Origin of the sequence: Streptococcus sanguinis (assembly GCF_900635155.1) — a bacterium.
Lineage (GTDB): Bacteria > Bacillota > Bacilli > Lactobacillales > Streptococcaceae > Streptococcus > Streptococcus sanguinis_G.
This window is the reverse complement of sequence record NZ_LR134002.1, coordinates 1,326,447-1,557,132: the sequence shown is the minus strand read 5'-3', so window position 1 is coordinate 1,557,132 and position 230,686 is coordinate 1,326,447. Positions and strand designations below refer to the sequence as shown.

Annotated in this window: 181 protein-coding genes, 1 tRNA gene, 1 other RNA gene, 4 pseudogenes and 1 other annotated feature (1 of these 188 running past the window's edge); of the genes and pseudogenes, 160 read left to right on the top strand and 27 right to left on the bottom strand. The window is 44.3% G+C overall.

Translation table 11 applies throughout. The features are described 5' to 3' along the window. The 3 genes in view from rapZ to whiA are tightly spaced (each overlapping or abutting the next) and all read left to right on the top strand, a layout consistent with a single transcriptional unit that may run on beyond the window. A protein-coding gene (rapZ, locus tag ELZ47_RS07700) for an RNase adapter RapZ (protein WP_002900704.1) crosses the window boundary here: on the top strand, window positions 1–646 show its 3' portion. The gene continues 245 nt to the left of window position 1, outside the view; 646 of the gene's 891 nt are visible here — the last part of the coding sequence; its start codon lies off the left edge, out of view; the stop codon is at window positions 644–646. Beyond that, complete coding sequence (locus ELZ47_RS07695) at window positions 643–1,620, top strand: YvcK family protein (protein ID WP_126435718.1); 978 nt, start codon at window positions 643–645, stop codon at window positions 1,618–1,620. Before rapZ ends, ELZ47_RS07695 begins: the two co-directional genes overlap by 4 nt. Beyond that, complete coding sequence (gene whiA / locus ELZ47_RS07690) at window positions 1,617–2,528, top strand: DNA-binding protein WhiA (protein WP_002900702.1); 912 nt, start codon at window positions 1,617–1,619, stop codon at window positions 2,526–2,528. The genes ELZ47_RS07695 and whiA overlap by 4 nt, the downstream gene beginning before the upstream one ends. A gap of 33 nt (window positions 2,529–2,561) precedes the next feature. On the opposite strand, the gene ELZ47_RS07685 is transcribed toward whiA, so the two are convergent. Both ELZ47_RS07685 and ELZ47_RS07680 read right to left on the bottom strand, forming a co-directional pair. Continuing rightward, the gene (locus ELZ47_RS07685; RefSeq protein ID WP_126435717.1) at window positions 2,562–3,530 is read right to left on the bottom strand and encodes an NAD(P)/FAD-dependent oxidoreductase; all 969 of its coding nucleotides are present in this window, start codon (window positions 3,528–3,530) and stop codon (window positions 2,562–2,564) included. A 111-nt stretch (window positions 3,531–3,641) separates the two neighbouring features. Next, window positions 3,642–4,958, bottom strand: a complete 1,317-nt coding sequence (locus tag ELZ47_RS07680) for an FAD-containing oxidoreductase (protein ID WP_002900699.1) — start codon at window positions 4,956–4,958, stop codon at window positions 3,642–3,644. Between the two features lie 188 nt (window positions 4,959–5,146). Here ELZ47_RS07680 and ELZ47_RS07675 point away from each other — a divergent pair, with 188 nt between their 5' ends. The 6 genes from ELZ47_RS07675 to rpsU all read left to right on the top strand — a co-directional run bounded on the left by ELZ47_RS07675 (window position 5,147) and on the right by rpsU (window position 9,609). Further along, window positions 5,147–5,503, top strand: coding sequence for a DUF1304 domain-containing protein (locus ELZ47_RS07675; protein ID WP_002900698.1), 357 nt, complete (start codon window positions 5,147–5,149; stop codon window positions 5,501–5,503). Between the two features lie 114 nt (window positions 5,504–5,617). Continuing rightward, complete coding sequence (locus ELZ47_RS07670) at window positions 5,618–5,995, top strand: BlaI/MecI/CopY family transcriptional regulator (protein ID WP_002895954.1); 378 nt, start codon at window positions 5,618–5,620, stop codon at window positions 5,993–5,995. 15 nt (window positions 5,996–6,010) lie between these two features. Further along, window positions 6,011–7,480, top strand: coding sequence for a M56 family metallopeptidase (locus ELZ47_RS07665; RefSeq protein ID WP_126435716.1), 1,470 nt, complete (start codon window positions 6,011–6,013; stop codon window positions 7,478–7,480). A 378-nt stretch (window positions 7,481–7,858) separates the two neighbouring features. Continuing rightward, window positions 7,859–8,590: a polyphosphate polymerase domain-containing protein gene (locus tag ELZ47_RS07660; protein WP_126435715.1), complete on the top strand. Its 732-nt coding sequence runs from the start codon at window positions 7,859–7,861 to the stop codon at window positions 8,588–8,590. Window positions 8,591–8,601: 11 nt separating this feature from the next. Beyond that, window positions 8,602–9,285, top strand: a complete 684-nt coding sequence (locus ELZ47_RS07655; protein WP_126435714.1) for a DUF4956 domain-containing protein — start codon at window positions 8,602–8,604, stop codon at window positions 9,283–9,285. 147 nt (window positions 9,286–9,432) lie between these two features. After that, window positions 9,433–9,609, top strand: a complete 177-nt coding sequence (rpsU, locus tag ELZ47_RS07650) for a 30S ribosomal protein S21 (RefSeq protein ID WP_000048054.1) — start codon at window positions 9,433–9,435, stop codon at window positions 9,607–9,609. Window positions 9,610–9,722: 113 nt separating this feature from the next. Here the strand turns inward: rpsU and mscL are convergent, their stop codons facing one another. After that, a complete protein-coding gene (gene mscL, locus ELZ47_RS07645; protein WP_002895947.1) occupies window positions 9,723–10,106 on the bottom strand; it encodes a large conductance mechanosensitive channel protein MscL in 384 nt (127 codons plus the stop codon). Between the two features lie 154 nt (window positions 10,107–10,260). Between mscL and dnaG the strand changes: the two genes are divergently transcribed. The 7 genes and pseudogenes from dnaG to ELZ47_RS12110 all read left to right on the top strand — a co-directional run. Next, window positions 10,261–12,045 carry a DNA primase gene (gene dnaG, locus ELZ47_RS07640; protein WP_331852789.1) on the top strand — a complete coding sequence of 595 codons (1,785 nt, stop codon included), beginning with the start codon at window positions 10,261–10,263 and terminating at the stop codon, window positions 12,043–12,045. A gap of 2 nt (window positions 12,046–12,047) precedes the next feature. Further along, a complete protein-coding gene (rpoD, locus tag ELZ47_RS07635; protein ID WP_002895944.1) occupies window positions 12,048–13,160 on the top strand; it encodes an RNA polymerase sigma factor RpoD in 1,113 nt (370 codons plus the stop codon). A 129-nt stretch (window positions 13,161–13,289) separates the two neighbouring features. Continuing rightward, window positions 13,290–13,628, top strand: coding sequence for a metal-sulfur cluster assembly factor (locus tag ELZ47_RS07630; protein ID WP_002895943.1), 339 nt, complete (start codon window positions 13,290–13,292; stop codon window positions 13,626–13,628). Window positions 13,629–13,709: 81 nt separating this feature from the next. After that, window positions 13,710–14,058, top strand: a transfer-messenger RNA (tmRNA) gene (ssrA, locus tag ELZ47_RS07625). A 166-nt stretch (window positions 14,059–14,224) separates the two neighbouring features. Next, complete coding sequence (locus ELZ47_RS07620) at window positions 14,225–15,070, top strand: DUF695 domain-containing protein (RefSeq protein ID WP_002900691.1); 846 nt, start codon at window positions 14,225–14,227, stop codon at window positions 15,068–15,070. Window positions 15,071–15,108: 38 nt separating this feature from the next. After that, a tRNA-Ser gene (locus ELZ47_RS07615) sits at window positions 15,109–15,196 on the top strand. A 211-nt stretch (window positions 15,197–15,407) separates the two neighbouring features. Further along, a pseudogene (locus ELZ47_RS12110) lies at window positions 15,408–15,647 on the top strand (accessory Sec-dependent serine-rich glycoprotein adhesin); the annotation flags it as partial. 26 nt (window positions 15,648–15,673) lie between these two features. Here ELZ47_RS12110 and ELZ47_RS12105 read toward each other — a convergent pair. Further along, a complete protein-coding gene (locus tag ELZ47_RS12105; RefSeq protein WP_032910452.1) occupies window positions 15,674–15,934 on the bottom strand; it encodes a hypothetical protein in 261 nt (86 codons plus the stop codon). Here ELZ47_RS12105 and ELZ47_RS12100 point away from each other — a divergent pair. The 15 genes and pseudogenes from ELZ47_RS12100 to ELZ47_RS07545 form a co-directional block, all read left to right on the top strand. Next, window positions 15,897–17,309 (top strand): annotated as a pseudogene (locus ELZ47_RS12100) (sialoglycan-binding domain-containing protein); the annotation flags it as partial. The gene ELZ47_RS12105 and the pseudogene ELZ47_RS12100 overlap by 38 nt on opposite strands. Window positions 17,310–19,223: 1,914 nt before the next feature. Next, window positions 19,224–24,287, top strand: a complete 5,064-nt coding sequence (locus ELZ47_RS12095) for an LPXTG cell wall anchor domain-containing protein (protein WP_420031190.1) — start codon at window positions 19,224–19,226, stop codon at window positions 24,285–24,287. Window positions 24,288–24,632: 345 nt separating this feature from the next. Beyond that, complete coding sequence (locus ELZ47_RS07605) at window positions 24,633–27,857, top strand: SP_1767 family glycosyltransferase (RefSeq protein ID WP_126435712.1); 3,225 nt, start codon at window positions 24,633–24,635, stop codon at window positions 27,855–27,857. Window positions 27,858–27,873: 16 nt separating this feature from the next. Continuing rightward, the gene (locus ELZ47_RS07600; RefSeq protein WP_125331441.1) at window positions 27,874–28,878 is read left to right on the top strand and encodes a sugar transferase; all 1,005 of its coding nucleotides are present in this window, start codon (window positions 27,874–27,876) and stop codon (window positions 28,876–28,878) included. A 31-nt stretch (window positions 28,879–28,909) separates the two neighbouring features. Beyond that, on the top strand, window positions 28,910–30,133 hold the full coding sequence (gene secY2 / locus ELZ47_RS07595) for an accessory Sec system protein translocase subunit SecY2 (protein WP_125331442.1): 1,224 nt from the start codon (window positions 28,910–28,912) through the stop codon (window positions 30,131–30,133). Window positions 30,134–30,141: 8 nt separating this feature from the next. Continuing rightward, window positions 30,142–31,722: an accessory Sec system protein Asp1 gene (gene asp1, locus ELZ47_RS07590; protein WP_126435711.1), complete on the top strand. Its 1,581-nt coding sequence runs from the start codon at window positions 30,142–30,144 to the stop codon at window positions 31,720–31,722. Next, the gene (gene asp2, locus ELZ47_RS07585) at window positions 31,712–33,241 is read left to right on the top strand and encodes an accessory Sec system protein Asp2 (RefSeq protein WP_125331444.1); all 1,530 of its coding nucleotides are present in this window, start codon (window positions 31,712–31,714) and stop codon (window positions 33,239–33,241) included. The genes asp1 and asp2 overlap by 11 nt, the downstream gene beginning before the upstream one ends. Next, complete coding sequence (gene asp3, locus ELZ47_RS07580; protein WP_002906887.1) at window positions 33,238–33,717, top strand: accessory Sec system protein Asp3; 480 nt, start codon at window positions 33,238–33,240, stop codon at window positions 33,715–33,717. Before asp2 ends, asp3 begins: the two co-directional genes overlap by 4 nt. After that, window positions 33,710–36,091 (top strand): accessory Sec system translocase SecA2, encoded by a 2,382-nt coding sequence (secA2, locus tag ELZ47_RS07575; RefSeq protein WP_126435710.1) that lies wholly within the window; start codon window positions 33,710–33,712, stop codon window positions 36,089–36,091. The genes asp3 and secA2 overlap by 8 nt, the downstream gene beginning before the upstream one ends. A gap of 12 nt (window positions 36,092–36,103) precedes the next feature. Further along, window positions 36,104–37,624: an accessory Sec system glycosyltransferase GtfA gene (gtfA, locus tag ELZ47_RS07570; RefSeq protein ID WP_126435709.1), complete on the top strand. Its 1,521-nt coding sequence runs from the start codon at window positions 36,104–36,106 to the stop codon at window positions 37,622–37,624. Then, a complete protein-coding gene (gtfB, locus tag ELZ47_RS07565) occupies window positions 37,608–38,960 on the top strand; it encodes an accessory Sec system glycosylation chaperone GtfB (protein ID WP_125331447.1) in 1,353 nt (450 codons plus the stop codon). The genes gtfA (ELZ47_RS07570) and gtfB overlap by 17 nt, the downstream gene beginning before the upstream one ends. Continuing rightward, window positions 38,953–39,135, top strand: a complete 183-nt coding sequence (gene asp4, locus ELZ47_RS07560) for an accessory Sec system protein Asp4 (protein ID WP_125331448.1) — start codon at window positions 38,953–38,955, stop codon at window positions 39,133–39,135. The genes gtfB and asp4 overlap by 8 nt, the downstream gene beginning before the upstream one ends. A 1-nt stretch (window position 39,136) precedes the next feature. Beyond that, a complete protein-coding gene (gene asp5 / locus ELZ47_RS07555; RefSeq protein ID WP_002915525.1) occupies window positions 39,137–39,358 on the top strand; it encodes an accessory Sec system protein Asp5 in 222 nt (73 codons plus the stop codon). 173 nt (window positions 39,359–39,531) lie between these two features. Then, window positions 39,532–39,912, top strand: coding sequence for a CidA/LrgA family protein (locus tag ELZ47_RS07550; protein WP_002900667.1), 381 nt, complete (start codon window positions 39,532–39,534; stop codon window positions 39,910–39,912). Next, entirely contained in the window at window positions 39,905–40,600 is a 696-nt protein-coding gene (locus tag ELZ47_RS07545; protein ID WP_125331449.1) for an LrgB family protein, read from the top strand. The genes ELZ47_RS07550 and ELZ47_RS07545 overlap by 8 nt, the downstream gene beginning before the upstream one ends. Before the next feature lie 42 nt (window positions 40,601–40,642). Here ELZ47_RS07545 and ELZ47_RS07540 read toward each other — a convergent pair whose 3' ends face one another. Both ELZ47_RS07540 and ELZ47_RS07535 read right to left on the bottom strand, forming a co-directional pair. Beyond that, window positions 40,643–41,476 carry a lantibiotic ABC transporter permease gene (locus tag ELZ47_RS07540; RefSeq protein WP_125331450.1) on the bottom strand — a complete coding sequence of 278 codons (834 nt, stop codon included), beginning with the start codon at window positions 41,474–41,476 and terminating at the stop codon, window positions 40,643–40,645. A gap of 14 nt (window positions 41,477–41,490) precedes the next feature. Continuing rightward, complete coding sequence (locus tag ELZ47_RS07535; protein ID WP_002912147.1) at window positions 41,491–42,198, bottom strand: ABC transporter ATP-binding protein; 708 nt, start codon at window positions 42,196–42,198, stop codon at window positions 41,491–41,493. Between the two features lie 180 nt (window positions 42,199–42,378). Here ELZ47_RS07535 and ELZ47_RS07530 point away from each other — a divergent pair, with 180 nt between their 5' ends. From ELZ47_RS07530 to ELZ47_RS07510, 5 genes are all read left to right on the top strand, one after another. Continuing rightward, complete coding sequence (locus ELZ47_RS07530; RefSeq protein ID WP_164549591.1) at window positions 42,379–45,489, top strand: DNA polymerase III subunit alpha; 3,111 nt, start codon at window positions 42,379–42,381, stop codon at window positions 45,487–45,489. An 84-nt stretch (window positions 45,490–45,573) separates the two neighbouring features. Beyond that, the gene (gene pfkA / locus ELZ47_RS07525) at window positions 45,574–46,584 is read left to right on the top strand and encodes a 6-phosphofructokinase (RefSeq protein ID WP_125331453.1); all 1,011 of its coding nucleotides are present in this window, start codon (window positions 45,574–45,576) and stop codon (window positions 46,582–46,584) included. A gap of 56 nt (window positions 46,585–46,640) precedes the next feature. After that, complete coding sequence (gene pyk / locus ELZ47_RS07520; RefSeq protein WP_125331454.1) at window positions 46,641–48,146, top strand: pyruvate kinase; 1,506 nt, start codon at window positions 46,641–46,643, stop codon at window positions 48,144–48,146. Between the two features lie 183 nt (window positions 48,147–48,329). Next, window positions 48,330–48,887: a signal peptidase I gene (gene lepB, locus ELZ47_RS07515; RefSeq protein ID WP_125331455.1), complete on the top strand. Its 558-nt coding sequence runs from the start codon at window positions 48,330–48,332 to the stop codon at window positions 48,885–48,887. 140 nt (window positions 48,888–49,027) lie between these two features. Then, the gene (locus ELZ47_RS07510; protein WP_164549590.1) at window positions 49,028–49,765 is read left to right on the top strand and encodes a hydrolase; all 738 of its coding nucleotides are present in this window, start codon (window positions 49,028–49,030) and stop codon (window positions 49,763–49,765) included. A gap of 32 nt (window positions 49,766–49,797) precedes the next feature. On the opposite strand, the gene ELZ47_RS07505 is transcribed toward ELZ47_RS07510, so the two are convergent. Further along, on the bottom strand, window positions 49,798–50,994 hold the full coding sequence (locus ELZ47_RS07505) for a cation diffusion facilitator family transporter (protein ID WP_126435707.1): 1,197 nt from the start codon (window positions 50,992–50,994) through the stop codon (window positions 49,798–49,800). Window positions 50,995–51,252: 258 nt separating this feature from the next. On the opposite strand from ELZ47_RS07505, the gene pcrA reads away from it, so the two are divergent. The 8 genes from pcrA (at window position 51,253) to ELZ47_RS07465 (ending at window position 63,913) form a co-directional block, all read left to right on the top strand. After that, a complete protein-coding gene (gene pcrA / locus ELZ47_RS07500) occupies window positions 51,253–53,541 on the top strand; it encodes a DNA helicase PcrA (RefSeq protein WP_126435706.1) in 2,289 nt (762 codons plus the stop codon). After that, window positions 53,538–53,936 (top strand): NUDIX hydrolase, encoded by a 399-nt coding sequence (locus ELZ47_RS07495; RefSeq protein WP_002910096.1) that lies wholly within the window; start codon window positions 53,538–53,540, stop codon window positions 53,934–53,936. Before pcrA ends, ELZ47_RS07495 begins: the two co-directional genes overlap by 4 nt. A 98-nt stretch (window positions 53,937–54,034) precedes the next feature. Continuing rightward, a complete protein-coding gene (locus ELZ47_RS07490; RefSeq protein WP_126435705.1) occupies window positions 54,035–55,315 on the top strand; it encodes an O-acetylhomoserine aminocarboxypropyltransferase/cysteine synthase family protein in 1,281 nt (426 codons plus the stop codon). 100 nt (window positions 55,316–55,415) lie between these two features. Next, window positions 55,416–56,342, top strand: coding sequence for a glycosyltransferase family 2 protein (locus ELZ47_RS07485; RefSeq protein WP_126435704.1), 927 nt, complete (start codon window positions 55,416–55,418; stop codon window positions 56,340–56,342). Further along, window positions 56,339–57,823 carry a glucosyltransferase domain-containing protein gene (locus tag ELZ47_RS07480; protein WP_126435703.1) on the top strand — a complete coding sequence of 495 codons (1,485 nt, stop codon included), beginning with the start codon at window positions 56,339–56,341 and terminating at the stop codon, window positions 57,821–57,823. Before ELZ47_RS07485 ends, ELZ47_RS07480 begins: the two co-directional genes overlap by 4 nt. Window positions 57,824–58,084: 261 nt before the next feature. Next, complete coding sequence (rfbD, locus tag ELZ47_RS07475) at window positions 58,085–58,939, top strand: dTDP-4-dehydrorhamnose reductase (RefSeq protein ID WP_049552961.1); 855 nt, start codon at window positions 58,085–58,087, stop codon at window positions 58,937–58,939. A gap of 278 nt (window positions 58,940–59,217) precedes the next feature. After that, window positions 59,218–59,976 carry a triose-phosphate isomerase gene (tpiA, locus tag ELZ47_RS07470; protein WP_049552962.1) on the top strand — a complete coding sequence of 253 codons (759 nt, stop codon included), beginning with the start codon at window positions 59,218–59,220 and terminating at the stop codon, window positions 59,974–59,976. A 64-nt stretch (window positions 59,977–60,040) separates the two neighbouring features. Continuing rightward, window positions 60,041–63,913 (top strand): GBS Bsp-like repeat-containing protein, encoded by a 3,873-nt coding sequence (locus tag ELZ47_RS07465; protein WP_164549589.1) that lies wholly within the window; start codon window positions 60,041–60,043, stop codon window positions 63,911–63,913. Window positions 63,914–63,947: 34 nt separating this feature from the next. On the opposite strand, the gene ELZ47_RS07460 is transcribed toward ELZ47_RS07465, so the two are convergent. From ELZ47_RS07460 to ELZ47_RS07445, 4 genes are read right to left on the bottom strand one after another with little or no spacing between them, the layout of a single operon-like run. After that, window positions 63,948–65,183, bottom strand: coding sequence for an aminoacyltransferase (locus ELZ47_RS07460; protein ID WP_126435702.1), 1,236 nt, complete (start codon window positions 65,181–65,183; stop codon window positions 63,948–63,950). Between the two features lie 14 nt (window positions 65,184–65,197). After that, the gene (locus ELZ47_RS07455) at window positions 65,198–66,412 is read right to left on the bottom strand and encodes an aminoacyltransferase (RefSeq protein ID WP_164549588.1); all 1,215 of its coding nucleotides are present in this window, start codon (window positions 66,410–66,412) and stop codon (window positions 65,198–65,200) included. Beyond that, on the bottom strand, window positions 66,412–67,221 hold the full coding sequence (gene yidA, locus ELZ47_RS07450) for a sugar-phosphatase (protein ID WP_126435700.1): 810 nt from the start codon (window positions 67,219–67,221) through the stop codon (window positions 66,412–66,414). The genes ELZ47_RS07455 and yidA overlap by 1 nt, the downstream gene beginning before the upstream one ends. A 1-nt stretch (window position 67,222) precedes the next feature. Next, window positions 67,223–68,524 carry an HD domain-containing protein gene (locus ELZ47_RS07445; RefSeq protein ID WP_002915501.1) on the bottom strand — a complete coding sequence of 434 codons (1,302 nt, stop codon included), beginning with the start codon at window positions 68,522–68,524 and terminating at the stop codon, window positions 67,223–67,225. A gap of 115 nt (window positions 68,525–68,639) precedes the next feature. On the opposite strand from ELZ47_RS07445, the gene ELZ47_RS07435 reads away from it, so the two are divergent. The 3 genes from ELZ47_RS07435 to ELZ47_RS07425 all read left to right on the top strand — a co-directional run bounded on the left by ELZ47_RS07435 (window position 68,640) and on the right by ELZ47_RS07425 (window position 72,888). Next, window positions 68,640–69,026, top strand: a complete 387-nt coding sequence (locus ELZ47_RS07435; protein WP_164549587.1) for a DUF1934 domain-containing protein — start codon at window positions 68,640–68,642, stop codon at window positions 69,024–69,026. A gap of 285 nt (window positions 69,027–69,311) precedes the next feature. After that, the gene (locus tag ELZ47_RS07430) at window positions 69,312–72,008 is read left to right on the top strand and encodes a cation-translocating P-type ATPase (RefSeq protein ID WP_164549586.1); all 2,697 of its coding nucleotides are present in this window, start codon (window positions 69,312–69,314) and stop codon (window positions 72,006–72,008) included. An 88-nt stretch (window positions 72,009–72,096) separates the two neighbouring features. Beyond that, window positions 72,097–72,888: a DUF2785 domain-containing protein gene (locus tag ELZ47_RS07425; protein ID WP_002895895.1), complete on the top strand. Its 792-nt coding sequence runs from the start codon at window positions 72,097–72,099 to the stop codon at window positions 72,886–72,888. On the opposite strand, the gene ELZ47_RS07420 is transcribed toward ELZ47_RS07425, so the two are convergent. Beyond that, window positions 72,882–73,742 (bottom strand): metallophosphoesterase, encoded by an 861-nt coding sequence (locus ELZ47_RS07420; protein ID WP_002895894.1) that lies wholly within the window; start codon window positions 73,740–73,742, stop codon window positions 72,882–72,884. The two genes, ELZ47_RS07425 and ELZ47_RS07420, sit on opposite strands and share 7 nt — an antisense overlap. A 310-nt stretch (window positions 73,743–74,052) precedes the next feature. Between ELZ47_RS07420 and prfB the strand changes: the two genes are divergently transcribed. From prfB to ftsX, 3 genes are all read left to right on the top strand, one after another. After that, window positions 74,053–75,148 (top strand): peptide chain release factor 2 gene (gene prfB / locus ELZ47_RS07415; protein WP_125331478.1). Its coding sequence is split into 2 segments (ribosomal slippage): window positions 74,053–74,124 and window positions 74,126–75,148, totalling 1,095 coding nucleotides; the frame shifts between segments, so codons are not numbered across the junction. A 44-nt stretch (window positions 75,149–75,192) separates the two neighbouring features. Next, on the top strand, window positions 75,193–75,885 hold the full coding sequence (gene ftsE / locus ELZ47_RS07410) for a cell division ATP-binding protein FtsE (protein WP_002895890.1): 693 nt from the start codon (window positions 75,193–75,195) through the stop codon (window positions 75,883–75,885). Continuing rightward, window positions 75,878–76,804, top strand: a complete 927-nt coding sequence (gene ftsX / locus ELZ47_RS07405) for a permease-like cell division protein FtsX (protein WP_002930032.1) — start codon at window positions 75,878–75,880, stop codon at window positions 76,802–76,804. Before ftsE ends, ftsX begins: the two co-directional genes overlap by 8 nt. A 74-nt stretch (window positions 76,805–76,878) precedes the next feature. Here ftsX and ELZ47_RS07400 read toward each other — a convergent pair whose 3' ends face one another. Next, window positions 76,879–77,517, bottom strand: coding sequence for an MBL fold metallo-hydrolase (locus tag ELZ47_RS07400; protein ID WP_125332188.1), 639 nt, complete (start codon window positions 77,515–77,517; stop codon window positions 76,879–76,881). Between the two features lie 135 nt (window positions 77,518–77,652). Between ELZ47_RS07400 and ELZ47_RS07395 the strand changes: the two genes are divergently transcribed. The 9 genes from ELZ47_RS07395 to ELZ47_RS07355 all read left to right on the top strand — a co-directional run bounded on the left by ELZ47_RS07395 (window position 77,653) and on the right by ELZ47_RS07355 (window position 89,543). After that, window positions 77,653–80,097 carry a bifunctional DnaQ family exonuclease/ATP-dependent helicase gene (locus ELZ47_RS07395; protein ID WP_125332190.1) on the top strand — a complete coding sequence of 815 codons (2,445 nt, stop codon included), beginning with the start codon at window positions 77,653–77,655 and terminating at the stop codon, window positions 80,095–80,097. 99 nt (window positions 80,098–80,196) lie between these two features. Further along, on the top strand, window positions 80,197–81,177 hold the full coding sequence (locus ELZ47_RS07390) for a YeiH family protein (RefSeq protein WP_125332192.1): 981 nt from the start codon (window positions 80,197–80,199) through the stop codon (window positions 81,175–81,177). Between the two features lie 12 nt (window positions 81,178–81,189). Next, entirely contained in the window at window positions 81,190–82,422 is a 1,233-nt protein-coding gene (locus tag ELZ47_RS07385; RefSeq protein WP_125332194.1) for an FtsW/RodA/SpoVE family cell cycle protein, read from the top strand. Between the two features lie 72 nt (window positions 82,423–82,494). Next, complete coding sequence (locus tag ELZ47_RS07380) at window positions 82,495–83,043, top strand: DJ-1 family glyoxalase III (protein ID WP_125332196.1); 549 nt, start codon at window positions 82,495–82,497, stop codon at window positions 83,041–83,043. Window positions 83,044–83,277: 234 nt separating this feature from the next. Further along, window positions 83,278–83,844 carry an HAD-IA family hydrolase gene (locus ELZ47_RS07375; RefSeq protein ID WP_164549584.1) on the top strand — a complete coding sequence of 189 codons (567 nt, stop codon included), beginning with the start codon at window positions 83,278–83,280 and terminating at the stop codon, window positions 83,842–83,844. Window positions 83,845–83,856: 12 nt separating this feature from the next. Next, entirely contained in the window at window positions 83,857–85,806 is a 1,950-nt protein-coding gene (gene gyrB / locus ELZ47_RS07370; RefSeq protein WP_125332200.1) for a DNA topoisomerase (ATP-hydrolyzing) subunit B, read from the top strand. 86 nt (window positions 85,807–85,892) lie between these two features. Continuing rightward, the gene (gene ezrA / locus ELZ47_RS07365) at window positions 85,893–87,617 is read left to right on the top strand and encodes a septation ring formation regulator EzrA (protein WP_125332202.1); all 1,725 of its coding nucleotides are present in this window, start codon (window positions 85,893–85,895) and stop codon (window positions 87,615–87,617) included. Between the two features lie 150 nt (window positions 87,618–87,767). Continuing rightward, a complete protein-coding gene (gene serB / locus ELZ47_RS07360) occupies window positions 87,768–88,415 on the top strand; it encodes a phosphoserine phosphatase SerB (RefSeq protein WP_125332204.1) in 648 nt (215 codons plus the stop codon). A 9-nt stretch (window positions 88,416–88,424) separates the two neighbouring features. Beyond that, the gene (locus tag ELZ47_RS07355) at window positions 88,425–89,543 is read left to right on the top strand and encodes a glycerate kinase (protein ID WP_126435697.1); all 1,119 of its coding nucleotides are present in this window, start codon (window positions 88,425–88,427) and stop codon (window positions 89,541–89,543) included. On the opposite strand, the gene ELZ47_RS07350 is transcribed toward ELZ47_RS07355, so the two are convergent. Beyond that, complete coding sequence (locus ELZ47_RS07350) at window positions 89,540–89,878, bottom strand: nuclear transport factor 2 family protein (protein WP_002930055.1); 339 nt, start codon at window positions 89,876–89,878, stop codon at window positions 89,540–89,542. The genes ELZ47_RS07355 and ELZ47_RS07350 overlap by 4 nt on opposite strands. A 1-nt stretch (window position 89,879) precedes the next feature. After that, window positions 89,880–90,329 carry a DUF1694 domain-containing protein gene (locus ELZ47_RS07345; protein WP_125332208.1) on the bottom strand — a complete coding sequence of 150 codons (450 nt, stop codon included), beginning with the start codon at window positions 90,327–90,329 and terminating at the stop codon, window positions 89,880–89,882. Between the two features lie 208 nt (window positions 90,330–90,537). Here ELZ47_RS07345 and eno point away from each other — a divergent pair, with 208 nt between their 5' ends. Together eno and mgtE are read left to right on the top strand one after the other, a co-directional pair. Beyond that, window positions 90,538–91,842, top strand: coding sequence for a surface-displayed alpha-enolase (eno, locus tag ELZ47_RS07340; RefSeq protein WP_002897814.1), 1,305 nt, complete (start codon window positions 90,538–90,540; stop codon window positions 91,840–91,842). Between the two features lie 339 nt (window positions 91,843–92,181). Next, window positions 92,182–93,522, top strand: a complete 1,341-nt coding sequence (gene mgtE, locus ELZ47_RS07335) for a magnesium transporter (RefSeq protein WP_125332212.1) — start codon at window positions 92,182–92,184, stop codon at window positions 93,520–93,522. A 52-nt stretch (window positions 93,523–93,574) separates the two neighbouring features. Here the strand turns inward: mgtE and ELZ47_RS07330 are convergent, their stop codons facing one another. Continuing rightward, the gene (locus ELZ47_RS07330) at window positions 93,575–93,760 is read right to left on the bottom strand and encodes a hypothetical protein (protein ID WP_125332215.1); all 186 of its coding nucleotides are present in this window, start codon (window positions 93,758–93,760) and stop codon (window positions 93,575–93,577) included. A gap of 68 nt (window positions 93,761–93,828) precedes the next feature. Continuing rightward, window positions 93,829–94,839 (bottom strand): lactonase family protein, encoded by a 1,011-nt coding sequence (locus ELZ47_RS07325; RefSeq protein ID WP_126435696.1) that lies wholly within the window; start codon window positions 94,837–94,839, stop codon window positions 93,829–93,831. A gap of 242 nt (window positions 94,840–95,081) precedes the next feature. Between ELZ47_RS07325 and ELZ47_RS07315 the strand changes: the two genes are divergently transcribed. The 12 genes from ELZ47_RS07315 (at window position 95,082) to ELZ47_RS07255 (ending at window position 115,397) form a co-directional block, all read left to right on the top strand. Then, complete coding sequence (locus ELZ47_RS07315) at window positions 95,082–95,354, top strand: hypothetical protein (protein ID WP_002895853.1); 273 nt, start codon at window positions 95,082–95,084, stop codon at window positions 95,352–95,354. A 28-nt stretch (window positions 95,355–95,382) separates the two neighbouring features. After that, the gene (locus tag ELZ47_RS07310) at window positions 95,383–96,648 is read left to right on the top strand and encodes an efflux RND transporter periplasmic adaptor subunit (RefSeq protein ID WP_125332220.1); all 1,266 of its coding nucleotides are present in this window, start codon (window positions 95,383–95,385) and stop codon (window positions 96,646–96,648) included. After that, on the top strand, window positions 96,635–97,309 hold the full coding sequence (locus tag ELZ47_RS07305) for an ABC transporter ATP-binding protein (protein ID WP_002895848.1): 675 nt from the start codon (window positions 96,635–96,637) through the stop codon (window positions 97,307–97,309). The genes ELZ47_RS07310 and ELZ47_RS07305 overlap by 14 nt, the downstream gene beginning before the upstream one ends. A gap of 12 nt (window positions 97,310–97,321) precedes the next feature. Then, window positions 97,322–98,539, top strand: a complete 1,218-nt coding sequence (locus tag ELZ47_RS07300) for an ABC transporter permease (RefSeq protein ID WP_126435695.1) — start codon at window positions 97,322–97,324, stop codon at window positions 98,537–98,539. A 21-nt stretch (window positions 98,540–98,560) separates the two neighbouring features. After that, entirely contained in the window at window positions 98,561–99,217 is a 657-nt protein-coding gene (locus ELZ47_RS07295; RefSeq protein ID WP_125332224.1) for a response regulator transcription factor, read from the top strand. Further along, entirely contained in the window at window positions 99,214–100,587 is a 1,374-nt protein-coding gene (locus ELZ47_RS07290) for a HAMP domain-containing sensor histidine kinase (RefSeq protein WP_125332226.1), read from the top strand. Before ELZ47_RS07295 ends, ELZ47_RS07290 begins: the two co-directional genes overlap by 4 nt. A gap of 170 nt (window positions 100,588–100,757) precedes the next feature. After that, the gene (locus ELZ47_RS07280; RefSeq protein WP_125332230.1) at window positions 100,758–101,936 is read left to right on the top strand and encodes an AI-2E family transporter; all 1,179 of its coding nucleotides are present in this window, start codon (window positions 100,758–100,760) and stop codon (window positions 101,934–101,936) included. Beyond that, complete coding sequence (locus tag ELZ47_RS07275) at window positions 101,923–103,152, top strand: tetratricopeptide repeat protein (RefSeq protein ID WP_125332232.1); 1,230 nt, start codon at window positions 101,923–101,925, stop codon at window positions 103,150–103,152. The genes ELZ47_RS07280 and ELZ47_RS07275 overlap by 14 nt, the downstream gene beginning before the upstream one ends. Before the next feature lie 171 nt (window positions 103,153–103,323). Further along, on the top strand, window positions 103,324–104,043 hold the full coding sequence (budA, locus tag ELZ47_RS07270; RefSeq protein WP_125332234.1) for an acetolactate decarboxylase: 720 nt from the start codon (window positions 103,324–103,326) through the stop codon (window positions 104,041–104,043). A 74-nt stretch (window positions 104,044–104,117) separates the two neighbouring features. Beyond that, window positions 104,118–104,609: a flavodoxin family protein gene (locus ELZ47_RS07265; RefSeq protein ID WP_125332236.1), complete on the top strand. Its 492-nt coding sequence runs from the start codon at window positions 104,118–104,120 to the stop codon at window positions 104,607–104,609. A gap of 174 nt (window positions 104,610–104,783) precedes the next feature. After that, the gene (tnpA, locus tag ELZ47_RS07260) at window positions 104,784–105,257 is read left to right on the top strand and encodes an IS200/IS605 family transposase (RefSeq protein ID WP_125332239.1); all 474 of its coding nucleotides are present in this window, start codon (window positions 104,784–104,786) and stop codon (window positions 105,255–105,257) included. Between the two features lie 276 nt (window positions 105,258–105,533). Continuing rightward, a complete protein-coding gene (locus ELZ47_RS07255) occupies window positions 105,534–115,397 on the top strand; it encodes a CshA/CshB family fibrillar adhesin-related protein (protein WP_126435693.1) in 9,864 nt (3,287 codons plus the stop codon). A 106-nt stretch (window positions 115,398–115,503) separates the two neighbouring features. Here ELZ47_RS07255 and ELZ47_RS07250 read toward each other — a convergent pair whose 3' ends face one another. Continuing rightward, window positions 115,504–116,436, bottom strand: a complete 933-nt coding sequence (locus ELZ47_RS07250) for an IS30 family transposase (RefSeq protein ID WP_126434931.1) — start codon at window positions 116,434–116,436, stop codon at window positions 115,504–115,506. A gap of 230 nt (window positions 116,437–116,666) precedes the next feature. Between ELZ47_RS07250 and ELZ47_RS07245 the strand changes: the two genes are divergently transcribed. Continuing rightward, on the top strand, window positions 116,667–122,564 hold the full coding sequence (locus ELZ47_RS07245; protein WP_125332095.1) for a CshA/CshB family fibrillar adhesin-related protein: 5,898 nt from the start codon (window positions 116,667–116,669) through the stop codon (window positions 122,562–122,564). Window positions 122,565–122,900: 336 nt separating this feature from the next. Next, the gene (locus ELZ47_RS07240; protein WP_126435692.1) at window positions 122,901–130,304 is read left to right on the top strand and encodes a CshA/CshB family fibrillar adhesin-related protein; all 7,404 of its coding nucleotides are present in this window, start codon (window positions 122,901–122,903) and stop codon (window positions 130,302–130,304) included. A gap of 185 nt (window positions 130,305–130,489) precedes the next feature. Here the strand turns inward: ELZ47_RS07240 and fbpA are convergent, their stop codons facing one another. Then, window positions 130,490–132,139, bottom strand: coding sequence for an Rqc2 family fibronectin-binding protein FbpA (gene fbpA / locus ELZ47_RS07235; RefSeq protein WP_125332091.1), 1,650 nt, complete (start codon window positions 132,137–132,139; stop codon window positions 130,490–130,492). Window positions 132,140–132,311: 172 nt separating this feature from the next. Beyond that, window positions 132,312–132,545 (top strand) — a binding site (T-box leader). Between the two features lie 122 nt (window positions 132,546–132,667). Between fbpA and trpX the strand changes: the two genes are divergently transcribed. The 9 genes from trpX to ELZ47_RS07190 all read left to right on the top strand — a co-directional run bounded on the left by trpX (window position 132,668) and on the right by ELZ47_RS07190 (window position 141,880). Further along, window positions 132,668–133,675, top strand: a complete 1,008-nt coding sequence (trpX, locus tag ELZ47_RS07230) for a tryptophan ABC transporter substrate-binding protein (protein WP_125332089.1) — start codon at window positions 132,668–132,670, stop codon at window positions 133,673–133,675. 110 nt (window positions 133,676–133,785) lie between these two features. Then, complete coding sequence (locus ELZ47_RS07225; RefSeq protein WP_125332087.1) at window positions 133,786–134,085, top strand: AbrB/MazE/SpoVT family DNA-binding domain-containing protein; 300 nt, start codon at window positions 133,786–133,788, stop codon at window positions 134,083–134,085. A 220-nt stretch (window positions 134,086–134,305) separates the two neighbouring features. After that, window positions 134,306–135,055, top strand: coding sequence for an ABC transporter ATP-binding protein (locus tag ELZ47_RS07220; protein ID WP_164549582.1), 750 nt, complete (start codon window positions 134,306–134,308; stop codon window positions 135,053–135,055). Then, window positions 135,052–135,786 (top strand): ABC transporter permease, encoded by a 735-nt coding sequence (locus tag ELZ47_RS07215; protein ID WP_164549581.1) that lies wholly within the window; start codon window positions 135,052–135,054, stop codon window positions 135,784–135,786. The genes ELZ47_RS07220 and ELZ47_RS07215 overlap by 4 nt, the downstream gene beginning before the upstream one ends. A gap of 282 nt (window positions 135,787–136,068) precedes the next feature. Further along, a complete protein-coding gene (gene pheS, locus ELZ47_RS07210) occupies window positions 136,069–137,118 on the top strand; it encodes a phenylalanine--tRNA ligase subunit alpha (protein WP_125332081.1) in 1,050 nt (349 codons plus the stop codon). 45 nt (window positions 137,119–137,163) lie between these two features. Further along, complete coding sequence (locus ELZ47_RS07205) at window positions 137,164–137,673, top strand: GNAT family N-acetyltransferase (RefSeq protein ID WP_125332079.1); 510 nt, start codon at window positions 137,164–137,166, stop codon at window positions 137,671–137,673. Between the two features lie 246 nt (window positions 137,674–137,919). After that, window positions 137,920–140,325, top strand: a complete 2,406-nt coding sequence (pheT, locus tag ELZ47_RS07200) for a phenylalanine--tRNA ligase subunit beta (RefSeq protein ID WP_125332077.1) — start codon at window positions 137,920–137,922, stop codon at window positions 140,323–140,325. A 184-nt stretch (window positions 140,326–140,509) separates the two neighbouring features. Further along, window positions 140,510–140,902 carry a YbgA family protein gene (locus ELZ47_RS07195; protein ID WP_125332075.1) on the top strand — a complete coding sequence of 131 codons (393 nt, stop codon included), beginning with the start codon at window positions 140,510–140,512 and terminating at the stop codon, window positions 140,900–140,902. 150 nt (window positions 140,903–141,052) lie between these two features. Next, complete coding sequence (locus ELZ47_RS07190) at window positions 141,053–141,880, top strand: alpha/beta fold hydrolase (RefSeq protein WP_126435691.1); 828 nt, start codon at window positions 141,053–141,055, stop codon at window positions 141,878–141,880. A gap of 124 nt (window positions 141,881–142,004) precedes the next feature. On the opposite strand, the gene ELZ47_RS07185 is transcribed toward ELZ47_RS07190, so the two are convergent. After that, window positions 142,005–143,150 carry a cobalamin-independent methionine synthase II family protein gene (locus ELZ47_RS07185; protein ID WP_164549580.1) on the bottom strand — a complete coding sequence of 382 codons (1,146 nt, stop codon included), beginning with the start codon at window positions 143,148–143,150 and terminating at the stop codon, window positions 142,005–142,007. A 216-nt stretch (window positions 143,151–143,366) separates the two neighbouring features. On the opposite strand from ELZ47_RS07185, the gene ELZ47_RS07180 reads away from it, so the two are divergent. Both ELZ47_RS07180 and ELZ47_RS07170 read left to right on the top strand, forming a co-directional pair. Then, a complete protein-coding gene (locus ELZ47_RS07180) occupies window positions 143,367–143,837 on the top strand; it encodes an SP_0198 family lipoprotein (protein ID WP_125332069.1) in 471 nt (156 codons plus the stop codon). A gap of 331 nt (window positions 143,838–144,168) precedes the next feature. Further along, entirely contained in the window at window positions 144,169–145,206 is a 1,038-nt protein-coding gene (locus tag ELZ47_RS07170) for a zinc-binding dehydrogenase (protein ID WP_125332067.1), read from the top strand. Window positions 145,207–145,296: 90 nt separating this feature from the next. Here ELZ47_RS07170 and ELZ47_RS07165 read toward each other — a convergent pair whose 3' ends face one another. Further along, complete coding sequence (locus tag ELZ47_RS07165) at window positions 145,297–146,022, bottom strand: hypothetical protein (RefSeq protein WP_126435690.1); 726 nt, start codon at window positions 146,020–146,022, stop codon at window positions 145,297–145,299. Between the two features lie 109 nt (window positions 146,023–146,131). Here ELZ47_RS07165 and ELZ47_RS07160 point away from each other — a divergent pair, with 109 nt between their 5' ends. The 37 genes from ELZ47_RS07160 (at window position 146,132) to ELZ47_RS06970 (ending at window position 185,531) form a co-directional block, all read left to right on the top strand. Next, the gene (locus tag ELZ47_RS07160; RefSeq protein ID WP_126435689.1) at window positions 146,132–146,740 is read left to right on the top strand and encodes a TetR/AcrR family transcriptional regulator; all 609 of its coding nucleotides are present in this window, start codon (window positions 146,132–146,134) and stop codon (window positions 146,738–146,740) included. Window positions 146,741–146,807: 67 nt separating this feature from the next. After that, complete coding sequence (locus tag ELZ47_RS07155) at window positions 146,808–147,869, top strand: ABC transporter permease (RefSeq protein WP_164549579.1); 1,062 nt, start codon at window positions 146,808–146,810, stop codon at window positions 147,867–147,869. Beyond that, window positions 147,870–148,535, top strand: coding sequence for an ABC transporter ATP-binding protein (locus ELZ47_RS07150; protein ID WP_126435688.1), 666 nt, complete (start codon window positions 147,870–147,872; stop codon window positions 148,533–148,535). It abuts the gene before it with no gap. Between the two features lie 50 nt (window positions 148,536–148,585). After that, window positions 148,586–149,002, top strand: coding sequence for a GNAT family N-acetyltransferase (locus ELZ47_RS07145; protein ID WP_126435687.1), 417 nt, complete (start codon window positions 148,586–148,588; stop codon window positions 149,000–149,002). A gap of 330 nt (window positions 149,003–149,332) precedes the next feature. Further along, window positions 149,333–149,944, top strand: coding sequence for a TetR/AcrR family transcriptional regulator (locus tag ELZ47_RS07135; RefSeq protein WP_126435686.1), 612 nt, complete (start codon window positions 149,333–149,335; stop codon window positions 149,942–149,944). Window positions 149,945–149,962: 18 nt separating this feature from the next. Beyond that, window positions 149,963–151,729 (top strand): ABC transporter ATP-binding protein, encoded by a 1,767-nt coding sequence (locus ELZ47_RS07130; RefSeq protein ID WP_126435685.1) that lies wholly within the window; start codon window positions 149,963–149,965, stop codon window positions 151,727–151,729. Next, a complete protein-coding gene (locus tag ELZ47_RS07125) occupies window positions 151,722–153,467 on the top strand; it encodes an ABC transporter ATP-binding protein (protein ID WP_126435684.1) in 1,746 nt (581 codons plus the stop codon). The genes ELZ47_RS07130 and ELZ47_RS07125 overlap by 8 nt, the downstream gene beginning before the upstream one ends. Window positions 153,468–153,562: 95 nt before the next feature. Continuing rightward, window positions 153,563–153,985, top strand: coding sequence for a hypothetical protein (locus ELZ47_RS07120; protein ID WP_126435683.1), 423 nt, complete (start codon window positions 153,563–153,565; stop codon window positions 153,983–153,985). 30 nt (window positions 153,986–154,015) lie between these two features. Continuing rightward, window positions 154,016–155,284, top strand: a complete 1,269-nt coding sequence (locus ELZ47_RS07115) for a DUF2130 domain-containing protein (RefSeq protein WP_125332049.1) — start codon at window positions 154,016–154,018, stop codon at window positions 155,282–155,284. A 7-nt stretch (window positions 155,285–155,291) separates the two neighbouring features. Next, window positions 155,292–156,962 carry a hypothetical protein gene (locus tag ELZ47_RS07110; RefSeq protein ID WP_126435682.1) on the top strand — a complete coding sequence of 557 codons (1,671 nt, stop codon included), beginning with the start codon at window positions 155,292–155,294 and terminating at the stop codon, window positions 156,960–156,962. Window positions 156,963–156,971: 9 nt separating this feature from the next. Continuing rightward, window positions 156,972–157,772: a hypothetical protein gene (locus tag ELZ47_RS07105; protein ID WP_126435681.1), complete on the top strand. Its 801-nt coding sequence runs from the start codon at window positions 156,972–156,974 to the stop codon at window positions 157,770–157,772. Further along, window positions 157,773–158,861: an AAA family ATPase gene (locus ELZ47_RS07100; RefSeq protein ID WP_126435680.1), complete on the top strand. Its 1,089-nt coding sequence runs from the start codon at window positions 157,773–157,775 to the stop codon at window positions 158,859–158,861. A 15-nt stretch (window positions 158,862–158,876) separates the two neighbouring features. After that, window positions 158,877–159,755 carry a tRNA pseudouridine(55) synthase TruB gene (truB, locus tag ELZ47_RS07095; protein WP_125332729.1) on the top strand — a complete coding sequence of 293 codons (879 nt, stop codon included), beginning with the start codon at window positions 158,877–158,879 and terminating at the stop codon, window positions 159,753–159,755. Between the two features lie 248 nt (window positions 159,756–160,003). Beyond that, window positions 160,004–160,933: a bifunctional riboflavin kinase/FAD synthetase gene (locus ELZ47_RS07090; protein WP_331852796.1), complete on the top strand. Its 930-nt coding sequence runs from the start codon at window positions 160,004–160,006 to the stop codon at window positions 160,931–160,933. 111 nt (window positions 160,934–161,044) lie between these two features. Next, the gene (locus ELZ47_RS07085; RefSeq protein WP_002906786.1) at window positions 161,045–161,446 is read left to right on the top strand and encodes a Spx/MgsR family RNA polymerase-binding regulatory protein; all 402 of its coding nucleotides are present in this window, start codon (window positions 161,045–161,047) and stop codon (window positions 161,444–161,446) included. Between the two features lie 2 nt (window positions 161,447–161,448). After that, window positions 161,449–161,727: a UPF0223 family protein gene (locus ELZ47_RS07080; RefSeq protein ID WP_126435678.1), complete on the top strand. Its 279-nt coding sequence runs from the start codon at window positions 161,449–161,451 to the stop codon at window positions 161,725–161,727. Next, window positions 161,717–162,487 carry an inositol monophosphatase family protein gene (locus tag ELZ47_RS07075; RefSeq protein WP_164549578.1) on the top strand — a complete coding sequence of 257 codons (771 nt, stop codon included), beginning with the start codon at window positions 161,717–161,719 and terminating at the stop codon, window positions 162,485–162,487. The genes ELZ47_RS07080 and ELZ47_RS07075 overlap by 11 nt, the downstream gene beginning before the upstream one ends. Beyond that, entirely contained in the window at window positions 162,488–163,792 is a 1,305-nt protein-coding gene (locus ELZ47_RS07070; RefSeq protein WP_126435676.1) for an RsmF rRNA methyltransferase first C-terminal domain-containing protein, read from the top strand. Window positions 163,793–163,921: 129 nt separating this feature from the next. Continuing rightward, a complete protein-coding gene (locus ELZ47_RS07065) occupies window positions 163,922–164,803 on the top strand; it encodes a phosphate ABC transporter substrate-binding protein PstS family protein (protein ID WP_126435675.1) in 882 nt (293 codons plus the stop codon). Then, on the top strand, window positions 164,800–165,717 hold the full coding sequence (gene pstC / locus ELZ47_RS07060) for a phosphate ABC transporter permease subunit PstC (RefSeq protein ID WP_002895771.1): 918 nt from the start codon (window positions 164,800–164,802) through the stop codon (window positions 165,715–165,717). The genes ELZ47_RS07065 and pstC overlap by 4 nt, the downstream gene beginning before the upstream one ends. Beyond that, window positions 165,707–166,591, top strand: a complete 885-nt coding sequence (gene pstA / locus ELZ47_RS07055; RefSeq protein WP_125378204.1) for a phosphate ABC transporter permease PstA — start codon at window positions 165,707–165,709, stop codon at window positions 166,589–166,591. The genes pstC and pstA overlap by 11 nt, the downstream gene beginning before the upstream one ends. Window positions 166,592–166,601: 10 nt before the next feature. After that, window positions 166,602–167,405, top strand: coding sequence for a phosphate ABC transporter ATP-binding protein PstB (pstB, locus tag ELZ47_RS07050; protein ID WP_002895769.1), 804 nt, complete (start codon window positions 166,602–166,604; stop codon window positions 167,403–167,405). A 75-nt stretch (window positions 167,406–167,480) separates the two neighbouring features. Beyond that, entirely contained in the window at window positions 167,481–168,239 is a 759-nt protein-coding gene (gene pstB, locus ELZ47_RS07045) for a phosphate ABC transporter ATP-binding protein PstB (RefSeq protein ID WP_032906495.1), read from the top strand. A gap of 14 nt (window positions 168,240–168,253) precedes the next feature. Then, window positions 168,254–168,907, top strand: a complete 654-nt coding sequence (gene phoU, locus ELZ47_RS07040) for a phosphate signaling complex protein PhoU (protein WP_125332717.1) — start codon at window positions 168,254–168,256, stop codon at window positions 168,905–168,907. Between the two features lie 156 nt (window positions 168,908–169,063). Continuing rightward, window positions 169,064–169,693: a hypothetical protein gene (locus ELZ47_RS07035; RefSeq protein WP_126435674.1), complete on the top strand. Its 630-nt coding sequence runs from the start codon at window positions 169,064–169,066 to the stop codon at window positions 169,691–169,693. A gap of 268 nt (window positions 169,694–169,961) precedes the next feature. Continuing rightward, on the top strand, window positions 169,962–170,591 hold the full coding sequence (locus ELZ47_RS07025) for a hypothetical protein (protein ID WP_032909734.1): 630 nt from the start codon (window positions 169,962–169,964) through the stop codon (window positions 170,589–170,591). Next, window positions 170,582–171,925: a hypothetical protein gene (locus ELZ47_RS07020; protein WP_126435673.1), complete on the top strand. Its 1,344-nt coding sequence runs from the start codon at window positions 170,582–170,584 to the stop codon at window positions 171,923–171,925. Before ELZ47_RS07025 ends, ELZ47_RS07020 begins: the two co-directional genes overlap by 10 nt. A 10-nt stretch (window positions 171,926–171,935) precedes the next feature. Further along, window positions 171,936–172,232, top strand: a complete 297-nt coding sequence (locus ELZ47_RS07015; protein WP_002904305.1) for a hypothetical protein — start codon at window positions 171,936–171,938, stop codon at window positions 172,230–172,232. A gap of 8 nt (window positions 172,233–172,240) precedes the next feature. Then, entirely contained in the window at window positions 172,241–172,567 is a 327-nt protein-coding gene (locus ELZ47_RS07010; RefSeq protein ID WP_126435672.1) for a hypothetical protein, read from the top strand. A 166-nt stretch (window positions 172,568–172,733) separates the two neighbouring features. Then, window positions 172,734–175,274 carry a M1 family metallopeptidase gene (locus ELZ47_RS07005; RefSeq protein WP_126435671.1) on the top strand — a complete coding sequence of 847 codons (2,541 nt, stop codon included), beginning with the start codon at window positions 172,734–172,736 and terminating at the stop codon, window positions 175,272–175,274. A gap of 151 nt (window positions 175,275–175,425) precedes the next feature. Next, window positions 175,426–179,640: a GbpC/Spa domain-containing protein gene (locus ELZ47_RS07000; protein WP_164549577.1), complete on the top strand. Its 4,215-nt coding sequence runs from the start codon at window positions 175,426–175,428 to the stop codon at window positions 179,638–179,640. A 334-nt stretch (window positions 179,641–179,974) separates the two neighbouring features. Further along, window positions 179,975–180,457, top strand: coding sequence for a hypothetical protein (locus tag ELZ47_RS06995; protein ID WP_125332539.1), 483 nt, complete (start codon window positions 179,975–179,977; stop codon window positions 180,455–180,457). Between the two features lie 106 nt (window positions 180,458–180,563). After that, complete coding sequence (locus tag ELZ47_RS06990; RefSeq protein WP_002909955.1) at window positions 180,564–181,238, top strand: response regulator transcription factor; 675 nt, start codon at window positions 180,564–180,566, stop codon at window positions 181,236–181,238. Continuing rightward, on the top strand, window positions 181,228–182,619 hold the full coding sequence (locus ELZ47_RS06985; RefSeq protein ID WP_002915424.1) for a sensor histidine kinase: 1,392 nt from the start codon (window positions 181,228–181,230) through the stop codon (window positions 182,617–182,619). Before ELZ47_RS06990 ends, ELZ47_RS06985 begins: the two co-directional genes overlap by 11 nt. 15 nt (window positions 182,620–182,634) lie before the next feature. Next, a complete protein-coding gene (locus ELZ47_RS06980) occupies window positions 182,635–183,573 on the top strand; it encodes a ketopantoate reductase family protein (protein WP_125332541.1) in 939 nt (312 codons plus the stop codon). 112 nt (window positions 183,574–183,685) lie between these two features. Beyond that, window positions 183,686–184,072, top strand: a complete 387-nt coding sequence (locus ELZ47_RS06975; RefSeq protein WP_002895748.1) for a VOC family protein — start codon at window positions 183,686–183,688, stop codon at window positions 184,070–184,072. A gap of 61 nt (window positions 184,073–184,133) precedes the next feature. Next, window positions 184,134–185,531: a polysaccharide deacetylase family protein gene (locus ELZ47_RS06970; protein ID WP_125332543.1), complete on the top strand. Its 1,398-nt coding sequence runs from the start codon at window positions 184,134–184,136 to the stop codon at window positions 185,529–185,531. 93 nt (window positions 185,532–185,624) lie between these two features. Here the strand turns inward: ELZ47_RS06970 and ELZ47_RS06965 are convergent, their stop codons facing one another. After that, window positions 185,625–186,716, bottom strand: a complete 1,092-nt coding sequence (locus tag ELZ47_RS06965; RefSeq protein ID WP_164549576.1) for a DEAD/DEAH box helicase — start codon at window positions 186,714–186,716, stop codon at window positions 185,625–185,627. Further along, entirely contained in the window at window positions 186,706–187,716 is a 1,011-nt protein-coding gene (locus tag ELZ47_RS06960) for a Gfo/Idh/MocA family protein (protein WP_126435668.1), read from the bottom strand. Before ELZ47_RS06960 ends, ELZ47_RS06965 begins: the two co-directional genes overlap by 11 nt. A gap of 79 nt (window positions 187,717–187,795) precedes the next feature. Between ELZ47_RS06960 and udk the strand changes: the two genes are divergently transcribed. From udk to ELZ47_RS06895, 14 genes and pseudogenes are all read left to right on the top strand, one after another. Beyond that, on the top strand, window positions 187,796–188,431 hold the full coding sequence (udk, locus tag ELZ47_RS06955) for a uridine kinase (protein ID WP_049544376.1): 636 nt from the start codon (window positions 187,796–187,798) through the stop codon (window positions 188,429–188,431). Window positions 188,432–188,596: 165 nt separating this feature from the next. Further along, on the top strand, window positions 188,597–189,265 hold the full coding sequence (locus ELZ47_RS06950) for a YoaK family protein (protein WP_126435666.1): 669 nt from the start codon (window positions 188,597–188,599) through the stop codon (window positions 189,263–189,265). Between the two features lie 540 nt (window positions 189,266–189,805). Beyond that, a complete protein-coding gene (locus ELZ47_RS06945) occupies window positions 189,806–191,374 on the top strand; it encodes a 2-isopropylmalate synthase (protein ID WP_164549574.1) in 1,569 nt (522 codons plus the stop codon). A 12-nt stretch (window positions 191,375–191,386) separates the two neighbouring features. Next, complete coding sequence (leuB, locus tag ELZ47_RS06940; RefSeq protein ID WP_126435664.1) at window positions 191,387–192,424, top strand: 3-isopropylmalate dehydrogenase; 1,038 nt, start codon at window positions 191,387–191,389, stop codon at window positions 192,422–192,424. Further along, window positions 192,421–192,687, top strand: a complete 267-nt coding sequence (locus ELZ47_RS06935) for a DUF1294 domain-containing protein (protein ID WP_126435663.1) — start codon at window positions 192,421–192,423, stop codon at window positions 192,685–192,687. Before leuB ends, ELZ47_RS06935 begins: the two co-directional genes overlap by 4 nt. A gap of 1 nt (window position 192,688) precedes the next feature. After that, on the top strand, window positions 192,689–194,071 hold the full coding sequence (gene leuC, locus ELZ47_RS06930; RefSeq protein WP_126435662.1) for a 3-isopropylmalate dehydratase large subunit: 1,383 nt from the start codon (window positions 192,689–192,691) through the stop codon (window positions 194,069–194,071). A gap of 9 nt (window positions 194,072–194,080) precedes the next feature. Further along, the gene (leuD, locus tag ELZ47_RS06925; protein WP_126435661.1) at window positions 194,081–194,671 is read left to right on the top strand and encodes a 3-isopropylmalate dehydratase small subunit; all 591 of its coding nucleotides are present in this window, start codon (window positions 194,081–194,083) and stop codon (window positions 194,669–194,671) included. Between the two features lie 99 nt (window positions 194,672–194,770). Beyond that, window positions 194,771–195,550, top strand: a complete 780-nt coding sequence (locus ELZ47_RS06920; RefSeq protein WP_037618002.1) for an L-threonylcarbamoyladenylate synthase — start codon at window positions 194,771–194,773, stop codon at window positions 195,548–195,550. A gap of 166 nt (window positions 195,551–195,716) precedes the next feature. Beyond that, window positions 195,717–195,800 (top strand): annotated as a pseudogene (locus ELZ47_RS12090) (polyketide cyclase); the annotation flags it as partial. Between the two features lie 14 nt (window positions 195,801–195,814). Next, window positions 195,815–196,543 (top strand): ABC transporter ATP-binding protein, encoded by a 729-nt coding sequence (locus tag ELZ47_RS06915; RefSeq protein ID WP_126435660.1) that lies wholly within the window; start codon window positions 195,815–195,817, stop codon window positions 196,541–196,543. Further along, window positions 196,536–198,056 carry an ABC transporter permease/substrate-binding protein gene (locus tag ELZ47_RS06910; RefSeq protein WP_126435659.1) on the top strand — a complete coding sequence of 507 codons (1,521 nt, stop codon included), beginning with the start codon at window positions 196,536–196,538 and terminating at the stop codon, window positions 198,054–198,056. Before ELZ47_RS06915 ends, ELZ47_RS06910 begins: the two co-directional genes overlap by 8 nt. Before the next feature lie 147 nt (window positions 198,057–198,203). After that, window positions 198,204–198,521, top strand: coding sequence for a TfoX/Sxy family protein (locus ELZ47_RS06905; RefSeq protein ID WP_126435658.1), 318 nt, complete (start codon window positions 198,204–198,206; stop codon window positions 198,519–198,521). Between the two features lie 91 nt (window positions 198,522–198,612). After that, a complete protein-coding gene (locus tag ELZ47_RS06900; protein ID WP_126435657.1) occupies window positions 198,613–199,278 on the top strand; it encodes a SatD family protein in 666 nt (221 codons plus the stop codon). Then, window positions 199,275–200,012 (top strand): DUF3307 domain-containing protein, encoded by a 738-nt coding sequence (locus ELZ47_RS06895; RefSeq protein ID WP_126435656.1) that lies wholly within the window; start codon window positions 199,275–199,277, stop codon window positions 200,010–200,012. Before ELZ47_RS06900 ends, ELZ47_RS06895 begins: the two co-directional genes overlap by 4 nt. Window positions 200,013–200,077: 65 nt before the next feature. Here the strand turns inward: ELZ47_RS06895 and ELZ47_RS06890 are convergent, their stop codons facing one another. Further along, the gene (locus tag ELZ47_RS06890; RefSeq protein WP_126435655.1) at window positions 200,078–200,839 is read right to left on the bottom strand and encodes a DNA/RNA non-specific endonuclease; all 762 of its coding nucleotides are present in this window, start codon (window positions 200,837–200,839) and stop codon (window positions 200,078–200,080) included. A 193-nt stretch (window positions 200,840–201,032) separates the two neighbouring features. Between ELZ47_RS06890 and ELZ47_RS06885 the strand changes: the two genes are divergently transcribed. The 7 genes and pseudogenes from ELZ47_RS06885 to ELZ47_RS06855 all read left to right on the top strand — a co-directional run bounded on the left by ELZ47_RS06885 (window position 201,033) and on the right by ELZ47_RS06855 (window position 206,123). Beyond that, window positions 201,033–201,614 carry a GrpB family protein gene (locus tag ELZ47_RS06885; protein WP_126435654.1) on the top strand — a complete coding sequence of 194 codons (582 nt, stop codon included), beginning with the start codon at window positions 201,033–201,035 and terminating at the stop codon, window positions 201,612–201,614. Further along, window positions 201,611–202,210 (top strand): annotated as a pseudogene (locus ELZ47_RS06880) (class I SAM-dependent methyltransferase). Before ELZ47_RS06885 ends, ELZ47_RS06880 begins: the two are co-directional and overlap by 4 nt. A gap of 11 nt (window positions 202,211–202,221) precedes the next feature. Beyond that, complete coding sequence (locus ELZ47_RS06875; RefSeq protein WP_126435653.1) at window positions 202,222–202,845, top strand: Type 1 glutamine amidotransferase-like domain-containing protein; 624 nt, start codon at window positions 202,222–202,224, stop codon at window positions 202,843–202,845. A gap of 18 nt (window positions 202,846–202,863) precedes the next feature. Beyond that, entirely contained in the window at window positions 202,864–203,697 is an 834-nt protein-coding gene (locus ELZ47_RS06870; RefSeq protein WP_197715317.1) for an alpha/beta fold hydrolase, read from the top strand. 29 nt (window positions 203,698–203,726) lie between these two features. After that, window positions 203,727–204,224, top strand: a complete 498-nt coding sequence (locus ELZ47_RS06865) for a GAF domain-containing protein (RefSeq protein WP_126435652.1) — start codon at window positions 203,727–203,729, stop codon at window positions 204,222–204,224. Continuing rightward, on the top strand, window positions 204,224–205,894 hold the full coding sequence (gene dnaX / locus ELZ47_RS06860; protein ID WP_126435651.1) for a DNA polymerase III subunit gamma/tau: 1,671 nt from the start codon (window positions 204,224–204,226) through the stop codon (window positions 205,892–205,894). The genes ELZ47_RS06865 and dnaX overlap by 1 nt, the downstream gene beginning before the upstream one ends. Window positions 205,895–205,931: 37 nt before the next feature. Then, the gene (locus tag ELZ47_RS06855) at window positions 205,932–206,123 is read left to right on the top strand and encodes a DUF3272 family protein (protein ID WP_002909920.1); all 192 of its coding nucleotides are present in this window, start codon (window positions 205,932–205,934) and stop codon (window positions 206,121–206,123) included. 52 nt (window positions 206,124–206,175) lie between these two features. Here ELZ47_RS06855 and birA read toward each other — a convergent pair whose 3' ends face one another. The 3 genes from birA to ELZ47_RS06840 form a co-directional block, all read right to left on the bottom strand. Next, window positions 206,176–207,111: a bifunctional biotin--[acetyl-CoA-carboxylase] ligase/biotin operon repressor BirA gene (gene birA / locus ELZ47_RS06850; RefSeq protein WP_126435650.1), complete on the bottom strand. Its 936-nt coding sequence runs from the start codon at window positions 207,109–207,111 to the stop codon at window positions 206,176–206,178. 16 nt (window positions 207,112–207,127) lie between these two features. After that, the gene (locus ELZ47_RS06845) at window positions 207,128–208,129 is read right to left on the bottom strand and encodes a LacI family DNA-binding transcriptional regulator (protein WP_126435649.1); all 1,002 of its coding nucleotides are present in this window, start codon (window positions 208,127–208,129) and stop codon (window positions 207,128–207,130) included. An 82-nt stretch (window positions 208,130–208,211) separates the two neighbouring features. Further along, window positions 208,212–209,042: an AraC family transcriptional regulator gene (locus ELZ47_RS06840; protein WP_126435648.1), complete on the bottom strand. Its 831-nt coding sequence runs from the start codon at window positions 209,040–209,042 to the stop codon at window positions 208,212–208,214. A gap of 102 nt (window positions 209,043–209,144) precedes the next feature. Here ELZ47_RS06840 and ELZ47_RS06835 point away from each other — a divergent pair, with 102 nt between their 5' ends. From ELZ47_RS06835 to ELZ47_RS06755, 16 genes are all read left to right on the top strand, one after another. Then, the gene (locus ELZ47_RS06835; RefSeq protein WP_126435647.1) at window positions 209,145–211,307 is read left to right on the top strand and encodes an alpha-galactosidase; all 2,163 of its coding nucleotides are present in this window, start codon (window positions 209,145–209,147) and stop codon (window positions 211,305–211,307) included. A 12-nt stretch (window positions 211,308–211,319) separates the two neighbouring features. Further along, a complete protein-coding gene (locus ELZ47_RS06830) occupies window positions 211,320–212,579 on the top strand; it encodes an extracellular solute-binding protein (protein ID WP_126435646.1) in 1,260 nt (419 codons plus the stop codon). Between the two features lie 13 nt (window positions 212,580–212,592). After that, window positions 212,593–213,459 carry a carbohydrate ABC transporter permease gene (locus tag ELZ47_RS06825; protein WP_126435645.1) on the top strand — a complete coding sequence of 289 codons (867 nt, stop codon included), beginning with the start codon at window positions 212,593–212,595 and terminating at the stop codon, window positions 213,457–213,459. Between the two features lie 13 nt (window positions 213,460–213,472). Then, window positions 213,473–214,306 carry a carbohydrate ABC transporter permease gene (locus ELZ47_RS06820; protein WP_126435644.1) on the top strand — a complete coding sequence of 278 codons (834 nt, stop codon included), beginning with the start codon at window positions 213,473–213,475 and terminating at the stop codon, window positions 214,304–214,306. A 254-nt stretch (window positions 214,307–214,560) separates the two neighbouring features. Next, window positions 214,561–216,006, top strand: coding sequence for a sucrose phosphorylase (gene gtfA, locus ELZ47_RS06815; protein ID WP_126435643.1), 1,446 nt, complete (start codon window positions 214,561–214,563; stop codon window positions 216,004–216,006). 21 nt (window positions 216,007–216,027) lie between these two features. Continuing rightward, the gene (locus ELZ47_RS06810) at window positions 216,028–217,164 is read left to right on the top strand and encodes an ABC transporter ATP-binding protein (protein ID WP_126435642.1); all 1,137 of its coding nucleotides are present in this window, start codon (window positions 216,028–216,030) and stop codon (window positions 217,162–217,164) included. 176 nt (window positions 217,165–217,340) lie between these two features. Further along, entirely contained in the window at window positions 217,341–218,519 is a 1,179-nt protein-coding gene (locus ELZ47_RS06805) for a galactokinase (protein ID WP_126435641.1), read from the top strand. A 218-nt stretch (window positions 218,520–218,737) separates the two neighbouring features. Then, window positions 218,738–220,231, top strand: a complete 1,494-nt coding sequence (gene galT, locus ELZ47_RS06795; protein WP_126435640.1) for a UDP-glucose--hexose-1-phosphate uridylyltransferase — start codon at window positions 218,738–218,740, stop codon at window positions 220,229–220,231. Window positions 220,232–220,262: 31 nt separating this feature from the next. Then, window positions 220,263–221,264: a UDP-glucose 4-epimerase GalE gene (galE, locus tag ELZ47_RS06790; RefSeq protein WP_164549573.1), complete on the top strand. Its 1,002-nt coding sequence runs from the start codon at window positions 220,263–220,265 to the stop codon at window positions 221,262–221,264. A gap of 350 nt (window positions 221,265–221,614) precedes the next feature. Further along, a complete protein-coding gene (locus ELZ47_RS06785) occupies window positions 221,615–222,205 on the top strand; it encodes a CDP-archaeol synthase (RefSeq protein ID WP_125330987.1) in 591 nt (196 codons plus the stop codon). A 14-nt stretch (window positions 222,206–222,219) separates the two neighbouring features. Next, window positions 222,220–224,715, top strand: a complete 2,496-nt coding sequence (locus ELZ47_RS06780) for a PEP/pyruvate-binding domain-containing protein (RefSeq protein WP_126436109.1) — start codon at window positions 222,220–222,222, stop codon at window positions 224,713–224,715. Continuing rightward, window positions 224,702–225,334 carry a CDP-alcohol phosphatidyltransferase family protein gene (locus tag ELZ47_RS06775; RefSeq protein ID WP_126435638.1) on the top strand — a complete coding sequence of 211 codons (633 nt, stop codon included), beginning with the start codon at window positions 224,702–224,704 and terminating at the stop codon, window positions 225,332–225,334. The genes ELZ47_RS06780 and ELZ47_RS06775 overlap by 14 nt, the downstream gene beginning before the upstream one ends. Further along, a complete protein-coding gene (locus ELZ47_RS06770; protein ID WP_126435637.1) occupies window positions 225,327–226,199 on the top strand; it encodes a phosphatidylserine decarboxylase in 873 nt (290 codons plus the stop codon). Before ELZ47_RS06775 ends, ELZ47_RS06770 begins: the two co-directional genes overlap by 8 nt. Beyond that, the gene (locus tag ELZ47_RS06765; protein ID WP_126435636.1) at window positions 226,184–227,083 is read left to right on the top strand and encodes a UbiA family prenyltransferase; all 900 of its coding nucleotides are present in this window, start codon (window positions 226,184–226,186) and stop codon (window positions 227,081–227,083) included. The genes ELZ47_RS06770 and ELZ47_RS06765 overlap by 16 nt, the downstream gene beginning before the upstream one ends. Beyond that, window positions 227,083–229,566 carry a phosphoenolpyruvate synthase gene (locus ELZ47_RS06760; RefSeq protein WP_126435635.1) on the top strand — a complete coding sequence of 828 codons (2,484 nt, stop codon included), beginning with the start codon at window positions 227,083–227,085 and terminating at the stop codon, window positions 229,564–229,566. Before ELZ47_RS06765 ends, ELZ47_RS06760 begins: the two co-directional genes overlap by 1 nt. Continuing rightward, window positions 229,553–230,626 carry a hypothetical protein gene (locus ELZ47_RS06755; RefSeq protein WP_126435634.1) on the top strand — a complete coding sequence of 358 codons (1,074 nt, stop codon included), beginning with the start codon at window positions 229,553–229,555 and terminating at the stop codon, window positions 230,624–230,626. The genes ELZ47_RS06760 and ELZ47_RS06755 overlap by 14 nt, the downstream gene beginning before the upstream one ends. Window positions 230,627–230,686 lie beyond the last annotated feature (60 nt).

The window sequence follows — 230,686 nt, the reverse complement described above, 5'->3', positions numbered from 1 at the left end:
AAACGAGAACATTGATTTTAAGATTCTTTTCCTAGATGCAGCGGATAAGGAGTTAGTGGCTCGTTACAAGGAAACGCGGCGCAGCCATCCGTTGGCAGCTGATGGCCGGATTTTGGATGGGATTAAGCTGGAGCGTGAGCTCTTGGCCCCTCTGAAAAATCTCAGTCAAAATGTTGTGGACACAACTGATTTGACACCACGGGAGCTGAGAAAGACCATCTCTGAGCAATTCTCAAATCAGGACGAGATGCACAGTTTCCGCATTGAGGTCATGAGTTTTGGTTTCAAATACGGTCTGCCTTTGGATGCGGATTTGGTCTTTGATGTGCGCTTTCTGCCTAATCCCTACTATAAACCTGAGCTACGCAATCAGACAGGTTTGGACAAGGATGTCTTTGACTATGTCATGAACCATGCAGAGTCAGAAGAATTTTACCAGCATCTGCTAGGCTTGATTGAGCCAATCTTGCCGGGCTATCAGAAGGAAGGCAAGTCTATCCTGACGATTGCAGTGGGCTGTACGGGTGGTCAGCACCGCAGTGTGGCCTTTGCTCAGCGCTTAGCGGATGATTTGGCTAAAAACTGGCCGGTCAATGCCAGTCACCGCGACAAAAACCGTCGGAAAGAAACGGTGAACCGCTCATGAGAAAGCCACGAATTACAGTCATTGGCGGTGGGACAGGCATTTCTGTTATTTTAGACAGCCTGCGTAAAAAGGACGTAGAAATTACAGCCATTGTCACAGTAGCAGATGATGGCGGGAGTTCTGGTGAGCTGCGGAAAAACATCCAGCAGCTGACTCCGCCGGGTGATTTGCGAAATGTCTTAGTAGCCATGTCTGACATGCCAAAATTCTATGAGAAGGTCTTTCAGTATCGCTTTGCGGAAGGAGATGGCGTTCTAGCGGGGCATCCCTTGGGCAATCTGATTATTGCCGGTATTTCTGAAATGCAGGGTTCAACCTATAATGCCATGCAGCTTTTGACCAAGTTTTTCCATACGACAGGAAAAATCTACCCTTCTAGCGATACCCCTCTAACTCTGCATGCTGTGTTTACAGATGGGACGGAAGTTGTCGGTGAGAGCAATCTGACCAGTAAGAGTGGGATGATTGAGCGGGTCTATGTGACCAATACCTATGATGACAAGAAGCCTGCTGCCAGTAAAAAGGTGGTTGAGAGCATCTTAGAAAGCGATATGGTAGTTCTGGGACCTGGTTCTCTATTTACCTCTATTTTGCCTAATCTCGTTATCGAGGAAATCGGCCAAGCTCTTCTAGACACCAAGGCAGAAGTGGCCTATGTCTGCAATATCATGACCCAGCGAGGCGAAACAGAGCATTTTTCAGACAGCGATCACGTCCAAGTTCTGCACCGTCATTTAGGCAGGAAGTTTGTAGATACAGTCTTGGTCAATATCGAACCTGTCCCTCATGAGTACATGGACAGTAACCAGTTTGACGAATATCTGGTACAGGTGGAGCATTATTTTCAAGGGTTACAAGAGCAGGTTCCGCGCGTTATTTCTTCGAACTTTCTGCGTTTGGAAAATGGCGGAGCGTTCCATGATGGCGAGCTGGTCGTTGACGAATTGATGCAGATTATACAGGTACGCAAATGAGCTTTACAGTAAAAGTAAAAGAAGAACTGCTGAGTCTGGCAAGCAGAGATAAAAATGAGCTGTCAGCCATGATCAAGATGTCTGGCAGTCTGGGCTTGGCCAGCAGTGGTTTGACCTTGTCTGTCACAACAGAAAATGCCAAGATTGCTCGCCATCTCTATGAGTTGCTGTCGGATCTTTATCAGGTCAAGTCAGAAATTCGCCACCATCAGAAGACCAATCTGCGCAAGAACCGTGTATACACAGTATTTCTGGATCAGAAAGTAGAAGAAATCCTTTCTGACCTGCACTTGGCTGACTCCTTTTTTGGTATCGAGGCCGGGATTGACCAGGCCATTTTGTCAGATGACGAAGCCAGCCGTGCCTACCTCCGGGGGGCCTTTCTCTCAAATGGCAGCATGCGGGAGCCAGACTCAGGCAAGTACCAGCTGGAAATCCTGTCCGTTTATCTGGATCATGCTGAGGATTTAGCTGCCTTGATGCGCCGTTTTCTGCTGGATGCCAAGACCATTGAGCGCAAGAAGGGGGCTGTTACTTATCTGCAGCGGGCTGAGGATATCATGGATTTTCTCATTGTCATCGGTGCTATGGAAGCCATGGCTGAGTTTGAATCTCTTAAGCTCATGCGGGAAGCGCGCAATGACCTCAACCGCGCTAATAATGCGGAGACAGCGAACATCGCCCGTACGGTCACAGCCAGTATGAAAACCATCAACAATATTGCTAAAATCAGTGACAATATCGGCATTGAAAGTCTACCTGTAGACCTGCAGGAGGTAGCCCAGCTTCGTATCCAACATCCGGACTACTCCATCCAGCAGTTAGCTGATAGTCTGAGCCAGCCACTGACTAAGAGCGGTGTCAATCATCGCTTGAGAAAAATCAATAAAATCGCAGATGAATTATAACAGCTGCTGAGCTTGAGCTCGGCAGCTGTTTTTTTATAGACTTGTAGAATGTTTGGGTTGGACTTTTTGCTCAGGATAGATATGGTTAATGGCATTGTTGACAGCAGTAGGTGCCTCACCTAGCCCAGTTGCAATCAGATCAATCTTGCCCTCGTAGCTGCAGCAGTCTCCGGCTGCATAGATACATGGCACAGAAGTTTCTTGCTTGCTGTTTACCAAAATCTTGTGACGGTTGAGCTCCAAGCCCCAATCTTTGAGATTGCCGACAGAGGATTTAAAACCGTAGTTGACAAAGAGATGATCTAGGGGCAGAAGCTGACTTTCCTCTCCCTTGACTTGGCTGATTTCCAAGTGGGTAACCTTGCCATTTTCGCCGACCAATCGACTGGGTACAAATGGTGTCTTAATCTCAACACTAGAAGCCTTGAGTTCTTCTACACTATGTTCTAAAGCCCGGAAGTTGTCCCGACGATGAACTAGACTGGTTTCCGCAATCTTTTCAAAAGCTAGCGCCCAGTCAACAGCGGAGTCACCGCCTCCCAGAATGACAACCTTTTTGCCAGCGTACTGGCTGATGTTTGACACATGATAGTGGAGGTTATTGTAGCTTTCAGCATCGTCTAGTTCCAAAGCTCTCGGTTTGAAAGCGCCGCCTCCCATGGCGATGATAATGGTTTTGGTCTGATGCTGAGCTTGAGAAGTCGTGATGGTGAAGCCATCATCAGATTTAACGATATCCAGAACCGTTTCATTGAGGCAAATCTCAGTCTGGAAAGTTTCCAGCTGCTCAATCAGACGCTGTGTCAGCTCTTCGCCACTTAGATTGGTAAAGCCCGGCACATCCAGAATCTTCTTTTCTGGATAGAGAATGGCCGGCTGACCACCCAGCTGAGGCAGGGAATCAATGATTTTAACCTTGGCTTGGCGCAGATGAGCGTAAAAAGCTGCGAATAGGCCAACTGGTCCACCGCCGACAATCGTAATATCATACAGTTCAGACATAATCTTCCTCAATCTTTTTAAAATAAACTAGCATTATTGTACCACAAAAAGGGGTTGAAATGTAAGCAAATGTTTTGAAGACATCTTAAAAGCCCCATCAGGGGCTTAAAATTAGATAGCAAATAAATCGTTGAGGTTTTCAGCCAACGTTGGGTGAGTGAAGATTTGCTTGCTCAAGTAGGTGTAAGGAATCTTATTATCCATGGCTACAGTCAGGATGTTGATAATTTCCTGAGCTCCTGCTGAGAAGATTGTTGCTCCGACGATTTCCTTGGTCTCAGTGTTGACAACAGCCTTGAAGGCACCACGTAAGTCAGCATTGACATGACCACGAGGCATTGCTGCGACTGGAATCTCCTTGACTGCAATCGGTAAACCTTGCTCTTGGGCTTCCTTTTCAGTCAATCCGATTTGAGCCAATGGCGGTGTGATGAACATGCTGGTAGGGACATTTTTACGGTCTTCCAGTGTGTAGCTGCCATCGCCAGCCAGATAGCTATAAAGGATACGGAAGTCATCCAGTGAGATATAAGTGAACTGCAGACCGCCATTGACATCGCCCGCTGCAAAAACGCCAGGTACAGATGTTTCCAAGTGTTTATTGACCTTGATAGCTCCGCGCTCTGTCAGCTTGATATCTGTATTTTCCAACTGCAGTGGCTCAACATTCGGCTTGCGGCCAGTAGCATAGAGTAGGGCATCAAAGCGGAATTCTCCATCCTCTGTCACAACCACAACTTCAGCACCATCATTTTTAATATCCTTGGTTTGCACATTTTGCAGGAGCTGGATTCCGTCTTCTTCCATGTATTGCTTAGCTAGAGCAGCGATAGAAGGCTCTACTCGAGGGAGAAAGACAGGAGCAGCATCCAGCACAGTCACCTGACTGCCCAATTTGTTGTAGAGTCCAGCAAATTCTAAGCCGATGTTACCGCCCCCCAGAATTCCTAAGCGTTTAGGAAGTTCCTTCAGATTTTGGATGCCGGTTGAGTCATAGACATGTTCGGTTTCAGTCAGTCCTGGAATTGGCAGGACATTGGAAACAGCACCAGTATTGATAACAATGGTCTCAGCGGTCAGTTCCTCTTTTTCATCGCCAGCTGTGATTTCGATGACCTTATTGGAAAGGAAATGAGCTTCCGCATCGATGATATCGACACCAGCGCCACTGATTGCTGCGTAGTTCTTGCCGTTGAGACGGCTGGTTACAGCGTTCTTTTCAGCCATGACTTGGTCGAAAGCCAGGCCTTTTTCAGCTGCGACCAGCAGGGTCTTGGTTGGGATGCAGGCGATATTAATACAGGTTCCCCCGTACATAGCCTTGCTTCGCTCAATCAAAGCAACTTTTTTTCCTTGGCCCGCCATTTTGGCTGCCAATGTTTTACCGGCCTTACCAAAGCCGATGACAATTAAATCATAGGTTAACATAAACTACCTCCATTTTTCAAAAAGATTGTATCACATCTAGTCAGAAATTGCTGATTTCTGCTACGCTTTTTTTCTTCAGTATTTTTAGTCACGCTTTTTATACAAACTGTCCATTTTTGAGCAAGATTTTCGCAGTTCCAGTCAGTCTGTGTTATACTAAGTTTCATTATTTATTTTAGGAGGGTAAAATGTCTATTATTACACTGATTTTGGCAAGTTTGGTTGCCTTGGAATTTTTCTATATCCTCTACCTGGAGACCATCGCTACGACTTATGCAGCGACAGCTCGGGTTTTCGGTATGTCACAAGAGGAGTTGGAGCAGCAGTCGGTCAATACACTTTTCAAAAATCAAGGAGTTTACAACGGATTGATAGCTGTTTTGGTCTTGATTGCGGCCTTTGTACAGCCTAGTCCGGTTTGGCTGGGAATTTTTATGGTTTATATCATCTTGGTAGCAGCTTATGGTGCAGTGACCAGTGACCCCAAAATCCTGTTCAAGCAGGGAGGGCTGGCTATGCTGACCCTGCTTAGTTTATTTTTCTAAATAGAGTGAGGAAAATTGATTTCTCGCTCTTTTTTATATAATGATTGACTTTTTTGTTAGACAAGTGTAGAATAAAACTAGAAATAGCATTAATTTAGAAAGTGCGTGAGAACGATGAAAAGATCTATTAAACGTTTACCAGACGGGGAATTTACTATTTTAAAGGTAATTTGGCAACTGCCTACCCCGACGACCTCTGCCCGTATCATGGAAAAGCTGGGACCAGACAATCACTGGAAGCCCCAGACTTTGCTGACAGTCTTGGCTCGCTTGACGGAGAAGGGCTTTTTAGAAAGTGTCCGCAAGGGGCGTGAAAGGCAGTATACAGCCTTGATCTCAGAAGATGAGTATCTGGAAGTTGAGGCTTCGGATTTCTTGAAACGTCACAGCGGCCGTTCTATGGGCGGTTTTGTCAAAACACTCTTTTCTTCTAACTCCTTTTCGGAAAATGAACTGGATGAGCTGCGTAGTTTGCTCAACCAAGGAAAGTAGGATGGAGGGATAAGCATGAAACAGTTCCTTCTTTCTTTTCTGCTGACCAGTTTGTCAACATCCATTTTGGTGCTGTTGCTTAGTCTGCTTTTTACGGTCTTTAAGACTAAGATTTCGGTCAGAGTGAAGTATTTTATTTGGTTTTTGATATTGCTGAGTTTTCTGTTCCCGTTCCGTCCTCAGTTTGGCTCAGGCCTGATTCGGCTGAATACAGGATCGGTAGTTCAGACAGCAGTGACTGCCACCCAGACAGGTGGTGCTCAGGGCGCTTCTCCAGCAGTTGAAAAAGCTGCCCAGCCAAAACTGTGGGAGGCTTTTCTCGGTCTGCCTTGGTTTGAGATTCTCTTTGCCATCTGGCTGATTGGCTTTGTCTTTAGTATAGGAAGATACGCTTATTCTTATATTCGCTTCAGAAAGATGCTAAAGCGCTGGGGCACGGAGTTTCAGGACGAAGAAGCGATGGCTCAGCTGCGGGCTGTTCAGCAGGAGATGGGAGTTAAGGGTCGGATTCGCCTGCTCCACTATCCTATGTCCCAAAGTCCCATGCTGCTAGGTTTCAGAGATATTTTAATCGTGCTGCCAGAGTTGGACTACACAGAAGAAGAGCTACAGCTTATTTTCAAGCATGAGCTGACCCACTACAAACACCGAGATGTTTTAATCAATCTCTTAGGGATTTTTGCCAAGAGTCTGCACTGGTTTAATCCAGTTGTCCGCTTTGCCTGCCGTGAAACCCAGGAAGCAGGAGAAATGTACTGTGATTACGATGTTCTGAGCTGTAGAGATACAGAGTATCGGACTTTCTACGGTGAAACGATTTTGACCATGATAGACCGCAGTAAGAAGACCCCAATTGCTCTGACGACCTGCTTTTACTCTGACAAGTTTAATCTCAAGCGTCGGATTGTCGGTATTATGGATAACCGGCTGCCTAAGAGATTTCTGTCTGCTGCCTTTGTAGTAGCAGTCCCTCTCCTTTTGCTCTTGACTAGCTCGGTCTTTGCCTTAGAAAGTCCAACTGCTCAACAAAGCAGACCTGTTGCAGGGCAAAAACAGTCTCAAGGACTCAGTCAGCGTCAGGCACTAGCATCCGTCTTAAAAGAGCTGTCTCTTTCTGAAAAGGACATTAAAGACCTCCAGATTTCGCGTGAGAAAGACACTTATAAGATTCGCTTCTCTCACGGGCAAACGGCCCATGAAACCATTGTCAATGTTAAGGATGGAAAACTGGTCAAATCTAAGCAGCATACCATTGTCGAAAAGACGGTAACGGTCGAAAAAGAAGTCAGCTCATCCTCGTCAGCTGCATCAACTCCAGCTGACAACAGCGCTACTGCAGGCGCAGGGAATACGGGAGCAGCGGGCTCGACCGGAGCGAATACTGGAGCTAGTACAGCGACAGTTCAAACTCCGTCTCAGAACAGTTCCTCTCATACGACAGATACTGATGATCCGGACGATGATGATGACCATGATGACGATTAAATAAAGGATTCTGCCAGTTTAAGTTTCTTAAAAGCTTAGGCTGGTAGAATTTTATTATCTTCTCAAAGGGGGGATTTGGCAATCCTTCAAGAGCTGTTAGTCATTAGTTTATTTTTTATTTTAGGTCGATTTTGCTTACAGTTTGCATTTCGTCTCCTAATGCTAAAAAAACTGAAAGATTATTTATCTTTTTTCTTGACATTTATAAACGACAAGTGTAGAATATAATTATAAACTACATTTGTAGAATGTTTTTGAAAAATACTGCTTGGAAAGGAGAAGAAAGCAAAGCTTATCCAGACGCTTGTAGGTGCAGAGCGGAAGCTCTATTTCTTTTAAAAGCAAAAACTACATTTGTAGAATTAAAGGAGAATCCAAATGAAACAAAAGCAAATCCAAACAAACTTCCAACGGATCGAAACTAAGTATATTCTTGACCGAGCAATGCTAGCTCGTCTTGAAGCTGACATGAGGCCTTACCTCACCGCAGATGATTATGCGACTTCAACCATTTCCAATGTGTATTTTGATAATGATGAGTTCCAGATGATTCAGGATTCCATTGCCAGAAAAGGCGGTCGTGAAAAAATGCGGATGCGCACTTATGCTGAGCAGCCGAATGATGATAGTCAAGTTTTCTTGGAAATCAAGAAGAAACGCGATGAAGTAGGCTTCAAATATCGTTTAGTTTCCAATCCTCTCTCTGTGACCAACTATATTGTGAATGGTGTGGTAGACCATACTATTTCTGATGACCGGGTCAAGGCAGAAGTGGAGCAGCTTCAAGATCGTTATCTAGACTTGAAGCCAAAAATGGTGATTAGCTATGACCGCTACTCTATGAGAGGCTTGGAAGATAAAAAGGTACGTGTGACAGTTGATTCCAACATCCGCTACCGAGATTATGATGTAGATTTAGCTTCAGGTCGCTATGGACTGCCCTTGCTGGAAGATGACAAAGTGATTATGGAAATCAAGGTTCCTGGGCAATATCCTCAGTGGCTGGCTGATATTCTCAATAAATATGGACTAGAAGACCAGTCCTTCTCAAAATACGGCAAAGCCTACCTGCAAACTAAAGAAAGGCTGACTCAAACAGTCAAGGCCTAAGGGGGTAGTCTATGCTCGATCAGTTATTTAACAGTATCTATTCCTCCACAGAGGTCAAGATTAATCCTTTGGCATTGATTTTTTCACTAGTTACTAGTGTGGTTTTAGGAATTATCTTGGCCAAGGTCTATAAGCGCCAAACCATTTATACCAAGGAATTTGTCGTCACCCTCTCCCTTTTGCCAGCCATCATTTCTATTATCATCTTCTTGGTTAATGGAAATCTGGGTACCAGTGTCGCCGTAGCAGGGACTTTCAGCTTGATTCGCTTCCGGTCGGCCGCAGGTGGCTCCAAGGAGCTTTTAGCCATCTTTATGGCGACCGCTATCGGGATTACAACAGGGATGGGATTTGTAGCATTGGGAATTGTCTTTACTCTAGCTATTTCAGGCATCTGGATGCTCTTTGAAAAGATGAGCTTTACTTCAGTCAGTCAGACCAGACGTTATGTTCAGGTTCAGGTTCCAGCTGATTTTGACTACGAAGTACTCTTTGATGCTATTTTTGAAACAGCTTGTAAATCAGCCGAACTGATCTCTCTCAAGTCAGCTGAAAAGAAGTCTATCAAGCTGGACTATGTTGTTGACTTGAATCCTGATGTGAATGACCGAGAACTCATTCAGCAGTTTATACGTTATGACAAGGTTCAAGACATTTCACTTTCCAAAGCCGCTAAGAAGCGTAAAACTCTCTAAGCAAAAGAAGACCAGCTGCAGCATAGCAGTTGGTTTTCTTGTTTCTGTAATAAAAAGGAGCTACATCATACTTACAGAAAATACTTGACACTCTTTTCTATATGTGGTATGATTATATAGATTTTGGACTTGAAGGGAGTGAAAAAAATGTCAAAAACAGTAGTACGCAAGAATGAATCACTTGATGATGCACTTCGTCGTTTCAAACGTGCGGTTACTAAAGCTGGTACTCTTCAAGAAACACGCAAACGTGAATTCTATGAAAAACCTTCTGTAAAACGCAAACGCAAATCAGAAGCAGCTCGTAAACGTAAAAAATTCTAATTGAACAAAAAAGCAGACTCCGGTCTGTTTTTTGTTTTCACTCTTTGGAGAGAAGGGGATGATTGTGAGCAATAGGCAAGAAAAAAACACTGATTTTCATCAGTGAATTCTCTTTATTTTTTCTCAGCCAACAAAGCTTTGATTTCTTGCAGGACTTCCAATTCAGTTGGTCCAGCTGGCGCTTCTTCAGCTTCTTCCTTCTTCTTAGCAAGGCTTTGTGCTTTTTCAGCAGACTTAACGATGAAGAAGAGAACAGTACCGATTACCAAGAAGTTAATTACAGCGCTCAAGAAGTTACCATAAGCGATCCCGTTCCATTTCAATTGAGAAATTTGCTCCAAGTTTGCAGCTTTCAAAATTGGGTTGAGGAAGAGGGGAGTGATTACGTCAGTAATCAATGAAGTGACGATTGCTCCAAAAGCGTTGGCGATGATCACACCGACTGCCAAATCAATCACGTTCCCACGCAGCAAGAATTCTTTAAGATCCTTTAACATTCTTTCTTTCCTTTCAAGAATTTATTAATGTGATTATATTATAGCTTATTTATATGACATCTACAAGATATTTGTTTGTCAAATATTTTACATTTGCTTCATTTTAGTATAAAATATAGAATGATATTCTATGATAAATTGGAGGTATTGTCTCTTGATTGATAAAGAAATCATTTCTGAAATTAAAAACAGCGTCAATATCGTCGATGTCATAGGAGAAACGGTGGCCTTGACCAAGGCTGGGCGGAATTTCCTGGGACTCTGTCCCTTTCATGGCGAAAAGACGCCCTCTTTTAACGTTGTAGAGGACAAGCAGTTTTATCACTGTTTTGGCTGCGGCAAGTCGGGCGATGTCTTCAAATTCATTGAGGATTATCGAGGCGTTTCCTTTATGGATGCTGTGCAGATTGTAGCAGATCGGGCAGGGATTCCCTTGGCAGTAGAGACGGCGGGCAACGACCGACCGAGACAAAGCCATCCGCATCAGGATCTCTACGATATCCATACCGAGGCAGCTAAGTTTTACCATGCGGTCCTGATGACGACTAAGATGGGAGAGGAAGCGCGGGCTTATCTCTACCAGCGGGGGCTGACAGATGATGTTCTCAAGCATTTTCAAATCGGGCTGGCTCCTAATGAGGGGAATTATCTTCATAAGAGTATGGCTGGCAAATTTGATGAGAATACCATCATGAACTCAGGACTCTTCAATCTGGCGGAGAATAATCTGGTCTATGATGCCTTTCAGAACCGAATTATGTTTCCCCTGACCAATGACAGCGGGCAGGTTGTGGCCTTTTCCGGACGGATTTGGCAGGCAGTGGCTACTGATGGCCATCAGGCCAAGTACAAAAACAGCCGCAGCACCGCTATTTTCAATAAAAGCTACGAGCTTTATCATCTGGATAAGGCCAAGCCGGTTATCAAGAAGAGCCATGAGGTCTATCTGATGGAAGGCTTCATGGATGTGATTGCGGCTTATCGGGCCGGAATTGAAAATGCGGTTGCCTCGATGGGAACAGCTCTGACGCCTGAGCATGTTCAGCACCTGAGCAAGTATTGCAAGAAGATTATCCTGTCTTACGATGGAGATAGGGCAGGGCAAGCAGCAACTGCCAAGGCTTTGGATGAGCTGAGAGATATGACGGTGGAAATTGTTCGGATTCCGGATAATTTGGACCCCGATGAATTTCTCGCTAAAAATTCTGAGGAAGATTTGCAGCATTTGCTGAGCAAAACGCGAATAAGTAATGTGGAGTTTCTGCTGCATCATCTGAAACCAGATAATATTGAAAATCTGCAAGCTCAGATTGAGTTTGTAGAGAAGATGGCACCTATTATTGCGAAGACCAAGTCCATCACAGCGCAGAACTCCTATATTTACATGCTGGCTGAGCTGCTGCCAGACTTTGACTATCAGCAGGTGGAACAGACGGTAAATAACAGCCGCCTGGCTGAGCGCTCTAGTCGCAGTCAGGAGGCACCCACTCAGCAGTCTCAACCAGTCGTCATGCAGTTTTCTCCCTCAAATCGGCTGAGTCGTCTCATGAAGGCGGAAAATCATATCTTCCACCGCATGATGCATCATCCTTTGATTTTGAACCAATACCGGCTGAGAGAAGACTTTGCCTTTGACTCGGAGGACTTGCAGACTTTGTATGAGATTTTACTGGCAAATGGCGAGGTGACACCGCAGGATTTGTCCCAGCTGCCGGATCATGTCCAGCAGGCTTGGTACCGAGTCTTGGAAGAAGACTTGCCGGATGAGGTTTTGGAAGATGAATTGAAAGAAGTGGAAGAAACCAGAGAGCGGGAGATTTTGCGCAAGCATAATCAGTTTATTAGTAAGAAGATTCGAGAAGCCTCTCACAGCGGAGATACGGATACAGCCCTGTCCGAGCTGGAGCGCTTGATTAAGCAAAAAAGAAGAATGGAGTAGGAATGGCTACAAAACAAAAAGAAGTAACAACATTAGACGTTCAAATTGCAGAATTTATCCGCAACCACAAGCAGACTGGAGTTGCGACAGATGATGAAATCAATGATCAGTTGGTTATTCCTTTCACTTTGGATGCTGATGGGATTGAGGATTTGCTACAGCGCATCCAGGATGCGGGCATCTCAATTACAGATAAGGAAGGAAATCCTAGCGCGCGCGTTTTGAATACTGAAGAGGAAGAAGCGGAGCTGACGGATGAAGAGCTCTTAGGCAGTAATTCAGCCAAGGTCAATGACCCAGTCCGCATGTATCTGAAAGAAATTGGGGTTGTGCCTCTTCTCAGCAATGAAGAAGAGCAGGAGCTGGCTATCTTGGTAGAACAGGGAGACTTGGAAGCCAAGCAGCGTCTGGCTGAGGCCAATCTTCGTCTGGTTGTTTCCATTGCCAAGCGTTATGTCGGTCGTGGTATGCAATTCCTTGACTTGATTCAAGAAGGAAATATGGGGCTGATGAAGGCTGTTGATAAGTTTGACTACACCAAAGGATTTAAGTTTTCAACTTATGCGACTTGGTGGATTCGTCAGGCCATTACCCGTGCGATTGCTGACCAAGCTCGGACCATTCGGATTCCAGTCCACATGGTGGAAACCATTAACAAGCTGGTTCGCGAGCAACGCAATCTCTTGCAGGAATTGGGTCAAGACCCAACACCAGAGCAAATCGCTGAGCGCATGGATATGACACCTGACAAGGTTCGTGAGATTCTCAAGATTGCTCAGGAGCCAGTTTCATTGGAAACACCTATTGGTGAGGAAGATGACAGTCATCTGGGAGACTTTATCGAAGACGAAGTGATTGAAAATCCAGTTGACTATACAACTCGTGTCGTCCTTCGTGAGCAGCTGGATGAAGTTTTAGACACCCTTACAGACCGCGAGGAAAACGTCTTGCGTCTGCGCTTTGGTCTGGACGATGGAAAAATGCGGACACTGGAAGATGTCGGCAAGGTCTTCAATGTCACTCGCGAGCGGATTCGCCAGATTGAAGCCAAAGCCCTGCGTAAACTCCGCCACCCAAGCCGCAGCAAACCACTCAGAGACTTTATTGAAGATTAAGAACTGAAGAGCGCAAGAAGGGGCAGAAATTTTTCATTAGGAAGCGTTAAGTCGGCAATTCTAGCTGAAAAACAAAAGCCCCCTCAAGCTAACTTGAAATTTTTGCTCTATCTATAAGGAGGATATTGCATGTCAGAAAAAAAATACAGCCCTGAAGAAGTTGAAAAGATTAAAACGCGTATTTTAGAGAGCTTGGAGCAAGTCATTGACCCAGAATTGGGAATTGATATTGTCAATCTAGGTCTAATCTATGAAATCCGTTTTGACGAGACCAATGGGGAAACGGAAATCGATATGACCCTGACAACTATGGGATGCCCTCTGGCGGATCTTCTGACTGACCAGATCTATGATGCCATGTCAGATGTTCCAGAGGTTACCAAGACGGATGTTAAGTTGGTTTGGTACCCAGCTTGGACGGTGGAAAAGATGAGCCGCTATGCTCGGATTGCTTTGGGGATTCGCTAAGAACTAATAGTAAGTGCTGGCCTGCTGCGTGCAGGCTTTTGCTTTTTTTAGCAGATTCTGTTATAATGTTCCTATTGTCTTGGGGTCGTTACGGATTCGACAGGCATTATGAGGCACATTTTGCAACCCATCTAGCGGATGTAAAACGCCAGTTAAATATAACTGCAAAAAATAACAATTCTTACGCTGTAGCTGCCTAAAAACCAGCCAGCGTGACCCGATTCGGATTGCTTGTGTCTGATGACAGGTCTTATTATGAGCAAGCTACGGCAAAATCTGGTCTAGGGATTTTGCAAGAGAATTATAGACTCGCTTGACTTGGGCTTGAGCTATGTGTCAAAGTGAAGTTAAATCAATACATAGCCTATGGTTGTAGACAAATGTGTTAGCAGGTGTTTGGACGTGGGTTCGACTCCCACCGGCTCCATTATTTTAAAGCCTTTCTAAAACGTTGAGAAATCAGCGTTTTTTGCTTTTACAATGTTCAGGAAATCTTGATTTCTGTCTGAAAAAGTAATACAATGATGTTAGTGATGGCAAAGGAAATATTTGTATTTCTATTGGGTTGATTTCATAAGTATTAAGGGAAGTTTGATATGAGTTTTTTTAAGAATCTGTTTGGTAAGAAACAAGAGCAAGAGGAAGAGAAAGTAGAAAAGGTAGAAGAAGCAGTGCTTGATGTGCCTTCAGAAGATCCTTTTCCGAGTGAGTGGGGATCTTTCTCAACTTATATTGATGACAAGTTGGCTAGCATCCGTCTGAATCTAGCTCTTGCTGATGAGGCACCCTATCCTCTCTATGCCTATGCTATGAGGCTCAAGATATCGCTCCTTCAGTACGATGGGGAGACGGGTTTTCCATCTAGTGATGAGTTTAAGGAGCTGAATGTGATTGAGGATCGGCTTTCTGAGGCTTTGGGCCAGGTCGGTGGCATTCATGTTGGTGTGATTACGACAGATGGAAATATTGAGTTTTACTACTATCTGCAAGATAAGAAAAGCCATCTAGAGCCGATTGCAAACGTGATGCGCGACTTTCCAGACCGCCGCTATGACTCAGCGACCCTGGAAGATGAGGATTGGGATCAGTACTTTGACTTTCTCTATCCTAATGAATACGAGTATCAGACCATTCTCAACCAGCGGGTCTGGTACCAGCTGGAGCAGGACGGCGATGACCATAGTCAGGAGCGCGAGATTGATCATTGGGCCTATTTCGCTTCGGAGGAAGACCGAGATGGTTTCCTAAAGGAAGTTGAAGAGTTGGGCTACAGCCTCGTATCTGCTGAAAAGATAGAAGATGCGGACAAACCATATCAGCTGCACGTGATTCGTATGGATACGACAGAAATCTTTGATTTGAACCAGAATGTTTGGACTTTGGTTGAATTTGTGAAAAAATTTAACGGAAACTATGGCGGTTGGGGCTGTAATGTGGTATAATGGTTAAAGTTTTGAGAAAGCTGGACTTTCTCTTTTGTGGAAGATTACTCAAGAGGCTTAAGAGGCTGTGTTGGAAACGCAGTAGGCGTGTAAAAGCGTGCGTGGGTTCGAATCCCATGTCTTCCGTCATCATATGCAAGAAACGCTGTTTGGCGTTTTTTCTATTTGTAAAAGAGGAATGAAAGTAAGGTGATTCTTTTTGAATATGAATATTTTTGGAAATGCTTGAAAACAATTTCAGCAAAAAAAATAAGTATTTTATTGTTCATTTTATATAATAGTGTGGTAAAATGGGATTAATGGATTTTTAAAAAGGATATAAATTAAAGGGAGAATTATGTTTTTTAAACGTCAAAAAGGTAAGTACCACGAAGTAGAGCGTGTGACTCGTTTTAAGCTGATTAAATCGGGTAAGCATTGGCTGCGTGCTGCGACATCACAGTTCGGCCTTTTTAGATCAATGAGAGGGGGAGGCCTTTCATCGATCGAGCTCAAGGTAACGGAAGAACAAGTTACCGATAAGAAGAGCGGCATAGACTTTTTGAGGGGCATTGTCGCCACGGGGGCCGTGCTGGGCGGTGCTCTTGTGACAAACACAACCGTTCACGCAGAAGAAGAACAGGCTCTGGAAAAAGTCATTGACACGACAGACGTTTTAGCGACACGTGGTGAAACAGTTTTAGGAGAAGAAAGCAGTGCTGCTGAAGCGGCAACCGCAACGGCAAGCTCACATACTGAGTCAGAGTCTGTATCAGATACATCCTCAGCCAGCGCCAGTGCTTCTGTCAGTGCATCTATCTCTGCCAGCATCTCAGCTTCAGAGTCAATGTCACAGTCTAGCTCTGCCTCTATCAGTGCCAGCACATCTCAGTCAGTCTCAGATTCCTTAAGTGTATCTGAGTCTCTTTCGGTGTCTTCAAGTGCATCGGCTTCAGTGAGTGCTAGTACTAGTCAGCCAACCAGTTCTTCTCAATCAGTTTCTGCCAGTCAGACCTCTGCATCGTCTGCATCAGAAACCGGCAACTCTACAAGCAGCCAGCAGTCTACAGAATCCTCTAGTCAGACTGGGCGTAGAAGAACGCGTCGGGCTACAGATACAACCCCTCCTACAATCACTCTCCCTCAAGAGGTAATAGCCTATCGAGGAGAAGAGTTTGAGTTTTTTGTCGAAACAACTGATGATAGTGGTCGAGTTAATCGAGTCATTGTTCGAAATATTGAAGGAGCAGATAACTCTACTTACTTAGATCCAAATTGGATAAGATATTCTACTGATAACTTGAGTGTTCCAGGTAATGCAACGCCTGCTAATCCTCTAAGGACTCGTGTCTACGGTATTGTGCCAATTAATCATGGTGTTGGACCTGGGGATCGCTATACTAAATATGTCCGAGCAGAAGATGCTGCGGGGAATATCACTAGATTAGTAGACAAACAAAGTGAGCGTTTTGTATTAGTTATAAGACCTCAGACAGAAAAATATACTCCTCAAGCTCCAACTTTAACCTATGTTCAGAATGCGAATAGTCTGACCCCAACAGACAAAGATGCGGTCATTGCTGCAGTCAAAAGTGCTAATCCAAATCTTCCTGCCACATCAACTTATTCGGTTTCAGAAAATGGTACCGTAACAATTACCTATCCGGATGGTTCAACAGACACTATTGCTGCTGCACAGACAGTTGATACAGATAGGGTAGCCCCAGTCTTTGTTGATGAGGGTAGAGACTATATCTTCTATCGTGGAGAAGAAGGTACTGCTGAACTCCACTTTTATGATAATAGTGGTAAGATTACCAATGTAAATTTTGCAGGAGATCTTGCTGCTAGTAGCACTTATAACACTTTGCTAGGCTTAGGTTTTACATTTAATACACCGAATATAAACAATCCTAATAATGCTACGGAACAAAATCCTCTTGTGACAACTATTAGAGGGACGATACCGAAAAGTCTACCAGCAGGACCTGGTGGTAGATACACTTTCAAGGTTAGAGCGACAGATGCTAGTGGTTTAACTAGTGAAGCAAAAATTTTCAGAATTGTTTTTGCTAACCAGACAGATAAATATACACCAAACAATCCTGGAAGTTTAACTGGGGTTCTGAATCCCCAGCAACTATCAACAAGTGAAAAAACAGCTATTGAAGAAAAAGTTAGGGCGGCTAATACAGGGAATCTGCCTAACAATGTCCAATATGTTGTTAACAATGATGGTTCTGTGACGGTTATTTATCCAGATGATACTCCTGCTAGCCGTTCAAGAGATACAATAACAGCTGATAGGACTGTTCAAGATTTACGTCCTAGTTTATCAGCGAGTGCGTCAGTGTCTGCAAGTACGTCCGCGTCGACCAGTGCGTCAGTGTCTGCAAGCACGTCCGCGTCGACCAGCGTATCAGTAAGTGCCAACACGTCCGCATCGACTAGCGCGTCTACAAGTGCAAGTACATCGGCATCCACAAGTGCGTCAGTATCTGCCAGCACCTCAGCGTCCACAAGTGCTAGCACGTCCGCCTCAACGAGTGCGTCAGTGTCAGCAAGCACCTCCGCGTCGACGAGTGCGTCAGTGTCTGCAAGTACGTCAGCCTCAACGAGTGCATCAGTAAGTGCAAGCACGTCCGCGTCGACCAGTGCGTCAGTGTCAGCAAGCACCTCCGCATCGACTAGTGCGTCAGTGTCTGCAAGTACATCTGCGTCCACAAGCGCGTCAGTAAGTGCAAGTACGTCAGCGTCGACTAGCGCGTCAGTAAGTGCCAGCACGTCCGCGTCGACCAGTGCGTCAGTGTCTGCCAGCACGTCCGCCTCAACGAGTGCGTCAGTATCTGCAAGCACCTCGGCTTCAACAAGTGCGTCGGTAAGTGCAAGCACGTCCGCATCAACGAGTGCGTCAGTGTCTGCAAGCACCTCGGCTTCAACAAGTGCGTCAGTGTCTGCCAGCACGTCCGCCTCAACGAGCACGTCAGTGTCTGCCAGCACCTCCGCATCGACGAGTGCGTCAGTGTCTGCAAGTACATCTGCGTCCACAAGCGCGTCAGTATCTGCAAGCACGTCCGCATCGACGAGTGCGTCAGTATCTGCAAGCACCTCGGCTTCAACAAGTGCGTCGGTAAGTGCAAGCACGTCCGCATCAACGAGCGCATCTGTTTCTGCAAGTACGTCCGCGTCAACGAGTGCGTCCGTGAGCGCAAGTACATCTGCTTCAACAAGTGCATCTGTGTCAGCAAGCACCTCAGCATCTACAAGTGCGTCCGTAAGTGCAAGTACATCTGCATCAACCAGCGCTTCAGTGAGCGCAAGTACTTCAGCGTCAACGAGTGCCTCAGTGTCAGCAAGTACGTCCGCATCAACGAGCGCGTCTGTAAGTGCAAGTACGTCAGCTTCAACAAGTGCGTCCGTAAGTGCAAGTACGTCCGCGTCAACCAGCGCTTCTGTATCCGCAAGTACATCCGCCTCCACGAGCGCGTCTGTATCTGCCAGCACGTCGGCATCAACAAGTGCGTCTGTATCTGCAAGCATGTCTGCGTCAACCAGCGCATCCGTATCTGCAAGCACCTCAGCTTCAACGAGCGCGTCTGTAAGTGCAAGTACGTCAGCTTCAACAAGTGCGTCCGTAAGTGCAAGTACGTCCGCGTCCACGAGCGCTTCTGTATCCGCAAGCACCTCAGCTTCAACGAGCGCGTCTGTAAGTGCAAGTACGTCAGCTTCAACAAGTGCGTCCGTAAGTGCAAGTACGTCCGCGTCAACCAGCGCTTCTGTATCCGCAAGTACATCCGCCTCCACGAGCGCGTCTGTAAGTGCAAGTACGTCAGCTTCAACAAGTGCGTCTGTATCTGCAAGCATGTCTGCGTCAACCAGCGCGTCCGTAAGTGCAAGTACGTCAGCTTCAACGAGCGCGTCTGTAAGTGCAAGTACGTCAGCTTCAACAAGTGCGTCCGTAAGTGCAAGTACGTCAGCTTCAACGAGTGCGTCAGTAAGCGCAAGTACGTCAGCTTCAACAAGTGCGTCAGTAAGCGCAAGTACATCCGCCTCCACGAGCGCGTCTGTATCTGCCAGCACGTCGGCATCAACAAGTGCGTCTGTATCTGCAAGCATGTCTGCGTCCACGAGCGCTTCTGTATCCGCAAGTACATCCGCGTCGACTAGTGCATCAGTGTCAGCAAGTACATCTGCGTCCACAAGTGCATCAGTGTCCGCAAGTACATCCGCGTCGACTAGTGCATCAGTGTCAGCAAGTACATCAGCATCCACGAGTGCGTCAGTATCAGCAAGCACGTCCGCGTCGACGAGTGCGTCAGTATCAGCAAGTACGTCCGCCTCCACGAGCGCGTCTGTAAGTGCAAGTACGTCCGCCTCCACGAGTGCGTCTGTGTCTGCAAGTACGTCCGCCTCCACGAGCGCGTCAGTATCTGCAAGCACTTCAGCGTCCACAAGTGCGTCAGTGTCAGCAAGTACATCGGCTTCAACGAGTGCGTCAGTGAGTGCAAGTACGTCCGCGTCGACAAGTGCAAGTACCTCGGCATCGACAAGTGCATCTGTCTCTGCAAGTACGTCCGCGTCGACAAGTGCGTCAGTAAGTGCAAGCACCTCAGCATCGACGAGTGCGTCAGTATCAGCAAGTACGTCCGCGTCGACTAGCGCGTCAGTTTCAGCCAGCACGTCCGCGTCCACCAGTGCATCTGTAAGTGCAAGTACGTCCGCCTCGACGAGTGCGTCAGTAAGTGCAAGTACGTCCGCGTCCACCAGTGCGTCTGTGTCAGCAAGCACGTCCGCCTCCACGAGCGCGTCAGTATCTGCCAGCACGTCCGCTTCAACGAGTGCGTCAGTAAGTGCAAGTACATCAGCGTCAACCAGTGCGTCAATTTCAGCCAGCACGTCCGCATCGACGAGTGCTTCAGTGAGTGCAAGTACATCTGCATCGACGAGTGCATCGGTAAGTGCAAGCACCTCAGCTTCAACCAGCGCATCCGTATCCGCAAGTACGTCCGCATCGACGAGTGCGTCAGTGTCAGCCAGCACGTCCGCCTCAACGAGCGCGTCAGTATCTGCCAGCACCTCGGCGTCCACAAGCGCGTCAGTTTCAGCCAGCACGTCCGCTTCAACGAGTGCGTCAGTAAGTGCAAGTACATCAGCGTCTACAAGTGCGTCCGTAAGCGCAAGTACGTCGGCGTCCACGAGTGCGTCCGTAAGTGCAAGTACGTCAGCTTCAGCGAGTGCGTCAGTAAGTGCAAGTACGTCCGCGTCCACAAGTGCGTCAGTTTCCGCAAGCACATCAGCGTCTACGAGTGCGTCCGTAAGTGCAAGTACATCGGCATCAACAAGTGCCTCAGTAAGCGCAAGTACATCGGCATCAACAAGTGCCTCAGTAAGCGCAAGTACGTCTGCATCGACAAGTGCGTCCGTATCTGCAAGCACATCAGCTTCCACGAGTGCATCTGTATCCGCAAGCACGTCTGCATCGACGAGTGCATCCGTAAGTGCAAGTACGTCAGCCTCAACGAGTGCATCCGTGTCAGCAAGTGAGTCCGCATCGACAAGTGCATCCGTAAGTGCAAGTACGTCAGCGTCGACGAGTGCATCAACATCTGCCAGCACGTCCGCGTCGACTAGCGCATCAGTATCTGCAAGTACGTCTGCTTCAACGAGTGCATCCGTAAGTGCAAGTACGTCAGCGTCGACGAGTGCATCAGTTTCTGCCAGCACGTCCGCATCGACAAGTGCCTCAGTAAGCGCAAGTACATCGGCATCAATAAGTGCCTCTGTATCTGCAAGCACGTCAGCGTCGACGAGTGCTTCAGTGAGTGCAAGTACGTCAGCCTCAACAAGTGCATCAGTAAGTGCCAGCACGTCCGTGTCTACAAGTGCATCAACATCTGCAAGTACGTCAGCTTCCACGAGTGCGTCTGTATCTGCAAGTACATCAGCGTCGACGAGTGCATCTGTGAGTGCAAGTACATCAGCGTCGACCAGCGCCTCAGTAAGCGCAAGCACATCAGCCTCAACGAGTGCGTCAGTATCCGCAAGTACGTCAGCGTCAACCAGCGCGTCCGTAAGTGCCAGCACGTCAGCGTCAACCAGCGCGTCCGTAAGCGCAAGTACGTCCGCATCGACGAGTGCGTCAGTGAGTGCAAGTACGTCAGCTTCCACGAGTGCATCCGTAAGTGCAAGCACATCAGCCTCAACGAGTGCATCTGTGAGTGCAAGTACATCAGCGTCGACCAGCGCGTCCGTAAGCGCAAGCACTTCAGCGTCGACGAGTGCATCAGTAAGCGCAAGTACATCTGCGTCAACTAGCGCATCCGTATCAGCAAGCACCTCAGCTTCAACCAGCGCATCAGTGTCTGCCAGCACGTCGGCTTCCACGAGTGCGTCCGTATCCGCAAGTACGTCCGCGTCGACGAGTGCCTCAGTAAGCGCAAGTACATCCGCGTCGACGAGTGCGTCAGTATCCGCAAGTACATCCGCCTCGACTAGCGCGTCTGTGTCTGCAAGTACGTCCGCCTCCACGAGTGCGTCAGTAAGCGCAAGTACCTCCGCATCAACGAGCGCATCTGTGTCAGCAAGTACATCCGCCTCAACGAGTGCGTCAGTAAGTGCAAGCACATCCGCTTCAACGAGTGCATCAGTATCAGCAAGCACGTCCGCATCGACAAGTGCGTCAGTAAGTGCAAGTACATCAGCGTCGACCAGCGCATCCGTAAGTGCAAGTACATCTGCCTCAACGAGTGCCTCAGTAAGTGCAAGCACATCCGCTTCCACGAGTGCATCTGTCTCAGCAAGTACATCCGCCTCAACGAGTGAGTCAGTAAGTGCAAGTACATCCGCTTCAACGAGTGCATCAGTATCCGCAAGCACATCCGCTTCAACGAGTGCATCAGTAAGTGCAAGTACATCCGCCTCAACGAGTGCGTCAGTAAGTGCAAGTACATCTGCTTCAACGAGTGCATCTGTCTCAGCAAGTACGTCCGCATCGACGAGTGCATCTGTAAGCGCAAGTACATCTGCCTCAACGAGTGCATCAGTAAGTGCTAGCACCTCAGCGTCGACTAGCGCATCAGTATCTGCCAGCACGTCCGCCTCAACGAGTGCATCAACAAGTGCAAGTACATCCGCGTCGACTAGCGCGTCAGTAAGTGCAAGTACATCTGCGTCGACTAGTGCGTCTACCTCAGCAAGTACATCCGCCTCAACGAGTGCATCTGTAAGCGCAAGTACATCTGCCTCAACCAGCGCATCAGTATCCGCAAGCACGTCCGCGTCTACCAGTGCAAGCACCTCAGCATCAACCAGCGCATCTGTATCAGCAAGTACATCCGCCTCAACGAGTGCGTCAGTAAGTGCAAGTACATCCGCCTCAACGAGTGCGTCAGTAAGTGCAAGCACATCGGCTTCCACGAGCGCGTCCGTAAGCGCAAGTACGTCCGCATCGACGAGTGCGTCCGTAAGCGCAAGTACGTCCGCGTCCACGAGTGCCTCTGTATCTGCAAGTACCTCGGCGTCCACGAGCGCATCAGTGTCTGCAAGTACATCCGCCTCAACGAGTGCATCCGTGAGTGCAAGTACGTCAGCCTCCACGAGTGCGTCAGTAAGTGCAAGCACATCGGCTTCCACGAGCGCGTCCGTAAGCGCAAGTACGTCCGCGTCCACGAGTGCCTCTGTATCTGCAAGTACCTCCGCGTCCACGAGTGCGTCAGTGTCTGCAAGTACCTCCGCGTCCACGAGTGCCTCTGTATCTGCGAGCGAATCAGCCTCAACAAGCGCATCAGTGTCTGCAAGTACCTCGGCGTCCACGAGTGCATCGGTAAGTGCAAGTACGTCTGCGTCCACAAGTGCGTCAGTAAGTGCAAGTACGTCCGCGTCGACGAGTGCATCTGTATCCGCAAGCACGTCTGCGTCGACCGGTGCATCCGTATCTGCAAGTACGTCGGCTTCAACGAGTGCGTCAGTATCTGCAAGTACCTCAGCTTCAACCAGCGCATCAGTAAGTTCAAGTACGTCCGCGTCAACCAGTGCATCAGTAAGTGCAAGTACGTCTGCGTCGACGAGTGCGTCTGTCTCCGCAAGTGAATCAGCGTCAACGAGTGCATCCGTATCTGCGAGCGAGTCTGCGTCGACGAGTGCATCTGTATCCGCAAGCACGTCTGCGTCGACCAGTGCATCCGTATCTGCAAGTACGTCGGCTTCAACGAGTGCGTCAGTATCTGCAAGTACCTCAGCTTCAACCAGCGCATCAGTAAGTTCAAGTACGTCCGCGTCAACCAGTGCATCAGTAAGTTCAAGTACGTCTGCGTCCACGAGCGCATCCGTATTCGCAAGCACATCGGCCTCAACCAGTGCCTCAGTGTCTGCAAGTGAATCTGCTTCAATGAGTGCGTCCGTAAGCGCAAGTACTTCCGCGTCAACCAGTGCATCAGTAAGCGCCAGTACCTCAGCTTCCACGAGCGCGTCTGTAAGTGCAAGCGAATCCGCATCGACTAGCGCATCAGTATCAGCAAGCACATCGGCCTCAACCAGTGCATCAGTATCCGCAAGCACATCAGCTTCAACGAGTGCATCAGCAAGTGCAAGTACCTCAGCCTCAACGAGTGTATCAGTAAGTGCAAGCGAATCCGCGTCGACGAGCGCATCCGTAAGCGCAAGTGAATCCGCTTCAACGAGTGCGTCCGTAAGTGCCAGCGCCTCCGCGTCAGCAAGTGAGTCAGCATCAATCAGCGAATCCACTTCAGTAAGTGCATCTGCTTTAGCGTTGGCAAGTATATCCGCTTCAGTAAGTGCCTCAGAATCTGCCAGCACTTCGGCTAGTCTGTCTGGTTCAGAAAGTGCTTCGATTAGTGATTCTCAGTCAATCAGCGAGTCTACCTCAGTGAGCACCAGCACCTCAGTCTTGCATAGTCAGCTGGATCTGGTTCATGAGAAGGAATTCTACTCACTCAGCCTTTCTACAAGTGAGTCACTGTCAGCAGCGGTTAGCCTCAGCGAGCTTGCCCGTGTCAGTCAGTCTGTATCGGAAAGCCTGTCTACGAGCCTGTCAGCTAGTCAGAGCACATCTGAAAGTCTGTCCGCTTCAGCAAGACAGTCTGAGCTGGATCTGATTTCCAGAGGTCGTCTGCCACAGACAGGGGAAACGGAGAGCAAGGCTTCCATCCTGGCTCTGGGCTTAGGAGCATTGGGCTTGGCCTTCAAGAGACGTAAAAAGAAAAGCGACTCTGAGGAGTAGCAGTAAATAAAGTCGATCAGTTTATCTTTTAGTCCGTCGAAAGTTCACTCAATTAGTGAGCTGTGGAAGTGATGGACGGAGCAAGTCGTAAGGGAAATAACTTGATTATTTCTGGTGCTTGCTTCCTAAAATCCTAGACTAGGATTTAGTAAAAAGAAACCGATAGGCAATAGAAACAGGAAGTTTTGACAACTTCCTGTTTTTTTGACAATTTAGTAGAAAAAAAGTGTCCTTTATTCTGCAGGAAAGTCCTTGAGAATATAGATTTTTTGGACAATATTTTATATAATATCAAGTATAGAAATGATGTTTTAGAGTTTATGAAATGAAAGAGTAAGGGAAGAAATGAAAACGATTGTTTTGGTTGGGGATCAGGCCTATCAGGAGCAAGTTTCGACTGCAATTAAGTCGATTTTATATTACAATAAAAATGTAAAAATCTATGTTTTCAATCAGGGATTGAGTGACGAGTGGTTTCGTGATTTTAATGAGCTGGCCGAGCAGTTGGACAGTGAATTAGTCAATATCAGCTTGGAGCAAGTGACTATCAGTCCAGAGTGGCTGACTCAGGACCATATCAGCTCAGCAGCCTATGCTCGCTATTTCATTCCGCAGTTTGTAGCAGAGGAGCGGGTCCTTTATCTGGACAGTGATCTGGTGGTCAATAGAGATTTGCAGCCTTTATTTGATATTCCTCTGGAGGGCAAGCTTGTGGCTGCGGTTGGAGATGCTGGTGGTTATGGATTTAACTCTGGAGTTCTGCTAATTGATAATCGAGCATGGAAAGAAAAGCAGCTGCAGGAGATCTTTATCAAGGAGACGGACCGCATCATGGGCTTGGTCCAGTCTGGCCAGATGGAGGATTTCAACGGCGATCAGACGGTTTTAAATCATGTGCTGGCTCAGGATTGGCTGCCCATGGATAAGATTTACAATCTGCAGGTAGGCCATGATTTGGTGGCCTTTTACAGTGGCTGGGATGGTCATTTTGAGCTGGATCAGGAACCTCTGATTATACACTATACGACCTTCCGCAAACCATGGAACTCGGAAGTTAGCTATCGCTACCGCCAGCTTTGGTGGGACTTTCAGGCCTTGAGTGTGGAGGAGATTTTAGCCCATCATCGGGGAGAGTTTGAGCTGCCGGACCGTTGGGAGCAGGCCGCTCTGAACTGTATGCTCCTGACAGATGTGCAAGAGCTGGAGCAGATTGAATTTTTAGCCCAGTCCCTGCCTAGGGTTCATTTTTATATAGCCTGTTACACAGATATGGGAGATTATCTGCGTTCTTTGGATCGCTATGAAAATATCCATCTCTATCCGCAGGTTATCCATGCAGTGCTGGATGAACTCATTGATAAGTGCCAGATCTATTTGGATATTCACCATGGGAACGAGCACTATGAACTGAGCAGTCGTTTCAAGGCACTTGGCAAGCCAGTTCTGGCTTTTGACAATACTAAGAAAAATGAAAAGGAAGAACTGGTCTATCCCCATGAGCACCCTCAGGAGATGGTGAGAAAGCTGCGCAGTCTGATGAAAAAAGAGAAGCCGCAAGCCTTTCGGGCTGTGGTGCTGGCGGCTAATGCTGCCTATAGTGAGCAGGTCTTAACCACCATTAAGTCCATCGTCTGCCACAATCGCTTTATCAAGTTTTATGTCATCAACAGTGATTTTCCGACAGAGTGGTTTGTCAGCATGCGGAAAAAGCTGGCCAAGCTGGACTGCCAGATTGTCAATGCTCGGGTGGATAGCAGTCATATTAGTCAATATAAGACAAATATCCATTATTCAGTTTTTTTGAGATATTTTACGGCTACTTTTGTACAGGAAGATCAAGCTCTTTATTTGGACTGCGATATTGTAGTAACACGTGATTTATCAGAAATTTTTGCAGTTGATTTGGGTTCCTATCCGCTTGGAGCGGTAAGAGATCTGGGTGGAGAAGTTTACTTTGGCGAGCAGATTTTTAATTCAGGTGTTTTACTAATTAATGTGAACTACTGGAGAGAAAACGATATTGCGGGTCAATTGATTGAGATGACTGATAACTTACATGATAAAGTTACTCAGGATGACCAAAGCATTCTCAATATGCTTTTTGAAAATCGCTGGATGGAGCTGCCTTTTGCTTATAACTGTATTACGCTGCACACGACCTTTTCGGACTATGAGCCAGAAAAAGGTCTCTATCCGCCGGTGATTCACTATCTGACTGAGCGCAAGCCTTGGAAAGAGTACACCCAGTCCATCTATCGTGAGGTCTGGTGGTTCTATCAGGGACTGGATTGGTCGGATATGCAGGAGCCAGTCGGAGCCCTGACTCAAAAGATGGTGGAAGAGGAAGATAGCTCAAGTCTGTCCTGCCTAGTCTACACCTACTCTTGTGACCTGATGCATATCAATTATCTGATTCAAGCCCTGCCTGCCTGTCATTTCTACATCGCTGCACCGGTAGTGGTGGCAGAGCCAATCACGCGTCTGCTCCAGTATCCTAATGTCAGCGTCAGTTCAGATATAGCAGGCATTCCGGCTCTCTTGGAGTCGCTGGAAGCCAAGTCTCAGCTGCTGCTTGATATCAATGCTGGTGATGAGGTAGGGGATATTATTGCCCGCTTTAAGTCTGCTGGCAAGCCGGTCTTTGCCTTTGATAGTACAGCCCATGGCCAGCAGGGGCAGGAAATCTTTCCAGCTGATAACCCTGAAGTCATGGTGCAGGCTATTGAGAAGCTAAGATTGGCCGAGCCTGAGGAGCGGCAGATTTCTGTACGCTCTATCGACCAGTCGCTGGATTATCTCTTGGAGAAAGGTGCTTCAGTGGTTCGCTTTGGAGATGGGGAGATGGATTTGGTTGCGGGCCGCAGTATCGTCTATCAGGATTTTGATTCAGAACTGTCAGCGCGCTTGAGAGAGATTATGTCTATGGAAAGCAATGAGCGTTTGATGATTTGTCTGCCCGATGTCTTTACAGGGCTAGAGCGCTATTCCATTGATGCCCAAAATTTTTGGAATCTAAATCATTTGCCACATTTTCTTGAGAAATATAAAAATATTTGCCGAGCACCTTGGTATGGATCGACTTTTATTTCCCGTCCTTATATCGACTTGGAAGATAAGACGCCGTCTGCGGGCTACTTTACAAAGCTTAAGCAGCTATGGCAGGACAAGGACCTCTTGATCGTAGAGGGCTTGACTTCCCGCTCTGGTGTGGGCAATGACCTCTTTGATGGGGCTAAATCCATCAAGCGGATTATCTGTCCTTCGCGCAATGCCTACAGCAAGCTGGAGGCGATTAAGCAGGCTATTCGAGAGCATGCGGATAATCGTCTGATTTTGACCATGCTGGGTCCGACGGCCAAGGTCTTGGTCTATGATCTGGTTCAGGAAGGCTATCGGGCGCTGGATATTGGGCATATTGACTCAGAGTATGAGTGGTTCCAGATGGGGGCTAGGCACAAGGTCAAGCTGTCGCACAAGCATACGGCTGAGCACAACTTTGATCAGGATATTGAGTTTAGAGACGACCAAGCTTATGACAGTCAGATTGTTGCCAATCTGGCTCAGGAATGAAGATTAGAAAAAGAATATGAAAGTTAATATTACCAATCTATACGGTATGTCTGGCCAGAGTACGGCTTTGATTGCCCAGAATGATGTGACCAAGCTAGCCAAGCAGCTGGGCTTCAATGAACTGAGTTTTTATTTTTACGATATATACAGCGACAGCCAGTCTGAGCTCAGTCGGCGTCTGGACGGTATCATGGCTAGTGTGGGCTATGGCGATGTGGTTATCTATCAGTCGCCGACTTGGAACGGTCGGGAGTTTGACAAGGCCTTTATCAGCAAGCTGAAGATTTTGCAGGCCAAGCTGATTACCTTTATCCATGATGTACCGCCACTGATGTTTCCGTCAAACTATTATCTGATGCCGGAGTATATCGACATGTACAATCAGTCCGATGTGGTTATCGTGCCTTCTGAGCAGATGCGGGATAAGCTAGTGGCAGAGGGGCTGACTGTGGGCAAGATTTTGGTCCAGCGCATGTGGGATCATCCCTATGATTTGCCCCTGCACCAGCCTCAGTTTGCCCGCAAGCTCTATTTTGCCGGAAGTGTGGAGCGTTTTCCCCATCTTATCAATTGGTCTTTTGCAACGCCGCTGGAGATTTTTTCGCCTGAAGAAGAGTCAAATCCAGAGGCCAATGTCAGCTATCGCGGCTGGGTCAGCCGGCCGGAGTTGCTCTTGGAGCTGTCCAAGGGTGGTCTGGGTCTGGTCTGGGGTGTTGAGGAAAATCCAGCAGACGAGCCAGAATACTATGGTCTCAATATTTCTCATAAGTCTGCCACTTATCTGGCAGCTGGGATTCCGGTCATCGTCCCTTCTTACCTGTCCAATGCGGAGCTGATTCGCGAGCGCGGTCTGGGCTTTGTCGTAGACAGTCTGGAAGAAGCCAGTCGGATTGTAGAAGGCTTGACTGCCGAGGAGTATCAGGCTATGGTCGAGCGGGTTAGAAAGTTCTCTTTCCTGCTCAAGGAAGGTTATTTTAGCAAGAAAGTCTTAGTAGATGCGGTGATGGAAGTCTTGTCTTAAAGTTCTCAAGCCATCATCATAAGGAGTCAGAGTGAAGTCATTTTTTAAACCGGTCATTATCAAGAAGTTTCTGTGGACCTTATTTTTCTTATTTATCTATGTCTTGGGAACCAAGCTGACCCTGCCCTTCATCAATATGAGTAAGGCAGCTGCCATGGACGGGACCTCTGCGACCTTGAACTATGCGACAGCCCTGATGGGGGGAAATCTGCGCAGTATGTCCCTCTTTTCTATCGGACTATCTCCTTGGATGTCCTCCATGCTGATCTGGCAGATGTTTGCCGTTTCTAAGCGCCTGAATCTGAGCAAGCTGCCTATGGAGGTGCAAGAAAGGCGACGGATGCTGCTGACCTTAGTCATTGCCTTGATCCAGTCAGTGGCGCTGGTCCTAAACCTGCCTCTGCAAGAAGCAGGTGGAGTGGATATGACTACGATTATGGTCTTAGATACCTTGGTCTTGATGGCTGGAACCTACATGCTGGTCTGGCTGACTGATTTGAATTCTGCCATGGGATTAGGCGGATCTATCATGATCGTCATGGCCAGTATGATTGCCTACATTCCGCAGGATATCTGGCATTCCATTCAGGAGTTGAAGATTTCTTCACTTTGGCTGGGCATGCTGCTGGTTTTCAGCCTAGTCTTTCTCTATCTGGCTGTTACAGTTGAGCGGTCCAAGTACCGAATTCCAGTCAATAAGATCAATATCCATAACCGTTTCAAGAAATACTCTTATCTGGATATTCGTCTTAATCCTGCTGGTGGGATGCCGATTATGTACGCTATGACCTTGGTCAGCATTCCTCAGTATTTCCTTTTGATTATCCACTTTCTCCAGCCGGACAATCAGCTGATTGAGCAGTGGATAGAGGCGCTGTCTATGGGAAGTCCGGCTTGGTTTATTCTCTATCTGCTGACCATTTTCATCCTGGCGCTGGCCTTCGCCTTTATCAATATCAGTGGCGACCAGATTGCTGAGCGGATGCAAAAGAGTGGAGAGTATATTGAAAATGTTTATCCCGGAGTAGCGACCCGCCATTATATCAATGGCTTGGTGACTTATTTTGCTATTGTGGGTGCTTTCTATCTGATTATGATTGCTGGTCTGCCTATGATGGTGGTGTTGCTGGATATTCGCTATCTGCGGCTCAGCATGATTCCGGGGATTTTTATGATTTTTATCGGAATGGTCTTTTCTATTAAGAACGAGGTGGAGGCCTTGACGCTTAATGACCGTTATCGTTCATTGTTGTAGGAGAAACTATGTATTACTTTATTCCTTCATGGAGTGGCAGTGGGGATCGAGTTTGGCACCGGGATATTGTCCCTTGGTACCGCTCCATGCAGCGTTTGGAGTTTGATGATTCGATTCATCAGATTCGGATTTTTCAAAGTGAAAATCTGCCAGTCCAGCTGCTTTTGCCAGCCTATATGCCGCATGCCCGCTACCTCTTGCATCGGCAGGATATTTTTGAGACGGATTATTACTCAGTTTTTGACGAGATTCAGGGAATCCAGTCTAAAGAAATGCAGGTGTTACAAATCAAGGATCTGGACTGGGAGCCAGACTGCGAGTTTGTCTATACGCCCTTTCTAGTCATGGTCCGTAGGCAAGGCCATCTCTATGCTCATATCGAGTTTGGAGTAGAAGGCTTTATCAGCTTCATCAAGTTTTTCAAGGATGACCAGCTGGAGAAGTTTTATATCTTTGATGATCGGGGATTTGTCTCCAGTATCACCTATTATGAAGAGGGGCAGCCCCTTTATCAGGACTACCTACAGCCGGATGGTGACTGGCGGATTCGTGAGCATCTCAAGCCTGACAACTGCCGGGTAGAGGTCAATCCTGCTTACTTACTGGACTTTGATAAGCTGGAGTATGAGCGAATGCCAGACTTAATCTTGGAGAAATTGGGCCACTATATCGAGCGCAATGCAGGAGAGGACAGCCGGTTTGTCCTAGCAACGCATCCCTTATACACTCAAGCCATTTTGCGCTTATTGCCCAAGAATGTTCAAATCATTCTCAGCTTTTTCCACGAGCGCAATCATACAGTGGATTGGCCAGCTCTAGATGCAGATTTGCAGCAGGCGGATTTAGTCTTGACTGATCGTATGGATTTCAAGAAGGCTATTCAGCGCTACCTGCCTGGGCAGGCTCAGAAGGTGCATTACCTGTCGCCTTTTGATACTCGTCTGCAGCTGGGCAAGAGCCAGCGTCGTCGTGAATCCAAGATTTTTTATCAGATTAATCTGGAAGAAGGGCTTAATGACTATGCCATCTTCAAGGTTCTCCACTATGTGGCCAAGCATCCGGATACAGAGCTGACTATCGGTGTTTACAATGCTTGGCAGGAAGGAATCCAAAAGGTGGAGACCAAGGTGCAGGAGGTTATTGATGAATATCTGAATCAGTATGAATTTGTCAAGAACTACCGCCGCAGTGAGCAGGCTGAGAATGCCCTGCTGGAAAATCAGGAGCAGGACCTCCGTTTCACCATTAAGAATATCACGGACGAGCTCAGCTTGATTCAGGAGCTGGATGATACACGGTTAATTATTGACCTGAGTGAGCAGCCCAATCTCTATACGCAGATTGCTGGTATTTCTGCTGGGATTCCGCAGATTAATCTGGTGGGCTCGGACTATGTGACCCATCTGCAAAATGGCTATATCTTAGACTCTATCTCTGATGTTCCGACTGCTGCAGAATATTACTTGGAAGGTTTGAAAAATTGGAACCAGGCCCTGATTTATTCTATTGAAAAAATCCATCATAATACTGGTCTGGAGCTGATTGGCCGGTGGGAGCAGTGGCTCAAGGAGGCTGAGAATGCAAAATAAGCTGAAAATCTTACAGATTGGCTCAAGCGACTGGAGCAAGGAGCTTGCCATTCCAGACAATATGGCTTGGTATTATTTCTTTCCTAACTCCAATCTAGCTATCAAAAAGGTCATGGAGATGGATAAGATTGGCAAGTTTGATGCGATTCTGGTGGACGATTTGCGTCGAATCCCAGATTTGTTTATGATTGAAGACAAGATTGTCCCCCATACGGTTTTCTATGATCAGCAACAGGAAACCCAGGAAGCGGATATTGAGTATTTTCTCAAGCGTCACTGCGCTCAGCCAACGGATATGAGCGATCGAGCTGATCTAGTCCGCAAGCTGTCCAAGGCTCTCTTTTCCGGCCAGTATGGGGATAAGATGACCCCGCTTGATATGGTCGTTAGCCCTGGATTTCGGGGCAAGATTTGCTACAATGGCTATGAAAATCTAGAGCTGGAAGGTGACTTTGGTCAGGACTTTCAGCCAATCGTGTCATGGAAATACAATATTATTGCCAACAAGTTCAATCCAGTTGAACTCTGGCTTGAATATGAAAAGTCCGGCAGCTGTGAGCTGCGGCTGCGCCTCTATAATATCCAGGAAGGCTCGACTGCGGACATTGCTCGCGAGACTATTTTCGCAGAAGAGGACATGCGGGAATCCATGGTTCTGGACAATGACTTTACTTCCTATTTGGGAGTCAGTTTAGAGGCTAGAGGAGTGGGATGGATTCAGGTTGGCGCTCTGCATCAGCGTCTGACCCGCTTTGAGTTTGGTAAGTATGTTCTGGGTGGGAAGATTTTTCGCGATAGCCACCGTCAGGAGATTAATTACTTCTTTTATCCGGGAGATTTGAAGCCGCCTTTGGCTGTTTATTTTTCTGGTTACCGTCGGGCGGAAGGCTTCGAGGGCTTTGGAATGATGCGGAGTTTAGGCTGTCCTTTTCTCTTGTTTTCAGATCCGCGCGTGGATGGCGGTATGTTTTATCTGGGCAGTCAGGAGCTGGAGAGCAGTATTCATAAGATTATCCAAGAACATTTGGACTTTCTGGGCTTTACCGAGCGGGATTTGATTCTATCAGGCATGTCAATGGGGACCTATGGTGCGGTTTATTACGGTTCGGAGTTTCGTCCGCGGGCTATCGTTTTGTCCAAGCCCTTGGGAAATCTAGGCACTATTGCCCAACGTGGTCGTTTACGCCTGCCCGAGGTCTTTCCGACGGCTCTAGATGTCCTTCACCGTCACACGGGTGGCAAAGATCAGGAACATGTAGAAGAACTGAATCAACGCTACTGGCATAAGTTTGAGAAGGCTGATTTCAGCCGGACGACCTTTGGTATCGCCTATATGAGAGAAGAGGACTATGATCCGACGGCCTATGAGGACCTGGTAGCAGCTCTTCATCTGACCGAGGCCAAGCTGATTAGCAGAGGTGTCCCGGGACGGCATAATGACGACTTAGCTGTGTCTGTGTCTTGGTTTATGAATTACTATCGAATGATATTGGAAAAGGAATTTGGGAGAAAGAAATGAAGATTCAAAAAAGAAAGGGCATTTACTGGGGAGAGCTGAGAGGGGTTTCGGCAGCTGGTAAAATGACTGACTTTACCTATCTCTATGGAACTACCCTTATCATTCATTCCCCTTCACATATATTTTTTGAAAATAAACTGATGGCCTCCGGCCAGACCATCCATGAATGGTCTTCCAAATGGAACTATCAGCGAGACCGGCAGGTGCCTGCTCTCCCCTTGCTCAAAAAGGGGGCTCGCTATTGCCTGTCTAGAGATATGACCACCTATCCTGAATCCAGCGTCTTTCTGAAAATCATCTTCTTTGACCGTTATGAGAAAGAAATCAGCAATCAAGTGGAGCGCTCGGAGAGTATGATCTTTACCTACCCAAACGAAGCCTATAGCTATAAGGTTCAGCTGCTGAGTGCAGGAGTTGAGTCCTTAGAGTTTCATTGCCTAAACATTGACCAAATCATAGAGGAGTCTGATGATTAAAAATCATTTTCAAATTCAGCGCTTAAAGAAAATCTTAGCCAAAGTCAAGAGCTTTGAGTCAGAAATGGCAGGCTTGTCAGACGCTGAACTGCGAAAGAAAACACAGGAATTTAAGGAAAGACTGACCGCAGGTGAGACTTTAGACGACTTGCTGCCAGAGGCTTATGCTGTCGTGCGGGAAGCAGACAAGCGGGTCCTGGGCATGTTCCCCTACGATGTGCAGGTCATGGGGGCCATTGTTCTTCATGAGGGCAATGTCGCTGAGATGGCTACGGGAGAGGGCAAGACTCTGACGGCTACCATGCCGCTCTATCTCAATGCCCTGTCTGGTCAAGGAGCTATGCTGGTGACTACCAATACCTATCTGGCTCTGCGGGATGCTCAGGAAATGGGACAGGTCTATCGTTTTCTGGGGCTGACTATTGAGACAGCTGTGGTAGCGGATGAGACTGAAAAGCTGACGCCCAAGCAGAAGCGGCAGATTTACCAGGCGGATATTGTCTATACGACCAATAGTGCCTTGGGCTTTGACTATCTGATTGAAAATCTAGCAGAGAACAAGGACAGCCAGTATCTTAGTCCTTTCAACTATGTGATTATCGACGAGATTGACTCCATCCTCTTGGACAGCGCTCAGGTCCCTCTGGTTATCTCTGGTGCCCCTCGGGTTCAGTCAAACTTCTATGGTATCATGGATACCTTCATTACGACTTTGAAAGAAGACGAGGATTATCACTACGATGACGAGAAGAATGAAGTCTGGCTGACGTCGAAAGGTATTCTGGCGGCAGAGTCTTTTCTTGACTTGGAGCATCTTTTCTCCAAGGAAAATCAAGAGTTGGTCCGCCACCTCAATCTAGCCTTGCGGGCCCACAAGCTCTACAAAAAGGACAAGGACTACGTTGTCCGCCAGGGTGACAAAGAGGCAGAGGTCCTACTTTTGGACCGCTCAACCGGCCGTCTGCTGGAAATGACCCGGCTTCAGGGAGGTCAGCACCAGGCCATTGAGGCCAAGGAGCATGTCAAGCTGACGGAGGAAACGCGGGCCATGGCATCCATTACCTATCAGAATCTCTTCCGGCTCTTCCGGAAAATCTCTGGTATGACTGGAACCGGCAAGGTGGTGGAGAGCGAGTTTATGGAGACTTACTCCATGTCTGTCATCAAGATTCCGACCAACCAGCCAGTCATACGCCAAGACTTGCCAGACCAGCTTTACCAGACCCTGCCAGAAAAAGTCTTTGCTTCATTGGACGAGGTCAAGCACTACCATGCTCAAGGCAATCCACTCTTGATTTTTACAGGCTCAGTGGAGATGTCAGAGATTTACTCTTCCCTACTGCTGAGAGAAGGTATCGCCCACAATCTGCTCAATGCCAACAATGCGGCCCGTGAGGCGCAGATTATCGCTGAGTCTGGGCAGAAAAGTGCGGTGACGGTGGCTACATCCATGGCCGGTCGCGGTACTGATATAAAACTGGGACCAGGTGTCGCAGATTTGGGCGGTCTCGTGGTGATTGGTACTGAGCGGATGGAGAACCAGCGGATTGATCTACAGATTCGTGGTCGTTCAGGTCGCCAGGGTGATCCAGGTATCAGTAAATTTTTCATCTCACTGGAAGATGACTTGCTCAGGAAGTGGGGACCGGACTGGCTCAAGAAGTTCTACAAGGACTACTCTACTGAAGAGGTTGAGAAACATCCAGTCCAGCTGGGACAGCGCCGTTTCAGACACTTAGTGGCAAAGGCTCAGAGAGCTAGCGAAAGCAGTGCCAAGATGTCCCGTCGGATGACGCTGGAATATGCCCAGTGTATGAAGATTCAGCGGGAGATTACCTATGCTGAGCGCAATCGCCTGATTCAAGCTGAAGAGCGCATTGACGAAGAAATCAGCCGCGTCCTTAGTCAGGTCATTCATCAGGCGGCTTATGAGCAGTCCTATGCGACGCGGGCTGACCTCTATCGCTTTATTTTAGACCATTTCAGCTATCATGCTGAGCGTATTCCTTATGATTTTGATATTTATTCGCCGGAGAAAATCGCAGAGCTCTTGCAGGATATTGCCGAGCAGGAGCTGCAGGCAAAGAAAGCCTATCTCAAGTCTGACAAGCTCTTTACCCATTTTCAGCGGGTGTCCGTTCTCAAGGCTATTGATGAGAACTGGGTCGAGCAGGTGGACTATCTGCAGCAACTCAAGACAGCCTTGAGCGGTCAGCATTTCTCTATGAAAAATCCTCTGGTAGAGTACTATCAAGAGGCTTACGATGGCTTTGAATATATGAAGGAGCGCATGAAGCAGCAGATCGTCAAGAATCTTTTGATGAGTGAATTGGCACTCAACCCTAAAGGAGAAGTCATCATGTACTTCCCGTAAGACGAGGAGAATATGACAGTATATAACATCAACTTAGGCATTGGCTGGGCCAGTAGCGGTGTGGAATACGCCCAAGATTATCGGGCCCAGCTTCTGCGCAGAATCCAGCAGCCGGCTAAGTTTATCTTTATGGATATGATTTTAGCGGATAATATCCAGCATCTGACGGAAAATATCGGTTTTCTGGATGAGGAAGTTATCTGGCTCTATAACTATTTTACGGATATCAAGATTGCGCCGACGACTGTGACGCTGGATCAGGTGCTGGCTCAAGTCGCAGGTCAGCCGGAGCGCTCGGAGAGAGAGAGCAAGATTGTCCGCTATTTCTATCCGCAGGATGATCAGTTTATCACTTGTTATCTGCGGCAGGAAGACCAGGACTTTGTGGAGCATGTAGAGTATGTCTCGCGGGGGAGATTGATTCGCAAGGATTATTTCTCCTATGTCCGCTATGCCAGTGAATACTTCGCGCCTCACAATGACGCCGCAACCCTCTACCAGCGGCGTTTCTACCATGAAGACGGCAGTGTGGCCTATGACATGCTGATAGAGGATGGTCAGGAAGAGCTCTATCGCTTTTCAGATCGGATTTTCTATTCCAAGGCTGAGCTGGTCCGTTATTTTCTTCAGTGTTTGCAGCTGCAGTCAGATGATGTGGTCATCTTGGATAGGGAGACAGGGATTGGTCAGGTTGTCTTTGAAGAGAGCCAGAAGGCTAAGCTGGGAGTAGTGGTCCATGCGGAGCATTTCAGTGAAAATGCCAGCAGCGACGACTACATTCTCTGGAACAATTTTTATGACTACCAGTTTACCAATGCTGACAAGGTGGACTTTTTCATCGTGGCAACAGAGGCTCAGAAAACGATTCTAGAACAGCAGTTCCAGCATTACTCGGACAAGCAGCCCAAGATTGTGACCATACCAGTGGGCAGTCTTGACCAGTTGACTTATCCCAAAGAGCCTCGCAAGCCTTTCTCTATGATTACGGCTTCGCGTCTTGCTACAGAAAAGCATATTGATTGGCTAGTGGCAGCGACCGTCCAAGCCCATGACCAGCTGCCTGAGCTGACTCTTGATATTTACGGTAAGGGGGGCGAAGAGGAGAAGCTGCGACGTAGGATTGAGGAAGCAGGAGCTCAAGACTACATTCGGCTTAAAGGGCATGCAGATTTGAGTCAGATTTATGCAGGCTATGAGCTTTATCTGACAGCTTCAACCAGTGAAGGCTTTGGTTTGACTCTCATGGAAGCGGTCGGATCAGGTCTGCCCCTCATCGGCTTTGATGTCCGCTATGGCAATCAGACTTTTATCGATGATGGTAAAAATGGCTATCTGCTGCCAGTCAGTTCCAATCAGGTCGAGGATCAGATTATTGCTGCTTTTGTGGAGAAAATAGTAGCTCTCTTTAGCCAAGGACGCCAGCAGGAGATGAGCCAACACTCTTATCAAGTGGCTGAGAATTATTTGACCAACTGGGTTGAAGCGGCTTGGTCCCAGCTTTTAAAGGAGGTCAGAGATGATTCAGCTCTTTGATTATTACAATCAGGAAACCCAGGATCTGCATGATTCCCTCCTTGCAGCTGGCTATGACTGTCCGACCATTGTCATTGAGGCAAATGGCTTTCTGCCTGACGACATGATATCTCCCTATACATATTTTCTAGGGGATGAAGAGGGAGTAGACCACCCACTCTTTTTCAATCAAGTGCCAGTGCCGCCTTTCTGGGAAATTACAGGCGACCATCAGTCGGCGCGTGTCAGTGACATGGGAGAAGAAAGGGCACGGATTCACTATGCTAATCAGGCTAAGGGCCGGCTGGTCAAACAGGTGGACTGGCTGGATAAAAAAGGTCAGTTGCGACTGAGTGAGCGCTATAATAAGCAAGGTCGATGCTTTGCCAAAACGGCTTATAAATCTGCTCAGGAAGCCTTCAACACGACCTACTACAGCACAGATGGTCAGGAGCGTATCGTGGAAAATCATGCCACGGGTGACATCATCCTGACTCTGGACCAAGAGCCCTTGCGAATTTTTAAAAGCCGAGTGGATTTTATCCGTTTCTTTTTAGAGCGGCTAGACTTTGACTTGGATCACATTCTCTTTAATTCGCTGGCCTATTCTTTCCTAGTTTCTCACAGCTTGACGGGTCGAGCTGGACAGGACATTCTCTTTTGGCAGGAGCCCCTGTATGACGAGCTTCCGGGCAATATGCAGTTGATTCTGGAAAATAGTCAGCTGCGGGCGCAGACCATTGTCATTCCAGACTTGACGACCTATGAAAAGGCCATGAGTTTGGCTGTAGCTGACCAGCAGCAGAAGTTCCTGCATCTAGGCTATCATTATGATTTCAAGCGGGACAACTTCCTACGAAAAGATGCTTTAATCCTGACCCACTCGGATCAGATTGAAGGCTTAGAGACCTTGGTTCAGGCCTTGCCACAGATAGTTTTTCGCATTGCAGCTCTCACGGAAATGTCACCCAAGCTCTTGTCCATGCTGTCCTATAAGAATGTCGTCCTTTATCAAAATGCCAGTCTCAAGCAGATTGAGCAGCTCTACTTGGAATCAGATATTTATCTGGATATCAATCACGGAGGTCAGGTCCTGCAGGCAGTGCGCAAGGCTTTTGAGAATAATCTCTTGATTCTTGGCTTTGAGCAGACCCTGCATGACAGGCGCTACATTGCCCAGCAGCATATTTTCGACAGCAGTCAGCCAGCTCAACTGGCAGCAAGTCTGGAAGAAGCCTTATCCGGTGTCGACCAGATGCGGTCAGCCTTGCAAGCACAAGGCCGACATGCTAACGATGTGCCTGTCAGTCTTTATCAGGAGACTCTCCAAAGCGTACTAGGAGGTCAGCATGGCTAAAAAAGATTTATTTCATAAGGATATTGAGGGACGGTTAGATGAACTCAAGCATGGCAAGCCCAAGAAAGAAAAGGCTAGCTTGGGTGAAAATCTCAACAAGGCCTTTGTCATCGCCTTGGGCTTGATGATCTTGATTGGCTTGATTTTTACATTGATTGGAGCCTTGAGGAACTAAAATGCAAACAATATTGATTACACTTACCATTGTAGCAGCCCTTGTTTTGATTTTGCTGGTTAGTCTTCTTCCCAGAGAGAGCCAGCAATTTTATAGAGACACCAATACATCGATTGGCAAGTCAGGTTACTGGGAAACCCACCTCGCAAAGAAAATCCTAGTTCTTTTGGCAAGCCTTGCCCTGATTGTGCTCATGATTTTCTTTATGATTCAATCCATCTAGCATCTGTCTAGGAAGTTACTCAGACGACTGCTAAAAAAGAAAGACCCTCTATTGCAGACAATGGAGGGAATTTTTATAGGCTGATTTTTTATGTAAAGGTTTTAATTTCTGAAAGCACCTTGATATTTTTCTGAAAAGGAGTAAACTGGATATACTAGTGATGGAGGTTTGGTATGAAATTATACGTTCAGTTGATGATTATTTTTATGATTTCCCTCGTTGGAGAAGGGATTTCAAGTGTTTTCCACCTACCTGTCCCGGGTAGTATCATTGGTCTGGTCTTGCTGTTTTTGGCTCTGCAGTTCAAGCTCCTGCGCCTGCGTCATATCAGCATGGTTGGCAATTTTCTTTTGGCAAATATGACCATTCTTTTTCTGCCTCCAGCAGTTGGTATCATGGATAAATTTCAGGTCATTGCACCTTATCTACTGCCGATTATTTTGATTGTTTTAGGAGCGATTGTGCTCAATGTCTGCGTGATCGCAGTTGTGGTGCAGCTGATTAAGACTCGTTTTGAAGGAGATTATGAGGAAGGAGACGCCAGCAATGTCTGAATTATGGAGCAACCCTCTCTTTGGCCTTGCCTTGTCTATCTTGGCCTATCTGTTCGGCCTATTGATTTTTCGTAGATTTCCTCATCCTTTGACAACTCCTTTGCTGATTGCAGCAGTTTTGGTCATTGCTTTTTTGAAATTAACCGGTATTTCCTACAAGGATTACTATGTCGGCGGCTCCTATTTAAACAACCTAATTGTGCCATCTACGGTTGCTTTGGGGATTCCGCTTTACAAGACTTTTCATTTGATGAAGCACCATGCACGCAGTATTTTGATTGGGACATTTGCGGCGGTTGTAGTCAATACTAGCTTTACTGCTCTGTTGGCTAAGTTTTTCGGCATGGATTTTTTTCTGGCTGTTTCTCTTTTTCCGAAATCTGTCACAACGGCCATGGCTGTCGGTATCACAGACAAGCTGCAAGGACTTGCTACAGTGACATTAGTGGTGGTGGTTGCGACGGGAATTCTGACCAGTGTCTTGGGTCCAACGCTTCTTAAGATCTTAAAAATCACAGATCCAGTAGCTATCGGTCTAGCTTTAGGGGGAACAGGCCATGCGGTAGGAACGGGAACCGCCTTTAAATACGGTCAGGTCGCAGGAGCTATGGCAGGACTTGCGATTGGCGTGACTGGGCTCATGTACGTTCTGGTCAGCCCCATCGTGGCAGCCATTATTCTGAAGTAAAAATAAATAAGGTTGAAACGTTTTGTTTCAACCTTGTTTTGTTTATTGGAGATTTAGTTTGTTTTTTACAATGACATAGATTGTAAAATAGAAACCAAAAATTTTGACCAGTTCAAAGACGATTCGGATAAGAAGAAAGACATCCATCATCTGTTCAAAGTTTGTAGCGGAGTTACTATAAACGTATGAATCAAATAATCCATATGGATTGAAGAAACTAGGTAAGAAGATTGACAGAATCGCCAGAACACTCCAAATCAAAAATCCGAAAAGCACAGCCATCATAATCCGATTCTTCTTAAATAGCTGTCCAACTGAGATTGCTAGATAAAAGAAGAGGATACCAGAAAGGATTTGAAGGAGATTAAGGAAGCCGTATTTGACAATCCAAAGCCATAAATTTGGGATTTCGCCAATATATTTAAAAATCTCATTAAATGAATAGCCGGTAATAGGGAGGGCAATGCCAAAAATGACAAGGCCGCTAATAAACATGGTCAGCATACACAAGAGGGTCCAAACAAATGCGGAAAGAAGCTTAGACAGAAGAATCTGATGCGGCGTAACCGGCAAGGTCCAAGTCAGGTAGCCTTCTCGCCCAAAAACATTTTTATAAAACCGACGGATAATAATGATGGTATTGGACAGAAAGACAGCGCAGGATGCAGAAAACAGCAAGAGGAAGAGTAGGTATAAAGTGAAAATAACACCACTAGTAGCCATTGGGTAGTCACTATAGCGTTCCATGACCTCCGGTCTCAAGCTGCTGCCAGTTATGAATCCCATCAAGATAGATAGAGTGAGAAGAATGGCAAAGGTGATACAATACCATTTGTAATTAGACTTAAAATCGTATTTAAAGAGTTTTCCAAACATATAATGAAGACCTCCTAATAAAAGCGAAACTGGCTGCGGAAGAGATTATCAATGGATTGATTGTATTGTTGGCGCAGCTGATTAGCATTTTCATGCAAAAGAATCTGACCTTGGTTAATCAGGATGACTTCATCCAAGATTGGCTCGATATCCGCAATCAGGTGGGTGGAAATGATGACAGAAGACTGAGGCGTGCGATTTTGGATGATGGTCTGCAGGATATAGTCACGAGCAGCTGGATCGACACCACCGATAGGCTCGTCTAGGATATACAGTTCCGCATGGCGGCTCATGACCAAAATGAGCTGCATTTTTTCCTTGTTTCCTTTTGAAAGGCTTCCGATGCGCGCTTGAGGATCGATATGAAGATCCTTTAGAAGCTGCATGGCTTTCGCGCTGTCAAAATTATCATAAAAATCTTGGAAATATTTTACAGCTTCAATCACTTTAGAGCTGTCGCTTAGATAAGTCGTATCTGGTAGATAGGAAACGATTCTTTTCGTATCAGGAGAAGGTTTGACGCCTTTGAGATAAATATGGCCAGAGGTGGGCTGCAAGAGACCATTGATAAGCTTGATAATAGTTGTCTTGCCGCTGCCATTAGGACCTAGAAGTCCGATGATTCTGCCAGGCTGAATGTTTAAGCTCACATCATAGAGGGCGGGTGCGTCGCCATAATTTTTATGGACATGGTCAAGATAGACCAGAGGATACTGATTCATACATGTCTCCTTTATTTTCTTCAATTTACAATTATTATACCTTTTCCTTAGGAAAATGGCAAAGAAAGCCGGAAAGGGTGAATGGAATCTTTATGTTCAGTCAAACTCCTATTTCCCTCATTCAGTGAATTGCGGTATAATAGTTATAAGAAGAAGCAAAGCATGTTCAAGGAGAAAAACGTGGTGATACAACTTGATACCAAGACTGTTTACAGTTTTATGGATAGCTTGATCCCGATAAAGAAATATGTGCAAAAAGCCAAGGAGTTAGGATACAGTCATCTGGGCATGATGGATGTGGACAATCTCTATGGGGCTTATCATTTCTTGGAGGAAGCTGAATCTGCGGGACTGCAGCCGCTTTTAGGCTTGGAGCTGAGTCTGATCAAGGCAGAGCAGGAGCTTCATCTCCGTCTGCTAGCCTTAGACAGTCAGGGCTATCGCAATCTGATGAAAGTCTCGACTCTCAAGATGATGGGACAAAAGAACTGGGAGGATTTCCAGTATCTCTTTAAGGGATTGGCTGTGATTGTTCCTGCTTTTAACGGAGTAGCAGATCTGGATTTGGGTTTGGATTTTTATATCGGAGTCTTTCCAGCAACGCCCCAGCAGGAGTTTTGTCGGCCAACCCTGCCCCTGCATACCGTCCGATATTTTGATAGGGGAGATTTGGAAACCTTGCAGATGCTCCGGGCTATTCGAGAAAATGCCAGCCTGCGTGAGATTGGCAGCCTTCCCAATCATGAGTTTTTGCTAGCACCAGATGCTCTGGCAGATGCTTTTAAGCAAACTTTTCCAGAAAGTCTAAGCAATCTTGAGAAGCTGGTAAGCGGTGTTCACTATGAAATCAATACGGAGCTGAAGTTGCCCCGCTTTAATCGGGAACGGCCTGCCGTAGAAGAGCTTCGGGAGCGCTCAGAAGCTGGTCTGAAAAAACGTGGCTTAAGCGGAGCTCTCTATCAAGAGCGACTAGATCAGGAGCTAGATGTCATTCATCAGATGGGTTTTGATGATTATTTTCTCATTGTCTGGGATTTGCTGCGCTTTGGTCGCAGTCAGGGCTATTATATGGGCATGGGCCGAGGATCTGCTGTTGGCAGTCTGGTGGCATATGCCTTGGAGATTACTGGGATTGACCCAGTCAAGAATAACCTGCTCTTTGAGCGCTTTCTAAATCTAGAGCGCTATACCATGCCCGATATTGATATTGATATTCCAGATGTTTACCGGCCGGAGTTTATCCGCTATGTCCGCGACCGCTATGGCACTATGCACGCGGCTCAGATTGTGACCTACTCGACCTTCGGAGCTAAGCAAGCTATCCGTGATGTCTTCAAGCGCTTCGGTCTGCCAGAGTACGAACTGACCAATATCACCAAGAAAATCCGCTTCGGGGATAGTCTGACCTCTGCTTATGAGAAAAATATGGCCTTTCGCCAGATTATCAATAGCAAGCTGGAATATCAAAAGGCCTTTGATATTGCTAAAAAAATAGAAGGTCATCCCCGTCAGACTTCTATCCACGCAGCCGGCGTTGTGATGAGCGACAATGACCTGACAGACCAGATACCGCTCAAATACGGTGAGGACATGTATATCACCCAATATGATGCCCACGGTGTGGAGAGCAACGGTTTGCTCAAGATGGACTTTCTGGGCTTGCGCAATCTGACCTTTGTCCAGCGTATGAAAGAAGCAACCCTGAAAAAATATGAGGTAGAAATTGAAATTGCAGAGATTGACTTGGAGGATGTAGAAACTCTGAAACTCTTTGCAGCCGGACAGACCAAGGGGATTTTCCAGTTTGAGCAGCCGGGGGCTATCAGCCTGCTCAAGCGGGTTCAGCCGATTTGCTTTGAGGAAGTAGTGGCAACAACTTCTCTCAACCGTCCTGGAGCCAGTGATTATATCGATAATTTTGTCAAAAGAAAGCATGGACTAGAGCAGGTGGAGTTGATTGATGATAGTTTGGCTGATATTCTAGCCCCGACTTACGGTATCATGCTCTATCAAGAGCAGGTCATGCAGGTAGCCCAGCGCTTTGGTGGCTTTAGTCTGGGGAAAGCTGATATCCTGCGAAGAGCAATGGGCAAGAAAAGTGCTGCTGAAATGCACCGCATGCAGGAGGACTTTGTTGCAGGTGCTCTCAAGCTAGGTCACTCGGAAACTAAAGCCAAGGAAGTCTTTGCTATTATGGAGAAGTTTGCTGGCTATGGTTTTAATCGTAGCCACGCCTATGCCTACTCAGCTCTGGCCTTTCAGTTGGCTTATTTCAAGGCCCACTATCCAGATGTTTTCTTTGATGTCATGCTCAATTATTCAAGTAGTGACTATATCACCGATGCCCTGAGTTTTGACTTTGAAACAGCACCCCTTAGTATCAACAATATTCCCTATCATGATAAGTTTCAGGATAAGAAGATTTTTTTGGGCCTGAAAAATATCAAGGGCCTGCCTAGGGATTTGGCTTACTGGATTATCGAAGAGCGACAAAATGGTGCCTTTACTGGGGTGGAAGACTTTATTCTGCGCCTGCCTCAGAATTACCATAAGATTCCGCTGCTGACTCCTCTGATCCAGCTGGGGCTCTTTGACAGTTTTGAGAAAAATCGCCAAAAAATTCTAGCTAACCTGCCTAATCTGTTTGTATTTGCGGATGAGCTGGGCAGTCTCTTTGCGGATACGACTTATTCTTGGACAGAGGCTCAGGATTTTAGCGATGCTGCAAAGTTTGAGCTGGAACAGAGCATAATCGGTGTGGGGCTTAGCGATCACCCCTTGGTTAAACTGGCCAAAGAAGCGGACCAGCCCTTTAGCTGGATTAGTGATTTGACGGAAAATAGCAGAGCCAGGATTCTGGCTCAAGTCCAGACTATCAAGACTATCCGGACTAAAAAGGGCGAGAATATGGCCTTCTTGCAGGTTTCAGATACCAAGAAAAAACTGGATGTCACAGTCTTTCCTGATACTTATAGACAGCTGGGTGAACGCATTAAGGAGAAGGGGATTTACTACTTGAGCGGCAAGTTGCAGGAGCGGGATGGTCGTTTACAGTTGGTCTTGGCAGACATAGAGGAGGCCACCACTGAACGCTTCTGGATAAAACTTGCGGGCCATGAGCATGATCGGGAAATATCTCATGTTTTGCAGAAATACCCCGGCAATATTCCGGTTGTCCTGCGCTATGAAGATGAGAAGCGAACCATATCTGCACCTCATTTCCGAGTGGAGAAATCGGAGCAGCTGCAAGAGGAATTGAAGAATTATACTATGAAAACGATTTTTCGTTAAAAAATATGGAAAATAAGAGAATTTTCATGATGATTGTGGTATAATCTATAAGAATGTTAAAAAGAAAAAGGAGCAAAAAGCGAAATGAAACGTATTGCTGTTTTGACTAGTGGTGGTGATGCCCCAGGTATGAATGCTGCCATCCGTGCAGTTGTTCGTAAAGCAATTTCCGAAGGAATGGAAGTTTACGGGATTTATGATGGTTACGCTGGAATGGTAGCTGGCGAGATTTACCCACTTGATGCGACATCAGTTGGTGACATTATTTCTCGCGGTGGAACCTTCCTTCACTCTGCTCGTTATCCTGAATTTGCCCACGTTGAAGGGCAGCTGAAAGGGATTGAGCAGCTTAAAAAACATGGAATTGAAGGTGTCGTTGTTATCGGTGGAGATGGATCTTACCACGGTGCTATGCGCTTGACAGAGCACGGTTTCCCAGCTGTCGGTGTTCCAGGAACCATTGACAATGATATCGTCGGAACAGACTTCACTATCGGTTTTGATACAGCTGTTACTACAGCTATGGATGCGATTGACAAGATTCGGGATACCTCATCCAGTCACCGCCGTACTTTCGTTATCGAAGTAATGGGACGTAATGCTGGTGATATTGCTCTCTGGGCAGGTATTGCATCTGGTGCGGACGAAATCATCGTTCCTGAAGAAGGTTTCAAGATGGAAGAAGTTGTTGAAAGCATTAAGAGTGGCTATGCCAAGGGTAAGAAGCACAACATCATCGTCTTGGCTGAGGGTGTCATGTCAGCGGATGAATTTGCTGAAAAGCTGAAAGAAGCTGGAGATATGAGCGATTTGCGTGTCACAGAGCTCGGACATATCCAGCGTGGAGGCTCACCAACTGCGCGTGACCGTGTTCTTGCATCTCGTATGGGAGCTCATGCTGTTAAACTGCTTAAAGCAGGTATCGGTGGAGTTGCTGTTGGAATCCGCAATGAGCAGATGGTTGAAAGCCCAATCCTAGGAACTGCTGAAGAAGGAGCACTCTTTAGCTTGACTGCTGAAGGTAAGATTGTCGTCAATAACCCGCACAAGGCTGATCTGGGCTTGGCTGATTTGAACCGCAGCATCAATATTTAATTATTATTTGTTATTCAGGCCAAGAGGCCAAATAGAAGAAGGAGTTTCATACAATCATGAATAAACGTGTAAAAATCGTTGCAACATTAGGTCCTGCGGTAGAAATCCGCGGTGGTAAAAAATTCGGTGATGACGGATATTGGGGAGAAAAGCTGGATGTTGAAGCATCAGCTCAAAACATTGCTAAGTTGATTGAAGCTGGCGCAAACACATTCCGTTTCAACTTCTCACACGGTGACCATGCTGAGCAAGGAGAGCGCATGGCAACTGTTAAGCGTGCAGAAGAAATTGCCGGTCAAAAAGTTGGTTTCCTTCTTGATACAAAAGGACCAGAAATTCGTACAGAATTGTTCGAAGGCGATGCAAAAGAGTATTCATACAAGACTGGTGAAAAAATCCGTGTTGCTACTAAGCAAGGTATCAAATCTACTCGTGAAGTAATTGCTTTGAACGTTGCTGGTGGATTGGACATCTACGATGATGTTGAAGTTGGCCGTCAAGTATTGGTTGACGATGGTAAACTTGGTCTTCGTGTTGTCGCTAAAGACGATGCTACTCGTGAATTTGAAGTAGAAGTTGAAAACGACGGCATCATTGCTAAGCAAAAAGGTGTGAACATTCCTAACACTAAGATTCCTTTCCCAGCGCTTGCTGAGCGTGACAATGACGATATCCGCTTTGGTCTTGAGCAAGGAATTAACTTCATCGCGATTTCATTTGTACGTACTGCAAAAGACGTCAACGAAGTTCGTGCAATCTGTGAAGAAACTGGTAATGGCCATGTTCAATTGTTCGCGAAAATCGAAAACCAACAAGGTATCGATAACTTGGACGAAATTATTGAAGCTGCTGACGGTATCATGATTGCCCGTGGTGACATGGGTATCGAAGTACCATTCGAAATGGTTCCAGTTTACCAAAAGATGATCATCACTAAGGTAAATGCAGCTGGTAAAGTGGTTATCACAGCAACTAACATGCTTGAAACCATGACAGAAAAACCACGTGCAACTCGTTCAGAAGTATCAGACGTATTTAACGCTGTTATTGACGGAACTGATGCAACTATGCTTTCAGGTGAGTCTGCAAACGGTAAATACCCACTTGAGTCAGTAACAACAATGGCTACTATCGATAAGAATGCTCAAACCCTTCTTAATGAATATGGCCGTTTGACAACTGATAACTTTGAGCGCAACTCTAAGACTGAAGTTATGGCTTCAGCAGTTAAAGATGCTACAAACTCAATGGATATCAAGTTGGTAGTTACCCTTACTAAGACTGGTCACACAGCTCGTTTGATTTCTAAATACCGTCCAAATGCTGATATCTTGGCTATCACTTTTGACGAATTGACTCAACGCGGTCTTATGCTGAACTGGGGTGTAATTCCAGTGACTACAAACACTCCATCTAACACAGATGATATGTTTGACATCGCTGAGAAGATTGCAGTTGAGCAAGGCTTGGTTGAATCTGGTGATGATATCGTTATCGTTGCTGGTGTGCCGCTTGGTGAAGCAGTTCGTACCAACACAATGCGTATCCGTACAGTACGTTAATCTAAGATAATAAAAAAGAACCGTTGATTGAAAAATCATCGGTTTTTTCTCTTGTCGAAGTGATGATCATTATCTTGTGTGGGAAGAAGGACACGTCAGCGTTTTGATTTTTGAAATAAGATTGTCCCTTTGTCTATTTTGTCTAAAAATGATATAATGGTATAAAAGAGATGGGAGAGACAGATGTTAAAGAGAGATTTATTAAGAAATGTCATTATTTTTTCAGTTCTAGCAGCTATCATTATAGGGTTGAGAGTTTTTATTTATACGCCTTATCGGGTGACTGAACAAGACAGCAATGCTTATGTGGCAAAGAATGACTTGGTCTTGGCGACGAGAAAGCAAGACATCAAGCGTGGAGACTTTGTCCTCTATGAAGTGGACGGTAAAGACTATGTCGGCCGGGTCATTGCCCAAGAAAAAGATCAGGTAACCTATATGGATGATCTCCTTTACCTGAACGGCCAGGTCATGTCGGAAGAATACATTGAGAAAATGCGCGAGAAATATTTGGCTTCAGCAGGAAGTTCGGGTTACTATACTCATGATTTCTCTATTATGGATTTAAAAGACTCAAAGTCTGATAAAATTACTAAAGATTCTTATCTGATTCTTAATGACCGACGTGAAAATACCAAGGACAGCCGAGAATTTGGACTCATCAAAGCCAGTCAAATCAAGGGAGTGGTGGAGTTCCGACTCTCACCTCTTAATGAATTTGGTTTTATTAAAAATAAGTAAATTGAAGTCTATTTTCAACCAAGGCAGGGCAAGTCTTGGTTTTTTTCTTTGAAAATCAACTTTAAAGTTACAAGTAAACATAAAGATACTTGTCCTGATGTGGTATACTAATATCAAAAGACCGTTAAAGGAGACTGCTCTTGAAGTCAAGAAAGAAAAAATTATTATTTTTGGCTATACTTGCACTGATTTTTCTGACTGCATGTAGCAGCATAATAAATAGAGATGGTGAAAAAATATGGATGTCAGATACAGAAATGACTGAGCTTCATAAGAAAGAGCAAAAGCTTGCACTTTATATCATTAATCATTATGAAGATGTTCAAAAAATTGAATTTGATGAATTTTCCAAGGGAAATTTATGGAAAGGGGATTCCGTTAGTCTCATAGTAAATGATACCAGTTATATTCCACATGTTTCTTTGGACTCAAAAGATGAAAACTATAATATAAATGATAGCTCTTACACTGATTCGACAGAATTGACTTTTCGTCTGAAAAAGAAAGAGAAGGTCACAAAGTTCAAAGATACGGGTGAGACGGATGTTATTTACTCTGGAGAAAATGCTTGGCTGACGACAGAGGAAAAAGTAAAGGTACGCAACCAGGAAGAGGGGCTGGCTTTATTTTTACTGAATCACTATGAAAATGTTGAAAAAATTGAATTTACAAAGATTTCAAGAAAGCCTTTTGGACAGGCAAGATATGCTGCTTTACTTGTTAATGATAAGATAAAGATTTATACCGACCTAGATGATAGCTATGACAACTATTATTTGTCTGACAATCCTGAAAGAGACGGCCTGAAAGCTAAAGAGAAACCAACAAATTTGCAAAGTCTAGATAGTATTACTGTTATCTATTATACGGGGAAATGAATGATGTGTTGCAATGAAAAAGCCAGACTGACTTAGTCATCAGACTGGTTTTTTCGTGTCTCTTGGTGAAAGATGTTTTGCCATACTTCGTGGCGGCGCCAGAGGCTGGTATGGATGACACCGTCCATTTCATAGCGGATGAGCTTGGTTTTCTGGCTGACAGAAAGCAGTTCAAAGTTTTTGATAGGTGTTTTTGAGGCTCTTTCTACCTGAAATTCAGCCTTGTTCAGCTGTCGGCCATCTTGGGAAATATAGAGAAATTCTGCTGACAGAAGCGTATCCAGTTGGCTGCCTTGCTCCACGAGCTGCTCACGCATGAGCAAGTTTGGGTAAAGATTTTCCAATCTCTCATCTTCAGGAATGGGAGCGGGCTCGATATGAATGTCAATGTCAAAGACCCCAAAGCGCTCCATCAACATATCCTCAACTTGGTCCGCAATCTCATGGCTTTCAAAAACAGATAAATCTGGGTTCATTTCCAAGATAATATCCAGATAGATATTACTGCCATAGGTCCGGCCGCGCTGTGACTTGACCTGAGTGATTTTAGGAATTTCCAGGATAGCTTGCTTATAGTCTTGGAGCAGGCTTTCATCAAATCCGTCGGACAGGCTGAAGGAAGATTCCATAAAGATATCATAGGCTGTCTTGAGGATGAAGAAGGTAATGATAATGGCTGCCAGCTTATCAACGATTGGAAAGTTAAAGGCGCTGGCAATGATAGCAACTGAAGTGCCGATTGAAGTCACAGCGTCTGACAAGTTATCCTTGGCTGCAGCATCCAGAGCCTTAGAGTGAGCTTTTTTAGCCAGTGTTTTATTGTAAAAATAAACACCCAACATAATGATAGCCGAGAGGATTCCGACCACAGCACCAATAGGATCAAGCTTGGTTTCTTGGTTGGAGATTATTTTCTGAATGGTCTCAATCAGGACATCAAATCCAACGAAAAACATGATAAAAGATGTGATGAGACTGGCCAGATCTTCTATCTTCCAGTGGCCAAAGCGATGGTCACGGTCGGCTGGTTTTCTGGCCATACGTAGGCCAATTAAAACGGCGATATTAGCCACGATATCAGAGACGTTGTTGAAGCCATCGGCCGTCAGACTGGAGGACTGTAGGGTCGAGCCTGCGATAATCTTGACCGCTGAGAGAATTAGATAGGTAGCGATGGAAAGGATGGCTCCTCTCTCCGCTAGCTTCAGATTGTTACTAGGATTTTTCATGACAGCCTTTCTTTCTAAGTGGGGCAGCAGAACGGAAAAGAGACTTGTGAAAAAGTCATCTCTGGACAGATGTTCTAAGTCTCATATGGGCTTATTATAGCAAAAATAGGGCTGATTTTCAATTTCCGTCGGGCTTAGGGTGCCTTAGATGACTTTGCCGAAAATCTAACCTAAAATCAGAAATTCCTCTTCTTTCTGGTTTAGCTTCATCAGGATTTTTGTTATAATAGTAGCATTGACTTTGAAAGAGGAAGAAACATGCATCCTTTATTAAACGGTATGAATGACCGTCAGGCTGAGGCGGTTCAGACAACAGAAGGGCCTTTGCTGATTATGGCGGGAGCTGGATCGGGTAAGACCCGTGTCCTGACCCACCGCATTGCCTATTTGATTGATGAGAAGATGGTCAATCCTTGGAATATCTTAGCTATTACCTTTACCAATAAGGCGGCGAGGGAGATGAGAGAACGGGCTGAAAAACTTAAAACTGAGGCCCAAGATTGCTTAATCGCTACCTTCCACTCCATGTGTGTGCGCATCCTGCGGCGAGAAGCAGATCATATTGGCTACAACCGCAACTTCACCATCGTTGATCCGGGTGAGCAGCGGACTCTGATGAAGCGAATTCTTAAAAATCTCAATCTAGATCCCAAAAAGTGGAATGAGCGCGCCATTCTGGGGACTATTTCCAATGCTAAGAACGACCTGATTGATGAGGTAGCCTATGCGAATCTAGCTGGTGATATGTATACAGAGATTGTGGCCAAGTGCTATACGGCCTATCAAAAGGAATTGCGCCAGTCTGAGGCCATGGATTTTGATGATTTGATTATGCTGACGATACGGCTTTTTGACCAGAATCCAGATGTCCTGACCTACTACCAGCAACGCTACCAGTACATTCATGTGGACGAGTATCAAGATACCAACCATGCCCAATACCAGCTGGTCAAGCTCTTGGCTTCCCGCTTTAAGAATATCTGCGTGGTCGGAGATGCTGACCAGTCTATCTATGGCTGGCGGGGAGCCGATATGCAGAATATTCTGGACTTTGAAAAGGATTATCCTGAAGCTAAGGTAGTCTTGCTTGAGGAAAACTATCGCTCTACTAAGACCATTCTTCAGGCGGCTAATGAAGTCATCCGAAACAACCGCAATCGCCGTCCTAAAAATCTCTGGACTCAAAACGAAGACGGTGAGGAAATTGTCTACTATCGGGCTAAAGACGAGAAGGACGAGGCCCTCTTTGTCGCTCGGAGCATTTCTCAGCTGAGTCGAGAAGGATATAGTTACAAGGATTTTGCAGTCCTTTACCGAACAAGTGCCCAGTCACGGACAGTGGAAGAAGCCCTGCTCAAGGCCAATATTTCCTATGCCATGGTAGGAGGAACCCAGTTCTACAGCCGTAAGGAAATACGCGATGTTATTTCTTATCTCAATCTCATCGCCAATCCTAGCGACAATATCAGCTATGAGCGCGTGGTCAATGAGCCTAAGCGTGGTGTCGGTCCAGGAACGGTGGAGAAAATTCGGGATTTTGCGTCCAGTCAGGAAATGTCTTTACTGGATGCGTCGGCCAATATCCTGCTGTCACCTGTCAAGGGCAAGGCGGCTCAGGCGGTCTATGATTTTGCCAATATGCTTCGGGATTTGCGGGAGCGTTTGGATAATTATACAGTGACGGAGCTGGTAGAAGCCGTATTGGAAAAGACAGGCTATTCTGCGGCCTTGGCAGCCCAGACGACCTTGGAAAGCCAAGCACGGATTGAAAATATCGAAGAATTCCTGTCTGTGACCAAGAACTTTGACGAAAGTCCAGATAATCCTGCTGATGAGACTGGTCTGGATAAGCTCAGCCGCTTCCTCAATGACTTAGCCTTGATAGCGGACACAGATGACGGAGATCAGGAGAGTTCTGAAGTGACTTTGATGACCCTTCACGCGGCTAAGGGATTGGAATTTCCAGTCGTCTTTCTGGTTGGAATGGAGGAAAATGTCTTTCCTCTTAGCCGGGCATCTGAAGATGAAGATGAGTTGGAAGAGGAGCGGCGCCTGGCCTATGTCGGTATCACCCGAGCAGAGAAGATTCTCTATCTAACCAACGCTAATTCCCGTATGCTTTATGGTAAAACCAACTATAATCAACCTACTCGTTTCTTGAGAGAAATCAGCTCAGACTTGCTAGACTATCAAGGCCTGGCTCGACCGGCAAATAGCTCCTTTAAGGTCAGTTATACCAATAGTGATACCAGTCAATTCGGTCAAGGCATGAGTCTAGCACAGGCTCTACAAGAGCGGAAGCGTCAGGCGGCACCAAGTTCGATTTCTACAGGCAGTCTGCCTTTTGGAAAGAGCAGTCAGAGCCAGCCATCTAAGCCAGAAGTTGCTTGGGCTATCGGAGATATTGCCCACCATAAGAAATGGGGCGATGGGACAGTTCTAGCAGTCTCTGGCAGCGGCAACAGCCAAGAGCTCAAGATTAATTTCCCAGAAGTCGGTCTGAAGAAAGTGCTGGCCAGCATAGCACCGATTGAGAAAAAATCATGATGAGGCAGTCAATTGAAGCCTGGATCTATCATCCAGAGGATAGGGAAATCTTGCTCTTGAAAGTGGAGAATGAGAAAGTTTCCTTTTGGCAGCCCATTACTGGTGGGATTGAGAGTGGCGAGAGCCCAGAAGAGGCTTGTCTTCGTGAAATAAAGGAAGAGACCGGCTTGCTCTTAGCTTGTCCAAATTTGACTAGTCTTGGAGATTTTACGGTAAAGATTGATGAAAATCTGTCCATCCACAAAAATCTCTTTCTAGTTCTGACTGAACAGAAAGAAATCCAGATTTCTGATGAGCATGTAGGAGCTCAGTGGGTAGCTTTAGACAAAGTTTCGTCGCAGTTGTACTGGCCCAGCAATCAAGCGACTTTTGAGATGATATCTGAGAAGCTATAAGATATAGCTTCTCTTTATTTCTTTTGATAAGGAAATTCTATTAGTCAAGCGGGGCGTTTAGTGGTAGACTTATCACATAACTATAGTGAGGTGACCTTATGACACGTGAATTTAAATTTGAAACCCTGCAACTTCATGCCGGACAAACAGTGGACCCGACAACAAAGTCGCGCGCTCTGCCTATTTACCAGACAACTTCCTATGTGTTTGACGATACTCAAGAGGGAGAAGATCTCTTTGCCCTGCGCAAACCGGGAAATATCTACACTCGGATTACCAATCCGACCCTGTCTGCTTTTGAGGAGCGGATTGCGGCTTTGGAAGGTGGAGTTGGAGCTCTAGCGACAGCTTCTGGTATGGCAGCTGTTACCTACACCATTCTAGCTTTGGCCCATGCTGGCGACCATGTAGTAGCAGCCTCTACCATCTACGGTGGCACCTTTAATCTGCTCAAGGAAACCCTGCCTCGCTATGGCATTACCACGACTTTTGTGGATATTGAAAATCTAGCTGAAGTAGAAGAAGCTATTCAGGACAATACAAAGTTGGTTCTGATTGAAAGTTTGGGCAATCCTTTGATAAATATTCCTGACTTTGATGCTTTGGCAGAGCTGGTTCATGCTCACAAGATTCCGCTGATTTCTGACAATACCTTTGCTACCCCATATCTAATCAATGTTTTTTCTCATGGTGTGGACATTGCGATGCATTCTGCGACCAAGTTTATCGGCGGTCATGGAACCAGCATCGGTGGCGTAATTGTGGACAGCGGTCGTTTCGACTGGGAAGCTTCTGGCAAGTTTCCGCAGTTTGTAGACCCAGACCCGAGCTATCATGATATCAGTTATACGCGCGATGTCGGAGCAGCAGCCTTTGTCACTGCTGTCCGGACCCAGCTCTTGCGAGATACGGGTGCAGCCATGTCTCCCTTCAATGCTTTTCTCTTCCTGCAGGGGTTGGAAACACTCTCTTTGCGTGTAGAGCGCCATGTGTCCAATGCCGAGAAGATTGTGGAATTCTTAGCAGGGCATCCTAAGGTTGAGAAGGTCAATTATCCCAAGCTTGCTGACAGTCCTTATCATGCTTTGGCAGAAAAATATTTCCCTATAGGCGTAGGCTCTATCTTTACCTTTAATGTCAAAGGTGGGGAGAAAGAAGCTCGTAAGGTTATTGACAGCTTGGAGATTTTCTCTGACTTGGCAAATGTAGCAGATGCTAAATCCCTGGTCGTCCATCCAGCTACGACGACTCACGGTCAGATGTCGCCAGAGGCTCAGCTGGCAGCAGGCATTACACCAAATCAAATCCGACTCTCTATCGGCTTGGAAAATGTGGATGACTTGATTGAGGATTTGAGAATCGCCTTGGAATCTATCTAATTTTCAATGCCTCTAGACTGTGAAAATGAGAATAAAACTAGGTTTTCGCCTAGTTTTTTGTTATAATAGGATGAAATATATAAAATAGTAGGAGATTAAAATGACAATTTCGGTGATTGTTCCGTGTTTCAATGAAGAAGAGTCTATTCCTCTGTTTCATGAAGCCATGGAAGCGGTCAAATATCAAATCCGTGACCAGTTAGAATATATTTTTGTCAATGACGGATCGACGGATCGAACCTTGGCTGTTTTGCGAGAGCTCAGCAGTCGCTGTCCAGATGTGCACTATCTGTCCTTTTCTCGTAATTTCGGAAAAGAAGCAGCCCTCTATGCTGGTTTGCAAGAGGCGAGCGGGGATTTTGTGACGGTCATGGATGTAGATTTGCAGGATCCGCCCGAGCTCCTGATTGAGATGAAGGCTATGCTGGACACGAATCCTGAGCTGGACTGTGTGGGTACTCGTCGCACTACGCGTGAGGGTGAGCCGCCAATCCGAAGCTTTTTTGCAAATTTGTTCTATAAGCTGATTAACAAGATTAGTCAGGTAGAGATGGTGGATGGTGCGCGTGACTTCCGACTGATGCGCCGCCAGATGGTAGAAGCTATTCTGGAAGTTTCAGAGTACAATCGCTTCTCTAAGGGAATTTTTGCCTGGGTCGGTTTCAATACCGAGTACTTGGAATACAAAAATGTCGAACGAGTGGCTGGCAAGACCTCTTGGAATTTCTGGTCTCTTTTCAACTATTCTTTGGAAGGTATCGTCAATTTCTCTGATGCGCCGCTCAACATCGCCTTTTTAGGAGGTATCTTGTCTTGGATTTTAGCCTTCATCCTGATGGCGGTAATTATTATCCGTACCTTAGTTTTTGGTGACCCAACATCGGGCTGGCCGTCCCTCATGACCGTCATTCTCCTTATCGGTGGTTTTCAGCTACTGACCATCGGTATCCTAGGCAAATACATTGGCAAAATCTTTATGGAAACCAAGCATCGGCCGATTTATGTGATTAAGGAGAAGAGTAAATGATTTTCCAGAAACGTTTTTCTGATTTTAAAAACTATCTTCTTTTAAATAAATCGTCTGCCCTAGTTATTTTTATTATTTATTCAGTAGTCAATATTAATATCGGTTTAGCTGAGTATCCCTATATTGATGATATTGGAAGACAATTACAAGGCTATTCAAAATTCTCTGAACATTATTCAAGATATTTAAGTGAGTATGCCGCTCGATTAATACAAGGTGGGGATCATCTGACAGAACTAGGCTTGACTTCAAATATTCTGTCAGCTTGTTTTTTAACTTTAGCGAGCTTAATTTTATTGTTTGTCTTATATCCCAATAAGAAGATTTCTTTTATAACAGCATCTGTTTCAACTATTATAGGGATTAATCCGTGGTTTTTAGAGCCATTAAGTTTTAGATTTGACAATCCTTTTATGACTTTAAGTATATTAGTTTCCATCATTCCATTTATTTTCTGGGATAATAAAAAAATATTTGGAGTTATGTCAGTTGTTGGTATATTCTTAATGTGCAATTCATACCAAGCTTCTTCTGGAGTGTACATTATGATAACCATGACGCTAATATTTTTAGAATTATTGCAAGGAAATTATTTTAAAGAAAAAATCCCTAAAATTTTCATCTCAATGTTGTCATATGTAATTGGTTTGGTTTTATATCGTATACAAATTTTTATAAAGCCTCCTATTTTTGCTGATCAAGCTGATATTCCAAAGGGATTAGAGATGATTAAAATAATTGGGGTGAATGCTACAGGATATTTGAACAATATATTTTTTCAAAGTTCAACTATCTGGGTTTTATTAACGATAATTGCTATATTTCTCTTAACTATCAGTGTGATTCGCTTATCCAGTACTAAATTCCTTTTAAACTTTATTTACATGCTGATTTGGCTAAGTTTAGGAAGTGTATTTAGTTATGGAACTTATTTGATTTTGTCTAATCCTTATTATCTTATGAGACCAAGATATGAATATGGTTTCGGAATTTTTTTAGCGATTATCTTAATTGTTAGCTTAGAGTGCGTTGAAAAGAGTAAAATTCTACGTAGAGGGAAGTCCTTCGTCTCGGGATTATTAGTTTTTTATTTCTTATCTTTCTCTTTTACTTATGTAAGCAGTTTAAAACAACAAAATGAAATGTTCAAAGCGCAGAGCATATTGCTAGCTTCCTCTCTAAACAAGTACATTACACCCGAAAAAACAGTTATTAATGTGAATCGCTTTCTTTCTGATTCGCCAGTATTTAGCAATACAGCTTCTGTTTATCCAATGTTAAAAAGTTTGATTATGCCAAATACAAATGTTTCTTGGGATATGACATTGAGATTTAATAGCATAACGAACTTAAACGTCGATTTCAAATTAATTGATATTGCTAATATAGATTTTAGTAGTGAAAATTATACATTACTTGAAGAAACAAAGTTATATAATATTTATCTTGGAAATAATGAATTATTTGTTATCATGAAGTAGAACCTTTCTAAGAGAGAAATAAAGAAAAGATTCATTTTAATATGATTATGCATTGTTAAAGTTTATACTGTCAATTTGAAATGATGCTAAGTTTTCTGATTATCACTTGCATAATGTTTCATCATTTATATATGGAGTGTAAAAAGTATGAGATTTTATTTCCTAAAAAAGACTAGAGGTATGATTCGACCAAGCAGATTTTTTCTGCTTTTTTTGTTATAATAAACTCATTGAATGTTTATGATGTGAAAGGAAAGACAAATGATTTTAATTACAGGTGCGAATGGACAGCTGGGTACAGAGCTCCGCTATCTTTTAGATGAGCGCAATGAAGAGTATGTGGCTGTTGATGTGGCGGAAATGGATATTACCAATGCGCAAATGGTGGACAAGGTCTTTGCGGAAGTCAAGCCAAGCTTGGTTTATCACTGCGCGGCTTATACTGCAGTTGATGCGGCTGAGGACGAAGGAAAAGAGCTGGACTATGCCATCAATGTGACCGGGACCGAAAATGTTGCAAAAGCAGCAGAAGCACACGGAGCGACCTTGGTCTACATCTCAACAGACTATGTCTTTGACGGACAAAAGCCTGTCGGAGAGGAATGGGAAGTAGATGACCGGCCGGATCCACAGACAGAGTATGGCCGTACCAAGCGCATGGGTGAGGAGCTGGTTGAGAAATATTCCAGCCGTTTCTATATTATCCGTACTGCCTGGGTCTTTGGTAACTACGGTAAAAACTTTGTCTTTACCATGCAAAATCTTGCTAAGACGCACAAAACTCTGACTGTAGTCAATGACCAGCATGGCCGTCCGACTTGGACTCGTACGCTGGCTGAATTTATGACTCATCTGGCTGAGAATCAAAAGGAATTTGGTTATTACCATCTGTCTAATGATGCGGCTGAGGACACCACTTGGTATGACTTTGCATTGGAAATTCTCAAAGATACAGATGTGGAAGTCCAGCCGGTTGATTCCAGCAAATTCCCTGCCAAGGCTAAGCGGCCTTTCAACTCAACTATGAGCCTGACCAAGGCTAAGGCGACAGGCTTTGTCATTCCGACTTGGCAGGATGCCTTAAAAGAGTTTTACAAGCAAGAGAAGAAACAGTAATTTGCTTTGAAGTGGATAAAATCGACAGAACTTAGTCTTAGACTAGGTTCTGTTTTTTTCTAGCAGACTGAAGAAGTGATTTTCAGGTGCCTGTTCTGCTGGAGAAAGAGCTGGCTTGAAGATACGAATGGAAAATGATAATGAGAAGAATTTTCCACAGATCTTATCCCCTTAAAATAAAGATGTTTCAATTTGATGAAATTCTGTGGATAACCTTTATTATTTCATTCAACTGTGTTACAATGTTACTATAAATAAAATAGAAGAGGTGTGTGAATATGTCACGTAAACCATTTATTGCTGGTAACTGGAAAATGAACAAAAATCCTGAAGAAGCAAAGGCTTTTGTAGAAGCGGTTGCTGCTAAGCTACCTTCTTCAGATTTGGTAGAAGCTGGTATCGCTGCTCCAGCACTTGATTTGACAACTGTTTTGGCAGCAGCTAAAGGAAGCAATCTTAAAGTTGCAGCCCAAAACGCTTACTTTGAAGATGCTGGTGCCTTCACTGGTGAAAACAGCCCTAAAGTTCTTGCAGAAGTTGGAGTTGACTACATCGTTATCGGTCACTCAGAACGCCGCGATTATTTCCATGAAACAGACCAAGACATCAACAAAAAAGCGCACGCTATCTTCCGCAATGGTCTAGTGCCAATCATCTGCTGTGGTGAATCGCTTGAAACTTACGAAGCTGGTAAAGCTGTAGATTTCGTTGGTGCTCAAGTATCAGCTGCTTTGAAAGACTTGACTGCTGAGCAAGTTGCATCATTGGTTATCGCTTATGAGCCAATCTGGGCTATCGGTACTGGTAAGTCAGCAACTCAAGACGACGCTCAAAAGATGTGTAAAGCAGTTCGTGACGTTGTTGCAGCTGACTTTGGTCAAGAAGTAGCAGACAAGATTCGCGTTCAGTACGGCGGTTCTGTAAAACCTGAAAATGTTGCGTCTTACATGGCTTGTCCAGATGTTGACGGTGCTCTTGTTGGTGGTGCATCACTTGAAGCTGAAAGCTTCTTAGCATTGCTTGATTTTGTAAAATAAAAAATGTTGAAAAAAGACTTGTCCTCCCAAAGGTGACAAGTTTTTTAAAAGTTGGAGAGAAAAGTTGAAATCGAAAGAATTAGTTTATTTAGCGAGTACGGCTATTTTGCTGGCAGCGACTGCCAATGTTGCAAAAGCCGAGGAACATACTATCGCTGAGTCAGAAGTTTTAAAAACAGAAAGGTCTGTTAGTTCCCAGAATCAGACAGTGAATGCGGCCGCATCACAATCGTCTAATCAGCCGACTGTAGCAGTATCATCTGCAGAACAGTCAGTTCAAGCTGTTAAGCAAGAGGAGGAAGCAACGAACGCTACAGGAACAGCTATTGAGTCTGGAGGAGCAGCTCAATCAGTTCCTGTAGAAACTCAGGTAGCTTCTGCTAAGCCAGAAGGGCAAAGTCAGCCAGATGCAAATGCTTCTAATCAGAATGAAACTGCAGCTGATCAGTCAGCAAAAGCAAGTTCTTCTGTTGCAGATTCTGCTATTGCCTCAGAGCCCAAGGCTAGTCCTGCAGTAGCATCAGCACCAAAAGCTAGTAGTGCTGGAAAAACTGTATTTTATAATGCGGGGTCAAAGGCTCAGGCAGCCCGCGGGAATTCCCAAGCGGAGATTAAAGGCACATCCTTTGTAGATGTCAGCAGCCACAATGGCCATATCAGCGTAGACGACTACCGTAAATTAGCCCAGCAAGGGGTTGGCGGTGTCGTTGTCAAACTGACAGAAGGCACCCATTACACTAATCCATTTGCTGAGTCTCAAGTGAGAAATGCGCAGGGAGCTGGTTTACAAGTATCGACCTATGCCTTCTCGCACTATACTAACGATGAAGAAGCGAGAGCAGAAGCTCGTTATTACGTTGCCTTTGCTAATAGACTAGGCCTGCCTAAAAACACAGTCATGGTCAATGACATGGAAGATCCCAAAATGCAAAATGGGATTAACCAGCATACCCAGGCTTGGGCGGATGAGATGCGCAGACTGGGTTATTCTAACCTGATGTATTATACCAGTGCCAGCTGGCTGGATCAAAATAATCTTCGCAGCAAGGGACCGGTTAATACATCGCAATTTGGCTATAGCAACTTCTGGGTGGCTCAGTATCCGTCTTCTAATTTAAATCTTGATGGAGCTAAATCTCTCAAATACAATAGTGGTGCTGGAGCATGGCAGTTTACAGCTCAGGCTCAGCTGTTAGCTGGCAAACATGTATTTGACCATAGCGTTGATTACACTGGGAGATTTACCCAGCAGTCTGCTCTTGCTAAGCAGCCTTTAAAGGGTAACATCAGTATTCAGAATAAGAATAATTTCAACGGCAGCTTTGATGTTGTGATTTCAAATGTTTCTGCTCCTTATGGAGTGTCTGTTGTTAGTGTCCCGGTTTGGTCTGAAGCTAATGGCCAAGACGATATTATCTGGTACACAGCCACTCAGCAGGCCAATGGTAGTTATAAAGTTTCTGTTGATTCTAGCAGACATAAGGATTCAGTTGGCAAGTACAATGTCCATCTCTACTATGTCCGCAACGACGGCCAATTAGTCGGTGTTGGCGGTACTACAACTAATGTATCTGTCATCAAGCCACAGGGCAAAATCAGCATTCAGAATCGTAACAGCGAAACTGGTGATTTTGATATTGTTGTTTCAGGTATTTCATCTCCGGGTGGTCTCAAGACTGTTTCTCTGCCGACTTGGTCAGAGGCCAATGGTCAAGATGATATCAAGTGGTACAATGCAGAACGTCAGGCTGACGGCACTTATCGTAAGCGGGTACGCATAAGCGACCACAATAATGTGCAGGGCGAGTACAATGTCCATCTCTACTATGTTCAAAATGACGGCCGCTTGGTTGGTGTAAGCGGTACTAAAACGACCGTTTCTCTTGGGAAACCTAAGGGCACCATCAGTATTCAAAATCGAAACAAAGAAACTGGCGATTTTGATATTGTGGTTTCAGGTATTTCATCTCCGGGCGGTCTGAAGGAAGTTTCCCTGCCAACTTGGTCTGAGGCTAACGGCCAAGATGATATCAAATGGTACAACGCTGAGCGTCAAGCTGATGGCACCTATCGTAAGCGTGTCCGTCTGAGCGATCACAAAAATGTTGAGGGTGAGTACAATGTGCATCTCTATTATGTGCAAAATGATGGCAGCTTGGTAGGTGTAAGTGGCACTAAAACGACTATTTCTATAGAAAAACCAAAAGTTCAAGGCAAAATCAGTATTCAGAATCGCAACAGCGAAACTGGCGATTTTGATATTGTGGTTTCAGATATCGTATCTCCAGGCGGTCTCAAGAATGTTTCCCTGCCAACTTGGTCAGAGGCCAATGGCCAAGATGATATCAAGTGGTACAATGCAGAACGTCAGGCTGACGGTACTTATCGGAAACGAGTTCGTGTGAGTGATCACAAAAATGTTGAGGGCGAGTACAATATTCATCTCTACTATGTGCAAGATGATGGCAAGCTGGTTGGTGCTGGTGGCATAAAGACTAATGTTTCTCTAGGTAAGCCAAAGGGCAACATCAGTATTCAAAATAAGAATAATGTCAACGGCAGTTTCGATGTTGTGATTTCAAACGTTTCTGCCCCTTATGAAGTGTCTGTTGTCAGTGTTCCGGTTTGGTCTGAAGCTAACGGTCAAGATGATATTATTTGGTATACAGCTACTCATCAGGCTAATGGTACCTATAAAGTTACTGTTGAATCTAGTAAACATAAAGACTCAGTTGGTAAGTATCATATCCATCTTTACTATGTCCGTAACGACGGGCAGTTAGTCGGTGTTGGTGGTACTACAACCAATGTGTCAGCAGTTAAACCACAGGGCAAAATCAGTATCCAAAATCGTAACAGCGAAACTGGCGATTTTGATATTGTGGTTTCAGATATTGTATCTCCAGGCGGTCTCAAGACTGTTTCCCTGCCAACTTGGTCAGAGGCCAATGGTCAGGATGATATCAAGTGGTACAACGCTGAACGTCAGCCGGATGGTACCTATAAGAAGCGAGTTCGTGCGAGCGACCATAACAACGTTCAGGGCGAATATAATGTCCATCTCTACTATGTCCAAAATGATGGCAAGCTAGTAGGAGCAGGTGGCATCAAGACCAATGTTTCTATCAGTAAGCCGCAGGGTAAAATCAGTATCCAAAATAAGAATAATGATACTGGAGAGTTTGATATTGTAGTATCAGGCATTGTGGCACCAGAAGGTCTCAAGACAGTTTACCTGCCGACTTGGTCAGAAGCGAATGGTCAAGATGATATCCAATGGTACACAGCGGATCGTCAGGCTGATGGCACTTATCGTAAGCATGTATATGCGCGTGACCATAAGAATAATGCAGGCGAATACAATGTTCACTTGTATTACTTAAATAATCAAAATCAGCTGCAGGGAGCTGGTGGAGAAAAGACCTCTATCTCCGTGAACCGTCCTCAGTCAGCTAGTCAGCGAGACCGTGTTCTTGCGGCGGCAGCTGCTATGGTAGGTGTCAGGGGAGGCAGTGCTGAGCATCAGCGCTTGGTCAACGATTATAACAGTGTCAGACCGTTGCCAGTTGGCTATGCTGTGAAAAACACAGATGACTGGTGCGACATTTTCACGACGGTTATTTTCCAAAGAGAGGGCTTGAGCGATCTTATCGGCCGCGAGTGCGGTGTTGAGCGCCATATTCATATTTTCCAAAGACTAGGCATCTGGAATGAAGATGGCAATTCGACGCCTAGCGCAGGTGATATCATCACCTTTAACTGGGACAAAGATACCCAGCAAAACGATGGCTGGGCTGATCATATCGGTATTGTCGAAAAAGTCGAAAATGGCATCATTCACACGATTGAAGGCAACAGCAATAACGTAGTTAAACGCAATACTTACCGCATCGGTCATGGAAATATCCGTGGTTTTGCGACACCTCGTTATAAATAAATACACAAAAAAACCAAGGGAAAACTTGGTTTTTTTAACGTCTTAGAATTTTCTTTATGAGCTGAAGCAGCTTAAATTTGAAAGGGTTAGGATAATAGCGGAAAGTCCCCATTTTTCGGACGATGAAGCCGTTGAAGTTCTGCTTGAAGCGCAGAACACCGTCAGAACCGTCGAAAATTCCCATAATGCCGAGGAAATTATAAAATGGAATGCCTCTCTTGATACTTTCGGTCATAACGTATTCCTGCAGCAGGGCTGGAGCGTAGAATTTATTAAACTCAGGATAGGAGCCGCTGAAGAGATAGGTTGCTTCCTGGGGAGTATAGATAAAGAGGCTAGCAGCTAGGATCTGGTCTTGGTCGCCGTACTTTTCAATCAGTTCTTGGGCTTCAGCTTTGCGAGTTTCAAAGCTATCAAACTGGCTGGAAAGTTCTCGCAGCTGATTTTGTTTCTTTTCAGATTGAGGATTGTTTTCCAAGTCAGCCTGCAGTTTCTGAATTTTCTGGCCAAGTTTCTCTTGATCTTTTTGTAAGTTTTGAAGATAGTCCTTGAAGTTGAGACTGGCTGTCATGAAGTCCGCCTGCTGACCAAAGCTATCATAAAAATCTTGATAGTAGTCTAGTGGCTTGTCATCATATTCCCGCCGGTCAGAAGTGGCAGCTGTGATGTCTTTGAAAACGCTGAGTTGGTCACGTTCTAGCCTTTTTAGCTTGATGCCAAAGGTATTCGCCTTTTTGACGGTCGCCTTGCCGTTTTTACTGAAGGACTTGAGCAGGTCTTTCTCCGTCAGACCAGCTAAATCTTTGACATAATGCCAATCAGGCTCCCCGCCTGGATAGCCTGTCTGTAGGCCGTCAAAGTCAAAGCCCAAGTCAGTCTGTTGCTGGATAAGCTCGACTTTTTCATCAGAAGTTGCCTGGCCATTGCTGTCAAAGGTCTGATAAGTCTCGTAGGGCTTGATGATGAGTTCCAGAGCGCCTTCTTTTTTAGCGTAAGCCTGCAAAGCTTGATAGAAGGGAGTCAGGTATTTAGCATCGGTAGAGACAGGACCGCAGTTAATTTCCATATGAAGGCCGCCAGTCATCGGCATACTGTAGAGGACAGCAGACACCACTACCTGTCCCTGTGGGTCAGTGTAGCCGATATACTGGGTACTGAAGCCACGCTTGCTCAGAAGCTCTGCCATTTCCACGGTCTGCATAAAAGAGCGTTGGGAGCTAGCTGAGGTATGCTGGATGAATTCTTCTTGGCTGAGAAGTTTAAAGGTCATAGGCTTCCTTTCTTTTAATGCTTGCTGCGCAGTTTCTTTCTGAGAGTGTAGGCAAGATTGGAGAGGTGGTAAAGAGGATTGGTTGGCAAGTTAAACTCACCAGCAAATTCCTCAATGGTGGGATTGAACTTGGATTTAAAGCTGTAGAGACCGCCCTTGAGGTCGTTTTCGATTCCGCCCATATTTTGCCAATCAGCTCCACGCTCAAAAGCGTGTTTGGCTGTTTCATACCAAGTGATGATGGCTGGCTGGTAACGACGGTATTCCTCGTCCATTCCGGCATAGATATTTTCAGAAGTCTTGCCGTATTCTAAGACCAGTGTGCCAGACAGGGGAACGACAGTAGCACCTTGGCTGATTTTGTCCTGCAGAAAGTCAATCTCTTCTTGAAGGCGTTTCTGTTCTTGCTGGTTATTCTCAATCTTGCCGGGCTTGGTTTTCTCGGTAAATTTCTCTGCTTCTTTGAGTGTCTTGGTCAGCTGAGCCTGCAAGTCTTCCAATCGTGCCTTTAGATCAATGCTGGACAAGGTGATGTAGGAGTGCTCAGGATAAGTATCCAAGAGTTTTTGGTAATAGTCTTTGCCGCGTAGGTGGATGTTTTTTCTGTTTTCTGTCTTCTTCATCAGGCCTGAAAAATCATCCAGTAATTCTGCTCCGCCAAATTGGATTTGAATACCTTTGTTACGAGCTGTACGAATAGCCTGCCGAGTACTCTTAGAAAGCAGATCCTCGCTGAAATCTTCTTTATGAATATTTGCCTGCAAGCGAGGTTGGATTGTTTCGTCCAGAGACTCAGTTCGTCCGACCCAGACAGCTCCTGCTTGCTGTAACTGTTGAATAAGCTCAATCGTCTCGGCTTTTTCTTGCAATTCACCGCCCATCTTGCTTTCTGCCAGAAAGAGGCTAGGATCAAACTTGACAAAGAGCGCTTTTTTCTCCTTGGCAAACTTCTTGAGCGACGCCAAAACAAAGGTCAGCAGCTCCTTGTCACTATAGTCCATGATGGGACCGCGCGGGATATAAAGCATGGTCATCCCCAAAGGCAGTGGTTTGATCAAGACACTGGCTGCAGCAACCAAGCGGTCGTCTTTATAGAAGCCCAAGCGCTCATTGGCCCAGTTATCCTTAATCTGAGCCCAGGCTGAGCTCTGCAGAAGATTGGCCTGCGGATGAGCCGTGACAAAATCGTCGTGTTCCTGAGCTGAAATTCCAATTTTGTAACTAAACATTATTTTAAAACCCACTCTCTAATAGCGTGTGCTACGCCGGATTCGTCGTTTGATTTGGTGATATATTTGGCGATTTTCTTGAGTTCTTCCTTGCCGTTTTCCATGACAACAGGAGAGCCGACAGCTTCCAGCATGGCGCGGTCGTTTTCTTCATCACCGATAGCCATGGTCTGCTCCTTGCTTAAGCCAAGTTTTTCAGCTAGATGGAGGATAGCAGCCCCTTTATTGACATTCTTTTTGACAATTTCCAGATAGAAAGGAGCTGATTTAACCAGTGTATATTTTTCGGCTAATTCTGGTGGCAGCTTAGCAATGGCCGCATCCAGAATTTCTGGTTCATCAATATACATGCACTTAACGATTTCTTTATTGACCATTTCTTCAGGTGTGCGGTAGAAGATAGGCATGCTGACCAGATTGGACTCGTAAACAGTGTACTTGCCGATGTTGCGATTGGCTGTATAAATGCCGTCCTTGGTGATGGCATGCATATGGACACCTAATTTTCGCCCGAGCAGTTCGATATCCAAATAGTCGTCATAGGTCAGTGTCTCTTTGATTAATTCTTGACCTGTAACAGTATCCTGCACCAGTCCGCCGTTGAAGGTAACGACATAGTTGTCTGGCTGATTAAGCTCTAGCTCCTTGAGAAGCTTTTGAACACCCGCAATAGGACGGCCGGTTGCAATGACGATTTTGACACCAGCAGCCTTGGCATCCTGAACAGCACTGAAGACTTCAGGAGTGATTTCTTTTTGTTTGTTTAAAAGGGTACCGTCAATGTCAACGGCAACTAATTTGATAGACATATTATTCTCCGTAGGTAAATTGGTCGTTTTTGATATAGTGCATAAAAGTCTGGTTTTTTTCGCTGAAAAGTCCGGTCTCTGCCAGCATTTCCTTAGGGAAGTAGAAGCGATTATCGCCCTGTCTGGTCCCGGCTAGCGAATGAACGATAGGTGACAGGCTGGATAGTTCTGCTAAGCTGCCATCTTTTTGCAAGATTTCAATTTGAGTCCGAGGTTTTTCAACGTCAGGCCGGTAGAAATCATAAGGCAAATCAAAATTACGATGAATAGCAGTATAGTAATCGGGGTCAAAACCAACCTGTCCAACTAGGTCTCGCATGATATCCAAATGCGCTTCGTTTTCCTGAGAGAAGACGATAGACTTAAAGACCTTGCGGTTGATAAAACGCTGAGCCAAGTCTGATAAAATCTTGTCCGGACTAGTCATCCAAACTTGGAAATAGGTATTCATAACACCATCATCCAAGGCCAGATAATCCTGTAGGGTCACTCTGTTTTCAAAGAATGGGATGAGATTGGGCGATGACAGTGCAAAATAATCTTTCTGAGCCGGATAGAGAAACTTGGCCCGCTTGAGCAGATTTTGCAGCAGCACTTCCATAGCCCGACTGGCTGGGTGGAAATAGACCTGCATGTACATCTGGTAGCGGCTGACTACGTAGTCTTCTACCGCATGCATGCCATTGCGCTTGAAAGCAATGCCGTTTTCTACTGGACAAATCACTCGTAAAATTCTGGTTAAGTCAAATTGTCCATAGGAAGCACCAGTAAAAAAGGAATCTCGCAAGAGATAATCCATCCGATCCACATCAATCTGGCTGGAAATCAGCTGGACTACCTGCTTATTGGGATAGGTATGGTTGATGACGCTAGCTACCTTTTCAGGGAAATCCGGCGAAACCTGCACCAGTACCTGATGAATCTCCGTCTCAGGACTGGTGATGATTTGCCGCGTAATGTCCTCGTGATTGGTATCAAAGAGGCGCTCGAAGGTGTGTGAATAAGCTCCGTGCCCCAAGTCATGCAGGAGAGCGGCTGTCATGGTCAGCAGGCTTTCGTGGCTGTCCCAGTTGGCTTGGTATTTTTCATTGAAAATCTTGGTGATGCGCCGGGCAATCTCATAAGCTCCCAGACAATGCGAAAAACGGCTGTGCTCCCCGCCGTGGAAAGTATAGCCGGAGGTACCCAGCTGTTTGATGCGGCGCAGCCGTTGAAATTCTTTGGTATTGATTAAATCATAAATGACCTGATGGTCCACATGAACATAATTGTGAACTGGGTCCCGAAATACTTTTTCAATCATGCTACCATTATACCACAAATCATAGTAGGAAAAAAATCAAAGCTGCGACTGAAAGAAGAGCAATTTTGTCATTTTTTTGATAGAATAGGGAAAGAAAAAGAGAAACGAGATGACGATGCAAATCAGAATAAAGAATCACATCCAGCTGGACGGGCATACCGAGCTAATTGATCAGGTCTACGATACGGATTGGACGCAAAAAGGAGATTATCACTATCTGCTTTACAAGAATGAGGAAGGGGAGAAAGTAGTTCTGAAATTTCACGATAAAGAGCTGGTTATGACCCGCTTTTCTGAGCCTAAGTCCATCATGCGCTTCATCAGTCAAGGGCAGGCGCTGGTTGGCATCCATACACCTGTGGGCTTGCAGCAGTTTGTGACCGATACTCCTTTCTATAAGGTTGACTTGACCAAACAGGTTCTGCAACTTCATTATCAGCTAAAAACTGTTGACGGAGAGCAGATTTTTGCCAGCTATGAAATGGAGATTAGCTGGGGTTAGCTGCTATTCTCCGAGAAAACTCTTGAAAATCATGATGTTTCCCCTTGCAAAAGCTTGAAAATTTGGTATAATAGTTTCTAACTCAAGGGAGTAGCTAACGGAATAACCGTTACAAGGTCGTCAATACGAAAGAAATTTCCGGCCTTGTATGAAATAGCGAGACTTGTTAATAAACAGGTCTCTTTTTTGTTTCTGACTTTTTGGATATGACTGATGTGGCTCGAGATGATGAGTCGTAGTGGTCAGAAAACTTCAGAAATAAAAGAGGCCAAGAGGAGGAATACATTGTCAAAAGAACAAAAGCGCCAAGCTTTTTACACCCAGAGTCCTGAGGAAATTTTCAAAACTTTGGACGCTTCAGAGCAAGGTTTATCCAGTCAAGAAGCAGCCAAGCGTTTAGCTGATTATGGCCGCAATGAACTGGATGAAGGGGAGAAAAAATCTCTCTTGATAAAGTTTTTGGAGCAGTTTAAGGATTTGATGATTATCATCTTGTTGGTAGCAGCGGTCTTGTCTGTTGTCACATCAGGTGGCGAAGACATCGCAGATGCTTTAATCATCTTAGCTGTAGTAATCATCAATGCCATCTTCGGTGTCTATCAGGAAGGCAAGGCTGAAGAAGCGATTGCAGCTCTCAAATCTATGTCTAGCCCGGCTGCGCGTGTCCTGCGTGATGGCCATGTCACAGAAGTAGATTCTAAGGAGTTGGTACCTGGCGATATCGTTAGACTGGAAGCCGGGGACGTTGTTCCAGCAGATATGCGGCTTTTGGAAGCTAATTCACTGAAAATCGAAGAAGCTGCTCTGACAGGTGAGTCTGTTCCGGTTGAGAAAGATTTGACTGTTGAGGTAGCTGCAGATGCTGGTATTGGAGACCGTGTGAATATGGCCTTCCAAAACTCAAATGTGACCTATGGTCGTGGGGTTGGATTGGTTGTCAATACAGGGATGTACACCGAAGTCGGCCATATCGCAGGTATGTTGCAGGATGCGGATGAAACGGACACACCGCTCAAGCAAAATCTTAATAGTCTGTCGAAGGTTCTGACCTATGCTATCTTGGTGATTGCTGCAGTGACTTTTGTAGTCGGTGTCTTCATTCAAGGGAGAAATCCACTGGATGAGCTGATGACTTCTGTAGCCTTGGCAGTTGCGGCTATTCCAGAAGGTCTGCCTGCTATCGTTACCATCGTGCTGGCTTTGGGAACTCAGGTTTTGGCTAAGCGGAATTCAATTGTCCGTAAGCTTCCAGCTGTTGAGACTTTGGGATCAACTGAGATTATCGCTTCAGATAAGACTGGTACCCTGACCATGAATAAGATGACGGTCGAAAAAGTCTTTTACGACGGAGTCCTGAATGAAGCTGGACAAGATATCGAACTTGGACTGGAGCTGCCGCTCTTACGTTCGGTTGTCTTAGCCAATGATACCAAGATTGACCAGGAAGGGAAGCTAATTGGTGACCCAACAGAAACAGCCTTTATCCAGTATGCTTTGGACAAGGGCTATGATGTGAAGGCCTTTTTAGAGAAATATCCTCGAGTAGCTGAGCTGCCCTTTGATTCAGATCGTAAGCTCATGTCAACTGTCCATCCATTGCCAGATGGGAAATTCCTAGTGGCAGTAAAGGGAGCACCAGATCAACTCTTGAAACGCTGTGTTGCCCGTGATAAGGCTGGAGATGTTGCAGCGATTGATGATGCTACTTCACAGCTGATTAAGTCTAATAACTCAGACATGGCTCACCAAGCTCTGCGTGTGCTGGCTGGCGCCTACAAGATTATTGATGCAGTTCCGACTGACTTGACGTCTGAAAATCTAGAAAATGATTTAATCTTTACTGGTTTAATCGGTATGATTGACCCAGAACGTGCTGAGGCAGCAGAAGCTGTTCGTGTAGCCAAGGAAGCAGGTATTCGTCCGATTATGATTACTGGTGACCATCAGGATACAGCAGAAGCTATCGCTAAGCGCTTGGGTATTATCGAAGAAGGAGATACTGAAGACCATGTCTTGACTGGTGCAGAGCTCAATGAGCTTTCTGATGCGGAATTCGAAAAGGTTGTTGGTCAATACTCTGTTTACGCGCGTGTATCTCCAGAACACAAGGTTCGTATCGTCAAAGCGTGGCAAAACCAAGGTAAGGTCGTAGCCATGACAGGTGATGGTGTCAATGATGCTCCAGCTCTGAAGACAGCTGATATCGGTATCGGTATGGGTATTACCGGTACAGAAGTATCTAAGGGTGCCTCTGACATGATTCTGGCAGATGATAACTTTGCGACCATCATTGTAGCCGTGGAAGAAGGACGTAAGGTCTTCTCTAATATTCAAAAGACTATCCAGTATCTCCTTTCAGCTAATACGGCTGAGGTGCTGACTATTTTCTTGGCAACCCTCTTTGGTTGGGATGTGCTGCAGCCAGTTCATCTGCTTTGGATTAACCTAGTAACGGATACCTTCCCAGCTATTGCTCTGGGAGTTGAGCCTGCTGAGCCAGGTGTCATGAGTCATAAGCCTCGCGGTCGTAAGTCTAGCTTCTTCTCAGGCGGAGTTCTGAGCTCTATCATCTATCAGGGGGTCCTGCAAGGGGCTTTGGTTCTGGCGGTTTATGGTTATGCTATCTCTAATCCCGTTCATGTTGGTGATATCAAGGCTATCCATGCGGACGCTCTTACAATGGCCTTTGCAACGCTTGGCCTCATCCAGCTCTTCCATGCTTATAATGTAAAATCTGTTTATCAGTCTATCTTTACAGTTGGTCCATTCAAGTCTAAGACCTTTAACTGGTCTATCCTGGTTTCTTTCATCCTATTGATTTCGACTATTGTAATTGATCCGCTGGAAAAGATTTTCCATGTGACCAAGCTGGACTTGTCACAATGGACAGTTGTTCTGATTGGTAGCTTTGCCATGATTGTCATTGTTGAAATTGTTAAGTTCATCCAACGTAAATTAGGTATGGATAAGAATGCTATTTAGCAGCAAAAAGTCATCTTCGGATGGCTTTTTTGCGTACAAGGCGATATAATCAAATTCAAAGAAAGCAACTCGAAAGGAGGTTGAAAGTATGTATCAAAATTTACGAAAGAAGTTGGAAGAAGTTTCTGCTTTATATTATGAGGAAGAAATCTTATGGTTACTGGATCATATTGGTCATCCAGAAGCGACAATCCGTGATGAGTTAGTCTTTTCGTCCTTAGCAAGGGGACTTCAAGATGACCTGTTTTCAGCTGAACAGTTTCGTTTCTTGGCTCAAGAAGCAGTCAAAAGACAAGGACTTTTTTACAAGAGTGATAAAAATGGTCAAGCCACCTTAACACGTTCCTTCACGGCTTTACTTTATGCCAATCTCTTAAACTGTGATGGTAATCCAAACTCTTCGTATTATCAGGCTCTATCAGTGCAAGGAAGAAAATATTTACTAGATAAGGGGCTAACCTACCTGTCAGTAGAAAGAGACACAAGGGGTTACTCCAGGAAATACGGTTGGGTTCATGCCTTCGCTCATGGAGCAGACTTATTGACAGAAGTGGCTTGTCACCCGGACTTTCCCTCTAGCAGGATGACAGAGGTTTTAGAGGTCATTCATCAAGCTTTTAAAAGAGTTTCAGTCCGTTTCGGAAATGATGAGGATTGGCGCTTATCCCAGGTGCTATATCAAGCTGTCTTAAAGGAAAAACTATCGCAGCGTGAACTTAGACTATGGCTTCAATCACAGAGTTTTCCATTGGAAAGCAACCAAGACTTCATTGCTTTTTCCAATTTTCGCTCCTGCTTATTAGAAGTCTATGTGCAGTTGGACAGCAAAAAACAACTCTCAGATGAGCTGAGAGCTGCAATTCAACATTTCCATTACTGAACTTCAATTACTGTTAAAGCATCTCGCAGTTCGTCTGCCAGGTGTTTTTTCTTATAGTCTCGGAATTCAACTAAATCTTTAACAGCATTATAACGCTTGTGCAGGCGGTACATCTGGGGAATCTTATACTGAGGAAAGTCATTGAAAAAATTCCGAGTCAGTTCCCATTCACGAATGTAGCCCAGAGGACGCATATGATAGCGGACACCTTCGATAACACGGCTTTGGTGGCGGTGATGAAGATGGCCGAAAACAACCTCTTTCACCCCGTATTTGACAAAGAGCCGATGAAAAGCTTGGCTTCCTAGGAAGGCGTTGAAGCGCTGGAAATAGGGATGGTCGTATAGAAAGTCTTGATGGGGGACAAAATGCAGAGCAACAATAATGGGACCATCTAAAGTCATCAGCAGTTTTTCTAACTCTTGCAGCGTCTGAGCTGTAATGCTAGGGTCGTCGAGTTGGCGCTCCAATCTGCGGTCAAACCAGAAGTTGGTCTTGGTTCTCAGATGTTCTTCTTTGCTTTTTTCTGGAACAAAGCTGTAGTCATACCAGCCAGAAAAGCTGACGAGCTTGGTCTGGCCGAAATGCTGCACCTGAAAATCATAGTCCTTAATTTCTTGCTCAGAGAGGCCCAGCATATCGTGGTTTCCCAGATTAAAAGAAAGGGGAATCTCTTGCTTCAAAGTTTCAAGAAAGGGCAAACTGATCTTGGTCAGGTCGTTGGACAAATCCCCTGCGATGTGTAGGTGGCCAATCCCTTCCTCTTTTAAAAGCTGGCGAAGAGCTTGGTGCTCAAAATCCCCAAATTGATTGGAATCCAGATGGAGGTCGCTCATAAATCCGATTCTTGTCATGGTTTTAGTCTAGCATATTTTTCAAAACTTGAAAATGCTTAAGGCCCTATAGAGTGCCTCCCTTTTATCTGAACACCTTATAAATTTTTGTAATTTTGTATTTCGTTTATCCATGGACGAAGTCTAGGAAGTCTTGAAATAATTCTTCCAACCCCATGTCATTATATTACTTTTCTAACAATTAGGTGACAAGGAGTCGCTTGTCTTGCCTAGCTAGGGAAAATCCGATAAAATGTAAGCTGCTGAATGTGAGATTAGGCAAACTGTTTAATTTATGTTATAATTAAACGATATGTGAAAAGAGGTATTTATGGACATTTCAGAAATTCGTCAAAAGATTGACGCAAATCGTGAAAAATTAGCTTCTTTCAGGGGGTCTCTTTGACTTAGAAGGTCTGGAAGAAGAAATTGCCATCTTAGAAAATAAGATGACAGAACCCGACTTTTGGGATGACAACATTGCAGCCCAGAAGACATCTCAAGAGCTGAATGAACTCAAGCAAACCTATGAAAATTTCCATCAGATGACCGAGCTTTTTGATGAATCAGAAATCTTGCTTGATTTTCTGGCTGAGGATGAGTCGGTTCAGGGTGAGTTGGAAGAAAAGCTGGCTGAACTCGAGAAAATGATGACCAGCTATGAAATGACTCTGCTCTTATCTGAGCCTTACGACAATAACAATGCTATCCTTGAAATTCACCCGGGCTCTGGTGGTACAGAGGCCCAGGATTGGGGAGATATGCTGCTGCGTATGTATACGCGCTATGGCAATGCCAAGGGCTTCAAAGTTGAGGTCTTGGACTATCAAGCGGGGGATGAAGCGGGAATTAAGTCAGTGACTCTTTCATTTGAAGGGCCGCACGCTTATGGCCTGCTCAAGTCAGAAATGGGAGTCCACCGTTTGGTCCGGATTTCACCATTTGACTCAGCTAAACGTCGTCATACTTCATTTACCTCAGTAGAGGTCATGCCAGAGCTGGATGACACCATTGAGGTGGAAATTCGCGACGACGATATTAAGATGGACACTTTCCGCTCGGGAGGAGCCGGCGGGCAGAACGTCAATAAAGTTTCTACTGGTGTGCGGCTGACCCATATTCCTACGGGAATTGTGGTGCAGTCTACGGTTGACCGGACCCAGTATGGAAACCGCGATCGGGCGATGAAGATGCTGCAGGCCAAGCTTTACCAGCTAGAGCAAGAGAAACAAGCAGCCGAAGTCGATTCACTCAAGGGAGATAAGAAGGAGATTTCCTGGGGCAGCCAAATCCGCTCCTATGTCTTTACGCCTTATACCATGGTTAAAGACCATCGGACCAGTTATGAAGTAGCACAGGTGGACAAGGTGATGGACGGAGATTTGGATGGTTTCATCGATGCTTATTTGAAATGGCGTTTGAACTAGGAAATGCAAGAGATTAGAATTAGATTGAAAGGAAATTTCAATAGATGTCAATAATTGAAATGAAAGATGTTGTCAAGAAGTATGGCAACGGGACCACTGCCTTACGTAGTGTGTCTATTAACGTAGAACCTGGGGAGTTTGCCTATATTGTAGGTCCTTCAGGAGCAGGAAAGTCAACCTTTATTCGTTTGCTTTATCGGGAGATAAAGCTGGATAAGGGAAGTCTTAAAGTAGCTGATTTCGACTTAGCTAAGATTAAGAAGCGTGATGTTCCAATGCTGCGCCGTCAGGTTGGAGTAGTCTTCCAGGACTATAAACTTCTTCCTAAAAAGACAGTGTATGAGAATATTGCCTACGCCATGGAAGTTATCGGTGAGCGCCGCCGCAATATTAAAAAACGGGTTATGGAAGTGCTGGATCTGGTTGGTCTCAAGCACAAGGTTCGCTCATTCCCTAACGAGCTTTCCGGTGGTGAGCAGCAGCGGATTGCCATTGCGCGTGCTATTGCCAACAACCCTAAAGTCCTGATTGCGGATGAGCCGACAGGAAACTTGGACCCAGATAATTCTTGGGAGATTATGAATCTGCTGGAGCGGATTAACCTTCAGGGAACGACTGTCCTGATGGCAACCCACAACAGCCAGATTGTAAATACTCTGCGTCACCGCGTTATTGCCATTGAAAATGGCCGTGTGGTACGTGATGAAGCGGAAGGAGAATACGGATACGATGATTAGAAGATTTTTTCGCCATTTGATTGAGTCGCTTAAGAGTCTTACGCGGAATGGTTGGATGACTGTAGCAGCTGTCAGCTCGGTTATGATTACCTTGAGCTTAGTGGCTGTATTTGCTTCAGTAATTTTAAATACAGCTAAGCTGGCAAATGATATTTCAAACAATGTCCGCGTCATGGTATACATGCGTAAGGATGTTGCCGATAATAGCGAAACGATTGTAAAAGAAGGCCAAACAGTTCAGAATGAGGACTACCATAAGGTCTATGATGCTCTGACTTCTATGAAAAATGTAGATAAGGTTACTTTTTCTAGTAAGGAAGAACAATATGAGCAGCTGACAGAAACCATGGGTAGCGAGTGGAAGATTTTTGACGGTGATGCCAACCCACTTTACGATGCTTATATTGTTGAGACCAAGGCGCCTAAGTATGTAGAATCTGTTACGAAAGATGCTCGGAAAATTGATGGTGTTTCAGAGGTTCAAAATGGTGGTACCAATACCAAAAAGCTCTTTGCGCTTTCTAATTTTATCCAAACGTGGGGCTTGATTGGTGCAGCGCTTCTGATTTTTGTTGCTGTCCTTCTCATTTCCAATACTATTCGGATTACCATTATTTCCCGCAGTCGCGAGATTCAAATCATGCGCTTGGTTGGTGCCAAGAATAGCTATATCCGTGGACCTTTCTTGTTTGAAGGGGCATGGATTGGCTTGCTAGGGGCAACAATTCCGTCAGTGGCAGTGTATTTTATATACAAAATAGCCTTCCAGACTATGAATAAGAGCCTAGTCGGTCAAGGGCTTTCTATGATTGATCCGAAACTCTTTAGTCCGATTATGATAGCAATACTCTTCGTATTGGGTATTCTTATCGGATCGTTGGGCTCTGTCTTCTCTATGAGACGCTTCTTGAAGATTTAAAATATAAAAAACAGAGTTTGAAATTTGTTCAAACTCTGTTTCTTTTGTGATGAAGTGAAAAGCTCTTCAAATGCCTACTGAGCTAAAAATGGATTAAAGATTTTTTCATGTGAAATAGTGGTATCATTACCATGACCAGGATAAACAACATAGTCTTTAGGCAATACCAGAAGATTCTCACGAATGGACGTCAGCAATTGTTCCATGTTTCCTGTCGGCAGATCCGTTCGTCCAACGCTTTCCCGAAAGAGGGCATCGCCCGTCAAAACAAGGCGGTCATCAGGAAAGACTAGAGAGACACCTCCAATAGAGTGGCCAGGTGTTGCAAGCGCATAGAAATGAAAGCCTCCAAGGTCATAGTCTGTCTCGTAGGAGAAAAACTCCTCTGCTGGTCGACAGATGATATCATCCATATCGGCATGGCGCGCCAGACCAGATAGGTTATCTGTCGGTGTGTAAAGCCAGCTGCTTTCACTCTCAGCCACATAGACAGGTGGGGCAGCATAGTGCTCTCGGACCTTTTCTAAGCTCATAATATGGTCATAATGTGTGTGGGTCAGGAGAATGGCAATCACAGGCTTAGCTAGTTCCTCCAATTTGCGTTCAATCTTTTTCCAGTCACTGCCAGGATCGACGACTAGGAGGCCATGATCGTTCTCTAAGATATAGGTGTTTTCAAATGCAACAAGGTTGATAATTTTATGAATCTTCATCTGATTTCCTCGAAAAATGTATTCTGCTATTGAGTGTAACAGAAAAGCGGTTTTTTTGCACAGAATTGCTTTCTAGGCTGGGGATGAAAATTTTCAGATGTCTCAGAAAGGCTTTTATGATATAATCATAGCAGTATGACACAAAATGATTATAAGTATGCCGTTGTGGACTTGGAGGCTACAGGAACAGGCAGCAGTGCAAAGATTATCCAGATTGGCATTGTTCTGATTGAGAATGGAATCATTACCAAGACTTATGAAACAGATGTCAATCCTCATGAGGAACTGGATGAGCATATCAAAGAGCTGACAGGTTTGGATGATGAGCGGCTTAGCCGAGCTCCGGAATTTTCTCAGGTAGCAGCGGAGGTATATGAGCTGATTCAGGATGCGATTTTTGTCGCTCATAATGTCAAGTTTGATGCAAATCTACTAGCAGAGGCCCTTTTCTGGGAAGGGTTTGACCTGCTGACACCGCGTGTGGACACGGTAGAGTTGGCTCAGGTCTTCTACCCGACCTTTGATAAATATTCCTTGGGCAATCTCTGTAATTTGCTGGATATTTCTTTGGAAAACGCCCACACTGCTCTGGCAGATGCTCAAGCAACGGCTCAGCTTTTTTTAAAAATACAAGACAAAATCAAGAGCCTGCCCAAGGCCTTGGTTGAGAAAATGCTAACTTTAACGGACAGCATTATCTATGAGTCGCGTCTGGCGATTGAGGAAGTTTATCAGACGATGCCGGATCAGCAAGATAAGGAACTGCAATCCTGCCATGGTATTTTCCTGCGGCGTCCCCAAAAGCTGACTTCGGAAAAGAAAATGTCGCAGGATTTCCTCACCAATTTATACCTACTGGGCTTAGAAGAGCGGCCAGAACAGCTTAAATTTGCTCATTTTATGGAGGAAGCTCTTGACCAGCAGGAGCCTAGTTTTTTAGAGGCACAGACAGGCTTGGGCAAGACCTTTGGTTATTTGCTGCCCATTCTATCTAGAGGTCAAGAAAAAGTACTAGTGACGGTTCCGACTAAGATCTTGCAGGACCAGCTGCTGCAAAAGGAAGGACGATTGTTGGAGGAAGTATTTGGGATTTCCTTTCACAGTCTCAAGAGTCCGGAGAATTATCTCAAGCTGGACCATTTCTATCAGACATTGGATAGGGAATATGACAACCGTCTGATTAATCGCTGCAAGTTGCAACTCTTGGTCTGGCTGACAGAAACCAAAACAGGTGATTTGAATGAAATCGGACAGGCTCATCGCTTCTCAAGCTACTTCAATGAAATCCGTCATGATGGCAAGCTAAGCAAACATTCTCTTTTTTATGAGGAAGATTTTTGGCGGTTGGGACAGGTCAAGTCAGCTACCAGTCGAGTTGTGATTACCAATCATGCTTACCTACTGACGCGTTTAGAGGATGACCAGTCTTTGCTGGACAATCGCATTCTGGTAGTTGATGAAGCTCAGAAGATGTTTTTCGCCTTGGAAAGCTTCTCTCAGGCCGGTATAAATCTAACTAAAACGCTGCAGCAGATAAATCATCTCCTTCAGGAAGAAGGGGAACTTCTGCAGCAACGGCTTTTGCAAAGCATTCAGTTTGAGCTGGCTGATGCCGCAGAGAAGCATCGCAAGAAAACATCTGAGCTAAGTCAGGAAAAGATTGCCCGACTGCTTCAGGATGTGTCCGAGTTAAAGATGAGTGCACTGCCTGAGCTGCAGCACTTGTTCAGTGGTAAATACCAGTATTATTGGTTGCTTGATGAAGATTTGGCAGACCATCGCTTGATGACGCTGCATGCTGGCCGTTCAGAATTGCTGCATTTCACAGAGTTTTTACCTGAAAGGGTCAAGGTTATCTTAGTTTCATCCACTCTGGAAATCAGCTCTAAGGTCAATTTGGCGCAGTTGCTAGGCTTTGAAAGTTATCACTTTTACAAGCTGAAAAGCAAGAAGAAGCCACTGCAGAAGCTCTTTTTAGATGAGAGTTTTCCAGCAGTAGTGGATTTGTCAACTGAGGATTTTGCTCGAGAGATTGTTGCGTGTCTGCAAGAAGTGGCGGAACTCGGTCTGCCTATCGTCGCCCTCTTCACCTCTAAAGACTTGCTTTTGACTGTTTCGGACTTGCTGGCTATTCCGCATTTGGCCCAATATAAAAATGGCGATGCTGCTAATATCAAGCGGCGTTTTGATAGAGGAGAGGCAGGTATCCTTTTGGGTTCTGGCAGCTTCTGGGAGGGGGCTGATTTTGCTGAGCAAGAACAGATTATTCAGCTGATTACTCGGATTCCATTTGACAATCCCAAGGATTTCTTTGTGCAGAAGATTAACAGCCGCCTGAAAGCGGAAGGTAAGAATGCCTTTTATGATTATCAACTGCCTCTTGCAATCTTACGGCTTAAGCAGGCTATTGGCCGGACCCGGCGAAATGAACATCAGAAGTCAGCTGTTATTTTTTTGGACAACAGAATCTCTAGTAAACGCTATGGCAAGCAGATCCAGCATCATCTGTCACAATTAGCTTCTTTGGATATTCTGCCGAAGGCAGCCATTATGCAGGAGTTACGAGACTTTTTTGACTGAAACTTTCTAAAATCAGCTGAGTTTTATCGGCTGATTTTTTAAGTTCATTCAGATTTTTGGGACAAAATTTGTTATAATGAGAGGCATAGGAAAGAAGGGGTGTTCGTGAAAAAATATTTACCAGGAGTTCTCTTATCCTTTGGCATAGCGGCTGTTTCTATCTTTTTAGGCGGTTTGTTTCCCTTGATAGGATCTAGTGTTTTGGCTATTGTCTCTGGGATTGTTTTGAATAACAGTATGAAGCTGCCGGCTATTTTTCAGGAAGGTCTCAGCTTTTCGGGGAAGAAATTGCTGCAGTATTCCATTATCTTTTTGGGATTTTCCATGTCCATTGGTCAGGTTTCTGAGACGGGGATTTCTTCTCTTCGTATCAGTCTTATCACTATTCTGATAGCCTTTCTGGCTGCCTATTTGGCTGGCCGTTTCTTTAAAATGAACCGCGTCTTGACTATTTTAATCGGTTTTGGAACAGCCATCTGCGGTGGCTCTGCCATTGCGGCCGCCTCACCAATCTTGGACGCTGATGAAGAGGATATTGCCTTGTCCATCTCGACTATTTTCTTTTTCAATATTTTAGCAGTATTCATTTTCCCTTTTTTAGGGCATTTGCTGCAGATGTCGGATGCCTTTTTCGGGACTTGGGCCGGAACAGCTATCAATGATACTTCGTCAGTAGTGGCAGCAGGCTATACATATAGCCCGTCAGCTGGCGACTTGGCGACCATTGTCAAGCTGAGTCGGGCTCTGATGATTGTACCAGCCTGCTTGATCTTCGCAGCTTATCGCTATATCAAGTCTAAGAAGTCGTCACAAAAGACAAACTTGAAGCAGATTTTTCCTTGGTTTATAGCTTGGTTTGTCCTAGCCTCACTTGTCAGCAGTCTTGGATTTCTACCGGCTGCTGTCATCCCCTATACAAAATTCATTTCTCAGTGGCTGATGGCTATGGCCTTGGCAGCTATTGGCGCGAAGGTTTCCTTTAAGCAGTTTAAGCAAGCAGGAGCAGCGCCTTTGCTGACTGGTGCCTTCGCTTGGTTTTGCGTCGCTGTTTCTAGCTTGATTATCCAGTATTTTTTCTAAAAAGGAGGGACTATGCCCTATCAAAGACGGACGTTTGAGTCTCGGATTGATTATAGTTTAATTTTGCCCGTTTTGATGTTGCTCTCAATCGGTGTTGTAGCTATATACATTGCTGTTAGTCATGATTATCCTGACAATGCCTGGCCCATGGTTGGGCAGCAGATCGCCTGGATTGCGGTGGGCTTCCTGCTCAGCTTTATCCTCATGTTTTTTAATACCAAGTTTCTCTGGAAAATTACGCCCTATCTCTATGTTTTTGGTCTTAGCCTCATGGTCTTGCCTCTGATTTTTTACAGTGAATCGCTGGTAGCCTCCACTGGTGCTAAAAACTGGATTGCTATTCGTGGTGTGACCCTCTTTCAGCCCTCAGAGTTTATGAAGATTTCATATATTCTCATGCTGTCGCGGCTGGTGGTTCATTTTCTCCAGCAGCACAAGCAGGATGAGCGAACCCTGGCTTTAGACTTTTTTCTGATCCTGAAGCTTGGGCTCTACACAGTGCCTGTTCTGGTTCTGTTAACCCTTCAGAGTGATTTGGGGACAGCTCTGGTTTTTGTTGCTATATACGGCGGCATCGTGCTACTGTCAGGTGTTTCTTGGAAGATTATCCTGCCAGTCTTTCTGACGGGAGTCCTGCTGTTGGGAGGATTTCTCTTTATCTTTATTTCCGATGGCGGCCGTGCCTTTCTACATAATCTTGGCATGCCAACCTACCAAATCAATCGGATTTTGGCTTGGCTTCATCCTTTTGACTACGCTCAGACGACCACCTTCCAGCAAGCACAGGGACAAATCGCTGTCGGAAGCGGCGGTCTGACTGGTCAAGGCTTTAATGTTTCGAATCTCTTGGTTCCTGTTCGGGAAAGCGATATGATTTTCACCGTCATTGCAGAAGATTTTGGCTTTTTGGGCTCGACCTTGGTTATCATGCTTTATTTACTGCTGATTTATCGCATGCTCAAGATTACGATTAAATCCAACAACCAGTTTTATACCTATATCTCAACTGGCTTTATCATGATGCTGCTCTTCCATATCTTTGAAAATATTGGAGCGGTGACAGGAATTCTACCTCTGACAGGGATTCCGTTGCCCTTTATTTCACAGGGCGGCTCTTCCATCATCAGTAATCTTATTGGTGTCGGTCTCCTGCTGTCCGTCTCCTATCAGAACAGCCTGACGGATGAAAAGAAAGAGCGAATTCCTGCAGTCCGAAAAAAAGTCGTACTGAAGAAATTAAAATAAAAATAAAGCAAGTTTTTGACTCACAAATCAGATGCGATTTTGTGACTGGCTCATCTCAGAAAGGATATTTTCATGAAAAAAGCAGCCTTACTCTTAGCTCCCGGTTTTGAAGAAATAGAGGCCCTGACAGTTGTGGATGTCTTGCGCCGTGCAGGTCTTGTCTGTGATATGATTGGTTTTGATGAATCAGTGACTGGGTCTCATGCCATCACTGTTCAAGCGGATCAGGTCTGGAAGGGGCGGCTGGATGACTACGATATGGTCATCTTGCCAGGAGGGATGCCAGGATCGGCTAATCTCCGTGATGATGACCGCCTGATGCAGCTTTTGCAGGACTTTCAGCAGGCGGACAAATTCATCGCGGCCATTTGTGCCGCTCCGATTGCTCTTGATCGCGCAGGTATTTTGACTGGTAAGTATTTCACTTGCTATGATGGTGCGCAAGACAATATTAAAAATGGAACTTACCGTAAAGAAACAGTTCTTGTTGATGGGAAGCTGATTACTAGCCGTGGTCCATCGACTGCCTTGGCTTTCGCCTATGAGCTGGTTCGTCAGCTGGGAGGAGACGCTGACCAGTTGGCTGATGCCATGCTTTATACAGATGTATTTGGGAATTAAAAATATGCTGGGATTCATAATGTTTCCCAGCTTTTTTGAAGTCTTATTTATCTTCGCAGTCCTCTATATGGAAAGGGTTTAAAGATGTTGAAAAGGACGAAATCAGCAGCCATTTTTAAATTTTGGATTTTTTGAGATATTCTGTTTAGAAAAAGGGCTGAAAAAGTCGGAAAAGTGCTGGATTCGGGCAAATATTAGCCCCTTTTTCATGAAAATTATGGTATAATGAAAGGTATGAATTATCAAGATTACATCTGGGATTTAGGTGGAACACTCTTGGATAATTATGAAACTTCGACAGCAGCTTTTGTTCAGACTTTGAAAGAATACGGTCTGCAAGCTGGTCACGACGAAGTTTATAAGGCCCTCAAGGTGTCTACGGGCTATGCCGTCCAGCAGTTTGCTCCCCAAGAAAAAGACTTTTTGAAGTTTTATAAGGCCAATGAAGCAGAAGAATTGACTCATCCTGTCTTATTTGACGGCGCGGCAGAGTTGCTTAGGCGGATTGTGGCCAAGGGTGGTCGGAATTTTCTGGTCTCCCACCGGGACAACCAAGTGCTGGAAATCTTGGAAAAGACTGCCATTTCATCAGCATTTACAGAAGTGGTGACAGCTGCAAATGGTTTTCCAAGGAAACCCTCACCAGACTCCATGCTCTATCTAAAAGACAAGTATCGGATTTCCTCTGGCTTGGTTATTGGTGACCGTCCACTGGATATTGAAGCAGGGCAGGCAGCTGGCTTTGATACCTATCTCTTTGATAATATGCAGCATCTTGAAGAATTTATAGATATTGATTAGAAAAGGAACACTATGACAGAAGAAAAGCAACAAGATATACAGGCCCAAGAATATGATGCCAGTCAGATTCAGGTCTTAGAAGGCCTAGAAGCCGTTCGTATGCGTCCAGGGATGTATATCGGTTCGACCTCCAAGGAAGGTTTGCACCATTTAGTATGGGAAATTGTTGACAACTCGATTGATGAGGCGTTAGCTGGTTTTGCTAGCCACATTCAAGTCTTTATCGAAAAAGACAATTCCATCACAGTAGTGGATAACGGTCGGGGAATTCCTGTTGATATTCAGGAGAAAACAGGCCGTCCGGCCGTGGAAACCGTCTTTACTGTTCTCCATGCAGGAGGAAAATTCGGCGGTGGCGGATACAAGGTATCAGGAGGTCTGCACGGTGTGGGCTCTTCCGTTGTAAATGCCCTGTCCACTCAGCTGGATGTCCGCGTTTATAAAAACGGCCAGATTCATTACCAAGAATACAGTCGCGGTCAAGTAGTCGCAGACCTAGAAATCATCGGTGAGACAGATCGTACTGGTACGACAGTTCACTTTACACCGGATCCAGAGATTTTCACTGAAACAGTAGAATTTGACTTTGAAAAGCTCAATAAGCGGGTGCAAGAACTGGCCTTCCTCAATCGTGGTCTCAGAATTTCCATCACTGATAAGCGGGATGGAATGGAGCAGGCCAAGGATTACCACTATGAGGGCGGGATTGCCAGCTATGTCCAATACATCAATGAAAACAAAGATGTAATCTTTGAAACGCCGATTTATACCGACGGCGAAATGGACGATATTACGGTTGAAGTAGCTATGCAGTATACAACTGGCTACCATGAAACCGTCATGAGCTTTGCCAATAACATCCATACCCACGAGGGTGGAACGCATGAGCAAGGTTTCCGGACGGCCCTGACAAGGGTTATCAATGACTACGCTAAGAAAAATAAACTTCTCAAAGAAAACGAAGACAATCTGACTGGGGAAGATGTTCGTGAAGGACTGACAGCGGTCATCTCTGTCAAGCACCCCAACCCTCAGTTTGAAGGTCAGACCAAGACCAAGCTGGGCAATAGTGAAGTGGTCAAGATTACTAATCGCCTCTTTAGCGAAGCTTTCTCAGATTTTCTTTTGGAAAATCCTGCGGTAGCTCGAAAAATCGTTGAAAAAGGAATTTTGGCTTCTAAGGCTAGAATTGCTGCCAAGCGAGCTCGGGAAGTAACCCGCAAAAAGTCTGGCTTGGAAATCTCCAATCTGCCAGGGAAATTGGCTGACTGCTCGTCTAACGACCCTCAGGAAACTGAACTTTTCATCGTGGAGGGGGACTCAGCAGGTGGTTCAGCTAAGTCCGGCCGTAACCGTGAATTTCAGGCTATTCTGCCAATTCGTGGTAAGATTCTCAACGTTGAAAAAGCCAGCATGGACAAGATATTGGCCAATGAAGAAATCCGTAGTCTCTTTACTGCAATGGGAACTGGCTTTGGAGCTGACTTTGATGTCAGCAAGGCCCGTTACCAAAAATTAGTCATCATGACCGATGCCGATGTAGACGGTGCCCACATTCGAACCCTGCTCTTAACCTTGATTTACCGCTATATGAAGCCGGTTCTGGAAGCTGGATTTGTCTATATCGCTCAGCCGCCAATCTATGGTGTCAAGGTCGGAAGTGAAGTCAAAGAATACATCCAGCCAGGTGCTAATCAGGAAGAAGAGCTTCAAGCTGCTTTGGCTCGTTACAGTGAAGGTCGCTCCAAGCCAACCATTCAACGCTACAAGGGGCTCGGAGAGATGGATGACCATCAGCTGTGGGAGACAACTATGAATCCTGAACATCGCTTGATGGCGCAGGTTTCAGTGGATGATGCAGCGGAAGCTGACAAGATTTTTGACATGCTGATGGGGGATCGCGTTGAACCTCGTCGTGAATTTATCGAAGAAAATGCTGTATACAGTACGCTCGACGTCTAAAAAAATCAGAAAAATCAACCATTATGGGCAAAAATATGATATAATCATTATGTTTGCTTTATAGTAACAATGTGAAGGAGTTCTATATGTCTATTGGACTAGTTATTCTCGTTGCTGTGGTAGCTCTGCTTTTGGTTGTCGGCTATGGTACTGCAGTTCTGATGAGAAAGAGAAATGAAGCTTTACTTCAAAATTTGGAGGAGAGAAAAGAAGCACTCTATAATCTCCCTGTGAATGATGAAGTTGAAGAAGTAAAAAATATGCATTTGATTGGGCAGAGTCAGGTAGCCTTCCGTGAATGGAATCAAAAATGGGTAGACTTGTCCTTAAATTCATTTGCTGATATCGAAAACAATCTATTTGAAGCAGAAGGTTACAATAATTCTTTCCGTTTCATAAAAGCCAAGCATGCCATCGGCAATATTGAGAGTCAGATTGATTTGATTGACGAAGATATCAAGATGATTCGTGTAGCCTTGGAAGATCTTAAAGAGCAAGAGTCTAAGAATAGTGGCCGTGTGCTCCATGCCCTGGATTTGTTTGAAAAACTGCAAACTCAGGTGGCGGAGAATGCGGACTCGTATGGGCAAGCCTTAGCTGAGATTGAAAAACAGCTGGAAAATATCCAGTCAGAGTTTTCTCAGTTTGTGACCCTTAATTCTTCAGGTGACCCGGTTGAGGCGGCTGAAATCTTGGATAAGGCAGAGGATCATATTCTTGCTCTGACACATATCGTTGAGAAAGTTCCTGCCATTGTCGAAGAGTTGACTGTGAAACTGCCAGATCAGTTGGAAGACTTAGAATCTGGTCACCGTAAGCTCTTGGAATCTGGTTATCATTTTATCGAAACAGATATAGAGTCTCGCTTCCAGCAGCTTCATGCAAGCCTCAAACGCAACGAAGCCAACATTTCTGCCTTAGAGCTGGATAATGCCGAGTATGAAAATGAGCAAGCGCAAGAAGAGATTAACGCTCTCTATGAAATTTTTACGCGGGAAATTGAAGCCCACAAAGTAGTGGAGAAGTTGATTAAAAACTTGCCTAGCTATCTGGCTCATACAAAGGAAAACAACCAGCAACTCCAAAAGGAGATAGAACGTTTGTCTCAAACTTTCCTTCTCTCTGATACGGAAACTTCTCATGTCAAGGAGTTGCAGGCTGAGCTTTCTGCCCAGGAAGATGTGGTGTTGAGCGCGGTAGAAGATTCTTCTGAAACCAAGCAAGCTTATTCAGTGGTTCAGGAAGAGTTGGAAGCTATTCAAGAGCGTTTGAAAGAAATCGAAGATGAGCAGATTTCTCTTGGCGAAGCACTTGCAGAGATTGAAAAAGATGATGCCAATGCTCGTCAGAAAGTCAATATCTATGCTAACAAATTGCATACCATTAAGAGATATATGGAAAAACGCAATTTGCCAGGTATTCCAGATTCTTTCTTAGAAATTTTCTTCTCAACCAGCAATAATATTGAAGAGTTGGTTAAGGAATTGGAAGCTACACGAGTCAATATCGAATCAGTTAACCGTTGGCTTGAAATTCTAGGAAATGATATGGAGCAATTGGAAGAAGAAACCTATCGTATCGTCCAAGATGCTACCTTGACTGAGCAGCTGCTGCAGTATTCAAACCGCTATCGTTCCTTTGACGATAATGTACAAGCAGCCTTCAACAAGTCCTTGTATGTCTTTGAACATGACTACGACTATGCTCAATCCTTGGAAATCATTTCAAAAGCTTTGGATCTTGTCGAGCCAGGCGTAACAGAGCGCTTTGTGACATCCTACGAAAAAACACGCGAGAATATTCGTTTTTAAAAGAAGTTCCTTTGGGAACTTTTTTCTTTTGCAAAGAGAACGCTAGAGAACAGTCAGTAACAAGGATTCTGAGACTTCAATTTTTCCCAGCTTGTTTTGAAATAGAATTTCCTGTATAATACAAAACAATAGAAAGAATGAGGTCGGACAATGAAAACAATCAAAGGCTTGTTAGTCATGGATGTAGATAGCACCTTAATCATGGAAGAGGGGATTGACCTGTTAGGAGAAGAGGCGGGAGTAGGAGCTCAGGTTGCGACTATTACCGAGCGTGCCATGCAAGGGGAATTGGACTTTAAAGCTGCCTTACGTGAGCGTGTCGCACTTTTAAAAGGCCTGCCGGAGGATATTTTTGCTCGAATTGCTGAAAGGATTCACTTCACGCCAGGAGCCGAGGACTTGGTCAAGGAGTTGCATAAACGTGGTTATAAAGTAGGCTTGGTGTCAGGTGGTTTTCATGAAACGGTGGACAGACTGGCTGAGCAGCTTGGAATTGACTATGTCAAGGCAAATCGTTTGGAAATCCAGCAGGGCCTTTTGACAGGCCAAGTCTTAGGAGAGATTGTCACTAAGGATACCAAGCTTGCCATGCTAAAAGCATGGGCGGCTGAAAATAAATTGGAATTAAATCGAACAATTGCTATGGGGGACGGCGCCAATGATCTGCCTATGATTCAGACAGCTGGGATGGGAATTGCCTTTATGGCCAAGCCGATCGTGCGAGAGCAGGCTCCTTATCAGATTCAGGAATGTAATCTCTATCGGGTCATTGATCTTTTAGACAATAGAAAAGAATAGGAGAGAGGCATGCATATTCTAATTGCGCCGGATTCTTTCAAGGAAAGTTTGTCAGCTGCTCAGGTTGCTCAGGCTCTGCAGACGGGCTTTTCTCAGGCCTTGCCAGATGCCAGCTTTGACTTGCTGCCGGTGGGTGACGGGGGCGAGGGTACAATGGCTGCGCTGACAGCAGCCTTGGGATGGGCTGAATTTTACCACACTGTAACCGGCCCCTTTGGCCAGCCGGTGAAAATGCCTTATGCTAGAAATGGTCAGCAAGCACTTTTTGAAATGGCTGACTTGGTCGGACTCGCGTCTATTCCGCAGGAAAAACGAAATCCCTTGGCCATAGAGACCAAAGGATTGGGAGAATTGATTTTGCATCTGGCTGAAGACGGTGTCAGAAAGATTTTAGTTGGTGTTGGAGGTTCGGCTAGCAACGACGGTGGGATTGGACTAGCAGCGGGCCTAGGCTATGAATTTTTCGATGCGGATAACAATAGGCTGCGCCCCATTGGCTCGTCTTTGGGAAAGGTCGCTCGAATTTCAGCTGAGCAGGTTCCCGCTTTCTTGAAAGAAGTTGAGATTGAGATTTTGACTGACGTTGACAATCCTCTTTGTGGAGTGCGCGGTGCGACAACTGTTTTCGGAGGTCAGAAAGGTCTAGCTCCCCTACTCTTTTCTCAAGTAGACCAAGCTATGTCTGATTTCTATCAGTTGGTCGATCCTCAGGTAATTGATATGGATGGAGCTGGGGCTGGAGGCGGAATGGCAGCAGGACTGGTTGCTTTTGCCGGAGGAAAAATTGTTTCGGGTATTGAAACATGTCTAAATTTACTGGATTTTGATGACAGAGTCAAAAAAGCGGACTTGGTCGTAGTGGGCGAAGGACGGATGGATCGTCAATCTTTGGCGGGCAAGGCACCAGTCGGGGTCGCAAGACGAACACCAGAAGGCATCCCTGTACTGGCGATTTGCGGCAGTCTGGCAGATGATTTACCGGATTTCCCAGTTGAGAATATCCAGGCAGCTTTTCCGATTATTGCGCGAGCAGATAGTTTGGATAGGATTCTAGAGCAGGCGGAGCAAAATTTGATTCGCACAGCAAGAAATATTGGCAATGTACTAAAAATGAAAAAAAGCGGTTAGTCCGCCTTTTTTAGTAGGTATTCAATTTCTTTAACTATCATGCCCTTTTCAAAGAAGAAGATATCACAAGACAGGTCACCAAAATCATTTTCTAAAATGGTCACAATCCGATTCTGGTCGGGACTAAGCTGATAATAGGTGCAACGAAACTGGACGGGGTTGTTATGGTAGACTTTTTGAATTTTAGTCAGGTAGTCAGCTTTACCTTTGATGATTTCGATTGTATCACCCTGTAATTCCCAGCTAACTTGATCAGAAAGAAAGGTCTCATAGGTTTGCCAATCGCGCTGATTTTCAGCTTCAAAAAAGGCAAAAAGTTTTTCTAAATTTGTCATCTTACCCAAACCATTTTTTCCAGAGAGGGCGCTTTTCCTTTGCAGGTTTTTCTGCTGGCTGAAGGAGACTAGCAAACTGTTGGCTTATGTCCTTGTCATCTACTTGGACAAGATGGTCGCTATGGACAATCAGGCCAAAAGGAGAAGACTGGTAATCGCTAGAGACGATAGTGGCTTCGCAGCCTAGCTCCTTAGCAGTTTTTAGATAAAAGATTTGATTGCCAGACTCGACTTCTGGAGAAATTTTGACAATTACTGGTTGGCAGTTTTTCATGATGCTGCTGAGCATTTCCTTGAAATGAATACGAATGAGAGAGCTGTTAGCTTGCTCAATGGAGCAAGAAGCCAGCACTCGCTCCTCAAAAGTCCCTAAAAACCTACGCTGTTCATCAGGGTTTAGCTTGACTCCGCCCTGAGCTTTTTCCATGATTACTTTATTAATATCAGTCATAATAAAATTGTACCATAAAAGGAGAAATTCTAAAAGGTCGAATCTTCTTTCTGATTTGCCGGAAAAACATTTATATAGTAAGTTTGGAATCGTTTTCTTGTGCAAAAGTTCTCAAATTTGCTTAGATTCTCTATTTTTCCTTGAAAAAAAAGCGTTTTTGAGGTATCATAGACTAGTAAATAATTTTAAATAATAAGGAGAGTAAGAAATGTCAATTATTACTGATGTTTACGCTCGCGAAGTCCTAGACTCACGCGGTAACCCAACACTTGAAGTAGAAGTTTATACTGAATCAGGTGCTTTCGGACGTGGTATGGTTCCTTCAGGAGCTTCTACAGGTGAGCACGAAGCAGTTGAACTTCGTGATGGCGACAAATCTCGTTACGGTGGTCTTGGTACACAAAAAGCAGTTGATAATGTAAACAACGTTATCGCTGAAGCTATTATCGGTTACGATGTTCGTGACCAACAAGCCATCGACCGTGCAATGATCGCTTTGGACGGTACTCCTAACAAAGGTAAATTGGGTGCGAACGCAATCCTTGGTGTGTCTATCGCTGTAGCTCGTGCTGCTGCTGACTACCTTGAAGTGCCACTTTACAGCTACCTTGGCGGATTCAACACTAAAGTTCTTCCAACTCCAATGATGAACATCATCAACGGTGGATCTCACTCAGATGCTCCAATCGCATTCCAAGAGTTCATGATCTTGCCAGTTGGTGCTCCAACATTCAAAGAAGCTCTTCGTTACGGTGCTGAAATCTTCCACGCTCTTAAGAAAATCCTTAAATCTCGTGGTTTGGAAACTGCCGTTGGTGACGAAGGTGGATTCGCTCCTCGTTTTGAAGGAACTGAAGATGGTGTAGAAACTATCATCGCTGCTATCGAAGCTGCTGGTTATGTTCCAGGTAAAGATGTATTTATCGGATTTGACTGTGCATCATCAGAATTCTACGATAAAGAACGTAAAGTATACGACTACACTAAATTTGAAGGTGAAGGCGCTGCTGTTCGTACATCTGCAGAACAAATCGACTACCTTGAAGAGTTGGTTAACAAATACCCAATCATCACTATCGAAGATGGTATGGATGAAAATGACTGGGATGGTTGGAAAGCTCTTACTGAACGTCTTGGTAAGAAAGTACAACTTGTTGGTGACGACTTCTTCGTAACAAACACTGACTACCTTGCACGTGGTATCAAAGAAGGTGCTGCTAACTCAATCCTTATCAAAGTTAACCAAATCGGTACTCTTACTGAAACTTTTGAAGCGATTGAAATGGCTAAAGAAGCTGGTTACACTGCAGTTGTATCACACCGTTCAGGTGAAACCGAAGATTCAACAATCGCTGACATCGCAGTTGCAACTAACGCAGGTCAAATCAAGACTGGTTCACTTTCACGTACAGACCGTATTGCTAAATACAACCAATTGCTTCGTATCGAGGATCAACTTGGTGAAGTTGCTCAATACAAAGGTCTTCAAGCTTTCTATAACTTGAAAAAATAATCTAACAAGATATAAGAGGAGCTAGGACTAAGTCCTAGCTTTTTTGATGTGTAAAGATATATCAATGGATATTTTTTGATTTAGGATTCCCCCTAATTGATGAGAGGGAGATTTATCATTTTTTCCTAGAAGTAGTGCGTAGGGCTGGTCATGATTTTTCCCTTGAAAAATTAGAGGACAAGATGACAGTTTTTATTTAGGAAAACATAATCAAGAATACCCTGCGTTTCCTTGTGACTACATGGTTGAAAAAGTGAGTGATTTACTAAAGATTTTATAGCTTTCTTGTATCAAAATCAGTATTTTATGGTATACTAGCAAAGTGGAAGGAGGAGTACAATGGAAGAATTATTAAATCAGGTCTTACTATCACAGGATAGGGAAGTTTTTAATCAGATATTTGACGATTACTATCCCATTGATATTGCTCTTTCTTTGGAGGCCTTGGAGGATGAGGAAGGGAATCTCCTCAAAACCTTTACGGAAATGGCTAGTGATGATCAATTGGTAGAGATTTTAAAAGAAGCCGAGCCGGAGTTGCAACGACAGATTATCCAATCGATTTCTTTCAAACGTACCAGCACTCTTTTTTATCTTATGCCAGATGATGATGTGGTAGATATTTTGGGTTACTTGAGTGTGGACTTGCGTAAGCAATACTTAAGTATGATGAAAAATGCCAGTCAAGAGAATTTGAAAGCTATGTTGGCTTACGATCCTCAGACAGCTGGTGGTCTGATGACGAAAGAATTCATTACCTTAAATGAAAATCTGACCGTCTCAGCAACTCTCAATAAATTGAGAGAAATTTCGCCCAATACAGAAGTTATTGATACCTTATTTATTAGAAATGTGCATCATTCGCTAGTTGGCTGGATTGATATCCGTGATTTGTTTATTCATGATGCGGAGATGAAACTCAGCGAATTTATGAACACTCAGTTAGTGACTGTGACGCCAGAGGTTGACCAAGAAGAGGTAGCCCAGCTTTCTGCCAAATATAATTTATCTGTCGTACCGGTCGTCAATCATCGGCAGGTATTGCTAGGAATCATCACAATTGACGATATCGTCGATGTTTTGCAAGAAGAGTACCAAGAAGATATCTTGCGGATGGGTGGTGTCCAAGAAAGTGAAGAAATTGGAGGACCTTTCAAAGAATCACTCAAGAAACGCTTACCTTGGTTAATGATTAACCTAGTAACAGCATTTCTAGCTTCTGCGACAGTAGCACTTTTTGATGATACGATTTCAAAAGTTGTAGCATTAGCAGCGATTAGTCCTATTATCACGGGAATGGGCGGAAATTCTGCCTCTCAGACACTTGCTTTGGTTATCCAGGGGATTGCCTTGGGCAAACTAGATCTGAAAGAAGATCGGTATTTAGTATTCAAAGAAATCGTGCTAGCTTTGGTTAATGGTTTCTTTACTGGCTTGATTGCAGCGATTGTCATGTTTGTCTTCTATCAAAATTTCTATCTGTCTGTTATTGTGGTATTGGCTATGATGATCAATCTAGCATGTGGTGCTCTATTTGGTTACTTTGTACCGTTGATTATCAAGACCTTGAATCAGGATCCGGCTCTAGCCTCGACTATTTTCATTACCACGGCAACAGATGTATTGGGTTATCTAGCTTTTCTAGGCTTAGCACAAATTTTTTTACCATTGATTTTATAAAAAATGATACACAAAAAACGCTTGATTTTTCAAGCGTTTTTGTTATGTTTACTTAGAACAAACCTTTAATTTTATCAATCGCGCCGCTAGCCATTTCATTTCCAGCTACTAGTTTTTTAGCTTGATCAAGGTATTCACCGAGTTTGTCTTTGTTTTCTTCAATAAATTTTTTGGCACCATCAAAGTCTTTCTTTTCAATCATTTCTTTTACTTGGTTAAATAAATCTACTGAATTCATAGATGTTGCTCCTTAGTAATTTTTTATACTATTTAATCAAATTTCTAATAGAAAGACAAGAATTCTGCTTATTTAAAGGTCACACAAACAGCTTCGGGAATATAGAAATCATGGGAGATTTCTGTTAATTTTCCACTTTCAGCATCGCGTTTGAAGATGGTTGCATTGTCAGAGTCTTGATGGACAGCGATGATATGGTTTTGATCCGGTGTGATGTTGAAATCCCGTGGATTTTGACCATTGGTAGGTACAATCTGGATTAACTCCAAGCTGCCGTCAGCTAAGATTTTGTAAACGGCAAGAGAGTCATGACCGCGGTTGGAACCGTAGAGGAACTTGCCATCAGCAGACAGACGGATAGCAGCTGTTCCGTTTGCGCCTTCAAAGTCCTCTGGTAAGGTGGAGATAGTTTGCAAGTGTTCAAAATGGCCGACTCCATCGTAAATTAGGACTTCAATAGTAGAATTAAGCTCACAGATCAAATAGGCGATTTTATAATGATGGTGGAAAACGATATGGCGGGCACCAGCTCCAGCGGCACACTTGTAGGTATCCAGAGAGGTAATCTTTCCGTCTTCAGCAACATCATAAGTGGTTACTTCATCAGTTCCCAAGTCGCAAGTGATCAGGTATTGATCTGGTGTAAGGTCTGCGTAGTGGACATGGGCAGACGCTTGGTTGGCGTGTGGTCCTTGACCTTGATGGCTAGCTGAGTCAGCAAGGTCAAGTCTGCCATCAGCCAGGCGTTTGTAGACCAGAACTTGCCCTTTATGATAATTGGCACCGTATACCAAGTCACGTTCCTCGTCGACTGCGACATAGCAAAGCGGAGCCCCTTCTTCAACGACATGGTTGAGGAGCTGACTTGCCTGGTCAAAGGCTGCAATACCCCCCTGTCCGTCCTTTGCTCCGACAGAATAGAGATGTCCAGCCTTGTCAAAGGCTAGGTAGGTTGGACTGGGCTCTTCAGCAACCAAGGTCAAGTTTTCTAGTGTTTCCTTGTTAGAATTAAAATCTGCCTTGTAAATTCCCTTGGAATCTCTGCGAGTATAGGTTCCAAAGTAAACTGTTTGTGTCATTCCATTACCTCTTATATATTTAGATTGCTTGCTACTATTATATCATAAAAGCAGATGATAGGTCTTAGAGCGAAGGATTTGCCTGATTTTCAAAAGAATAGTATTGATTCGAAAAAACAGATAAAAAACAGATAGCGGGTAGGAAGGGGATAGATGGCTTTGTTAGAATAGAATTGTTCAAAAAAACAAATACTGTCAGGAAGCAACAAACTTCCTGCTTGCTAAAACAAAGGAGAAATCAAATGAACGTTAAAAAAATTGCTATGCTCGTTGCCCTTATCGGAATGTCAGGATTCTTTTTAGCCGCATGCGGAAATAAAGAAGCAGATAACTCAGAAATTAAGGATGGAAAACAAGTGGACTTCCAGAAGGATGCTGTTGATAAGAAAACTAAGACAGTCGATGGCAAAGAAGTGACAGAATACACAATGCCTGATGGGAACGTTATCCAAATCCCGGCAGATGGTGAGGAAATTCCGGAAGATGGATCAGGATCTAGCTCAGAAGCTGAATAAAGATTAAAACGTGTAGGTTGGAGGCAATATGTTTCGAAGAAAAAAAATGAATCGTAAGACCATTCTATTGGGCAGCACGGTCATTCTCGCTTGTGCTGGGCTGGGAGGCTATCTGTATTTTAGACAGATCAATCAAGAACAGGCCATGAAAATGGTAGATAAGACGATTGATTCGCTGACAGTCCAAGAAGCTGTCAACAACAGTAAAAAAACAAGCCTGGTTTTATCTGGGGAAGTAGTTGCCAACAATAGCAGTAAGGTCAAGATTGACCCTTCTAAGGGGGAAGTCAAGGAAGTATTTGTCAAAAATGGTGATACCGTTACACAAGGACAGCCGCTCTTTTCCTATGTGACAGAGCAGCAATTGACAGCCCAGTCGGCTCAATATGATGCTCAGTCCAAAGCTAATGGCATTACAGCTGCTCAAAACAGCGCTGCGATTAAATGGGAAACCTATAATCGCAAGCTGGCCAGTCTCAATGCTCTCAAAGACAAATACAATTCCAGTCAGGATGAGTCACTGCTAGAGCAGATTAAGTCTGCTGAAGACGAGCTGGCTCAAGCGCTGAGCGATGCCAAGACGGCGGATAATGAAGTAACGACAGCTCAGATCGAGGCTGAAAAGGCTCAGGTGACAGCTCAGACAGAATCAGACCGGATGAAGTATGATACTGTGACTGCCGATACAGCAGGAACAATTACCTCTATGAATGAAGATTTGCCCAATCAGTCCAAGGCTAAAAAGGAAGAAGAAAACTTTATTGAGATTATGGACAAGTCCAAAACTCTGGTTAAAGGAACTGTCAGTGAATTTGACCGTGAAAAGCTGAGTGTCGGTCAGAAAGTGGAAGTGGTGGATCGCAAGGATCCTAAGAAACGCTGGAGTGGTACGGTAACTCAGGTCGGCAGTCTGACAGCAGAAAATACTTCCAATAATAATGGTGGGAATAAGCAACAGGAAAATCCCAACCAAGGTAAGTATCCTTATACTGTTGAGCTGGATCAAGGTGGTGAAATGCCACTGGTGGGCTCTCATTCCTATGTCAACATCGTGGAAAATGCTCCTGAGGCCGGCAAGGTAGTAGTCAATAAGGCCTATACTTTCAGTAAAAACGGCAAGACCTATGTCTGGAAGGTAGAGGGTAAGACTCTGAAAATGCATGAAGTCAAGACCAAGAAAGTTTCTGACCGTTTGGTGGAGATTACAGAAGGTTTGACTATGCAAGATACCATTTCGACCCCAAGAGCAGGTATGGAAGAAGGGATGGAGGTAGGACAGCATGTTAAAGCTTAAGGATATCCACAAATCTTATCAGCAGGGCAGTCAGGAATTCCCAATTTTAAAAGGAATTGATCTGCATGTGAAAGAGGGGGATTTTCTGGCTATCATGGGACCGTCTGGATCTGGCAAGTCCACTCTGATGAACATTATCGGCTGTCTGGATAAGGCAAGTTCAGGGACTTATCATATTGAAGGGACAGATGTGTCTGAGCTGTCTGACAATCAGCTGTCCGATTTGCGCAATCAGAAGATTGGCTTTGTTTTTCAAAATTTTAACCTTATGCCCAAGCTGACGGCCTGTCAAAATGTGGAACTGCCTCTGACTTACATGAAAATTCCTAAAAAAGAGAGACGGGAGCGGGCGCTGGAAATGCTGCGATTGGTCGGGCTGGAAGAAAGAAGTGATTTCAAGCCTATGGAGCTGTCCGGTGGTCAGAAACAGCGGGTAGCCATTGCACGAGCCTTGGTAACCAATCCCAGCTTCATCCTTGGGGACGAACCAACGGGGGCCCTGGATACCAAGACCAGTGTGCAGATTATGGATCTTTTCAAGCAGTTTAATGATGAGGGTAAGACCATTGTCATCATTACCCATGAGCCGGAAGTAGCCCAACTCTGCAAGCAGACGGTTATCCTGCGGGACGGTAATATAGAGAGCAAAGCGATAGGATAGAAAGGAAGCTGTATGGAAGATATTTTTGTAGCTCTGAATTCAATCTTGTCGCATAAAATGCGCTCTATGCTGACCATGTTGGGGATTATCATCGGGATAGGCGCTATCATCGCTATCTTTTCCATCATTGAGGGAAATACGGAAAATACCAAGCGTCAGCTCATCGGCGGGAATAATAACACAATCAAGGTTGTATATGACAAGAAAAGTGCCATCGATCCAACCATTCCAGAGAAATCTCAAGCTCAGAAACCTTCTTATATTCCCTTTATGGGAGAGGATGTGTTGAGTAAGATTAAGGAAATCTCTGGGGTCAAGAATGCTCTGCTGACCTATGGTACAGATGAGAAGATTTACTACCTGAGCCAAAAGTCATCTGGGAAGATTCAGGCGGTTTCGCAGACAGCCGCTGACATCAAGCAGCAACGCCTGCTAGAAGGTGAAGGATTTGACTCAGAAGCCTTTAAAAATCAAGAGCAGGTGACCTATCTGGAAAAGTCCCTTTATGACAGTCTTTTTCCAAAGGGGGATGGTATCGGCAAGTATGTGGAAGTCTTGGGCAATCCCTTTAAGGTTATTGGCGTATTTGAGTCAACTGAACAGAGTGGCTTAACAGCTGGTGCGGAAAAGGTGGCCTATATTCCCCTGCAGCAGTGGCATCGGATTTTTGATACCTTTAATGTCAGTCCTGAAGTGACGGTCCAAACCCACAAGGCAGATGATTTGAAGAAGGTGGCCAAGAAAGTCAGCGATTATCTCAATGAGCAGATGCCACCATCAGACTATATGTTTGGTGTGCTCAACCTGCAGGAATTTGAACGGCAACTGGACAATCTCAACAAGTCTAACTTCGTCTTGCTAGCAGGTATTGCCAGCATCTCTCTCCTAGTCGGAGGTATCGGTGTTATGAATATCATGCTGGTTTCAGTGACAGAGCGGACTCGTGAAATCGGGATTAAAAAGGCTCTGGGAGCTAGACGGAAGATCATTCTCAAGCAGTTCCTGATTGAGGCAGTCATCCTGACCCTGATGGGAGGAATTATTGGCGTGGTGGCTGGTATCGCCTCGGGCTTTGCCATCACCCAGTCTCTAGCCTATCCGTATATTCTATCCCTCTTTTCTGTCTTTGTAAGTTTGCTCTTTTGTTGTATAATAGGAGTAGTATTTGGGCTCCTGCCAGCTGTGAAAGCATCCAAGCTGGATCCAATCGAAGCCCTGCGATTTGAATAGGTAAAGGAGAAACATCTAAGTATGCACAAGATTCTAGTGGTGGAAGATGATACGACGATTAATCAAGTGATTTGCGAGTTTTTAAAGGAAAGTCAGTATGAGGTGAGGCCAGTATTTGACGGAGGCGATGCCTTGCAGGCTTTTGAAGAAGAGCCCTTTGATCTAGTCATCTTAGATATGATGCTGCCGACCAAGAGTGGGCTGGAAGTGCTGAAGGAAATCCGCAAGACTTCTCAGATTCCGGTCATGATTTTGACAGCACTTGACGACGAGTATACCCAGCTGGTCAGCTTTAACCATCTCATCAGTGATTATGTAACCAAGCCTTTTTCACCGCTAATCTTGGTCAAACGGATTGAGAATATTCTGCGCAGAAATACGGTTGCTTCAGAGATTGCTGTTGGCGACCTGACGGTTTCTATTGATGACTGCACGGTTTACTGGCAGGGTGAGAAGATGCCTCTGACCAAGAAAGAATTTGAAATCTTGCAGACTCTGGCTAAGAGGAAGGGCCACTTGGTGACCCGTGATCAGCTGATGAATACCATTTGGGGCTACAGCGAGCTGGATAGCCGGGTGCTGGATAATCATATCAAGAACATCCGTAAAAAGATTCCTGGTGTGCCGCTGAAAACCATTACAGGTATGGGCTACCAGCTTGGAGGAGAAGACAAGTGAAAATTGTCAAAAAGAACTTTCTCTTGACCTCGTCCATCATTTTCGTGGTGGTGACTATCGTTCTAGCAAGTCTTTACTTTGCCATGCCGGTGTATTATCAGCAGGTTAAGAGCGGAGAGGCTCAGCGGGAATTTGACCAAGTTTCCAAGCAAGTCAAGGGAAAGTCCAGTCAGCAAATCGGTGAGCTCTTGAGTGATTATAGTAAAAAGAGCAATCTGATTTGGTTTACCTTGTTGGCGAAAGACAATACTATTCTCTATCCCTCTCTTGAGGCAGGAGATGAAAGTTCTCTGCAGCTGACCATCGTTCCAACGATTGCCAACAGCGACTATGAGAGCAAGAGTTTATCAGAAAGTTTTCGAACTTCAGATGGTAAAGAAGTTGTCCTGAGAGGCGAATATTCCTTACAGCCGGTTTCTGATGCTAGTCGGATTTTGCTCAATCTCTATCCATTTGTCTTGCTTGTATCTCTAAGTTTGGGTGGTCTGGCTGCCTATCTCTATAGCCGGACTTCCAGTCAACGGATCAAAGCCATCTCTAAGAGTACCCGTCAAATGACGAGTCTGGCTCCAGATGTGACTTGTCAGGTCAAGGGGCGCGATGAGATTGCTGAACTGGCCCAAGACATCAATCATCTCTATGCTAATCTACTGACCAGTATCGAAGCTCTGCGCCTAGAAAATGAAAAGGTAGCAGAAAGCGAGCGGGAAAAAGCTGAGTTTTTGCGGATGACATCGCATGAGCTCAAGACACCCATTACCAGCATGATGGGGATGGTCGATGGCATGATCTATGGAGTAGGAGAGTTCAAGGATAGAGACAAGTATTTGCAGAAGTGCCGAGAAATCCTAGAGGAGCAGTCGGAGTTAGTCCAGTCTATCTTAGCCATTTCTAAACTGGAGATGAAGACCGAAACCGAACAGGAAGTCTTTTCACTCAAGCAGGTCTTGGAGGAAAATCTGAGCACCTATCGAGTTTTAGCAGATGTCAGACACTACCATTTTCAGGTTGAGCTGGCAGAAGCGAAGGTTAAGGGGAACCGCACCTATCTGCTCAAGGCTATCAAGAATCTTCTGGACAATGCCTTTCATTATACAGTAGAAGGTGGACAGATTCTACTTAGTCTGGAAGAGCGTAAGCTAGTCATCGAAAATGAAGCGGAACGCGTCTTAAACAAAGACCAAATTCAGCAGATTTTTCGGCCTTTCTACCGGCCAGACTACAGTCGCAATCGCAAGGATGGTGGGACTGGTCTGGGACTCTTTATCGTTCAGCAAATTTTGGACAAGCATGGTCTGCGTTACCAGTTTGAAGCCGTTGATGGGCGGAAGATGCGCTTTAGCATTTCTCTGCCAGCTGTCGAGAAATAGCCTTGCATTCTAACTGGCCCTGCAGGAGCCGAAGAGAGAAGTCAGAAGCTGTATTTTGCGAAAAATACAAGTCTCCTGTCTCCTCTCTTTTTTTGCTTTTCCCTATAGCTGAGCAGAGAATTTTTCTCCGAAAAATGTTACAATGAAATGACAAGTTAAAGGAGGAGAATATGGAGCACAAAGAAAAAGATTTTAGCCTATCTTGGTTTTTTAAATGGTTTTTGGATAACAAGGCCATTACAGTATTTCTAGTAACCCTTTTGATGGGACTGAATATTTTTATACTTAGTAAAATCAGTTTTATTTTTAGCCCAGTCATTGAATTTTTGGGAGTAATCATGTTGCCGGTTATTTTAGCTGGCCTGCTTTATTATCTGTTAAATCCCATCGTCGACTGGATGGAAAAGCACAAGATTAATCGACTGGTTGCTATTACCATTGTCTTTGTTTTAATTGCTTTTTTGATTATCTGGGGCTTGGCTGTTGCTATTCCTAGCTTGCAGCATCAGGTCATGGCTTTTGTCAGAAATGTTCCAGCTTATCTGAAGCAGGCTGACAAGTTTATCGACGATGTCGTGACTAAGTATATTTCGGCAGATTTCAAGCCGCAGATTGAGGAATACACTAGCAATCTGTCTAGCCAGATTACCGATTGGGCCAGCAATTTTTCATCGCGGGCAGTCAATTGGGCGGGGAACTTAATCAGTACAACTTCGCAGATTGTCGTGGCTATTATCATCATGCCATTTATCCTTTTTTACCTGCTGAGAGACGGGAAAAATCTGAAAGGCTATGTGACCCAGTTTCTGCCGACTAAATTCCGCGCTTCCTTTGGTCAAGTGATGACGGATATCAACAGCCAGCTGGCTAACTATGTGCGTGGTCAGGTGACGGTTGCTATCATTGTAGCTCTGATGTTTATCGTTTTCTTCAAGATTATTGGCCTTCGCTATGGTGTCACTCTTGGAGTAATTGCGGGCGTTCTCAATCTGGTACCTTATCTGGGCAGCTTTTTGGCCATGCTTCCGGCTCTGGCAATAGGTTTGATTGCTGGCGGTCCAGTGATGCTGGCTAAAGTCATTGTCGTTTTCATCATTGAGCAGACTATTGAGGGGCGTTTTGTTTCTCCTCTGGTCTTGGGCAGTCAGCTCAGCATTCATCCGATTACGATTTTATTCGTATTATTGACTTCCGGTACTATGTTTGGCATTTGGGGCGTTTTCCTGGGAATTCCTGCCTATGCTTCGGCCAAGGTAGCTATTGCAGCCATCTTTAAGTGGTATCAAAAAGTAAGTGGCCTTTATGAAGCCGATTTTGAACAAGAAGGAGAAATCAGTGAGCAAGAGTGAGCATATGTTGGCAGCTTTACAGGAGCAGGACCTAGCTCTGGCTGACCGCTATTTCGAGCAAGCCCTGACTACAGACAGCGAAGAAGAATTATTGGATTTGGCCGATTACTTAGAGAGTATCGGCTTTTTCCCTCAGGCCAAGCGTATTTTTGAAAAGTTGGCTCCTGACTATCCAGCTTCTTATATCAGTCTGGCAGCTATTGCCAGTGACGATGGGGACTTGGAGCAGGCATTTGCCTATCTGGAGGAGATTCAGCCAGGCAGTGACTGGTATGTCGCTGCTCTCTTGGCTAAGGCTGACCTCTATCAGCTAGAGGGGCTGCCTGATGTCGCTCGTGAAAAACTGGCTCAGGCAGCGGAGCTGACTGATGAGCCTTTGGTAACCTTTGGTCTGGCTGAGATAGATTTTGAGCTGGGGGATTTTTCTCAGGCGATTAAGGAGTATGCCCAGCTAGACAATCGTACAATCTTTGAGCAGACAGGTGTCTCGACCTATCAGCGGATTGGAGTCTGCTATGCTAGTCTTGGGAAATTTGCAGTGGCCATTGAGTTTTTGGAGAAAGCTGTTGAGCTGGAATATGATGATGCTGCGGTTTATGAGCTGGCAACTATATTAGCGGACCAGGAAGAATACCAGAAGGCCAATCTTTATTTCAAGCAGCTGGATACTCTGTCGCCAGATTTTGAAGGCTACGAATATGGCTATGCCCTATCTCTTCATGCGGAGCATCGGACGGCTGAAGCCCTGACTCTTGCCCAGCAAGGCTTGGCTAAGAATCCTTTTGAGACTCGGCTCTTGCTCTTAGCCTCACAGCTTTCTTATGAACTTCATGATGAGGAAGCGGCTGAACATTATCTCTTGCAGGCTCAGGAAGATGCGGATGATTTGGAAGAGATTGCCTTGCGACTGACGACTCTTTATTTGGAGCAAGAGCGCTTTGAGGAGCTTTTAGAATTTGCAGAGCAAGAAGTTGATAATGCTTTGACCCGCTGGAATCTGGCGCGTGCTTATCAGGCCTTGGAAAATCTGGGAAAAGCAGAGGAACTCTATAACCAACTGGCTCATGAACTGCAAGATAATCCAGAGTTTCTGGAGCAGTATGTCTATCTTTTGCGTGAACTAGGCAGATTCGAAGAAGCTAAAAGGGCTGCTGCTTCTTACTTGAGACTAGTACCTGATGATGCTAGTATGCAGGAACTTTATGAAAGCTTATAAGAGCAATCGCTCAGCCCTTTCCCGCGATTTATGGTATAATGATTGGCAGTAGAAATTCAGTAAGCACATGTAACGATGCTTAGTCTTTAGGCTCTTTTAAAGATAGCAGCTGTTTATAAGGATGTATTAGCTAGCTGAACGAATAATCTAATAAAAGAAAAAGGAAAAAGAATGGCAGAACCAATCAAATTATTTCAATATAATACTTTGGGAGCTTTGATGGCTGGTCTTTACGATGGCAGTATGACTGTTAGAGAGCTGCTGCAGTATGGAGATTTGGGCTTGGGAACGCTGGACTCTATTGATGGTGAGCTCATTATTCTCGATGGTAAGGCTTATCAGGCAAAGGGATCTGGAGAGGTGCCAGAAGTGGTTGAAGTGTCGCCGGATATGACTGTGCCTTACGCAGCAGTTGTTCCCCATCAGGCGGAGGTCATTTTCCGTCAGCGCTTTGAGATGAACGACAAGGAGCTGGAAAAGCGGATTGAGTCTTACTATGATGGGGAAAATCTTTTCCGCTCTATCAAGATTCATGGTGATTTCGCCCGCATGCATGTTCGGATGATTCCCAAGTCTACAACGGAGCGGAAGTTTGCAGAAGTAGCGGTCAATCAGCCTGAGTACTGTAAGGAAAATATCACTGGAACCATCGTTGGTATCTGGACACCTGAGATTTTCCACGGGGTCAGTCTGGCAGGCTATCATCTGCATTTTGTATCGGATGATCTGACTTTTGGCGGACATGTTATGGATTTTGTTATCAAAGAAGGTGTCGTCGAGTTGGGGGCTGTAGACCAGCTGGATCAGCGTTTCCCAGTACAAGATCGCAAGTATCTCTTTGCCAAGTTTAACATGGATGAGATGAAAGAAGATATGGAAAAGTCGGAATAAATAGCAGGGGCTAGCATTGTTTGCTGCCCTCTTTTTTGATATAATTGGAAAAAGAATAGAGGAGAAGTGAAGCTATGATTTATTTGGTAAACGCCAGCCCAAATAGGAATGGCAATAGTTTTAAGCTGGGGCACTTTTTTCTGCGAGATAGAGATTATGAGGCTCTTCAATTAGTGGACTACCACATTGAGCAATATGGCCAGTCAGCAGAAAACGATCAGTTCTTTCAAGTCTATGAGCAGCTGAGCCAAGCCGATGTACTGGTGTTTACCAGTCCTATTTATTGGTGGTCTTTTTCGGGTCTGCTAAAAACTCTGTTGGACCGAGTAGCTGATGTGCATGAGCCGCAAGAAGCACTCAAGGGCAAAAAGGTGTTCCTGCTCTTGCAAGGTTCTCAGCCCAGCAAAGAAATTGAAATGCTGGACTACGTAATGAGCCGCTTTTGCCAGAACTGCGGACTCAAATATGAGGGGCTGGCAGTAACCACTCATGAACTGAAAGAAATCGACGGTTGGGAATTAACGTCCCTGAAAGAAAAATTAGATAAGGTTTTATCTGAAGGTTAAAAGTAAGAAGATTCGTTTGCGGATCTTCTTTATTTTTTGGCTTCAAGCCAGTTTTTCTCGCAGAGAAAAACAAGAAAACCACCAGCTAAGCTGGTGGCTGCCAAGGCTTTGAGCTTTCATTTCTTTTTCCTGGTATAATCTACTTGTTCAGGTAAGACAAAGGAGGAAAAAGAAATGGCTAAAACCAGTTACAGTTTATCACATACCAAATGGATGTGCAAATATCATATCATCTTTACCCCCAAGTACCGCAGAAAAACCATTTACTACAAAATAAGACGAGATCTCATTGAGATTTTTCGTCATCTATGTCAATACAAAGGTGTGGAAATTATTGAGGGACATATGATGCCAGATCATGTTCACATGCTTGTCTTGATTCCTCCAAAACTTTCGATTTCCGATTTCATGGGATATTTGAAAAGCAAGAGTGCTTTGATGATATTTGATAAACATGCCAACCTAAAATATAAGTATGGCAATCGAAAGTTTTGGGCGAGAGGGTACTATGTAAGTACCGTTGGCTTCAATGAAAAGACAGTTGCCAAATATATTCGCGAGCAAGAGAAAAATGACATTGCCTTGGATAAGTTAAGTGTCAAAGAGTACGAGGATCCGTTCTCAGATGGTAGTTTTAGAACAAGATAAAAGCCCGTTTTTACGGGCATTAGTCAAGTGATCATAGCATTAACCTGAACGAAGTTCAGCGAACGTCTTTAGACGTCGCTGGAGGGAAACGGCTTATAGCCGATGTACAAGCCACCCGTTTTCACGGGTGGTTATGACTTGCTCTAAAAATGGAGTCTTTTTTTCAGGTGTCTATTTTTGGACACTATGCCCCTCAACTACAGTCATATCCATGGCTAACTAAAATTAAATGATGTATAATACCTATTGCTATTAAATATTAATATAGGAGATTCTATGGGAAAAGAATTATTTAACCCCCATTTAAACAAATTTTCGATTCGAAAATTAAATGTTGGAGTTTGCTCGGTATTATTATCTACCGTTTTCCTTTTAGGTACTGCGGCTACAGTAAATGCTGATGAAACTGCCAGCGGATCTGTAGATGATAATATCTCACTGCCAGAAAAATCGGCGGAGTCAGCTGTCAGTCAGCCTGCTCTTGAGAATACAGCAACATCTACTGTTTCTGAAACAGCTAACTCAGAAGCAAGTGCTGATCAAAATCAGCTGGTAAGGCCAGCTGCAGCTCCAGGGCAAGTGACACCTGAAAAGCCACAAGAGACTAATCAAACGGCTACAACTTCCAATGAAGCAAAACCTGCTGAAGCTGGTCGGACGCGCTCTTATTCAGTACAATATACGCCAAAACCAAGTTCTGCAGCTATGCCGAGGTCTGATCGTAACGGTCAGCCAATGGAGACTGGGACATTATTCCGTACTACCAGTCCTGCTGGTCAAGCTAGCTCTGCCATACAAGATGCAACAGCTAATCCTACAGTTTCTAAACCAACACTGGAAGAATCTGTAAGAAAACGCTCTGATGAGTTGATGAAGCAGGTAAACTGGCTAGATTTTGGTGATACTAAATCACTGAGAAATCTAGATAGAGATGGCTCCTTTAAAGTTGGAACAGTATATGAAAAGGAAATTTCGCCAGGCTATGTGGTCAAACTGACCGTAACGGAATTGAAACCTTTCTATGCGACAGAGATCTATCGTGATCGAGTAAAGGGAACTGAGTACGAAAGCAGTTATGATCCCAATGCAAAAAATACTTGGCTTCAATATAACAATAGTAACAATTATGCTTATCAGTATTGGTATGGTGATGATTACCGTCCTAAAATTACTGGTGCTGCTCAGAATCAATATTCAGCTATTAAGTCAGAAGGAATTGATACCAAGGGGCGTAAGACTCAACTGCAGGTTCCTAAGGATGAAGCCAACTATGGCGTGAAATTCAAAGTTGAAGCTAGATATCGTGGGAAGCCAGTTAAGGCAACAGTTGTCATGGCTGATGGAGAAGAGGCAAACCCTGGTGAGTACGCTATCTTTACAACCAATGGTAAGGGTTGGGAACATTTGGCCGAGTGGAAGCGCACAGTTACAGACGCAAATGGTGTGACTACTGAGATTACAGAAACCTATAAGCCAATGAAGCCTACCACAGAAGGCCAATTTATTGGAGATGACGGTACTGGTGTTCATTGGCAGGCCTATGTCAGTCCTGATCAAAAGACTGGCGGACTGGGAAGCCAAGTATTTGGACCTAACATTTCTAGAAATAATACAATTCCACTTGTAATGACACGTGGTGCATCAGAGGTTGGTATTTACATAGCTTCTTCTGGTCAGCAGGCTGCGATGATTGGTTTTATGGCAATTGATGAAGGCGATGCACCGGATTCTTATGGAAAAGCTATCCATGCTATTTCAAGATACAATGCAGAAACTGGCGGCCAAAATCCACAGCCATTCTTGGGCCGAGTGGAGGCTGATATTGATACCACATCTGGAAATAACTGGAAACATGATGATGAGACAGACTTGGCCGATGAAGGTATTAATCAGCTCTTGTCTGATGATTTAGTCGGGAAAACCAATGGTCTTTTTCCAGTAAACCGTCTGCACGACGGAGATTATTCTCTCCGCATCCATGCTTCAGCTAACGGATACGAAAAAGCCTATGTTCGTGCCTGGATTGACTTCAATAACAATGGTGTCTTTGACGAAGACGAAGCCAGTGAATTTACCGAAGTAACAACTGCGGGAGATTATACTGTCAACTTTAAGAAGAATCCAGCCATGACAAATCCTGAACTTAGCAAGCTGGGAATGCGGGTTCGTATCGCCTTGAACAAGGGAGATATTGAAAAGCCAACTGGAACTGCATTTAGTGGTGAGGTGGAAGACCTAGAAGTTGAACTGACTTATCCACCAAAAGGTGAGAAGAAGGAAAGTACTGGAATCCGTGACCAGAGACAGACAGTCACTCTTCATTTCACTCCGCAGGGTATTGCTCAAAATACTGAGAATAAGAGAGTAGCGATTGATACTACTAAAGCTCCGATTGTATTGGATGCGAGAGGAAATGCCCTGACTGCTGATGCAGCAGGCTGGTATAACACTGCTGAAGGCCGTTATAAAGTAACAGCAAACGGTGCTGATGTAGATGTGGTATATGAGCCTAAGGCTGGCTTTATCGGCACAGCTCAGGGAATTAACATCCGTCGTTTTGATACTAACGGTGCAAGTACGGATTGGATTGCCAAAAATCAGGCTGAACCAGCCATCAATGACCAGCTCCACACCATGGATGGACGCTATGTACCAACCGTGCTGAATGTTCCTAAGTATGAAACAACGGATGCTCAAGGACTAACGCAAGAAAAGACGCCTATCTTTAATGATGGTGATGCTGGCAAAATTCCTGCAAGTCCAAGTACAGCAAATCCTGTGAAATTTGTGAAAGCAGATGGAACGACTACAGATGATACTAGAGTTCCAGCTTTATCAAATGGTCAGGAAGTTGGCCGTTTTGAAGTGGAGCCTGCAACAGGTAAGATTACTTTCAAACCAAACAAAAACTTTGTTGGTACTGTTGACCCTGTGTCTGTTCAAATGATTGATGGCAAAGGTATTCCGCATCAAGCTGTTTATCAGCCAAAGGTGACTCCTGTTAGACCATCTGCTCAAGATGCCAGCAGCGAGGGCATTCAAGGTGCAGTTCAGACAGGGCAATTGACCTTCAATCCAGGCAATAATCGTGTGCCTATTGATAGCAAGAAGTTGCCAACCTTTGATAATGGCAGCCAGACTAAAACAGTTGCTGGTGTTGGTACCTATCAGGTGGATAATCAAGGTCTAGTTACCTTTACTCCACTACCGACTTATACTGGACGTCCAGCGGCAGAGACTGTCAAGCGAGTAGATGTCAATGGAACAGAAGTAACAGCTACCTATCAGGCTGATGTAAAAGCAGCAGCACCAAGTGCGACGAATGCTGAAACCAGTGGCATACAAGGCCAAGTTCAGCGAGGCAAAGTCAGCTTCACAGAAGGTTCTGCGCAAGTCAACGGTCAAACACAAACGGTGGCCTTTCCAGCTGGCTCAACTCCGCTCTTCGACAATGGTTCGACTGTTAAAGAAGTGCCTACTGTTGGTAAGTTTGAAGTGGATGAGGATGGAAATGTAACCTTTACTCCAGAGAAACAATTTAAAGGCCTTACGCCAGACATCAGGATTACTCGTACAGATACGAATGGCAGCACAGCTACAGCTATCTACAAGGCGACAGTCACTGCTGTAACTCCAACAGGGACAAACATCACCAGTACTGGTAAACAAGGCCGTCCACAGACAGGTAAGCCAAACTTTGTCAGTGGCAACCCAGATGTACCACTGGATGATGATACTCCAGCGACTTTCGATGATGGAAGCAAGCGCAAGGTGGTTCCAAATGTTGGTATCTTTGAGGTGGCACCAGATGGATCTGTCACTTTCACACCGGACAAGCAATATGTTGGAACACCAGACCCAGTTGTTGTTAAGCGTGTCGATAAGAATGGCACTCCTGTGACAGCCAAGTATACGCCTACTGTTGAGAAAGTGACCCCAAGAGCAACTGGCGCTCAGACAAAAGGCCCTCAAGGTCAAGTTCAAAAAGGCAAGGTTACTTTTGAACCAGGAAGTCCTCAAGTTGGTTTCCCAGAAAACAGCACCCCAGTCTTTGATACCGGCACGAATGTGAAAGACATTGCCAAAATCGGTAAGTTCGAAGTGGATGGAGAGGGTAATGTCACCTTTACTCCAGTCAAAACCTTTGTAGGCAAAACTCCAGAAGTTGAACTCAGCCGTGCAGATGTCAACGGTACAGTAGCCAAGGCTAAATATCGGGCGACTGTGACCGCTGTGACTCCGACAGGAACTGGAGATCAGACAGAAGGTCCGCAAGGCCAAGTTCAAAAAGGCCGTGTAACTTTTAAAGCTGGCGATCCAAAAGTAGGATTCCCTGCCAACAGCATTCCAGTCTTTGACACGGGTACGAATGTAAAAGAAATTGCCAAAGTCGGTAAGTTTGAAGTAGATGCGGAGGGCAATGTCACCTTCACGCCAGACAAGCGCTTTGTAGGTGAAACGCCAGAAATTAGCATTTCTCGCAAAGATGCAAATGGTATTGCAGCAAAAGTCACTTATATTGCGACGGTTACTTCAGTAACCCCAACAGGAACTAATGTGACTAGCACCGGTCCTCAGGGTATCCCGCAAACAGGAACGCCAACTTTCCAAGGTGGTGATCTACTGGTTCCGATTGATGAAGCAGTCGAGCCAACTTTCACAGATGGCAGCAAGGAAAAGACTATTCCAAGTCAAGGAACTTACACTATCTCTCCAGATGGTGCAGTGACCTTCACTCCTGAGAAGCAATTCGTAGGCAAGCCAGAGCCAGTGACAGTGAAACGAGTAGATAAGAACGGGACGCCAGTGACTGCGACTTACAGTCCAGAGTTTACGAAAGTAACTCCGACAGGAACTGGTGATAAGACTGAAGGATTCCAAGGTCAGGTTCAAGAAGGCCATGTTACTTTCACACCAGGTCATGATTCTGTGCCGTTCCCAGCTGAAACAACTCCACTCTTTGACAATGGTTTGACTGTTAAAGAGATTCCAACCGTTGGTAAATTTGAAGTGGATGCTAATGGTAAGGTTACTTTCACGCCAGACAAGCAGTTTAAGGGAACCACTCCTGGGCTGACATTGATTCGAGCAGATGTGAATGGCACTCCCGTTACCGTCAAATACCAAGCAGTGGTGAAAGAAGTGGTTCCAACGGGAACAAATATTACCAGCACTGGTGAGCAAGGCCGTCCACAAACAGGTAAGCCAAACTTCGTAAGCGGCACTCCGGGAGTACCACTGGACAATGACACTCCAGCTACTTTCGACGACGGAAGCAAGCGTAAGGTTGTTCCAAATGTCGGTATCTTTGAAGTGGCACCAGACGGTTCTGTTACCTTTACCCCAGATAAGCAATATGTTGGCACGCCAGATCCAGTTGTTGTTAAGCGAGTGGACAAAAATGGCACTCCTGTGACAGCCAAGTATACGCCTACTGTTGAGAAAGTGACTCCAAGAGCGACAGATGCTCAGACAGAGGGGCTTCAAGGCCAAGTTCAAAAAGGCAAGGTTACTTTTGAAGCCGGAAGTCCGCAAGTCGGCTTCCCAACCGACAGCACACCGGTCTTTGATACCGGCACGAATATCAAAGAAATTGCCAAAGTTGGTAAGTTCGAGGTTGATGAGGAGGGGAATGTTACCTTCACCCCAGTCAAAACGTTTGTCGGTAAGACACCAGAAGTTGAACTTAGCCGTACAGATGTCAACGGTACAGCAGCAAAAGCCAATTACCAAGCGACTGTGATTGCTGTTACTCCAACAGGTACTGGTGATAAGACAGAAGGTCTTCAAGGTCAGGTTCAAAAAGGTCATGTCACATTCACGCCAGGCCATGAATTAGTTCCATTCCCAGCAGGTTCGACTCCGCTATTTGGTAACGGAAAAAATATTAAAGAAGTACCAAATATCGGTAAATTCGAAGTGGATGTAGATGGCATTATAACCTTTACTCCAGACAGACAGTTCAAGGGTGAAACACCAGAACTAGGAATTATTCGTGTGGATGCCAACGGCACCCCTGTTACAGTTAAGTACCAAGCGGTAGTGAAAGAAGTAACTCCGACAGGTACCACCGTTACGAGCACCGGTCCGCAGGGTATCCCGCAAACAGGAACCCCAACCTTCAAAGCTGCGGATCCACTAGTTCCAATTGATGACTCAGTCGAGCCAACTTTCGACGATGGCAGTAAGAAGAAGGTTATTCCAGGTCAAGGAACGTACACCATTACTCCAGATGGCGCAGTGACCTTCACGCCAGACAAGCAATTTGTAGGTAAACCGGACCCAATCACAGTTAAACGTGTTGATAAGAACGGCACTCCTGTGACTGCCACTTACAGTCCAGAGTTCACAAAAGTAACTCCGACTGGTACTGGAGTCAAGACAGAAGGTCTGCAAGGCCAGGTCCAAGAAGGCCAAGTGACCTTCACGCCTGGTCATGATTCAATTCCATTCCCGACTGGTTCAATTCCGCTGTTCGATAATGGTTCTGCAGTAAAAGAAGTGCCGAATGTCGGTAAGTTCGAAGTGGATGGAGACGGTAATGTTACTTTCACTCCAGACAAACAATTCAAGGGTGAAACGCCAGAACTTGAATTAACTCGCACTGATGTCAATGGAACATCAGTAACCGTCAAGTACCAAGCGGTAGTGAAAGAAGTCATTCCATCAGCTACTACCTCAACCAGCACTGGTCTACAAGGCCAACCACAAACGGGTAAACCAAACTTTGTCGGTGGCGACCCGAATGTGCCACTGGATAATGACACTCCAGCGACTTTCGAAGATGGAAGCAAACGTAAGGAAGTTCCAAATGTCGGTACCTTTGAAGTGGCACCAGATGGTTCTGTCACTTTCACACCAGACAAGCAATATGTTGGTACACCAGATCCAGTTGTTGTTAAGCGAGTGGACAAGAATGGCACTCCAGTGACAGCCAAGTATACGCCTACTGTTGAAAAAGTCACTCCGACGGCGAAAGGTGCTCAGACAGAGGGGCTTCAAGGCCAAGTTCAAAAAGGTAAGATTAATTTTGAAGCAGGAAGTCCACAAGTAGGTTTCCCTGAGAATAGCACGCCAGTCTTTGATACCGGTACTAATCTGAAAGAAATTGCCAAAGTCGGTAAGTTCGAAGTAGATGGAGAGGGTAACGTCACCTTTACTCCAGTTAAAACGTTTGTTGGTAAGACACCGGAAATCGAACTCAGCCGCACAGATGTAAATGGTACAGTAGCTAAGGCTAACTACCAAGCGACTGTGACTGCTGTTACTCCGACTGGTACTGGCACCAAGACAGAAGGTCTACAAGGTCAAGTACAAGAAGGTAAAGTGACCTTTACGCCTGGTCATGATTCAGTTCCATTCCCAGCCGGTTCAACTCCGCTGTTCGATAACAATTCAACAGTTAAAGAAGTGCCGAATGTTGGTAAGTTCGAAGTGGACGCAGACGGTAAGGTAACCTTCACACCAGACAAACAATTCAAGGGTGAAACGCCAGAACTTGAATTGACTCGTGTGGATGCCAATGGCACTCCAGTAACCGTCAAGTACCAAGCGGTAGTGAAAGAGGTAACTCCAACAGGCACCACCTCAACCAGCACTGGCCCACAAGGCCAACCACAAACTGGTAAACCAAACTTTGTCGGTGGCGACCCGAATGTACCACTGGATGATGATACTCCAGCGACTTTCGAAGATGGAAGCAAACGCAAGGAAGTTCCAAATGTCGGTACTTTTGAAGTGGCACCAGATGGATCTGTCACTTTCACACCTGACAAGCAATTTGTAGGTACACCAGACCCAGTTGTTGTTAAGCGTGTAGATAAGAATGGTACTCCGGTGATTGCTAAGTACACGCCTACTGTTGAGAAAGTGACTCCAACAGGCACTATTGCAACCAGCACCGGTCCTCAAGGTCTGTCTCAAACGGGTACTCCAATCTTCACAGGTGGTGATCCACTGGTTCCAATTGATGACTCAGTCGAGCCAAGCTTCGACGATGGCAGCAAGAAAAAAACCATTCCAGGTCAAGGAACGTACACCATCACTCCAGATGGCGCAGTGACCTTCACGCCAGTGAAGCAGTTTGTAGGCACACCAGATCCAGTTGTTGTTAAGCGAGTAGATAAGAATGGTACGCCAGTAACGGCAACCTACAGTCCAGAGTTTACCAAGGTAACTCCAACTGGTACTGGAGCCAAGACAGAAGGTCTGCAAGGCCAAGTCCAAGAAGGGAAAGCAAGCTTCATCCCAGGACATGACTCTGTTCCATTCCCAGCAGGTTCAACTCCACTGTTTGACAATGGTGCAGCTGTTAAGGAGGTTCCAAATGTTGGTAAGTTCGAAGTGGATGCGGACGGCAAGGTTACTTTCACTCCAGACAAGCAATTCAAGGGAGAAACACCAGAACTCGAATTAACTCGCACCGATGCCAATGGTACCCCTGTTACAGTTAAGTACCAAGCAGTAGTGAAAGAGGTAACTCCAACAGGTACCACCGTGACGAGCACTGGCCCACAAGGCCTTCCGCAAACAGGGACTCCAACTTTCAAAGGTGCGGACCCACTAGTTCCGATTGATGAGACTGTTGAGCCAACCTTTGCAGATGGAAGCAAGCAGAAGACCATTCCAGGTCAAGGAACTTATACTATCACTCCGAATGGCATTGTGACCTTCACGCCAGAGAAGCAATTCGTAGGCAAGCCAGATCCAATCTCTGTGAAACGAGTAGATAAGAACGGTACACCAGTGACAGCGACCTATAGTCCAGAGTTCACCAAGGTAACTCCGACAGGTACTGGCACTAAGACAGAAGGTCTGCAAGGTCAGGTTCAAAAAGGTCAAGTGACTTTCACGCCAGGACATAAATTAGTTCCATTCCCAGCCGGTTCGACTCCACTCTTTGGTAACGGAAAGAATATTAAAGAAGTGCCAAATGTTGGTAAATTCGAAGTGGATGCGGACAACAAGGTGACCTTCACCCCAATAAAACAATTCAAGGGTGAAACATCAGAACTGGGATTAATTCGTTTAGACGCTAACGGAACTCCTGTTATTGTCAAATATCAAGCAATAGTGAAAGCAGTAGTCCCAACTGGTAAAGATGCTTCCTCTACGAATATCAAAGGTCATGTTCAAACCGGCAAACCTGTATTTGAGGCAGGTAATCCACTGGTTCCAATTGATGAGACGATTGCACCAAGCTTCGAAGATGGAAGTAAGGAAAAGACCATCCTAGGTCAGGGAACTTATACTATCGCACCAGATGGCACAGTCACTTTCACTCCAGAAGCTGATTTCCTTGGTCAGGGAAGCGGAGTGACCCTTGTCCGTCATGATAAGAATGGTACCTCAGTGACAGCTCGCTATGTTCCGACTGTGGTTGCACCATCAACTAGCAAGGACAGTGTATCTAGCGGTCGCAAGGGTCAAGCTCAAACAGGCACGCCTACCTTTGAAGGGGCGATTGACCAGGCAGTAGCTCCGACCTTTGTGGACGGCAGTACAGAAAAGGTTGTTCCAGGTGAGGGAACATATAGGTTCAATATGCTAGGAGCAGTAACCTTTGTACCGGAAGCCGACTTTGTCGGAACTGCTAGCGGAGTCGTCGTGAAACGTCTCGATATTTATGGCAATGCTGTGACGGCTACTTATACGCCAACTGTCTTGGGAAGCACTGATACTACAGATAGTGGAAGTACGGGTCTCAAAGGTCAGCCGCAGACAGGCAAGCCTCTCTTTGAAGGAGATGTGGATCCAACCGTTCCACCAACATTCGAAGACGGTAGCACAGAAAAGGTTGTTCCAGGTCAAGGTACATATACCATCACCCCAGATGGAACCGTGACCTTTGTACCGGAAACGGGCTTTGTCGGTCAAGCTGATGGCGTGACAGTGATTCGAAAGGATCGCAATGGTCAGACGATTTCAGCGGTTTACGTTCCGACTGTGACAGAAGTGCCTGTTGTACCAGAACGGACCATTACGCCTGCACCACCGTCTCTTTCTAAGAGCGAGAGTGCAAAATCTCTTCCTAAGACTGGTACAGAAGAAACCTCATACTTGGCTGCAAGCTTACTTGCGGGAGTATCAGGTTTAGGACTGATTGGCTTAGACAAGAGAAAGAAAAAGTCTGAAGACTAAAAATTAAGAACTTAGGTTTCAGATACCAAATTAAAAGAGGAAAGATTCGTTAGTGAATCTTTTTTCTTTTTTATTAAGATAAATTGCAATAAAAAGTGCAACAAATCTAAAATTCATCCATAAGTGCCTCAAATGCTGTTTTGTAACCTAAGCATTTTCTTGGACGGTGATTTATAGCAAGTAAAGCATTTACTAACGATTCATCAGTAATGTCGGTTAGATTAGTTCTCTTAGGAAAATATTCTCTAAGCAAACCATTTGAATTTTCATTACTTCCTCTTTGCCAAGATGAATAAGCGTCCGCAAAGTAAAAGTCTATTCCTAAAGCTTCCACTTGAGGATAACAAGCAAATTCTTTTCCTCTGTCTGATGTAAATGTTTTTAAAAAGTTCTTAGGAAAAATCTTCTGAAGTGTTTCTATGGCTGAAAACATTGATCTAGCTGATCGGTCAGGTATTTTAAATGCCAGATAAAAACGTGTTTTGCGCTCTACAAATGTAGCCAAGCATCCTTTGCTTTTCCCTCTGGAAGAAACCATGGTATCTAATTCCCAATGACCGAAATTTTGCCTGTTCTTCACTTCTTTAGGTCGCTTGGAAATAGGTTTACCAATAATGAATTTCCCTCTAGTCTCACGAGGTTCACGTGTTTTACCTTTTCGTCTTAACGTCTCTAAACTAACTTCGAGTTGCCCATTATATATCCAATTATAAATCGTTTTAAACGATATGATTGGCTTATTTTCGTACTGATAACGCCCATGAATCTGCTCGGGTGACCAAGATGCTTTTAAATGACGTTCTATATCTTTCTTCATCTGTGAAGTACATGCAGTTTTCCTTCCCTTAAGTCTAGATAATTCCTCATATTGCCTTTGTGCTTCTTCGGCAGAATATTTATTTGGACACCGTTTGATTTCTCGGCTAATTGATGAACGGTGGAAACCTAACTTAGTTGCAATATAGGACAGATTAAAACCTGCTTCAAGATATGCTTCTATCTTTAGACGATCAATTATGGTAATATGTAAGTAGCCCATAGGATTTCCTCGTGTCTGTTTGTGTGGTTACTTACAGTTTACACGATTTGAGAACCTATGGGTTTTTTGTTGCACTATATTTTACAATTTATCTTAAAAATAGACTGTTTTCGATGTAGTGTCTAATTATAATATTAGTTTCTTACAATTATAGTTATATATATGGATAACTAAAATAGAATAGTGTATAATAAAGCAGTTGTAATTAAATGATTATTTAGGAGATTATTATGGTAAAAGATTTGTTTAATCCACACCTGCGTAAGTTTTCAATTCGAAAACTAAACGTCGGTGTTTGTTCTGTGCTCTTATCGACCTTGCTTCTTTTGGGAGCCGCTGCGCAGGTTAGCGCTGATGAGACTGTTTCTTCTGGGACTCAAAACGAGGTTTCTGAAATAGGTATGGCTGCTTCCTCAGTAAATACTGCAGAGCCGCTAAATTCACCAGCTGAGGAAAGTAATCCTGCCGCTATTTCAGCTCAGGCAGAAGATACATCTGCTGTAACGACTACAAGGCCTGATTCAGATGGCAAGTCAACAAGTGAGCAGCCGGCTGCAGAAACTGCCTCTTCACAAGCAGGTGTTCCCACAGAAGTTAAGTCTGAGGAGAACAGCCAACCAGCTCCTGCTCAACCAGCAGCAGTCGCAGAGACAGCTCAGCCTAGTCGCTCTCGTCGGGTAAGACGGGATGCTGCACCTACTGGTCTGCGAGATGGTGATCCTAACAACACAATTGAGAAGCCTACTTTGGCTGACTCTGAAAAAAAGAACCCAACGGAGTTGATGAAGCAGATCAACTGGCTGGATCTTGGTGATAGAAGCGCCATCAGTAACTTAGATACAGATGATTCTTTTAAAGTTGGTACTGTCTATGAGAAAGAAATTTCTCCAGGTTATCGTATCAAACTGACAGTGACGGAATTAAAACCCTTCCACTCAACAGAGATTTATCGTGACCGCGTCAAGGGTACTGCGTATGAAAACAGCTATGATCCGAATGCGAAAAACACTTGGTTCAGATATGTAAACGAAGACTATAAAAAGCAAGAAGCCGAAGGAGATTCGGCTAGACCAAAAATTATAGGTTCGGAACAGAATCAATGGACAGCCGTCCGAGACCAAGGGATTAACACCAATGGTCGAAAGACTCAATTACAAGTCCCTAAAAATGGTGCTAGCTACGGAATAAAATTCAAGGTAGAAGCGACTTACCTTGGAAAACCTGTAAAAGCAACAGTTATCATGGCAGATGGAGAAGAAGCCAACCCAGGGGAGTATGCTATCTTCACGACCAATGGCCAAGGTTGGGAACACTTGGCAGAATGGAAACGCGTTCGGCCAGATGGTGCTGTAATTACGGATACCTACTCTCCAATGAATCCTAATAGATATGGTCAATACATAGGGGATGATGCGACTGTACCTGTCATTGACTGGACTGCTTTTACTAATCCAGATCAAAAAACAGGAGGCTTGGGTTCTCAGGTCTTTGGTCCTAATACTTCTAAAGATCACACAGTTCCGATTGTGATGACACGTGGCGCTTCAGAAGTTGGGATTTATATTGCTTCTTCTGGTCAGCAAGCTGCTATGATTGGTTTTATGGTAGTTGATGAGGGAGATGCACCGGCTTCTTATGGAAATGCTATTCATGCTATTTCTGGTTATGATGCCAATACAGGTGCAAGAACTCCTCAGCCATTCTTGGGACGAGTTGAAGCTGATATTGATACTACCTCTGGTAATGACTGGAGGCATGATGACGATACTGATCACGCAGACGAAGGGATTGATCAGCTCTTGCCTTCAGATTTGACCGGTAAGACAAATAACCTCTTTCGAGTTAATCGTCTTCAAAATGGTGACTACTCAGTTCGTCTCCAAGCCTCTGCCAATGGCAATAGCAAGGCCTATGTCCGTGCTTGGATTGATTTCAATCAAAATGGCCTTTTTGATGAAAATGAGGCCAGCGAATTTACTGAAGTAACAACGGCTGGTGACTATACCGTTAATTTTAAGAATAATCTAGCGATGACCAATCCTGCAGTTAGCAAGCTGGGAATGCGGGTCCGTATTGCCCTGAATAAGGGAGATATTGAAAAACCTACGGGAACAGCCTTTAGTGGGGAAGTTGAAGACTTAGAAGTCATCTTGACCTATCCACCAAAGGGAGAAAAGAAGGAAAGTACGGGAATAATCGGCCAGCGTCAGAAAGCTGCTCTTCAGTTTACACCTCAAGGTATTGATCAAAAAGATGAAAGCAAGAAAGCAGCTATTGATACAACTGTAGCACCTCTTGTTTTGGATAATGCTGGCAATACATTAACAGCAGATGGCGACGGTTGGTACAGTACTCCTGAGGGACGATATAAAGTAACAGCCAAGGGTGCAAATGTGGATGTGATATTTGAACCTAGCACTGGCTTTATCGGTACTACTCAAGGAATTAATATCCGCCGTGTTGATACTAATGGTGCAAGTACAGATTGGATTGCGAAGAATAATGGAGAACCTCTTATCAACGATAAGTTGAATAATATGGATGCCCGCTATATTCCGACTGTTTTGAACTTCACGGAACATCGTTCGACGGACGCACAAGGTTTACCTCAAGTGCAAGATATTGTCTTTAATGATGGCGATCCTGCTAAGACACCTGCTCAACCATCTGTAACGAATCCTGTCTTTTTCTTGGATGCTGATGGCAATCGTATTGTTGGAACAAGCGCGAAGGCAACATCGCAAGGCCAAGAAGTGGGAATCTTTGAATTAGATCCAGCTACTGGGCGTGTGACTTTCACTCCAAATAAGTCATTTGTGGGAACGGTTGACCCTGTTAACCTACAATTGCATGATACCGATGGAACAGAGCACCGTGCAACCTATCAACCAACAGTAACGCGTCTTGTTCCAACAGCACAAGGAGCAAACTCTGAAGGTATTCAAGGTGCTGAACAATCTGGTAATTTGATCTTTACGCCAGGTGATAATCGTGTGCCAATTAATGAGGCAGTTGCTCCAACTTTTGATAATGGTCAAACAACTAAGGTTGTTCCGAATGTTGGAACTTATATGATTGATAACGCAGGTCGTGTAACCTTCCAACCAGTTCCTAGCTATATTGGCCGTCCAAGTGCTGAATCTGTTAAACGTGTTGATGTGAACGGGACTGAAGTAACCGCTACTTATCAAGCTGAAGTTAAGGCAGCAACCCCAACAGGTCAAGATACACAGTCTACTGGTTTACAAGGGAAACTTCAAACGAGCCACCTAAACTTTACTCCAGGTCAAGCAAGTATTAATGGACAGACTGCGACGGTGCCTTTAGCGCCAGAGGGACCTCAATTTGTGGTTAATGGGCAAATTCAACAAGCTAATAGTCTGCCTGTGCATGATGCAAGTGGCAAGCTACAAGGAACTTACACTGTTCAAGCTAATGGAGATATTAGCTTCCAACCTGCGCCTGATTTCCATGGAACGCCAACTCCTGCGCGTCTTCGTGTAAGGGATAAGAACGGATCTACAGCAGAAGCAGTTTACCAACCTACAGTGACTCAAGTAATCCCAACTAGCATCAACGCAACCAGCACAGGCCCTCAAGGTCTTCCACAAACTGGCACACCAACTTTCCAAGGTGGTGATCCACTGGTTCCAATCGATGAGACAGTAGAGCCTACCTTCGCAGATGGAAGTAAAGAAAAGAACATTCCAGATCAGGGAACTTACACCATCACTCCAGATGGCGTAGTGACCTTCACACCAGACAAGCAATTTGTAGGTAAACCGGACCCAATCACAGTTAGGCGAGTGGACAAGAACGGCACACCAGTGACTGCGACCTACAGTCCAGAGTTCACCAAGGTAACTCCGACAGGTACCAATGCGACGAGCACCGGTCCTCAGGGCGTTCCTCAAACCGGTACCCCAAGCTTCCAAGGTGGTGATCCACTGGTTCCAATTGATGAAACGGTTGAGCCAAGCTTCGCAGATGGCAGTAAGAAGACCATCCCAGGTCAAGGAACATACACGATTGCACCAGATGGAGCGGTGACTTTCACGCCAGAGAAGCAATTCGTAGGTAAGCCAGATCCAATCACTGTGAAACGTGTTGATAAGAACGGCACTCCAGTGAAAGCGACCTACAGTCCAGAGTTCACTAAAGTGATTCCAACCGGTACCAATGCAACCAGCACAGGTCCTCAGGGTGTTCCACAAACTGGCACTCCAAGCTTCCAAGGTGGTGATCCACTGGTTCAAATCGATGACACAGTCGAGCCAAGATTCGAAGATGGTACCAAGGAAAAAGTAATTCCAGGTCAAGGAACATACACCATTGCTCCAGATGGAGCAGTGACTTTCACTCCAGACAAGCAGTTTGTAGGAAAACCCGATCCAATCACTGTGAAACGTGTTGATAAGAACGGTACGGAAGTGACAGCTACTTATACACCGACCGTTACCAAGGTGACACCGGTAGGTTCTAATGCGACAAGCACCGGTCCTCAGGGTGTTCCGCAAACCGGTAGCCCAAGCTTCCAAGGTGGTGATCCACTGGTTCCAATCGATGAAACAGTAGAGCCTATCTTCGCAGATGGTAATAAGGAAAAAGTGATTCCAGGCCAAGGAACTTACACGATTGATCCAGATGGGGCAGTGACCTTCACGCCAGACAAGCAGTTTGTAGGCAAGCCAGATTTAGTGACTGTGAAACGAGTAGATAAGAATGGTACACCAGTGACAGCGACCTATAGTCCAGAGTTCACCAAGGTAACTCCTACAGGAACTGGTGCAACCAGCACAGGACCTCAAGGTGTCCCTCAAACAGGCACTCCAATTTTTGCGGGTGGTGACCCACTAGTTCCGATTGATGAGACTGTTGAGCCAACTTTCGCAGATGGAAGTAAAGAGAAGAACATTCCAGGCCAAGGAACTTACATTATCTCTCCAGATGGGGCAGTGACCTTCACTCCAGACAAGCAATTTGTGGGTAAACCAGATCCAATCACTGTGAAGCGAGTAGATAAGAACGGTACACCAGTGATAGCGACATACAGTCCAGAGTATACTAAGGTAACTCCAACTGGTAAAGATGCGACCTCTACGAATATCAAGGGTCATGTTCAAACCGGCAAACCTCTCTTCGAAGCTGGTAATCCATTGGTGCCAATTGATGAGACGATTGCACCAAGCTTCGAAGATGGAAGCAAGGAAAAGACCATCCCAGGTCAGGGAACTTATACTATCGCACCAGACGGTACAGTCACCTTCACTCCAGAAACTGATTTCCTTGGTCAGGGAAGCGGTGTGACCCTTGTCCGTCTTGATAAGAATGGTACTTCAGTAACGGCTCGCTATGTTCCGACCGTGGTTGCACCATCAACCAGTCAGGACAGTGTATCTAGCGGCCGCAAGGGGCAAGCTCAAACGGGCACGCCAACCTTTGAAGGGGCGATTGACCAGGCAGTAGCTCCGACCTTTGTGGACGGCAGCACCGAAATGGTTGTCCCAGGAGAAGGAACTTATCGGTTCAATATGCTGGGAGCAGTGACCTTCGTACCGGAAGCTGACTTTGTCGGAACTGCTCGCGGAGTTGTCGTGAAACGTTCAGATATTTATGGCAATGCCGTGACGGCTACTTATACCCCAACTGTTTTGGGAAGCACTGATACAGAAGATACCAGCAGCACAGGTCTTAAAGGCCAGCCTCAGACTGGTAAACCAATCTTTGAAGGAGACGTGGATCCAACTGTTCCACCAACTTTCGAGGATGGCAGCACCGAAAAGCTTGTTCCAGGTCAAGGTACATATACCATTGCGCCAGATGGCACTGTGACCTTTGTACCGGAAACGGGCTTTGTCGGCCAAGCTGACGGCGTGACAGTGATTCGAAAGGATCGCAATGGTCAAACGATTTCAGCAGTCTATATTCCGACTGTGACAGAAGCTCCTGTTCAGCCAGAGCGGACGATTACACCTGCACCGCCGTCTCTTTCCAAGAGCGAGAGTGCAAAAGCTCTTCCTAAGACCGGTACAGAAGAAACCTCCTACCTAGCAGCAAGCTTACTTGCAGGAGTGTCAGGTTTAGGACTGATTGGCTTAGACAAGAGAAAGAAAAAGTCTGAAGACTAGGAGGTAAGAACTTAGGTTCTAACCGCTAAATCAAAAGAGGAAAGATTCGTTAGTGAATCTTTTTTCTTTATATCCAAAGAGAAAAACTCTTAAAAACTTCATAATAATAGCATTTCTAAAATATTAAAATAGAATCTGAAATATCCTTAGATTTATTTAATTTATAAGGATTTTTCTATGGTTTATTTTTTCTTTTGTTTTAAAAAATAGACTGTAAAGTACTTTATGTCCATTTTTCAAAAAAATTTATATAATTATAGTTATATATATAGCTAACTAAAAAGGAATGTTGTATAATAAAACTATTGTAACTAGATGATTATTTAGGAGATTATTATGGGAAAAGATTTATTTAATCCTCACCTGCGTAAGTTTTCGATTCGAAAACTAAACGTCGGTGTTTGTTCTGTGCTCTTGTCAACCCTGCTTCTTTTGGGAGCAGCGGCACAAGTTAGTGCTGACGAAGCTAGTGATTCTGGTGTCCAAAACGAAGTTTCGCAAACAGGAATAGCCGAATCATCAGTGAATTCTGCTGAAACTGTTGCTTCTGAACATTTACAAGCAAAAGGAAGTTCAGCACTTGCTTTTGCTACTGAGATTCCTCAATCAGATGATAATACTAGTCCCAGAAGCTCAGAGACTGAGAAAGTTGAAGGATCTACTGAATCTACAGCAACTAAATCAGTTGAGAATACTCAACCAATCACTGTTCACCCAGAAATATCTAACGCGGCTGTCGTGGCTGAAAAGTCAGAAGCAATAGCAGATGTATCTCAGCCTAATCGCTCTCGTCGTGTGAGACGGGATGCTACAACTACTGGACAACAGAACAGCGTAACAACTGGAGTTCCGATAGGTACTGGACCAGCTGGGGCAGATGATGCTACCTCTACGCCACGAGTACCTAAACCAAGCTTGGAGGAATCTGTCAAGAAAGATAGTACCCAATTAGCCAAACAGATTACTTGGCTTGATTTTTCGGATACTGCAAGTTGGAAAGGATTGGATTCACGAGGCGGACTCCAAGTAGGAACTACCTTCAAAAAGGAAATTTCACCGGGCTATGAAGTAACCCTGACGGTCACTGAGCTTAAACCTTTTAACTCGACTGAAACTTATAGAAAACGGGTTGAAGGAACACCGACAGCAAATACTTATGACCCAAATGCTCAGAATGGATATTTAAAGTCTGCAGCAAAGTATGGTCAAACCCCTCCTTCGGTGACAGGAGCTATTCAGAATCAATGGACTGCCATCCGTGATCAAGGGTTCAATACGCAAGGACGAAAGACCCAGCTGGTTTACCCAGAGAACTCAACCAACTGGGGAGTAAAATTCCAAATTGAAGCTACCTATCTAGGCAAGCGCGTAGCCCCTACGGTGGTTATGGCCGATGGTGAAGATGCCAACCCAGGTGAATTTGCTATCTTCACTACTAACGGAGAAGGATGGGAATATCTCGGTGAATGGAAGAATAAGAGTACTGCCAAAGAAGCCTATACCGTTATTACCAAGCAAATGTTGGATGATGAAAATGTAAAGAGAAGAGGTCTCTTAATCTTAAGAGATACAAGCGTAGACTGGTATAAATACCTCAGTCCGGATACAGTGACAGGTGGCTTGGGGACTCAGGTCTTTGGGCCAAACCGCTCTAACGAACGGACGGTTCCTGTGGTGATGACGCGTGGGGCATCTGAAGTAGGTTTCTATGTAGCATCATCTGGGCAACAGGCTATGATGATGGGATTCTTAGTGGTGGATGGCAGTGATGCGCCAGCGACTTATGGCGAAGCCTTCCATACCATTTCAGGTCGTGATTCTCTGACTGGTAAGCTAATTAATCAGCCTTACTTAGGGACTACTCCAGCAGACATTGATGTTGATACAGCTAATAATTGGGTTCTGGATGATAAAAAGGAACACAAGGACGAGGGGGCCAGCCAATTACTAGCGGACGATCAATTAAGTGCTTCTAATGATTTGCTTGATTTAGACAAAGCAAAAAATGGAACTTACACAATTAAAATCAAAGCTAACCCAAATGGCAATGCTAAATCTTATGTCAAGGCATGGATAGACTTCAACAATGATGGAGTCTTCAATGAAAGCGAAGGTAGCAACCTACAAGAGATTACAGCTGCTGGTGACTATACCTTGACCTTCAATGCCAACCCCAATATTAGTGGCGGTCAAGTGGACAAATTGGGTATGCGTTTCCGAATTGCGACTAATAAAGGCGATATTGAGCAACCAACCGGTATTGCCTTTAGTGGGGAAGTAGAAGATATGCTCTTGCACCGTATTTATCCTCCAAAGGGGGAGAAGCAGACTACAGACGGCTTTACAGGCGAGACTCAAACTGCTGTCCTTCACTTCACACCTAAAGGAACGGATCGCTCAGACGACAGTGTCAATGCAGTTATGAGCACCCAAACGCCTCAGATTTTGGATAAGCAAGGCCAAGTTCTGACAGCCGTTGATGATAACTATATTCGTCCAGAAGGGACCTATCACTTGACCGTCAATGGCAATGATGTTCAAGTTGCTTTCACTCCAAATGCGGACTTCTCAGGGACGGCTGAGGGTATTAACATCAGTTGGACTGACAGCAATGGTACCTCGACTGGTTGGACTTCGACAGATGCTTCTGACCCTAATAAGAATGATCAATTGATTACAATGGATGGCCGTTATGTACCAACAGTCCGTAAAATTCCAAACTACGAATCAAATGGTATTCAAGGTTTAGACCAAAACAAAACGCTAGTTTTTAACGATGATGATGCGAATACGACCCCTGTCATGCCAGAAGCTGCTCGTTCGGCTAGCTTTGTGGATGCGAATGGACGACTGGTAACAGAAAATACGGTGCCTGCCATGGCCAATGGCCAGCAAGTCGGGACCTATGAATTGGATCCAAATACCGGTCAAGTGACTTTCAAACCTATCAAAACTTTTTATGGCATGCCAGACCCAGTGGTAGTTCAAGTCAGTGATACCGATGGTAAAGCACACCGAGCACGTTATCAACCTAAGGTAACCCAAGTAACGCCAAGAAGTACCAATGCTGAATCAACTGGTCTTCAAGGTCAAGCACAAAGTGGTAAGCCAACTTTCACTGCAGGTGACCAACAAATCCCAATTGACATGAGCAAAGCCATGACTTTTGAAAATGGGACGGACACCTTGGAAGTGACGAATGAAGGAACTTATACTATCAATTCAGATGATACCATTACCTTCAAGCCACTTAAGCAATTCACTGGCAAGGCGACTCCAGTGACGGTTAAACGCGTAGATGCCAACGGCACAGAAGTGACTGCAACCTATACACCTAACGTGACCAAGGTTACACCAACCAGCACACCTGCTACTTCATCAGGTCCTCAAGGGGTTCCACAAACAGGAACGCCAGTCTTCAAGGAAGGTGATTCAGCGATCCCAATCGATATGACCAAGCCCATGACCTTTGACGATGGTCAGCCTAAGAAGACCGTTGCTGGCATAGGGGAATATACCATTAATTCAGATGGTTCTATTACCTTTACCCCAGATAAACAATACGTCGGGACCCCAGCACCCGTTACGGTCAAACGAGTTGACGAAAATGGCACCGAAGTAAGAGCAACCTATACACCAACTGTTACCAAGGTAACTCCGACTGGTACTGGTGATAAAACTGAAGGATTGCAGGGTCAGGTTCAAGAAGGTCATGTTACTTTCACACCAGGTCATGATTCTGTGCCGTTTCCAGCTGAAACAACTCCACTTTTTGACAATGATTTGACTGTTAAAGAATTGCCAAATGTAGGTAAGTTTGAAGTGGATGCTAATGGCAAGGTGACTTTCACGCCAGACAAGCAGTTTAAGGGGACCACTCCTGAGCTGACATTGATTCGAGCAGATGTGAATGGCACTCCTGTTACAGTCAAATACCAAGCAGTGGTGAAAGAAGTGGTTCCTATAGGTACCAATGCGACTAGCACTGGTCTTCAAGGTCTACCACAATCAGGTACACCTACTTTCACTCCTGGCGACTCAGCTGTTCCAATTGATACGAATAGTCCAATGACCTTCGAAGATGGTCAGCCTAAGAAGACTGTTCAAGGAGTTGGGGAATATATCATCAACTCGGATGGTTCTATCAGCTTTAGACCTGAGAAACAGTATGTTGGTACACCAACACCAGTTACAGTTAAACGTGTAGATACGAATGGCACTGAAGTTACTGCTACTTACACTCCAACGGTAACACGGGTCACACCAAGAAGCACCAATGCTGAGTCAACAGGCCTGCAAGGACAACCACAAAGCGGCAAGCCGATCTTTACCCCAGGTGACCAAGCAGTCCCAATCGACATGACCAAGCCAATGATCTTTGAAAATGGGACTGACACGTTAGTAGTAGCTGATCAAGGAACTTATACCATTAATTCAGATGGTTCCATTACCTTTAAGCCGGAGAAGAAATTTACTGGCAAGGCGACCCCAGTGACGGTCAAACGTGTAGATGCGAATGGAACCGAAGTGACAGCTAGATACACTCCTACTGTTGAAGAAGTTATTCCAAACGCAACTGGCGATCGGACTGAAGGTCCACAAGGATTGGTTCAGAATGGTAAGATTACTTTTGAAGCAGGAAGACCAGAAGTTGGCTTTTCAGTAGACAGTACCCCAGTTTTTGACACTGGTACCAATGTGAAAGAAATTGAGAATGTTGGCAAGTTTGAAGTGGATATTTATGGTAATATTACCTTTACACCGGTTAAGACATTCGTAGGTAAAACGCCAGAAATTGAAGTCAGTCGCGCAGATGTCAACGGTACCCTTGCGAAGGCAAAATATCAAGCAACAGTAACGGCTGTAAAGCCAACTGGTGTTGGAAACAAGACAGAAGGCCTGCAAGGTCAGGTTCAAGAAGGTAAAGTGACCTTCACCCCAGGGCACGACTCTGTTCCGTTCCCAGCGAATTCAACACCATTGTTTGATAATAATTCAACAGTGAAAGAAGTACCGAATGTCGGTAAGTTTGAAGTAGATGCAAATGGTAAAGTGACCTTCACGCCAGACAAGCAGTTTAAGGGTGAGACACCGGAACTTGAATTGACTCGCACCGATGCCAATGGCACTCCTGTTACAGTCAAATACCAAGCAGTGGTGAAAGAAGTGGTTCCAAGAGGCACCGATGCGACAAGCACAGGTCCTCAGGGTGTTCCGCAAACAGGTAACCCAAGCTTCCAAGGTGGTGATCCACTTGTTCCGATTGATACGGATTCTCCAATGACCTTTGAAGATGGTCAGCCTAAGAAGACGGTTCAAGGAGTAGGGGAATATACCATCAACTCAGATGGTACTATCACCTTTACCCCAGACAAACAGTATGTGGGTACCCCAGCTTCAGTTACTGTTAAGCGTGTAGATAAAAACGGAACAGAAGTGACTGCTACCTATACGCCAACGGTAACACGGGTAACGCCTACCAGCACCAATGCTGAATCAACCGGCCTTCAAGGTCAACCGCAAAGTGGCAAGCCAACTTTCAGTCCAGGCGACTCTGCTGTTCCGATTGACATGGATAGTCCAATGACCTTCGAAGACGGTCAGTCTAAAAAGACTGTTCAGGGAGTAGGGGTATACACAATTAACTCAGATGGTTCTATCACCTTTACTTCAGAGAAACAGTATATTGGTACACCAACACCAGTCACTGTGAAACGTGTGGATAAGAATGGTACAGAAGTAACCGCTACTTATACTCCGACAGTGACGAAAGTGACTCCAACTGGTACTAGTGCAACGAGCACAGGTCCTCAAGGTGTCCCTCAAACTGGCATTCCAACCTTTGCGGGTGGTGATCCACTAGTTCCAATTGATGAAACAGTTGAGCCAACTTTCGGAGATGGAAGTAAGGAGAAGACTATTCCAGGTCAAGGAACATACACGATTGCTCCAGATGGCGCAGTGACTTTCACGCCAGACAAGCAATTTGTAGGTAAACCGAATCCAATCTCTGTAAAACGCGTCGATAAGAATGGCACGCCAGTAACTGCAACATACAGTCCAGAGTTCACTAAAGTAACTCCAACTGGTACTGGTGATAAGACAGAAGGCTTGCAAGGTCAGGTTCAAGAAGGTCATGTTATCTTCACTCCAGGCCATGATTCCGTTCCATTCCCAGCGGGCTCAACTCCACTGTTTGATAATGGTTCAGCAGTTAAAGAAGTGCTAAATGTCGGTAAGTTCGAAGTGGACGCAGACGGTAAGGTAACTTTCACACCAGACAAGCAATTCAAGGGTGAAACGCCAGAACTGGAATTGACTCGGACTGATGCGAATGGAACTCCAGTAACCGTCAAATATCAAGCAGCAGTGAAAGAAGTGATTCCAACCAGCACCAATGCAACCAGCACCGGTCCTCAAGGTGTCCCTCAAACTGGCACACCGACCTTCGCAGGCGGTGATCCACTGGTTCCAATTGATGGCTCAGCAGAGCCAACTTTCGAAGATGGAAGTAAGGAGAAGACCATTCCAGGCCAGGGCACTTACACCATCACTCCAGATGGCGCAGTGACTTTCACGCCAGACAAGCAGTTTGTAGGTAAGCCAGATTCAGTAATTGTGAAACGTGTTGACAAGAACGGTACGCCAGTCACTGCAACTTACAGTCCAGAGTTTGTCAGGGTAACTCCAACTGGTAAAGATGCGACCTCTATAAATATCAAAGGTCATGTTCAGACTGGCAAACCTATCTTCGAAGCAGGTGATCCTCTTGTTCCGATTGATGAGACGATTGCCCCAAGCTTCGAAGATGGAAGCAAAGAAAAGACAATTCCGGGTCAGGGAACATACACCATCGCACCAGACGGTACAGTCACCTTCACTCCAGAAGCTGATTTCCTTGGTCAGGGAAGCGGTGTGACCCTTGTCCGTCGCGATAAGAATGGCACCTCAGTGACGGCTCGCTATATTCCGACCGTGGTTGCACCATCAACCAGTCAGGACAGCGTATCTAGTGGTCGCAAAGACCAAGCTCAAACGGGCACGCCAACCTTTGAAGGGGCGATTGACCAAGCGGTAGCACCGACCTTTGCGGATGGCAGCACCGAAAAGGTTGTCCCAGGAGAAGGAACTTATCGGTTCACCATGCTGGGGGCAGTCACCTTTGTGCCGGAAGCTGACTTTGTCGGAACTGCTCGCGGAGTTGTCGTGAGGCGTTCAGATATTTATGGCAATGCCGTGACGGCTACTTATACCCCAACTGTTTTGGGAAGCACTGATACAGAAGATACCGGCAGCACGGGTCTCAAAGGCCAGCCTCAGACTGGTAAACCTATCTTTGAAGGAGACGTGGATCAAACCGTTCCGCCAACTTTCGAGGATGGCAGCACCGAAAAGGCAGTTCCAGGCCAAGGTACTTACACGATTGCGCCAGATGGCACTGTGACCTTTGTACCGGAAAAGGGCTTTGTCGGTCAAGCTGACGGCGTGACAGTGATTCGCAAAGACCGCAATGGTCAGACGATTTCAGCAGTCTATATTCCGACTGTGACAGAAGCTCCTGTTCAGCCAGAGCGGACGATTACACCTGCACCGCCGTCTCTTTCCAAGAGCGAGAGCGCACAATCCCTTCCTAAGACTGGCTCAGAAGAAACCTCATACTTGGCTGCAGGCTTGCTTGCGGGAGTAGCAGGTTTGGGACTGATTGGCTTAGACAAGAGAAAGAAAAAGTCTGAAGATTAACATAGGCTTGAAGAAATTTCCTTCTTGAACAAGAAGAATTTCACGAGAACGCAAAAAGAGGTAGAACGTAAGTTTTACCTCTTTATTAGTATCACATAATTAGCATGATAGAGAGAAACAGAGTGTTTCCGTTTACTAATGCCTGTCTCGCTGCCAAGAATGACCTATTTTCAAAGAAGATAAGTCTACATCTTCATACTCTTAATCTTTTCTTCATCTGGTGTGACACGCAGGGTTTTCTGGCCCGTATAGGTGACAAATCCTGGCTTGCCACCAGTTGGTTTGTTGAGTTTTCTAGTCTCAATCATGTCCACTTGAACCAGATTAGAGAGTCTGGCCTTGGAAAAGTAGGCCGCTAGCTCGGCAGCGTCAGTCTTAACTTCATCGCTGGGCTGAAGATTACCTGTGATGACCACATGACTGCCTGGAATATCCTTGGCGTGAAACCAAAGCTCGTCCTTCTTAGCCATCTTAAACGTTAGCTCATCATTTTGTAGATTGTTGCGACCAACCAGGATAATGGTTTGGCCATCAGTTGCCAAATATTTCTCCGGTTTCTGCCTTTTCTGGATTTTCTCTCTCTGGCGTCGTCGGATAAAGCCAGTCTGGATTAGTTCCTCCCGAATTTCCGCAATTTCAGTCAGGCTGGCCTGAGCAAGGGCTGTTTCCACGCTCTCTAGGTAGAGAATCGTAGTCCGTGTCTCCTCAATCAAACTGGTCAGGTGTTTGACAGCTTCCTTGAGCTTCTGGTAGCGTTTAAAATAGCGCTGAGCATTTTGATTGGGGGTTAGGGCCTTGTCAAGTGAGATGATAATCTTCTCACCTGTGTAGTAATTGTCTAGCTCTACCTGATCCTGATCGTTTGGTACCTGATGGAGAAAGGTGGTCAAGAGTTCCCCTTTTTGGCGGAATTCTTCTGCATTCTCCGTTGCTAGGAGCTCTTCCTCTTGCTTGCCCAGCTTTTTCCGGTTCTTTTCCAACTCATTTTCTACTCGGCGGATGAGCTCGCTGGCCTGTTGGTTGACCCGATCGCGCTCCGCCTTGTCCTTATAGAAAGTGTCTAAAAGCTCGGATAACGTGGACATTTGGGTCTTGCTGTCGGAAAATAGCAGAGCAGAGAAGGATTTTTCGGTCAGGCTTGGCTGAGTCGGACTGGCAAAGAAGGCTCGGAAAGTTTTGAGCTTGTCAGCTGTCAGACGGCCACTGAGTTCAGTAGCCGTATCTCGACCCAATCCCTGAAAAATTTGCTGCAGGCGTTTGGGCTCTATGTCCTCAGTATGCAGGATTTCAAAGAGCTTTTCATCACCCACAGTGAAAGGATTGAGACTGCCCGTCTGAGGCGGTGCGACATAGGTTGAGCCCGGCAGGATGGTTCGATAGCTATTTTGTGAAAATCCGACATGTTTGATGGCCTCAATAATCTTACCGCTAGCCTTGTCCAAGAGAATGATATTGCTGTGCTTGCCCATGATTTCGATGACCAGAGTCACAGCCACGCTGTCTCCGATTTCGTTCTTATTGGAGACGCTGATTTCCAAAATCCGGTCATTCTCCACTTGCTGGATTGCTTCAATGACAGCGCCCTGCAGGTATTTTCGCATAACCATGATAAAGGTATTGGGAACAGCTGGATTTTCAAACGTGGTATCTGTCAGCTGAACGCGCCCAAAGACCGAGTGAGCTGATAGGAGCAGCTTGCGGCTTTGGCGGTTGCTGCGAATCTGTAAAACCAGCTCTTGTTCAAAGGGCTGATTAATCTTCTGAATACGGCCGCCCAGCAATTCGCGGCGGAGCTCCTCTGTCATGTGGTGTAAAAAAAATCCGTCGAAAGACATGTTTTTCTCCTTGAAAGTTGCTACAGAAAATTATAACAAAAAACCAAGCTAAAAGCTTCTAAAGTCTCGCCAAAAAGCAATTTAATTTTTGCCTATAACTGCCTCTATAAATTAAATCCGAACATTTTATAAAAATTTTCAAAAAGGTCTTGACATCTTTTCAGGAAAAACTTAAAATATAGGAAATTAGAAAAGTAGTAGATGCATTTGTTTTTAGCGAGCTCGTGGTTGGTGGAAATGAGCAGCAAATCTTTACGAAATTGGGCTAATTGATAAAATGAATTTGAAACAATAAGAATTCGGTATGCACACCTTACAGTGCAGCTTGTTTGATGACAAGACAGAGATATGGGGAATATTAGCTATTTTCCATAATTGAGGTGGCACCGCGATTTTCGCCCTCACACAGAATACCTGTGTGAGGATTTTTTGTTGCTTATTATAAAAAAAGGAGAATTACCTATGTTTAAACGATGGCGTCCCTAGGGATTGAACAAAAAATATAAAACATAGAAATGGAGAAAGAACATGAAAAACAAACGATTAATCACTATCTTAGGCCTTCTGGCCGTTTTGGCAATCGGTGGGATTGTCTATTCCAGCTTGAACAGTAAAGGCAACACCACTAAGACTAGTAGTGACAGTCAGACAGTCAAGGTCGGCGTGCTGCAGTATGTCAGCCACCCTTCGCTGGATTTGATTTACAAAGGGATCCAGGATGGTCTGGCTGAGGAAGGCTATAAAGGCGACAAGATTAAGATTGACTTTATGAATGCTGAGGGCGATCAGAGTAAGGTCTCTACTATGAGCAAACAGCTGGTTTCCAATGACAATGATGTGCTGATTGGGATTGCAACTCCGTCTGCCCAAGGACTGGCTGCAGCTACTAAGGACAAGCCTATTGTCATGGGAGCTATCACAGATCCGGTCGGAGCAAACCTAGTGAAAAATCTTGACAAGCCAGGTGGCAATATCACTGGTGTCTCTGACCGCAATCCAGCTAAGCAACAGCTAGAGCTGATTAAAAAATTGACTCCAGATGTTAAGACTATCGGTGCGCTCTACTCTAGCAGCGAAGACAACTCCAAAGCTCAGGTGGAAGAGTTCAAAAAATTGGCTGAAGAGGCAGGCTACAAGGTAGAGGAATACTCTGTTCCTTCGACCAATGAAATTGCTTCAACCATGAATGTCATGACTGGCAAGGTTGATGCTATCTGGATTCCAATTGACAATACCATTGCATCAGCTTTTGCGACTGTTGTGTCCAGCAATAAAGAAGCTAAGAAACCGATTTATCCAAGTGCGACGGCCATGGTAGAAGAAGGAGGTCTTGCCTCTGTCGTTGTAGACCAGTATGACCTAGGTGTTGCGACTGGTAAAATGGCAGCTAAAGTCCTTAAAGGTGCCAAACCTGCTGACACTGCAGTAGATATTTTTGATACAGGTAAATCTGTTATCAATACCAAAAATGCCAAAGAACTTGGCATTACTGTACCAGAAGATGTTCTGAAAGAAGCAGGTCAGGTTATTAAATAGAAAGAAGGAAGTCTGTTGCTTGACAGGCTTCTTTTTCTCGATAGTCTCTTCTTGTAAAACCTTTCTCGCAGTTGTATAATAGAATTGGCTCAAGTGAATGGGAAGAGCAAATGAAGTGCAGTTTGCTCCAGTGGATTTTACGAAGAGATAGAAGCGGAAAGGGAGTTAGTCAAGAAAGAATGGAAGAAGATATTCAAAAAAACCGCTATATGGGATCGGTCAAGGTTGGCCCCAAGGGGCAGATTGTCATTCCCAAAGAAGTGAGAGATATGTTTGAAATTCAACCTGGGGATGCTCTGGTCCTCTTTGCAGATGCCCAGCAAGGCATTGCCATCCAGCGTTACGAGCTCTATGAAGATCTATTTAATCAGACCTTCAATGGAGACAAAAGTTCAAAAAGTGATTTATAAAATCGGAATCTGCTCAAGCAGATTTTTTCTTTTGCTTTTATTTGCTACTACTAATGAATGGGTGTATAATAAGTATAAGAAGTTATACAACTTATACCAAACTCTTTCGAGATTGAATTAAAATAGCTTAGTTTTTATTTAAATGAGTAAGTTGTGACTAGCTTTAGATGTCAAAGTCATATCTTTAAATAACATTTCGTTTTTTAGTTCCTCATATCTGATGAAAGGAGATGTCCTTATGTATGCAGTTGAGATGCAGGATTTGACCAAGCAATACGGCTCAAAAACGGTTGTTGATGGTTTGAATCTAAAAATTGAAGAAGGTGAATTCTTTGCCATGCTGGGCTCTAATGGTGCGGGGAAGACAACAACGATTAAGATGCTGTCCTGTCTAGTTGAGCCGACGATAGGAGATGCCCTGATGCTAGGCCATAGTATCCGCAAGGAGGAAGATGCTGTCAAGGAAATGATTAATGTTTCACCTCAGGAAACAGCTGTTGCTCCCAAGCTGACAGTCAAGGAAAATCTGGAGATGATTGCTCGTCTATATGGATTTTCTAAGGAAGAAGCGGCGCAAAAGACAGAGCATCTGATGGAGACATTTGACCTGACGGATAGGCAGGATGATCGAGCCAAGTCCTTGTCAGGTGGCTGGCAGCGTAAGCTCAGTATTGCCATGGCCTTAATCAGTCAGCCCAAGATTCTTTTCCTAGATGAGCCGACCTTGGGTCTGGATGTGCGAGCTAGAAGAGAACTTTGGAAGAATATTGAGCAACTAAAGGGAAAAGTCACAGTTATTCTGACTACCCATTATCTAGAAGAAGCCGAGGCTTTGGCCGACCGACTTTGCATTATGGATAAGGGAGTGGTGCAGATCTTGGGAACAGCAGAGGAAATTATCCAAGCTTCCGGCAAGAAGGATTTTGAAGAGGCCTTTTTGTCCTATACGGAAGGAGGGGAATTAGCATGAGAGCCTTCATTTTTGCAAAGCGCAATTTCAAAGAAATCATGCGTGATTATGTCAGCAGTTTGATGGGAATTGGTTTTCCTGTCTTTCTGATTATCGCCCTGTCCCTTATGAAACAGAGCCTCAAAGGGATGCCAGCTATCTTTTCCATTGAAAATTTTGCTCCTAGTATGATGGTATTTGGTGCTTCCTGGCTGACTATTTTTGTCGGCAGTTTAATGGCCACGGACCGCAATAACTCTTTTCTCATGCGTCTCCTATCTACACCGCTTAGAAGCGTGGATTATATCTTAGGGTATTCGATTCCAGTTCTGCCTCTGGCTCTTTTACAGGGCATAGCCAGTTTTGCGACTGCAATGATTTTTGGCTTATCCTTAAATCTGGGAACTTTTTACGTCCTCTTGGTTTTGATCCCAGTAGCTCTGCTCTTTATTTCTTTGGGCTTGCTTTTAGGGTCAGCTTTCTCTAGCAGTAATGCAGTCAGTGGTTTTGGAACTATTCTTGTCAATGCTACGGTTTTTCTCAGTGGAGCAGTGCTTCCGATTGAGATGATAGGAGGTGGTTTTGAAGCATTTTGCAATGCCTTGCCATTTGCCCATGCAGCAAAGGTTGTTCAGTTGGCATTGGCTCAAGATTTGAATTCACTTTTGCCTCATCTTTTTTGGGTTCTTCTCTATGCTTTCCTATTCTTTATCCCTTCTGTCTGGATTTTCAAAAAGAGGATGAAAGGCTAGGGCTTCCATTCGAGCGTGGAAATCAGCTGGATTAGCTTGCGAAATGTTTAGAAATCTGTTAGAATGAAATATAACTAAATAGCAATCCGCAAGACCAGTAACCTAGGGGAAGTTTAACAGGGAGGGGAGCCAGCGACTGAAAGCTCTCTAGATGAAAGCTAGGCGAATTCACTTGCTCTAGGATTGATAAGTAAGGTCTGGCTTGCCAGATAAAAAACGGATGGTACCGCGTGTCAACGCTCCGCTTATGGAGATTGGCGCGCTTTTTATTTTGGAGGGAAAATGACGAAAACGATTGAAGAACAACTGAAAAGCCTACGTGAAGAGACTCTAGCTTCTCTCAAGCAGCTCAAGGCTGAGAATCAAAAGGAACTGCAGGACTTGCGTGTAGCAGTCTTGGGTAAGAAGGGTTCGCTGACTGAAGTCCTGAAAGGGATGAAGGATATTTCAGCTGAAATGCGGCCGATTATCGGGAAGCATGTCAATGAAGCGCGTGATATTCTGACAGCAGCCTTTGAAAAGACTGCTCAAGAGATGGAAGAGCAATTAGTAGCTCTGAAACTGGCTGAGGAATCCTTGGATGTGACCCTGCCAGGCCGTCAAATTCCGGTTGGGAACCGTCATATTCTTAGCCAAACTAGTGAAGAAATTGAAGATATCTTCATCGGGATGGGCTATCAGGTCGTGGACGGCTTTGAAGTGGAAAAGGACTATTACAACTTTGAGCGGATGAATCTGCCTAAGGACCACCCAGCACGGGATATGCAGGACACTTTCTATATTACAGAGGAGATCCTGCTCAGAACCCACACCAGTCCAGTACAGGCCCGAGCTATGGATGCTCATGACTTTTCTAAAGGGCCACTTAAGATGATCTCACCGGGGCGTGTCTTCCGTCGGGATACTGATGATGCGACTCACTCACACCAATTCCATCAGATTGAAGGTTTGGTGGTTGGAGAAAATATTTCCATGGCAAACCTGCAAGGAACGCTGCAGCTGATTGTCCAGAAGATGTTCGGCAAAGATCGCAGTATCCGTCTGCGTCCGTCTTACTTCCCGTTCACAGAGCCGTCTGTTGAAGTGGATGTTTCCTGCTTTAAGTGTGGTGGTGCCGGCTGTAATGTCTGCAAGAAGACCGGCTGGATTGAGATTATGGGAGCTGGTATGGTGCATCCGCGCGTGTTGGAAATGAGCGGCATTGATGCAGAGAAATACTCTGGATTTGCCTTTGGTCTTGGCCAAGAGCGGGTAGCTATGCTCCGCTACGGTATCAACGACATTCGTGGATTCTACCAAGGAGATATTCGTTTTTCTCAGCAGTTTAAGTAGAAACCTATATTCATAGATGCAGCTTTTCTGAGAAAGGAGTGCAGTATGCTAGTCAGAGTCAAAAAAGAAGAAGCGAACCTCCTGCGAGAGTTGGAAGTCGCGACCTATCAAGAAACCTTTGGTCCATTTATCAAGGAAGCTGATATGGCTCATTATTTTGACAATGAGCTGTCGCTTGCAACTATCGAAAAGGAACTGGCAGACCCTGAGTCAGAGACTTATTTTGTTGTCAAAGGCGGTGAAATTGCTGGTTTTCTCAAGGTAAACTGGGGACAGGCTCAAACAGAGCAAGAACTGCCACAGGCCTTTGAGGTTCAGCGAATTTACGTTTTGAAAGCCTATCATGGTCAGGGATTAGGCAAGGAAATGTTTGAATTTGCCTTGGAAGAAGCCAAAAAACGAGGTTTTGACTGGGTCTGGCTGGGCGTCTGGGAGAAGAATTTTAGAGCTCAAGATTTTTACTTCAAATACGGCTTTGAAAAATTCAGCCAGCACGACTATATCACTGGTGAGACAGTAGACACCGACTGGCTGCTGCGCAAGAAATTGAAATAAACAAGAAACTTTAAAGAGAGGAAATGAATACGACCTAAAAGCTTTAAATTTAGATGATTTGTTTCTGAAATCAGGATTTCAGACAAATCCCTAAAATTTGGTCGGTCTAGTCCCTCAGCGATAGAATAGAGAAAGGAATTGAACCCGGGCTAAAAACTCGAAAAAAGATAGATTTGCGATCATTCGTCGAATGCTTAGTTAATCTCCTGTTTTTCAGTCGTTTTTGACGCCCTTGGTATCTTAAATATGCTAGTAAGTTATAAGTGGTTAAAAGAGTTAGTAGACATTGATGTGGCGAGCGCTGAGCTGGCTGAGAAAATGTCAACGACAGGAATTGAAGTAGAAGGTGTGACATCACCAGCTGCTGGCCTGTCAAAAATTGTCGTTGGTGAGGTGGTATCGTGTGAGGATGTTCCTGATACCCACCTGCATGTTTGTCAAGTCAATGTCGGAGAAGAGGAGAACCGTCAGATTGTCTGCGGTGCTCCAAATATTCGTGCAGGCATCAAGGTCATGGTGGCTCTGCCGGGTGCTCGCATTGCGGACAATTATAAGATTAAAAAAGGAAAAATCCGTGGATTGGAGTCACTGGGTATGATCTGCTCTCTGGGTGAGCTAGGTATTTCTGATTCTGTCGTGCCAAAGGAATTTGCGGATGGCATTCAAATCCTGCCTGAAGAAGCAGTGCCGGGTGAGGAAGTCTTCTCTTATCTGGACTTGGACGATGAGATTATCGAGCTTTCCATCACGCCAAACCGGGCAGATGCTTTGTCTATGCGTGGGGTGGCTCATGAGGTGGCTGCGATTTATGACAAGTCTGTACGTTTCAAAGACTTCCCACTGGTGGAGAATGAAAAGCAGGCAGCTGACAGTCTTTCAGTAGCCCTTGAGACAGAGAAAGCCCCTTATTACGCAGCTCGTATCTTGGAAAATGTCACCATTGCGCCAAGTCCTCAGTGGCTGCAAAATCTTCTCATGAACGAAGGAATCCGTCCGATTAACAATGTAGTGGACGTGACTAACTACATCCTGCTCTACTTTGGTCAGCCCATGCATGCTTTTGATCTGGATACTTTTGAGGGTGACCAGATTGTCGTCCTGGAAGCGCGTGCTGGTGAAAAACTGGTGACACTGGACGGCGAAGAGCGCGAGCTGGAAGTCAGCGACCTAGTCATTACTGTGGCGGATAAGCCAGTTGCTCTGGCTGGTGTCATGGGCGGTGCAGCGACTGAAATTTCCGGTAAGTCCACTCGTGTTGTTCTGGAGGCGGCTGTTTTTGATGGAAAATCAATCCGCAAGACCAGCGGTCGCCTTAATCTGCGTTCGGAATCATCTTCCCGCTTTGAAAAAGGCATCAATGTAGCAACTGTCAATGAAGCTTTGGATGCGGCAGCAAGTATGATTGCGGACTTGGCAGGTGCAACTGTTCAGGCTGGTATCGTATCTGCTGGTAGCTTAGACACTAGTGATGTAGAAGTGGTGTCCAGTCTCGCGGATGTCAACCGAGTTTTGGGAACAGATTTACTTTATACAGATATTGTGGATGTCTTCCGCAGACTTGGCTTTGGCTTGTCAGGAAATGCTGAACAGTTCACTGTCAGTGTCCCTCGCCGTCGCTGGGATATTTCAATTGAAGCGGATCTCTATGAAGAAATTGCCCGCATTTACGGCTATGACAAATTACCAGCTAGCCTGCCAAAAGATGACGGGACAGCTGGTGAATTGACTGCAACGCAGCAACTGCGCCGTCAAGTACGGACTTTAGCAGAAGGAGTTGGGCTGACAGAAATCATCACCTATGCTTTGACGACGCCAGAAAAGGCGATTGAGTTCACTCTCAATCCTAGTAACTTGACTGAGCTCATGTGGCCGATGACAGTGGAGCGTTCTGTTCTCCGTCAGAACATGGTTTCTGGTATTTTGGATTCTATTTCTTACAATGTGGCTCGTAAAAATAAGAATCTAGCCCTCTATGAAATTGGAAAAGTTTTTGAGCAGACTGGCAATCCTAAGGAAGAACTGCCAAATGAAATCAATAGCTTTGCCTTTGCTTTGACAGGTTTGGTTAATGAAAAAGACTTCCAGACCAAGCCAGTGGCAGTTGATTTCTTCTATGCTAAGGGTGTGGTGGAAGCACTCTTTGCTAAGTTAGGCTTGACAGCTGAATACGAGGCTAGCAGCCAGATTAAGAGCCTGCATCCTGGTCGGACTGCTTTAATCTCTATCAATGGCCAGCCTGTCGGCTTTGTCGGCCAAGTCCATCCTGCGACAGCCAAGGCTTACGATATTCCTGAAACTTATGTGGCTGAGCTCAATTTGTCGGCTATCGAAGAGCAGCTCCAGCCAGCACAGCCGTTTACAGAAATCACTAAATTCCCAGCTGTCAGCCGGGATGTGGCACTCTTGCTCAAGGCTGAAATCACTCACCAAGAGGTCCTTGATGCAATCCAAGCAGCTGGTGTCAAGCGCTTGACCGATATTAAGCTCTTTGATATCTTCTCTGGTGACAAGCTGGGTGTCGGCCTCAAATCCATGGCCTACAGCCTGACTTTCCAAAATCCAGAAGCCAGTCTGACCGACGAAGAAGTGGCTAAATATATGGAAAAAATCGAAAAATCTCTTACCGAAAAACTCGGTGCAGAAGTTCGCTAATGAACTATTCCCCAGTCATGTGATTGGGGATTTTGATTGATACTCTTCGAAATCCTATTCAAATCATAGTTGATTTGCAGTTTCGCTTTGCTTTCTATTATGGCAAGCTTATTGCTAGGATAAGAGCAAAGATGTAGGCGAAACGAGAAGTATTCGAAATTGAAAATCAGTAGGAAAACTAATCATGGAAAATTCAAACCAAATCTCCCAATGTCAGACTCTTTGGGCTAGAAATAAATATCTGGTTCTCAGTCATTCCAGTAAGATCTATCTGGAAATCCGCCAATATCTAAAAAGTGACTCGGTGGAAGCAGTACATGTTCAAGACTTGATTGATCAGGCGATAGCCCTGCCTGAAAATCGCGGTCAGGTCAGCAATGCCTTTCAGCATGTTTGGGGTTATTTTAAGAAGAAAGCCAGCTCAGCTGAAAAGGAAGATTTTATGCATCTTTTACTTCGTTACCAATCCGGTCAGGCTGAGAAAAAAGACTTGGTAAGAGCTGTAAGGGACCTGCTAGTCAAGTATCCTAATCCTTATCTGCAGAAATCCACTTTGTTATTTGGTGATGAAGAATGAGGAACTGAAATCAAGGGGAAAGAATAAGCTTGCTCGTCTAGTAGCTTTGAGGGGTGTAGATGATAAGAATAATTTGTTAGGCTCATAAACAATATTATTTTGACTGGTTTCGATAAAAGATCCACCTTGAGCAAAACGCGTCTTTAAGGTATGATTGGAGAAAAAATGTTTTTTACTTATCAGGGAAATAAATTATATTATAAAGTGATTGGTCAAGGAAAGCCAGTCTTGGCAATTCATGGTTTGGGCTGTTCATCTGAATTGATGGAAGGATGTTTGGAACCCATTTTTGAGAAACATTCTGACTATAAAAGGATTTATTTAGATTTACCTGGCATGGGTAGGTCTGATGCCAATCCTGCTTTTGCAAGTGCGGATGAGATTTTAGAGATGCTCCTGAACTTTATAGAAACTGTAATCGGAGGACACAGCTTTCTCTTAGCTGGAGAGTCTTATGGTGGTTATCTTGCTCGAGGAATTTTGGCTAAGAAAAATTCGCAGATTGATGGTTTGTTGCTAATTTGTCCAGTAGTTGTACCCAATCCGAAAGAAAGAATTTTGCCTAAAGATACTCTGGTAATTAGAGATGTTGGGTTTGATATAGTAGGCAAAAGCGAAGATTTCGTTGATTTAGCGATTTTACAGACTAAAGAAACTTATCAACGGTTTGAAAAAGAAATCCTAGCAGGGCTTCAGATGATGAATGCTCCCTTTATCCAAAAGCTGCAAGAAAACTATTCTTTTTCGTTTGAAGTGGATCAAGAGATACAGGAAAAGGGCTATGACGAGCCCAGCCTTTTTATAGCAGGAAAGCAGGACCAAGTCGTGGGCTTCCAGCAGTTAGCGCAACTGTCTCACTATTATCCAAGGGCAACTCATGCTGTAATGGATCTTGCTGGTCACAATGCGCAGATAGATCAAGAGGCTCTCTTTACTGCCTTAGTTGAAAATTGGCTCAAGCGAATTGAACTTTCCTGATACTACAAGATTTAATATGTTGAACAGATGCAGATGAAACTGGAGTTCATCAAATAAATCTAATTCAGCCCAAAATTGATTTTAAAATCATAGAAAAAAGCGGTTATACCGCTTTTTTTGCTTATTATCCCCAGAATTTTTGGGCGATTTCTTGGCCTTGTTTGATTTTGGCCCATTGTTGCTCAATGGTGAGTTCGTTTCCAGAGTCACAAGAGGCGAAGCCGCATTGGTGGGAGAGCAGGAGTCGCTCTTTCGGTAGAACGGTTGCTGCTTTCTCGAGGAGGTCTAGGACGCGTTTTTCGTCATCCAAGCCTGTCGTCTTACTGGAGAGCAGTCCTAAAACGACTTCCGCATTCTTGTCCTTCAAAGCTGCTAGAGCTGATACATCACCAGCTACATCGCTGTCCCACTCTAGGAAGTAGCGATCATAATGTTGGTCGCGCAGGAATTTTTCTGCGATAGCTTCGTAGGTACCCTCAGCAGCAGAGCGGCTTTCGTAGTTACCACGGCAGTTGTGGGTCCAGACAGTCAGTCCAAGCTCATGAGCATAGTCTACGACTTCGTTATTAATAGCGACAAACTCATCTGCTAGGTCAGCCAGACTAGCATTGCCTTCAGCAAAGAAGCTGGCAGGATTGGACTCGTCAAAGAGTTCCCAGAGACAGTCGTCAAACTGGATAATCTGTCCGCCAGCGGCCTTATAGTCGTCCAAAAATTCCTTATAAGCTTGAATCAAGCCTTTTTTCAAGTCTTCATTGGTCTCATAAACTTGTCCTGGTCCCGCCAAGCGGTCAAAGACAGCTAACTCAGTATAAGCATGGGCAGGTCCCCAGACAGTCAGCTTGGTATCTTCACCAGCAGCCTCATCCTTGACTAGCTTATAAATCTCGATAAAGTGATGATTTTTACCAAAGAGTGGTGCTGTGATGCGGATACCAATGTCCTTACGGGTCTCATATTGCCCGCCGTCGTGGTCCTTGAAGGTATAGCCGTGGTCAGCAATGTAGCGCTCGATTCCCTTAAGTCCCCAGACAAAGTCCAGATGCCACATAGACTTGGAGTATTCTCCATCTGTCAGGATGTCAATTCCCTTTGCCTTTTGCTCAGCAACAATCTCCTTGATGTCAGCTGTCTCCGTCTCATGGTAGCCTGGGAAGCTGTCGTAGAAGGGGTATTGAATATCATCGCGGTGCTCAATTTCTGTCTTATACTGGCGCAGATTTTCTGGGCGCAGAAGTGATCCAACCAGTTGGAATTTTGATTTTGTCATAAGATTTCTCACTTTCATTAGGGATTATGGTCTATTGTATCGAAAATTTCTCTGCAAATAAAATAGTTAATTCTGCTGGTAGGGTATATCCGAAAACTATTGCTAGCGCTTAGGGTGTATTTCCTTATGATAAAAACTATTTTTTCTTGACAAATAAAACAGACAAGTGTAGAATATAAGTATAAACTACAAGTGTAGAAAAAAGGAGAAAAGAATATGACTATTACAAAAAAAGCCTTTATCGGAATTCTATCTCTGACAGCAGCAGTCCTATTAGCTGCTTGCTCAGGCAATACTAACCAGGGAGGGAATACTAGTTCATCACAGAATACACAAGGCCAAACATCACAATCTGCGCAGAATCAGACTTCGCAGTCATCAGCCGCATCTTCCTCTAATCAGACTTCTTCATCATCAAATGTAGGGCAGGCTACTAATATAGACGGGCGCTACCAAGCAACCGACCATGATGGTGACCAGCATGTCCTGGAAATCAATGGTACGACTGGTACTTGGACTGAGACCGAGGTCGATGGCAGTAAGGAAATCAAGCAGGTACAAGTAGACAGTGCTAATCAAAGACTGATAGTCGGCGATGATGTCAAAAGTTACCGCCAAAATGGCAATCAGCTGATTGTGGACGAATTGGATGATGATCCAGACACTCTGACCTTTACCAAGCAGTAAAGTGCTTCTTGTTCTGCTCAGGACAACAGGATGAGCAGTGAGGAAATCAAACTAGAGGCTGGGACAAAAGTCCTAGCCTCTCAATTGTCTTTGGATTGTCGAGCAAGACGCAGTGGTTGAGTGGGCTCTACTACGATGATTTCATCAGCTTTTACAGCCCTACTCAACTGTGCGGAGGTGGGACGACGAAATCGAATTCTAACGAATTACCGATTTCTGTCCCACTCTCTTTTTTATAAGAATTTTATATTAAATGATGTAAAAAATTTGACTTGAAGGGTGCTCTAAGTTGTATAATAGTTACTATAAAGATATCAAAGGAGAAGAAACGATGAAATTGGCAGTTTATACAAAAGCAGGCCAAGTTGGACTTACTGAGATTGCTCGTCCGCAAATCATTGAGGCAGATGATGCCATTATTCGGATTGTTCGGACCTGTGTCTGTGGCTCTGACCTATGGCGCTACCGCAGTCCAGATATTGAAGCAGGCCATCAAAATAGTGGGCATGAAGCGATTGGAATTGTCGAAGAAATCGGTGATGCAGTAACGACTGTTAAACCTGGCGATTTTGTTATTGCGCCGTTTACTCATGGATGCGGGCAATGTGATGCCTGCCGAGCAGGATTTGATGGCACTTGTGATTCTCATATTGGGAATAACTGGTCAGACGGGGTACAAGCAGAATATATGCGCTTCGAATTTGCTAACTGGGCTCTTATCAAAATTCCGGGTCAGCCTTCTGATTATACAGAAGGAATGCTCAAATCACTCTTGACACTGGCTGATGTCATGCCAACTGGCTATCATGCTGCACGAGTGGCAGACGTCAAGCCTGGTGATAAGGTTGTCGTGATTGGTGACGGAGCTGTTGGACAATGCGCTGTTATTGCGGCTAAAATGCGTGGTGCTTCCCAAATCGTTCTCATGAGCCGTCATGAAGATCGACAAAAGATGGCTTTAGAGTCAGGTGCGACAGCTATTGTTGCAGAACGTGGCGAAGAAGGAATTGCCAAAGTGCGTGAGATTCTAGGTGGCGGGGCAGATGCAGCTTTGGAATGTGTCGGGACAGAAGCAGCTGTTGATCAAGCTCTGGGAGTCCTTCACAACGGTGGCCGCTTAGGCTTTGTCGGTGTGCCTCACTATAATAACCGAGCTCTTGGTTCTACCTTTGCCCAAAATATTACAGTTGCAGGCGGTGCAGCCTCTGTCACGACTTACGACAAGCAAATCTTGCTCAAGGCAGTTCTTGATGGTGATATTAATCCGGGCAAGGTCTTTACAAGTGAGTACAGGCTGGATGAAATTGACCAAGCTTATAAGGACATGGATGAACGCAAGACTATTAAGTCCATGATTGTCTTTGATTAGGTGTAGAAGAAAACAGCCTTGCTGCGGTCTCTTTAAGATGGCAGTGGGCTGTTTTTGTGTGGCTTGGTAGTTCTTTTCATGAAAGGAAATTCATTCTTTTTGCTCTCTGCACCAAGCTATCCACTTTAACCATTCGGCGGCCAGATGGAGCTGGTGTTCTTTGATAAGGCTGTCTGGACAAAGGCTGGGGAATTCGACGCAGAATCGGGCTTCTAGGCCTTTTTCTGTGTCGCGAAACTGATGGCGAATTCCACCGATATTGCTACCATTCGCTAGACTGGCGGCACCGACAGTTTGGAAGGGATAAGACGCATCACGAGGCTCCTCTATCTCAGCTTCACCACCAAGGTCAAGAAAAAACTGTGTTGGCAGTGGGCTGTTTCCTGCAGTCTCAATGACTTCAAGTTTGCCACTGTGCGGCTGCAAGGCATAATGGTCTGGACAGGCACCAAGATTGACTCTTTTATGAGTATCTGTCTTTTCTAACATTAATTTTTCTAGCCTTTTACTGAAAGAAGCAGCAGTCAGTCCACTTGCAAAAATCGTTACAATAGCTCTTTTTCGTGGTTTCTTGGACCATTTGGCTGCCCATTCCATCAAATATTGGCTCCATTTGAGTTTGGTTCCTATTGTCTGGATTATCTCCTCGTATGTCAGCTTCATTTTTGCTTCCAGTAGGGCCTGGTCTAAAATCTCCGTATTGTCAGTATTCGGCAGCTGTAGATTAAGTATCTTAGCTGCTTTATGGATTCTCTGCTTCCGCCATTGCTCAATTCTTTCTTGACTGACTTCCTTTTGATTGATAATAATCTTCATTTTTTAATCCTCTTGTTCTTGTCTTCTGCTTATATTTATTATATAGTGGGAGCTGGATGACATACAAGCATCAATTTTAGATAGACTGTTGCATTTTGAGGTGAATGGCATGTATGAGAAAAAAAGAAGAAAGACAGAAAAGCGGATAGAGACTAGCTTGCTGCGGCTGATGAAAGAGCAGACTTTTGAGACTATCAGTATTCGTCAGCTGATTGACTTGGCAGAGGTAAATCGTAGTACCTTTTATCGGCATTACCTGGACAAGTATGATCTGTTAGAGAAGATAGAAGACCAGTTGCTAGGTGATTTGCTGGCCTATTATCAAGATGCAATAAAATCTGACCGACTGTTCAAGTTAGAAAAGGATTTTAAAGTGGAAGACTACATTCATGAAGAACAAAATCTTTTTCATTTTTTTGAGCCTTACTTGGAAGACTTAGCCATTCTTTTGGGACCCAATGGTAGCCCTACTAGTTCGTTGAGGTTGCAGAAAGCTCTGAGGGAGATTTTCTCGCATAGTATTTCTTTAGCTGACGCGTTTATAGAAGAGGTAGAGGTGGACTTGCTGCTGAATCATCAAGCCGCGTCCTTTATGGGAACACTGACTTACTGGTTGGCTCATCCTCATTATAAGTCACAGGAAATGAGTGATTTCCACACTAGGGTGACTGCTGTTGGTCTGGCGGGTTTTGTCAGAGAGCATATGGAGGGTAATTGACAGGATAGTTTTTCCAGTTTGCTGCTTTATGATATAATAGTCTCGTATATCTCAAAGGAGGGTAGCCGTGTTTTTAGCTTTTAAAGAGATTGTCTACAGCCGAGGGCGCTATCGTTTAGTGGTTGCTATGGTCTTTCTCATTACCTATATGGTTTTCTTTTTATCCAGTCTTTCCGTTGGTTTGGCTAGGCTCAATCGCTTGGCTTTGGACCAATGGCAGGCTGAGTCGATCGTTTTGTCGGAGTACGCAAATAAGAATCTGGTTTCTTCGACTCTCAAGGAAGAGGAGTACAGCCGCCTGCTTCAAGGCGACTCAATCGCTGCTTTGGGACAGACGGCGGCAGTGGCCAATTATGAAGATGGCACTGATAAAATCAATGCTCAGGTTTTTGGTCTCTCTTGGGATAGTTTTCTAGCGCCTGACATTATTGAGGGACGTCCTGCTGAGACTGCTTATGAAGTTATTGCGGATAAGCGCCTGCAGCAAAAAGGTGTGAAACTAGGCGACCAGCTCCAGCTCAATGGCAGTGAGCGTCTTTATCAGGTTGTTGGTTTCACAGAGGATAACAGCTTCTTAACTCAGCCAGTTCTCTTCATGACGCTGGAAGATTTTAGGGAATTAAAGTACGGCTCTAGTCAGGTTAAGAATATCAGTGCACTTGTGGTCAAGGATGGTCAGAAGATTGAAGAAGCTGGACTTAGTCAGCTCTCTATGAGTGATTTTATAGAAAATATACCTGGTTATCAGCCTCAGGTACTGACTTTTTCCTTCATGATTGGTGCCATGGTTCTGATTACATTTTTGGTATTGGGAATTTTTATGTACATCATTACCATCCAAAAGACGCATCTTTACGGTATTATGCGCGCCCAAGGGATTGCCAGTGGGAAGATTATTGCTTCTATTTTTTGGCAGATTTTCATCCTGTCTACTCTGGGAATCAGCTTAGCTGTCTTGGCTCTCTTGGGAACCCAGCTAGTCTTGCCGGCTTCTATGCCTTTTTACAGTGACTGGAGAGCTTATGCTGGATTGATTGTCCTGATTGTTTTCATGTCACTGGCTGGCGGGCTCTTGTCCATTCATCGGGTTCTGAAAATTGACCCTATCACAGCGATTGGAGGTGAGTAAATGTCAATCATAGAACTAAAAGGGGTTACAAAAGAATATGGTCAGGGACATACGCTGGTTCAAGCCCTGAAGCCAACTGATTTCCAACTTGAAGCGGGGCAGTTTGTAGCTATTATTGGGCCGTCAGGCTCGGGTAAAACAACCTTTCTGACCTTGCTGGGGCATTTGCAAACTCCCTCAAAAGGACAGATTCTGCTGCATGGGAAAGATACCTCCCAGCTCAAGGAAAAGGAACGAGCAGCCCTACGCTTCAATGATTTTGGTTTTATTTTGCAGGCTTCCAATCTCATTCCTTTTTTGAAAATCGAAGACCAGTTCCAGCTGATTGACCGCTTATCTAAAAAGGAAAGAACGGATCTAAACAGTCTGATTGAGTTGCTGGATCTAAAAGGAACTCTCAAGCAGTATCCGAAAGAATTGTCTGGCGGAGAACGGCAGAGGGCTGCTATCGCTAGAGCCCTTTACAATAGCCCTGATATTATCTTGGCTGATGAGCCGACAGCTAGTCTGGATACAGAGCGGGCTAAGCGCGTGGTCCATCTGCTCAAAGAGGTGACTCAGAAATTTCATAAGAGTGTGGTCATGATTACCCATGATACCCGCCTGCTGGACGAGGTTGATAAGGTCTATGAGATGCAAGATGGAGTGCTGACTCAAGTTCGATAAAGCTTTAGAAGTGTTTTGCAATCAAACAGTTAAAAAACAAGGAGAGGACTATGATTCATTATAAAACAAATCCTCAGCTAGATTTTGCGGCAGTGCTAGACCTCTATGATTCGGTTAATTGGAGCAATTATACTAATCGTCCTCAGCAGTTAGAGCAGGCCTTCCATCAGTCCTTGTTTGTGATGGCGGCCTATGATGAAGATAAGTTGGTTGGTTTGATCCGAGTGGTCGGAGATGGGCTTACCATTGTCTTTATTCAGGATTTGCTGGTGTATCCACACTACCAGCGTCAGGGGATTGGCCAAAGCCTTGTTCAACAGACGCTAGAAAGATTTAAGGAAGTTTACCAAATCCAGCTGGCAACGGAGCAGTCAGATAAAAATCTAGCTTTTTATCGAGAGCTCGGCTTTCGCCGACAGGAAGATTTCGACTGTACTGGCATGATTTATGCACCTGATAAAAAGTAAAATTATAGAGAGAGTGGGACAGAAATCGGTAATTCGTTAGAATTCGATTTCGTCGTCCCACCTCCGCACAGTTGAGTAGGACTGTAAAAGCTGATGAAATCAGCGTAGTAGAGCCCACTCAACCACTGCGTCTTGCTCGACAATCCAAAGACAATTGAGAGGCTAGGACTTTTGTCCCAGCCTCTTTTGTCATATTTACAGGAGGAAAAGAAAGTAGAAGTAGACTGATGAAAATATTTCTCGGTCTTTTTTTGTTTTTCCTTGACAGTTAAATTGTCAGAATTTATAATAAAAGAAGAAAGGTGATAACGGTGTTATCGAATTGAAAGCATGAAAAAAGAAACAGATAAGTTAAACGAAAAAATCTTGGAAAGCGCGAGGAGTGAGTTCTTGGCTTATGGCTATCAGGATGCTTCACTGCGGAGAATTTGTCGCGCTGCTGGCTTGACGACTGGGGCTCTTTATAAGCGCTATGAGAGTAAGGACAGTCTCTTTACTGCTCTGCTTGAGCCTACTCTGACAGCCTTAGACCAGTATGGACAAGAGCAGAAGCGACGTGACTATGCTTTCCTAGAAGAGGGACACCTGTCTGACATGTGGGCACATCGCTTAGAGGATCTCCAGTCCCTGATGCGGATTCTCTATGAGCATAAGGATATTATGCAGCTCTTGCTCTTTAAATCTCAGGGATCTTCGCAAGCGGACTTCAGGATGCGTCTGCCTCATTTGGCTGCAGACGAGACTTATCGCTATTTGGAGCTGGCTTACAAAGAGGGTAAGATCAATCGTCTGGTCAAACACGAGTTTCTGCGATCGTGCATGACGGCTTATTACACAGCTGTATTTGAGCCCTTGGCTCAAGACTGGCCCCAAGAGCAGGCGCTGGAATTTTGCCATTCCATCATGGACTTGTTTGACTGGGGAAGTTTGCTAGGTTTTTGATAGAAAGAAGGACATTCTATGAAGAAAAAATCTGTTCTTGCTTGGATCTGGGACTTTGTTTCCCTTCATAAGATATATTTTGTGCTCAGTCTGAGCTTTGCCTTTGCTTCTGTGATTTCAGGATTTCTGCCTTATTTCTTTATTGGTGGAATGATTAATCAGCTCTTGGCTGGCAATAAAAACTGGGATTTTTACCTGCAGCAGTCAGCGTGGGCAGGTCTGGCCTGGATTGGCTACTGGGGATTCCACGGTATTTCTACCATGCTGTCACATACGGCTACTTTTAAGATTCTAGCGGAAATGCGGCGTCGCCTGACAGACAAGCTAGCTAGGCTGCCTCTGGGTACAGTGCTCAGTCAGTCATCAGGCAGTTATAAAAACATTATCGTTGAGCGGGTGGATGCGACCGAAACGACCTTGGCTCACCTGATTCCAGAGTTTACCGCTGGGATTTTTGGTCCGATTATTGTTCTCATTGCTATGCTAGTCATCGATTGGCGGCTGACCTTGTTGTCTCTCCTAACTATTCCCATCGTGGTGCTGGCCTATATGCGGATGGCTGTCAATAGCGAAGCGGACTATCAAAATACTCTGGTCAAGACCAAAAAGCTCAATGATACAGCGGTGGAATACATCAATGGGATTGAGGTCATCAAGGTCTTTGGCAAGGAAAAATTTTCTTACGATAAGTTTGTGACGGCTGCTAGAGAAGGAGCAGATTGCTTTATTGAGTGGATGCGCAAGTTCAATCTAGAGATGGGCATTGTGACTGCTTTTCTGCCATCAGGCTTGCTCTTTCTGCTGCCGGCTGGCTGTTATTTCTATCTGCAAGGTAGCTTGACTGCCAGCAATTTCATTCTAATGATTATTCTTTCGCTCAGTCTTCTGACTCCACTGATTTTAGTGGCTAGTTACATGGATGATTTACGGAAAATCGGCACTATTTTTGGTCAAGTCATTGATATTCTGGAAAAGCCTGATTTGAAAAGGCCTCAGGAGCTGCGAGAACTTCCAAAAGGAAGAGATCTGGTCATGACGGATGTCAGTTTTGGCTATACAGATGAAGAGGAAGTACTACATGGAATTTCGCTAGATATTAAGGCTGGCAGCATCAATGCTTTAGTTGGGCCATCAGGCTCAGGTAAGTCTACAATTGCCAAGCTTCTAGCTTCTTTCTGGGATGTCACTTCTGGTCAGATTACCTATGGTGGCTTGGACATTCGCCAGCTTCCGCTAGACTATTACAGTCGGCAGATTGCTTACGTGACCCAGGATAACTATCTCTTTGATGAGACTATTATGGAAAATATCCGGATGGGAAATCCAGCAGCTTCTGATGAAGAGGTCATCGAAATTGCCCGTCGTTGTGGCTGTTATGACTTTATCATAAACTTAGAAATCGGATTTGAGACTCAGGTAGGCTCTGGCGGCGGTCATCTATCTGGTGGGGAGCGTCAGCGGATTGCCATCGCCCGTGCCATGCTTAAGGATGCGCCGATTCTTATCTTGGATGAAGCGACTGCTTATACAGATCCGGAAAATGAAGCACGGATTCAGTCCAGTCTAGCTAGTTTGATTGAGGGACGAACCTTGATTGTCATTGCCCACAGGCTGTCTACGATTATGAGTGCAGACCAGATAGTTCTGGTCAATGATGGTCGGATTGAAGCTAGAGGCCGGCATGAAGAATTGCTGGCAGCCAGTCCGCTTTATGCTTCCATGTGGCAGGCTCATATTGCTACCAGGGATAGTGGTGAGATGGAAGGAGGGCTGACTCATGCTTAATATACTGAAGAAATTCTTTGATTTCTGTACGGCAGAGGACCGTAGGAAATTTTATCAATCCATTTATCTGGGCATCATCAAGTCCTTTATCATTGCTCTACGTATCCCAGTAATAGGCCTAGTCGTTATGGGACTGATTGAGAAGAATCTCTCTATGCAGACCTTCTGGCTGGCTCTGGGTATCATGTTGGTATCCACTGTGCTAAACGTCTGGATTACCCTGAAAATTACCATGCTGCAGACGGAAGCGGGCTATCATACCTGTGCTCAGAAGCGGATTGAAATTGCCGAGCACATGCGCTATCTGCCCATGGGCTACTTTAATCAAAATAGCCTAGGCAAGATTACCAGTGTCACGACTAATACGCTGGAAGGGTTGTCTGATGTAGCTACGCGAGTGGTTATGATGACTGTGCAGGGATTTCTGACGACTGGCCTCATAACCGTCTTGGTCTTTCTCTATGACTGGCGGGTTGGTCTGGTTCTCTTGGTGGGTCTCGTCCTCTTTCTCCTGCCAAATACCCTCATGCGTTGGCAAGTTGGCAAGGTTTCTGATGACAAGTATCAGGCGGATATGGACCTAGTAGCCGTTGTTTTAGAGTACAGCCAAGGGATTGCTGAAGTTAAGAACTACAATCTGGTTAACCGTTCTGCCAAGAAGCTGTCCAAAGCTATTGAAGGCAAGAGTCAGCTAGATACCAAAATGACACTTGTGACCTCACCTTACATTGCCCTCCAAGGCATGGTGACCAAGCTGACCGGTCTCTTTATGGGTCTTTTCTCTATCTATTTTTATCTCAATGGCATTATGGAGCTGCTGGTAACCATTATGATGATTGTCAGTGGTTTTATGATTTATGAAAATCTAGACGGCGTTGGCTCTTTCTCTTCTCTCCTGCGCATTGTTGATCTGTCGGTTGATATGGTCAATCAAGTCTTAGCTATCCAGCCGATGGACATCAGTGGTCAGGATATTGAGCCTAAGAGTAGCCGGATTGATCTGAGAGACGTTAGCTTCTCTTATGGAAATAAGAAAATTATTGACCGGGTTTCCCTCACCATTCCCGAAAAAACAACAACTGCTCTGGTCGGACCTTCTGGATCAGGCAAAACAACGCTCTGCAACCTCATTGCCCGCTTCTGGGATGTGGACCAGGGAAGTATCAGTCTGGACGGGCATGATGTCAGGGATTATAGCTATGACAGCCTGATTCGCAATTTCAGCTTTGTCTTCCAAAGCGTCTATCTCTTTGAGGATACCATTGCCAATAACATTCGTTTTGGCAAGCCGGAGGCAAGTCAGGAAGAAGTGATAGAGGCTGCCAAGAAAGCGGCCTGTCATGACTTTATCCTCTCACTACCTGATGGCTATGACACCAAGATTGGTGAAGGAGGTGCTAGTCTTTCTGGAGGTGAGCGCCAGCGCATTTCCATTGCACGGGCTATTATTAAGGATGCGCCTATTATCATTCTGGATGAAGCAACAGCCAATGTTGACCCCGAAAACGAAGAAGCCCTCATGCAGGCTATTCAGGCTCTGACTCGCGATAAGACCATTATCATGATTGCCCACCGACTCAAGACGGTTGAGCATGCAGACCAGATTTTGGTGCTGGATCAAGGTCGTATTGTCGAGCAAGGCAAACACCAAGACTTACTGGCTAAACAAGGCATTTACAGTAAGTTTATCCAAGAAAGAAAAACAGCTGCCAGCTGGCGGATTGAGATGGAGGAGTGATAAACTGAAACAGCAAACCATTGGCTTGCTGTTTTTAATTTCGAGAAAGGATGATATAATAATCATAAAGATTAACGAGCAGAAGTAGGAGAAAGATGGAAGGAGCAGAGAAGCGACCTCCTGGTCGGGCCTTTAGTTTGCATGATTTGAGCACTCGGAAGATTTGGCTGGAAAGCAATCATTTGCATGTTCAGTTTGATTATATGATTGATTATAGTCAGGAGGGCGAAAAGTATTATGAAGCTGGCATTTGCTTTGAAAATGTTGAGCTTGATTATTGTCAAATCTACATTTTGGACAATCAAGAAAATCGGGCATTCACTGGTGTTTACTATCCATTAGAACATTTTCTAAAAGAATATCCGCAATTTATTATTACAATTATTCACGAATATTACAGTGATAAAAAGTGTCTTTGGCAGGGAGAATTATCAATGGGAAATAAGATTTTTCCTTGTCAGCTCCAAATAATGTATGAAGGCTGCATGAACTGTCGGGTCGGAAAAGAAAAAGAATAAAGAGTTTAACTACAGAGAAAGAGGTACCCCATGAATGAAATCAAATGCCCCAACTGCGGGGAGGTTTTTATTGTCAATGAGAGCCAGTACAGTGAGCTTTTGTCGCAGGTTCGGACAGCAGAGTTTGACAAGGAGATTCATGCTCGGATTGAGCAGGAACTGGCTTTAGCAGAGCAAAAATCCCAGAATGCCCAACAAGCTCTGCTATCGCAGAAAGATCAGGAAATTAGCAATCTTCAAAGTCAAATTGCTCAGTTTGAGACCCAGCAGGAATTGGCAAAGAAAGAGGCGGAGCAGGCAGCTAGTCTTCAATTGCAGGAAAAGGCTAAGGAAGTCCAGCAGCTAGAAAATCAACTGACAACTCTGCGCTTGGAGCATGAAAATCAACTACAAAAGACCTTGTCTGTGCTGGAAAAAGAGCGAGACGAGGTTAGGAATCAGCTAGTTTTGCAAGAAAAGGAAGCAGCGCTGGCTCAGACCTCACTCAAAGAGCGCTATGAGGTAGAGCTGCGGCAGAAAGATGAGACCATAGAGTTCTACAAGGATTTCAAGGCCAAGCAGTCTACTAAGATGATTGGCGAGAGTTTGGAACAGCACTGTGAGTACGAGTTTAACAAGAACCGTATGGCCATGTTTCCGCGAGCGGAGTTTGGCAAGGACAATGATGCCAGAACCGGCAGCAAGGGCGACTACATTTATCGAGAGGTGGATGAAAATGGTGTAGAAATCCTCTCCATCATGTTTGAGATGAAAAATGAAGGTGATGAGACAGCGACCAAGAAGAAAAACGAGCATTTCTTCAAAGAGTTGGATAAGGATCGGCGGGAGAAAGGCTGTGAGTATGCCATTCTGGTGACACTTCTTGAGGCTGACAGCGAGCTCTACAATTCGGGTATTGTCGATGTGTCCTATGCCTATGAGAAGATGTATGTTATCCGGCCTCAGTTCTTCTTGCCAATGATTACCCTCCTGCGTAATGCTGCGCTCAACTCGCTCCAGTACAAGCAGGAACTGGCCTTGGTGAGGGAGCAGAATATTGATATTACGCATTTTGAGGAAGATTTGGATGCCTTTAAAGTAGCTTTCGCCAAGAACTATCAGTCTGCTTCGACCAACTTTGGCAAGGCTATCGAGGAGATTGACAAGGCCATCCGCCGTATGGAAGAAATCAAGAAATTCCTGACAACCTCTGAAAACCAGCTGCGCTTGGCTAATAACAAACTGGACGATGTGTCTGTCAAAAAACTGACGCGCAAAAACCCTACCATGAAAGCTAAGTTTGAAGCTTTGAAGGAGTGAGAAAATTGTGGAAAATGAATTATTATTACTGAATACTGAAGAAGTAGATGTGTATAAAAGTTTAAACTATGATGAGTTGGAAGAACTACTTGAACACCAATTCGAAATGGAATTCTCTAACCTTGAAAAATTACAATTAGAATGTAAAGAGATTACGTCGCCTGATAAATTAAGTAACGTCATTTTAGATGAAATTTGGAATCAATTTGCGAATCAAATTGGTTTAGAAATAACCAGCGAGACTTTATTAAAACAATATAATGATAAAAATCCTGAAGGTTATACAAAAGCAATTGGCGACAAAATTTTGAAGGATAAAAGATTTATTGATTCAAAAAAGGCTATGAAAGAAAAACAAAAATCAGGTAAACTTAAAGATGAATATACTGGTAAAATTTTAAGAAGAAATGAAAAAGCGAATTTGGATCATGTTGTTCCCCGTAAGCAAATATTTGAAAATCCTTGGAGGAAGATTGCTGATACAGACACCACTGACTTAGCAAATAAGACAGAGAATTTAGCTTCTACTAATGAATCTCTCAATAAAAGTAAAGGAGCAAAATCTAATAGTGACTACATAAAAAATAGAGAAGTCAGAGAAAAAGAACTCAGAGAGCAAGTCAAAAGAGCTAATGGGAGAATTGATAGAAAGAATATTTCAGATGCGGAAAAGAGAAATCTTAAAGCTGAGAATAATAAAAGATTAAATGATAAATTAGCAGCTGATTCAGAAAAGATGCTTAAGGCTGAAAAAAGAGCAAAGAAAGCTATTAATAAAGACATTGCAAAGAAAGCTTCTGTAAGAATGGCAAAGAAAGCTGGGAAAGATGCTATAAAAGCTATGTTTGTTGCTGCTTTATTTGGAATGTTAAAAGAAATTATGAATGCTTTGGTTCGTTTTTTCAAATCTAAAAAACGTTCGTTTGATACATTCTTATCAGAAATGAAAAATGTACTTCATTCTTTCTTTGATAAGATTAAAGATTTTATTAAAGTTGGCATTGATAGTTTTGTTGGAAGTATAGTGGGAGAAATTATTGGTGTAATTAACCAGAAACTAAAAAAAATTCCAAACTTGATTAAACAAATATTTGGTTCAATAAGAGAAAGTATCTCTTATCTATCAAATCCTGAAAATCAGTCACAATCTACAGCAATTAAAATCGCTCATATTTCAAAAATCATTACTTCTGCTTTAGTTACTATAGGAGCAATGTTTTTAGGAGAATATTTTGAAAAGTATCTATTAACTATACCAGGAATGAAATTTGAAATACCATTGTTAGGCTCCATAGCAAATATTTTGGGGATGTTTTTAGCAAGTTTACTAACAGGCATCTTAGGTGCTATAATCATTAATGGACTTGATGGATTTATTTCAAGAAAACTACAAGATGAAAACAAAAAGCAACAAGCTGATAAGAAGAACGAATTGCTAATAGTTCAGGATGTTCAAATTTTTGTTGCCGAGCAAAATGTTGCTGTTAAGCGAAATGATATCTTCAGTAAGATGGCTAAGAATCATCAAAAACTAAGAGAACTGCTTGGTAATATTCAAGAGGATTTTTTTGATTCAAGGGTTGCTTCCGAACAGCGATTATTAGTTAACGAAATATACTTTGATGAAAAGCAAAGTGAACTTGAAGAAATGCAAAATGCATTAAATGATTTATTATAGGAGAATGTTATGTCAGAAGAATTAGAGATTCAAGTTTTAGAAAATTCTGAAAGATTTAATGAAAAAAAACAAGAGCTAAAAGCCTTTAGTGAAGAGATTCCAGAACAATCAGATTTACCAACTGTCCCACAAGGCGATCCTATGCTAGGATTTATTGGCATGGAATATGATGTTAAAGGTAAGGATTTAAACGCTCTCACCGATGCTGTTCAAAATAGAATGATTGAACAAAACAAGCATATTAAAAAGATTATTCAAGAATTTAATACCATTTACGAAACTTTTCAGATATTAGACGATGAGTATATTCAAAGTATTTCAAAATCTTTGATTGCAGCGAAAGAGGCAAATAGTAAAGCTATACAGGGATTGCACGAGATAGAAGAATATCAAACAGGTAATAAAAAACTTTTAGATGACGTTTTTAAACAGAATAAAGATTTAATTGATATATTGAAGAAACATCATAAAAAGCTAGAAGATTTAGAACAACTTGAAGATAAGCAAAGTGAAATTCAGATTGAAATTGATAGTTTAAAAGCGAAGCTAAAATCATTAGTGAAATTAGAAAATAGTTTTAACGATTTGCATTTACAAGTTGAAGAAACACAAAATAATCTTAAAAACGACGTAGATAAGATGAATGTTCGATTAATAGAGGAAGGCAAAAATCTTACTTTAATAGTCGAGAAATTTCAAACTGAATTAGAGGAAAAACAAAAAGAGATTATTTTCCTTAGAAAAGGATTCTATACCTTAGGAATCTTATTCGCTGTAATAGTAGTATTTCTGTTATTTAAAGGAATGTAGATGATTAGTGAAACATATTTAAAACTATTAAAATCGGAAGTGAAGAAAATTGATGATTTAACAAATAGTACTTATGAATTAGAAATAGTTCTTCAAGATATATTTGATAATGTTAAAAATGCTGAGTTAGAGTTTATAAAACGATTAGGAAACTTAACAAGTAAAGAAACATTCTCTAAAATCAAAGATAAGCAAACTGGCATTTTGGAATTATTGTATAAATATCTTGGTTCTAGAGTTATTGATACAAATTATTTGATTTTGAAAGAAACAAATAATAAATCATTTGAAGCATTAGCTAATGATTTAAAATCATTAATTGGTTTAGAAAATGTAAAAAAAGAAATAGAAGACTTAGTAATTTTTAATAAAGTTCAGCAAACCCGAGAAAAGTTAGGGTTGAAAAAAACAAATAGAACCATGCATATGGCATTCTTAGGTAATCCAGGGACAGGTAAAACAACAGTTGCTAGAATTGTTGGACATATGTATCGAACTTTAGGAATCTTAAGTAAAGGTCATTTTATTGAAGCTAGTCGGACGGACTTGATAGCTGAATACCAAGGGCAGACAGCTTTAAAAGTTAAAAGACTAATTCAAAAAGCTAAGGGTGGCGTATTATTTATAGATGAAGCATATAGTATTACAGATAATGACAAAAGTGATAGTTATGGTCGAGAGTGTCTGACAGAACTTACAAAAGCTTTGGAAGACTATCGAGATGATCTAGTTGTAATTGTTGCTGGTTATGAAAATCCAATGAAAAAATTTTTCGAATCTAATCCTGGTTTAAAATCTAGATTTAATTATTTTATTACATTTGAAGATTATACTGTAAATCAAATGTTCGACATTTTTCTTTCATATTGCCAAAAAGAAGATTACACAGTAGCAAAAATGGCTCAAGAGAAAATAAAGAATTATATAGAATTAGAAAAAAACAAACCAGAGAATAAAAATGCAAATGGTCGTTTTGTAAGAAATGTTTTTGATTTGATTATAATGAATCAAGCAAAAAGAGTATCTCAATTACCTCAAGTTGAAAAAGAAACTTATATGACAATTTTAGAAGAAGACATTCTGGATTGAATTAGAAAGCAAGATATGAACGGAATTATCAACCTAAGAAAAGAAGCGGGTATGACTTCGCATGATGCGGTATTTAAGCTGCGCAAGATTTTAAAAACCAAGAAAATCGGTCACGGGGGAACCTTGGATCCGGATGTGGTCGGGGTGCTTCCCATTGCTGTGGGCAAGGCGACGCGCTTGGTCGAGTTTATGCAGGAGGAAGGCAAGGTCTACGAGGGAGAGATTACCCTGGGCTGCTCAACAACGACAGAGGATGCCAGCGGAGACATCCTAGAGTGGACGCCAGTGACGGAGCTTTTAGAAGAAGCTCTCATTGATGAAGCGATGGAGTCCATGACCGGTGAGATTCGCCAGATTCCGCCCATGTACTCTGCAGTCAAGGTAAATGGCCGCAAGCTTTATGAGTATGCAAGAGCGGGTCAAGAAGTGGAGAGGCCAGAGCGGCAGGTGACCATCTATAGTTTCGAGCGCACCAGTCCGATTTACTATGAAGATGAACAAGCCCGCTTTCGTTTTCGAGTCAAGTGCAGTAAGGGGACCTATGTCCGAACCCTGTCTGTTGATTTGGGAGCCAAGCTTGGCTTTTCCAGTCATATGTCCAAGCTGACACGGACTTCCTCTGCAGGTATGAGCTTAGATGATGCCTTGACCCTGGATGAAATAGCAGAGCGAGTAGAAGTGGAAGATTTCTCCTTTCTCCAACCACTCGAATTGGGAATCGGAGATTTAGTGAGAGTTGAGCTCTCAGACGAGCAGGTCGAGGATGTGAGAAACGGTCGTTTTATCAGCTTGATGTCAGATGAAGCTGAGCTAGCTGGCTTTTATAAGGAGAAGTTAGTAGTCGTTTTGGAAAAGCGGGAAGCAGCCTACAAGCCCCGCAAAGTCTTCCTTTAATATTAACAGTAGAATTGTCAAAAGATTGTTACTCTTTTGTAATATGAAATGTGCGCTTGCATGTTATAATAATTTCATTAAACCTCACAAAAGGACAGCAACTGCACAACTGCTGTCCTTTTGTTTTGCTTTTTTCAGATTTTGACAAACGCCCTGACTAAGGCAGTAAAAATCTTTTTGAATATTTTGCGTTTTCGAGCGGAACGGATATTGTAAAAATAGCAAATGCGTAGTAAAATAGAGAAATGATGATAACCAAGAGAATTACAGATGAAAAAGGGATTGATCAGACAGAAGATACGGTCCTTGTTCTAGGCTATTTCGATGGGCTGCATAAGGGCCATCAGGCACTCTTTGAGAAAGCGAGAGAGATTGCTGCGGAGCAAGGTCTAAAGATTGCAGTGATGACCTTCCCAGAGTCACCTAAGCTAGCCTTTGTACGCTACCAGCCTGAGCTCATGCTGCATCTGGCTAGTCCTGAAGACCGAATGGCGCAGCTGGAAAGTCTAGGTGTTGACTATCTTTACCTGATTGATTTTACTAGCCATTTTGCGGGCAATACAGCCCGAGACTTTTTTGAGAAGTATGTATCTCGTCTGCGCGCCAAGGCTGTGGTAGCTGGCTTTGACTATCATTTTGGCTCAGACCGCAAAGAGTCACATGAGCTGAGAGATTATTTTAATGGAAAGATTGTTATCGTTCCCTCGGTTAATCTGGATAATCGGAAAATTTCTTCCACTCGGATTCGGGAGACGATTGCTGTCGGAGATATGCTGAAAACTCAAGAATTGCTAGGCTATCCTCTATCTACTCGCGGTATTGTGGTTCATGGCAATGCCAGAGGACGGACGATTGGCTATCCAACAGCCAATCTAGCTCCCTTGGATCGAGTCCTTCTTCCAGGAGATGGCGTTTATGTCGCGGACGTTGAGCACAATGGTCAGCGCTATCGTGGTATGGCTAGTGTTGGGAAAAATGTAACTTTTGACGGGGATGAACTTCGTTTTGAGGTTAATATATTTGATTTTTCTCAGGACATCTATGGCGATACCATTCGGATTTTCTGGCTGGATAAGATTCGTGAGATGGTTAAGTTTGAAGGTATTGACAGTTTGGTTGCTCAGCTGCAGAGTGATGAACGGATCGCTAGAAGTTGGACTGGTTATCGAAATAGTTGAAAAATTTATATTTTCATGACATTCGGCAGTAATTTTCAAAAAAATATAGTCAAGCCAAATAAAATTTAGTATAATAGAGGTAGTTATTATACAGAATTAGAAGAGAAACGCATGATTACATTATTTTTATCGCCGAGTTGTACTTCTTGCCGTAAGGCGCGTGCTTGGCTGCTAAATCATGAAGTGCCCTTTCAGGAACATAATATCATGACGAGCCCTCTGTCAGCTCCCGAATTGCAACATATTCTTTCTCTGACAGAGAACGGTACAGACGACATTATTTCAACTCGCTCAAAAATTTTTCAGAAATTAGATTTGGATGTGGAGGATTTATCCATTTCAACCTTGATTCAGTTGATTGAGGAAAATCCCAGTCTTTTGCGACGCCCAATTATTTTAGACGGCAAACGGATGCAAATCGGCTTTAACGAGGATGAAATTCGTGCTTTCTTGCCTCGGAGTTATCGTAAGGAAGAGTTAAGATCCGCAACCATGCGGGCAGATATTCAGTAAAGATGAACAAAAATTATAGTTACCCACTAGATTTATCGTGGAGCACTGAAGAGCTTGCTTCGGTGCTCTCTTTTTTTAATGATGTAGAAGCAGCTTATGAACAGAAAGTCCAAGTGGAAAAGCTCTTGAAGTCCTATGCGGCTTTCAAGCAAGTTGTTCCTAGCAAGAGCCAAGAGAAGCGAATTGGCCGTGAGTTTGAAAACGTCAGTGGTTATTCGCTTTATCGTGCTGTTCAAGAGGCAAAAAGTAAAGGTAAAGGAAGCATTTCTCTTGGAAAATAAATTTCATTTTGCTAAAGAAATCATCTACCAAGCTGGTGCTTTTTTGAGGGAACATCTCTATGATGATTTGGATGTGAGTCAAAAGACCAGTGCCACTGACTTGGTCACCCAGATGGACCGGAAGGTTCAGGATGATTTGGTGGCTAAGATTCTAGCCCGCTATCCTCAGGATGCTATTTTAGCGGAGGAAAATGGACTCCGACATAATATTGCTGATGGCAATGTCTGGGTGATTGATCCGATTGACGGAACCACCAACTTTATCACTCAGAAGGCTGATTTTGCCGTTATGATTGCCTATTTTGAAAAGGGCATTGGTCGTTTTGGCTTGATCTATGACGTGACCAGAGACCAGCTCTATCATGGTGGCGGGGACTTTGATGTCTATTGTAACGACCGGAAACTTCCTGCTTTTGAGGACCGGCCTTTTCAAGACTTTCTCATGGCTTCTAATGCCGGTATGCTGCAAGCCAATGATTGGGGCTTGGCAGACTTGGCTCGGGAGTGTTTAGGGGTTCGGGTTTATGGCAGTGCTGGGATTAGCTTTAGCAAGGTGCTGTCTGGTGGCCTCTTGGCTTATTTTTCCTACAACTGGCCTTGGGATTATGCGGCGGCTTCGATTATGGCGGAGAAGCTAGGCTTTATCGTCCAAACCTTGGATTGCAGTCAGCTAAATTTCCAGACTCGGCAGCCTGTCATGATGGCACCTAAGTGCAAACTATCAGCTCTGAAGCCTTATTTAGAAAAGGGGAAGCAGTAGATGGACTTTCCTAAAGGTTTTAAAGAAAAATATGAGCAGATTTTAGGCACTGAAGCGACGGACTTTTTTGCGACTTTTGACGAGGAGCCGATTTCGGCCTTTCGCAGCAATCCTCTAAAAGAAGGCCAGCAGAATTTCTCAGATGCCATTCCTCAGACAGACTGGGGCTTTTATGGCAAGGTGTCTGGTAAGTCTGCTGAGCATGTGACTGGTCTGGTTTATTCGCAGGAGCCAACAGCTCAAATGGTAGCCCAGATAGCAGCGCCATCTAAGGGAATGAAAGTCTTAGATTTGGCGGCTGCACCAGGTGGCAAATCAACCCATCTCTTGTCATTTCTGGATAATACAGGCCTGCTGGTCTCCAATGAAATCAACAGCAAACGCTCTAAAATCTTAGTGGAGAACATTGAACGCTTTGGTGCCAGAAATGTTCTTGTTACCAATGAATCAGCTGAGCGGTTGGCTCAGGTTTTTGAAGGTTATTTTGATTTGATTGTTTTAGATGCACCTTGCTCGGGCGAGGGCATGTTTCGCAAGCAGCCGGATGCTACCCAGTATTGGACTCCGGATTATCCAGTACAATGCGCCCAGCTCCAGAGAGAGATTCTAACAGCTGCTATGAGTATGCTTGCCAAGGATGGTCGCTTAGTTTATTCAACCTGTACTTGGGCTCCTGAAGAAAATGAAGACATCGTTGCTTGGTTACTGGAAGAATTTCCACTTGAACTCATTGATATTCCTAAGATAAACGGGATGACTGAAGGAATTGGCTTTCCTGAGACAGCTCGGATGTATCCGCATCGCTTCAAAGGTGAAGGTCAGTTTGCAGCACACTTTCGCTTTACTGGTGAGAATAGTAGCAAGAAGATTAAATCAAGTAAGAATCGTTTGACGAGCGAACAAAGAAAGCTATGGCAGGACTTTGAGAGCAAGCATCTAAAAACAATCTTGACTGGAGATCTGCAGACCTTTGGGGACAATCTTTATTTGTTGCCAGCTGGACTGCCAGACCTGTCCAAGCTAAAGATTGCCCGTAACGGTCTGCACCTAGGAACGTTTAAGAAGAATCGCTTTGAGCCTAGCTTTGCCCTGGGATTGGCTATGAAGCCAAGCGAGGTTTTGAAGCAGGTTGAAATCAATGAACAGGACTTCACGAAATATGCGGCAGGCGAGACGATTGAACTGGCAGAAACGCAGCCAAACGGCTGGTACCAACTAGTCCTTGGCGGGAACGGTCTGGGCTTTGCAAAAGTCACTGGAAAAACCCTGAAAAATTATTTTCCAAAAGGCCTGAGATTTAGATAAAATATTAGGAAAAGCTGGTATTATATGATATAGTTGAAGATGTGAATGTATTGAAAAAAGCTTCTTTCTGCTAAGTAAGAATACTAAAGATACTTCCCATCCTCTTGATTTTATTAAAGGAGAAATCTTTTGAACAAATTGAAAAAATTTGCTTTAGCGCTGACAGTTCTGGGCTTAGGACTCACCTTATCAGCTTGCTCATCCTGGATTGACCGTGGTGAATCTATGACAGCGGTAGGCTCAACTGCCCTGCAGCCTTTAGTTGAAGCAGCAGCTGATGACTTTGGCTCTAACAACATCGGTAAAACGGTCAATGTGCAGGGTGGCGGATCTGGTACAGGTCTTTCTCAAGTGCAATCAGGAGCTGTTGAAATCGGGAACTCTGATGTTTTTGCTGAAGAGAAGGAAGGGATTAAGGCATCTGACTTGGTGGACCATAAGGTCGCTGTGGCTGGTATTGCGGTGATTGTCAATAAAGAAGTTGATGTGGATAATCTAACGTCTGAGCAGCTGCAGAAAATTTTCACTGGTGAAATCACCAACTGGAAAGAGCTGGGCGGTAAGGACTTAGAGATTTCGATTATCAATCGTGCGGCTAGCTCTGGATCCCGAGCAACCTTTGACAGTGTCATCATGGATGGGAAATCAGCTGTGCAGAGTCAAGAGCAGGATTCCAACGGTATGGTAAAAAATATCGTTTCGCAAACTCCTGGTGCGATTTCTTACCTAGCCTTTGCTTATGTTGATGAGTCTGTAAAAACCTTGAAACTTAATAACTACGAGCCAACAGCAGAAAATGTTGCTACCAATAACTGGTCGCTCTGGTCTTATGAGCATATGTATACACTGGGCAAGCCGACTGGTCTGGCTGCTGAGTTTTTAGACTATATGCTGTCAGATGATGTTCAAAAAGGGGTAGTTACCAGCATGGGCTATATCTCAATCAACGATATGAAAGTCAGCAAGGACGCTGATGGGAATGTCACAGCAATAGAAGGAGATTCAAAATGAAAAATGAGGAATTAACCAAAAAGTTGTTATCGCCTTCTAAAAATTCTCGCTTGGAGAAGTTTGGCCGCTATCTGACTTTTGCCTGTCTGTCACTGATTGTGGTGATTGTGGCTATGATTCTAATCTTCGTTGCTCAGAAAGGTCTATCTACTTTCTTTGTCAACGGCGTTAATGTTTTTGATTTTCTTTTTGGTGGTGTCTGGAATCCTTCAGGTAAAGAATTTGGTGCCCTGCCAATGATTTTAGGCTCCTTTATCGTTACTATTCTGTCTGCCCTGATAGCAACTCCCTTTGCGATTGGTGCAGCTGTCTTTATGACAGAGGTGTCTCCAAAAGGAGCAAAGATACTGCAACCGGCGATTGAGCTTTTAGTTGGTATTCCGTCTGTTGTTTATGGATTTATCGGTCTGCAAATCGTGGTTCCTTTTGTCCGTACAGTCTTTGGCGGTACTGGTTTTGGGATTTTGTCTGGTATTTTTGTGCTCTTTGTCATGATTTTGCCAACAGTAACCTTTATGACGACGGACAGTCTGCGTGCTGTGCCACGCCACTACCGTGAAGCAAGTCTTGCTATGGGCGCAACGCGCTGGCAGACCATTTGGCGGGTAACACTCAAGGCTGCTCGCTCAGGTATTTTTACAGCTGTGGTCTTTGGAATGGCGCGTGCCTTCGGTGAAGCCCTAGCTATCCAGATGGTCGTTGGTAACTCTGCGGTGATTCCAACTTCTCTGACAACACCAGCAGCTACACTGACCTCTGTCTTGACCATGGGAATTGGAAATACCGTTATGGGAACTGTGGACAATAACGTTCTCTGGTCTCTGGCTCTGGTGCTCTTGATGATGAGCTTGGCCTTTAACAGTGTCATTAAACTAATTACAAAAGAAAGAGGTAAGAAAAACTATGCACGCTAAGAAATTAGATAAATTGGCGACTGGTGTTCTCTACACAATAGCGAGTATCATTGTTGCCATCCTTGCCTCTCTTATCCTCTATATCTTAGTTAGAGGTCTGCCACATGTTTCCTGGTCTTTCTTGACAGGGAAATCCTCTTCTTACCAAGCTGGCGGTGGTATTGGCATTCAGCTATACAATTCCTTCTTCCTGCTGGTGATTACTCTGATTATCTCTGTGCCTCTTTCTATGGGGGCTGGGGTTTATCTGTCAGAGTATGCTAAGAAAGGTCCAGTGACCAACTTTGTCCGTACCTGTATTGAAATCCTGTCTTCACTGCCTTCGGTAGTAGTTGGGCTCTTTGGTTATTTGATCTTTGTTGTCCAGTTTGAGTATGGCTTCTCAATTATTTCTGGGTCCTTGGCTCTGACAGTCTTTAATCTGCCTCAGATGACGCGGAATGTTGAGGATAGCTTGCGCCACGTCCACCATACGCAACGTGAAGCTGGTTTGGCCTTGGGAATTTCCCGCTGGGAAACGGTCCTGCATGTGGTCATTCCGGAAGCTTTGCCTAGTATTGTGACAGGGATTGTACTGGCTTCCGGTCGTATCTTTGGTGAAGCAGCAGCCTTGATTTATACAGCAGGTCAGTCAGCTCCAGCTCTTGACTGGTCCAACTGGAATATTTTCAGTGTTACCAGCCCTATCTCTATCTTCCGTCAGGCTGAGACCTTGGCCGTCCATATCTGGAAGGTCAACAGCGAGGGAACAATTCCTGATGGAACGGCTGTTTCTGCTGGTTCAGCAGCGGTTCTCCTGATCTTCATTTTGATTTTCAATCTGGGGGCCCGCAAACTGGGCAGCTATCTGCATAAGAAATTAACCTCTGCTTAAAGGAGAAGAAATGACAGAATATAATTGGAATGAAAAACATATCATTACTTTTCCTGAAGAAAAGGTAGCCTTGTCAACCAAGGATTTGCATGTTTACTACGGTAAAAAGGAATCCATCAAGGGCATTGATATGCAGTTTGAAAAAAACAAAATCACTGCTTTGATTGGCCCCTCTGGCTCAGGGAAATCAACCTATCTCCGCAGCCTCAACCGCATGAACGATACTATTGATATTGCCAATGTGACTGGAGAGATCCTCTATGAGGGGATTGATGTCAACCGCCCTGAAATCAATGTTTATGAAATGCGCAAGCATATCGGTATGGTTTTCCAAAGACCAAATCCTTTTGCCAAGTCTATCTATCGCAATATCACTTTTGCCCATGAACGGGCTGGTGTCAGAGATAGAAAGGTTTTGGATGAGATTGTGGAGACTTCGCTCAAACAAGCAGCTCTTTGGGACCAGGTCAAAGATGACTTGCACAAGTCAGCCCTGACTCTCTCTGGCGGTCAGCAGCAGCGGCTCTGCATTGCCCGTGCTATCTCGGTCAAGCCAAACATTCTGCTCATGGATGAGCCAGCGTCAGCCTTGGATCCGATTGCGACCATGCAGCTGGAAGAAACCATGTTTGAGCTTAAGAACAACTATACCATTATCATTGTGACCCACAATATGCAGCAGGCTGCCCGTGCTAGTGACTACACTGGATTCTTCTATCTGGGCGACTTGATTGAGTATGATAAGACGGCCAATATTTTCCAAAATGCCAAGCTTCAGTCCACTAATGACTATGTTTCAGGCCACTTTGGTTAAGCAGCTGTCCCTATTCATCACGATTCAACAAGCTTAGTCTTTGGTTGAATGTAAAATAAAATGAAGGAAAAACGTATGACAGAACCTATTTTGCAAGTCAAGGACTTGTCGGTTTATTATAATAAAAAGAAAGCCCTTAATAGCGTTTCACTTGATTTCATGCCAAATGAGATTACAGCTTTGATTGGACCGTCAGGCTCAGGTAAGTCAACCTTGCTCAAGGCCATTAACCGAATGGGGGACCTGAATCCAGAAGTAACGACTACAGGAACGGTCATTTATAACGGTCACAATATCTATAGTCCGCGGACAGATACGGTAGAGCTTCGCAAGGAAATCGGAATGGTTTTCCAGCAGCCTAATCCCTTTCCTATGACTATCTATGAAAATGTGGTCTATGGACTTCGGATTAATGGTGTCAAGGACAAGGCTGTTTTGGACGAAGCAGTTGAGCGCTCCCTGATTGGTGCATCTATCTGGGATGAGGTCAAGGACCGTCTGAATGATTCCGCTATCGGTCTTTCCGGTGGCCAGCAGCAACGGGTTTGTGTGGCTCGCGTGCTAGCTACTAGCCCTAAGATTATTCTCTTGGATGAGCCGACATCAGCCTTGGACCCAATCTCAGCTGGGAAAATCGAGGAAACCCTCTACAGTCTGAAAGACAAATATACCATGCTTTTGGTCACTCGCTCCATGCAGCAGGCATCTCGGATTTCTGAAAAGACTGGCTTCTTCCTTGGCGGAGACTTGATTGAATTTAATGAAACCAAGAAGATGTTCCTCAATCCAGCCCACAAAGAGACCGAAGACTACATTACTGGTAAATTCGGATAACAGAAAGGAATCTTATGCTTAGAGTACAATTTGAAGAAGATTTAGAAAAACTTCATAATCAATTCTATGCGATGGGAAATGAAGTCCTATCGCAGATTAACCGGACAGTGCGTGCCTTTGTCACGCATGACCGTGAACTGGCTCGTCAGGTTATTGAAGACGACGCTGAAGTCAATGACTACGAGGTCAAACTGGAGAAAAAATCTCTGGAAATTATCGCCTTGCAACAGCCTGTGTCTCAGGATTTGCGAACCGTTATCACCGTGCTGAAAGCCAGCAGTGACTTGGAACGCATGGGCGACCACGCCGTATCTATCGCCAAAGCTACTGTTCGGATGAAGGGAGAAGTCCGCATCGAGTCCGTAGAGGATGCTATCAGCAAGATGGGGCGCGATGTTAAGAATTTCGTCGAAGAAACCCTAAACGTCTACCTCAATGGAAATGTAGACCAAGCTTATGCCGTAGCAGCGCTAGATGAGAAAATTAACGAATATTTTGATGATATTCGCGATCTTGCTACAGAGGAAATCAAACAAAATCCAGAACTGATTGTAACTGGCCGCGATTATTTCCAAGTTATCTCTTACTTGGAACGAATCGGCGACTATGCCAAGAATATCTGTGAATGGGTTGTTTACTTTGAAACAGGTAAAATTATTGAGTTGTGATGATAAAAGATACGATTTGTTTCGTGTCTTTTTTGTATATTCTCAAGAATTGTCAGAATTCTGTTTTGTGTTTTAACTTACAACTAACTATGTTATACTACGAGTGTAGATTCAAAAAATATATATTTTTATATTAGTACATAATGGAGAATGTTTATGAAGAAAAAGATCATTTTCGCCTTGGCAGTTCTGATGCTTCTCATTCCAGGTGGAATCTTTGGTGTGACAAAGTGGATTGAACACCAAGACTCACCCGATAATGTTAGTGACGTTTTAGACGATAAAGGAGTGAAACTTTACAAACGCGGATTTCGTTTGTTGGAAGAACAACTGGCAACTTACATTAAAGAGCATTATTCAGGAGTCAGTAAAATTGAGTTTTCACCCATACTAGTTCGAGGAGGTGACGGACGATATATGTTTCATGCCAATATTGTTCCTATAGTTTATGATGAATATGGAGATAAGGCGTATTTAGGTAAAAAAATTGGAAATCGAACATTTGCTCATTATGATGATTTTAGTAGTATCAGACTCGATTTTGATGGATTGGATGAAGAAATCATTGAAATAAGAGTTGGTAGTGAATTTATTGATATATCTGATAGTAAATGTTTACCTGAAAATGTAAAACTTAATTCTGTTAAAGAAATGGATGAAAATATAGAAGCGCTTGTCAATGCTGGTCAACTAAAAGATGTGGTTAAAAGTGAAAAAGGTAGTCAAAAAGCGGAAATTGTCTATAATACAGAAATTAAGAAAGGAGACTATTTGGATTGGCGTTGACAGAATGGCATTGTTTATATTAAATAACACTTAGTAAGGCTAAAAGATGTTAAGGAATCAGATGTAGGAAGTCCGAATGCCGAAATTAGACTACAACTTATAAATTAAAAGAGGGAGTTATTCAGAATAGGGATAATCTTTGATTAAATGGGGAGGTTTCTGTTTATGGATAATATGGCAGAAGTACTCGGCAAAAAATACAATATTGTGATATACTATAAACAGAAAAAATGGATTCGTTTTCATTTAGATATAGAGGTGACAGTTAATGAAGAAAAAACAACTTGCAATTATAGCTGTATTAATTACCTTAGTTTCAGGAGGGGGATACTGTATGACAAAATGGATTGAACATCAAAACTCGCCGTATAATGTTAGTGATGTTTTAGACGATAAAGGAGTAAAACTTTACAAACGCGGATTTCGTTTGTTGGAAGAACAACTAGCAACTTATATCAAAGAACACTATTCAGGAGTTAGTAAAATTGAGTTTTCACCAATTTTTGTGCAAGGTGGGGATGGGCAGACTATGTTCGATGCTAATATCGTTCCCGTAATTTATGACAATCATGGGAATAAGGCTTATTTAGGGCGAAAAGTTGGTAAGCATGGATATGCAAGCTACGGTCTTTTAGGAGATCTACGGTTAGATTTTAATGGTTTTGATGAGGAAGTGATTGAAATTGATGTAGATGGTAAATTTCTTGATATAACGAATTACAAAAGTTTGCCTCCAAAAGCTAAATTAACAATCAACCCCGCAATGGATGAAAATATTGAAGCACTTGTTAAAGATGGACAACTAAAAGATGTGGTTAAAAGTGAAAAAGGCAGCCTAGAAGCAGAAGTTGCCTATAATACAGAAATTAGGAAAGGAAATGAGTGGGAATGGCGTTGAATGATGAACAGGTACAGCAATTGCAAACAAGAGTTCTAAAAATAATTAAAGACCATGATGTTGGTGAAGATTTTTCGTTAAAAAGGGGAGGACAAAAATATGTCTTAATCAACGAAATCAATGAAACCACCCAAGCTATTGCTGTTGCGCCTCTTGATAAGGAAGGGAATCCAGATTTCAGTCAAACTACTATTGTTGTTGCTGGTACTCAATCACCTAATAACGAAAATAATAACCATGTTATAGAATCTGGATTTAATGCGGTACTGGCAAGAAATCAATTAACAGAACAGACAAAGGACGTTCGAGAATTTTATAATCAATCATTAGCTAGTGCTGAAAAAATGGCTGGCAAAGGACAAGAAGTTGATATCAGTAATATGTCGGGATTTAGTCAAGCGGGACCAGCAGTTGCTAAAGTAGCTGCGGAAATGAAAGTCCAAAAGATTACAAATTTCATGGACTGGGGTGCGTGGAATTCGTTGACAAAAAATACAGCCGACTATAGAGGTATTAGTGATGAAGAATTAGCATATATTAATAAACACTTACATTCATACAGTGATCAAGGGAAAGATTTAACAAGTTGGGATGGTCATGGAGGGATCATTCCGTATGGAAAAGTATTTACTGTAGAGGGAAAACATCATAATGCTGGGTTACCAAAGATTAAAGGTAATAGGCCAGATTTTGAATGGTATGAAAAAAATGGTCTTTTCTGCTCTGGCATGACCGAAAAGCAAGTCAAAAAGATTGCAAAACTTAAAGCAAAAATGTACGAAATAAATCCAGTAACCGCAAATTTTGGATTAGACTATGCTAAAAAAGATCCTGATCATTATGTCCTTGAGTATTTAAAGGAATATGGAGACTTCGCTCCTGAGCCTTCTAAGCAGGATTTAATCGCTATAAATAGAGAATACATTGATGAATTGCATGCCTCATTAAGAACCAGTTCTGGCGACAAAACAATTAGTTTAAGAGAGGAACTCGTTCGTACAAGTGCTCAAACTGCTCAGCTTCAAGCTGAGGTCTATGAGCAAGAGATTAAAGATAAGTTAGCAAGTGCAAAATCAAAAGTTGAGGCGCACATCTCAGAACTAAGAAACGCATCTTTTACATTAGCTCACAACCTTTCATCTGGAGAAGTAGAAGATCTCTTGTCTGAACTGACCTTATCCAAAGCTTGGAATGGCGGAACAGAAGCCTCTACTCTCGCCTCAGCAAGTGCATATACGACTAAAATGACGGAAATCGCTGGTAATTTAAACAAGGCCGCTGATAATATTGTAGCGATTGATCAAAAAGGCGCCCAGATTTTCACAAAAAAATAGGAGGAAACGCATGATTGAACCAAATACAGAAGATCGAGCTGAAGCCGAACGTATAAAAAAAGAATATTTAAAGATTCAGGAACGTATTGCTATTCGTGGTTTAATTTCAGCTAAAATAGCTGTCCTTCTTGAAGAAAGTCAAGCTTTGCAGAGTTGGCTAGATAGTCAAGCAGAGACTATGAAAACTTTTGCCTCTACTCAAGTACCTGCTGACTTATCTGGAGCTTTCACAGGTGGAGCAGCAGATTCAATCAAGGAGGTACTAGGCGCTGTTCCTAAGCCTAGTTTGACCAGCCCTATCTTATAGGAGGCTTTATGGATATTCAGAAAAAGATCGATCGTCTCAATGACGATCACATAGCGTTTCGAAAGAAAGTTAGTGAGTATGAATGGGATTATCAGGATATGAGACGAGAAGCTAAAAATGTTTCAGAGCAAATGAGCGAATGGATATTATCTTTTTGTTGCAATAGTCCTGATACCGTGCCCTCATATGAATTAAGACAAATAGAAGAAAATAGAGAAATTTTCGAGAGAAAAATTCAGCGTTATGAAGAACGGCTAAACAAAACTTATCACGAAGAAAATCGAATCTATAATAAAAAATTAGAGGAACTTGAGAAAGAAAAGAAGAACTCTTGACCTTTCTTCCATTTTCATAAACCTCATGGACAGGTCCTACCTGTCTTTTTGTTTGCATTTATTCTGCAACGAAATCTTCTAAATATGATACAATAATAACAGATTATAAGCGGACAAGTATGGCGGAGTAATCTTGCCATGTTGTTCGCTAGATGAGGAGAAGCTGATGCAAGCAGTTAAACATTTTATTGAAACTTTTGTTCCTGAGCACTATGATCTCTTTTTGGATCTGAATCGTGCCGACAAGTCTTTTTCAGGCAAGGTGACCATTACTGGAGAAGCTAAGACGAGTAAGATTTCCCTACATCAAAAAGATTTGACAGTTGAAGCTGTAGAGGTGGCTGGCCAAGCTCGTCCTTTCACTCTTGATAAGGACAATGAAGCTCTTTATATCGAGCTGGAAGCAGCTGGGTCTGTAGTGGTGACAATAACTTATACTGGTCAGATTACGGACAATATGACCGGGATTTACCCATCTTACTACACGGTAGATGGTGTGAAAAAAGAGATTATTTCTACGCAGTTTGAGAGCCACTTTGCCCGCGAAGCCTTTCCGAGTGTGGATGAGCCAGAGGCTAAGGCAACTTTTGATTTGGCTTTGAAATTTGACCAAGCTGAGGGTGAGTTGGCCCTGTCTAATATGCCGGAAATTGATGTTGAAAACCGCAAAACAACTGGCGTTTGGAAGTTTGAAACGACTCCACGTATGTCTTCCTATCTCTTGGCTTTTGCTGCTGGTGATATGCAAGGAATTACTGCTAAAACCAAGAATGGAACCTTGGTAGGAGTCTATGCGACCAAGGCCCACCCAGCCAGCAATCTTGAGTTTGCTTTGGACATTGCGGTTCGCTGTATCGAATTTTACGAAGAATACTACGGAGTCAAGTACCCTATTCCTCAGTCACTCCATGTGGCCCTGCCTGACTTTTCTGCTGGGGCTATGGAAAACTGGGGCTTGGTGACCTATCGGGAAATTTATCTGCTGGTGGATGAAAATTCAACAGCTCTGAGCCGTCAGACAGTTGCCTTGGTTGTTGCACACGAACTAGCCCACCAATGGTTCGGAAATCTAGTGACCATGAAGTGGTGGGACGACCTTTGGCTCAATGAAAGCTTTGCCAATATGATGGAGTATGTCTCAGTTGATGCGATTGAGCCTAGCTGGAAGATTTTTGAAGATTTCCAGACCAGTGGGGCTCCTTATGCCCTCAAGCGTGACGCAACAGATGGCGTGCAGTCGGTTCATGTAGAGGTCAAGCACCCTGATGAAATTAATACTCTTTTTGATGGGGCGATCGTCTATGCCAAGGGTAGCCGTCTCATGCACATGCTGCGTCGTTGGCTGGGAGACGATGCTTTCCGTAAGGGGCTAGGTGTCTATTTTGAGAAGCATCAGTATGGAAATACCATCGGTCGCGATCTCTGGGACGCTCTTTCTCAAGCTACTGGCCGTGATGTAGCTGCCTTTATGGATGCTTGGCTGGAGCAGCCGGGATATCCAGTTGTCACTGCTAAGGTCGAAAATGACTGCTTGATTTTGACGCAGAAGCAGTTCTTCATTGGGGAGCACGAAGAAAAGGGCCGCCTCTGGCCAGTACCGCTCAATAGCAACTGGCAAGGACTTCCTGATACACTGACGACAGAAAGACTGGAAATTCCTAATTATGCAGTCCTGGCAGCGCAAAATGAAGGAGCCCTGCGTCTCAATACAGAAAACACAGCTCACTATATTACAGATTATCAAGGTGAGTTGTTGGATGCTCTTCTGAATAATCTCAGCTCTTTGGACAATATCAGCAAACTGCAAATCGTGCAGGAGCGTCGACTTCTGGCAGAGTCTGGTAAGATTTCCTATGCGGACCTGCTGCCAGTCATCAGTAAGCTGGCAAACGAAACTTCTTATATGGTGGTTTCAGCTGTTTCCCAAGTGCTAGAAGGGTTGAATCGCTTTGTGGATGAAGGCAGTCAGACAGAAGAAGATTACAAAGCCCTGTTGAAAGTTCTCAGTCAAAGTAATTTCGACCGTCTTGGTTTTGAAAAACAGGAAGGCGAAAGTGATGAGGATGAGATGGTTCGCCAGCTGATTGTGGGTAATATGATTAAGGCGGACGATGAGACAGCTAAAGCTCAAGCAAGCCAGATCTTTGACCGCTATCGTGAAAATTTGGAAAAACTCCCTGCCGCTATTCGCCTGCAGGTGCTGATCAACCAAATCAAGCATCATGAAAGCAAGGAGCTGACTAAGCTTTATCTGGAACTCTATGTCGCTTCAAATGATGGAAGCTTCAAAAATGCCCTTTCTACAGCCCTTTCTTATACGAAGAACAAGGAAACCTTGGATGAACTTTTAGCGACTTGGAAGGATAAATTTACTGTGAAACCGCAGGATTTGTCAGCTTGGTATGCCCGTTTCCTCAGCCGTGATTTTACTCAAGAAGCAGTGTGGACTTGGGCGCGTGAGAATTGGGACTGGATCAAGTCAGTGCTAGGTGGCGACATGAGCTTTGATAGCTTTGTCATTAGCCCGGCAGTGGTCTTCAAGACAGAGAAGAGATTAGCAGAGTACAAAGACTTCTTTGAACCGCAGTTGGACGATATGGCGATTAGCCGAAACATCAGCATGGGAATCAAAGAAATCGCTGCGCGTGTTGAACTGGTGAAGCGCGAGAAAGAAGCAGTGGAAAAAGCTATTCGAGCTGCAATCTAATGGATTTGATTATAATGACTAGAAAGTCTGAGATATTATCTATCTCAGGCTTTTTCTTTATCATTTTGAGTATTTAAACATTGCTAATATGGCTTTGCTTTGATAAAATAGAATAGTATGTGAAATAAACAGGCAACTGTTTAAAGGAGAAATGGAGTTTATAATGGAAAAGAAAATAGTCTATGGCTTCCGCAAGAGCCGCCTTTCTAAGGGCTTGTGCGGAGCTGTTTTGGGTGCGGCTTTGTTGCTAGCTGCTGGGTCGGTTCAGGCTGAGGAAAAGGCAGCTGAAGCAGCAGAACAGTCTTCCCTTTTTGAAGCTGCTCTTTCGCCAACCGAAGCACCCCAGCCAACTGCTGCCCCTGCTCAGTCAGAGCCGGTAAGTCAAGACAAGCTTCCCTTGGAGGTCTCCCATGCGGATTTGGACCAAGCTTTAGCAGAGGCCGAGAAAGCAGGAGTTCAGCTAAAGCAGGAGCCGACTTTTGATTTAGGAACAGCTAGAAATCCAGAAGAAGCTGCGAGTAAACGGGAGACAGCTCTAGCGGATTATGCGACCCAAGTCAAGGAAATACGTGAAACCACAGCAGCTTATCAAGAGCAACTGAAGACTTATGAGAAAGAACTCAGTCAGAAAGAGTCTGCCAATCAAGCCCTGAAAGACCAATATGACAAGGCTCTGGCTTCCTATGAACAAGAGTCCAGTCGTATTCAAGCTGAAAATGCTCAGCTAGAGGCGGACTATGAGCAGAAACGGACGGCTTATCAAGCAGAATTGAACCGTATAGTAAAAATCAATCAAGAGAAAGAAGCCTCCTATCAAGTAGCTTTAGCAGCCTATCAAGAGGAGCGTTCACGGATTTTACAAGAAAATGCTCAAGCGAAAGCTGCCTACCAAACTGCTATGGAGAGCTATGCTACAAAGCTGAAAGCTACTCGGGAGAAGAATGCTCAAGCAAAGCGTCGCTATGATGAAAAGCTTGCTCAGGTTTCAGCTGACAACAAAGCAGCCCAAGCTGAAAATGCAGCCATTGCAGAACGAAATCAGGTAGCTGAAAAGGCCTATCAGGAAGCAGTCAAGCAGTATGAAGCTGAAGTTTCCAGACTGACTCAGGTTAAGACAGAAAAAGAAGCTGTTTATCAAGCTGCCTTGGCTGACTATGAGAAAGAATTGGCTCGGGTTCAGAAAGAAAATGCTGAGCTAGAGCAGCAGTATCAGTCAGAATTGACGGCTTACCAACAGGAAGTAGAACGCATTCAAATAGCCAATCAAGCTGCTAAACAATCTTATGAGACAGCCTTAGCTAAAATCCAAAAGCAGAACAAAGAGATTGAGGCTCAAAATCTAGCTGTTCAGAAGAAAAATGCAGCCTTAAAGGAGCAGTATCAGGCTGATTTAGCTGCTTATCAAGAGCGATTGGCTGAGATTCGCCAAAAAAATCAAGCGGCAGAGGAAGACTATGAGAGCAAATTAGAAGATTATCAAAAGAATCGCTCTGAAATCCAAGCTGCTAATGATGCCAAAGAAAGAGATTATCAAGTGGCTTTGACTGCTTATCAAGCTGAACTTGAGCGTATTCAAGCTGAAAATAAGAAGCGGCAAACTGCCTATGAGACTGAAAAAGCAGAAGTAACAGCCCGTAATGCTGCCATTGAAGCTGAAAACGCCCAGCTTCGTCAGCAAAATCAGGAAAAACAAGAGCTTTATAAAAATCAATTAGCCCAATATGAGCAGGATGTGGCTCGAATCACCGAAAGCAACCAGAAAAGTCGAGAAGCATATGAGAAAGCCTTGCTTACCTACCAAGAAGAAACTGCTCGGATTGAGACGGAAAACAAGAATAAACTAGCTGCTTATCAGGCTGACTTAGCGACCTACAAAGCAGATCTTGCAAGAATTGAAGCAGAAAATCAAAGACTAAAAGAAGATTATGAGGCAAACCTTGCAGCTATTTCAGCGCAGAACGCAGTGATTGAGCAAGAAAATGCAAGCATTAAAGAAAAAAATGCCCGCTTGAAAGCTGACTATGATAAGCTCTTAGAAGAATATAAGAAGGCAAAAGCTGCCTATGATACTGCCAAAACTAAGTATGATGCAGCTCTTGTAACTTTTGAGAGAGAGTTGCAGGAAGCGGAGGCTAAGAAAAATGAAGAAGGCTATCTCAGCAAAGTTGAAAGCCAGCCTTTTGTTTTCAAATCTGAGCCCCAGGCTGTCTTGACACTTGATCCATCAATTAGAACCTATACCAATGATGAGCTGACTGATGAGGTTCGTTCTTGGAGAATGGATGAATCAGGAATGAGAGCTTTGACCAGTGTTTTAAAAGGGAAAGAACATCAGACTAAAGTCGTTTTGCAAAAAGATGTGCCTTTGGTAGCTACTTATACCAATATCAAAAATTCCAGTATTCAAGGCAAGAAAATCTCTAAAGTTGTCTATACTTATACTCTGAAAGAATCAACGAAGAGTCAGGATAAGCTGCCGGTTTTCTTAGTTAAGGATCCGACCTTGACTGTATGGACCTTGGATTTTCATGGCCAATCTCGAGTCAATGTCCAAGCGGAATTTTTCGATGAGGCTGGAGAAAGGCTTGATATGACAGGTTCGCTTGTCAGCTTCTCATCTTTAAATACTAATAAAGCTGCGATTGAGTACATCAAGAATTTTAATGGTGAATATGTTCCTATCACAGGATCTGCTATTAACATTCACCCAGATACCAGTGTTCATGCCGATATTTCTATTAACCATGAGAAGGAAGGCTCTCGCTTTGAGTATAATAAGTGGGATACGCCTACCAGTCCCTATAACTGGTATGGCGCTATTGTAGGAAAAGCCCAGGGAGATGTCATTTCTTTTGATATCGGTTCGCGAAATCGGGGTTCTGCTTGGTTTGTCTTTAACTCTGATATTAAAGCTAAAGGTGTCCCAATGAAGCCTGTCGCTCCGACTGAGGTTGCCCAACCACAAGAGCCAACCTATGAAGAACTCAAGGCACTGCAGCCTCTTCCAAGTCAGACGGTTTATCAATCTTTGCCGCAAGAGCCAGCTCAGCCGGTTTATCAAGAACTTCCTAGCAGACCGACAGAAACTCAGCCTCTTCCTCAGCCAACTCAGCCTGAGCAGCCAGTAGCTCTACCGGAAAGAGATTTGGAAGTTTTACCGCAAGAGCCGACTTATCTAGCTGAGCCTCAACAACCTCAAAAGCCTGTTTATCAGGAGTTGCCAGAAGAACCTAGCTCCCCTACTCTATTGACAGAGCCAGCTGCAGTTGAAGATCCGACCTATGAGAAGGAGCAGTCCTTGCTGAGCCTTTCGCAAGCACCGGTCGAAGATTCACTGCCACAGGCACCTCAGCTCCCATCTTATTTGAAGGAACCAGAAAAACCTCAAAAAGATTCTGAAGCAAGCATGGGAGAAGCTCCGAAACCACCTGTTTATAAAGAAGAAATTGCTTTACAGGAATTGCCTCAGGAGCCAAGCTATCTGCAGGAACCACAGCTCCCTCAAGAACCAGTTCTTCAGCCTGAGCCCCAGTCACCTGTCAGAGAAAGTGATCTTCCTTTGATTGCTGAGCCTGACAATCCGAACTATAAAGAGCTTCCTCAAAAGCCGGCTGAACCTAGCTATCAAGCTTTGCCAAGCCGTCCGCAAGCGCCGACTCAAACTTATCACTATAACCAGCTTTTTATCCAGTTAAAAGTCAGAGAAGAGTTGGAGGATGAGTCCAAGAAGAATATTCATCAACAAGAGGTTAGCCAGGGAAGTTTTGCTGTCCTTAATCTGGTAACGGATGCTTTGCCTGCTTATCGCCTGCCAATTCATTCTTTCGTATTGGAAGATCGCCTGCCGGAAGGTTTTGAATTGGATCTAGAAGCGACTAGAGCGAAAAGTCCTGGTTATGAAGTTTCTTATGACCCGGGCACCAGAGTCTTGACTTTTGTTGCTGCACCGGGTCTGCTTGAGCGCTACAATGCTGACTTAAATACTGCGACCGAGACTCTAGCTCCAGCAGCAGTCGGCCGACTCTTGTATCCAGGCAGAACCTATACCAATCATTTCAGCTTACTGATTAATAATCAATACCGGATTGAATCCAATCAGGTTAGTGTTTCAACACCTCCTGCAGAAATTACTGTTCAAACAGCGCAGAAATTTGAGCCTCTTTCAAACCGAACTTGGCAGTATCGAAGATCTGCAAGTAAACAACCAAGTAAGATGCAGCTATCTGTCAGCTACCAAACCAAAGATAGAGCTTCTCAAGGACAACTGCCTAAAACTGGAAGCAATACGAGCTCTCTTCTCACTTATCTTGGCTTTGCGGTCTTGCTAGCTTCAGCTGGCTTCCGTTCTTCTAATAAAGAGTCGTAAAAAGATAAGTAGCTCCTGCATCAAGAGCTTTTGAACATGATAAATCAAGACTGAGACAATTTCGTCCCAGTCTTTTTTACTGAGGATTTTTTAGGGCAAATTTTTGATATCATCCAGTTTAGAAAGAGAATTGGGGAAAATTCCTTTTCATGCTCCATTTTCCCTATCTTTTCAGCCTTTTTTAAGAAAAAATTCAGTCCTGTTTAAGTAAAAAAATATATGATAATGCTATTCTAGTGAAAGGATGTGTATTGGATGACTTGTAAGCTGCATTAGCTTCTTGCTTGATAGAATGAGTCAGAAAAAATTTTAAAAAAAGAAGGTGATAGATTAAATGGATATGGAAAAAATGATTGTTGTAGAAAAAAGTACTAAATGGCGGCTGACGGTTGCAACGGGTAGTGCTCTAGCAGTCGGACTTCTGGGCGGTTATGGTCTTGCGACAGCTATTCACGGTACAAACAGTCAGCAATCAGCTATTCAACAGCCAACTACTATGCCTGGAGCACCGGAGCAGGTACAAAATGGTCAGGATGCAGGAAATAGCATGCCTCCGCAACCAGGTCAGAATGGTCAAAACGGCGGACCGGGTAGTAGCATGCCTCCGCAGGATGGTGGTTCAGGACAGAACGGTCAAGACCAAGGAATGCCGTCTCAAGACGGTCAGCAGTCTGGCAAGGATAAGAGCAAGGATTCTTCTGCTCAACAAAATGACAACGGGAAGAAAAACAAGAAAAAGTCTTCAACGAACACAAGTGAACAATCGGACAAGAACAATAATAAGTCGACAAAAGAAAATAAAACGTCGCAGTCGTAGGAAAAAACTTACTGATTTTGAACCCAAGTCATGATATAATAAGAATAGCAAATAAAACAAAAACCAAAAGACATAATCTTGGTAAGTTTTATTGGAGGAAAGAAAGATGATTAAAATTCTATTGGTAGAAGATGACCTTGGACTGTCAAACTCAGTTTTTGATTTTTTGGATGATTTTGCAGATGTAATGCAGGTTTTTGATGGTGAAGAAGGTCTATATGAAGCAGAGAGCGGTGTTTATGACCTTATCTTGCTGGATCTCATGCTTCCTGAAAAGGATGGTTTTCAAGTGCTGAAAGATCTTCGGGCAAAAGGAGTCACAACCCCTGTTCTCATCATGACAGCTAAGGAAAGCTTGGATGACAAAGGACATGGCTTTGAGCTCGGCGCTGATGATTATCTGACCAAACCTTTCTATTTGGAAGAACTGAAAATGCGGATCCAAGCGCTCTTGAAACGTGCTGGTAAATTCAACGAAAATACTCTTTCTTATGGTGATGTGACAGTCAATCTATCCACAAATTCAACATTGAAAGCCGGTAAAGACGTAGAGTTGCTTGGTAAAGAGTTCGACCTCTTGGTTTATTTCCTGCAAAATCAAAATGTAATCTTGCCTAAGACCCAAATTTTTGACCGTCTGTGGGGCTTTGACAGTGATACCACTGTTTCCGTTGTTGAAGTGTACGTTTCCAAGATTCGTAAAAAACTGAAAGGAACGACATTTGCGAAAAACTTGCATACTCTTCGTAGTGTCGGCTACATTTTAAAAGATGCTGAATAAAATCAAGAAGACCTTTTATGCGGATGATTTCTCTTATTTCATTCGCTATTTTGGGCTGTTTACATTAATCTTCTCAGCCATGACCTTGATTATTATTCAGGTTATGCGCTCCAGCCTTTATACGTCTGTTGATGAAAATCTTAAAAACCTGAGTAATGATCCTAGTTCGGTAGCAGATTTGGCCTATCGGACGACAGGTCAGCAGTCTGATCCGAGCAATAAGGTCAACACTAAAAGTCCTAAAAGCAGTAAAGAACCAGATGGCGATCCAAACGAAGAGCCTAAGCCTGACAATCTGACGACGCCAAATTTCAGTTCTAATACTTTCGCCCTGCTTTTGGATGATAATTATAAAAATATTTCCACCAGCAAGAGCGATGGCTTTCTGGACTTTAATTCCTTGGACTTTAACAAGTCCTATCTGAATCAGATTAAGGAAATTGTGATTGGCAATAGCTTTGGCCAGACAGAAAGCTACCGGGCTTATCTCTTTGATATTGACCCTAATAATGAATATCCAGATATCAAGTATGCTGTGGTCATGACTAGCATCAGTCAGCTGGAGCAGACTAGCGGTAAGCATGAGCAACTGATTGCCATGGTTATGGTCAGCTTTTGGGGGATTTCCTTGATTGCCAGTATTTATCTGGCTCGGATGAGTGTCAAGCCCTTGCTGGAAAGTATCCAGAAGCAGAAGGCTTTCGTGGAAAATGCCAGTCACGAGCTGCGGACACCATTGGCTGTTTTGCAGAGCCGCTTAGAGACGCTCTTTCGTAAGCCTGAAGCTACAATTATGCAGAGCAGTGAAAATATCGCTTCTAGCTTGGATGAAGTGCGCAATATGCGCTTGCTGACGACCAATTTGCTAAATCTGGCTCGTCGCGATGATGGTATTAAGCCCCAATATGGTGAGGTAGAACCGGAGTTCTTTGATACGACCTTTGCTAATTACTGCATTATCGCAAGGGAAAATAAAAAAGCTTTTCATTCAGAAAATATGATCAAGAACCCCATTGTGACAGATCAAATTTTCCTCAAGCAGCTGATGACTATCCTATTTGACAATGCTATCAAGTACACAGATGATGACGGCGAAATCAGTGTTATGGCTGCTTCAACCGATCGTTACCTCATCTTTCGGGTAGCAGATAATGGACCTGGTATCAGCAACGAAGATAAGAAGAAGATTTTTGATCGCTTTTATCGGGTGGATAAGGCTCGGACCCGTCAGAAAGGTGGCTTTGGTCTGGGACTTTCTCTGGCCAAGCAGATTGTCGATGCTTTCAAGGGCACCATTTATGTCAAGGACAACAAACCAAAAGGTACGGTCTTTGAAGTTAAACTGCTATTGAAAGAAACGAAAAAGCGTTCTGTAAAATAGCGGGAGAGGCCTAATATGAACATTTTGGTTTATGGTGCTGGCACGATCGGTTTGACATACGCTTGGTTACTGTCTAATCAACATCAAGTTACTGTCTTAGTTAGAGAGCATAAGCTGTCGACTTTAGAGCAAGGCTTCACACTTTCTATTAAAGATTTAAGGAAAGATGATCAGGTCTATAAAGAACATCATTTCCAGCCGCCGTTGGTGACGAGCATTGCTCAAGACTATGACCTGATTCTCTTAACGGTAAATAGTTTGCAACTAGAGCAGGCATTGAATCATTTGGCGGCTATAAAGGAAAAATCTCATATACTTATCTTACAGAATAACTGGAATATCAACTCCAAGATTCCTTCTTATTTGGACAGAAAGCAGGTGTCGTTAGCTTTTCCTTCTTCTGTTGGAGGAGGGCGAAAGAGTGATGGTCGGATCCAAGCTATCATTTTCAAAGAAGCTACGTTACTTGATGATGATTCTTACACATCAGAGTTGTCTCCTATCTTCACAGCTAGTGGGATAGACATTGATGCTATGCCTGACTTGGCTTCTTGGATGAAGGTTCACTGCCTTCAGGAGGCGGTAATGGCAGGTGCAGTTGCAGAAACGGGGACTTTTGATGCACTCTTGAAAGATAAAAAAGCAATTCGAAAGATGATTTGCGCTTGGCGAGAAGGTTTAGAACTCTGTCAGCGATATGGCATTCCTAAACATCGTTATAAACCTACTAAATATCTATCCCTGCCCCTATTTCTCTTGGTCCCAGTAATGAAGTTCATGTTGAGTCAGCCTTTGGTTGCCGAAATGGTCACAAATCACATGCATTCAGGCTATGCCGAGTGGGTTGATCAATATTTTGAAATCAAAAGAAGTGCTGAGAAAGAAAGCATTCCCATGCCTCAATGGAATTCGTATGGCGACTTCATTGAACATTTTTTGAAAAACAATTCTTAGCAGGCCTTAATGGCTTGCTTTTTCCTGACTTCCATTTACTTTTTTAAAAATTTAATATAAGTTTTGCCCAAAATAGGGTATAATAATAAACAAGAAAGAATGAGGTGAAATTATGGCATCAAAAATGTTACATACTTGTTTGCGTGTGGAGAATTTGGAAGCGTCTATCGCTTTTTATGCAGAGGCTTTTGGTTTTAAGGAGCTTCGTCGCAAGGATTTTCCAGATTATCAGTTTACTATCGTTTATCTAGGTTTGGAAGGCGATGATTATGAGCTGGAGCTGACCTATAACTATGACCATGGTCCTTATGTGATTGGGGACGGTTTTGCCCATGTGGCACTTAGCACGCCAGACTTGGAAGGTCTGCACGCTGAGCACAAGGCCAAAGGCTATGAAGTGACAGATCCAAAGGGTCTTCCTGGCAACCCGCCTAATTATTATTTTGTAAAAGACCCTGATGGCTACAAGGTGGAAGTCATTCGTGAGAAGAGTCTCTAACATCTAGCTGCAGTGAACTTTGCAAGATAAATGATGATTTTTATTCATTTAGGACAGGTGTATGAAAAGACAAAATAACAAGAAACACGGTAAGAAAACACTCATTGTTCTCAGCTTGCTCGGTTTAGCTTTTGTTGCTGCTCTATTTCTGGGTGCTGTAAAGATTTACGCTATTTTCCAAGAAAAGGAACTGCAAGAGAAGGTTAGTGTGCTGATTATCCAAGAAGAGACCTTCCATGCTGAAAATACTGAAAAGCAGAGCAAGATGATTGGCAGCCACTATGTAGAGGCCTTTTATCCTCTGCTAGATGGTCAGGTTATGGCAAGCGTCAAGGAGCAGATGGACGCAGATAGCCAGACGATTAAGGATAATCAGAAGAAGGGCGATAAGATTGAGGAATTGACCTTCTACTATGCTGAGGAAAAAGAAACGAGCCTGAAGGATGTCAAAGAAGTACTGGTGCATCGCAAGGACTATCATGTCAAAGAGATGAAAATCAGTAAAGGAGAAGAGCGGGAAGTTGCTGACAGCTATCTCGGTGCAGACGGCAGCCGTTTCACTCTGGATAAGGTCTTTCAGGATCCCGATGCAGCTAAGGAAATCTTCATCAACGAAATATCCAGCCAGCTGACCTTTAGGCAGGCCGATGAGGCGGTGCAGACGGAAATTCTCAATAACCTTAATGGAACGGAGTTGAGTCAGTGGTCCTTCCGTTATGAGTACAGCCATTTTTCTATTAAGCTGAGTAAGGAAGTGCAAGGCTTAACCAGCATTGATGTTCCTTTGTCTAGCTTTTATGACCAGATCAATGCGGACTATCTGACTGGAGATGACTTGGCAGCTTATCAGAGTTTTGAAGCTAAGAAGCATGTGAAGATGGTTGCTCTGACCTTTGATGACGGTCCAGATTCTAAGACAACACCGCAGGCTCTGGATATCCTCAAGAAATATGCTGCCAAGGCGACCTTCTTTATGGTTGGGCAAAACATTGCTGGTAATGAAGCGATTGTCAAGCGCGTGCACAATGAAGGTCATCAGATTGGGATTCATACATGGGACCATCCAGTCTTAACCAAACTTCCTCTGGAGACAGCCCAAAAAGAAATCCTTGATACCCAGACCGCTATTAACAATGTCATAGGCATCAAGCCAACGATTACGCGGCCTCCTTATGGAGCTATTAATGCTACAATCCAAAATTCGGTTGACCAGTCCTTTATCATGTGGAATGTGGACAGTCTAGACTGGAAGACACGCAATACTAAAGCCATTATGCAAGAGATTGCCAAAACCCAGCCAGGCTCGATTATCCTCATGCATGATATTCACCAGACCAGCATTGACGCTCTGCCAAGCGTCATCCAGTATCTGCAGAATAACGGTTATACTCTGGTGACAGTTGATGAGCTGCTGGAAGGTCAGCTAGAGCCCCATCGTATTTATTACGGCAGAGACTAAGACGGTCCTTGGGGTTAGATTTTTGAAATCGTTGTTGGCAATGAGTAAAAGCAAAAAGCTTTGGAAATATGAGATTTCCAAAGCTTTTTTAGTTTAACTCGTTACATAAAGTTCTTGATTTTTTAGTACAATTTCGTGAACAGAAGCGTATTTTTTCAATGTCTTCAGCTCTTCTGGATGGCTGATGAGGGTGATAACATAGCCTTCCTTGCCCATGCGGCCGGTTCGGCCAGAGCGGTGGGTATAGGTTTCTAAATCGCGCGGAAGCTCATAATTGACGACGCATTCTAGCGAGTCAATATCAATGCCGCGAGCAACTAGGTCAGTAGCTAGCAAGAGAGTAATCTGGTGTTCTTTGAACTTATCCAAGATCACCTTGCGGAACTTAACATTGACATCGCTGGCTAGAGAAACCGCGTTGGCTTCACGATACTGGAGTTTTTCCTCGGCGCTGCCTAGGTCTGACAGAGCGTTGAAAAAGACCAGTCCACGGAAATCTTCTACATTGGATAACTTGCGCAGCAGGTCCACCTTATCACGTTTTTCGACTTGCATGTAAAAATGCTGGATGTTATCCAAAACCTGGTCCTCAATACTGATTTCCAGAGTGTTTTCAGCAATTTTATCGTGATCAAACTTAGCGGTGGCGCTCATATATACCAGCTGGTGGTCACGAGGCGCATAGTGGGTGATTTTATCTACAAAGTGATATTGAGAATCGCTGAGCAGCTGGTCAAACTCATCCAAAATAATGGTTTCAACATTCATCATCTTGATTTTCTTGAGCTTGACCAACTCGAAAATCCGCCCAGGCGTTCCGATGATAATCTCTGGCCCTTTCTTAAGACGCTCAATCTGTCGCTTCTGGCTGGAACCGGAGAGCAGGAGCTGAGCTGTCAGTCCTAAAGGCTCTGCCCAAGTCTTGCAAACCTCAAAGATTTGCCCAGTCAGCTCAGTATTAGGAGCTAAAATCAAGAGCTGTTGTGCTTTTCTAGGTATCAGCTTGAGTAGACTGGGAAAGAGATAGGCCAGAGTTTTACCGGTACCAGTCGGACTGATTCCCAGCACCGTGTCGCCTGCAGAAATAGGCTCAAACATCTTCTTCTGAATAGCTGTCAAATCTTCAAAGCCAAGCTGAGCCAGCTGATTTTGCCAGCTCAGGGGAAATTGTTCCTTAATCATCATCAACCTCAAATCTAATGCTAGCGTCCTTGCGCATGGCAAATAAGCTTTCATGAACAGCCGCTGCCGCATTCAACCATTTCTCATAATCCGCATCCTGTCCGCCCTTGAGCACTCGCGCGAAAGCTTGAGCTTCTTCCAGCATGGTGTGTGAAGCACGCTTGATAGGCAGTATCTCCTCTTGCCCGTTCAGACTTTGGAAAATAGCAGAGCTGATAAATTCAATCCCATCTAAAGTCAGAGTTCCCTGATCCGTGTAAATCTCTGCAGGTAGATTGCTGTTTATATTTTTACCGGCCTGAATCTGAACTTGAAAATCTGGATAGATAAGACAGCCGGCACCATTTAAATCAATCGTATTAGCTAGCTGCTGGGCGCTGTAGCGAGCGAAGCGTGGATGGCCGAAAAGTCTGATAGCCGCATAGATGGGATAGACACCCAAGTCCATCAAAGCACCACCAGAAAACTTAGCTGAGAAAACGTTGGGCTGCTCTCCTGCAAGCAGAGCTTGCATTTTTGAAGAATACTTGGCATAGGTGAAGTTGGCTCCCAAGACAGTCTTGTCCTTGAGGAAATCACTAATCGTATCAAAGGCCTGCTCATGATAGTTGCGGGCAGCTTCAAAGAGATAGACTTGGTGCTCGTCAGCCAGCTTGATCAATTCCCGCCATTCTTTGGGACGGGAAACTGCCGGCTTTTCGACAATGACATGCTTACGAGCCAGAATAGCTACCTTAGCATGATTGAAGTGCAGGCTGTTGGGACTGGCGATATAAACAACATCAAGATCAGACGACAGAAAGTCCAGCATTTCAGTATAGACGGCTGTATTTTCATAGTTTTGCACAAAGCGCTCAGCAGAAACTAGAGTCCGAGAGTAGGCAGCTACCAGCTGATAGTCGCCTGTTGAGTGAGCGGCCTTGATGAACTCATGAGAAATAGAACCTGTTCCGATGATTCCAAGTTTGAACATAAAAACCTCCTTTTTTCTATTTTTAAGCATGTACTTTTTTTATTTTAGCTCTTTCATTATAACATGAATTGCGGTAAAATAGATAAGATAACAAGAGATGGAGCTTATAATGCAAAATAGACCTATTATTATTGGTGTGACGGGTGGTTCCGGAGGCGGAAAGACCAGTGTTTCTCGAGCAATTTTGGCTAATTTTCCAAATGAAAATATTGCCATGATTGAGCATGACTCCTATTATAAGGATCAGTCGCATCTGACTTTTGAGGAGCGGGTTAAGACCAACTATGACCATCCTTTTGCCTTTGATACGGACCTGATGATTGAGCAAATCAAGGAGCTTTTGGCGGGTCGTCCGGTGGATATTCCCACTTATGACTATACGGAGCATACTCGTAGTAAAAAGACCTATCGGCAAGTTCCTCAGGATGTCTTTATCGTTGAGGGGATTTTGGTCTTAGAGGATCAGCGCCTGCGGGATTTGATGGACATTAAGATCTTTGTAGATACTGATGATGATGTGCGGATTATTCGTCGGATTAAGCGAGATATGGAAGAGCGCGGCCGCAGTTTGGATAGTGTCATTGAGCAGTATTTAGGTGTCGTTAAGCCTATGTACCATCAGTTCATCGAGCCGACCAAGCGCTATGCGGATGTCATTATTCCAGAGGGAGCTTCTAACAAGGTGGCTATTGACTTGATTACGACCAAGATTGAAAAAATCCTTAAGGAAGCCAGAGAAGGCTAGGAAAAGCAGCTTTCTAGCTCTGTCATTTGAGGAAATAAAAGTCTGTGAATCTGGTGAATCGCAGTAGCTGCAAGAATTTTGAAATGTAATTTAGCAAAGGGCAGTGGACGGACTGAAATCTATGATTTTCGGAGTCTGGTCACTCCCTTATTTTGTAGGTGATTTATGAAACAATTTGTAAAAAGAGAGTTCCATTCTCGTTCAAAATTTTTTGCCTGTCTCTTGACCTTTTGTGCAGGATTTATCGACGCCTATACCTTCATTGAAAGGGGAGGGACCTTGGTGGCAGGTCAGACGGGAAATGTCGTTTTCCTTTCGGTTGAGCTCATCAATCAAGAGACAAGAGGAATCGAAGTTAAATTGGCAACTATGTTGGCTTTTATGCTGGGGATTTTTCTGATGACTGTTTTTCAGCATCATTTTGAACATTCTTGGCGCAGACTGTCCAGCGTTTTTCCTTTGATATTGACGACAACTGTCGCTGGATTTTTGCCAGCAAATGTGCCCCAGCTCTATATTTTGCCGCCACTAGCTTTCTGCATGGGTGTGGTGGCGACTGCCTTTGGCGAGGTAGACGGCATTGTCTATAACAACTCCTTTATGACGGGGAATATCAAGAAAACCATGGTAGCTTTTGGCAACTATGCTCGAAACAAGAAAGGGAAAGATTTGAAAGAAGGCCTTTTCTTTGTGGGGCTACTAACAAGCTTTGTTGTCGGAGCCATCATCTCTACCTATCTGATTCAATTTTACCTCCTGAAGACCATCTGGCTTGTTTCCCTGATTCTAACAGCCTTTCTCCTTTTCCGAGGTATCCAGTATATGAGGAGATGAATAAAGTGCAATTAGATTATGTTGCGATTCCTGAAAAAAATGGAAGAAGTGAGACTTACCTTGCTTCTTTTTTTCCTCGTATTTTTGCTAATAAACCCCAAAAATAATCCAGCATATTAAAAATTTTCAGAAAATATCGACTTTTTCTTGACAGGCCTATGATACTGTGCTAAAATACTAAACAATAAGAAACCATCTCAAAAAGGAGTTAGTCAAACATGAAGTCAACCCAATCTTCAAACTTTGCTTTGTTGTTGCGTTACTCGGGCTAGTGCAAAAGCATTAGTCCTGTTTGGCTTACCAAGCGGGAGTAAATCAACATCTCGCTTGTTCCTCAAGTGAGATGTTTTTTATTTCACCTGTCTTACCTCAAGCTCCGATGGGTAAGAAATGGATTCTAAAGGAGCGATGGGAGTGGGAGTATATCTTGATTTTTCTGAAATCAATGTATCTCGTACCGTCTCAGTCATTGAACACGACCTAGAAGTTGGGGAAGATTTTTTCCTAATTGGTCTATGTATCTTAGAAAAGGAGTTGTCTATGACACGCAAAGTTGAGTTTTTTGATACCAGCCTCCGGGATGGTGAGCAGACACCAGGAGTGAATTTCTCTATCAAGGAAAAGGTGGCTATTGCCAAGCAGTTAGAGAAGTGGGGTATTTCAGTCATTGAAGCTGGTTTTCCTGCTGCGAGTCCAGATTCTTTTGCGGCGGTGCAGGAGATTGCTAAAGTCATCACAAAAGCTTCTGTTACTGGGCTGGCGCGTTCGGTCAAGTCCGATATTGACGCCTGCTATGAAGCGCTCAAGGATGCCAAGCATCCACAGATTCATGTCTTCATTGCGACCAGTCCTATTCACAGAGAGTTCAAGCTGAAAAAGTCCAAGGAAGAGATTTTAGATGCTGTGAAAGAGCATGTCTCCTACGCTCGCTCCAAGTTCGATATAGTCGAGTTTTCACCAGAGGATGCGACACGAACAGAGCTGGATTTCCTTTTTCAGGTGGTACAAACAGCAGTGGATTCAGGTGCGACTTATATCAATATTCCAGATACAGTCGGCTTTACTACTCCGGAAGAGTTTGCAAATATTTTCGACTACCTAGTGGCAAATGTGACTTCTGATCATAAGGTTGTATTTGGTGTTCATTGTCATGATGACCTTGGTATGGCAACGGCCAATACTTTGACGGCTATCAAGCACGGTGCTGGTCGTGTTCAGGGAACTATCAATGGAATCGGTGAGCGGGCTGGAAATGTAGCATTGGAAGAAGTAGCAGTTGCATTGGAGATTCGTCAAGACTATTATCAGGTTGAGTCGGATATCGTCCTTAATGAAACCATCAACACTTCTGAGCTGGTATCCCGCTTCTCAGGTATTCCAGTGCCTAAGAACAAGGCGGTCGTTGGTGGCAATGCCTTCTCTCATGAGTCCGGTATCCATCAGGATGGTGTTCTTAAGAATCCACTGACCTATGAAATCATCACACCTGAGCTGGTTGGAGTCAAGAGCAATTCACTGCCGCTTGGCAAGCTGTCTGGCCGCCATGCCTTTGTCGAAAAACTCAAAGAACTGGCTCTGGACTTTGCGGAATCTGAAATTAATGATCTCTTTGCTAAGTTTAAGGTCTTAGCTGATAAGAAAAATGAAGTCACAGATGCTGATATTCGAGCTTTGATAGCCGGAACGACAGTCGAAAATCCTGAAGGATTCCACTTTGATGATCTGCAGCTGACTACCAATGACGACCATACCATCACAGCGGATGTGCAGCTGGTTAATGGCGATGGTGAGACAATTAACTGTGTGGCAGAAGGTAAAGGAAGCGTTGAAGCCATTTTCAATGCCATTGACCAATTCTTTAACCAGTCTGTCCAGCTTTTGTCTTATAACATCGAGGCGGTGACAGATGGTATTGACTCTCAGGCTCGCGTCTTGGTAGCTGTTGAAAATACCGACACTGATACGATTTTCAACTCCTCTGGTATTGATTTTGACGTTCTTAAAGCCAGCGCCATTGCCTATATCCATGCCAATACCTTTGTGCAAAAGGAAAATGCTGGTGAAATCGGTCATCAGGTATCCTATCGCGATCTGCCTGCAAATAATTAGAAGGAAGTGACTATGACAAAAGAAATTGTAGCTCTGGCGGGTGACGGTATAGGCCCAGAAATCATGGAAGCCGGTCTCCAAGTGCTAGCTGCTGTTGCGGACAAGTTTGCTTTTACCTATCATGTCACAGAGAAAACTTTTGGGGGTGCTGGTATTGATGCGGAAGGTCATCCTCTGCCTCAGTCTACTCTAGAAGCGGCCAAGGAGGCGGATGCTATTCTCCTAGCAGCTATCGGCAGCCCCCAGTATGATGATGCACCAATTCGGCCGGAGCAAGGTTTGCTGGCTCTGCGCAAGGAGCTTGAACTCTATGCCAATATCCGCCCAGTTAAGATTTTTGATGCTCTTAAGCATTTGTCGCCTTTGAAGGCAGAGCGTATTGCTGGTGTGGACTTCGTGGTCGTGCGCGAGCTCACTGGTGGGATTTACTTTGGTGAGCATATTTTGGAGGATAAATCTGCGCGGGATATCAACGACTACAGCTATGAAGAGGTGGATCGAATTGTCCGTAAGACCTTTGATATTGCGCGTGGACGTAGAAAGCGTGTGACCAGTATCGACAAGCAAAATGTACTAGCAACATCCAAACTCTGGCGCAGAGTGGCAGATGAAGTGTCCAAGGATTATCCAGATGTGACCTTAGAGCACCAGCTTGTTGATAGCGCTGCGATGCTCATGATTACTAATCCTGCTAAGTTTGACGTTGTAGTAACAGAAAATCTCTTCGGGGATATTCTCTCAGACGAGTCCAGTGTCTTGTCAGGGACGCTGGGAGTTATGCCATCGGCCAGTCATTCGGCTGCTGGGCCAAGTCTTTACGAGCCTATCCATGGTTCGGCTCCAGATATTGCAGGGCAGGGTATTGCCAATCCTATCAGCATGATACTTTCTGTAGCCATGATGCTGCGGGATAGTTTTGCAGAGCTTGAGGCTGCAGAGGCGATTGAAGCAGCGGTTGAAAAGACTTTAGCTCAAGGGATTTTTACCCGAGATCTTGGCGGTCAGGCGACAACAGCTCAAATGACGGAGGCAATTATTAATAACTTATGAAATGGATATTAACGGGTATTTGCCTGCTATGGAACCTTAGCGTCTTCCTGCTTTATGGCTGGGATAAGCGAAAGGCTAAGAAAAATCACTACCGCATTCCCGAGAAGACTTTGCTACTGTCAGCTCTGGCAGCCGGAGGTTTGGGCGCTCTATTAGGCGGTCGTCTCTTTCACCACAAGACCAGAAAATGGTATTTCTGGTTGGTTTGGATTTGCGGAATAATAGTGGAAATCGGAATTTTGTATTACATATGGAGAAGCTAGTATGGCTGGAAAATCGATTTTTGATAAGCTGTGGGAAAGGCATCTGATAACTGGTGAAGAAGGCCAGCCCCAGCTGATGTATGTGGATCAGCATTATATTCATGAAGTAACCAGCCCTCAGGCTTTTCAAGGTCTTCGAGATGCAGGGCGCAAAGTTAGACGGCCGGATTTGACCTTTGGGACCTTTGACCATAATGTTCCTACGGTTAATATCTATGATATCCGGGATGTGATTTCCAAGGCTCAGATTGATAAACTTTCTGAGAATGTTAAGGATTTTGGCATCGAGCATGCGGCTCACGGATCGGAACTGCAGGGAATTGTTCATATGGTTGGACCCGAAACGGGCAAGACTCAGCCAGGCAAATTTATCGTCTGCGGTGACAGTCACACGGCCACTCACGGAGCCTTTGGAGCTATTGCTTTTGGAATCGGTACTTCGGAGGTGGAGCACGTCTTTGCCACGCAGACCATTTGGCAGGTCAAGCCTAAGAAAATGCTGGTAAAATTTACCGGAGTGCCACCTAAAGGTGTCTATTCTAAGGACTTTATCCTCGCTCTGATTGCCCGATATGGTGTGGCTGCAGGTGTCGGTCATGTGGTCGAGTATGCTGGGGATGCGATTGACCATCTGACCATGGAAGAGCGCATGACCATCTGCAATATGTCCATAGAGTTTGGCTCTAAGATGGGCATTATGAACCCCGATCAGAAGACTTATGATTATGTTAAAGGACGGCCGGGCGCTCCCAAGGATTTTGAGGCAGCGGTCGCTGATTGGAAGACTCTAGTAAGTGATCCTGATGCTGTCTATGATAAGGTCATTGAGATTGATGTCTCCGAGCTGGCACCTATGGTGACTTGGGGAACCAATCCTTCTATGGGAGTTGAGTTCGGCGCGGCTTTCCCAGAAATACGTGACATGAACGATGAGCGGGCCTACAATTACATGGACCTCTCACCGGGTAAGAAAGCAGAAGATATTGACCTAGGTTATATCTTTATAGGCTCCTGCACCAATGCCAGGCTTAGTGACTTGCAGCTGGCAGCTAAGTTTGTTGATGGCAAACATATCGCTCCCAATCTGACAGCTATCGTCGTACCAGGCTCTCGTCCGGTCAAGCGGGCTGCTGAAAAGATGGGACTGGATAAAATTTTCATGGATGCAGGTTTTGAGTGGCGCGATCCTGGCTGCTCCATGTGCCTGGGGATGAATCCAGATAAGGTGCCAGACGGAGTCCACTGTGCCTCGACCAGCAATCGGAACTTTGAGGATCGGCAGGGATTTGGAGCTAAGACCCATCTTTGCAGTCCTGCCATGGCAGCAGCAGCAGCCATTGCCGGGCGATTTGTAGACGTCCGCCAGCTACCGGAGGTCCAGTAAGGAAGGTTTATGGAAAAATTTACAATCTACACGGGGACAACGGTTCCCCTCATGAACGATAATATCGATACGGACCAAATTTTGCCCAAGCAGTTTCTCAAGTTGATTGATAAAAAAGGTTTTGGCAAGTACCTCATGTACGCATGGCGCTATCTGGACAATCAGTACACCGAAGATCCTGATTTCGTTTTTAATAGACCAGAGTACCGCAAGGCGACTATTCTGATTACAGGGGATAATTTCGGGGCTGGTTCCTCTCGGGAGCACGCTGCCTGGGCCTTGGCTGACTATGGCTTCAAGGTAGTCATTGCCGGATCTTTTGGAGACATTCACTACAACAACGAGCTTAACAACGGTATGCTACCAATCGTCCAGCCACTGGAAGTTCGGCAAGCCTTGGCGAATCTAAATCCAACGGATGAAGTGACTGTGGATTTGAAGCAGCAGAAGATTTTTTCACCGGTGGGAGAATTCTCCTTTGACATTGATGGAGAATGGAAGCACAAGCTCCTCAACGGTCTGGATGACATCGGCATTACGCTGCAGTACGAGGATTTGATTACAGAATATGAAAAAAATCGTCCATCTTATTGGCAGTAACCTTATTTTTGCTATATTGAGAAAATTCTGAAAAAACCTTGTCTCCGATAAAAATATATGGTAAAATAAATCTTAATTTAATAGAAAAGGAAGAAACTTATGACAAAACACATTCAATGGAACGGACAGCTTTCACAAGAAGGTTATGACATCCTAAAAGGCGATGGCGGCTGTATCGTTTGCCCGACCAAGGTGGGTTACATCATCATGACCAGCGATAAAGCTGGCTTGGAGCGTAAGTTCGAAGCTAAGGCTCGTAACCGTAATAAGCCAGGTGTTGTCCTCTGTGGCAGTATGGATGAGCTCCGTGCTTTAGCTCAGCTAAATCCGGAAATTGAAGCTTTTTATCAAAAGCATTGGGATGAAGATATCCTCTTGGGCTGTATCCTTCCATGGAAGCCAGAAGCTTTTGAAAAGCTCAAAGCTTATGGTGACGGTCGGGAAGAGCTGATGACAGATGTTCGTGGCACTAGCTGTTTTGTTATTAAGTTTGGTAAGGCGGGCGAGCAGCTGGCAGCTAAGCTTTGGGAAGAAGGAAAGATGGTCTATGCATCCTCAGCCAACCCATCTGGTAAAGGAAACCGCGGCAAGGTCGAAGGAATTGGCGAGCGCATCGAAAATGCTGTTGACCTAGTCATTGAAGCAGATGACTATGTAGCCTCTATCCAGCCAGACAAGACCATTGAAACTCGCTACGAGCAAGGTGTTATGGTCTCTATGGTTGACAAGGATGGAAAACTGATTCCAGAACAAGGTGGGCAACGTTCCATCTCACCAGCACCAGTGGTCATCCGCAAAGGCTTAGACATTGACAAAATCATGATGCACCTGTCCGATACTTTCAACTCATGGGATTACCGTCAGGGTGAATATTACTAAGATAAAAAGAAGCTCAGTGTGGGAGAGGATTTCCTCTTTACACTGGGTTTTTTAGTTTGAAACTTTAATTTTAAATTCTTTACCCAGTTTAAAATTATTTCTAAATAGAACAAAATTCTTGATAGTTGAAATCACAAGTGTTACAATGGAACCGTTCGTTTTGGATGATAATGGATTGATTGTAGAGCATTGGGACAATAAAGAAGTCATGCCTAAGGTAGAAGACTTGACCAACCGAGGGAAGTTTTAAATTGAGGACAAAGAATGATTGAATATAAAAATGTAGCGCTACGCTATACAGAAAAGGATGTCTTGAGAGATGTCAACTTACAGATTGAGGATGGTGAATTTATGGTTTTAGTGGGTCCTTCTGGGTCCGGTAAGACGACCATGCTCAAGATGATTAACCGTCTTTTAGAGCCAACAGATGGAAATATCTATATGGATGGCAAGCGAATTAAGGACTATGATGAGCGTGAGCTACGTCTTTCTACAGGCTATGTCTTACAAGCGATTGCCCTCTTTCCAAATCTAACTGTGGCTGAAAATATTGCTCTCATTCCTGAAATGAAAGGATGGAGCAAGGCAGAGATTCAGCGGAAGATCGATGAATTGCTGGACCTAGTAGGCTTGCCTGCAGAAGACTATGCTCAGCGTATGCCGAGTGAGCTGTCAGGTGGTGAGCAGCAACGGGTGGGCATTGTCCGTGCCATTATCGCCCAACCCAAAATTCTGCTGATGGATGAGCCTTTTTCTGCTCTTGATGCCATCTCGCGTAAGCAATTGCAGAGCTTGACCAAGAGTATCCATGACCAGTTTGGGATGACGACAATCTTTGTGACCCATGATACGGACGAGGCTTTAAAGTTGGGGAATCGGATTGCTGTTTTGCAGGACGGGGAGATTCGTCAAGTGGCGACACCTGAGGAAATCCTATCTGCACCTGCGACCAGCTTCGTAGCAGATTTATTTGGAGGTGTTCAACATGGCTAATTTGTTTTCTACCTTTCAGGAGCGCTTTGGCGAATGGTTGGCAGCCTTAGGGCAACATCTCCAGCTATCTCTTCTGACCTTACTAGTGGCCATCTTCCTGACCATTCCGCTCGCTATCTATCTTCATAGTCACAAAAAGGCAGCCAATTGGGTGCTGCAAATTGCAGGAATCTTTCAAACCATTCCTTCAATGGCCTTGTTGGGACTCTTTATCCCTCTTATGGGGATTGGTACACTGCCGGCACTGACTGCTCTGGTGATTTACGCTATTTTCCCGATTTTAGAAAATACTGTCACGGCTTTGAATGGGATTGATCCTAGTTTAGAAGAAGCTGGAATCGCCTTTGGGATGACCAAGTGGGAGCGACTTAAAAAGTTTGAACTGCCTCTAGCTATGCCCGTCATCGTTTCTGGAATCCGGACAGCAACGGTTATGATTATCGGGACAGCAACTTTAGCGGCCCTTGTCGGAGCTGGTGGACTAGGTTCCTTTATCCTTCTAGGAATTGACCGTCGCAATGCCAGCCTGATCTTGATTGGAGCTATTTCATCTGCAGTTTTGGCTATTCTTTTCAACAGTCTTCTTAAATGGATGGAAAAGGCTAAGCTTCGGACGGTATTTACAGCTTTTGCGGTCTTAATCCTCGGCCTCGGCGCGTCTTACACACCGAGTCTGCTTCCCAAGCAGGAGAAGGATCATCTGGTTATTGCTGGGAAATTGGGTCCAGAACCAGAAATTCTCATGAATATGTATAAACTTCTCATTGAGGAAAATACGGATATGACTGTGACAGTCAAACCTAATTTTGGGAAGACTGACTTCCTTTATCAAGCTCTAAAAAAAGGTGATATTGATATTTATCCTGAGTTTACCGGTACGATTACTGGAACTCTCTTGCAGCCTGCTCCAAAGGTCAGCAATGATGCTGAAGAAGTTTTTGAAGCAGCACGTGATGGAATCAAAAAACAGGACAATCTAGTCTTGCTCAATCAGATGGCTTATCAAAATACCTATGCTATCGCAGTACCTAAGAGTATCGCCAAAGAATACAATCTTAAAACCATCTCTGACCTTAAGACGGTTCAGGATAAGCTCAAAGCGGGTTTTACCCTAGAGTTTAACGATCGTGAAGATGGGAACAAGGGTTTGCAATCTCTATATGGCCTTAATCTTAATGTAGCGACCATGGAGCCAGCCCTTCGCTACCAAGCTATTCAGTCGGGTGATATTCAAATCACGGATGCCTATTCGACTGACGCAGAACTTGCGCGTTATGATTTACAAGTTTTAGAAGACGATAAGCACCTTTTCCCTCCTTATCAAGGTGCCCCTCTCCTGAAGGCTGAATTGCTAGAAAAACACCCTGAGTTGGAAGGTATTCTCAATAAGCTGGCTGGCAAAATTACGGAAAGTCAGATGAGCCAGATGAATTATCAAGTTGGCATTGAAGGCAAAAAAGCAGAAGACGTCGCGCGTGATTATCTGGTCAAGGAAGGACTTTTAAAAAAATAAGCAAAAAAGTTAGACTTGTAAGGTCTAGCTTTTTTGCTTACTTGTGGATAGACAGACTAAGGATGGAAGGAGATGAGTTGATCTCTTAGTTAGGAAATCTTCATTCATTTTTGGTATAATAAAGTATCAATTCATGGAGGTGTTTCGATGGCATCTAGTCAAGAATATTTGGATTTTATTCTGAAGCAGCTGCAGGGCTTAGGCCAAGAAATTAGCTTTCGCAAAATGATGGGAGAGTATTTGCTTTATTATCGAGGTCGCTTATTCGGCGGGATTTATGACAATCGCTTGCTGCTCAAGCCAGTCCAGCCAGCTCTGGATTTTTTTGAAAATCCGGTTTATGAGTCCCCTTATCCAAGTGCAAAGCCGATGCTTCATATAAAAGAAGTAGAAGATGCTGCCATTCTCTGTAATCTGATTGAAGCTGTCTACCCTGCCTTACCAGCACCTAAAAAGAAAAAATAAAATTTCCTTTACAATAGATATTATAAAAAATTTCCGTTTAAATAGACATTTTCAAAATTTTCCTTTATAATGGACTTAAAGGAGGTTTGCTATGCTTTATATTGCTCTTATTGGAGACTTAATAGAATCCAAACAGCTGAAAAATCGTAAGCAGGCTCAGAAGGACCTGCAGGACATGATGGCAGTGCTAAATCAGGATTATCAGGATTATCTGGTGTCACCTTTCACGGTAACGACTGGAGATGAGTTTCAGGCTTTGCTGCGGCCTAATCCAGAGATCATGCAGCTCCTTGATCAGATTGCCTTGGGTTTTCCTCATCCGATTCGCTTCGGGCTTGGCCTGGGGGAGATTGTGACGGATATCAATCGGGAGCAGAGTATTGGTGCGGACGGACCGGCCTACTGGAGGGCACGTGCGGCCATTGATGTTATTCATGAGAAGAACGACTACGGCAGCAGCCGTATAGCTGTATCCTTGGGAGATAAAGAGATCAGTCAGGCGGTCAATACGGTGCTGGCAGCTACTTCATTTATCCAGAGCAAGTGGAACACCAGTCAGAGAGAGGTTCTGGAGCGGATGCTTATGGAATATATCTATGACGAGAATTTTTCTCATGGAGAAATAGCAGAGCTGTTACAGATTAGTCCCAGTGCGCTTAGTAAGCGGCTCAAGTCGTCTGGTCTGAAGATCTATCTGAGAAATCGCCGTTTAGCTATGAGAATGATTCTACAGGCAGCAAAGGAGGCTGAAGAATGACAAATTTTATGGGATTTTCAGAATTTTTTATGCAAAATCCGATTCTCGTATTGACTTTGCTGGCTCATGTGCTAGCAGATTTTCAGCTTCAAAGTCAGAAAATGGCCGACCTCAAAAGCCGGCGGATGAATTTCTTAATTCTCCACTTGGGAATTGTTCTCTTGCCCTTGTTGCTTTTGGGGCTCATCTTACCTAATTATCTGCTATATTTCGCCTTGGTCTGGCTCAGTCATGCGCTTATTGACTTCTTGAAGAATAGGTTGAATTCATCGATTGTCCGCCATCATGCTCAAAAGTCAGCCTTTATACTGGATCAGGTCTTGCATCTGATTAGCATTTTTGCTCTTTATTTTCTCTTAGAACAGCAGCAAATTCCAGCGCCTAATTGGCTGTCTGAGCGCTACCTCATGCTACAGGCTCTCTTTTTCTTCGCCCTTACTGGTAAGCCGATTAATATCCTCTTTAAACTCTTCTTCAGCAAGTATCAGGCAGGGGAAGACAGTGGAGAGACTATTGCGGGGGCTGGTGCTATGATTGGGATTTTAGAGCGCATGATTATGGGACTTTCCCTTATTTTCGGGCAGTTTACTGCCATTGGGCTAGTTTTTACGGCTAAGTCTATCGCCCGCTATAATAAGATTTCAGAAAGCCAGTCCTTTGCTGAATACTACCTGATTGGCTCGCTTTTCAGTATGATTGCAGTCTTGCTGGTTTACGGCTGCCTGTATTGGTAAAAATAAATAAAAAAAACAGATCATCATAGTAAGGATGGTCTGTTTTTATGTTTTTATCTGTAACTCTACTCAATCATGGTATTGACAGCAGTGCCTGTTTGGTAGTCAATCTCTGCATTTGGAGAGACATTGTCCAGGATGACATGAGACATTCCGTCTTCATCAATTGTTTCCTTGCCCCCTAGCTGAATGCTGACAATATTGCCTTCTGAGTCTAATCCGACATACTGGAGCTCAATCTTGCGAGGAAGAAGCTCATTGTCCGTATAAATCGGAGTAACCTTATAATCCAGCCAATAATCAGGATTTTCCTCTAACCAGCGCTCCAAGCGATGTTCATAATAGATCATGCTATCTGGGTTATTATCATCCAGTCCTTGAAAACTGCCAGAGTTGAGCCAAGCGGTCATCGGAACGAGGTTTTTCCCTTCGTTATTGAGGCCGCTGAAAGTAAAGCCAATCAGGTGAGCGCGATTCATGAGCCAAGCCCGATCATCTCCATTTCCGTAGTAAAATTTGTAATTGTGCCAACCGATTGGATTGTATGTGACCTTGGTCTCCTTTTTCTTTTTGGCTTTGTGTTGCTCCTGCATTTGAACATGAGCAGCAGTAGCCCGACCGTACTTATCCTTTTTCCCAAGCTTTAGCTGATACTCTCCATTCAACTCCAGAGTGCCGATAGCTGTTTCATCGCTATGGTTGAGCAGCTGGATCTTAATCTGGTTCTTCTGATTAGCAGCAACATTTTCTGCAGGAAGAGCCTGTGAAAGTAACAACAAAGAGCCGGCTGACAGGACAAGCCAAGTGCCAAACCTAAACTTTTTCATAAAGAACTCCTTTTAAATAATATATCTCCGACATCATTCTACTAAAAAATAGATTGTTTGACAACTAAAACTTTTCAAAAATATTACAAAAATAAATATTTGTTCAATAAGTGCGAGGTTTGACTCGGATGTGTATTTTTCCTATAATCATAACTAGAGAAAACGCTTGTATAAATTACCCAAGGAGGTGCTTATGAGTCCATCTTTAGAGGAAATGTCACTCGAGGAGCTATGGCAGCTTTTTCCGATTTTTCTGAGAGAGCATCAGGCAGCGTGGAAAGATTGGTATGAGGCGGAACGGCTTCGGCTCTTGAGTTTTTTGCCAGAACATCAGATTGTTCGTCTTAGTCATATTGGCTCAACATCGGTAAAGACCATCTGGGCTAAGCCTATAGTGGATATCATGCTGGAAATTCCCATAGAAACAGATATGGCGGCAATGAGAGAGTCGCTGCTGAAAAATGGTTATCTGCTCATGTCAGAAAGCCAAGGGCGGATGTCATTTAATAAAGGCTACACACCGAGTGGTTTTGCCGAGCGGGTTTTCCATCTGCATCTGCGCTATGAAGGCGATCATGATGAACTTTACTTTAGAGACTACTTACAGGAGCACCCTGCTGTAGCTAAAGACTATGAAAAGCTCAAGCTGTCCTTGTGGAAGCAATACGAGCACAATCGTGATGCCTATACAGAGGCGAAAACGGATTTTATCAAGAACTATACAGAGGAAGCTAAAAAGCTTTATGGCGGAAGATATGAGAGGGAAGACAGATGATTTATCCAATGATTGGCTTTCTGATTATTCTTGCTTTTCTTTACTTGATTTACCAATCAAAGAGACCGTCCGGCCTTATTGGATTATGGATGATGAGGTTATAGAATCGTGTTTATATGCCCATGGTTGTTTGGGCGGTCAGTCAGCTGGATTATAGGAAGAGATTTAAAGCTATTTTGGATGTTGGAGTTGGAAATGGAGCGTCCTCGAAATATTTGAAAAATAACTTTCCTAATAGTCGAGTTCTGGGGATTGATATTTCTTCTACGGCCATCAGAGCAGCTGAAAAATTGGCTGAGCCTGACTTATCTTTTGAGGTGAAAAATGTTGAGAAAACGGATCTTTCCGTTAGCGAATTTGATTTGATTACAGCATTTCAGACCCATTTTCATTGGTCAAATCTAACTCAATCCTTCCTAGAACTTAAGCCAGATGGAATCATCTTACTGGCATGTGAATGGAGCAAATTAGCTTATTACCTACCAGGCTTTACAAAGCAAGAAAAACTGGAAAACTATTTGACAGACTTGGATTTACATCTCATCGATAGTCAAAGAAAGGGCCAATGGATTCTTTATAAAATAGGGAAAAAATAAGGAGGTATCCTATGAAACAATTATTTTTATGTTCATATTTTGCGGGAGTCAAGGACTTGTTCAGACAATATGCGTCTGAAAAGCAATTGGGCAATCAGGTACTTTTTATCCCGACGGCTGGAAATGTAGAAGACTATAGGGGTTATATTGACGAAGCCCTGCAAACCTTTGAGGACTTGGGATTTCAAGTAGAAGTCTTGGATATTTCAGCTTGTGATAGAAAAACAGCTCAGGCAAAAATTTTCCAAAGCAAGCTCCTCTATGTCTCTGGTGGCAATACTTTTTATCTTCTGCAAGAACTAAAGAAAAAGCAGCTTCTGTCCTTGATAAAAGAGCAGATTGCGGATGGCATGGTTTATGTGGGCGAATCTGCTGGTGCTATCATCACAGCCAAAGACATTGACTATAATAAGCTTATGGACGATAAGGCGGTTGCTAAGGAACTGAATGATACAGAGGCACTAAACGAGGTAGATTTTTATATCCTGCCTCATGTTGGCGAAGAACCTTTTGTCGAAAGTGCTCAGTCCACTCTGGATACATACAGCGACCAGCTGAATCTGCTTCCCCTAAATAATCACCAAGCTGTGCTTGTGGAGGGTGAAGAAGTGAAGGTTTTGGTGGAAAATAAATAAGAATGCGGGTGTAGTATTTTGATTGAAAAGATACACGAAACATCAAGTGGAGTCATTCACTATTGGACAAATGATATGTATGCATCAGCGAAAAGTGCTCTTATCTTTTTACCTGGACTTACAGCTGACCATAGATTATTTGACAAACAAATAGAGTACTTTAAAGACAAATATAGAGTCTTGGTTTGGGACGCACCTGGACACGCTTCGTCTTACCCATTTCATCTCGATTTTACTTTATTTGATCTAGCAAGTTGGCTAGATGGAATATTTATCAAAGAGAGAATAGAAAATCCAATAGTAATTGGTCAGTCAATGGGAGGATATGTAGGACAGGTTTATGCTCAACTTTTTCCTGAGAAATTAAAAGGTCTTGTTACGATTAATTCACCATCCCTTCAAAGGAAGTATTATACAGCTATGGAATTGTGGCTCTTAAAAAATATGGAGGCAATTTATAGAATCTATCCATGGAAATTTCTTTTGAAATCTGGGCCTAAAAGCGTATCAACAACAGACTATGGAAGAAAACTGATGTATGATATGATGATGGTTTATGATGGCGATCAAAAAAGGTATGCTCGTCTTGCGGGATACGGATATAAGATATTTTCAGAAGCAGTAGAGAAGAAGCTTTCTTATGAAGTAAAATGTCCACAATTGGTTATATGTGGAAAAGAAGATCGTGCAGGGTCTTGTATACGATATTTGAAAGCCTATGAAAAAAATACTGGGAAGTCTGTTCAATGGATTGATAAGGCGGGACATAATTCAAATACCGACCAACCCGATATTGTAAATAGACTGATTGATGAATTTTTGGATAACAAAATTAAAGAAAAGCTTGGTTGAAAGACCGGCTTTTTGATATAATAGACTCTATGAACACAAAAGAAAAAATTTCAAATTATCAACTTTTACTGGCTCAGTTGGAAGCCTTGTTGGAGGGTGAGACCAACGCTTTGGCCAATCTTTCCAATGCTAGCGCCCTGCTCAATCAAGCCCTGCCTCATTCGGTATTTACAGGTTTCTATCTTTTTGATGGTAAGGAGCTGATTTTAGGGCCTTTTCAGGGCGGGGTTTCCTGTGTCCATATTGCGCTGGGCAAGGGTGTCTGTGGGGAATCTGCGGAGAAAGAAGAGACAATTATCGTAGATGATGTGACTCAGCATGCCAACTATATCTCCTGTGACAGCAGAGCGAAAAGCGAGATTGTGGTGCCCATGGTAAAAGACGGCCGCCTTCTTGGAGTGCTGGATTTAGACTCATCCTTGACAGGTGATTATGATAAGGTAGATCAGGAATATCTGGAAAAGTTCGTCCAGATTTTGCTTGAAAAAACGACTTGGAATTTTGAAATGTTTGGAGAAAAAGCCTAATGTATCAAGCTTTATATCGAAAGTACCGCAGTCAGACCTTTGGTCAGCTGGTGGGTCAGCAGGTAGTGGCCACCACCCTGCGGCAGGCTGTGGAGCAAGGGAAAATTAGCCATGCCTATCTCTTTTCTGGCCCGCGTGGAACAGGGAAAACCAGTGTTGCCAAGATTTTTGCTAAGGCTATGAATTGTCCGAATCAAAAAGACGGTGAGCCCTGCAATGACTGCTATATCTGTCAGGCCATTACTGAGGGGAGCCTTGAAGACGTTATCGAAATCGACGCTGCTTCAAATAATGGGGTAGATGAGATTCGTGACATTCGGGACAAGTCAACCTATGCACCCAGTCTTGCCAAGCACAAGGTCTATATCATTGACGAGGTGCATATGCTCTCGACTGGGGCTTTTAATGCCTTGCTCAAGACCTTGGAAGAACCGACAGAAAATGTAGTTTTTATCCTAGCGACGACAGAACTGCATAAGATTCCAGCGACCATTCTTTCCCGTGTTCAGCGTTTTGAGTTTAAGTCTATCAAGACGCAGGACATTATTACTCATATTGAGTGGATTTTGGAGCAGGAAGGCATTGACTTTGAGCAAGAAGGTGTGCAGATTATTGCCCGTCGAGCTGAGGGCGGTATGCGGGACGCCTTATCTATCCTCGATCAGGCTCTTAGCTTAACCCAGGAAAATCGTTTGACCACAGACATAGCAGAAGAAATCACTGGCTCTATCAGCTTGGGAGCCTTGGATGCCTATGTAGCAGCCTTGATTGCTCATGATGCAGTAGCAGCCTTGGATAATCTCAATCTGATTTTTGATAGCGGCAAAAACATGGCCCGTTTTGTGACGGACCTCCTACAATACCTGCGTGACCTAATCATTGTCAAAACTGGCGGGGAGAATCATCATGCTAGTGAGCTCTTTCTGGAAAATCTCAAGACACCGCAGGATACCCTCTTTGCCATGATTGATATGGCGACCAAGAGTTTGGCAGACATCAAGAACAGCCTGCAGCCTAAGATTTATACAGAAATGATGACCATTCGACTGGCAGAGAACAGCAGCCATCCTATGGTGGCAGCGATTCCGGATAATCTAGCTGATGAACTTAAGGGATTGAGACAAGAAATTGATAGTCTTAAGCAGCAGCTGGCTAATGGCAATGGAAAACCTGCAGCAGCTGTCAAAACTTCGGATATTCGACCACAGAAATCTAAGGGCTACCGAGCAGACCGCAATAAGGTCAATGCTATCCTAGAAGAGGCTGTTGACAATCCTAGTCTGGCTCGCAGCAATCTGACTAAGCTGCAGAATGCTTGGGGTGAGATTATTGAAAGTCTGGCTGGAGCTGATAAGGCCTTGCTGGCAGGCTCGCAGCCAGTGGCAGCCAATGAAAGTCATGCCATCTTAGCTTTTGAGTCTAATTTTAACGCTGAGCAGACCATGAAGCGGGACAATCTCAATACCATGTTTGGCAATATCCTCAGCAATGCGGCAGGATTTTCACCAGAGATTTTGGCTATTTCCTTAGAAGAGTGGACCAAGATTCGGGCGGATTTTTCGGCTCGCAGCCGCAATGGCAAGGCAGAGGTTGAAGAAAAAGAAGAGGAAAGCCTGATTCCCGAGGGATTTGACTTTTTAGCAGAAAAAATTACCATTCAAGAGGATTAAAAAAGATTTTTCTAGGCTTTCGTGTTATAATAAAACTATGAACAGACGACAATTTATTGTGATGGCTGTTTTCACAGCCTTAGAAACCTATTTTTTCAATGAATCCATCATGGCGGGGCACTATTTTATGGCTGCTTTCTGGGCAGTTTTGGTGTTGCGCAATCTGCAGATTTCCTATGTCATGGGGCGGATTGTGGATGAAATCGATAAACATTTAGGACCGAAATAATGAAAACAGGACTGAGCTATGTGACTCAGTCCTTTTGAAATGAAATTTTTGATTACCAACTGGTCAACGAGACTTCGCCGCTGTTGAGCCAGATTTCCTGACCATCTGTCAGCTGGACCAAAAGTTGCCCGCTGTCTGAGATATCCTTGGCCAAACCTTGGTAGTTTGCGCCTTTTTGGCTAAAGGTCACTTGTCGTCCTAGCACCAAGGAGCGCTGCTTGTAGAGATAGATGAGCTCTTCTGGGTCACTTTCGTAGAAGCATTTCCAAATCTCGGCAATGAGCTCATTGCGACTGATAGCTGGCTTCTCTTCAAAGAGGGAGCCGGCTTTTTCTTTGATGTCGGCTGGAAAGTCTGTTATGAAAAAATTAAAGCCAACACCGATGATAACATCGGTGACAAGTCCTGTCTCGATAGAAGTTGTAGCCTCGGTCAGGATGCCGGAAATTTTCTTGTTTCGATAGTAAATGTCATTGACCCACTTGATATCAACCTCTATAAGGGTTAGATTTTTTACTGCCTTGTAGATAGCTCCCGCAGTCAAGATAGTATAGGATGGGAGCTGGTCGAAGGGGAGGTTGGGCTTGAGGTGGAGAGACATGTAAAAGCCGCCTTGACTGGGGCAGAAGAAGCTGCGCCCAAACCGGCCACGGCCTGCGGATTGAGCTGCAGCCAGATAGAGAGTGTTGGCCGGGCGTCCGGCCTCCATGCCAGCCTTGGCATCCATCTGAGTGGACTGGCAGTCAGTATTGAAGGAGACCTGAACAGGTGAGTGTGTCTCAATCCAATCAGGAATCAATAGGTCACCCGCTGTCAATCGATAGCCTCGGTTTTTGACGGATTCGATTTGGATGCCTTCTCTCTCCAATTTTTGAATGGCCTTCCAAATGGAAGTTCGTGAAATGCCCAATTCTTGGGCTATTTTTTCACCGTTGACATAGTCGTTAGCCTGACTGAGGATGTCAAAGATTTTTTCGTAGGTTTTCATAGGCGGTCTTTCTAGCTTAAAGGCTGCTTTCTCTTAGTGTCAGCTTAGTAGAGAGCTTGATCATATAGGGAATGGAGCTTTCGTCAGTTTTAATCATCTGATCCAGCATCTGCAGAGCTTGCTTGCCCATTTCCTCTGTAAATACTGTCACAGTACTGAGAGGCGGATAGACGTATTTGGCAATGGATGTATCATTAAAGGAAATAATCTGGACATCTTGGGGAACAGCTATTCCCGCTTCCTGAAGAGCACGGAGGGCACCGATTGCCAGAGCATCACTGGCTATGAAGAGTGCTTTGGGCATCCGTTCCTTTTGCTGGTCAATCAAATCTTTCATTAGCTGGTAGCCAGACTCTGAGGAGAACTTGCCTATCTTGACATAGGCCGGCTGATAGAGGTCTTTTTCACTAAGATAACGGCAGAAGCAGGACAAACGCGGATCGTCAAGACTTATCGTTCCGTCTGCTGTTTCTTCGCGTCCAGCAATCATGCCGATTTCTCGAATGCCCTGCTCAAGAAAATGGTCGAGAACATGAGTAACGGCATGCTCAAAGTCCGTTGTCACACAACTATGGCTGTGATTGAGCGTATCGCTGTCCACGAAAACCAAAGCAGGACTGTATTGCTCTAGCTCCTTGACTTGCTTGCTACTGAATTTTCCGATGGCAATGATGCCGTCAATCTGTTCTAGCTGGCTCAGAGAGTCGTTGTTGAAAATCCGCGCGATATCATAGCCCAGTTCCTGGGCTTTCTTTTCGATGCCTAGGCGGATGGAGTAGTAGTAAAGATCATCCAGCTCTTCCAGCTCGGTGTACCATTCAACGATGGCAATGCGATGGGTTTTAGGTGAAGTCTTTTTCTGCCTTTTGTTTTTTTTGTAGTTGAGCTGTTCAGCTATATCGAAAATCTTTTTACGCGTCTCATCGCTGACAGACATGGACTTGTCATAGTTCAAAACCCGCGAAACAGTTGCGGGAGAAACACCAGCTGTCTGGGCGATATCTTTGATAGTAGCCATTTGATTTGGTCCTTTTTAATTTACTGTCTACATAAATTATAACTCAAAAATTAGTAAATAACAAAGATATGTTTAGTAAAACTTAACTTTGTTCTCGAAATGAGCTTGGTGAAAAGCCAAAATATTTTTTAAAAGCCTTTGAAAAGTAAAGGGGATCTGAGAAACCGACAGAATAGGCGATAAATTGAACAGGCTCACGGGTGTTTTTGAGGAGTTGTTTAGCTCGATGCATTCGGACATATTCCAGATATTCTTTAGGTGAGCTTTGATGCTCCTCCTTGAAAATGGTTGTTAGATAGCTGCGATGAACGGACAATTTAATTGCCATATCTTGAATGCTGAGGTTAGGATTGGGATATTGAGTGTCAATTATCTGCTTGCAGGCTAGATAGAGTTGCTGGCTTGCAGATAGGGTATTTGCTTGGGGCTTATAGGCAACGCTGCCCAAGTGAAAGATGAGTTCATAAAGTTGGCCCATAATATGGAGTTGAGCTAGTTGGTTAGATTTGGTCTGCTCAGCGAAGTAAACTAAGTTCTCAACAATTTTCCCAATCCTATCTGTTTTTCGTTCCTGGTTAGCAAGTAGGTAGCAGTCTTCGGAAATCTGTGAGTGATTGAAGTAGTCATAAACCCTACCTCCAGTTATTCCCAGCCAGTAGTAGGACCAAGGTTCTTCTTTGTCTGCCTGATAAAAGGTAAGTTCATTTGGCTTGAGCAGAAAGAGATCTCCCGCTTTTAAATCGACAATTTTACCTTTGTAGTGAAATCTTCCTTTCCCCTTGGTAACGTAATGAAGCACATAGGTATCTCTAATTGCTGGTCCAAAAGAGTAGCTAGGTGCGCACTCTTCGTATCCGTAGAAGCTAAGTGCGAGATCAATTGTTCCGGTTTGGTATTCTGAAAAAACTAGCATATTTCACCTCCTACCTAACATTTTACCATATTTTCCTAACATAATTCTATTTTAGGAAGCGATTTCATAAGGTAAAATATTAGTAAATATGGAGGTTCAGAAATGGCTATCAAAATAGACAAACATCTATTCTACATCAATACAAAAAATTCCAGTCTTATCATTGAGGAAAGGGATGGCTACCTTTTGCTTAAACACTTAGGCAGAAAAATCGAATCCTATCATTTTTCCAATACAGTATTTGAGCGAGATCATGCTTTTTCTGGTAATCCGAGGTCGAATGAGCGGAGTTTTAGCTTAGATACCCAGCGGCAGGTTTTGGGGCAGCATGGTTTAGGAGACTTCCGGCAACCTTCTCTGCAAGTCCAACATGCTAATAATGAAGTAACAGATTTTCGGTTTGTTGAGAGTCAGCTGATTAAGGGAGGTTTGGAAGTTCCAGGACTGCCTAGCCCTCACAGTACAGAAGATGCAGAAACACTGGCCTTTATTTTAGAGGATAAAGTAGCTCACTTACGCCTCACTCTCTATTACACAGCTTTTGAGGATAGCAATACCATTGCAACCTTTACTAAGCTGGAAAATATCGGTAGAGAGACAGCAGTCATACATAAGAACTTGAGCTTAATGGCAGATTTGCCGGCAGGGACTTATGATGTGATTAGTTTACAGGGAGCTTATGCTAGGGAGAAAACAGTTCGTCGTCACAAGCTAGAACAGGGAATTTTCAAAATAGCTTCCAACCGAGGAGCTTCTGGTCACGCGCAGACTCCAAGCCTTATCCTTTGTGATAGTGAAACGACGGAAGAGGCTGGTCAAGTTTGGGCAATTCAGCTCCTTTATAGCGGAAACTTTGAAGCTTGGATTCAGCAAAATCAGTTGAATGAAGTTCGGTTAGGTATCGGTATCAATGAAGATAACTTTGCTTGGAAACTGGAAGCGGGACAGACTTTCTATAGTCCTGTTGCTCTGTTGAATTATTCGGCTCAGGGTTTGTCTGGTCTTAGTCATGAGAGCCAAGCTTTTGTTCAAGAGCATATCATTCCTAAAACTTTTGCGAAGCGAGAGCGGCCAATTTTAATCAATAACTGGGAAGCAACTTACTTTGATTTCAAAAAAGAGAAGTTGCTAGAGTTAGCAGATGAGGCACAGAAAGTTGGTATTGAGCTCTTTGTTCTCGATGATGGCTGGTTTGGCAACCGTTTTGATGACAATCGGGCTCTGGGCGACTGGTTTGTCAATGAAGATAAGCTAGGTGGCAGTTTGACAGAGCTCATAGCAGAAGTTCATAGCAGAGGATTGCAATTTGGTTTATGGGTTGAGCCAGAAATGATTTCCGTAGACAGTCAGCTGTATCGGGCACATCCAGACTGGGCTATTCAAGTACCTGATCGGGATCATACTTACTCTCGCAATCAACTCGTATTGGATTATGCTAATCCAGATGTGGTAGCATATATCAAAGAAACACTGGATCAGTTGTTAAGTCAGCATGATATTGACTACATAAAATGGGATATGAATCGTAATATTACCAATCTTGGGAATGGCATTGACTATCTGGCGACCAAAATGCAGTCGCATAAGTATATCTTGGGGCTTTATGAAATTGTAAAATATTTAACAGAGAAATATGAGAATATTTTATTTGAGTCCTGCTCAGGTGGTGGTGGACGAAATGATCTTGGTATGATGCGGTATTTCCCTCAAGTCTGGGCTAGTGATAATACCGATGCCATAGCTCGTTTGCCAATCCAATATGGGTCTTCTTATCTTTATCCGACTATTTCAATGGGTGCCCATGTGTCGGCAGTGCCTAATCATCAGATGGGACGGATTACTCCGTTGGCAACTCGTGGTCATGTAGCTATGATGGGAAATCTGGGGTATGAGCTTGATTTGACTAGTCTATCAGATGAAGAGAAAGTTGCGATTGCTGACCAGGTGAAGTTGTATAAAGAATTACGGCCAGTGGTCCAGCTAGGGCGTCAGTATAGGCTAATCAATCCAGATGTTGGCTCCAATGAAGCAGCAGTTCAATTTAACTATGAAGATCAAACGATTGTAACCTACGTCCGAGTTTTATCAGTTGTGGAAACGATGGAAACAACCTTGAAACTAAAAGACTTAGAGGAAGAAGGGCTTTATGAGCTGCAAGGAAATGGCGCAGTTTACTCTGGTGCAGAACTCATGTATGCTGGTATCACTATGAATCTTCCGCAAGGAGATTATCTTAGCAGACAGTTGCATTTTATTAAAAAATAAGGAGGCTAGACCATGAAATGGTATAAAAAGATGAGCTTAGCTGCTATTACAGGACTGTCCCTTTTGGGACTGTCAGCTTGCAGCAGCCAAGGGGAGTCGACAGATGGTAAGGTAACGATTGAGTATTTCAATCAGAAGGGTGAAATGGTTGATACCCTTCGTGAGATTGCCAAAGACTTCGAAAAAGAAAATCCGAATGTGCATGTGAAAGTGGTAAACGTCCCTAATGCTGGGGAAGTACTCAAAACGCGCGTTCTGGCTGGAGATGTTCCTGATGTTGTCAATATCTATCCCCAGTCTATTGAATTGCAAGAATGGGCTAAAGCTGGGTACTTTGAAGATTTATCTAATAAAGATTATCTCAAGCGAGTTAAGAATCATTACGCAGATAAATATGCGATTGACGGGAAAATTTACAATATTCCTTATACTGCTAATGCTTATGGTATCTATTACAACAAAGATAAATTTAAAGAACTGGGATTGAAAGTTCCAGAGACTTGGGAGGAATTTGAAGAATTAGTTGATACGATTATAGCAAAAGGGGAAACGCCTTTTGCTATTGCAGGAGCAGATACTTGGACCTTGAATGGTTATCATCAGTTAGCTCTTGCCACTGCAACAGGTGGCGGTAAGGAAGCGAATGATTACCTACGTTTTTCCAAGCCAAATGCCATTAAGTCTTCAGATTCAGTGCTTAAAGATGATTTCAGGCTGTTAGATTTATTCCGCAAAAAGGGTGCCATGCAAACCAACTGGCAGGGAGCAGGCTATACTGATGTTGTCGGTGCTTTCGCTAGAGGCGATGCCCTGATGACTCCAAATGGCTCTTGGGCTATCACAGCAATCAATGCGCAAGATCCTAAGTTTAATGTTGGAACTTTCCCTTTCCCTGGAAAGCAAAAAGGACAAAGCTTGACCATTGGAGCAGGAGACCTAGCTTGGTCTATCTCGTCAAGTAGTAAGCACAAGAAAGAAGCCAATGCTTTTGTTGAATATATGTCACGTCCAGAAGTTATGCAGAAATATTATGATGTGGACGGCTCACCAACAGCTATTGAAGGTGTCAAGGAAGCTGGGTCAGATGCACCGCTAGCCGGTCTTGCTGAACTGGCATTTACAGACCGACACCTCGTTTGGCTAGCTCAAGACTGGACCAGTGAAAGTGATTTTTATACCTTGACTGGAAATTATATTACAACTGGAGACAAAGAGGATATGGCGAAAGCACTAAATGCCTTCTTCAATCCGATGAAAGCAGACGTAGAGTAGGAGTAGATCTACTATGAAAAAATTGATTGAGAAATATTGGGGCTGGCTCTTTGTCCTTGTTCCCCTTGTACTACAGGCTGTATTCTTCTATGTGCCCATGTTTCAAGGTGCCTTCTACAGCCTGACAAACTGGACTGGTTTGACCTATAATTATAAGTTTGTTGGACTCAATAACTTTATGCTTCTCATGAGCGATCCTAAGTTTATGAACGCGATAGGCTTTACATTTATCATTACTATCTGTATGGTGGTTGGTGAGATTATGCTGGGAATCTGGATAGCACGAGCTCTCAACTCGAAGATAAAGGGAAAGACTTTCTTTCGAGCTTGGTTTTTCTTCCCTGCTGTTCTGTCTGGATTGACTGTGGCTCTTATCTTTAAGCAACTTTTCAACTACGGATTGCCAGCTATAGGGAATGCTTTAGGAATTGAATTTCTTAAAACTAGCCTTCTAGGAACGAATGGCGGTGCAATCTTTGCAGCAATCTTCGTCTTGCTTTGGCAAGGGGTAGCCATGCCTATTATCATCTTCCTAGCTGGTCTTCAGTCTATCCCGACTGAGATTACAGAAGCAGCTCGAATTGATGGAGCTAGCAGCAAACAAATCTTTTGGAAGGTGGAACTTCCTTATCTCCTACCAAGCGTTTCCATGGTCTTTATCTTGGCTCTAAAAGGTGGTTTGACAGCATTTGACCAGGTCTTTGCCATGACAGGCGGCGGTCCGAATAATGCGACCACCTCTCTAGGACTTCTGGTATACAACTATGCTTTTAAGAGCAATCAATTTGGTTATGCCAATGCCATTGCTGTTATCTTGTTTCTCTTTATTGCGGTTATTTCTATTATCCAGTTGAGAGTATCTAAGAAATTTGAAATCTAAGAGGAGAAGCCCGATGAAAAATGCAGAAAGAAAAGCTAATTTTGGTAAATATATCTTGCTAACACTGGGGTCTATTATCATTTTAATTCCACTCTTAGCAACGATATTCAGTTCCTTTAAGTCTACCAAAGACATCGTTAATAATTTTTTCGGATTTCCGACTCAACCGACCTTAGAAAATTTTCAACGCCTTTTGGCCGATGGTATCGGAGGCTACTATTGGAATTCGATTGTAATCACAGTTCTATCTTTGGCTGTTGTCATGATTTTTATTCCCATGGCTGCTTACTCTATCGCTCGTAATATGTCTAAGAGAAAAGCTTTTGGTATTATGTATACTCTCTTGATTTTAGGGATTTTCGTTCCTTTTCAAGTTATCATGATTCCTATTACAGTTATGATGAGTAAGCTTGGACTAGCCAACACTTGGGGATTAATTATCCTCTATCTGGCTTACGCTGTTCCACAGACTCTCTTTCTCTATGTAGGCTACATTAAGATTTCCATTCCAGACAGTCTGGATGAAGCAGCAGAAATTGACGGTGCTGGAAAGTTTACTACTTATTTCAAGATTATCTTTCCTATGATGAAACCCATGCATGCTACAACCATGATTATCAATGCCCTCTGGTTCTGGAATGACTTCATGCTTCCTCTCTTGGTACTGAATAAAGACTCCAAGATGTGGACTCTGCCACTCTTCCAATATAACTACACAGGTCAATACTTTAATGATTATGGACCGAGCTTTGCTTCTTATGTTGTTGGGATTATCACCATTACTATCGTTTATCTTATCTTCCAGCGCAACATTATTGCTGGAATGAGCAACGGAGCAGTGAAGTAAGCTCAAGATACAAAGACTGTAAAAAGCTCACAGTGCACACAAAGGCAACCACATCCATAAACTACTGAATTAGTAACGGCTGTAGAAAAATAGGGAATCCGAAAAAAAGCTTCAGCTTCTTGGAAGATTCATCTTTCGCACAAAGCTTAGGGCATGTCCTATTAGGCGTACTGGAGTGGAAACCGAGCTAAGGGATAGAAAACCTAAAACCGCTAGGAAAGGATTTAGAAGACAAGATTTTAGAGGAGAAGACTATGGCTATTCAAAATAAGACCATGCTGATTACTTACTCAGACAGTCTGGGGGAGAATTTAAAAGATTTATATGACAATTTAGAAAAGCATTTTGGTGATGCAGTTGGAGGAGTGCATTTGCTTCCTTTCTTCCCATCAACTGGTGACCGGGGATTCGCCCCAGTAGACTATGAAGAGGTTGATTCAGCCTTTGGTGACTGGGAGGATGTAGAAAAGCTGGGCGAGAAATATTATCTCATGTTTGACTTTATGATTAACCACATCTCACGCCAGTCCAAGTATTATAAGGATTTTCAGGAAAAGAAGGATCAGAGTGAGTATCGTGACCTCTTTCTCAGCTGGGATAAGTTTTGGCCAGAAAATCGTCCGACGCAAGCTGATGTTGATTTGATATATAAGCGTAAGGATCGGGCGCCTAAGCAAGAAATCGTCTTTGCAGATGGAAGCACCGAGTATCTGTGGAACACCTTTGGTGAAGAGCAGATTGATCTAGATGTTCGCAGTCAGGTAACTAATGATTTCATCAAGAAAACATTGCGTCAACTGTCAGAGCATGGCTGTGATCTGATTCGTTTAGATGCATTTGCCTATGCGATCAAAAAATTAGATACCAATGATTTCTTTGTTGAGCCAGAAATCTGGGATTTATTAGAAAAAGTCCAGCAGCAAGCGGCTGAGTTTGGGACGGATATTTTACCAGAAATTCATGAGCATTATTCTATCCAGTTCAAGATTGCAGAGCATGGCTACTTTGTCTATGATTTTGCACTGCCGATGGTAATTCTTTATTCTCTATACAGTGGTAAAGCTGAACGTCTAGTCAAGTGGCTGGAAATGAGTCCTATGAAGCAATTCACAACACTGGATACTCACGATGGTATTGGGGTTGTTGATGTTAAGGATATTCTGACTGATAAAGAAATTGACTTTGCAACCAATGAACTATATAAGGTTGGAGCCAATGTCAAGCGTAAGTATTCCTCAGCTGAGTACAATAATCTGGACATTTACCAGATTAACTCGACTTACTACTCAGCTTTGGGAGATGACGACAAGAAGTACTTCATTAGCCGTCTGATTCAGGCTTTTGCTCCAGGGATTCCACAGGTCTATTATGTTGGTTTCTTAGCTGGGAAAAATGACCTTGAATTGCTAGAAAATACTAAGGAAGGCCGCAATATCAACCGTCATTATTACAGTAATGAGGAGATTGCTGAAGAAGTCAAGCGTCCAGTTGTGCAAGCCTTGCTCAAGCTTTTCAGTTACCGGAACCAGTCTGCTGCCTTTGACCTAGATGGCACTATTGAAGTGAATCTATTGGATGAAAATAGCCTCCGGATTGTCCGTAGCAATGCAGATAAATCAGTCACTGCTCAAGTAGTTATCAACCTCAAAGAATTGACATATAGCGCTAGTGAAAATGGCCAAGCTATCACTTTTGAATAGAGATAAGAAAAGAGAAGAAGAATGGTAGAATTAAATCTGAAAAAAATCTATAAAAAATATCCCAACAGCGACCACTACTCAGTGGAAGACTTCAATCTAGATATCAAGGACAAGGAATTTATCGTTTTTGTTGGTCCGTCTGGTTGCGGAAAATCAACTACGCTGCGTATGATTGCGGGTCTTGAGGACATCACCGAAGGAACTGCCTCTATTGACGGTACAGTGGTCAATGATGTGGCGCCAAAAGACCGTGATATCGCTATGGTCTTCCAGAACTATGCCCTTTATCCGCACATGACTGTCTACGATAACATGGCCTTTGGTCTCAAGCTGCGCAAGTACAGCAAGGAAGATATTGACAAACGTGTCAACGAAGCAGCAGAAATCCTAGGCTTGAAGGAATTCTTGCAACGCAAGCCAGCTGATTTGTCTGGTGGTCAGCGTCAGCGGGTAGCAATGGGACGCGCTATCGTTCGGGATGCAAAGGTTTTCCTTATGGATGAGCCTCTGTCTAACTTGGATGCTAAGCTGCGTGTTTCTATGCGGGCGGAGATTGCCAAGATTCACCGTCGTATCGGAGCAACAACTATTTATGTTACCCACGACCAGACTGAAGCTATGACCTTGGCGGATCGTATCGTTATCATGTCAGCGACCAAAAATCCTGCTGGAACTGGAACGATTGGACGAGTGGAGCAGATTGGTACGCCTCAGGAAGTCTATAAACATCCGGCAAATAAGTTTGTTGCTGGCTTCATTGGCAGCCCAGCTATGAACTTCTTTGAAGTGACACTGGAAGATGGCCGTCTTGTCGGACCAAACAGAGACTTCAGTCTCCAAGTCCCAGAGGGCAATCTTAAGGGGTTGCGGGAGAAGGGCTATGAAGGCAATAAGTTAATTTTTGGTATTCGTCCGGAAGATATCAACATGGAACCAGCCTTTCTGGAAACCTTCCCTGAGTCGGTTCTAACTGCGAAGATTTCTGTTTCTGAGTTGCTTGGAGCGGAGTCTCACCTATACTGTGCGGTTGGTGGCAGTGAGTTTGTTGCCAAAGTTGATGCACGTGATCATATGAATACGGGAAGCAGTATTAAACTTGGCTTCGACCTAAACAAGGCGCATTACTTTGATGCTGAGACGGAAGACAATATTTTCTAATCTATTGCTCCTTATAAAATAATCCAGACAGATTACTGTTTGGATTTTTACAAAAAATCTATCTATAAAATTAGTAAAATTTTACTAAATTTATTGAAATTTTACTCGAAAATAGTTATAATAAAGATAAGAAAACGATTACAATATCGATCATTCATTTTAAAGGAGTTTAGCTTATGTCAAATCTAATTTCAGCGGAGCAAGTCCGAGCAGATTTTGCCAAGGTTTTTGGAGTAGAAGCGGATCACACATTCTTTTCACCTGGTCGGATCAATCTGATTGGTGAGCATACGGACTATAACGGCGGCCATGTCTTTCCTGCAGCAATTTCCCTAGGAACTTATGGAGCGGCTTGCAAGCGGGACGACCAGCTCTTGCGATTCTTCTCAGGGAATTTTGAAGAAAAAGGGATTATTGAAGTGCCACTGGAAAACCTGCACTTTGAGCCTGAGCATAACTGGACCAACTATCCAAAAGGAGTTCTTCATTTTCTGCAGGAGGAGGGTCATAAGATTGACCGAGGGATGGATATCTATGTTTATGGAAATATTCCCAACGGATCGGGCTTGTCTTCTTCTGCATCTCTAGAGCTTTTGACGGGTGTCATTGCTGAGAAACTCTTTGATTTGCAGTTGGAACGTTTGGATCTAGTGAAAATCGGTAAATTAACTGAGAATGAATTTATTGGGGTTAATTCTGGCATTATGGACCAGTTTGCTATCGGAATGGGTGCTGACCAGCGAGCTATTTACCTTGACACCAATACTCTTGAATATGACTTGGTGCCGCTTGATCTCAAGGATAATGTCGTAGTAATTATGAATACCAATAAGCGTCGTGAGCTGGCTGACTCTAAGTACAATGAGCGTCGGGCGGAGTGTGAAAAAGCTGTTGAGGAACTTAACCGCAAGCTGTCTATCTCTACCTTGGGTGAGTTGGACGAGTGGTCCTTTGACGAGTATAGCTATCTGATTGAGGACGAAAATCGTCTCAAACGGGCTCGCCATGCTGTTTTGGAAAATCAACGTACTTTGCAAGCACGGGCAGCTTTGCAGGCAGGCAATCTTGAAAAATTTGGCCGTCTCATGAATGCGTCCCATGTTTCATTGGAGCATGACTATGAAGTGACTGGTCTAGAGCTGGACACCTTGGTTCACACAGCCTGGGAGCAAGAAGGTGTTCTGGGGGCTCGTATGACCGGAGCGGGCTTCGGTGGCTGCGCCATTGCTTTAGTTGCTAAGGATGCGGTGGACACTTTCAAAGAAAATGTCGGCCACAAGTATCAAGAAGTCGTCGGCTATGCCCCTAGTTTTTACATTGCAGAAGTAGCTGGCGGAAGCCGAGTGCTAGACTAAATCACAGAAAAGGAACTTGGGTCTGGGACAAAAGTCCTAGCCTCTCAATTGTCTTTGGGTTGTCGAGCAAGACCAGTGGTTGAGTGGGCTCTATTACGCTGATTTCATCAGCTTTTACAGCCCTACTCAACTGTGCGGAGGTGGGACGACGAAATCGAATTCTAACGAATTACCGATTTCTGTCCCACTCTCTTTACTAGCAAGAGAAAGGAAAATCTATGTCCAAGAAGTTACTGGATGCTTTTGTATCTGCAGTGATTGACAATAGCACTTTTGAGGAAATGGACACTATCTATCTGAGCAATCGTGTCATGGCTTTAGTCGGAGAGGCAGTTGCAGAGCAGGAGACAGAGGCTGAGCAGATAATTGACCTGAAGGATGACTTGGTAGCTGTGGCTGTGAAGAATGGGAAGATTGGTGATACTCTGGCTGAGCAGGATGTACTGGGAGCTGAGCTCATGAACTTAATCACGCCTTCCCCTAGCCAGCTCAATCGGGACTTCTGGACGACTTATGCCTCTAATCCAGAGCAAGCTGTCGCTGATTTTTACCGGCTTAGTCAAAAGAATGGCTACATCAAGGTCAAGGCTATTGCTAAAAATATTGCTTTTAAAGCACCGACTGCCTATGGAGATTTGGAAATCACCATCAATCTCTCTAAGCCAGAAAAGGATCCCAAGGAGATTGCGGCAGCTAAAAAGGCCAAGAATAGCCATTATCCATCCTGTCAGCTCTGCATGGAAAATGAAGGCTACCAAGGCCGCTTGGACCACCCAGCTCGTGCTAACCATCGGATTATTCGATTTGATTTGTCTAGTCAGGAGTGGGGCTTCCAGTATTCGCCCTATGCCTACTTTAATGAGCATTGCATCTTTCTGCACAGCCAGCACCTTCCTATGGCTATCAGTCGGCTGACCTTTGAGCGCTTGCTAAACATCGTTGAGACCTTTCCAGGCTATTTCGCAGGCTCCAACGCCGACCTGCCTATTGTCGGCGGCTCTATCCTGACCCACGACCACTATCAGGGCGGACGTCATACTTTCCCTATGGAAATAGCAGAGCTGGATTGCAGCTTTACTTTTATCGGATTTGAAGAGGTGGAAGCAGGCATTGTCAAGTGGCCCATGTCAGTCATTCGTCTGAGGTCTGAGAAGAAGGAACAGTTAATCAAGTTGGCTGACAAGCTCTTGCAAGCTTGGCGGACTTATTCTGACCCGAGTGTGCAGGTCTTGGCAGAGTCTGAGGGTGAACCGCACCATACCATTACACCGATTGCCCGCAGAAAAGATGGATCTTTTGAGCTAGACTTGGTCTTGCGGGACAATCAAACTTCCCCAGAACATCCTGATGGCATTTATCATCCTCATAGGGATGTGCAGCACATTAAGAAAGAAAATATCGGTCTGATTGAGGTGATGGGGCTGGCTATTCTACCACCTCGGCTCAAGGAAGAGCTCAAACAAGTTAAACTTTTCCTTATGGGAGAAGATTGTCAGGTTGCTGCCTATCATCAGGAGTGGGCCAATCAACTCAAAGGCCAGAATCCAGATGTTACCGCTGAGACAGTGGATGAAGTAGTTCAGGAATCGGTTGGACAGATTTTCAGCCGAGTACTGGAAGATGCGGGAGTTTACAAGCGAACTGAGGAGGGTCAGGCGGCTTTCATGCGCTTCGTCCAATCCGTGCATCCAGCCCTAGGAAATGTGTTATAATGAATCTAGCGTAACAGGGAAAGGAAGTTTTATGGCAATTTTAGTATTAGGCGGAGCTGGCTATATCGGCTCGCACATGGTAGACCGTTTGGTAGCAGCAGGCAAGGAAGAGGTAGTCGTCGTTGATAATTTGGTGACTGGTCATCGGGCAGCAGTTCATCTGCAAGCAGTCTTTTATGAGGGTGATTTAGCTGATAAGGACTTTATGCGTGATGTCTTTGCCAAACATCCATCCATCGATGCAGTCATTCACTTTGCTGCTTTTTCACTGGTGGCAGAGTCTATGGTGGATCCGCTCAAGTATTTTGACAATAACACAGCTGGCATGGTTTCTCTCTTGGAGGTCATGCAGGAATGCGGTGTTAAAAATATTGTCTTTTCTTCGACAGCGGCGACTTATGGCATTCCTGAGGAAGTTCCGATTCTGGAAACGACTCCGCAAAAGCCTATCAATCCTTATGGTGAGAGCAAACTCATGATGGAGACCATTATGAGCTGGGCAGACCAGGCCTATGGCATCAAGTTTGTAGCCCTGCGTTATTTCAATGTGGCCGGTGCCAAACCTGACGGTTCAATCGGTGAGGATCACGGTCCTGAAACCCATCTCCTGCCCATTGTGCTTCAGGTGGCTCAGGGCAAACGTGAGAAGATTGCCGTCTTTGGCGATGATTACGATACTCCGGACGGGACCAATGTCCGCGATTATGTCCATCCTTTCGACTTGGCTGACGCCCATATTTTGGCTGTCGAGCACCTGCGTGCTGGTCAACCATCTGATGCCTTTAACCTTGGCTCTTCGACTGGTTTTTCCAATCTTCAGATTGTAGAAGCCGCCCGCAAGGTGACCGGCCATCCTATTCCTTTGGAAATAGCAGAGCGGCGCCCAGGGGATCCGGATACGCTGATTGCTTCCTCTGAGAAAGCAAGAAATGTTCTGGGCTGGCAGCCGAAATTTGACAATATCGAAACCATTATCGAAACCGCTTGGAAATGGCATTCCAGTCATCCAAATGGATATGATGACAGAGGATAAACTGACAAACCAGCTAGAAAAGCTGGTTTTTTACTTTGAATTATAAAACGCTTGTTTACAAATTTTTAAAAGCCTCTTGTAATAAAAGGAAGATTAATTGACATATTATTTGTAATCTTGTTTAGTTGCTACTAATTCTTAGTATATCTTGAAAAATCATGGCAGCTACAGATACAAGGAGAAATAAGAATGTAAAATAGCGAATTTTTTGAACCACTATCAGATGAGACAGATGTTGACAGTTTGTTGTGTAAGGGCTTTAGTGACTTATGATATAATGAAGTCATAAAAGTTTGAGAAGTCTCTTAATCTTTTCAAGCTGATTTTCATAAAGAGAATAGGAAATAAGTATGCAATCGATTCTTGCCTTATATATCACCCTGATGCCGGTCATTCTGGCTGGAGTTCTGAATATGATCTTTTGCAAGTCTTCACTGTTAGAGGCGGCTTATCGACCAATGGATGCTGGGTTGATTTTAAAGGATGGGAAGAGGCTTTTTGGGGCTAACAAGACCTGGAAAGGTTTCTTGGGCATGATTGTCTGGGGAGCTTTGGCGCAGATCCTTTGGGGATTGCTCTTAAAGGGTATTCCCACCCTAGAGAAGCTGCACTTGGTCTATGCCTTCTACGAAAATACCGTGCTATTTAATCTGATGCTTGGGGCTCTTTTGGGGCTGGCTTATGTTTTGTTTGAGCTGCCTAATAGCTTCATCAAGCGCCGGTTGGAAATAAGAGAGGGCAAGACGGCGGAGAATGGCTGGAAATGGACCTTTATCTGGATAGACCAGATTGATTCCTTGATTGGCTGTATCATTTTCTTGCTTTTCTATATTCCTCTGTCCTGGAAGCAGATGCTGGGCATTATAATCCTGGGGGCAGGCACGCATCTAGGAGTCAATCGTCTGCTCTACTGGGCTAAACTTAGAAAAAATCGTATGTGAGGTGGGAGCTTTTGATGAAAGAACTATGGCTGGAAAAAGAGCCTTCGGCCGTCTATGGCGGTAAAATCAATCAGTTAATCAACCTCTGTCAGCTGGGGCTTTCGGTGCCTAGGGCTCTAATATTGCCGGCAGACCAAGTCATGGCTTGGCTAAAAGTAGCTCTGCCAGAATACTCAAAACAGGGACTTAAAGAATTAATCGAACTGGGCAAGGAGGAAATTGCGGAGCGTTTGCAGCAATATCCCTTGGATCCAGCTTGGCTACAGGAGTTAGTAGCTTTTTGTCAGGAAAATCAAGCTTATATCGTTCGCAGCAGTGCCCTTTTAGAAGATGGACAGACCATGTCATTTGCCGGTCAATATGACTCGATTGGCAACTGCCGGACACTGTCAGAAATTGAGCAGGGCATTCGTTCTTGTCTGCTTTCCCTCTTTAATCCAGAAGCATTGGCCTACTGGCAGCGTCATGGGCTTGCTGAGCAGGATTTTGCTATGGCAGTGCTGATTCAGGAGCAGATAGAGTCTGACTTTAGCGGTGTCTGCTTTTCCCTAGACGTGGCGACCAATCAGGACCAGACCATGCTTCTTGAGTATGTAAAAGGCTCAGCTGAGAGCTTGGTTAGCGGTCAAGTCAATCCTGAGCAGCTGACTCTTTCTTGGTACAAGCCGGACTGGAGCAAGTTTGAAAAAGTTGAAATCCCTCTGGCAGTCTTGCAGAAACTGCACGCGCAGGTTTTGGAGATTGTGGCGTATTTTGGTCGGCCGATGGATATTGAGTGGTGTGCTGTCCAAGAGCAAATCTATCTGCTGCAGGCTCGGCCCATCACGACAGTACCAACTAAAATCGACAGTGGTCGCTGGACGACGGCGAATTTTCGGGATGGAGGAGTGGCGGCCCAGCCCTGTCCCAACCTGATGTGGAGCCTTTACTGCCATTCTTGGCAAGAGGCACTCTCTAGCTTTTTGCTGGCAATTGGCCTAGAGCCTGAAGGTGTGATGCCTCCGCTGATGCGTCTTCATTATGCTCGGCCTTTCTGGAACTTAGGCGTAGTCAAGCAAGGCATGGAGCAGATTCCGGGTTATATTGAGCGAGACTTTGATGATGAGCTGGGAGTCAATAAAGACTACCAAGGTCAAGGTTTTACCAGCAAATTAAGTCCAGCCCTGCTCTTGAATTTCCTGCGGGTAGCCTTGAAAACGCAAAAAGTAACTAAGAATTTTCTGCATCAGGCACCAGACAAGCTGCAAGACCTGCGCCAGCAATTTACCCGCCTGAATCAAGAAATCCAAGAACTGAACGACCAAAGCCTGCTGCATCAGGTCGAGAGTCTTTGGCAGTTAGTGCTAAATCAGGCTTATTTAGACAGTGAGGGAACTTATTTTTGGCAGGCCTACATCAATACGGTCCAGCTGTCTATGAAAAAGACCAGTCTGCTCAAATGGCTGTCTGTAGATGAGTTTTTCCAGTTGATTGCTAAGTTGGGAAATGTTTCACACACCAAGCCTTTAACTCGAATGCTGGAAGTTGCGGATCTTATTCTAGCAGATGAAAAGCTGACAGACGACTGGTTGAAGCTATCGGTGGAAGAATTGCAGGAACTGACTGCACAATATCCTGAGCGAGCTGATTTCATCAAGATTCAGGATTTCCAAAAGGATTTTGGCTATCACTCGGATCGGGAGCTGGACTTGCGAGTAGCTAGTTACGAAGAAGATGCTCATCAGGTTATGATAGCAGTCCAGCAATTGGTTGTTGATTCAGCTTACTACCAGGCGGCCAAAGCTTCGCTCAGTCCTGTCTCAGAGCCTGAGCTGGATTTGGCTCATCTATCTCGAGCCAAGCAGAAAAAGATAGAAAAAATCAGCGAAGACTTGCGGAACTTGCTTTGGTGGCGGGAGGAGTTCAAGGATATTTCCACGCGCTATTACCACCTCATTCGCCAGATTAGCCTCAAACTCGGCCGAGCCTATGAAAAGCGAGGCTTTCTGAAAAATGAACAAGATATTTTTTACATTAAGAAAGAAAGCCTGACTTCCTTTATGGAAGGGCAAATGACTGCTGACCAGCTCCAAGAAGAAGCAGCAGATAATCAGCACTATTGCCAGGCCTATCGGAATTTTGAGCCAGCGGGGGATTTGACCGACAAAGAGATTAGCCCGGAAGAGGTAGCCCATGATAGTCAGACTCTTCTGACAGGGATGCCAGCCAGCAGCGGTCAGGTGACCGGTCGGGTTCGAGTTCTCTTGGATTTGGCGGATATTGAGACAATTGAACCGGGAGAAATTCTTGTCACTCGCTATACAGATACGGGCTGGAGCTATGTTTTCGGTATTCTAGGAGGTCTTGTGACAGAGTATGGCGGGGTTCTCTGCCATGCCTCCATTGTCGCTCGGGAATGCGGGATTCCAGCTCTGGTCTGCGCTAAGAATGCAACTCAGCTGCTAGAAACTGGCATGCTGGTTACTTTAGATGGAAGAAGAGGAGAAATAAGAATTCATGAAGAAGAATGAACCTTTGTTTATCGGTGAATACGACAAATCTGTTATCCTGACCTATACGGGCGCTGCTTTTGCACTGTTGGCAGTCTATGCCATCATTCAGTCCCAGCTGCGGTTAGCTATGATGGCCTTTATCGTTAGCGGTATCTGTGACCTCTTTGATGGTGTGGTGGCGCGGCGGATGAAGCGGACTGAAAGTCAGAAGCGCTTCGGCATTGAAATTGATTCGCTCTGCGACATGATTAGCTTTGCGGCTCTCCCGGCTGTGCTCCTCATGATCCAGTTGCCCTTGGGAGGGGCCAATATCATCTTGGCTGTCCTCTATGTCTTAGCTGCGGTTACACGCTTGGCTCATTTTAATCGCTTGGCCAAGCATGATGAAGGATCTGGCTCTTATTTTATCGGCTTGCCAGTGACTTACAGCGCCCTCTTTTTCCCTCTGACCTATCTGGTATGTCAATGGTTGGCGCCTGGTTTCTTTGCTTGGGTGTGGTTGGGCTTGTCTCTTTTGCTGACCTTCCTATTTGTATACAACTGCCGAATTCCCAAGCCGAATAAGCTGGCCTATCTGGTCTTTGCGATTCTAGCTGTTGCAAGTCTGATTGGTCTGGGGGTTCTCCCGCATGGTTAAGGTCTATCAGAGAAAGACTGGCCAAGTAGTGGAACCGACAGAATACAAGGCGGGTCTGTTAGACAAGCTTTATGGTACTGCTTGGGGTCGCTTCTTATTGCCTATCTTGACCCGACCTAGCCTGTCTTATCTTCTGACTTTGAAAGACTACACTCCTTTATCTCGCAAGAAAATAGCAGCTTTTGTGGAAAGTTATCAGCTGGATCTGGCTGACTATGAAGATGGCCCCTATCCTAGCTTTGCGGCTTTTTTCCAGAGGAAAATCAAGCCAGAACTGCGTCCAATCTGTCCTGACAGTCAAGTGCTGGCAGTGGCGGATGCCAAGCTGGAGGCTTTTACCATCAGTCAGGACTTGCGGCTGATGATTAAGGGGCAGTCATACAGGCTAGCTGACCTACTGCTGGATGAAGAGTTGGTTCAGCTGTTTAGTGGCGGAACAGCGCTGGTTTATCGACTGGGAGTGGAAGACCTGCACCGCTATCTGGCAGCTGAATCCGGCAGAATTACCCAAAGACGAAAAATCAAGGGACGCCTGCATACGGTCAGACAGGTAGCCCAGAAGCGGCGCTTGATTTACAAGGAAAATAAAAGAGAATACTGTCTTTTAGATACCGAGCTAGGGCCAGTCTTGCAGATGGAAGTAGGGGCGCTCTTGGTCGGAAGAATTTACAATCACAATCAGGACCGTTTGGTCCGAGGACAGGAGAAGGGGTGCTTTGGTCTGGGCGGCTCAACCATTCTTGTCCTCTATCCGGCAGACACGATTCGCTTGGATCAGGATATCCTGACTTACTCAGACCTCGGAATAGAAACCCAGATTCAAATGGGTGAAAAGATTGGAGAAAAGCTATGTTTAAACGATTAGCTGTTTATTATAAGGAAATGTTCCCTTTGCTGCCGCGCTTTTTTGTGGCTGCCATCATGTTTTTTGAGATTTATTTTGTCCTCTTGCTCAATGACGGAGTGACCAAGTTTCACTTTGACCATCAGGAGTTGATTGGGATTTTTACGATTTTTGTCTTTCTGATGATTCTGCGGATTGCGGATGATTTCAAGGACTATGAGACCGACAGACGTCTCTTTCCTCATCGGGCTCTGCCATCTGGCCGGGTGAAAAAGAAGGACTTGGCTATTGCCCTCAGCTTTATCGTAGCTGTGTCTGTGATTCTCAATATTCTCTTTATGAACAATATTGGCTGGTTCCTCTTTCTCTATATCTACGGAACTCTCATGTCTTTCTGGTTCTTTAAGCGAGACAAAATTCAAAATTCCTTGCCTCTGGCTCTTGTGACCCATAATCCGGTCATGATGATTTTGAATCTCTATACTATCTCTTTTGTCTGCTACAAGTACAATCTGCCTCTCTTGTCCCTGCCGACCGTTTTGCTGGCCTTTACCATGTATTTCCCAAGTCTGATCTGGGAAGTCTGCCGCAAGATTCGGGCGCCAAAAGACGAGACCGAGTATGTGACCTATTCTATGCTTTTTGGCTACAAAAAAGCCACCCGCTTTATCGAGGTGGTGACTCTGCTGGATATCTTGACCAATTTCGCTCTTCTCTGGAATATTTCCCATGTCGGAGTGGTGGTCTTGGTGCTGAATGTCATCTGGATGACTGTCCAGTTTGAGCAGTTTATCAAGGATCCAACTCGCTTTAATATCCGGGAGCGGGTGGAGCGTTATACTTATATCACGGAGACAACCATGGTTCTGTCCGTTGCTGTCTATCTCTTGATGGGGGTACTTTGATGAAAAGAATCAAGCAGACAGGGCTTGATCAGGTCGGTGGCAAGGCCTATCATTTGCTGAAAATGCAGGCTGCTGGATTGCCGGTTCCTGACTTTGCAGTGTTTGCTTTTGACTTTTTTCAAAAATCTGCCAGCTCTGCTGACTTGGAGCGGATGGAAGCAGCCTATCGGTCTGGAGAGTTGGACTTGTCCCAGTTAAGTCAGCAACTGCAGGACTGGGCCAGAGAGCAGTATAGTCAAGAAGATCTAACAGCGGCAGAAAACTGGATTCATCAGGAGTTTTCTCAGAAAGACTGTCGCTTTGCAGTCCGCTCATCTGCAACCATTGAGGATGGGAAGGCTTCATCCTTTGCCGGTCAATTTGAGAGCCAGCTCAATGTGAAGCCAGAAGGGCTTAAAGAAGCTATCCAAGCTACTTTACTTTCTCTTTATCAGGAGTCGGCTCTTAGCTATCTATTTGAGCAAGGCCAGTCTTTGAAGCAAGCTCAGATGATTTGTCTTGTGCAGGTCATGCAGGAGGGAGACTTGTCTGGTATTTACTTCACGGCTAATCCCAAGGGTATTTTGAATGAGCATATCATTGTCATCGGTCGGGGCTTGGGCAATAAGGTTGTGGAGGATAAAATTCCTACAACCATGGTGACCCTCCATCCCAAGGACCAGCTCTTTTATACAGAGCAGACGAAGGACTCACCAGAATTATCACAGGAACAACTCGAGGAGTTACAAGCCTTGGCGAGTCAGGTGAGTCAGCTTTTCGGACCTTATATGGATATGGAGTTTACCTTCGCGAATGGCCAACTCTATCTCTTGCAGGCACGCCCTATTACCACCTTGCCAGAGGGACAGCGGATTATTCTGGACAACAGCAACATTGTCGAGAGTTATCCGGGCGTTTCCAGTCCTCTGACTATTAGTTTTATCCAAGAGGCTTATGCCAGCATTTTCCGAAGTCTGGCTCAACGCTTGGTTGGCAAGGATGCCCCTGAGTTGGCTGCCTATGAAGCTACTTTTCAAAATATGCTGCAGCCGGTCAATAGCCGAGTCTATTACCAGATTCAGAGCTGGTATCAGCTGCTGCAGCTTTTACCTTTTTCGAAGAAAATCATTCCAATCTGGCAGGATATGCTGGGAGTGCGAGAGACAGAGGTACCTCAGATGCCGGTGCACCTTTCTGCTTTCAAACGCCTGCAAATCATGCTCCGCATTATTCGAGAGTTTTGGACGTCCCCCAAGCAAATGCGGCAATTGGAAGAGCAGTTTGCCCAGATTCAGCGCGAATACGAAGCGAGCTTTTCTCCCGACGCAGATGCAGAGACCTTGATTGCCTTGGTAAGCAAGCTAAAAGAGGATATTCTGGCTCACTGGGACATTACGCTGGTCAATGACCTCTATGCCTTTGTCTATACTGGACTCCTGAAGAAGTCGCGTCGCGGCGGAGCTGTCCAGGCTGAGATTGCAGGAATTGAGCAGATTGAAAGTATGCGGCCGGCTTTGGCTCTGCAGGCTTTAACAGCTCAGCTGAAAGCGGAAGAAAATGCAGCGATTAGACAAGCCATGGCAAGTGAAAGTCCAGCAGTCTTTCTAAGTCTCCAGCATCCTTTGGTTCAAGAAATAGCCCATTTTATCCATGAATTTGGTGATCGGGCTCCGGAAGAGTTGAAGTTAGAAACTCCAACCTTTCGAACGCACCCAGAGCGTCTGCTCAAGCTCCTGCTGCAAATGTGCCAGCAAGAGGAGAAGAGGTTGGCTCCTCAGAAACTTGAAGAAGAGGTGCAAAAATCAGGCTGGTGGACAAATTTTCTTCGCAAGCGAGCCATGACTGGTGTTAAATATCGGGAAAGCTCCCGCTTAAACCGCACACGGATCTACGGCATGATGCGGCAGATTTTCAGAACATTGGGTCAGCAATTAGCCGAGCGAGGGTTGCTGGCTACGCCTGACGATGTTTTTTACCTGACAAAGGAAGAGCTGTTTGAGTTGACAATAAAGCCCAGAGATGTCAGTGGCTTGATAGCCGAGCGTCGAGAGAAGTTGGAGGCTGATAAGGAGCTGCCAACTTTTAGTCGCTATGTTTTTGCTGGACAGGCCTTTGAGAAATATCTGAAACCGCAAAACCGCACCAGCAGTCATAATACAGGTAATCAAGTCTTACAAGGGATTGGCTGCTCACCTGGCTGCGTTAAGTCCCAGGTTTTGGTCGTGGAAGATGTGCAGGAGATTGAGTTTGCTCAGGACCGGATTATCGTGACCAAGATGACCGATCCGGGCTGGGTCTATCTTCTGACCCAAGCCAAGGGTGTCATTGCCGAGCAGGGGTCTTTGCTCTCGCACACAGCTATTATTTCCCGAGAGTTAGGTATTCCTTCCATTGTCAATGTCAGAGGTGCTTGCAGCCAGCTGCAAAACGGTGATTGGATTGAGATGGATGGCCTTACTGGCAAGATTCGACTAATCAAGGAGGAAGACCATGCTGGAAATTAAACCAGTCAAACCTAATACTGTAGAGCTGGACGATTTTCTAGCCCTGCCCAAACAGATTTACCAGCCAGACCACCTCATGCAGTCGGAAGAGGAAGAGCTGGCTTTGATTGAGGGCAGTCACCCGCTGAGTTCTGACTTAGAAACCTATGCTTTTATTGGCTATGTGGACAGTCGGCCTTGTATTCGAGGGCTTCTGACCTTTTATTCAGATGATGAGGCTGCTTACTTGGGATTTTTTGAGTCGATCAATGTTCAACAGATTGCATCTGCTTTTATCAAGCATTTAGCAGGTTTTGCTCGCAGTCTCGGAGTGATTAAGATAATCGGTCCCGTACAGGCAAGCTTTTGGCTGGGTTATCGAATGCAGCTGACTGGAACACAGGAGCTCCCTTTTACTGGGGAACCTCATAATCCAGACTATTATCCTCAGCTGTGGAAGGCTGCTGGTTTTGAGCTCAAGGAGTGCTATCTGTCCAATTTTTATCCCAAGGTCAGCAATCAAATTCATCAGGACAAGCTGGCTCATCGCTTTGAGTCTTTTGAAGAAGCGGGATTCACTATTTGCTCTCCTAAGAAGCAGGAGTGGGGAAAAGCTTCGCTGCAGGTTTTTGAGCTCCTCAATCGCCTCTATCAAGATTTTCCGATTTATCGCTCAATTTCCAGTCAGCAGTTCAGTCAGATTTTTCAAAAATACCAGTATATTCTTGATTTTTCCATGGTTAAGCTGGCCTATAAGGAGGGAAAGCTAGCAGGTTTTCTGATTGCCATGCCGGACTACGGTTCTCTGGTTTATCAAAAACTGACTCCTCTCAACCTAGCTAAACTTTTTTGGATCAAGCGTTTTCCAAAACGTTATACGATTATGTATCTAGGGGTAGATGAGCAATTCTTGGGATTGGGCTCTGCCTTGGCCTATCCGATTTTTAAAGAAGCGCAGAAGCGTCAAGCCTCAGCTATTGGAGCCTTGATTCATCAAAAAACCGTCACGCGCCACTATGCGGCAGAACTGCAAGGAGACAAGCATGAGTATGGTCTCTTTGAATTGGATTTGAACTCCTGACTAACAAAATAAATCATATTTTAAAAAACAAATTTTCTAACCGAAGATTTGTTTTTTATT

Coding starts and splice junctions, on each gene's coding strand:
- ELZ47_RS07695 (WP_126435718.1), top strand. CDS start 643: ATGAGAAAGCCACGAATTACAGTCATTGGCGGTGGGACAGGCATTTCT.
- whiA (WP_002900702.1), top strand. CDS start 1,617: ATGAGCTTTACAGTAAAAGTAAAAGAAGAACTGCTGAGTCTGGCAAGC.
- ELZ47_RS07685 (WP_126435717.1), bottom strand. CDS start 3,530: ATGTCTGAACTGTATGATATTACGATTGTCGGCGGTGGACCAGTTGGC.
- ELZ47_RS07680 (WP_002900699.1), bottom strand. CDS start 4,958: ATGTTAACCTATGATTTAATTGTCATCGGCTTTGGTAAGGCCGGTAAA.
- ELZ47_RS07675 (WP_002900698.1), top strand. CDS start 5,147: ATGTCTATTATTACACTGATTTTGGCAAGTTTGGTTGCCTTGGAATTT.
- ELZ47_RS07670 (WP_002895954.1), top strand. CDS start 5,618: ATGAAAAGATCTATTAAACGTTTACCAGACGGGGAATTTACTATTTTA.
- ELZ47_RS07665 (WP_126435716.1), top strand. CDS start 6,011: ATGAAACAGTTCCTTCTTTCTTTTCTGCTGACCAGTTTGTCAACATCC.
- ELZ47_RS07660 (WP_126435715.1), top strand. CDS start 7,859: ATGAAACAAAAGCAAATCCAAACAAACTTCCAACGGATCGAAACTAAG.
- ELZ47_RS07655 (WP_126435714.1), top strand. CDS start 8,602: ATGCTCGATCAGTTATTTAACAGTATCTATTCCTCCACAGAGGTCAAG.
- rpsU (WP_000048054.1), top strand. CDS start 9,433: ATGTCAAAAACAGTAGTACGCAAGAATGAATCACTTGATGATGCACTT.
- mscL (WP_002895947.1), bottom strand. CDS start 10,106: ATGTTAAAGGATCTTAAAGAATTCTTGCTGCGTGGGAACGTGATTGAT.
- rpoD (WP_002895944.1), top strand. CDS start 12,048: ATGGCTACAAAACAAAAAGAAGTAACAACATTAGACGTTCAAATTGCA.
- ELZ47_RS07630 (WP_002895943.1), top strand. CDS start 13,290: ATGTCAGAAAAAAAATACAGCCCTGAAGAAGTTGAAAAGATTAAAACG.
- ELZ47_RS07620 (WP_002900691.1), top strand. CDS start 14,225: ATGAGTTTTTTTAAGAATCTGTTTGGTAAGAAACAAGAGCAAGAGGAA.
- ELZ47_RS07605 (WP_126435712.1), top strand. CDS start 24,633: ATGAAAACGATTGTTTTGGTTGGGGATCAGGCCTATCAGGAGCAAGTT.
- ELZ47_RS07600 (WP_125331441.1), top strand. CDS start 27,874: ATGAAAGTTAATATTACCAATCTATACGGTATGTCTGGCCAGAGTACG.
- asp1 (WP_126435711.1), top strand. CDS start 30,142: ATGTATTACTTTATTCCTTCATGGAGTGGCAGTGGGGATCGAGTTTGG.
- asp2 (WP_125331444.1), top strand. CDS start 31,712: ATGCAAAATAAGCTGAAAATCTTACAGATTGGCTCAAGCGACTGGAGC.
- asp3 (WP_002906887.1), top strand. CDS start 33,238: ATGAAGATTCAAAAAAGAAAGGGCATTTACTGGGGAGAGCTGAGAGGG.
- secA2 (WP_126435710.1), top strand. CDS start 33,710: ATGATTAAAAATCATTTTCAAATTCAGCGCTTAAAGAAAATCTTAGCC.
- gtfA (WP_126435709.1), top strand. CDS start 36,104: ATGACAGTATATAACATCAACTTAGGCATTGGCTGGGCCAGTAGCGGT.
- gtfB (WP_125331447.1), top strand. CDS start 37,608: ATGATTCAGCTCTTTGATTATTACAATCAGGAAACCCAGGATCTGCAT.
- asp4 (WP_125331448.1), top strand. CDS start 38,953: ATGGCTAAAAAAGATTTATTTCATAAGGATATTGAGGGACGGTTAGAT.
- asp5 (WP_002915525.1), top strand. CDS start 39,137: ATGCAAACAATATTGATTACACTTACCATTGTAGCAGCCCTTGTTTTG.
- ELZ47_RS07550 (WP_002900667.1), top strand. CDS start 39,532: ATGAAATTATACGTTCAGTTGATGATTATTTTTATGATTTCCCTCGTT.
- ELZ47_RS07545 (WP_125331449.1), top strand. CDS start 39,905: ATGTCTGAATTATGGAGCAACCCTCTCTTTGGCCTTGCCTTGTCTATC.
- ELZ47_RS07540 (WP_125331450.1), bottom strand. CDS start 41,476: ATGTTTGGAAAACTCTTTAAATACGATTTTAAGTCTAATTACAAATGG.
- ELZ47_RS07535 (WP_002912147.1), bottom strand. CDS start 42,198: ATGAATCAGTATCCTCTGGTCTATCTTGACCATGTCCATAAAAATTAT.
- pfkA (WP_125331453.1), top strand. CDS start 45,574: ATGAAACGTATTGCTGTTTTGACTAGTGGTGGTGATGCCCCAGGTATG.
- pyk (WP_125331454.1), top strand. CDS start 46,641: ATGAATAAACGTGTAAAAATCGTTGCAACATTAGGTCCTGCGGTAGAA.
- lepB (WP_125331455.1), top strand. CDS start 48,330: ATGTTAAAGAGAGATTTATTAAGAAATGTCATTATTTTTTCAGTTCTA.
- ELZ47_RS07505 (WP_126435707.1), bottom strand. CDS start 50,994: ATGAAAAATCCTAGTAACAATCTGAAGCTAGCGGAGAGAGGAGCCATC.
- pcrA (WP_126435706.1), top strand. CDS start 51,253: ATGCATCCTTTATTAAACGGTATGAATGACCGTCAGGCTGAGGCGGTT.
- ELZ47_RS07495 (WP_002910096.1), top strand. CDS start 53,538: ATGATGAGGCAGTCAATTGAAGCCTGGATCTATCATCCAGAGGATAGG.
- ELZ47_RS07490 (WP_126435705.1), top strand. CDS start 54,035: ATGACACGTGAATTTAAATTTGAAACCCTGCAACTTCATGCCGGACAA.
- ELZ47_RS07485 (WP_126435704.1), top strand. CDS start 55,416: ATGACAATTTCGGTGATTGTTCCGTGTTTCAATGAAGAAGAGTCTATT.
- ELZ47_RS07480 (WP_126435703.1), top strand. CDS start 56,339: ATGATTTTCCAGAAACGTTTTTCTGATTTTAAAAACTATCTTCTTTTA.
- rfbD (WP_049552961.1), top strand. CDS start 58,085: ATGATTTTAATTACAGGTGCGAATGGACAGCTGGGTACAGAGCTCCGC.
- tpiA (WP_049552962.1), top strand. CDS start 59,218: ATGTCACGTAAACCATTTATTGCTGGTAACTGGAAAATGAACAAAAAT.
- ELZ47_RS07460 (WP_126435702.1), bottom strand. CDS start 65,183: ATGACCTTTAAACTTCTCAGCCAAGAAGAATTCATCCAGCATACCTCA.
- ELZ47_RS07455 (WP_164549588.1), bottom strand. CDS start 66,412: ATGTTTAGTTACAAAATTGGAATTTCAGCTCAGGAACACGACGATTTT.
- yidA (WP_126435700.1), bottom strand. CDS start 67,221: ATGTCTATCAAATTAGTTGCCGTTGACATTGACGGTACCCTTTTAAAC.
- ELZ47_RS07445 (WP_002915501.1), bottom strand. CDS start 68,524: ATGATTGAAAAAGTATTTCGGGACCCAGTTCACAATTATGTTCATGTG.
- ELZ47_RS07435 (WP_164549587.1), top strand. CDS start 68,640: ATGCAAATCAGAATAAAGAATCACATCCAGCTGGACGGGCATACCGAG.
- ELZ47_RS07425 (WP_002895895.1), top strand. CDS start 72,097: ATGTATCAAAATTTACGAAAGAAGTTGGAAGAAGTTTCTGCTTTATAT.
- ELZ47_RS07420 (WP_002895894.1), bottom strand. CDS start 73,742: ATGACAAGAATCGGATTTATGAGCGACCTCCATCTGGATTCCAATCAA.
- ftsE (WP_002895890.1), top strand. CDS start 75,193: ATGTCAATAATTGAAATGAAAGATGTTGTCAAGAAGTATGGCAACGGG.
- ftsX (WP_002930032.1), top strand. CDS start 75,878: ATGATTAGAAGATTTTTTCGCCATTTGATTGAGTCGCTTAAGAGTCTT.
- ELZ47_RS07400 (WP_125332188.1), bottom strand. CDS start 77,517: ATGAAGATTCATAAAATTATCAACCTTGTTGCATTTGAAAACACCTAT.
- ELZ47_RS07395 (WP_125332190.1), top strand. CDS start 77,653: ATGACACAAAATGATTATAAGTATGCCGTTGTGGACTTGGAGGCTACA.
- ELZ47_RS07385 (WP_125332194.1), top strand. CDS start 81,190: ATGCCCTATCAAAGACGGACGTTTGAGTCTCGGATTGATTATAGTTTA.
- ELZ47_RS07380 (WP_125332196.1), top strand. CDS start 82,495: ATGAAAAAAGCAGCCTTACTCTTAGCTCCCGGTTTTGAAGAAATAGAG.
- ELZ47_RS07375 (WP_164549584.1), top strand. CDS start 83,278: ATGAATTATCAAGATTACATCTGGGATTTAGGTGGAACACTCTTGGAT.
- gyrB (WP_125332200.1), top strand. CDS start 83,857: ATGACAGAAGAAAAGCAACAAGATATACAGGCCCAAGAATATGATGCC.
- ezrA (WP_125332202.1), top strand. CDS start 85,893: ATGTCTATTGGACTAGTTATTCTCGTTGCTGTGGTAGCTCTGCTTTTG.
- serB (WP_125332204.1), top strand. CDS start 87,768: ATGAAAACAATCAAAGGCTTGTTAGTCATGGATGTAGATAGCACCTTA.
- ELZ47_RS07355 (WP_126435697.1), top strand. CDS start 88,425: ATGCATATTCTAATTGCGCCGGATTCTTTCAAGGAAAGTTTGTCAGCT.
- ELZ47_RS07350 (WP_002930055.1), bottom strand. CDS start 89,878: ATGACAAATTTAGAAAAACTTTTTGCCTTTTTTGAAGCTGAAAATCAG.
- ELZ47_RS07345 (WP_125332208.1), bottom strand. CDS start 90,329: ATGACTGATATTAATAAAGTAATCATGGAAAAAGCTCAGGGCGGAGTC.
- eno (WP_002897814.1), top strand. CDS start 90,538: ATGTCAATTATTACTGATGTTTACGCTCGCGAAGTCCTAGACTCACGC.
- mgtE (WP_125332212.1), top strand. CDS start 92,182: ATGGAAGAATTATTAAATCAGGTCTTACTATCACAGGATAGGGAAGTT.
- ELZ47_RS07330 (WP_125332215.1), bottom strand. CDS start 93,760: ATGAATTCAGTAGATTTATTTAACCAAGTAAAAGAAATGATTGAAAAG.
- ELZ47_RS07325 (WP_126435696.1), bottom strand. CDS start 94,839: ATGACACAAACAGTTTACTTTGGAACCTATACTCGCAGAGATTCCAAG.
- ELZ47_RS07315 (WP_002895853.1), top strand. CDS start 95,082: ATGAACGTTAAAAAAATTGCTATGCTCGTTGCCCTTATCGGAATGTCA.
- ELZ47_RS07310 (WP_125332220.1), top strand. CDS start 95,383: ATGTTTCGAAGAAAAAAAATGAATCGTAAGACCATTCTATTGGGCAGC.
- ELZ47_RS07305 (WP_002895848.1), top strand. CDS start 96,635: ATGTTAAAGCTTAAGGATATCCACAAATCTTATCAGCAGGGCAGTCAG.
- ELZ47_RS07300 (WP_126435695.1), top strand. CDS start 97,322: ATGGAAGATATTTTTGTAGCTCTGAATTCAATCTTGTCGCATAAAATG.
- ELZ47_RS07295 (WP_125332224.1), top strand. CDS start 98,561: ATGCACAAGATTCTAGTGGTGGAAGATGATACGACGATTAATCAAGTG.
- ELZ47_RS07280 (WP_125332230.1), top strand. CDS start 100,758: ATGGAGCACAAAGAAAAAGATTTTAGCCTATCTTGGTTTTTTAAATGG.
- budA (WP_125332234.1), top strand. CDS start 103,324: ATGGCAGAACCAATCAAATTATTTCAATATAATACTTTGGGAGCTTTG.
- ELZ47_RS07265 (WP_125332236.1), top strand. CDS start 104,118: ATGATTTATTTGGTAAACGCCAGCCCAAATAGGAATGGCAATAGTTTT.
- tnpA (WP_125332239.1), top strand. CDS start 104,784: ATGGCTAAAACCAGTTACAGTTTATCACATACCAAATGGATGTGCAAA.
- ELZ47_RS07255 (WP_126435693.1), top strand. CDS start 105,534: ATGGGAAAAGAATTATTTAACCCCCATTTAAACAAATTTTCGATTCGA.
- ELZ47_RS07250 (WP_126434931.1), bottom strand. CDS start 116,436: ATGGGCTACTTACATATTACCATAATTGATCGTCTAAAGATAGAAGCA.
- ELZ47_RS07245 (WP_125332095.1), top strand. CDS start 116,667: ATGGTAAAAGATTTGTTTAATCCACACCTGCGTAAGTTTTCAATTCGA.
- ELZ47_RS07240 (WP_126435692.1), top strand. CDS start 122,901: ATGGGAAAAGATTTATTTAATCCTCACCTGCGTAAGTTTTCGATTCGA.
- fbpA (WP_125332091.1), bottom strand. CDS start 132,139: ATGTCTTTCGACGGATTTTTTTTACACCACATGACAGAGGAGCTCCGC.
- trpX (WP_125332089.1), top strand. CDS start 132,668: ATGAAAAACAAACGATTAATCACTATCTTAGGCCTTCTGGCCGTTTTG.
- ELZ47_RS07225 (WP_125332087.1), top strand. CDS start 133,786: ATGAAGTGCAGTTTGCTCCAGTGGATTTTACGAAGAGATAGAAGCGGA.
- ELZ47_RS07220 (WP_164549582.1), top strand. CDS start 134,306: ATGAAAGGAGATGTCCTTATGTATGCAGTTGAGATGCAGGATTTGACC.
- ELZ47_RS07215 (WP_164549581.1), top strand. CDS start 135,052: ATGAGAGCCTTCATTTTTGCAAAGCGCAATTTCAAAGAAATCATGCGT.
- pheS (WP_125332081.1), top strand. CDS start 136,069: ATGACGAAAACGATTGAAGAACAACTGAAAAGCCTACGTGAAGAGACT.
- ELZ47_RS07205 (WP_125332079.1), top strand. CDS start 137,164: ATGCTAGTCAGAGTCAAAAAAGAAGAAGCGAACCTCCTGCGAGAGTTG.
- pheT (WP_125332077.1), top strand. CDS start 137,920: ATGCTAGTAAGTTATAAGTGGTTAAAAGAGTTAGTAGACATTGATGTG.
- ELZ47_RS07195 (WP_125332075.1), top strand. CDS start 140,510: ATGGAAAATTCAAACCAAATCTCCCAATGTCAGACTCTTTGGGCTAGA.
- ELZ47_RS07190 (WP_126435691.1), top strand. CDS start 141,053: ATGATTGGAGAAAAAATGTTTTTTACTTATCAGGGAAATAAATTATAT.
- ELZ47_RS07185 (WP_164549580.1), bottom strand. CDS start 143,150: ATGACAAAATCAAAATTCCAACTGGTTGGATCACTTCTGCGCCCAGAA.
- ELZ47_RS07180 (WP_125332069.1), top strand. CDS start 143,367: ATGACTATTACAAAAAAAGCCTTTATCGGAATTCTATCTCTGACAGCA.
- ELZ47_RS07170 (WP_125332067.1), top strand. CDS start 144,169: ATGAAATTGGCAGTTTATACAAAAGCAGGCCAAGTTGGACTTACTGAG.
- ELZ47_RS07165 (WP_126435690.1), bottom strand. CDS start 146,022: ATGAAGATTATTATCAATCAAAAGGAAGTCAGTCAAGAAAGAATTGAG.
- ELZ47_RS07160 (WP_126435689.1), top strand. CDS start 146,132: ATGTATGAGAAAAAAAGAAGAAAGACAGAAAAGCGGATAGAGACTAGC.
- ELZ47_RS07150 (WP_126435688.1), top strand. CDS start 147,870: ATGTCAATCATAGAACTAAAAGGGGTTACAAAAGAATATGGTCAGGGA.
- ELZ47_RS07145 (WP_126435687.1), top strand. CDS start 148,586: ATGATTCATTATAAAACAAATCCTCAGCTAGATTTTGCGGCAGTGCTA.
- ELZ47_RS07135 (WP_126435686.1), top strand. CDS start 149,333: ATGAAAAAAGAAACAGATAAGTTAAACGAAAAAATCTTGGAAAGCGCG.
- ELZ47_RS07130 (WP_126435685.1), top strand. CDS start 149,963: ATGAAGAAAAAATCTGTTCTTGCTTGGATCTGGGACTTTGTTTCCCTT.
- ELZ47_RS07125 (WP_126435684.1), top strand. CDS start 151,722: ATGCTTAATATACTGAAGAAATTCTTTGATTTCTGTACGGCAGAGGAC.
- ELZ47_RS07120 (WP_126435683.1), top strand. CDS start 153,563: ATGGAAGGAGCAGAGAAGCGACCTCCTGGTCGGGCCTTTAGTTTGCAT.
- ELZ47_RS07115 (WP_125332049.1), top strand. CDS start 154,016: ATGAATGAAATCAAATGCCCCAACTGCGGGGAGGTTTTTATTGTCAAT.
- ELZ47_RS07105 (WP_126435681.1), top strand. CDS start 156,972: ATGTCAGAAGAATTAGAGATTCAAGTTTTAGAAAATTCTGAAAGATTT.
- ELZ47_RS07100 (WP_126435680.1), top strand. CDS start 157,773: ATGATTAGTGAAACATATTTAAAACTATTAAAATCGGAAGTGAAGAAA.
- truB (WP_125332729.1), top strand. CDS start 158,877: ATGAACGGAATTATCAACCTAAGAAAAGAAGCGGGTATGACTTCGCAT.
- ELZ47_RS07090 (WP_331852796.1), top strand. CDS start 160,004: ATGATAACCAAGAGAATTACAGATGAAAAAGGGATTGATCAGACAGAA.
- ELZ47_RS07085 (WP_002906786.1), top strand. CDS start 161,045: ATGATTACATTATTTTTATCGCCGAGTTGTACTTCTTGCCGTAAGGCG.
- ELZ47_RS07080 (WP_126435678.1), top strand. CDS start 161,449: ATGAACAAAAATTATAGTTACCCACTAGATTTATCGTGGAGCACTGAA.
- ELZ47_RS07070 (WP_126435676.1), top strand. CDS start 162,488: ATGGACTTTCCTAAAGGTTTTAAAGAAAAATATGAGCAGATTTTAGGC.
- pstC (WP_002895771.1), top strand. CDS start 164,800: ATGAAAAATGAGGAATTAACCAAAAAGTTGTTATCGCCTTCTAAAAAT.
- pstA (WP_125378204.1), top strand. CDS start 165,707: ATGCACGCTAAGAAATTAGATAAATTGGCGACTGGTGTTCTCTACACA.
- pstB (WP_002895769.1), top strand. CDS start 166,602: ATGACAGAATATAATTGGAATGAAAAACATATCATTACTTTTCCTGAA.
- pstB (WP_032906495.1), top strand. CDS start 167,481: ATGACAGAACCTATTTTGCAAGTCAAGGACTTGTCGGTTTATTATAAT.
- phoU (WP_125332717.1), top strand. CDS start 168,254: ATGCTTAGAGTACAATTTGAAGAAGATTTAGAAAAACTTCATAATCAA.
- ELZ47_RS07035 (WP_126435674.1), top strand. CDS start 169,064: ATGAAGAAAAAGATCATTTTCGCCTTGGCAGTTCTGATGCTTCTCATT.
- ELZ47_RS07025 (WP_032909734.1), top strand. CDS start 169,962: ATGAAGAAAAAACAACTTGCAATTATAGCTGTATTAATTACCTTAGTT.
- ELZ47_RS07020 (WP_126435673.1), top strand. CDS start 170,582: ATGGCGTTGAATGATGAACAGGTACAGCAATTGCAAACAAGAGTTCTA.
- ELZ47_RS07015 (WP_002904305.1), top strand. CDS start 171,936: ATGATTGAACCAAATACAGAAGATCGAGCTGAAGCCGAACGTATAAAA.
- ELZ47_RS07010 (WP_126435672.1), top strand. CDS start 172,241: ATGGATATTCAGAAAAAGATCGATCGTCTCAATGACGATCACATAGCG.
- ELZ47_RS07005 (WP_126435671.1), top strand. CDS start 172,734: ATGCAAGCAGTTAAACATTTTATTGAAACTTTTGTTCCTGAGCACTAT.
- ELZ47_RS07000 (WP_164549577.1), top strand. CDS start 175,426: ATGGAGTTTATAATGGAAAAGAAAATAGTCTATGGCTTCCGCAAGAGC.
- ELZ47_RS06995 (WP_125332539.1), top strand. CDS start 179,975: ATGGATATGGAAAAAATGATTGTTGTAGAAAAAAGTACTAAATGGCGG.
- ELZ47_RS06990 (WP_002909955.1), top strand. CDS start 180,564: ATGATTAAAATTCTATTGGTAGAAGATGACCTTGGACTGTCAAACTCA.
- ELZ47_RS06985 (WP_002915424.1), top strand. CDS start 181,228: ATGCTGAATAAAATCAAGAAGACCTTTTATGCGGATGATTTCTCTTAT.
- ELZ47_RS06980 (WP_125332541.1), top strand. CDS start 182,635: ATGAACATTTTGGTTTATGGTGCTGGCACGATCGGTTTGACATACGCT.
- ELZ47_RS06975 (WP_002895748.1), top strand. CDS start 183,686: ATGGCATCAAAAATGTTACATACTTGTTTGCGTGTGGAGAATTTGGAA.
- ELZ47_RS06970 (WP_125332543.1), top strand. CDS start 184,134: ATGAAAAGACAAAATAACAAGAAACACGGTAAGAAAACACTCATTGTT.
- ELZ47_RS06965 (WP_164549576.1), bottom strand. CDS start 186,716: ATGATGATTAAGGAACAATTTCCCCTGAGCTGGCAAAATCAGCTGGCT.
- ELZ47_RS06960 (WP_126435668.1), bottom strand. CDS start 187,716: ATGCTTAAAAATAGAAAAAAGGAGGTTTTTATGTTCAAACTTGGAATC.
- udk (WP_049544376.1), top strand. CDS start 187,796: ATGCAAAATAGACCTATTATTATTGGTGTGACGGGTGGTTCCGGAGGC.
- ELZ47_RS06950 (WP_126435666.1), top strand. CDS start 188,597: ATGAAACAATTTGTAAAAAGAGAGTTCCATTCTCGTTCAAAATTTTTT.
- ELZ47_RS06945 (WP_164549574.1), top strand. CDS start 189,806: ATGACACGCAAAGTTGAGTTTTTTGATACCAGCCTCCGGGATGGTGAG.
- leuB (WP_126435664.1), top strand. CDS start 191,387: ATGACAAAAGAAATTGTAGCTCTGGCGGGTGACGGTATAGGCCCAGAA.
- ELZ47_RS06935 (WP_126435663.1), top strand. CDS start 192,421: ATGAAATGGATATTAACGGGTATTTGCCTGCTATGGAACCTTAGCGTC.
- leuC (WP_126435662.1), top strand. CDS start 192,689: ATGGCTGGAAAATCGATTTTTGATAAGCTGTGGGAAAGGCATCTGATA.
- leuD (WP_126435661.1), top strand. CDS start 194,081: ATGGAAAAATTTACAATCTACACGGGGACAACGGTTCCCCTCATGAAC.
- ELZ47_RS06920 (WP_037618002.1), top strand. CDS start 194,771: ATGACAAAACACATTCAATGGAACGGACAGCTTTCACAAGAAGGTTAT.
- ELZ47_RS06915 (WP_126435660.1), top strand. CDS start 195,815: ATGATTGAATATAAAAATGTAGCGCTACGCTATACAGAAAAGGATGTC.
- ELZ47_RS06910 (WP_126435659.1), top strand. CDS start 196,536: ATGGCTAATTTGTTTTCTACCTTTCAGGAGCGCTTTGGCGAATGGTTG.
- ELZ47_RS06905 (WP_126435658.1), top strand. CDS start 198,204: ATGGCATCTAGTCAAGAATATTTGGATTTTATTCTGAAGCAGCTGCAG.
- ELZ47_RS06900 (WP_126435657.1), top strand. CDS start 198,613: ATGCTTTATATTGCTCTTATTGGAGACTTAATAGAATCCAAACAGCTG.
- ELZ47_RS06895 (WP_126435656.1), top strand. CDS start 199,275: ATGACAAATTTTATGGGATTTTCAGAATTTTTTATGCAAAATCCGATT.
- ELZ47_RS06890 (WP_126435655.1), bottom strand. CDS start 200,839: ATGAAAAAGTTTAGGTTTGGCACTTGGCTTGTCCTGTCAGCCGGCTCT.
- ELZ47_RS06885 (WP_126435654.1), top strand. CDS start 201,033: ATGAGTCCATCTTTAGAGGAAATGTCACTCGAGGAGCTATGGCAGCTT.
- ELZ47_RS06875 (WP_126435653.1), top strand. CDS start 202,222: ATGAAACAATTATTTTTATGTTCATATTTTGCGGGAGTCAAGGACTTG.
- ELZ47_RS06865 (WP_126435652.1), top strand. CDS start 203,727: ATGAACACAAAAGAAAAAATTTCAAATTATCAACTTTTACTGGCTCAG.
- dnaX (WP_126435651.1), top strand. CDS start 204,224: ATGTATCAAGCTTTATATCGAAAGTACCGCAGTCAGACCTTTGGTCAG.
- ELZ47_RS06855 (WP_002909920.1), top strand. CDS start 205,932: ATGAACAGACGACAATTTATTGTGATGGCTGTTTTCACAGCCTTAGAA.
- birA (WP_126435650.1), bottom strand. CDS start 207,111: ATGAAAACCTACGAAAAAATCTTTGACATCCTCAGTCAGGCTAACGAC.
- ELZ47_RS06845 (WP_126435649.1), bottom strand. CDS start 208,129: ATGGCTACTATCAAAGATATCGCCCAGACAGCTGGTGTTTCTCCCGCA.
- ELZ47_RS06840 (WP_126435648.1), bottom strand. CDS start 209,042: ATGCTAGTTTTTTCAGAATACCAAACCGGAACAATTGATCTCGCACTT.
- ELZ47_RS06835 (WP_126435647.1), top strand. CDS start 209,145: ATGGCTATCAAAATAGACAAACATCTATTCTACATCAATACAAAAAAT.
- ELZ47_RS06830 (WP_126435646.1), top strand. CDS start 211,320: ATGAAATGGTATAAAAAGATGAGCTTAGCTGCTATTACAGGACTGTCC.
- ELZ47_RS06825 (WP_126435645.1), top strand. CDS start 212,593: ATGAAAAAATTGATTGAGAAATATTGGGGCTGGCTCTTTGTCCTTGTT.
- ELZ47_RS06820 (WP_126435644.1), top strand. CDS start 213,473: ATGAAAAATGCAGAAAGAAAAGCTAATTTTGGTAAATATATCTTGCTA.
- gtfA (WP_126435643.1), top strand. CDS start 214,561: ATGGCTATTCAAAATAAGACCATGCTGATTACTTACTCAGACAGTCTG.
- ELZ47_RS06810 (WP_126435642.1), top strand. CDS start 216,028: ATGGTAGAATTAAATCTGAAAAAAATCTATAAAAAATATCCCAACAGC.
- ELZ47_RS06805 (WP_126435641.1), top strand. CDS start 217,341: ATGTCAAATCTAATTTCAGCGGAGCAAGTCCGAGCAGATTTTGCCAAG.
- galT (WP_126435640.1), top strand. CDS start 218,738: ATGTCCAAGAAGTTACTGGATGCTTTTGTATCTGCAGTGATTGACAAT.
- galE (WP_164549573.1), top strand. CDS start 220,263: ATGGCAATTTTAGTATTAGGCGGAGCTGGCTATATCGGCTCGCACATG.
- ELZ47_RS06785 (WP_125330987.1), top strand. CDS start 221,615: ATGCAATCGATTCTTGCCTTATATATCACCCTGATGCCGGTCATTCTG.
- ELZ47_RS06780 (WP_126436109.1), top strand. CDS start 222,220: ATGAAAGAACTATGGCTGGAAAAAGAGCCTTCGGCCGTCTATGGCGGT.
- ELZ47_RS06775 (WP_126435638.1), top strand. CDS start 224,702: ATGAAGAAGAATGAACCTTTGTTTATCGGTGAATACGACAAATCTGTT.
- ELZ47_RS06770 (WP_126435637.1), top strand. CDS start 225,327: ATGGTTAAGGTCTATCAGAGAAAGACTGGCCAAGTAGTGGAACCGACA.
- ELZ47_RS06765 (WP_126435636.1), top strand. CDS start 226,184: ATGTTTAAACGATTAGCTGTTTATTATAAGGAAATGTTCCCTTTGCTG.
- ELZ47_RS06760 (WP_126435635.1), top strand. CDS start 227,083: ATGAAAAGAATCAAGCAGACAGGGCTTGATCAGGTCGGTGGCAAGGCC.
- ELZ47_RS06755 (WP_126435634.1), top strand. CDS start 229,553: ATGCTGGAAATTAAACCAGTCAAACCTAATACTGTAGAGCTGGACGAT.